Annotated in this window: 219 protein-coding genes and 1 pseudogene (2 of these 220 only partly in view); 114 read left to right on the top strand and 106 right to left on the bottom strand. The window is 61.6% G+C overall.

The window, feature by feature from the left end; all coding sequences use genetic code 11:
* From mutS to EQW76_RS07770, 7 genes are all read right to left on the bottom strand, one after another.
* Positions 1–1,125, bottom strand: the start of a protein-coding gene (gene mutS, locus EQW76_RS07800) for a DNA mismatch repair protein MutS (RefSeq protein WP_142824440.1). The gene continues 1,533 nt to the left of window position 1, outside the view; only the first 1,125 of its 2,658 coding nucleotides appear in the window; it begins with the start codon at positions 1,123–1,125; its stop codon lies beyond the left edge, outside the window.
* 207 nt (positions 1,126–1,332) lie between these two features.
* Positions 1,333–2,214 carry an alpha/beta hydrolase gene (locus tag EQW76_RS07795; protein WP_142823855.1) on the bottom strand — a complete coding sequence of 294 codons (882 nt, stop codon included), beginning with the start codon at positions 2,212–2,214 and terminating at the stop codon, positions 1,333–1,335.
* Positions 2,215–2,337: 123 nt separating this feature from the next.
* Entirely contained in the window at positions 2,338–3,216 is an 879-nt protein-coding gene (locus EQW76_RS07790) for a GNAT family N-acetyltransferase (RefSeq protein WP_142823854.1), read from the bottom strand.
* Positions 3,217–3,337: 121 nt separating this feature from the next.
* Positions 3,338–5,620 (bottom strand): ATP-binding protein, encoded by a 2,283-nt coding sequence (locus EQW76_RS07785; protein ID WP_142823853.1) that lies wholly within the window; start codon positions 5,618–5,620, stop codon positions 3,338–3,340.
* Between the two features lie 55 nt (positions 5,621–5,675).
* Entirely contained in the window at positions 5,676–6,188 is a 513-nt protein-coding gene (gene lspA / locus EQW76_RS07780) for a signal peptidase II (protein WP_142823852.1), read from the bottom strand.
* Positions 6,185–7,045 (bottom strand): RNA methyltransferase, encoded by an 861-nt coding sequence (locus EQW76_RS07775; protein ID WP_142823851.1) that lies wholly within the window; start codon positions 7,043–7,045, stop codon positions 6,185–6,187. The genes lspA and EQW76_RS07775 overlap by 4 nt, the downstream gene beginning before the upstream one ends.
* The gene (locus EQW76_RS07770) at positions 7,042–8,205 is read right to left on the bottom strand and encodes a class I SAM-dependent rRNA methyltransferase (RefSeq protein WP_142823850.1); all 1,164 of its coding nucleotides are present in this window, start codon (positions 8,203–8,205) and stop codon (positions 7,042–7,044) included. Before EQW76_RS07770 ends, EQW76_RS07775 begins: the two co-directional genes overlap by 4 nt.
* Before the next feature lie 111 nt (positions 8,206–8,316).
* Between EQW76_RS07770 and EQW76_RS07765 the strand changes: the two genes are divergently transcribed.
* Together EQW76_RS07765 and EQW76_RS07760 are read left to right on the top strand one after the other, a co-directional pair.
* Complete coding sequence (locus EQW76_RS07765) at positions 8,317–8,769, top strand: carbon monoxide dehydrogenase subunit G (protein WP_142823849.1); 453 nt, start codon at positions 8,317–8,319, stop codon at positions 8,767–8,769.
* A gap of 78 nt (positions 8,770–8,847) precedes the next feature.
* Entirely contained in the window at positions 8,848–9,255 is a 408-nt protein-coding gene (locus EQW76_RS07760) for a GNAT family N-acetyltransferase (RefSeq protein ID WP_142824439.1), read from the top strand.
* A gap of 1 nt (position 9,256) precedes the next feature.
* Here EQW76_RS07760 and EQW76_RS07755 read toward each other — a convergent pair whose 3' ends face one another.
* The 3 genes from EQW76_RS07755 to sppA form a co-directional block, all read right to left on the bottom strand.
* Positions 9,257–9,589: a LapA family protein gene (locus EQW76_RS07755; RefSeq protein ID WP_142823848.1), complete on the bottom strand. Its 333-nt coding sequence runs from the start codon at positions 9,587–9,589 to the stop codon at positions 9,257–9,259.
* Positions 9,590–9,731: 142 nt separating this feature from the next.
* Positions 9,732–10,037, bottom strand: coding sequence for an integration host factor subunit beta (locus tag EQW76_RS07750; protein ID WP_142823847.1), 306 nt, complete (start codon positions 10,035–10,037; stop codon positions 9,732–9,734).
* 25 nt (positions 10,038–10,062) lie between these two features.
* Entirely contained in the window at positions 10,063–11,019 is a 957-nt protein-coding gene (gene sppA / locus EQW76_RS07745) for a signal peptide peptidase SppA (RefSeq protein ID WP_142823846.1), read from the bottom strand.
* Between the two features lie 232 nt (positions 11,020–11,251).
* On the opposite strand from sppA, the gene EQW76_RS07740 reads away from it, so the two are divergent.
* The 6 genes from EQW76_RS07740 (at position 11,252) to ptsN (ending at position 16,475) form a co-directional block, all read left to right on the top strand.
* Positions 11,252–11,914, top strand: coding sequence for an LPS export ABC transporter periplasmic protein LptC (locus tag EQW76_RS07740; protein WP_142823845.1), 663 nt, complete (start codon positions 11,252–11,254; stop codon positions 11,912–11,914).
* Between the two features lie 14 nt (positions 11,915–11,928).
* On the top strand, positions 11,929–12,582 hold the full coding sequence (locus tag EQW76_RS07735; protein WP_142823844.1) for an LptA/OstA family protein: 654 nt from the start codon (positions 11,929–11,931) through the stop codon (positions 12,580–12,582).
* A 28-nt stretch (positions 12,583–12,610) separates the two neighbouring features.
* Entirely contained in the window at positions 12,611–13,405 is a 795-nt protein-coding gene (lptB, locus tag EQW76_RS07730) for an LPS export ABC transporter ATP-binding protein (RefSeq protein ID WP_142823843.1), read from the top strand.
* 156 nt (positions 13,406–13,561) lie between these two features.
* Positions 13,562–15,124 carry an RNA polymerase factor sigma-54 gene (rpoN, locus tag EQW76_RS07725; protein ID WP_142823842.1) on the top strand — a complete coding sequence of 521 codons (1,563 nt, stop codon included), beginning with the start codon at positions 13,562–13,564 and terminating at the stop codon, positions 15,122–15,124.
* A 243-nt stretch (positions 15,125–15,367) separates the two neighbouring features.
* Positions 15,368–15,943, top strand: coding sequence for a ribosome-associated translation inhibitor RaiA (raiA, locus tag EQW76_RS07720; protein WP_142823841.1), 576 nt, complete (start codon positions 15,368–15,370; stop codon positions 15,941–15,943).
* Positions 15,944–16,010: 67 nt separating this feature from the next.
* Entirely contained in the window at positions 16,011–16,475 is a 465-nt protein-coding gene (ptsN, locus tag EQW76_RS07715; protein WP_111216405.1) for a PTS IIA-like nitrogen regulatory protein PtsN, read from the top strand.
* Between the two features lie 267 nt (positions 16,476–16,742).
* On the opposite strand, the gene grpE is transcribed toward ptsN, so the two are convergent.
* Together grpE and hrcA are read right to left on the bottom strand one after the other, a co-directional pair.
* Entirely contained in the window at positions 16,743–17,378 is a 636-nt protein-coding gene (gene grpE / locus EQW76_RS07710; RefSeq protein WP_142823840.1) for a nucleotide exchange factor GrpE, read from the bottom strand.
* Positions 17,379–17,503: 125 nt separating this feature from the next.
* Complete coding sequence (gene hrcA, locus EQW76_RS07705; RefSeq protein WP_142824438.1) at positions 17,504–18,592, bottom strand: heat-inducible transcriptional repressor HrcA; 1,089 nt, start codon at positions 18,590–18,592, stop codon at positions 17,504–17,506.
* 163 nt (positions 18,593–18,755) lie between these two features.
* Between hrcA and rph the strand changes: the two genes are divergently transcribed.
* From rph to EQW76_RS07680, 5 genes are all read left to right on the top strand, one after another.
* Positions 18,756–19,472 carry a ribonuclease PH gene (gene rph / locus EQW76_RS07700; RefSeq protein ID WP_111216399.1) on the top strand — a complete coding sequence of 239 codons (717 nt, stop codon included), beginning with the start codon at positions 18,756–18,758 and terminating at the stop codon, positions 19,470–19,472.
* Positions 19,473–19,488: 16 nt separating this feature from the next.
* Positions 19,489–19,902 carry a VOC family protein gene (locus EQW76_RS07695; protein ID WP_142823839.1) on the top strand — a complete coding sequence of 138 codons (414 nt, stop codon included), beginning with the start codon at positions 19,489–19,491 and terminating at the stop codon, positions 19,900–19,902.
* 12 nt (positions 19,903–19,914) lie between these two features.
* Positions 19,915–20,559, top strand: coding sequence for an RdgB/HAM1 family non-canonical purine NTP pyrophosphatase (gene rdgB / locus EQW76_RS07690; protein WP_142823838.1), 645 nt, complete (start codon positions 19,915–19,917; stop codon positions 20,557–20,559).
* Positions 20,560–20,568: 9 nt separating this feature from the next.
* Positions 20,569–21,774: a radical SAM family heme chaperone HemW gene (hemW, locus tag EQW76_RS07685; protein WP_224128594.1), complete on the top strand. Its 1,206-nt coding sequence runs from the start codon at positions 20,569–20,571 to the stop codon at positions 21,772–21,774.
* 162 nt (positions 21,775–21,936) lie between these two features.
* Positions 21,937–22,440, top strand: a complete 504-nt coding sequence (locus EQW76_RS07680) for an isochorismatase family protein (protein ID WP_142823837.1) — start codon at positions 21,937–21,939, stop codon at positions 22,438–22,440.
* A gap of 118 nt (positions 22,441–22,558) precedes the next feature.
* Here EQW76_RS07680 and dnaA read toward each other — a convergent pair whose 3' ends face one another.
* The 4 genes from dnaA to mutM form a co-directional block, all read right to left on the bottom strand.
* Positions 22,559–24,118, bottom strand: a complete 1,560-nt coding sequence (dnaA, locus tag EQW76_RS07675) for a chromosomal replication initiator protein DnaA (RefSeq protein WP_142824436.1) — start codon at positions 24,116–24,118, stop codon at positions 22,559–22,561.
* Positions 24,119–24,978: 860 nt separating this feature from the next.
* Positions 24,979–25,254 (bottom strand): 30S ribosomal protein S20, encoded by a 276-nt coding sequence (gene rpsT, locus EQW76_RS07670; protein ID WP_142823836.1) that lies wholly within the window; start codon positions 25,252–25,254, stop codon positions 24,979–24,981.
* A gap of 204 nt (positions 25,255–25,458) precedes the next feature.
* Complete coding sequence (locus EQW76_RS07665; protein WP_142823835.1) at positions 25,459–26,232, bottom strand: enoyl-CoA hydratase; 774 nt, start codon at positions 26,230–26,232, stop codon at positions 25,459–25,461.
* A 15-nt stretch (positions 26,233–26,247) separates the two neighbouring features.
* Positions 26,248–27,138: a bifunctional DNA-formamidopyrimidine glycosylase/DNA-(apurinic or apyrimidinic site) lyase gene (gene mutM, locus EQW76_RS07660; RefSeq protein WP_142823834.1), complete on the bottom strand. Its 891-nt coding sequence runs from the start codon at positions 27,136–27,138 to the stop codon at positions 26,248–26,250.
* Positions 27,139–27,313: 175 nt separating this feature from the next.
* Between mutM and ubiE the strand changes: the two genes are divergently transcribed.
* The 3 genes from ubiE to EQW76_RS07645 all read left to right on the top strand — a co-directional run bounded on the left by ubiE (position 27,314) and on the right by EQW76_RS07645 (position 30,500).
* Complete coding sequence (gene ubiE, locus EQW76_RS07655) at positions 27,314–28,090, top strand: bifunctional demethylmenaquinone methyltransferase/2-methoxy-6-polyprenyl-1,4-benzoquinol methylase UbiE (protein WP_142823833.1); 777 nt, start codon at positions 27,314–27,316, stop codon at positions 28,088–28,090.
* A gap of 64 nt (positions 28,091–28,154) precedes the next feature.
* Positions 28,155–29,729: a 2-polyprenylphenol 6-hydroxylase gene (gene ubiB / locus EQW76_RS07650; protein ID WP_142823832.1), complete on the top strand. Its 1,575-nt coding sequence runs from the start codon at positions 28,155–28,157 to the stop codon at positions 29,727–29,729.
* A gap of 93 nt (positions 29,730–29,822) precedes the next feature.
* Positions 29,823–30,500, top strand: a complete 678-nt coding sequence (locus EQW76_RS07645) for a hypothetical protein (RefSeq protein ID WP_142823831.1) — start codon at positions 29,823–29,825, stop codon at positions 30,498–30,500.
* 93 nt (positions 30,501–30,593) lie between these two features.
* Here EQW76_RS07645 and EQW76_RS07640 read toward each other — a convergent pair whose 3' ends face one another.
* Entirely contained in the window at positions 30,594–30,854 is a 261-nt protein-coding gene (locus EQW76_RS07640; RefSeq protein ID WP_142823830.1) for a DUF2934 domain-containing protein, read from the bottom strand.
* Between the two features lie 130 nt (positions 30,855–30,984).
* Positions 30,985–31,422, bottom strand: coding sequence for a hypothetical protein (locus EQW76_RS07635; RefSeq protein WP_142823829.1), 438 nt, complete (start codon positions 31,420–31,422; stop codon positions 30,985–30,987).
* Between the two features lie 203 nt (positions 31,423–31,625).
* Here EQW76_RS07635 and EQW76_RS07630 point away from each other — a divergent pair, with 203 nt between their 5' ends.
* Positions 31,626–32,357: a response regulator transcription factor gene (locus EQW76_RS07630; RefSeq protein ID WP_142823828.1), complete on the top strand. Its 732-nt coding sequence runs from the start codon at positions 31,626–31,628 to the stop codon at positions 32,355–32,357.
* Positions 32,354–33,625 carry an ATP-binding protein gene (locus EQW76_RS07625; RefSeq protein ID WP_142823827.1) on the top strand — a complete coding sequence of 424 codons (1,272 nt, stop codon included), beginning with the start codon at positions 32,354–32,356 and terminating at the stop codon, positions 33,623–33,625. The genes EQW76_RS07630 and EQW76_RS07625 overlap by 4 nt, the downstream gene beginning before the upstream one ends.
* Positions 33,626–33,651: 26 nt before the next feature.
* Here the strand turns inward: EQW76_RS07625 and EQW76_RS07620 are convergent, their stop codons facing one another.
* From EQW76_RS07620 to EQW76_RS07585, 9 genes are all read right to left on the bottom strand, one after another.
* Complete coding sequence (locus tag EQW76_RS07620; protein ID WP_142823826.1) at positions 33,652–34,122, bottom strand: hypothetical protein; 471 nt, start codon at positions 34,120–34,122, stop codon at positions 33,652–33,654.
* Between the two features lie 387 nt (positions 34,123–34,509).
* Positions 34,510–36,471, bottom strand: a complete 1,962-nt coding sequence (locus tag EQW76_RS07615; protein WP_142823825.1) for a MacB family efflux pump subunit — start codon at positions 36,469–36,471, stop codon at positions 34,510–34,512.
* Positions 36,472–36,474: 3 nt separating this feature from the next.
* Positions 36,475–37,686, bottom strand: coding sequence for an efflux RND transporter periplasmic adaptor subunit (locus EQW76_RS07610; RefSeq protein WP_142823824.1), 1,212 nt, complete (start codon positions 37,684–37,686; stop codon positions 36,475–36,477).
* The gene (locus tag EQW76_RS29005; protein WP_153816478.1) at positions 37,686–37,853 is read right to left on the bottom strand and encodes a hypothetical protein; all 168 of its coding nucleotides are present in this window, start codon (positions 37,851–37,853) and stop codon (positions 37,686–37,688) included. The genes EQW76_RS07610 and EQW76_RS29005 overlap by 1 nt, the downstream gene beginning before the upstream one ends.
* A 29-nt stretch (positions 37,854–37,882) precedes the next feature.
* Positions 37,883–38,125 carry a DUF982 domain-containing protein gene (locus EQW76_RS07605; RefSeq protein WP_111216367.1) on the bottom strand — a complete coding sequence of 81 codons (243 nt, stop codon included), beginning with the start codon at positions 38,123–38,125 and terminating at the stop codon, positions 37,883–37,885.
* A gap of 226 nt (positions 38,126–38,351) precedes the next feature.
* On the bottom strand, positions 38,352–38,561 hold the full coding sequence (locus EQW76_RS07600; protein ID WP_111216365.1) for a cold-shock protein: 210 nt from the start codon (positions 38,559–38,561) through the stop codon (positions 38,352–38,354).
* A gap of 235 nt (positions 38,562–38,796) precedes the next feature.
* Positions 38,797–39,276, bottom strand: a complete 480-nt coding sequence (locus EQW76_RS07595) for a chemotaxis protein CheW (protein WP_142823823.1) — start codon at positions 39,274–39,276, stop codon at positions 38,797–38,799.
* Between the two features lie 203 nt (positions 39,277–39,479).
* Positions 39,480–40,814: an O-antigen ligase family protein gene (locus tag EQW76_RS07590; RefSeq protein ID WP_161991063.1), complete on the bottom strand. Its 1,335-nt coding sequence runs from the start codon at positions 40,812–40,814 to the stop codon at positions 39,480–39,482.
* Between the two features lie 189 nt (positions 40,815–41,003).
* Positions 41,004–41,579 (bottom strand): sugar transferase, encoded by a 576-nt coding sequence (locus tag EQW76_RS07585; RefSeq protein WP_142823821.1) that lies wholly within the window; start codon positions 41,577–41,579, stop codon positions 41,004–41,006.
* Positions 41,580–41,771: 192 nt separating this feature from the next.
* Here EQW76_RS07585 and EQW76_RS07580 point away from each other — a divergent pair, with 192 nt between their 5' ends.
* Positions 41,772–42,698, top strand: coding sequence for an SDR family oxidoreductase (locus EQW76_RS07580; protein WP_142823820.1), 927 nt, complete (start codon positions 41,772–41,774; stop codon positions 42,696–42,698).
* On the opposite strand, the gene EQW76_RS07575 is transcribed toward EQW76_RS07580, so the two are convergent.
* A complete protein-coding gene (locus EQW76_RS07575) occupies positions 42,695–43,978 on the bottom strand; it encodes a nucleotide sugar dehydrogenase (protein WP_142823819.1) in 1,284 nt (427 codons plus the stop codon). The two genes, EQW76_RS07580 and EQW76_RS07575, sit on opposite strands and share 4 nt — an antisense overlap.
* A gap of 251 nt (positions 43,979–44,229) precedes the next feature.
* Between EQW76_RS07575 and EQW76_RS07570 the strand changes: the two genes are divergently transcribed.
* From EQW76_RS07570 to EQW76_RS07555, 4 genes are read left to right on the top strand one after another with little or no spacing between them, the layout of a single operon-like run.
* Positions 44,230–45,258: a sulfate ABC transporter substrate-binding protein gene (locus EQW76_RS07570; RefSeq protein ID WP_142823818.1), complete on the top strand. Its 1,029-nt coding sequence runs from the start codon at positions 44,230–44,232 to the stop codon at positions 45,256–45,258.
* 6 nt (positions 45,259–45,264) lie between these two features.
* Positions 45,265–46,122, top strand: coding sequence for a sulfate ABC transporter permease subunit CysT (gene cysT, locus EQW76_RS07565; protein ID WP_111216351.1), 858 nt, complete (start codon positions 45,265–45,267; stop codon positions 46,120–46,122).
* Positions 46,112–46,984 carry a sulfate ABC transporter permease subunit CysW gene (cysW, locus tag EQW76_RS07560; RefSeq protein WP_142823817.1) on the top strand — a complete coding sequence of 291 codons (873 nt, stop codon included), beginning with the start codon at positions 46,112–46,114 and terminating at the stop codon, positions 46,982–46,984. The genes cysT and cysW overlap by 11 nt, the downstream gene beginning before the upstream one ends.
* A 9-nt stretch (positions 46,985–46,993) precedes the next feature.
* Positions 46,994–48,040 carry a sulfate/molybdate ABC transporter ATP-binding protein gene (locus EQW76_RS07555; RefSeq protein WP_142823816.1) on the top strand — a complete coding sequence of 349 codons (1,047 nt, stop codon included), beginning with the start codon at positions 46,994–46,996 and terminating at the stop codon, positions 48,038–48,040.
* 9 nt (positions 48,041–48,049) lie between these two features.
* Here the strand turns inward: EQW76_RS07555 and EQW76_RS07550 are convergent, their stop codons facing one another.
* Positions 48,050–48,877: an endonuclease/exonuclease/phosphatase family protein gene (locus tag EQW76_RS07550; RefSeq protein ID WP_142823815.1), complete on the bottom strand. Its 828-nt coding sequence runs from the start codon at positions 48,875–48,877 to the stop codon at positions 48,050–48,052.
* 93 nt (positions 48,878–48,970) lie between these two features.
* Positions 48,971–50,434 (bottom strand): phosphatidylserine/phosphatidylglycerophosphate/cardiolipin synthase family protein, encoded by a 1,464-nt coding sequence (locus EQW76_RS07545; protein WP_142823814.1) that lies wholly within the window; start codon positions 50,432–50,434, stop codon positions 48,971–48,973.
* Between the two features lie 322 nt (positions 50,435–50,756).
* Between EQW76_RS07545 and EQW76_RS07540 the strand changes: the two genes are divergently transcribed.
* The 3 genes from EQW76_RS07540 (at position 50,757) to EQW76_RS07530 (ending at position 52,694) form a co-directional block, all read left to right on the top strand.
* Positions 50,757–51,023 carry a DUF2934 domain-containing protein gene (locus tag EQW76_RS07540; protein ID WP_142823813.1) on the top strand — a complete coding sequence of 89 codons (267 nt, stop codon included), beginning with the start codon at positions 50,757–50,759 and terminating at the stop codon, positions 51,021–51,023.
* Positions 51,024–51,128: 105 nt separating this feature from the next.
* On the top strand, positions 51,129–51,863 hold the full coding sequence (locus EQW76_RS07535) for a glutathione S-transferase (protein ID WP_142823812.1): 735 nt from the start codon (positions 51,129–51,131) through the stop codon (positions 51,861–51,863).
* 24 nt (positions 51,864–51,887) lie between these two features.
* Entirely contained in the window at positions 51,888–52,694 is an 807-nt protein-coding gene (locus EQW76_RS07530; protein WP_142823811.1) for a Ku protein, read from the top strand.
* A gap of 17 nt (positions 52,695–52,711) precedes the next feature.
* On the opposite strand, the gene EQW76_RS07525 is transcribed toward EQW76_RS07530, so the two are convergent.
* The 4 genes from EQW76_RS07525 to glgX form a co-directional block, all read right to left on the bottom strand.
* Positions 52,712–53,545, bottom strand: a complete 834-nt coding sequence (locus EQW76_RS07525) for a Ku protein (RefSeq protein WP_142823810.1) — start codon at positions 53,543–53,545, stop codon at positions 52,712–52,714.
* Between the two features lie 2 nt (positions 53,546–53,547).
* Positions 53,548–53,799, bottom strand: a complete 252-nt coding sequence (locus tag EQW76_RS07520) for a hypothetical protein (protein WP_142823809.1) — start codon at positions 53,797–53,799, stop codon at positions 53,548–53,550.
* Between the two features lie 71 nt (positions 53,800–53,870).
* Entirely contained in the window at positions 53,871–54,905 is a 1,035-nt protein-coding gene (locus tag EQW76_RS07515) for a DNA topoisomerase IB (protein WP_142823808.1), read from the bottom strand.
* 12 nt (positions 54,906–54,917) lie between these two features.
* Positions 54,918–57,083 (bottom strand): glycogen debranching protein GlgX, encoded by a 2,166-nt coding sequence (gene glgX / locus EQW76_RS07510; protein WP_142823807.1) that lies wholly within the window; start codon positions 57,081–57,083, stop codon positions 54,918–54,920.
* Positions 57,084–57,438: 355 nt separating this feature from the next.
* On the opposite strand from glgX, the gene EQW76_RS07505 reads away from it, so the two are divergent.
* Positions 57,439–58,269 (top strand): MBL fold metallo-hydrolase, encoded by an 831-nt coding sequence (locus EQW76_RS07505; protein WP_142823806.1) that lies wholly within the window; start codon positions 57,439–57,441, stop codon positions 58,267–58,269.
* Here EQW76_RS07505 and EQW76_RS07500 read toward each other — a convergent pair.
* Complete coding sequence (locus EQW76_RS07500; protein WP_142823805.1) at positions 58,266–59,012, bottom strand: polysaccharide deacetylase family protein; 747 nt, start codon at positions 59,010–59,012, stop codon at positions 58,266–58,268. The two genes, EQW76_RS07505 and EQW76_RS07500, sit on opposite strands and share 4 nt — an antisense overlap.
* Entirely contained in the window at positions 59,002–60,096 is a 1,095-nt protein-coding gene (locus EQW76_RS07495) for a glycosyltransferase family 4 protein (protein WP_142823804.1), read from the bottom strand. Before EQW76_RS07495 ends, EQW76_RS07500 begins: the two co-directional genes overlap by 11 nt.
* Positions 60,097–60,327: 231 nt before the next feature.
* Between EQW76_RS07495 and EQW76_RS07490 the strand changes: the two genes are divergently transcribed.
* Positions 60,328–62,052 carry an adenylate/guanylate cyclase domain-containing protein gene (locus EQW76_RS07490; protein ID WP_142823803.1) on the top strand — a complete coding sequence of 575 codons (1,725 nt, stop codon included), beginning with the start codon at positions 60,328–60,330 and terminating at the stop codon, positions 62,050–62,052.
* Between the two features lie 28 nt (positions 62,053–62,080).
* Positions 62,081–62,956 carry an FkbM family methyltransferase gene (locus EQW76_RS07485; protein ID WP_142823802.1) on the top strand — a complete coding sequence of 292 codons (876 nt, stop codon included), beginning with the start codon at positions 62,081–62,083 and terminating at the stop codon, positions 62,954–62,956.
* 3 nt (positions 62,957–62,959) lie between these two features.
* On the opposite strand, the gene EQW76_RS07480 is transcribed toward EQW76_RS07485, so the two are convergent.
* On the bottom strand, positions 62,960–63,439 hold the full coding sequence (locus tag EQW76_RS07480) for a class I SAM-dependent methyltransferase (RefSeq protein ID WP_142823801.1): 480 nt from the start codon (positions 63,437–63,439) through the stop codon (positions 62,960–62,962).
* Between the two features lie 156 nt (positions 63,440–63,595).
* Here EQW76_RS07480 and EQW76_RS07475 point away from each other — a divergent pair, with 156 nt between their 5' ends.
* The 12 genes from EQW76_RS07475 (at position 63,596) to treY (ending at position 82,367) form a co-directional block, all read left to right on the top strand.
* Positions 63,596–64,825 (top strand): DUF3095 domain-containing protein, encoded by a 1,230-nt coding sequence (locus EQW76_RS07475; RefSeq protein ID WP_142823800.1) that lies wholly within the window; start codon positions 63,596–63,598, stop codon positions 64,823–64,825.
* A 117-nt stretch (positions 64,826–64,942) separates the two neighbouring features.
* Complete coding sequence (locus tag EQW76_RS07470; RefSeq protein ID WP_142823799.1) at positions 64,943–66,283, top strand: adenylate/guanylate cyclase domain-containing protein; 1,341 nt, start codon at positions 64,943–64,945, stop codon at positions 66,281–66,283.
* 153 nt (positions 66,284–66,436) lie between these two features.
* Complete coding sequence (locus EQW76_RS07465) at positions 66,437–68,323, top strand: ABC transporter ATP-binding protein (RefSeq protein WP_142823798.1); 1,887 nt, start codon at positions 66,437–66,439, stop codon at positions 68,321–68,323.
* Positions 68,317–70,236 carry an ABC transporter substrate-binding protein gene (locus tag EQW76_RS07460; RefSeq protein ID WP_142823797.1) on the top strand — a complete coding sequence of 640 codons (1,920 nt, stop codon included), beginning with the start codon at positions 68,317–68,319 and terminating at the stop codon, positions 70,234–70,236. Before EQW76_RS07465 ends, EQW76_RS07460 begins: the two co-directional genes overlap by 7 nt.
* Entirely contained in the window at positions 70,229–71,227 is a 999-nt protein-coding gene (locus EQW76_RS07455) for an ABC transporter permease (RefSeq protein ID WP_142823796.1), read from the top strand. Before EQW76_RS07460 ends, EQW76_RS07455 begins: the two co-directional genes overlap by 8 nt.
* A 29-nt stretch (positions 71,228–71,256) precedes the next feature.
* Positions 71,257–72,399, top strand: a complete 1,143-nt coding sequence (locus EQW76_RS07450; protein ID WP_161990930.1) for an ABC transporter permease — start codon at positions 71,257–71,259, stop codon at positions 72,397–72,399.
* A gap of 99 nt (positions 72,400–72,498) precedes the next feature.
* Entirely contained in the window at positions 72,499–73,713 is a 1,215-nt protein-coding gene (locus tag EQW76_RS07445) for a glycosyltransferase family protein (RefSeq protein ID WP_142823794.1), read from the top strand.
* Between the two features lie 10 nt (positions 73,714–73,723).
* On the top strand, positions 73,724–74,989 hold the full coding sequence (locus EQW76_RS07440; RefSeq protein WP_142823793.1) for a glycosyltransferase family 4 protein: 1,266 nt from the start codon (positions 73,724–73,726) through the stop codon (positions 74,987–74,989).
* Entirely contained in the window at positions 74,986–76,116 is a 1,131-nt protein-coding gene (locus EQW76_RS07435; protein WP_142823792.1) for a glycosyltransferase, read from the top strand. The genes EQW76_RS07440 and EQW76_RS07435 overlap by 4 nt, the downstream gene beginning before the upstream one ends.
* Positions 76,117–76,287: 171 nt before the next feature.
* On the top strand, positions 76,288–79,005 hold the full coding sequence (locus EQW76_RS07430; protein ID WP_142823791.1) for an ABC transporter ATP-binding protein: 2,718 nt from the start codon (positions 76,288–76,290) through the stop codon (positions 79,003–79,005).
* Positions 79,006–79,041: 36 nt separating this feature from the next.
* The gene (locus EQW76_RS07425; protein WP_111216298.1) at positions 79,042–79,515 is read left to right on the top strand and encodes a Crp/Fnr family transcriptional regulator; all 474 of its coding nucleotides are present in this window, start codon (positions 79,042–79,044) and stop codon (positions 79,513–79,515) included.
* Positions 79,516–79,718: 203 nt separating this feature from the next.
* Positions 79,719–82,367 carry a malto-oligosyltrehalose synthase gene (gene treY, locus EQW76_RS07420; protein ID WP_142823790.1) on the top strand — a complete coding sequence of 883 codons (2,649 nt, stop codon included), beginning with the start codon at positions 79,719–79,721 and terminating at the stop codon, positions 82,365–82,367.
* Positions 82,368–82,388: 21 nt separating this feature from the next.
* Here the strand turns inward: treY and EQW76_RS07415 are convergent, their stop codons facing one another.
* Complete coding sequence (locus EQW76_RS07415; protein WP_162854760.1) at positions 82,389–83,531, bottom strand: fumarylacetoacetate hydrolase family protein; 1,143 nt, start codon at positions 83,529–83,531, stop codon at positions 82,389–82,391.
* A 264-nt stretch (positions 83,532–83,795) separates the two neighbouring features.
* On the opposite strand from EQW76_RS07415, the gene bcsN reads away from it, so the two are divergent.
* From bcsN to EQW76_RS07390, 5 genes are all read left to right on the top strand, one after another.
* Entirely contained in the window at positions 83,796–84,716 is a 921-nt protein-coding gene (gene bcsN / locus EQW76_RS07410; protein ID WP_161991062.1) for a cellulose biosynthesis protein BcsN, read from the top strand.
* A gap of 130 nt (positions 84,717–84,846) precedes the next feature.
* Entirely contained in the window at positions 84,847–87,039 is a 2,193-nt protein-coding gene (gene bcsA, locus EQW76_RS07405; protein ID WP_142823788.1) for a UDP-forming cellulose synthase catalytic subunit, read from the top strand.
* A complete protein-coding gene (locus EQW76_RS07400) occupies positions 87,036–89,462 on the top strand; it encodes a cellulose biosynthesis cyclic di-GMP-binding regulatory protein BcsB (RefSeq protein WP_142823787.1) in 2,427 nt (808 codons plus the stop codon). Before bcsA ends, EQW76_RS07400 begins: the two co-directional genes overlap by 4 nt.
* Positions 89,459–90,511 carry a glycosyl hydrolase family 8 gene (locus EQW76_RS07395; RefSeq protein WP_142823786.1) on the top strand — a complete coding sequence of 351 codons (1,053 nt, stop codon included), beginning with the start codon at positions 89,459–89,461 and terminating at the stop codon, positions 90,509–90,511. Before EQW76_RS07400 ends, EQW76_RS07395 begins: the two co-directional genes overlap by 4 nt.
* Positions 90,508–92,793 carry a tetratricopeptide repeat protein gene (locus EQW76_RS07390; protein WP_142823785.1) on the top strand — a complete coding sequence of 762 codons (2,286 nt, stop codon included), beginning with the start codon at positions 90,508–90,510 and terminating at the stop codon, positions 92,791–92,793. Before EQW76_RS07395 ends, EQW76_RS07390 begins: the two co-directional genes overlap by 4 nt.
* 27 nt (positions 92,794–92,820) lie before the next feature.
* Here the strand turns inward: EQW76_RS07390 and EQW76_RS07385 are convergent, their stop codons facing one another.
* The 3 genes from EQW76_RS07385 to EQW76_RS07375 form a co-directional block, all read right to left on the bottom strand.
* Positions 92,821–93,630 (bottom strand): PhnD/SsuA/transferrin family substrate-binding protein, encoded by an 810-nt coding sequence (locus EQW76_RS07385; protein ID WP_142823784.1) that lies wholly within the window; start codon positions 93,628–93,630, stop codon positions 92,821–92,823.
* A gap of 104 nt (positions 93,631–93,734) precedes the next feature.
* Positions 93,735–94,838, bottom strand: a complete 1,104-nt coding sequence (locus EQW76_RS07380; protein WP_142823783.1) for a mannitol dehydrogenase family protein — start codon at positions 94,836–94,838, stop codon at positions 93,735–93,737.
* On the bottom strand, positions 94,835–95,743 hold the full coding sequence (locus EQW76_RS07375) for a GntR family transcriptional regulator (protein WP_142823782.1): 909 nt from the start codon (positions 95,741–95,743) through the stop codon (positions 94,835–94,837). The genes EQW76_RS07380 and EQW76_RS07375 overlap by 4 nt, the downstream gene beginning before the upstream one ends.
* Positions 95,744–95,967: 224 nt before the next feature.
* Between EQW76_RS07375 and EQW76_RS07370 the strand changes: the two genes are divergently transcribed.
* The 5 genes from EQW76_RS07370 (at position 95,968) to EQW76_RS07350 (ending at position 102,487) form a co-directional block, all read left to right on the top strand.
* A complete protein-coding gene (locus tag EQW76_RS07370; protein ID WP_161990927.1) occupies positions 95,968–97,473 on the top strand; it encodes an altronate dehydratase family protein in 1,506 nt (501 codons plus the stop codon).
* A gap of 33 nt (positions 97,474–97,506) precedes the next feature.
* Complete coding sequence (locus tag EQW76_RS07365; protein ID WP_142823780.1) at positions 97,507–98,526, top strand: aldo/keto reductase; 1,020 nt, start codon at positions 97,507–97,509, stop codon at positions 98,524–98,526.
* A gap of 307 nt (positions 98,527–98,833) precedes the next feature.
* The gene (locus EQW76_RS07360) at positions 98,834–99,814 is read left to right on the top strand and encodes an ABC transporter substrate-binding protein (RefSeq protein WP_142823779.1); all 981 of its coding nucleotides are present in this window, start codon (positions 98,834–98,836) and stop codon (positions 99,812–99,814) included.
* A 121-nt stretch (positions 99,815–99,935) separates the two neighbouring features.
* Entirely contained in the window at positions 99,936–101,489 is a 1,554-nt protein-coding gene (locus EQW76_RS07355) for a sugar ABC transporter ATP-binding protein (protein WP_142823778.1), read from the top strand.
* 26 nt (positions 101,490–101,515) lie between these two features.
* Positions 101,516–102,487 (top strand): ABC transporter permease, encoded by a 972-nt coding sequence (locus EQW76_RS07350; protein ID WP_142823777.1) that lies wholly within the window; start codon positions 101,516–101,518, stop codon positions 102,485–102,487.
* A 20-nt stretch (positions 102,488–102,507) separates the two neighbouring features.
* Here EQW76_RS07350 and EQW76_RS07345 read toward each other — a convergent pair whose 3' ends face one another.
* From EQW76_RS07345 to EQW76_RS07310, 8 genes are read right to left on the bottom strand one after another with little or no spacing between them, the layout of a single operon-like run.
* Positions 102,508–103,839 (bottom strand): O-antigen ligase family protein, encoded by a 1,332-nt coding sequence (locus EQW76_RS07345; RefSeq protein ID WP_142823776.1) that lies wholly within the window; start codon positions 103,837–103,839, stop codon positions 102,508–102,510.
* Positions 103,836–104,783, bottom strand: coding sequence for a glycoside hydrolase family 16 protein (locus tag EQW76_RS07340; RefSeq protein WP_161990926.1), 948 nt, complete (start codon positions 104,781–104,783; stop codon positions 103,836–103,838). The genes EQW76_RS07345 and EQW76_RS07340 overlap by 4 nt, the downstream gene beginning before the upstream one ends.
* 26 nt (positions 104,784–104,809) lie before the next feature.
* Entirely contained in the window at positions 104,810–106,684 is a 1,875-nt protein-coding gene (locus EQW76_RS07335) for an acyltransferase family protein (RefSeq protein WP_142823774.1), read from the bottom strand.
* Positions 106,685–106,741: 57 nt separating this feature from the next.
* Positions 106,742–107,395, bottom strand: coding sequence for a hypothetical protein (locus EQW76_RS07330; RefSeq protein WP_142823773.1), 654 nt, complete (start codon positions 107,393–107,395; stop codon positions 106,742–106,744).
* A 15-nt stretch (positions 107,396–107,410) separates the two neighbouring features.
* Positions 107,411–108,334: a DUF6492 family protein gene (locus EQW76_RS07325; protein WP_142823772.1), complete on the bottom strand. Its 924-nt coding sequence runs from the start codon at positions 108,332–108,334 to the stop codon at positions 107,411–107,413.
* 54 nt (positions 108,335–108,388) lie between these two features.
* Positions 108,389–109,504 carry an acyltransferase gene (locus EQW76_RS07320; RefSeq protein WP_203452797.1) on the bottom strand — a complete coding sequence of 372 codons (1,116 nt, stop codon included), beginning with the start codon at positions 109,502–109,504 and terminating at the stop codon, positions 108,389–108,391.
* Between the two features lie 21 nt (positions 109,505–109,525).
* A complete protein-coding gene (locus EQW76_RS07315; RefSeq protein ID WP_224129199.1) occupies positions 109,526–110,713 on the bottom strand; it encodes a glycosyltransferase in 1,188 nt (395 codons plus the stop codon).
* Between the two features lie 5 nt (positions 110,714–110,718).
* On the bottom strand, positions 110,719–111,735 hold the full coding sequence (locus EQW76_RS07310) for a glycosyltransferase family 2 protein (protein WP_142823769.1): 1,017 nt from the start codon (positions 111,733–111,735) through the stop codon (positions 110,719–110,721).
* 250 nt (positions 111,736–111,985) lie between these two features.
* On the opposite strand from EQW76_RS07310, the gene EQW76_RS07305 reads away from it, so the two are divergent.
* The 6 genes from EQW76_RS07305 to EQW76_RS07280 all read left to right on the top strand — a co-directional run bounded on the left by EQW76_RS07305 (position 111,986) and on the right by EQW76_RS07280 (position 120,446).
* A complete protein-coding gene (locus EQW76_RS07305) occupies positions 111,986–112,885 on the top strand; it encodes a glycosyltransferase family 2 protein (RefSeq protein ID WP_142823768.1) in 900 nt (299 codons plus the stop codon).
* Positions 112,886–112,900: 15 nt separating this feature from the next.
* On the top strand, positions 112,901–113,911 hold the full coding sequence (locus EQW76_RS07300) for a glycosyltransferase (RefSeq protein WP_142823767.1): 1,011 nt from the start codon (positions 112,901–112,903) through the stop codon (positions 113,909–113,911).
* A 61-nt stretch (positions 113,912–113,972) separates the two neighbouring features.
* A complete protein-coding gene (locus EQW76_RS07295; RefSeq protein WP_142823766.1) occupies positions 113,973–115,271 on the top strand; it encodes a lipopolysaccharide biosynthesis protein in 1,299 nt (432 codons plus the stop codon).
* A gap of 73 nt (positions 115,272–115,344) precedes the next feature.
* Complete coding sequence (locus EQW76_RS07290) at positions 115,345–116,514, top strand: acyltransferase (protein ID WP_142823765.1); 1,170 nt, start codon at positions 115,345–115,347, stop codon at positions 116,512–116,514.
* A gap of 316 nt (positions 116,515–116,830) precedes the next feature.
* Positions 116,831–118,033, top strand: coding sequence for a polysaccharide biosynthesis/export family protein (locus tag EQW76_RS07285; RefSeq protein WP_142823764.1), 1,203 nt, complete (start codon positions 116,831–116,833; stop codon positions 118,031–118,033).
* 136 nt (positions 118,034–118,169) lie between these two features.
* Positions 118,170–120,446: a polysaccharide biosynthesis tyrosine autokinase gene (locus tag EQW76_RS07280; protein ID WP_142823763.1), complete on the top strand. Its 2,277-nt coding sequence runs from the start codon at positions 118,170–118,172 to the stop codon at positions 120,444–120,446.
* A gap of 18 nt (positions 120,447–120,464) precedes the next feature.
* Here EQW76_RS07280 and EQW76_RS07275 read toward each other — a convergent pair whose 3' ends face one another.
* The 3 genes from EQW76_RS07275 to cbiE all read right to left on the bottom strand — a co-directional run bounded on the left by EQW76_RS07275 (position 120,465) and on the right by cbiE (position 123,487).
* Positions 120,465–121,343, bottom strand: coding sequence for a DMT family transporter (locus EQW76_RS07275; RefSeq protein ID WP_142823762.1), 879 nt, complete (start codon positions 121,341–121,343; stop codon positions 120,465–120,467).
* Between the two features lie 135 nt (positions 121,344–121,478).
* Complete coding sequence (cobM, locus tag EQW76_RS07270) at positions 121,479–122,237, bottom strand: precorrin-4 C(11)-methyltransferase (RefSeq protein WP_142823761.1); 759 nt, start codon at positions 122,235–122,237, stop codon at positions 121,479–121,481.
* Positions 122,234–123,487, bottom strand: a complete 1,254-nt coding sequence (cbiE, locus tag EQW76_RS07265; protein ID WP_161990924.1) for a precorrin-6y C5,15-methyltransferase (decarboxylating) subunit CbiE — start codon at positions 123,485–123,487, stop codon at positions 122,234–122,236. The genes cobM and cbiE overlap by 4 nt, the downstream gene beginning before the upstream one ends.
* On the opposite strand from cbiE, the gene EQW76_RS07260 reads away from it, so the two are divergent.
* Entirely contained in the window at positions 123,486–124,256 is a 771-nt protein-coding gene (locus EQW76_RS07260; protein ID WP_142823759.1) for a cobalt-precorrin-6A reductase, read from the top strand. The genes cbiE and EQW76_RS07260 overlap by 2 nt on opposite strands.
* On the opposite strand, the gene EQW76_RS07255 is transcribed toward EQW76_RS07260, so the two are convergent.
* From EQW76_RS07255 to cobF, 5 genes are all read right to left on the bottom strand, one after another.
* Positions 124,220–124,984 (bottom strand): precorrin-3B C(17)-methyltransferase, encoded by a 765-nt coding sequence (locus tag EQW76_RS07255; RefSeq protein WP_142823758.1) that lies wholly within the window; start codon positions 124,982–124,984, stop codon positions 124,220–124,222. The genes EQW76_RS07260 and EQW76_RS07255 overlap by 37 nt on opposite strands.
* Positions 124,981–125,718 carry a precorrin-2 C(20)-methyltransferase gene (locus EQW76_RS07250; protein WP_142823757.1) on the bottom strand — a complete coding sequence of 246 codons (738 nt, stop codon included), beginning with the start codon at positions 125,716–125,718 and terminating at the stop codon, positions 124,981–124,983. Before EQW76_RS07250 ends, EQW76_RS07255 begins: the two co-directional genes overlap by 4 nt.
* Complete coding sequence (locus EQW76_RS07245; protein WP_142823756.1) at positions 125,715–126,347, bottom strand: precorrin-8X methylmutase; 633 nt, start codon at positions 126,345–126,347, stop codon at positions 125,715–125,717. Before EQW76_RS07245 ends, EQW76_RS07250 begins: the two co-directional genes overlap by 4 nt.
* A gap of 2 nt (positions 126,348–126,349) precedes the next feature.
* A complete protein-coding gene (cobG, locus tag EQW76_RS07240; RefSeq protein ID WP_224129201.1) occupies positions 126,350–127,750 on the bottom strand; it encodes a precorrin-3B synthase in 1,401 nt (466 codons plus the stop codon).
* A 78-nt stretch (positions 127,751–127,828) separates the two neighbouring features.
* A complete protein-coding gene (cobF, locus tag EQW76_RS07235; protein WP_142823755.1) occupies positions 127,829–128,599 on the bottom strand; it encodes a precorrin-6A synthase (deacetylating) in 771 nt (256 codons plus the stop codon).
* A gap of 237 nt (positions 128,600–128,836) precedes the next feature.
* On the opposite strand from cobF, the gene EQW76_RS07230 reads away from it, so the two are divergent.
* Positions 128,837–129,727 (top strand): DMT family transporter, encoded by an 891-nt coding sequence (locus EQW76_RS07230; protein WP_142823754.1) that lies wholly within the window; start codon positions 128,837–128,839, stop codon positions 129,725–129,727.
* A gap of 25 nt (positions 129,728–129,752) precedes the next feature.
* Here EQW76_RS07230 and EQW76_RS07225 read toward each other — a convergent pair whose 3' ends face one another.
* Complete coding sequence (locus tag EQW76_RS07225) at positions 129,753–131,015, bottom strand: MFS transporter (protein WP_142823753.1); 1,263 nt, start codon at positions 131,013–131,015, stop codon at positions 129,753–129,755.
* Between the two features lie 94 nt (positions 131,016–131,109).
* Here EQW76_RS07225 and EQW76_RS07220 point away from each other — a divergent pair, with 94 nt between their 5' ends.
* The 3 genes from EQW76_RS07220 to coaBC all read left to right on the top strand — a co-directional run bounded on the left by EQW76_RS07220 (position 131,110) and on the right by coaBC (position 134,104).
* Positions 131,110–131,991 (top strand): LysR family transcriptional regulator, encoded by an 882-nt coding sequence (locus EQW76_RS07220; protein ID WP_142823752.1) that lies wholly within the window; start codon positions 131,110–131,112, stop codon positions 131,989–131,991.
* Positions 131,992–132,158: 167 nt separating this feature from the next.
* Positions 132,159–132,779, top strand: coding sequence for a J domain-containing protein (locus EQW76_RS07215; protein WP_142823751.1), 621 nt, complete (start codon positions 132,159–132,161; stop codon positions 132,777–132,779).
* A 113-nt stretch (positions 132,780–132,892) separates the two neighbouring features.
* Positions 132,893–134,104 carry a bifunctional phosphopantothenoylcysteine decarboxylase/phosphopantothenate--cysteine ligase CoaBC gene (coaBC, locus tag EQW76_RS07210; RefSeq protein ID WP_142823750.1) on the top strand — a complete coding sequence of 404 codons (1,212 nt, stop codon included), beginning with the start codon at positions 132,893–132,895 and terminating at the stop codon, positions 134,102–134,104.
* Here the strand turns inward: coaBC and EQW76_RS07205 are convergent.
* Complete coding sequence (locus tag EQW76_RS07205; protein ID WP_142823749.1) at positions 134,091–134,909, bottom strand: class II glutamine amidotransferase; 819 nt, start codon at positions 134,907–134,909, stop codon at positions 134,091–134,093. The genes coaBC and EQW76_RS07205 overlap by 14 nt on opposite strands.
* Before the next feature lie 258 nt (positions 134,910–135,167).
* Here EQW76_RS07205 and EQW76_RS07200 point away from each other — a divergent pair, with 258 nt between their 5' ends.
* The 5 genes from EQW76_RS07200 to otsA all read left to right on the top strand — a co-directional run bounded on the left by EQW76_RS07200 (position 135,168) and on the right by otsA (position 140,505).
* Entirely contained in the window at positions 135,168–136,079 is a 912-nt protein-coding gene (locus tag EQW76_RS07200) for a pirin family protein (RefSeq protein WP_142823748.1), read from the top strand.
* A 79-nt stretch (positions 136,080–136,158) separates the two neighbouring features.
* A complete protein-coding gene (locus EQW76_RS07195) occupies positions 136,159–136,836 on the top strand; it encodes a FadR/GntR family transcriptional regulator (protein WP_142823747.1) in 678 nt (225 codons plus the stop codon).
* Between the two features lie 41 nt (positions 136,837–136,877).
* Positions 136,878–138,110, top strand: a complete 1,233-nt coding sequence (locus tag EQW76_RS07190) for an MFS transporter (protein WP_142824433.1) — start codon at positions 136,878–136,880, stop codon at positions 138,108–138,110.
* Between the two features lie 220 nt (positions 138,111–138,330).
* Complete coding sequence (gene otsB / locus EQW76_RS07185; protein WP_224129203.1) at positions 138,331–139,077, top strand: trehalose-phosphatase; 747 nt, start codon at positions 138,331–138,333, stop codon at positions 139,075–139,077.
* A gap of 39 nt (positions 139,078–139,116) precedes the next feature.
* A complete protein-coding gene (otsA, locus tag EQW76_RS07180; protein ID WP_142823745.1) occupies positions 139,117–140,505 on the top strand; it encodes an alpha,alpha-trehalose-phosphate synthase (UDP-forming) in 1,389 nt (462 codons plus the stop codon).
* Between the two features lie 44 nt (positions 140,506–140,549).
* On the opposite strand, the gene EQW76_RS07175 is transcribed toward otsA, so the two are convergent.
* Entirely contained in the window at positions 140,550–141,257 is a 708-nt protein-coding gene (locus EQW76_RS07175; protein WP_142823744.1) for a hypothetical protein, read from the bottom strand.
* 149 nt (positions 141,258–141,406) lie between these two features.
* Here EQW76_RS07175 and EQW76_RS07170 point away from each other — a divergent pair, with 149 nt between their 5' ends.
* Positions 141,407–142,447: an AraC family transcriptional regulator gene (locus tag EQW76_RS07170; protein WP_142823743.1), complete on the top strand. Its 1,041-nt coding sequence runs from the start codon at positions 141,407–141,409 to the stop codon at positions 142,445–142,447.
* Here the strand turns inward: EQW76_RS07170 and EQW76_RS07165 are convergent.
* Entirely contained in the window at positions 142,426–144,009 is a 1,584-nt protein-coding gene (locus tag EQW76_RS07165) for a peptide chain release factor 3 (RefSeq protein ID WP_142823742.1), read from the bottom strand. The two genes, EQW76_RS07170 and EQW76_RS07165, sit on opposite strands and share 22 nt — an antisense overlap.
* A 96-nt stretch (positions 144,010–144,105) precedes the next feature.
* Here EQW76_RS07165 and dut point away from each other — a divergent pair, with 96 nt between their 5' ends.
* A complete protein-coding gene (gene dut / locus EQW76_RS07160; RefSeq protein ID WP_142823741.1) occupies positions 144,106–144,576 on the top strand; it encodes a dUTP diphosphatase in 471 nt (156 codons plus the stop codon).
* Between the two features lie 25 nt (positions 144,577–144,601).
* On the opposite strand, the gene EQW76_RS07155 is transcribed toward dut, so the two are convergent.
* Positions 144,602–145,183: a hypothetical protein gene (locus EQW76_RS07155; RefSeq protein ID WP_224129189.1), complete on the bottom strand. Its 582-nt coding sequence runs from the start codon at positions 145,181–145,183 to the stop codon at positions 144,602–144,604.
* Positions 145,184–145,442: 259 nt separating this feature from the next.
* Between EQW76_RS07155 and cysK the strand changes: the two genes are divergently transcribed.
* Positions 145,443–146,411: a cysteine synthase A gene (cysK, locus tag EQW76_RS07150; protein WP_142823740.1), complete on the top strand. Its 969-nt coding sequence runs from the start codon at positions 145,443–145,445 to the stop codon at positions 146,409–146,411.
* 57 nt (positions 146,412–146,468) lie between these two features.
* Here the strand turns inward: cysK and EQW76_RS07145 are convergent, their stop codons facing one another.
* The 5 genes from EQW76_RS07145 to rsmI all read right to left on the bottom strand — a co-directional run bounded on the left by EQW76_RS07145 (position 146,469) and on the right by rsmI (position 151,604).
* A complete protein-coding gene (locus EQW76_RS07145) occupies positions 146,469–148,001 on the bottom strand; it encodes a YifB family Mg chelatase-like AAA ATPase (RefSeq protein WP_142823739.1) in 1,533 nt (510 codons plus the stop codon).
* 193 nt (positions 148,002–148,194) lie between these two features.
* Positions 148,195–149,142, bottom strand: a complete 948-nt coding sequence (gene gshB / locus EQW76_RS07140) for a glutathione synthase (RefSeq protein ID WP_142823738.1) — start codon at positions 149,140–149,142, stop codon at positions 148,195–148,197.
* Positions 149,143–149,257: 115 nt separating this feature from the next.
* Positions 149,258–150,247, bottom strand: coding sequence for an endonuclease/exonuclease/phosphatase family protein (locus tag EQW76_RS07135; protein ID WP_142823737.1), 990 nt, complete (start codon positions 150,245–150,247; stop codon positions 149,258–149,260).
* A 78-nt stretch (positions 150,248–150,325) separates the two neighbouring features.
* On the bottom strand, positions 150,326–150,694 hold the full coding sequence (locus tag EQW76_RS07130) for a YraN family protein (protein WP_142823736.1): 369 nt from the start codon (positions 150,692–150,694) through the stop codon (positions 150,326–150,328).
* The gene (gene rsmI / locus EQW76_RS07125) at positions 150,684–151,604 is read right to left on the bottom strand and encodes a 16S rRNA (cytidine(1402)-2'-O)-methyltransferase (RefSeq protein ID WP_142823735.1); all 921 of its coding nucleotides are present in this window, start codon (positions 151,602–151,604) and stop codon (positions 150,684–150,686) included. Before rsmI ends, EQW76_RS07130 begins: the two co-directional genes overlap by 11 nt.
* Before the next feature lie 250 nt (positions 151,605–151,854).
* Here rsmI and dnaN point away from each other — a divergent pair, with 250 nt between their 5' ends.
* From dnaN to EQW76_RS07100, 5 genes are all read left to right on the top strand, one after another.
* Positions 151,855–152,973, top strand: coding sequence for a DNA polymerase III subunit beta (gene dnaN / locus EQW76_RS07120; RefSeq protein WP_111216196.1), 1,119 nt, complete (start codon positions 151,855–151,857; stop codon positions 152,971–152,973).
* Between the two features lie 124 nt (positions 152,974–153,097).
* Complete coding sequence (gene pmtA / locus EQW76_RS07115) at positions 153,098–153,691, top strand: phospholipid N-methyltransferase PmtA (RefSeq protein ID WP_111216194.1); 594 nt, start codon at positions 153,098–153,100, stop codon at positions 153,689–153,691.
* A 15-nt stretch (positions 153,692–153,706) separates the two neighbouring features.
* Complete coding sequence (locus EQW76_RS07110; RefSeq protein ID WP_142823734.1) at positions 153,707–154,300, top strand: histidine phosphatase family protein; 594 nt, start codon at positions 153,707–153,709, stop codon at positions 154,298–154,300.
* Entirely contained in the window at positions 154,297–155,013 is a 717-nt protein-coding gene (gene pyrF / locus EQW76_RS07105) for an orotidine-5'-phosphate decarboxylase (protein WP_142823733.1), read from the top strand. The genes EQW76_RS07110 and pyrF overlap by 4 nt, the downstream gene beginning before the upstream one ends.
* Positions 155,014–155,035: 22 nt before the next feature.
* Positions 155,036–155,323: a DUF1330 domain-containing protein gene (locus EQW76_RS07100; RefSeq protein WP_142823732.1), complete on the top strand. Its 288-nt coding sequence runs from the start codon at positions 155,036–155,038 to the stop codon at positions 155,321–155,323.
* A gap of 81 nt (positions 155,324–155,404) precedes the next feature.
* Here EQW76_RS07100 and EQW76_RS07095 read toward each other — a convergent pair whose 3' ends face one another.
* Positions 155,405–156,139 (bottom strand): transcriptional regulator NanR, encoded by a 735-nt coding sequence (locus EQW76_RS07095; RefSeq protein WP_142824431.1) that lies wholly within the window; start codon positions 156,137–156,139, stop codon positions 155,405–155,407.
* A gap of 197 nt (positions 156,140–156,336) precedes the next feature.
* Between EQW76_RS07095 and oiaX the strand changes: the two genes are divergently transcribed.
* The 9 genes from oiaX to EQW76_RS07050 all read left to right on the top strand — a co-directional run bounded on the left by oiaX (position 156,337) and on the right by EQW76_RS07050 (position 167,123).
* Positions 156,337–157,593, top strand: coding sequence for a 3-oxo-isoapionate-4-phosphate decarboxylase OiaX (gene oiaX, locus EQW76_RS07090; RefSeq protein ID WP_142823731.1), 1,257 nt, complete (start codon positions 156,337–156,339; stop codon positions 157,591–157,593).
* Between the two features lie 2 nt (positions 157,594–157,595).
* The gene (locus EQW76_RS07085) at positions 157,596–158,939 is read left to right on the top strand and encodes a four-carbon acid sugar kinase family protein (protein WP_224129195.1); all 1,344 of its coding nucleotides are present in this window, start codon (positions 157,596–157,598) and stop codon (positions 158,937–158,939) included.
* A 91-nt stretch (positions 158,940–159,030) separates the two neighbouring features.
* Positions 159,031–159,858, top strand: coding sequence for a phosphogluconate dehydrogenase C-terminal domain-containing protein (locus EQW76_RS07080; RefSeq protein WP_142823729.1), 828 nt, complete (start codon positions 159,031–159,033; stop codon positions 159,856–159,858).
* An 82-nt stretch (positions 159,859–159,940) separates the two neighbouring features.
* Positions 159,941–160,882, top strand: coding sequence for a D-ribose ABC transporter substrate-binding protein (locus EQW76_RS07075; RefSeq protein WP_142823728.1), 942 nt, complete (start codon positions 159,941–159,943; stop codon positions 160,880–160,882).
* 89 nt (positions 160,883–160,971) lie between these two features.
* On the top strand, positions 160,972–161,619 hold the full coding sequence (locus EQW76_RS07070; protein WP_142823727.1) for a DUF2291 domain-containing protein: 648 nt from the start codon (positions 160,972–160,974) through the stop codon (positions 161,617–161,619).
* A gap of 1 nt (position 161,620) precedes the next feature.
* A complete protein-coding gene (locus EQW76_RS07065) occupies positions 161,621–163,165 on the top strand; it encodes a sugar ABC transporter ATP-binding protein (protein WP_142823726.1) in 1,545 nt (514 codons plus the stop codon).
* Positions 163,162–164,229 carry an ABC transporter permease gene (locus EQW76_RS07060; protein WP_142823725.1) on the top strand — a complete coding sequence of 356 codons (1,068 nt, stop codon included), beginning with the start codon at positions 163,162–163,164 and terminating at the stop codon, positions 164,227–164,229. Before EQW76_RS07065 ends, EQW76_RS07060 begins: the two co-directional genes overlap by 4 nt.
* 3 nt (positions 164,230–164,232) lie before the next feature.
* Positions 164,233–165,267, top strand: a complete 1,035-nt coding sequence (locus EQW76_RS07055) for a Gfo/Idh/MocA family oxidoreductase (protein ID WP_142823724.1) — start codon at positions 164,233–164,235, stop codon at positions 165,265–165,267.
* A complete protein-coding gene (locus EQW76_RS07050; RefSeq protein ID WP_142823723.1) occupies positions 165,264–167,123 on the top strand; it encodes a hypothetical protein in 1,860 nt (619 codons plus the stop codon). Before EQW76_RS07055 ends, EQW76_RS07050 begins: the two co-directional genes overlap by 4 nt.
* Here EQW76_RS07050 and EQW76_RS07045 read toward each other — a convergent pair.
* On the bottom strand, positions 167,120–167,332 hold the full coding sequence (locus EQW76_RS07045; RefSeq protein ID WP_142823722.1) for a hypothetical protein: 213 nt from the start codon (positions 167,330–167,332) through the stop codon (positions 167,120–167,122). The genes EQW76_RS07050 and EQW76_RS07045 overlap by 4 nt on opposite strands.
* 20 nt (positions 167,333–167,352) lie before the next feature.
* Here EQW76_RS07045 and EQW76_RS07040 point away from each other — a divergent pair, with 20 nt between their 5' ends.
* Complete coding sequence (locus EQW76_RS07040; protein ID WP_142823721.1) at positions 167,353–168,333, top strand: complex I NDUFA9 subunit family protein; 981 nt, start codon at positions 167,353–167,355, stop codon at positions 168,331–168,333.
* A gap of 280 nt (positions 168,334–168,613) precedes the next feature.
* The gene (locus tag EQW76_RS29325; RefSeq protein ID WP_162854759.1) at positions 168,614–168,781 is read left to right on the top strand and encodes a hypothetical protein; all 168 of its coding nucleotides are present in this window, start codon (positions 168,614–168,616) and stop codon (positions 168,779–168,781) included.
* 122 nt (positions 168,782–168,903) lie between these two features.
* Here EQW76_RS29325 and EQW76_RS07035 read toward each other — a convergent pair whose 3' ends face one another.
* The gene (locus EQW76_RS07035; RefSeq protein WP_111216172.1) at positions 168,904–169,701 is read right to left on the bottom strand and encodes an undecaprenyl-diphosphate phosphatase; all 798 of its coding nucleotides are present in this window, start codon (positions 169,699–169,701) and stop codon (positions 168,904–168,906) included.
* 276 nt (positions 169,702–169,977) lie between these two features.
* Between EQW76_RS07035 and EQW76_RS07030 the strand changes: the two genes are divergently transcribed.
* From EQW76_RS07030 to EQW76_RS07010, 5 genes are all read left to right on the top strand, one after another.
* Positions 169,978–170,670: a glutathione S-transferase family protein gene (locus EQW76_RS07030; protein WP_111216170.1), complete on the top strand. Its 693-nt coding sequence runs from the start codon at positions 169,978–169,980 to the stop codon at positions 170,668–170,670.
* 11 nt (positions 170,671–170,681) lie between these two features.
* On the top strand, positions 170,682–171,866 hold the full coding sequence (gene queG, locus EQW76_RS07025; protein WP_142823720.1) for a tRNA epoxyqueuosine(34) reductase QueG: 1,185 nt from the start codon (positions 170,682–170,684) through the stop codon (positions 171,864–171,866).
* Positions 171,854–172,726, top strand: coding sequence for an SDR family oxidoreductase (locus EQW76_RS07020; RefSeq protein WP_142823719.1), 873 nt, complete (start codon positions 171,854–171,856; stop codon positions 172,724–172,726). Before queG ends, EQW76_RS07020 begins: the two co-directional genes overlap by 13 nt.
* A gap of 491 nt (positions 172,727–173,217) precedes the next feature.
* Entirely contained in the window at positions 173,218–173,580 is a 363-nt protein-coding gene (locus EQW76_RS07015) for a septal ring lytic transglycosylase RlpA family protein (RefSeq protein WP_142823718.1), read from the top strand.
* Between the two features lie 133 nt (positions 173,581–173,713).
* Positions 173,714–175,003 (top strand): RsmB/NOP family class I SAM-dependent RNA methyltransferase, encoded by a 1,290-nt coding sequence (locus EQW76_RS07010; protein ID WP_142823717.1) that lies wholly within the window; start codon positions 173,714–173,716, stop codon positions 175,001–175,003.
* Between the two features lies 1 nt (position 175,004).
* On the opposite strand, the gene EQW76_RS07005 is transcribed toward EQW76_RS07010, so the two are convergent.
* A complete protein-coding gene (locus EQW76_RS07005) occupies positions 175,005–175,508 on the bottom strand; it encodes an HPP family protein (RefSeq protein WP_202617141.1) in 504 nt (167 codons plus the stop codon).
* A 259-nt stretch (positions 175,509–175,767) separates the two neighbouring features.
* On the opposite strand from EQW76_RS07005, the gene EQW76_RS07000 reads away from it, so the two are divergent.
* Genes EQW76_RS07000 through EQW76_RS06985 form a run of 4 tightly spaced genes read left to right on the top strand, consistent with a single transcriptional unit; the run spans position 175,768 to position 180,778 of the window.
* Positions 175,768–176,997, top strand: coding sequence for an imelysin family protein (locus tag EQW76_RS07000; RefSeq protein ID WP_142824430.1), 1,230 nt, complete (start codon positions 175,768–175,770; stop codon positions 176,995–176,997).
* Positions 176,998–177,040: 43 nt separating this feature from the next.
* Entirely contained in the window at positions 177,041–178,582 is a 1,542-nt protein-coding gene (locus tag EQW76_RS06995; RefSeq protein WP_142823715.1) for a di-heme oxidoredictase family protein, read from the top strand.
* 35 nt (positions 178,583–178,617) lie between these two features.
* Positions 178,618–179,685, top strand: coding sequence for an imelysin family protein (locus EQW76_RS06990; protein ID WP_224129479.1), 1,068 nt, complete (start codon positions 178,618–178,620; stop codon positions 179,683–179,685).
* Complete coding sequence (locus tag EQW76_RS06985; protein WP_202617123.1) at positions 179,633–180,778, top strand: DUF1513 domain-containing protein; 1,146 nt, start codon at positions 179,633–179,635, stop codon at positions 180,776–180,778. The genes EQW76_RS06990 and EQW76_RS06985 overlap by 53 nt, the downstream gene beginning before the upstream one ends.
* A gap of 33 nt (positions 180,779–180,811) precedes the next feature.
* On the opposite strand, the gene EQW76_RS06980 is transcribed toward EQW76_RS06985, so the two are convergent.
* Positions 180,812–181,891: a DUF2252 family protein gene (locus tag EQW76_RS06980; protein WP_142823712.1), complete on the bottom strand. Its 1,080-nt coding sequence runs from the start codon at positions 181,889–181,891 to the stop codon at positions 180,812–180,814.
* 120 nt (positions 181,892–182,011) lie between these two features.
* On the opposite strand from EQW76_RS06980, the gene EQW76_RS06975 reads away from it, so the two are divergent.
* From EQW76_RS06975 to EQW76_RS06955, 5 genes are all read left to right on the top strand, one after another.
* Positions 182,012–182,464: a TspO/MBR family protein gene (locus tag EQW76_RS06975; protein WP_142823711.1), complete on the top strand. Its 453-nt coding sequence runs from the start codon at positions 182,012–182,014 to the stop codon at positions 182,462–182,464.
* Positions 182,465–182,533: 69 nt separating this feature from the next.
* Entirely contained in the window at positions 182,534–182,983 is a 450-nt protein-coding gene (locus EQW76_RS06970; RefSeq protein WP_111216155.1) for a PaaI family thioesterase, read from the top strand.
* Positions 182,980–183,621: a 5'-methylthioadenosine/S-adenosylhomocysteine nucleosidase gene (locus EQW76_RS06965; protein ID WP_142823710.1), complete on the top strand. Its 642-nt coding sequence runs from the start codon at positions 182,980–182,982 to the stop codon at positions 183,619–183,621. Before EQW76_RS06970 ends, EQW76_RS06965 begins: the two co-directional genes overlap by 4 nt.
* A 94-nt stretch (positions 183,622–183,715) precedes the next feature.
* Complete coding sequence (guaA, locus tag EQW76_RS06960) at positions 183,716–185,278, top strand: glutamine-hydrolyzing GMP synthase (protein WP_142823709.1); 1,563 nt, start codon at positions 183,716–183,718, stop codon at positions 185,276–185,278.
* Positions 185,279–185,571: 293 nt separating this feature from the next.
* On the top strand, positions 185,572–186,852 hold the full coding sequence (locus EQW76_RS06955) for a tyrosine-type recombinase/integrase (protein ID WP_142823708.1): 1,281 nt from the start codon (positions 185,572–185,574) through the stop codon (positions 186,850–186,852).
* On the opposite strand, the gene EQW76_RS06950 is transcribed toward EQW76_RS06955, so the two are convergent.
* The 4 genes from EQW76_RS06950 to EQW76_RS06935 form a co-directional block, all read right to left on the bottom strand.
* Positions 186,782–187,078 carry an AlpA family phage regulatory protein gene (locus EQW76_RS06950; protein ID WP_142823707.1) on the bottom strand — a complete coding sequence of 99 codons (297 nt, stop codon included), beginning with the start codon at positions 187,076–187,078 and terminating at the stop codon, positions 186,782–186,784. The two genes, EQW76_RS06955 and EQW76_RS06950, sit on opposite strands and share 71 nt — an antisense overlap.
* A gap of 459 nt (positions 187,079–187,537) precedes the next feature.
* On the bottom strand, positions 187,538–188,026 hold the full coding sequence (locus EQW76_RS06945) for a PaaI family thioesterase (RefSeq protein WP_161991115.1): 489 nt from the start codon (positions 188,024–188,026) through the stop codon (positions 187,538–187,540).
* Between the two features lie 188 nt (positions 188,027–188,214).
* Complete coding sequence (locus tag EQW76_RS06940) at positions 188,215–188,520, bottom strand: nickel-binding protein (RefSeq protein WP_142823706.1); 306 nt, start codon at positions 188,518–188,520, stop codon at positions 188,215–188,217.
* 155 nt (positions 188,521–188,675) lie between these two features.
* Positions 188,676–189,104, bottom strand: coding sequence for a MarR family winged helix-turn-helix transcriptional regulator (locus EQW76_RS06935; protein ID WP_142823705.1), 429 nt, complete (start codon positions 189,102–189,104; stop codon positions 188,676–188,678).
* A 181-nt stretch (positions 189,105–189,285) separates the two neighbouring features.
* Between EQW76_RS06935 and EQW76_RS06930 the strand changes: the two genes are divergently transcribed.
* From EQW76_RS06930 to EQW76_RS06900, 7 genes are all read left to right on the top strand, one after another.
* Positions 189,286–189,687 (top strand): MAPEG family protein, encoded by a 402-nt coding sequence (locus EQW76_RS06930; protein ID WP_142823704.1) that lies wholly within the window; start codon positions 189,286–189,288, stop codon positions 189,685–189,687.
* Between the two features lie 5 nt (positions 189,688–189,692).
* Entirely contained in the window at positions 189,693–190,394 is a 702-nt protein-coding gene (locus tag EQW76_RS06925) for an SDR family NAD(P)-dependent oxidoreductase (protein WP_203452796.1), read from the top strand.
* Positions 190,395–190,644: 250 nt separating this feature from the next.
* Positions 190,645–191,247: a TetR/AcrR family transcriptional regulator gene (locus EQW76_RS06920; protein ID WP_161991114.1), complete on the top strand. Its 603-nt coding sequence runs from the start codon at positions 190,645–190,647 to the stop codon at positions 191,245–191,247.
* 128 nt (positions 191,248–191,375) lie between these two features.
* Complete coding sequence (locus EQW76_RS06915) at positions 191,376–191,840, top strand: DUF1348 family protein (RefSeq protein ID WP_142823702.1); 465 nt, start codon at positions 191,376–191,378, stop codon at positions 191,838–191,840.
* A gap of 255 nt (positions 191,841–192,095) precedes the next feature.
* On the top strand, positions 192,096–192,722 hold the full coding sequence (locus EQW76_RS06910; protein ID WP_142824427.1) for a glutathione S-transferase: 627 nt from the start codon (positions 192,096–192,098) through the stop codon (positions 192,720–192,722).
* 10 nt (positions 192,723–192,732) lie between these two features.
* Entirely contained in the window at positions 192,733–193,419 is a 687-nt protein-coding gene (locus tag EQW76_RS06905) for a cupin domain-containing protein (protein WP_142823701.1), read from the top strand.
* Between the two features lie 236 nt (positions 193,420–193,655).
* A complete protein-coding gene (locus tag EQW76_RS06900; RefSeq protein ID WP_142823700.1) occupies positions 193,656–194,609 on the top strand; it encodes a LysR family transcriptional regulator in 954 nt (317 codons plus the stop codon).
* Here the strand turns inward: EQW76_RS06900 and EQW76_RS06895 are convergent.
* The 24 genes and pseudogenes from EQW76_RS06895 to EQW76_RS06785 all read right to left on the bottom strand — a co-directional run bounded on the left by EQW76_RS06895 (position 194,518) and on the right by EQW76_RS06785 (position 213,450).
* Positions 194,518–194,778, bottom strand: a complete 261-nt coding sequence (locus tag EQW76_RS06895) for a DUF2274 domain-containing protein (protein ID WP_142823699.1) — start codon at positions 194,776–194,778, stop codon at positions 194,518–194,520. The two genes, EQW76_RS06900 and EQW76_RS06895, sit on opposite strands and share 92 nt — an antisense overlap.
* Before the next feature lie 3 nt (positions 194,779–194,781).
* Complete coding sequence (locus EQW76_RS06890) at positions 194,782–195,987, bottom strand: TrbI/VirB10 family protein (RefSeq protein WP_142823698.1); 1,206 nt, start codon at positions 195,985–195,987, stop codon at positions 194,782–194,784.
* Positions 195,984–197,009 carry a P-type conjugative transfer protein TrbG gene (gene trbG / locus EQW76_RS06885; RefSeq protein WP_142823697.1) on the bottom strand — a complete coding sequence of 342 codons (1,026 nt, stop codon included), beginning with the start codon at positions 197,007–197,009 and terminating at the stop codon, positions 195,984–195,986. Before trbG ends, EQW76_RS06890 begins: the two co-directional genes overlap by 4 nt.
* On the bottom strand, positions 197,006–197,689 hold the full coding sequence (gene trbF / locus EQW76_RS06880) for a conjugal transfer protein TrbF (RefSeq protein WP_142823696.1): 684 nt from the start codon (positions 197,687–197,689) through the stop codon (positions 197,006–197,008). Before trbF ends, trbG begins: the two co-directional genes overlap by 4 nt.
* Entirely contained in the window at positions 197,689–199,041 is a 1,353-nt protein-coding gene (gene trbL / locus EQW76_RS06875; protein WP_142823695.1) for a P-type conjugative transfer protein TrbL, read from the bottom strand. Before trbL ends, trbF begins: the two co-directional genes overlap by 1 nt.
* Positions 199,042–199,044: 3 nt before the next feature.
* Entirely contained in the window at positions 199,045–199,329 is a 285-nt protein-coding gene (trbK-alt, locus tag EQW76_RS06870) for a putative entry exclusion protein TrbK-alt (protein ID WP_142823694.1), read from the bottom strand.
* 22 nt (positions 199,330–199,351) lie between these two features.
* Positions 199,352–200,113: a P-type conjugative transfer protein TrbJ gene (gene trbJ / locus EQW76_RS06865; RefSeq protein ID WP_142823693.1), complete on the bottom strand. Its 762-nt coding sequence runs from the start codon at positions 200,111–200,113 to the stop codon at positions 199,352–199,354.
* The gene (gene trbE, locus EQW76_RS06860; RefSeq protein WP_142823692.1) at positions 200,110–202,548 is read right to left on the bottom strand and encodes a conjugal transfer protein TrbE; all 2,439 of its coding nucleotides are present in this window, start codon (positions 202,546–202,548) and stop codon (positions 200,110–200,112) included. The genes trbJ and trbE overlap by 4 nt, the downstream gene beginning before the upstream one ends.
* Positions 202,549–202,555: 7 nt before the next feature.
* Positions 202,556–202,837, bottom strand: coding sequence for a VirB3 family type IV secretion system protein (locus EQW76_RS06855; protein ID WP_142823691.1), 282 nt, complete (start codon positions 202,835–202,837; stop codon positions 202,556–202,558).
* On the bottom strand, positions 202,837–203,169 hold the full coding sequence (locus tag EQW76_RS06850; RefSeq protein WP_142823690.1) for a TrbC/VirB2 family protein: 333 nt from the start codon (positions 203,167–203,169) through the stop codon (positions 202,837–202,839). The genes EQW76_RS06855 and EQW76_RS06850 overlap by 1 nt, the downstream gene beginning before the upstream one ends.
* A complete protein-coding gene (gene trbB, locus EQW76_RS06845; protein ID WP_142823689.1) occupies positions 203,166–204,149 on the bottom strand; it encodes a P-type conjugative transfer ATPase TrbB in 984 nt (327 codons plus the stop codon). Before trbB ends, EQW76_RS06850 begins: the two co-directional genes overlap by 4 nt.
* A gap of 168 nt (positions 204,150–204,317) precedes the next feature.
* On the bottom strand, positions 204,318–204,752 hold the full coding sequence (locus tag EQW76_RS06840) for a ribbon-helix-helix domain-containing protein (RefSeq protein ID WP_142824426.1): 435 nt from the start codon (positions 204,750–204,752) through the stop codon (positions 204,318–204,320).
* Positions 204,753–204,760: 8 nt separating this feature from the next.
* Positions 204,761–206,746: a conjugal transfer protein TraG gene (locus EQW76_RS06835; RefSeq protein WP_142823688.1), complete on the bottom strand. Its 1,986-nt coding sequence runs from the start codon at positions 206,744–206,746 to the stop codon at positions 204,761–204,763.
* Positions 206,747–206,777: 31 nt separating this feature from the next.
* Positions 206,778–208,514 carry a VirD2 family relaxase/mobilization nuclease gene (locus EQW76_RS06830; protein WP_142823687.1) on the bottom strand — a complete coding sequence of 579 codons (1,737 nt, stop codon included), beginning with the start codon at positions 208,512–208,514 and terminating at the stop codon, positions 206,778–206,780.
* Between the two features lie 244 nt (positions 208,515–208,758).
* Positions 208,759–209,520, bottom strand: a complete 762-nt coding sequence (locus EQW76_RS06825; protein ID WP_142823686.1) for a lytic transglycosylase domain-containing protein — start codon at positions 209,518–209,520, stop codon at positions 208,759–208,761.
* A gap of 3 nt (positions 209,521–209,523) precedes the next feature.
* The gene (locus EQW76_RS06820; RefSeq protein WP_142823685.1) at positions 209,524–209,859 is read right to left on the bottom strand and encodes a DUF736 domain-containing protein; all 336 of its coding nucleotides are present in this window, start codon (positions 209,857–209,859) and stop codon (positions 209,524–209,526) included.
* A gap of 45 nt (positions 209,860–209,904) precedes the next feature.
* Positions 209,905–210,450 carry a S26 family signal peptidase gene (locus EQW76_RS06815; protein WP_142823684.1) on the bottom strand — a complete coding sequence of 182 codons (546 nt, stop codon included), beginning with the start codon at positions 210,448–210,450 and terminating at the stop codon, positions 209,905–209,907.
* Positions 210,447–210,953, bottom strand: a complete 507-nt coding sequence (locus EQW76_RS06810) for a DUF2840 domain-containing protein (RefSeq protein WP_142823683.1) — start codon at positions 210,951–210,953, stop codon at positions 210,447–210,449. The genes EQW76_RS06815 and EQW76_RS06810 overlap by 4 nt, the downstream gene beginning before the upstream one ends.
* Positions 210,950–211,204: a hypothetical protein gene (locus tag EQW76_RS06805; RefSeq protein ID WP_142823682.1), complete on the bottom strand. Its 255-nt coding sequence runs from the start codon at positions 211,202–211,204 to the stop codon at positions 210,950–210,952. The genes EQW76_RS06810 and EQW76_RS06805 overlap by 4 nt, the downstream gene beginning before the upstream one ends.
* Positions 211,201–211,839, bottom strand: coding sequence for a ParA family partition ATPase (gene parA / locus EQW76_RS06800; RefSeq protein ID WP_142823681.1), 639 nt, complete (start codon positions 211,837–211,839; stop codon positions 211,201–211,203). The genes EQW76_RS06805 and parA overlap by 4 nt, the downstream gene beginning before the upstream one ends.
* The gene (locus EQW76_RS06795; protein WP_109922165.1) at positions 211,836–212,126 is read right to left on the bottom strand and encodes a helix-turn-helix domain-containing protein; all 291 of its coding nucleotides are present in this window, start codon (positions 212,124–212,126) and stop codon (positions 211,836–211,838) included. The genes parA and EQW76_RS06795 overlap by 4 nt, the downstream gene beginning before the upstream one ends.
* A gap of 151 nt (positions 212,127–212,277) precedes the next feature.
* On the bottom strand, positions 212,278–212,943 hold the full coding sequence (locus EQW76_RS06790) for a DUF2285 domain-containing protein (protein WP_142823680.1): 666 nt from the start codon (positions 212,941–212,943) through the stop codon (positions 212,278–212,280).
* Positions 212,909–213,058 (bottom strand): annotated as a pseudogene (locus EQW76_RS29640) (DUF6499 domain-containing protein); the annotation flags it as partial. The gene EQW76_RS06790 and the pseudogene EQW76_RS29640, both read right to left, overlap by 35 nt.
* Before the next feature lie 128 nt (positions 213,059–213,186).
* Positions 213,187–213,450 carry a DUF2285 domain-containing protein gene (locus tag EQW76_RS06785; protein ID WP_142823679.1) on the bottom strand — a complete coding sequence of 88 codons (264 nt, stop codon included), beginning with the start codon at positions 213,448–213,450 and terminating at the stop codon, positions 213,187–213,189.
* A gap of 168 nt (positions 213,451–213,618) precedes the next feature.
* Here EQW76_RS06785 and EQW76_RS06780 point away from each other — a divergent pair, with 168 nt between their 5' ends.
* Positions 213,619–213,864 (top strand): helix-turn-helix transcriptional regulator, encoded by a 246-nt coding sequence (locus EQW76_RS06780; RefSeq protein ID WP_244616938.1) that lies wholly within the window; start codon positions 213,619–213,621, stop codon positions 213,862–213,864.
* 144 nt (positions 213,865–214,008) lie between these two features.
* Here EQW76_RS06780 and EQW76_RS06775 read toward each other — a convergent pair whose 3' ends face one another.
* On the bottom strand, positions 214,009–214,335 hold the full coding sequence (locus tag EQW76_RS06775) for a DUF736 domain-containing protein (RefSeq protein ID WP_142823678.1): 327 nt from the start codon (positions 214,333–214,335) through the stop codon (positions 214,009–214,011).
* A gap of 11 nt (positions 214,336–214,346) precedes the next feature.
* Between EQW76_RS06775 and EQW76_RS29130 the strand changes: the two genes are divergently transcribed.
* Together EQW76_RS29130 and EQW76_RS29000 are read left to right on the top strand one after the other, a co-directional pair.
* Positions 214,347–214,484, top strand: a complete 138-nt coding sequence (locus EQW76_RS29130; RefSeq protein WP_161991113.1) for a hypothetical protein — start codon at positions 214,347–214,349, stop codon at positions 214,482–214,484.
* 212 nt (positions 214,485–214,696) lie between these two features.
* Positions 214,697–214,858: a hypothetical protein gene (locus tag EQW76_RS29000; protein WP_203452794.1), complete on the top strand. Its 162-nt coding sequence runs from the start codon at positions 214,697–214,699 to the stop codon at positions 214,856–214,858.
* Between the two features lie 64 nt (positions 214,859–214,922).
* Here EQW76_RS29000 and EQW76_RS06765 read toward each other — a convergent pair whose 3' ends face one another.
* The gene (locus EQW76_RS06765; protein ID WP_142823677.1) at positions 214,923–215,363 is read right to left on the bottom strand and encodes a DUF4175 domain-containing protein; all 441 of its coding nucleotides are present in this window, start codon (positions 215,361–215,363) and stop codon (positions 214,923–214,925) included.
* Between the two features lie 225 nt (positions 215,364–215,588).
* On the opposite strand from EQW76_RS06765, the gene EQW76_RS06760 reads away from it, so the two are divergent.
* Positions 215,589–216,341 carry a hypothetical protein gene (locus EQW76_RS06760; protein ID WP_142823676.1) on the top strand — a complete coding sequence of 251 codons (753 nt, stop codon included), beginning with the start codon at positions 215,589–215,591 and terminating at the stop codon, positions 216,339–216,341.
* A gap of 7 nt (positions 216,342–216,348) precedes the next feature.
* Here the strand turns inward: EQW76_RS06760 and EQW76_RS06755 are convergent, their stop codons facing one another.
* From EQW76_RS06755 to EQW76_RS06740, 4 genes are all read right to left on the bottom strand, one after another.
* Complete coding sequence (locus EQW76_RS06755; protein WP_142823675.1) at positions 216,349–217,281, bottom strand: DUF2493 domain-containing protein; 933 nt, start codon at positions 217,279–217,281, stop codon at positions 216,349–216,351.
* A gap of 318 nt (positions 217,282–217,599) precedes the next feature.
* Complete coding sequence (locus EQW76_RS06750) at positions 217,600–218,643, bottom strand: toprim domain-containing protein (protein ID WP_142823674.1); 1,044 nt, start codon at positions 218,641–218,643, stop codon at positions 217,600–217,602.
* Between the two features lie 69 nt (positions 218,644–218,712).
* Complete coding sequence (locus EQW76_RS06745) at positions 218,713–220,842, bottom strand: ParB/RepB/Spo0J family partition protein (protein WP_142823673.1); 2,130 nt, start codon at positions 220,840–220,842, stop codon at positions 218,713–218,715.
* A gap of 147 nt (positions 220,843–220,989) precedes the next feature.
* Positions 220,990–222,201: a DUF932 domain-containing protein gene (locus tag EQW76_RS06740; protein WP_142823672.1), complete on the bottom strand. Its 1,212-nt coding sequence runs from the start codon at positions 222,199–222,201 to the stop codon at positions 220,990–220,992.
* A gap of 337 nt (positions 222,202–222,538) precedes the next feature.
* Here EQW76_RS06740 and EQW76_RS06735 point away from each other — a divergent pair, with 337 nt between their 5' ends.
* The 3 genes from EQW76_RS06735 to EQW76_RS06725 form a co-directional block, all read left to right on the top strand.
* Complete coding sequence (locus EQW76_RS06735) at positions 222,539–223,351, top strand: type IV toxin-antitoxin system AbiEi family antitoxin (RefSeq protein WP_137931625.1); 813 nt, start codon at positions 222,539–222,541, stop codon at positions 223,349–223,351.
* Complete coding sequence (locus EQW76_RS06730; RefSeq protein ID WP_142823671.1) at positions 223,351–224,379, top strand: nucleotidyl transferase AbiEii/AbiGii toxin family protein; 1,029 nt, start codon at positions 223,351–223,353, stop codon at positions 224,377–224,379. Before EQW76_RS06735 ends, EQW76_RS06730 begins: the two co-directional genes overlap by 1 nt.
* 110 nt (positions 224,380–224,489) lie before the next feature.
* Positions 224,490–226,724 carry the 5' portion of a DEAD/DEAH box helicase family protein gene (locus EQW76_RS06725; RefSeq protein WP_244616936.1) on the top strand. It continues 27 nt past the right edge of the window, so the window shows 2,235 of its 2,262 coding nt (coding positions 1–2,235); the start codon lies at positions 224,490–224,492; its stop codon lies off the right edge, out of view.

The raw sequence follows: 226,724 nt of genomic DNA, 5'->3' as shown, positions 1-226,724 counted from the left end.
CAGCCCCTTGGCAATCGCAAACAGGTCGCGTGGTCCGCCCCGGTCGAGCGCCAGTCGCGAGAGGGCGCGGGGCATATCCGGCACGTGCTTCAAGGCTGACCGCAGATCGCTGCAGAGGGAGGGCTCCTCGAGCAGGAAGCCTATCGAATCAAGCCGGGCATTGATACGCGCGGGATCCGTCAGCGGTGACATCAGCCGTTCGGCCAGCAACCGAGCACCGCCGCCTGTCACGGTGCGATCGACGGCTTTCAGCAGCGTGCCGTTGCGGTCTCCAGACTGGGTCCGTACCAGTTCCAGATTGGCGCGGGTGGCGGGATCGATGAACAGCGTCGAGGCGCCGCTTTCGCGCTCCGGCCGGCCGAGTGGCGGGCGCTCGGCGATCTGGGTCTTTTCGACATAGGCAACGGCTGCAGCAGCGGCGGCAAGCTCGGCGCGGGTAAAGCTGCCAAATCCGTCGAGCGTCGCGACGCCAAAATAGCGGGTGATACGTCCTTCGGCACTGGCGCTATCGAACAGCACCGATGGCTGCGGCACCGCCACGCGCCCCAGCACATCGAACACGGGCTTGAGCTCCGGATCGTGAAACATCGTGTCGGGCAGGATCAACTCGCGCGGATCGATGCGGATGATGTCGGAGAGCAGACGCGACTGATCGGTCTCGGCCAGCCGGAAAATGCCGGTCGAGATGTCGATCCAGGCGAGCGCCAGCTGCGGCTCGCTGCCGCCACGGATGCGGGTGAGTGCCATCAGATAATTGGATTCGGACGGCGAAAGCAGTTTTTCCTCGGTGATCGTGCCTGGCGTCACCAGCCGCACGACATCCCGCCTGACGACGGATTTGCCACCGCGCTTCTTTGCCTCGGCCGGGTCTTCGATCTGCTCGCAGACGGCGACACGGAAGCCCAACGAGATCAGCTTCTGCAGGTAATCGTCGGAGGCGTGAACCGGCACGCCGCACATCGGGATATCCTGCCCCATGTGCTGGCCGCGTTTCGTCAGCGTGATGCCCAGAGCGCGCGACGCCTCGACGGCATCCTCGAAGAACAACTCGTAGAAATCGCCCATGCGATAGAACAGCAGCGAACCGGGATTGTTCGCCTTGATCTCTATGTACTGCTCCATCATCGGCGTTGCCGACGCGCGGCTTGCGTCAGTGGCAAGCTCGCTTGCCGAGTAAGGCTCGATCCTGGGTGCGATGCGTTCGTTCACTGTGATTTTTCTGTCCCAAAACAAGCCGGCACCCTATCTGCGCGGAGGCGGGCAAGACAACAGCAATCGGGACGACACCACGTATCGCCCACAGGACGTTTTGCGGTTTGCAGCCCCGATGCCCTAGCCGACCGCCAGCACTGCGTCCGCAAAAGCCTCAGGCGCCTCCTGCGGCAGGTTGTGGCCGGCGCCGGGCAAGACCAATCGCTCGTACGGCCCGGTGAAATGAAGATGGACCGCGTCTGCCGGGCTCGGCGGGTCTACTCCATCGTCGCCGCCTTGCAGGACGATGGTCGGCGTCGCGATGGCCGGTTGGGCCGCGAGATGCCGCTCGATCTCCGCGTAGGCGGGGTCACCCGCAACGAGACCGAACCGGTGGCGATAGGAATGGATCACGGTAGCGACAAAATCGGGATTGTCGAAGGCGGAAGCGCTGCGGGCGAACGTCTCCTCGTCGAAGGACCAAGTCGGCGACCACAGACGCCAAAGCAGCCGGCAGAGACCTCGACGGTCGGCGGCCAGCCCAATCCTGCCGCGTTCGCTGTGAAAGTAATACTGGTACCAGAACCGGTATTCCGCCTCCGGCGTGTCCGGTTCCACAGATCTGGCGATGTTCTGGATGTTGTATCCGGTCCCGCCGCTGACCAGTCCCCGCACCCGGTCAGGCCAAAGTGCTGCGACGATGCAGGCTGCGCGACCGCCCCAATCATAGCCCGCAAGAACTGCCGACGGGATCGACAGCGCATCCATCAGGGCCAGCAGATCGGCACCGAGCGCTGCCTGTTCGCCTGAGCGCGGCGTGTCCGGATCGAGAAAGCGGGTTGCGCCATAGCCGCGCAAAAAGGGTACGATACAGCGCTTTCCGGCTGCCGCCAGCCGCTCGGCTACAGCCTCATAGGCATGGGGGTCGTAGGGAAATCCGTGGAGGAGTATGACGGGCGCTCCGTCGACGCGGCCCGTTTCGTAGTAGGCGATGTCCAGAACGCCGGCGACTACAGTTCTCATGACGCTTGCGACCCTCCACTTCACCGCGACAATTCACGCGTGCATTGAAGTTTAGGATGCGTGGCCACCAAGGCAAGGCATTGCATCGATCAAGGTGATGATTTCGTCAAGACCGGCGGGCGTCTAGCTCAGGAAGCGATCCGCCTGCGCGCCGTAGTGGTTGACATAGCGATCGGAAATGCTGGCGATCGGCAGCACGATCAGCACATCGGTGGTATTGAAGGCATGATCGACAACGGCCTGCGTGCCCACCATCGCACCGAGGCGAAGATATCCCTTGATCAGCGGCGGCATCGCCATCAGCGCTTTGCGTGCATTGATCGCCTCGGCCGGCATCAGGTCCATTGTGCGGGCGAGCGAGGGAAGCGCGTCTGCCGCCCATTCACCTTGGGCACGCACGTTGTGGTAGAGGAAAGACAAAGCCAGCGCATGCTCTTCAGGCCGTATGCCTGGGAAGGAAGCGCAGCCGAACATGGCGCCCATGCCGTGTTTCAGCGCGTAGGCCCAATTGCCCTGCCACAAGAGCTCGACGATCCGTTTTGTGCGATAGGCCGGCAGCACGCAGGAGCGGCCGAGTTCCATGAACTGCTTGTCCGCATGACGGGCGATCAGGGCATCGGTGGCAAATTCCGAAGCGGAGTAGAAACCACCGTGGGCCATGGCGACTTCCTGCCGCAGTAGCCGGTACGTGCCGACAATCTGGTCCTCGGTATCGCCTTCGATGGAATGATCGAGCACCAGCAGATGATCGCAGATAGCATCCCAGCTATCGACGTCGCGCTTCAGGCGCATCGCCTCGGCTGGCAACTGGGCGTGCATCTCCTCGACGAATACGCGATAGCGCACCGCCTGGGCAGCGTCGATTTCGCGCTCGTTACGGGCAAGGCGCGTTTCCAGATTACCGATTCGGCCGAACACGTCCCCAGTCACTGGGGCGCTCGTTTTTTTGATATTTTGAACAGTGTCGCCCTGAACTTCGCGATTTAACATTTCGATGGACATGGCGTTTCCCGACTTTGGGTTGTTTGATCGCCATAAAGCAAATTCTTGCGACAAGAAAGTGACATGCTGCGTCGCCAAATGCAAGGCGACGCAGCACCATCGGAAGCGCTAATTGGCAGCTTTACGACAGTCGTGCGAAGTCGACCGTCATTGCAGCTAGCGTCTCGACCTCCTGGATCAGCCGCTGCGGATCGGCGGGCTTTGCAAGCACGATGCTGGCACCGTTCAAAAGCGCGGCGCGGCGGGTTTCATCGCGGCTATCAGCTGTCAGGACGATGACGGGCACCGGCGACAATCCCTGCCGGCGCTCGTGGGCGCGCAGCCGTCCCAGCATTTCGACCCCGTCGCCACCAGGCATCGACAGATCGGTGACGATAATGTCGGGGCGACTGTGGCCGGCATGCCAGGCTCGGTCGAGCAGGCTCTCGACATCCTGCACGACATCGACGGCATGCCCCGCCTTGGTGAGTACAGCGCGCACCAGCATGGCATTGACCGGATCGTCCTCGGCCAACACGATGGAAATTCCGGTACCCTCCGGCAGCTCGGGCAAGGTCATGAAACCGGGCTGGTTGTCATTGATGGCATCCCGTCGCTCCATACCGCGCATCCGGCCGCGCAAGACGTCGATCAGCGATTGCTCGCGCAACGGCCTGATCAGCCAGGCGTCGAACATGTCGAATTCCTCTGCGTTGCGCTGCTCCGGCGTCACCAAGAAAATGCGGCGCAGGCCGGGCGCAATGACACCGAGACGATCGGCGAACTGGGAAAGAAATTGCGGCGCCATGCGATTGTCGACGATGACGTCCGTCGGAGGCCCCTCGGCCTCCATCAGCGTATCCAGCGTGAAATTCCCGGCATCGCCGGCCTCGATCAGCCGGCAGGTGCCGCCAAGCATGCGGATGGTCTCTGCTGTGGCCGTGGCGGCGGGACCGTCCGGGGCAATCAGCAGCACGCGGGAGGATTTCAGCATCGTGGCACGATGGTTCCGACTGAGCTGGTTGGCGGGCAGCTCGACCGGGAACCGCACGATGAACTGGCTACCGACGCCTCTTTCGCTGACGACCGACATCCTGCCGCCAAATTCTTCGACTATGCGGGCGGAAATAGTCAAGCCGAGGCCCGTGCCGCCGCTCTTTTCCGAAGCGTCGCCGGCCTGCTCGAATGCGCCGAAAACGCGGGCTTGTTCTTCGGGCGTCATGCCCGGGCCGCTGTCCTGAACTGTAATGACCAAGTCTCCGTCGTCGTAGGCCGCGCGCACCAATACGCCGCCTCTCTGGGTAAATTTGACCGCATTGCCGATCACGTTGAACAAAACCTGGCGCAATCGTGCGGGGTCGAAGCTCATCAGCTCGGGAATGTCAGAATGAACGGTCGCGCCGATCTCGATGCCCTTCTCATGGGCACGGTGGGCAAGCATCTCGACGACACTCTCGATCAGCCGGCGCAGTGATTCGGCGCGCGGATGGATCTGGAAACGGCCGCTCTCGAGCGTGGAAAAATCCAGCAGGTCCTCGACCAGCTGGACCAGCGCCTGGCCCGATTGGCGTATTCCATCCAGGTAGCTTTCCTGCGCGGGGGTCAATCCCGTCTGGCCGATCAAGTGGCTCATGCCCATGATTCCCGACAGTGGCGTGCGGATTTCATGGCTGACGGTAGCGAGGAGCTGGGATTTTGCCGCGCTCTCATGCTCCGCCTTCAGGCGGGCCTGTTCGCGTTCGCGCGTGGCAAGGCGTTGGTCGGTGATGTCGCGAGCAATGCTCTCGATGCGCAACTGGCCGGAGGCGGGATCGCGCATCATCACATCGCGCCAGGCATAGATGCGCTGCCCCTGCGGCGTGGCGATCTCCACATCGTAATGATCGGGCCGGTCGTCCGGTCGGAAGGCAATACCGATCTCGTCGCAGGTCATGCCTTCGGGTCGCGCCTTGCCCGTCACCAGCCGGAACGTCGCATTGGCGTGGAGAATGCGGCGGTTCAGACCGCGCGTGACGGCGATATCACCGAGGGCGTCGTGGATATCCGACAAGAAATTTAGCGGCTGTGCAGGCTGGTCATTGATCGCAGTTGCGCTTGCGTGCGGTTCAGCTGACGCCAGCGGTGCTGATCTGGTGACCGACCGGCCGATGACGGCCGCAAACAGGACCGCGAGACCAAAGATACCGACAACACCCGCTAGGGCTGCCGCGCCTGCCACGTAGCCTGCGGCAAGCAACAGGCCACCGGCGACAACACCGGCGCCGCCGAGCCATAAGCGGCCTAAACGGCTTGAGGAGAGCCATGCGTCGGGGGCAGTGGATCCGGAATTCTCCACCGGCGTCACGGCAGGGTTACCCGGCGGCTCGCTCAGGCCCTGCCCGAAGGCCGAAGACAGACGTTTCTGGAGATCTGCCGGTGTGTTCATGGTCTCGAATTACCACGACCACCCTTCTCAACGCCTTCCGGAAACCTTTCAAATTTTAGGTTTTGGGCTTTTTCGGAAGCAGCAGTTCATCGAGAATCACGGCGCCTGCGCCGACCGTAATAAAACTGTCGGCCAGGTTGAAGACGGCAAAGGACCACGTTTCGGTGTGGAACAGGATGTAGTCGATGACGTGGCCGTAGAGAAAACGGTCGACCAGATTACCAAGCGCCCCCGATATGATCAGCGCGAAACCGAGATGGGCAAGCCAGCGATCCTTGGCGGCATGGCGCCAGAGATAGAGCACGAAGACCACGATGATCAACCGCATGCCGACGATCAGCCAGCCGTCCAGGCCCGAAAGCATGGAGAAGGCGACGCCGAGATTGTAGGTGCGATAGAGATCCAGCATCGGAATGACGGGGACGGCCTGCTGCAGCGGCAGGTAATGGTCTACGGCGATCTTGATCGCCTGATCGAGTATGACGGCGATGACGACGAAGATCAGGATCGGCAGCGGCCTGGAGAACAGTGCTTGCCGCTGCGGTGCGGTGGAGCTGACTTCGGTCATCTTGCCTCGCTGAGCGTCAGGACATGTCGGCGGGCCTCAAACAGCATCACGGCTGTCGCCACCGCAAGGTTGAGAGAATCGGCACGTCCCTGTTGAGGAATCCGCGCCAAGGCATCCGCCTGGGTCGCGAGAGCTTCCGGCAGGCCGGATTGCTCGTTGCCCATCAGCAACACGATTGGCCTCTTCTTGTAATCGATGGTGCGGTAGTCGACGGCGCCGGCCAGATGGGTGGCGACGACGGAAACGCCGGCGTTCTTCTTCCAGACGAGAAATTCGTCGACCGTCGCATGGGTGACGGGCACGGCGAACACCGAGCCCATGGTGGCGCGCACGGTTTCCAGCGAGAACGGGTCGGTCGTCTCGCCGACAAGGATGACACCGGCGGCGCCTGCAGCATCGGCTGTCCTGATGATCGTGCCGAGGTTGCCGGGATCGCGGACGCGGTCGAGCGCCACATAGGTCTCGCCCGCCTTAGGCCGGATGTCCTTCAGGGCCCGCCAGCGCTGATCGAAGATACCAACGACCATTTGCGGATTGTCGCGTCGGGTGATGCTAGACAGCACCTTTTCGTTGACCTCCAGCACGAGCCCGCCGGAGGCCACCGTGCGGGCTGCCATCTTGTCGACAAGCGGCTTGCCCTTGGCGGCCTTGGCATAAACCAGCGTGCGGATGGTCCAGCCGAGCTCGATGGCGTCGATCACCAGCTTCAGGCCTTCGGCCATGAAGGTACCGGTTTCCTGACGCGCCTTCTTGTCGGTCAGCGCCTTGATGTCCTTGATGATGGGATTGGCAAGCGAGGTCACTTCCTTGACCTGGCCGACCCGGCGCGCGCCCGTGTCGCGAAAATCGTCGTTCATTGCGGCACCCAGCGGCTGAAAAGAGAAGTGGAGAGTGCCCTGCCCGGCTGCTTGCCGTCGAGGCCGGTCTCGCGAATGACCAGTTCGCCGGATTCGACGACGCCAGCGGCACCGCGCATGGTTTCGCGCATCAGTTCATGGATCGAGTAGAAGCTGGCGCGGATCGAATAGGCGGTCAGCACGAGGCCGAGGGCGTCGGGCGACAGGATTTGCCGGCAGATATCCAGCATCATCGGCAGATGCTCGAAAAGGTGCCAGACTTCGCCGTTCGGGCCGCGGCCAAATTTCGGCGGATCGGTCAGAATGATATCGTAAGTATTGCCGCGCCGTTCCTCACGCAGGATGAACTTCATTGCATCCTCGCAGATCCAGCGGATCGGCAGCTTCTCCATATGACCGAGAGCCTGGTTCTCGCGACCCCAGCCGATTGCCTTCTTGGAGGCATCGACATGGGTGACCTCTGCACCGGCCCGGGCTGCCACCAGCGAGGCAACGCCGGTGTAGCCGAACAGGTTCAGCACCTTTAGCGGCCGTTTCGAGGCCTCGATCTGCTGTTTCATCCATTCCCAGTGAACGATCTGCTCGGGGAAGACGCCGACATGGCGGAACGACGTGAAGCGGCCATGAAAATCGACGTCGAGCAGTTGCAGCGGCCATGTTTCGCCGAGCGCTGCGCGGGGAAAGCGCCAGCGTCCCATGCCGTCCTCTTCCGTATCACCGGTAAAGATGGCATCGGCATTCTCCCAGACCGAAGCAGGCAAAGTCGGCGGCCAAAGCGCCTGGGCCTCGGGGCGAACGATCCGGTAGGGGCCGTATTGCTCGAGCTTCAGCCCGTTGCCCATGTCGATGAGGTGGAAATCGCCAGCGCCAGAGGATTCCAGGATGATCGGCACGCGCTCTGGCGGTCGCTCGCCGCTGCGCACCAACAAAGGACGCTCAGCAGCGGCGGGTCCACCTTGGGTTTCGGCGATGCGCTCACTGCGCGCGGCTTCCGCACGGGGTGTCGCCTCGCGGGGACGCTCTTCGCGCACCGGCCTCGTGTCGCGCGCAGGTTGGGCATAGGGCTTGGCGCGGCCGCTCGGGGCATCCGCGCGCGGGGCTTTGCCACCTGGGCCAGCGCTCGACCGTTGTCCAGGCCGGCGTTCCTTTTGTTTCACCATTGTTGTCTCGATATTGACGTCGGCGTGCAAATAGCATCTGGGCGGCTCTTGGCAAAGCGCTTTCCGATCTGCAATTGTCGGCCGAAGTGCAGGCATGAAGGGAGATGGACGATGGACATGACCGGCGAAGTGCGGATTTCCGCAACCAGAGATGCCGTGTGGGCCGCGCTCAACGACCCCCAGATCATCAAGCAGTGCATTCCACGCTGTGAAAGCTTCGAGCGGGTGTCGCCAACGGAGTTTGTCGCCCTGATCAAATTCCGCATCGGCCCGCTGTCTGCCTCGTTTCATGGGGATGTTAAGCTCTCCAACATCAATGCACCCGACAGCTACACCATCGAGGGCGAAGGCAGGGGCGGCATCGCCGGCTTTGCCAAGGGCGGCGCCGACGTGGTGCTCGAGGCAGACGGCGCGGAGACGATCCTGCACTATACAGCGCGCGGCGAGATCGGCGGCCGGATTGCCCATATGGGCTCGCGACTGATCGATTCCAGCGCCAAGAAGCTGGCCCAGCAATTCTTCGATGACTTCAACGCTGCAATCAATGGCAAGATCGAAGCTTAAAGACAGGCTCTATCCCAAGGCATCCGCTTGACGACACGACAATGGAATATCCGACCGGCGGTCGATGGCGATCAGCCGATGCTTTCAGATATCTATCTGAAGGCTCGGCGCGCGACATTTACCTGGGTCGATCCCGCCCGCTTCCTCCTCGAAGACTTCGCCACTCACTCGAAGGGCGAAAGCATTTTCGTCTGTGAGGATGCTGATGGGACGATTGCAGGGTTTATCGCTATTCTCGATGCGGACGCGTTCATCCACATGCTCTACATCCGCGCGGAATGGCAGGGCGCCGGAGCGGGAACGGCCTTGCTGCAGGCATTGCCCGGATGGCCGCGGCGACGTTACCGCCTGAAATGCCTGGTGAAGAACAAGGCTGCCCGGAGCTTTTACGAGCAAAGAGGGTTTGTCGTGACCGGCCTCGGTACATCCGCCGAGGGCGACTACAACGACATGGTGTTCAGGCCGGTTACAGACTGGAATTTGTAATTCACTTTGCCGGCAGATGGCCGGCGATCTGTTCAGCGCGATTGCGATGGCGGTCAGCCTCGGCCTGCCAACGGACGGCCTCGCGGGCTTCCGTGCGGGCACGTTTACGATAACGCCCCTGCGTGAACCACGTCGCAGCCGAGCCGATCACCATACCGAGAATCAGTGTCACGAAAAGGAACACGAATAACGGTGCGCTGAGAGACAGGACCTGATCTTCGGGGCGAAACGGATTGAATGCCATCGTCACAAGCTGCCGGTTGGCGACGCAGAAGATGATGAGGATGATGCCGATCGGCAGCAGCACCAACATGTTGACGATCTTCTTTGCCATTCACAGTCTCCTTGTCGACGACAGGCAATCTGGCGCTACCGTTATTAGGCACCATACCGGCTTTCTGACGTTCCTCTTCATCCCGGCGACAGGATAAGAACGATTGGGGCAACTTCAAGAGGCAACGGCTTGGATAGCGGTCTCAGCTGTCGTCGTCTTCGTCATGGCTGCCAGGATTGAGGCGCTCGCGGAGCTCCTTTCCAGTCTTGAAGAACGGTACCCATTTTTCCTCAACGAAGACCGTATCGCCGGTGCGCGGGTTGCGACCGGAGCGCGACGGGCGGTTTTTAACCGAAAAAGCACCGAAACCACGCAGCTCGACCCGGTTACCGCCAGCCAGGGCATCCGTGATCTCGTCGAGGACCGCATTGACGATATTCTCGACGTCACGGTGATAAAGATGCGGATTTCGCGCCGCAACGATCTGCACCAATTCCGATTTGATCACGGTGGCCCCCTAAATCATTGATTTATCAATGCGCATCACCCTGCCAAACAGAAAGCAGGCCGTCAAGAAACAACTTCTCAGACAACAGCTTCTGCGCGCCATCACCCTTAACAAAATCGCCATAACCGAGCAATGTGATGAGATCGGCCGCAGCGCCGGGCAGGAAGAATGGTGATGTGCGGCGTGGCGCATCCCAATCGACGACAGGCAAGTCCTTGGCGACCTTTCGCGTTTCGAGATAGGCGCGGATGTCATCGTCGCCGCCGAGACTGTCGACCAGCTTGTTTGCCAGCGCCTGACGACCGGTGAAGATGCTGCCATCGGCCAGCTTCAGGACCTGATCGCGCGGCAATTTACGGCGATCCGCAACGAGATCGACGAACCAGCCATAGCTGTCCATCACCATATTGTTGATCATCGCCTTGGCCTCGTCGCTCGGCGGATGAAACGGCGAAGGCTCGGCCTTCATCGGCGACGACTTGATCGCCTCCATGGAGACACCGAGTTTGTCGAGCAGATCCTTGACCTGAGGATATTGGAGGAGCACACCGATCGAGCCGGTGATCGACGTATCGCCGGCAACGATCGTGTCTCCGGCAGCGGCGACGAGGTAGCCAGCCGATGCGGCCATCGTCCGGATATCGGACACGACCGGCTTCTTGGTAGCCACCGCGCGGATAGCCTTGAATATGCGCTCACCGCCATAAGTGGTACCACCCGGCGATGAAATCGACACGATCAGTGCCTTGACTTGGTTGTCGTCCTCGATCGTCTTCAGGCGCTCCAGAAGTTCCTTATCATCCTGGATGACGCCGGTGATTGCGACGCGAGCGATCTGCGGCTTGCGGCCGGCACCGAGTTCGCCACCGGCAAAACGATATAGCGCAAAGCCGAGACCGACCAGCAGGAGGACTGCAACGATGCGCCAGAAGCTTAACTTGCGGCGTAATTGTCGACGGTCCGCAATTGCAGAACTCTCCATGAGGTCCTATTTCCTTTTATGACAATAACCAGATAATCGCCGAGAGCGCGGCGTTGTTAACTTAAAGCAGCATATGGTCGACGGACAGATGACGTCGTCGTTTGCATCCGATGCCTTTTGTTGCCGAAAAAAATGCGTATTGGCAAGCTAATGCAAGCGTGCGAAATGTGATTGCAAGCCTATAAGTGCGCTGCACAAACTGCGCTGCCGGAACCAGAGAGACGGACCGCCGATGTCAAACACTGCCGAATCAACCGGCCCGGGCCGCCAATTGACGCCCGAACTGCGCGCCTACGACGCCGCGGTCGCCAACTCGGGACGTGTCCGCCGACTGAAAATCCTGCTGCCGATCGCAGCCGTCATCATCTCGCTGATTTTCATTACCATCTCGGTGGTGCGCGCCTACATGCCGGAAAACATCTCGATCCAGGGCGCATCCATCGAGGACGGCAAGATCGTCATGCAGAGACCGGCGATTGCCGGGCGCAACTCCGACGGCATCAACTACTCCATGCTTGCGGAAAAAGCGCTGCAGGACATCAAGAACCCGAACTTGATAACGCTGAAAAACATCAAGGCAGCCATGCCCGTCAGCGACGGTGTCGCGCATGTCACCGCCCTTAGCGGCGACTTCGACCGTGCTGCCGATACCATGAAGCTGACGGAGCCCTTTACCGTCACGCTCGACAACGGCCTGCGTGCGGAATTCAAGGGCGCCTTCCTCGATATCAAGGGCGGATCGCTCGTTACGCAACAGCCCGTCGCAATCTTCAAAGGCCTCGCGTCAATTGTTGCACAGTCGCTCAAGATGACGGATAAGGGAAATGTAATCGAATTCGACGGACAGGTGAAAATGCACATCGATGCTTCCACCATCCACAATACGGGCAGCTAACCGCCGGGCGGACCATGACAAACGATTGTCGCATGCACTTTTCCAACACTGGTCTCCGTCAAGCCGCTCTGGCCGGCGCGATTGGCATTTTCGCGTTGATGACAGCGGTAGGCGCCAGCGCCCAGCAGTCGACCACCACCAAGATGACTGGCCTGAATCTCAACAAGGACCAACCGATCCAGATCGAAAGCGACAAGCTGGAAATCCATGATTCGGAAAGCAACGCCGTGTTCACCGGCAAGGTCAACGTCGTCCAGGGCACGACGACGATGAAGGCCGGGAAAATGATCGTCTTCTACAAGAAGAAGCCGCAGCCGGATGCCAACGGCAAGCCGGCACCCGTGGCCGAAACGAAGAAGCCAGCTGCGGGTAACTCGGTCGTTTCCGGAGATACCGATATCGACCACATCCTGGTGTCCGAGAAGGTCTACCTGACCTCCGGCACCCAGACCGCGACGGCTGATAATGGATCCTTCGACATGGCAGCCCAGCTCGCCATCCTCAAGGGCGACAAGGTCATCCTGACGGACGGTCCCAATGTGTTCACCGGCTGCATGCTGACAGTTCACATGGACACCGGTGAAGCTCAGCTCGACAGCTGCGGCGGCCGCGTACAGATCCAGCTCGATCCGAAGTCAAAGCAGCCTGCCGCTGCCAAGACGAACTGATCGCGACCTTTGAGTGACAGCGCCAGACATGACCACTAACTTCGGCACCTCCGAGCCGTCAGCCTCGACGCAAGCCCCTTCCGGCGACAAGGCCCGCTATCAGGGCACGCTGATTGCCCGCGGACTGACCAAGACCTATCGGACGCGGCGTGTCGTCAACGGCGTTTCGCTCGTCGTCCGGCGCGGCGAGGCCGTTGGCCTGCTCGGCCCTAACGGGGCCGGCAAGACGACCTGTTTCTATATGATCACCGGACTGGTTCCGGTCGATGAAGGCACCATCGAAATCGATGGCAACGATGTGACGACGATGCCGATGTACCGCCGCTCGCGGCTGGGCGTCGGCTACCTGCCGCAGGAAGCCTCGATTTTTCGCGGGCTGAGCGTCGAGGAAAACATCCGCGCCGTTCTGGAAGTCCATATCAAGAGCAAGGACGAGCGCGAAAGCAAGCTCGATGACCTGCTCGAGGAATTCCACATCCGCAACCTACGCACCATGCCGGCCATAGCCCTTTCCGGGGGTGAGCGCAGGCGCCTGGAAATTGCCCGCGCTGTCGCCACCGACCCGACGTTCATGCTGCTCGACGAGCCTTTCGCAGGCGTCGATCCGATCTCGGTTTCGGACATTCAGAACCTGGTGCACCATCTGACAGCGCGTGGCATTGGCGTGCTGATCACCGACCATAATGTCCGCGAGACACTGGGACTTATCGACCGCGCCTACATCATTCATGCGGGAGAAGTGCTGACGCATGGGCGAGCCCACGACATCGTTAATAATCCTGAGGTTCGCCGGCTCTACCTTGGCGACAATTTCAGCCTCTGATAGATTATTCTGGCACAGAAATTAGCCTCTGCCCCCGACATGCCCTTGACCAAACCCAATAAAAAAGCAATTTTTGGGCCAGTTGGAAAAGGCTGACCGTTTTTAAGCGGTATCAGCGTTTTCCAGGAGGGATTGAAGGGGAGTTCTGCGTCCGTCATGGCCTTGTCCGCCAATCTTTTCCTGCGCCAGAGCCAAAGTCTGGTCATGACGCCGCAGCTGATGCAATCCATTCAGCTGCTCCAGATGACACATCTGGAGCTCAACCAGTTCATCGCACTGGAAGTCGAAAAGAATCCGCTGCTCGAATTTTCATCGAATGACGGCGAATTGGGCAGCGGCAACAGCCGCGAGCCTGAAGAAGAGGCACGCGGCGTTTCCGAGGATGGCCGAAGTGAAGAAGGTCCCGAGCGAAACTCAGGCGAGCTTGCAAGCGACTGGTACGAGAGCAGCAACACCGGCCATGCCGAGCGGCTGAACGACGAGCTCGACAGCAATTTCAGCAATGTCTTTCCAGACGACGGACAGCCGCAGCGCCTGGACGCGCCCGAGCTCGTCAGCCAGTGGAAGTCGATGCCCGGCAACACCGAGGCAGCCGAACGCTACGATCTCGACGACTTCGTCGCCGGCCAGATTTCGCTCCGCGACCATCTCAACCAGCAGATACCCTTCGCTTTGCCAGCCAGCGCCGACCGAATGCTGGCCGAACACCTGGTCGATCAACTGGACGATGCCGGTTATTTCCGCGGCGAAGTTGCCGAGACGGCTGCGCGCGTCGGAACTGCATGCGCGGAGGTCGAGCGCGTGCTTGCCTGCCTGCAGACTCTCGATCCGCCCGGCGTCTTTGCGCGGTCGCTCTCGGAATGCCTGGCGATACAGCTTCGCCAGAAGGACCGGCTGGATCCGGCCATGGATCAGCTCCTGCAGCATCTTGAGCTGCTCGGCCGACGAGACTTTGCGACGCTGAAACGGCTCTGCGGCGTGGACGAGGAAGATCTTCTCGACATGATGGGCGAGATCCGCCAGCTTAACCCGAAGCCCGGCAGCAGCTTCGAGACCGGCATGTCCGAAGCCATTACGCCCGACATCGTCGTTCGTGCAGCCCAAGACGGAAGCTGGCAGGTCGAGCTCAATCCGGACACCCTGCCACGGGTACTGGTCAACCAGTCCTACTTCGCCAAGATATCGAAGACCGGTGACGATTACTCCTTCCTGTCCGAGTGCCTGCAGACCGCCAACTGGCTGACGCGCAGCCTCGACCAGCGCGCCAAGACGATCATGAAGGTGGCGACGGAAATCGTCCGGCAGCAGGACGCATTTCTGGTGAACGGTGTCAGCCAGCTGCGGCCGCTGAACCTCAAGACCGTTGCGGATGCCATCAAGATGCACGAATCGACGGTGAGCCGCGTCACCTCCAACAAATACATGCTGACGCCGCGCGGACTGTTCGAGCTGAAATATTTCTTCACCGTCTCGATCAGCGCAGTCGAGGGCGGCGACAGCCATTCTGCGGAGGCCGTGCGCCATCGCATCCGGCAGTTGATTGTCCAGGAGGCTCCCGACAGCGTACTGTCGGACGACGACATTGTCGACAACCTCAAGAAGAATGGTGTCGAGCTTGCGCGGCGTACGGTGGCAAAATACCGGGAGGCCATGAACATCCCCTCCTCCGTTCAGCGTCGCCGCGAAAAGCGTGCACTGGCCAGGGTTGCAGGCTTCTAGAGCCTGGAATTTCAACCTTTAGGTGTTCATCTGCCTAGGTTCGCGGCGGGCCTGTTGACTCTTTCATGCGGCAGCGCTAGAAGCCCGCCGCAATCGGTGCAAGGCATCACCACACACAGGAATCTCGCTTTTCAGCGCATGTCGGCGATCCAGGCTTTTTGTCAAAGATCGTGCGAAGTGCTTGGATGAGAAGGACGCTTGGCGTAAGCTGACAGGCGCAACCACTACAAAAAGGGAAACTCCATGAGTGTGCGTGTATCCGGTAAACATATGGAAATCGGCGAATCCTTCCGTCAGCGGATCGAAGAGCAGATCGATATGGCAGTCACCAAATACTTTGACGGAGGGTATTCGGGGCAGGTCACGGTGCAAAAGTCCAGCTCGCGCTTCGCGGCGGATTGCAAGCTTCATCTCGACAGCGGCGTCATCCTGCACGCGGCCGGCGAAGCGATGGATCCGCAACTGGCCTTCGATGCCGCACAGCAGCGGATCGAGAAGCGCCTGCGCCGCTACAAGCGCCGCCTGAAGGATCACCACGCTACCAATCCGGCAGACGATGCTTTTGGTGAAGTCGCTTACACCGTGATGGACGGCATGCCGGATGAAGACCATGAGGTCGCCGAGGATTTCGCGCCCGCAATCATCGCCGAGAGCTCGAAGCAATTGAAGACGATGTCGGTTGCGTCGGCCGTTATGGCGCTCGATATGACCGACGAACCGGTGCTGATGTTTCGGAGCACCGGCAAGGAACTGAACATCGTCTATCGTCGTCATGACGGCAACATCGGCTGGATAGACGCAGCCAGCATCAAGGGCTGAGACAGCACGGAGAGCGGCGGTTCCGCCGCCGCTCTTCGGGAGCATCCCGGCACACGAGGAAAAAAGAATGGCTTTGGCAGATTTGCTGCAGCAAGATGCGATCATCCCTGCCTTGAAGGCAAATTCCAAGAAACAGTTGCTTCAGGAAATGGCGGCCAAGGCCGCCAAGCTGACGGGACTGTCGGAACGGGATATCTTCGAAGTAATCTTGCAGCGTGAACGTCTCGGTTCAACGGGCGTGGGCAATGGCATTGCCATCCCGCACGGCAAGCTGCCAAGCGTCAAGACCATCACCGGCGTCTTCGCGCGGCTGGATTCAGCCGTCGACTTCGAAGCGCTGGACGACCAGCCGGTCGATCTCGTCTTCCTGCTGCTTGCACCCGAGGGCGCCGGCGCCGACCATTTGAAGGCGCTTTCGCGCATCGCCCGCGTGCTGCGAGACCAGGATCTCGTCGCCAAGCTCAGGGCCACCGAATCAGCCTCGGCGATCTACGCGTTCCTCAACGAGGAACAGGCCTCTAACGCGGCGTGACGTTTCGGTTACCGCGCAAAACTGCGCGGGCCTGAACCAAAGGCTCGCGCCAATCCCTGCTACTTAGATTCATCTCGTTAGACATCCCGAGCTCACTCCTCCGCTTGCCGCAGGGCATCGGCAACCGCCACCTGCGCGGTTATAGAGCGCTGCGGTGAGCAAGAGATCCCGCGCCGTCTAAGCGGCGTTGTGGATCCCCGCCACGAGGGCGGGGATTAGAAGGAACGGGCAGCAGCCAATTGTCATTGAAATCTGGCTGCTGAAAAATCAGGCGTCTTTTTCGTCGAACGGGCTGTTGGCGCCGACTTCCACATCTACGGCCTTCGGACCGCCCTTGGCGACGCCTACCATTGCCGGGCGCAGGATGCGTTCGCCGATGCTGTAACCGTCCTGTACGACCTGCACGACAGTGTTGTTCGGCACTTCCGTGTTGGGGATCTCAAACATTGCCTGGTGGAAATTCGGATCGAACTTCTGGCCGACCGGCTCAAGCTTGCGGACGCCATGGCGCTCCAGGGTGGACAGCATCGAGCGTTCCGTCATCTCGACGCCTTCCATCAGCGTCGACAGACCTGCATCGGCATTTTCGCGGACGTCTGCCGGGATGGCATCGATAGCGCGGCGCAAGTTGTCCGAGACGGCCAGCATATCGCGCGCAAAGCCTGCGACGGAATAGGACTTGGCATCCTTGACTTCCCGCTCGGTGCGACGACGCAGGTTGTCCATTTCTGCAGCAAGCCGCAGGTAACGGTCACGAAGCTCGGCATTTTCGCCCTTCAGGACCTCGACGGGATCCGGCTCCGACGGCGCTGTCTCGGCAGCATCGTCCACATCAGGCGCGAACTCTTCGAGGTTCTCGTTGGGCGTTGCGTCGTGTGTATCATTGGTCGTGTCGACGATCATGACGGTCTCCGAATTGCGTGGTCTCTAGGATGTGCCCGATATCGAGGTTTGACTTCGAAAAATCAAGGCTTGCCGATGAAGAAGCGGCGATTTGCCGGCAATCGCCGCGATTGAATGGGGAGGCGCTACAATCCGTTGCGCGACAGGCGTGAAATCAGCTGGGCGGTATAATCGACCATCGGCACGATCTTGGCGTAGTTCAGTCGCGTCGGGCCGATAACGCCGACGGCACCAACGATCTTATCGTCGCCGTCGCGATATGGCGCAACGATCAGCGACGAGCCTGACAGCGAAAACAGCTTGTTTTCAGAACCGATGAAAATGCGCACGCCCGGGCCGGTTTCGGCGAGATCGAGCAGTTCGATCAGGCTGTCCTTCTTTTCGAGATCGTCGAAGAGCATGCGCAGCCGGTCGAGATCTGCGGCATCGGCAAGGCCATCCAGCAGATTGGCGCGGCCGCGGACGATCAGTTGTCCCGGCTTGCTGGCGTCGTCGTCGCCGGACCAGACAGCAATGCCACGCTCGACCAGATCCTGCGACAGCACGTCGAGTTCGTGGCGCACGTCGTTCTTCAGGGTCTGGAGCTGCTTGCGCAACGTCGGCAGCGTCTGGCCGGTCATGTGGGCGTTCAGAAAATTAGCCGCCTCCGTCAACTGCGACGACGTGATGCCGGCGGGTAGCTCGATGATCCGGTTTTCCACCTGATCGTGGTCTCCGACGAGCACGGCCAGCGCCTTGGTCGGCTCCAGGCGGATGAATTCGACATGCTTCAGGACCGGATCGCTCTTGTTGGTGATGACGATACCGGCACCGCGCGAAATGCCCGAGAGCATCTGGCTGGCTCCCGACATTACCGACTGCATCGGCTGGTCGCGGTTGCTGCCGCGGATCTGCCGGTCGATCGTGGCGCGGTCTTCGGCCGAGAGATCGCCGACCTGCATGAAACCGTCCACGAAGAACCGTAGGCCGATCTGGGTCGGCAGCCGGCCGGCGCTGATATGCGGCGAATAGATAAGGCCTAGCTCTTCGAGATCGCCCATCACGTTGCGGATGGAGGCTGGCGAGAGCGAAATCGGGAGCAGTTTCGACAGGCTGCGCGAACCGAGCGGCTCGCCATGTTCGAGGTAGCTTTCGACGATGCGACGAAAAACTTCCTTCGATCTTTCGTCGAGTGCCGAAACGGCGTCCGAAATCGACGATGTCAAAAATCCCATTTCGCCGTGGTGCCCCTGCATTGATCCTTTCCAAGTATAGCTGCTCATCCCGCAATGACAAAGGAAAATGCCATCATCGGCGGCCGGCCGGCGCAGGCCGCTTTTTCTTTGCAAAAGCGGGCCGTCAATCGTAGAAGCGGTGCAACACCATCAGGAGTATAACATGCGGCCTTCAGGCAGAAAAACCGACCAGATGCGCAAGGTCTCGTTCGAGCGCAACTTCTCCAAGCACGCCGAAGGCTCGTGCCTGGTCAAGTTCGGCGATACCCATGTTCTGGTGACGGCAAGTCTTGAAGAAAAGACACCGCCATGGCTGCGCAACAGTGGCAAGGGCTGGGTGACCGCCGAATACGGCATGCTGCCCCGCGCTACCGGCGAACGTATGAAGCGCGAGGCCGCCAGCGGCAAGCAGAGCGGTCGCACTCAGGAAATCCAGCGCCTCATCGGCCGCTCGCTGCGTGCCGTTGTCGATTTGCAGGCCCTCGGCGAACGCCAGATCAGCCTCGACTGCGATGTCATCCAGGCGGATGGCGGGACCCGTACCGCGTCGATCACCGGCGCCTGGATCGCGCTGCACGACTGTCTCAAGTGGATGGAAGGCCGCAGCATGATCAAGCTCGACCGGGTCCTCAAGGATCATGTCGCCGCCATTTCCTGCGGCATCTTTGCCAGCCAGCCGGTAATCGACCTCGACTATCTCGAGGATTCCTCGGCTGAGACGGACGCCAACTTCGTAATGACCGGCTCCGGCGGTATCGTCGAGATCCAGGGCACGGCCGAAGGCAAGCCGTTCTCGGAAGAAGAATTCCTGACGCTGCTCGGCCTCGCCAAGAATGGCTGCACCGAGCTCGTCGCGATGCAAAAGCAGGCGATCGGCTGATCGACGGAGATACCAGATGCCCGTTGCCATTGACGGCATTCTCGAAACGGCGCTCTACGTCGACGAGCTCGACGAGGCGGATAGCTTTTACGGGACGATCCTGGGATTGCCCAGGATTACCCGTCAGGGTGATCGGCATGTCTTCTTTCGCTGCGGACCCGGCGTGCTTTTGATCTTCAATCGCGCGGAAACGGTAAAGCCTGCGCCGGCGGGGGCCTTGCCGGTGCCATCCCACGGGACAGCGGGGAGCGGACATGCCTGTTTTCGCGTCGCTGCCGACCAGCTTGACGGGATGGTGCAAAGCCTGACAGCCGCTGGCGTCGCCATCGAAGCCGATTTTCTCTGGCCGAACGGAGCGCGGTCGATTTACTTCCGCGACCCCGCGGGCAACAGTCTGGAATGCGCCGAACCCGGCCTCTGGGCGATCTGACAGGAATAGTGCATGCGCAAGCTCGAAACAAAGACCATCGTCGTTGCCAGCCATAATGCCGGCAAGATCCGCGAAATCGCCGACCTGATCGGCCCGATGGGGTTTGTTGCCAAATCCGCTGCCGAACTGGGCTTCATCGAACCGGACGAAACCGGCACGACATTTGAGGAAAATGCCCGCATCAAGGCTCTGGCATCGGCTAAGACCTCTGGCCTTCCGGCGCTCTCCGACGACAGCGGGCTGGTGATCGATGCGCTCGGCGGCGATCCTGGTGTCTACACCGCCAACTGGGCGGAAACGGCCGACGGCAGCCGCGATTTTGCGATGGCAATGCAGAAGGTCGAGACGGCCCTGCAGAAGGCTGGCGCAACGACGACGGACAAGCGCAGCGCCCATTTCGTCAGCGTGCTCTGCCTCGCCTGGCCCGACGGGCATACCGAGCTTTTTCGCGGCGAAGTCGAGGGCACCATCGTCTGGCCGCCACGTGGCGAGGCCGGTTTCGGCTACGATCCGATCTTCCAGCCATCAGGCTATGAAGCGACTTTCGGCGAAATGACGGCACAGGAAAAGCACGGCTGGAAGCCCGGCGACCCGGAAGCACTGTCGCACCGGGCACGAGCCTTCAAGCGCTTTGTCGAAACCGGGCTGGAAGCGTAGGATCGTCCGGTGAACATTGTCGATTCGCATAGCGCGCTTTTGCGTGGCGCCCCTCTCCTGCCCGATACCGGCGAGCCCGGTTTTGGCGTCTACGTGCATTGGCCGTTCTGTGCTGCCAAATGCCCCTATTGCGATTTCAACAGCCATGTCCGTCATCAGGCGGTCGACCAGCCGCGCTTTACAGCCGCCTTTCTCAAAGAAATGGCATCGATGCGCCAGCTCAGCGGCGCGAAGACGGTCACCAGCATCTTTCTCGGCGGCGGCACGCCATCGCTGATGACGCCGGAAACGGTCGGCGCCATTCTCGACGGCATCGCCACGCATTGGCACGTGCCGGATGGGATCGAAATAACGCTTGAGGCCAATCCGTCCAGCGTCGAGGCAGACCGGTTTCGCGGCTATCGAGCGGCCGGTGTCAACCGTGTCTCGCTCGGTGTACAGGCGCTGAACGACCGTGACCTCAAATTTCTTGGCCGGCTGCACAACACCGAGAATGCGCTGAAGGCCATAGGCCTTGCCCGTGACATCTTTCCACGCATGTCGTTCGACCTCATCTACGCCCGTCCAGACCAGACGGTTGAGGAATGGGAGCGGGAACTCAAACAGGCGATGTCCTACGCGGTCGATCACCTGTCGCTCTACCAGCTGACGATAGAGGAAGGCACGCCGTTTTTTGGCCTGCACAAGGCCGGCAAACTGGTAGTGCCGGATGGCGACCAGTCAGCGCTGCTCTACGAGGCGACGCAGGAGATCACCGAGCGCGAGGGGATGCCGGCCTACGAGGTATCCAACCATGCCCGCCCCGGCGCCGAAAGCCGCCACAACCTGACCTACTGGCGCTATGGCGACTATGCGGGCATAGGCCCCGGCGCCCATGGTCGCCTGACGCAAGGACGCGACAAGCTGGCAACGGCTACTGAGCGCAAGCCCGAGAGCTGGCTCGACATGGTCGAGCGCGACGGCCACGGCATCCTCGAGCAGGAAATGCTTGGCTACGACGAGCAGGCCGATGAACTGCTGCTGATGGGGCTCAGGCTGAAGGAAGGCATCGACCTCGTTCGATGGCGGCATTTTTCGGGCCGCGATCCCGATCCCAAGCGCGAAGAGTTCCTGCTCGAGCACGGCTTTATTGAGCGCATCGGCAATTCGCGCCTGCGCTGCACGCCGGCGGGCATGCTGATCCTTGATTCCGTGGTGGCCGATTTGGCGTGCTGAGGGGTAACCACGACCAGTCGGGAGAAGGAAACCCTTCGCCCCGATGGGTCGATACGCATCTCTCCACTCCTTGACATGAACGCTACGCGCCCGCGCTACCAAAGCTGCTGAAACGTCTGGTATCCCCGAGGGATGTCTCCAGACCTGCAAAGGAATTCCAGGATGAACCGCACCCTTCTCGTCATCGACATTCAAAATGATTATTTTTCGGGAGGTGCCCTGCCCCTGTGGCAAGCGGACGAAACCGAAAGCCACATTCTCTCGGCGATAGCGAAAGCCAGAGCGGCCGGCGACAAGGTGGTGCTGGTCCAGCACATTTCGGCAGCGAGCACCGGTCTCTTTGCGAAGGACGGGGCGGGAACAGCCATTCGCGACAATGTCCTGAAGGCTGCAGACAATGCGCCCGTCGTCATCAAAAGCAGTGCAGACGCCTTTCAGGATACCGACCTCGCCGAACATCTAAACGGGACTGAAGAGCTACTGATCTGCGGAATGATGACGCAGAACTGTGTCGTCTTCACCGCGATGTCGAGGGCTGCAGACGGAATGGTGGTGAAGGTGATCGGCGATCTCTGCACCGCGCCCACCGAAACCGTTCACCGTATCGCGCTCAATGCGCTCGGTTCAAAACTTCCGGTGCTGATCGCCGCGGACGTTTGGAAATGATCAATGGCGAACGCCTGCCAACGTCCAGGATGCCCACTTCCTGAGATGCAGCAACAGCGTATCTGACAACAGAACGGCCGGCTTTCGCCGGCCGTTTCGATTCATACCGCGTAGATGACTATTCGTTGATAAGACGTTTCAGCAGCTCGATTTCGTGCGACAGCTTGGTGTCGCCGGAGATCAGTTCCTCGATCTTGCGCACGGCGTGCAGCACGGTCGTGTGATCGCGTCCGCCGAAGCGACGGCCGATTTCCGGGAACGAGCGCGGTGTCAGGGTTTTTGCCAGATACATGGCGATCTGGCGCGGCTTGACGATGACGCGGGTGCGGCGGTTCGAAACCAGCTCCTGGCGCGACACATTGTAATGGCGGGCGACAACGCGCTGGATGTCTTCGATACGCACGCGACGCGGCTCGCCTGAGCCCACCAGGTGGGCAAGAAGCTCATCGACGCGCTCGACAGTCAGGTTCGGCTCGAAGGAGCGGCGGAAAACCAGCTGGTTGAAGGCGCCTTCCAGTTCGCGGCCGCTGGCGGTGACGCTGCGGGCAACGTGCGACAAAAGCTCGGCTGGGATTTCAAGTGACGGATCCTCGACCTGGGCTGCGGCCAGCCGGCGATTGAGGATCTCGAGGCGCATCTCGTAATCCGGCGCTTCCAGTTCGATGGCAACGCCACCCTGCAGGCGCGAGCGGACGCGGGGATCGAGCGATTCCAGTTCCCAAGGGGCGCGGTCGGCTGCGACGACAACCTGCTTGGCGCTGTCGAGAAGCATATTCAGCAGATGGCAAAATTCGTGCTGGATCATCTTGCCCTGCAGGAACTGCATGTCGTCGATGATCAGAAGGTCGATATTGCGCAGCGACTCCTTAAGGGTCAGCGCATCATTGTCGCGGATCGCGGTCGCAAAGCGCCACATGAAGTATTCGGCCGTCAGGTAAACGACCCGGAGGGCGCGCGGATTGCGCACGGCAGCGTTGGCGATCGCCTGCAGCATGTGGGTCTTGCCGAGACCGACGCTCGAATGCAGGAACAGCGGGTTGAAGCGCACGGCACCGGCACCGGCTTCCGCGATGGTTTCGGCTGCGGCCAGCGCGATCCGGTTGGAACCGCCTTCGACGAAGGTGTCAAACGTGTAGCGAGGATCGAGCGGCGAACCGAAGAGCGGTGTGCCGAAGCTCGGCGTGCGGGCAGCGCCAGCGGCATTGACAGCCTGGGCGACGGCCTGGCCTGCCGCCTGGGCGGTCTGGCGGCGCATCGGGGCCACGGCGCCCGTATCTGGCACGACGACCTGCTCGTCAGCCGCAGGGGCCTTTGTGCCATGCCGCTGGGCGGTACGGACAAGAATTTCGACCTTGAGGATTTCGGCATCTTCAGCCTGGAACAGGCTTGTGATCATATCCAGGTAGCGGTTGTTGATCCATGACTTCAGAAACGTGGTCGGTACCGTCAGGCGGACGACACTCTTCGACACCGAATGCAGCTTGAGACGGGCAAACCAGCTGGCATAAACGTCGGCACCGACCTGCGCCTTCAAACGTGCGCTCACACGCTCGAACAGTACACTATGCTTCATGTCTGCTTTGTCTCCCGCCACTTCAAGGCAAACCGAGCTCAACGCCTGCTGCGCACCGTCGCCGCTTTTCGCCAGTGCACCGGTCGTCATCGTATTCATCTGCATTTCGCCGCCTTCCAGAATCTCGTCATGTCGGGCGAAGGAACGCCGCCCGATATTATCTCGTCTGATGGCGGGGTCCGGCTCGCACTGAGTCATCGCATCGCGCATCGTTTATTCTCCACAGCTCCTCATAGAGCCAGCGCAAGACCTGTGACGAACACCGCACTCAAGCGGCCCCCGTCTTCGATCGTCTCGCCCAAGCGCAGTCTCTCGGTCCTCGCTTACCGACCGACCCGCCAGAGTGGCTGTTCAATCTTGTCACAGCTCCTGACAATCCGGCATATGGACCGTGCCATCAGGACACACGTCGGCCGTCAGGAGACATTGCTGTCATCTTGTCCGAACGCGTCAACTTTATGAAAAAACGGAAACTAACGCTCCGCCACAAGAAACAAAACTATCCACCCTGCCTGAACTGGCAGCGTTCGCCAAAGCCGTTTCGGATTAAGCCGTGCCCCTTGTTGGAAATCATTTAGGCAGGATCGGCTGCCAAGATCAACGGGCATTTTTGCGCTTGTCGGAGGGTTTGCCATTGACTCCGGGAGCCAATTTTGGCTGTCACGCCCCTGTCAAAAAAGAATCGCTTTTGAATCAAGGGGATTCACCTCTGATGCAAATTCGACACGTCTGGAATCAAAAAAAATAATAAAGTTCTTGACTCAGTGAGCGGCGGAATTTGTCAGAAAAAGCCGCAATTCACCTTATGCAATTGAGCCAAGCCTCTGATTTACAACTTCTTTTCGTGTCACAGGAAAGACATTAATCAGACATGCTGCCGTCATCAGGCGGTGGAAAAAATCCGAATCCAAAAAGCCCGGCTAAGGACCGGGCTTGGAGCTAAACGCTGCAATCGTTACTGTAATTTAAGCGGCAGGAGCCGACAGAGCCTTAACACGCTTGGCAAGACGCGAGACTTTGCGCGATGCCGTGTTGGCCGGTACCACGCCCTTGCTGGCAGCGCGTGCCAGTTCTGGTTCGACAGCCTTGAAGGCTGCAGTTGCCAGAGCCACGTCGCCGGAAGCGATTGCTTCTTCGATCTGGCGAACGAAAGTACGAACGCGCGAACGGCGCGCCTTGTTGACGTCTGTGCGGCGAGCGATCTTGCGGGTCGCCTTTTTTGCCGAGCTTGTATTGGCCATGTATGCCTCTCTAGAATTCGAACAAAGTCCCGTCACCGTCGTGCCGGACCGTGTGGTCCTGTCATCCAGCAATGCGGGAGCAATCGCGGAAAACCAGATAGGCTTTCCAAACTGTGGCGGGCATATAGCCTTAAAGCGGAGGTCCGTCAACGCGGTTTCGCCAAAAACCAATCAGCAGCGCGTTTTCCACCGGCGCTTTTAGCATCAGCGGTTTTTGAACATTGGCTTACGCTTGGCAACGAAAGCCGCCATGCCTTCCTTCTGGTCTTCGGTGGCAAAGAGGCTCTGGAACAGGCGACGCTCGAAGCGAAGTCCTTCCTCCAGTGTCGTTTCCAAGGCGCGGCCGACAGCCTCCTTGGCCATCAGCACGGAAGGACGCGAATGCGAGGCAATCTTCGCAGCGGCTTTGAGCGCTTCTTCCACGAGCGCCTCGGCCGGTACAACGCGCGCCACCAGCCCCGACCTTTCGGCCTCAGCCGCATCCATCATCCGGCCGGTCAACACCATGTCCATGGCCTTGGCCTTGCCGACAGCCCGCGTCAGGCGCTGGGAGCCGCCCATGCCGGGGATGATGCCGAGCGTGATCTCGGGCTGCCCGAATTTTGCAGTCTCGGCGGCGATGATGAAATCGCACATCATTGCGAGCTCGCAGCCTCCGCCCAGCGCAAAGCCGCCAACGGCCGCGATCACCGGCTTGCGTGCCTTGGCGATATCGTCCCAGCCGCCCAGGAAGTCGCTCTTGTAGACATCGACGAAGTCCAGCGACTGCATCTCCTTGATATCGGCGCCGGCGGCGAAGGCCTTGTCCGAGCCTGTCAGGACGATGGCACCGATGGCGTCGTCCGCGTGGAAAGCCGCATAGGCTGTCTTCAACTCCGAGAGCATGGTCAAATTCAGCGCGTTCAGCGCCTGCGGGCGATTGAGCCTGATCAGGCCGACGGCGTCGTGGGTTTCGACGATCAGGGTTTCATAGGCCATCGACATCTCCTCGCATCATTTCTGGCAGGTGGCACAATAGAAGGTAGAGCGGCCGGCCTGGACTATTCGGCCGACCTTACCGCCGCAGCCCTCTGTCCGGCAAGCCTCGCCTTCCCGGTCGTAGACAGAAAAGGAATGCTGGAAATAGCCGAGCGAACCGTCCGTTTGGATATGATCGCGCAGCGACGACCCTCCGGCAGCGATCGCATCGGCGATGACGTCACGTATGCAGGCCACCAGCCGCACCAGCGTCTCGCGCGGCTTGCCGGTCTTTGTCGACAATGTTCCGCTGGCACGCAAAGGCGACAGGTGAGCCCGCCAGAGAGCTTCGCAGACATAGATATTGCCGAGGCCGGCAATCGTTTTCTGGTCGAGCAGCGCGCCTTTCAGCGGCTGGGCCTTGCCGGAAAAACGCTTTGCCAGCCCTTCCGGGCTCAGCGCATTGCCGGTGGGCTCGGGACCGAGATCGCGGAAAAAAGGGTGTGCAGCCATCTCCGCCCGGGCAACGATATCCATGAAACCGAAACGCCGTGGATCGTTGTAGACGACACGCATGGCCTCGCCGTTGCGCGCCAAGTGGAAGATGACGTGATCGTGAACCTCGTTCTTGGAGCGCGGGTGGTGAAAGTCGCCGGGCGTAACGGCCGCCTCCCCAGCCTCGATGCGGAACGAGCCGGACATGCCGAGATGGGCGACGACGGTCATGCCGTTGTCAAGATCGATCAACAGATACTTGGCGCGGCGCGAAAGGGATGCGATCCGCTGGCCCGCTATGGATGCTGCAAATTCTAGCGGAAACGGAAAGCGCAGGTCCCCCCGGCGCAGCTCCAGCCGCTCTATCACTGCCCCTTCCATCGCCGGGGCAAGGCCACGCCGCACGGTTTCGACCTCTGGTAATTCGGGCATGACAATCCATCTTCAGGTGTGACCGGCAGCAGCAGGGACCGCGACCAAATGCGCTTTGCTTTCCAGCGGCCATGTTCTAAACCAACGACAACGTGCCGTGGCATCGGCCAGTCAGATAGCGTGGCACCAGCATTTTCGCCACAGCCGGCGGCGATTTAGACAAGGGAGTTGAGTGATGGCAAAGAGCCGCACCGCCGCCGATGGCGGCATGGAGACATCCTACGGATTTCGCGACGTGGCTGAAGGCGAGAAGCAGGCCCTCGTCAACGACGTGTTCCACAAGGTGGCTAAGCGCTACGACGTCATGAACGATGTGATGTCTATGGGCCTGCACCGCGCCTGGAAAGACGCGATGATCTCAGCCCTTCATCCGCGCAAGGACCCGTCCTACAAGGTGCTCGATGTTGCCGGCGGCACGGGCGATATCGCCTTCCGCATCGTTGAGGCATCCGGCAAGCTGGCCCACGCAACCGTGCTCGACATCAATGGCTCGATGCTGGCGGTCGGGGCCGACCGGGCAGAAAAGAAGAAGATTTCTGAAAACCTGACTTTCGTCGAAGCCAACGCCGAGGACCTGCCGTTCGAGGGCAACAGCTTTGACGCCTACACGATCGCCTTCGGCATCCGCAACGTGCCCCGCATCGACGTGGCGTTGAAGGAAGCCCATCGGGTGTTGAAGCGCGGTGGCCGGCTGCTGGTGCTGGAATTTTCCGAGGTCGACCTGCCCTTGCTCGACAAAGTCTACGACGCATGGTCGTTCAACGCCATTCCGCGCTTTGGAAAGGCCATTACCGGCGAGGCCGAGCCCTATCAGTATCTGGTGGAATCGATCCGCAAGTTTCCCAACCAGCAGGACTTTGCAACGATGATCCGCCAGGCCGGCTTCAGTCGCGTCACCTTCACCAACTACACCGGCGGCATTGCGGCACTGCATTCCGGCTGGAAGCTCTAGGCATGGGGCGGACAGAGGTCCAGAAGCTTGCGCTGCCCGGCGCAGCAGACAGAGAAACAACAGCATGAGCTCTTTCGGCGGATATTTTGGCCTGATCCGGGTTGGCTGGGTCCTGGTGCGGGAAGGCGTTGTCGAGGCCTTACCCTCCGAAGGCTTGCCGCCATCGGTCAGCCTTGCCAAGTCCTTCGTGGCGCTGTTTGCCCGCCGCCGCTCGAAAACCAAGGCGCGCAGCGACAGGCTGTCGAAGGCAGTCGAGCGGCTCGGACCTTCCTATGCGAAAATCGGCCAGTTCCTGGCAACGCGGCCGGATGTCGTCGGTATCGAATTTGCCAATGACCTTTCGCAGCTTCAGGACAGCATGGCGTTCTTTCCGATGGCCGCCGCCAAGGCCAATATCGAAGGCTCGCTTGGCCGGTCGCTCGACGATCTCTATGCCAGCGTCGGCGAACCGATTGCCGCAGCCTCGATCGCACAGGTGCACCCGGCCGAGGTGAGGACGGCCGATGGCCTGCGCAAGGTAGCGATCAAGGTCATACGGCCGGGCGTGCGCCAGCGCTTCGCCAACGACATCGCCGTCATGTATCTGGTGGCAGGCTTACAGGAGCGGTTCGTGCCCTCGAGCCGGCGGCTGCGGCCTGTCGAGGTGACGAAGGCGCTGGAGCAGACGACCAGGGTCGAGATGGACCTGCGGCTGGAGGCCTCGGCACTGTCGGAAATTGCAGAGAACACCGCAGGCGACGAAGGCTTCCGCGTCCCGAAGGTCGATTGGGAGCGCACCGGTCGCGACGTCATCACCATGGAGTGGATCGACGGCATCAAGATGTCCGATGTCGATGCGCTCCGCGCTTCCGGACATGATCTCAACCGCCTCGCGGATACGCTTATCCAGTCGTTCCTGCGGCACACGCTGCGCGACGGCTTTTTCCATGCCGACATGCATCCGGGCAATCTCTTCGTCGATCCGCAGGGCATCATCGTCGCCGTCGACATGGGAATCGTCGGTCGTCTGGGCAAGAAGGAGCGGCGGTTCCTCGCGGAAATCCTCTACGGGTTCATCACCCGCGATTACCTGCGCGTCGCCGAAGTGCATTTCGAGGCGGGTTATGTACCGGCCCACCACAACACGGAGAGCTTCGCCCAGGCGATCCGAGCCATCGGCGAGCCTATCCATGGCCAGCCGGCAGAAACGATCTCGATGGGCAAGCTGCTGACCCTGCTGTTCGAGGTGACCGAGCTGTTCGACATGGAAACGCGACCCGAACTGGTGATGCTGCAGAAGACCATGGTCGTGGTCGAGGGCGTCTCCCGCATGCTCAATCCGCGCTTCAATATGTGGAAGGCGTCGGAGCCCGTCGTCGGCGAATGGATCCGCAACAATCTCGGTCCGAAGCGTATTATCGGCGATCTGCAGGATGCCTTGAAGGCCGGCGTCAAACTGGCCGAGGCCGTGCCCGAAATTGCCGCCAAGACCGAACTGTTCCACCGCCAGCTGCTGGCCATGAGCCAGAACGGGCTGCGCTTCGACAACGAGACCGCCGAGGCGATCGGCAAGGCCGAGGCCCGCCACACGCGGTCTGGTCGCCTGGCGCTCTGGCTGATCGCGCTGACGCTGATCTACATCGCCTGGAAACTGAGCTAGAAGCGTGGCTGAACAACTTTATCGCCAGTGCCCGGCAGTGCCTCCAGCCACCGGAGATGACCACCACCGTAACCAACATCGAAGAGCCGCCCCGTGATACCATGGACCCTGCTTGATACCGCATCCATCCCCAACGGTGGCGGCGAACTGCGGCTGAAGCAACGAGGCCGCGAGTTCTCTATCATGCTCGGCAGCAACGAGTTGATGAACAGCAGGCTCAGCGGCTCCGAAGAAGCCTTGGCAACGCTTGCCTGCGAGAGGATTGCCGGTCGGCCGTCGCCGCACCTGTTGATCGGCGGGCTCGGCATGGGGTTCACATTGCGGGCGGCACTGGGTGCGATCGGCAGCGATGCCCGGGTGACCGTGGCGGAGCTTGTGCCGGCCGTGGTCGCCTGGGCACGCGGCCCGATGGCAGAGATTTTCTCCGGAAGCCTCGACGATCCACGCGTTGCGATCCACGAGGGAGACGTGGCCGCCGCCATTCAGAACGGTCGCGACAGCTACGATGCCATCCTGCTCGACGTAGACAATGGCCCGGACGGACTGACGCACGCGGCCAATGACGGGTTATACGATCGGAAGGGCTTGCTCGCCGCCCGTGACGCCCTGCGCCCCGGCGGTGTTCTGGCAGTGTGGTCCTCTGGTCCCGACACGCGTTTTACCAAACGGCTGCGGGACGCCCGGTTTTCGGCGGAAGAGGTAGCCACGCGCGCTAACGGCAAACGTGGCGGCGCCCGCCATATGATCTGGATAGCCGTCAAATCGCAATAGGAGCAGGTTCGACGGGAGAGGAGCAATAGTAGATCATTAGCCGGCATTCAATCGCATGGCGCGACGGCGCCGGAGCCCCTCATCGCCGCCTGTTCAGGACTTCTTTTTGCGGCTGGCTTTGGGTTGTGTAGCGCCATTGCCGTGGCGGGCGTTAGCGACCGCTGGCTTTTTGACGGTAGCTTCGGCGCTATCGGGAAGCGTCATTGCATTGGCATCTTCCGCCGGGATATCTGCGTTCGAGATTTCCTGCCAGGCCTGCAGCCAGTGGCGCATGTCTTCACCCTGGGGGCGTCCCTGCTCTTCCCAGATGCTGTACGCGCGGTCCCTGATCTGCTGTTCGCGGTCGTCTTGCATAGTCATCCTCCTCTTGGCAAAAACTGCCTCTCGGCAGCGATAAACCAAAAGGAGGGGAAGAAGTTCCCGGATCAACGGTTTTAGGACCGGATACGCAGATCACTGACCGGCAACGAGCGATACAAAAAACCTACCTTGCCGAGGCCAGAGACCCGTCTGCCAGGTCCTGCTGGCCAATCGGCCGCCGCTCGATGTGCGCAAAAGGTGCCGTGCGGATCTTGCAAAGCCTGATCTCGTCGGCCAGCGTCTCGAGGGCCTCTATCAGCCGCATACGGCTCTGCTCCACAAGGCTGTCATCGGCTTTGCGCGGGCTGAACGTACCCATGGCGCGAACGAAGGCATGGGATGCGTCGCAAACCATCGGCAGGCACTCCTCGACATAAATGTCGATTTCGATCCGATGCAGGCTGCTTGCCAGATAACGCAGCACCAACGCCGGTAACTCCCTGGCAGAGGAGCCGCTTGCCGTCCGGATCCGGGAGCAGAGTTCAACGAGATCGGCGTCGCCATTGGAAACATGGCTGACATGGCCAAGTGACGTGTCTGAAAGATCGTGGGAATGGCGCATTTCCGCTCCTTGATTCGCTTCTATGGTGCAGACGCTAACCATGGCGTGTGAACGGCACCTTTCCCTAGATGTCTGAACTTTTCTCGCAAAAGGATTTTTTGTGAACCTGGCCGTCCGGGCTATTTTCTGGCTGGCCGCAGTTGTCGATGCCCTTCTCATACCGCCCGGTTTGTATAAAGCTTTGCTGAACTGGATTTTTGATCATGAACAACAATGCTTCCCCCGACATCCTCATCGTCGACGACGACCATGAAATCCGGACGCTGCTCAGCCGTTATCTCGAAGAGCAGGGGTTCAGGGTATCGACGGCTGGCGATCTGCGCGGCTGTAACGAGGCGATGAGCCGCCGCACCCCCGATCTGCTGGTTCTCGACGTCATGCTTCCGGATGGCTCCGGGCTCGACCTTTGCCGCGATCTCTGGGGCCGACGGCCGCGGGTGCCGGTAATCCTGCTGACGGCGCTGAAGGAAGACATCGACCGGATTCTCGGCCTGGAGATTGGTGCCGACGACTATCTCGGCAAGCCTTTCAATCCACGCGAGCTGGCCGCCCGCATCCGCGCCGTGTTGCGCCGTTCCAACGACGAAGCAGAAACCGAGCCCCAGCGCCAGAGTTACGAGTTCGCAGGCATGAAGCTCGATCCGCAGTTGCGGCGTGTGACCCGGGACACCGGCGAGATCATCGGCCTGACCGGCGCCGAGTTCGACCTGCTGAAGGCATTCCTAGAGCGTTCCGGGCGCCTCTTGTCACGTGACCAACTACTCGATGTCACCCAGGGCCGTGACCGCGATCCGGCTGACCGGTCGATCGACGTTCTGATGAGCCGCCTCAGGCGAAAACTCGGCGAGACGCCGGAGATGCCGATTTTCCGAACGATCCGCAACGGCGGCTACCAGCTCGTCGTTCCGGTGACAGCCGTAAAGGGCGAGGCATGAAATCGCTCGGTACGCGCCTTGCACTACTGCTGGTGACCGCAATCGTGCTGGTCGTCATCACCTCGTCGCTGGCCGCAGCACTTGTCATGCGTGGGCCCAGGCCTGAGGAGACCATGGACCCCGTGGCGCGGCAGATGCACTGGCTTGCCAATGTCGCCGAGCACAACGCTGAAGAAGCGGCATCCCGCGGCATGGTGATCTCTGATGAACCTGCCGCAGGTGAGCGCGATGAGCGCTTTTCCAATTTCCTGACGGAAGGACTGAGCCGTACCGGCGAGCCGCTGGAAGCCTTCGTCACCAGACAGGATGAGACAGCCGGCACAACGGCATCGATCAAGCTTGCCAGCGGAAAATGGCTACTGGTGCCGATGCCGAATTTCGGCCCGCCGCCCGGCGGCTGGAAAATTCTCATCGGCTGGCTCAGCCTCATAGTCGCCGGTAGCGTCGTGATCTCCATCGTCGCTGCCTCGAAAATCATCAAGCCGCTGCGCCTGCTGGAGAAAGTGCTGGGCGAGATCGGCCCCGATGGAACGCTGCCGCATGTACCGGAAACAGGTCCTGGCGAAATCCGCGTGACGGCGCAGGTGCTGAACCGGTTGTCGGCCAAGGTCAAGAGCGCCACGGAAAGCCGCATGCGGCTGGTCGCTGCAGCCGGACATGACCTTAGAACGCCGATGACCCGGATGCGCTTGCGTGCCGAGTTCATCGCCGACGATATCGAGCGCCGGAAATGGCTTGCCGACCTGGAGGAACTCGACCAGATCGCCGACAGCGCGATCGGCCTGGTGCGGGAAGAAGTCAATCACGACAGCCTTCAGGACATCAGGCTGGATCTTGTCGTCACGGATATCGTCGACGAACTCGCGGCAATCGGCATGGATGTCTCGGTAGCAACGACAGAGCAGACGATTGTGCGTGTCGGGCCGCTGGCCCTGACGCGTGCGCTAAGAAACCTGCTGATCAATGCTGCTACCCACGGTGAATCCGCCACCGTTTCGGTGACCGAGACCAATGGCATTGCCAAGGTCGAGATCAACGACACGGGCTCGGGCATCCCCGAGGAGCGACTGAGCCAGGTGTTCGAGCCGTTCTTCCGGATCGACATCGCCCGGCAGAAATCCTTCCCTGGCGCAGGGCTTGGGATGGCAATCGCCAAGGAAATCATTTCCCGCTTCGATGGCGAGATTGCGGTTCGCAACAGAACCACAGGCGGCCTTGCTCAGGTGATCACATTCAAGGCGACCGCCTTACAGGAGGCGCAGTCCTAGGGCCCACTGCCCCACACACTGCCATTTCAGAGGTAGGCCGTGCGCTGGCCGAAGCTTGTATCGGCGGTGAAGTTGGTGGTGCCGATGCGGTCGCTTTCGCCGGACATCGGCGATGATGCCTCGTCGTCCGCGCTGGTGCTGTTTGCCGTTGCACTATCGGACGGTGTTGCCTTGGCGGACGCACCAGATTGAGCCGGACCCGCAGTGGCGGATGGCTGTGTGCCGCCAGATTTGCCGCCAGCAGCCGTGCCGGACTGGGCGCTTGCGGTGGCTGCGGCTTCGATCTTATCGAGCTTTGCCTGCAATGTCGCGATATCCGCTTTCAACGTCTTGGCATCGTCGGCATCCTTTGTATCGGCTAGCTCCGCTTTCTTGGCCGCGATCTGGGCCTTGATGGTCGTCTCGTCGCTCGCGCCGGTAGACGAGGAGGAAGACGAAGAAGACGTCGTTGATGCCGTAAAGAGCGAGATTGTGGAACTCGAAACCGCGCTGACCATGATGCTATCCCCCGTGATGAATTGAGACATCACGTTCGCGCGCGTTCAATTAAGCGGTGGTAAACGGCCCGTTTTGGCTCCTTTGCAACCGCACTTTCGACGCGCCTCCGGATATTGATTATTAGTCATTTAAATCAATTACTTAACCAGCAGCGACACCTGTCATGAACGCATGTCGGGTCAACAGAGAAAGAGGCGGGCATATTGAGACACCAATTTCCGCAGAATGACCTTCTTTCAGCAATGCTTGGAAATGTTTCTGCCGCGCAGTGCTGTAAATTTTGGTGGTTCGCTGCTTCCTGATTAGCATCGATCGGCCAGCTTCGTCACCATGCCCCACATCTTGGCGAAGCTGGCTTTTTCCTGGAAAGCCGCAGACACCTCGCGTCAATCGCGCGCCAGCGCCGCGACAGGATCCAGCAGCGAGGCGTTGCGCGCCGGCATGAAGCCGAACACCACGCCGATCAGGCATGAAAAGCCGAGCGCCAGCACGATCGAGCCATCGGAATAGATCAGCGAGAAATTGGTACTGATCGCATTGAAGACCGCGCCGAAGGTCATCGCGGTGGCAATGCCTAATGCGCCGCCGAGCGCACAGACAATCACGGCTTCGATCAGGAATTGCTGGAGAATATCCTTGCGCCGGGCGCCGACGGCCATCCGCACGCCGATTTCACCCACCCGCTCGGACACCGACACCAGCATGATATTCATCACCCCGATACCGCCGACGAGCAGGGAAATGACGGCGATGGCCGCCACCAGCAGCGTCAGGGTCTCGGCCGTGGCGGTGATCGTCTTGCGGATGTCGTCCGTGTTCAGAATGGAGAAGTCCTGCGCCGCGTGGCGACGTTTCAGAAATTGCGTGATGGCATCTTCTGCAACCGAGCTCGATGCATCGTCGGACACCCGCACGGTGATGCTGCGCAACGACATATCGCCGAGAAAGCGTGCCTGGACGCTGGTATAGGGCAGATAGACCGACAGGTTGTCGCTGGAGCCGAACCCGCCCTGCTGCATGGCAATGACGCCGATGACGCGGATCGGCGTCTTGCCGACCAGGATGATCTGGCCTACCGGATCAAGCCCCGTATGGTCGAACAGCGACGATGCGGTGTTCTGGTCGATGACGGCGTTCTGGGTGATGTCCCGGACATCCCTGTCATCGAAGAACCGGCCTTTCGTCAGCTTCGAGCCCTTGGCTACAAAATACTGGTCGCCGACGCCGTTCACCAGGGCATTGGCCTCCTTGGCGCCGAACCGCACGGTGGTGCTGGTCGAAACCGTGGGCGTCACCGCCGCGACATAGCTCAGCTGCCTCAACGCGTTGGCATCCGAGACCACCAGGGTCTTGATGCGACCGGCGCGGGGATCGCCAAAACCCTTGCCCGGAAATATCTCCAGCGTGTTGGTGCCGAGGCCACTAATATTGGAAAGCACCTTCTGCTGCGTTCCCTGCCCCAGGGCGACGACGCAGACGACCGCGGCAATGCCGATGATGATCCCGAGCATCGTCAGGAAAGTGCGCAGCCGGTGCGCCTTGAGCGCCAGAACAGCCATGATGAAGGCTTCGCGCAGACTGGCGAGGCCAGCCCGCCAGCCGGGGCCGGATTGCGGTGCCGGTCTCGCCATCGCGGATACCGGGCCTGTTGGCAACGCAGCCTTTTCCGAAGGACGATCGGCGACGATGCAGCCGTCGGAAATTTCGATGATGCGATTGGCGTGGGCCGCGACCGACATGTCGTGGGTGACGATGATGACCGTATGGCCTTCGGCATTCAACTCGTTGAGAATGCGCAGGACATCTCCACCGCTCTGCCTGTCGAGCGCGCCAGTGGGCTCGTCGGCGAGGATGACGTTGCCGTTGTTCATCAACGCCCGGGCTATAGAGACACGCTGCTGCTGGCCGCCGGAAAGCTGGCCGGGCCTGTGACCGAGACGATCTCCAAGACCAAGCCGCACAAGCAGTTCCCGCGCGCGGATGCTGCGCGCAGATGACTGGCCGGCGTAGATGGCCGGGACTTCGACATTGCCGAGAGCGGTCAGTTCGGACAGCAGGTGATAGCGCTGGAAGATAAACCCGAAATGCTCGCGGCGCAGCTTCGAAAGGGCATCGCTGTCGAGCGTTTGCGTCGATTGGCCGGCGACGGCATATGTCCCCGACGTCGGCCTGTCGAGCAGCCCCAGAATATTCATCAGCGTCGACTTGCCGGACCCCGAGGGACCGACGATGGCGATCATCTCGCCCTCCTCGATCGACAGGTTGATCTCCTTGAGGACGCTGATCGTGCTGTCGCCCGAAAGGTAGTCACGCCTGAGATCGGTTAGCCGGATGATTGGCTCGGCCATGGCCTAAAGTCCCATCGGTGGCGGCCCGCCCATTTTCGTTGTCGCCTGGGTGGCACTTCTCTCGCCGACGACGACCCGCTCGCCCTCCGACAGCCCGGACTGGACCTCGGCGCTGACATTGTTGTTGAGACCGATCTTCACCTTGCGCATCGACGTCGAATTGTCGGTTGCGGCGACCTGCACATCGTACTGGCCATCCGCGCCCATGGCGCCCAAGGCTGCCGAAGGTATGGTGAGGACGCCGCGCGCCGAGCCCAGCACGATGTGAACCTCGGCGGACATATAGGTCCGGAAGCGGCCGTCGGGATTGGGAACATCGAAGATGCCGTTGTAGTAGATCGCAGAGGTCGATGTCGACGAAGTGGTGGACGAACTCGATGTCGTGCTCGACGAACTGATGCTGCTGTCGCTGGTGATCGATTCGGGCGCCGGCTCGATAGACTGCAACACCGTACGGTGGATCGTTCCGGGATCGCCGAGGATGGTGAAGTCGATCGCCTGGCCGACCTTGACCTTGACGACATCGGCTTCCGAAATTTCGGCCCGCACCGTCATCGTCTGCAATTGGCCGAGAATGACAATGGTCGGAGCCGACTGTGCAGCGTTGACGGTCTGGCCCTGCTGATTGACGATCGCCAGAACGGTGCCATCCATCGGCGCGGTGATATGGGTATAGGCAAGGTTCGCCTCTGCTGTCTCGACGGCGACCTGGGCAGAGGTGATCTGGGCATCGAGAGCTGCGATCTCGGCGGTCGTTTTCTTGACGGTTGCGACGGCACTGTCGAGGTCGGACTTCGGGCCGGCCTGCTTGGCAAACATCGCCCGCTGGCGGGCTAGCGTTATCTCGGCGTTTTCAAGATCCGCCTCGCTCTCGTCGCGCTGCGCCTTGACGTTGGCAAGGGAAGCCTGCGCCGTGCGAAGTTCGTTTCTCTGGGTGACCGAATCGATCTCGGCAACCAGCGCACCTTTCTGCACCGTATCGCCAAGCTTGACATTGAGGGCGGTGATACGGCCGGAAACCTGCGCACCAACGGCCACCATCTGCGCTGGCTTGAAGGTGCCAGAGGCAAGAACTGTCTCCTCGACATCGCCGCGCGTCACCGCGGCCACGATGAAAGACGGTCCGTCGGCCGCAAACAGCCGGCCGCGAAAGACGAAGGCTGCCGAAGCGACGATCAACAGCGGCAGGAGCACGAATAAAAGTGCACGGCGCATCAGGAATTCTCCCCGTCGACGTCAAAGGCGGGACAGGCAGGCTGCAGCAATCGGATCATCAAACTCTCCATTGCGCCGGGCATAACATCCATCGGCGAACGGCGTTTTTCCGAATATTTCCAAAAGTGTCCGGACTGGTATTTTTTAGGGATTGCCGCATGGTTCATGCGACGATCCGCTGGATATGGCTTCGAAATCAGCGAGGCTTGAGGTTGGCCTCCTGGGCTGCCTCGACAAAGACCTTGCGGGCGTCTTCCGAATCCTTGTTGCCAGCAAGAGCAGCGCGGCAAAAGCGGCGCGCAGCGGCATGGCGTGGACCGGGACTGCCCGGCCATGGGCCGTCCAGAAACTCGAGCGCTTCAGCAGGGTTCTTGAGGGTTATGAGTTCGCCTGGCTTGACCGTCAGCGTGACGATTTCGCTCCATCGTGTAGGGCGCATGATATCTCCAATGCCGCAATCGTCACCCGTTTCGGATGAAGTTGCCGGTACAGATTGTTTGGTTAGATCGGGAGGCTGGCGCGTGTCGGCTCGAGATGCCTGGACACGAAGGGGTTTGCCTGCAGCGAGAAGACCGACTGCAACCAAAAAAGGCCAGGCATATTGCCTGACCTTCCGATGGTGTTCATGCCCCGGCTACGTTGTCGCCGCCGGGACAGAAAGACCTTTAAGCAGCCTGAAGCTGAGCGGCGGACATCTTGCCCGACTTGTTGTCGCGCTCAAGCTCGTAGGAGAGCTTCTGGCCTTCGACGATTTCGCGCATGCCAGCGCGTTCGACGGCCGAGATGTGAACGAAAACATCGGCATCGCCGTTGTCAGGCTGAATGAAGCCGAAGCCCTTTGTGGAATTAAACCATTTAACTGTGCCAGTGGCCATGACGAAACCCTTTCATGTAATTTGAAGGATCGCCGCGCAAAAAGCGCCGCGAGGTGAAGTCCCGATTTTGAAAGGAAGTTCGTCCAGGGCACGCAAGATGCGCGCAATAACAAAAGTCAGACAAGCAATATCGACAACCTTTAGATAGGGTTCGGTGGCCCTGATGTCAACCTGTCGACCATCAGCCGGGGCAACCAGGGCAAGTCACCGAACACAAATGTCGTCAGCCGCCGGCTCAGGCGGCGAGGTTTTCCAGTCCGGATGCTTCGAACATGCGCTCAAGATTGAGAAAGCAGATCATGCCGCTATCCTGAGCGATGATGCCATCGGAATAGCTCGTGCCGCCGGGGACGTTCATGTCGGGAACCGGTTGCAGCAGGGCGGCATCGATGGTGAGGATATCGGATACGCTGTCGACGATCAGGCCCATCGATGTTTCGTTGATTTCGGCGACCACGATGGCACTGCGCTCGGTTGGCACGGTGCTTTTCATGCCGAGCTTGAGCGAAAGGTCGATGATCGGGATCACCGTGCCGCGCAAGTTCATCACGCCCATGACCTCCGCCGGCGAATGGGGGATCGGCGTTGCGGCATCCCAGCCGCGGATCTCGCGAATGGCCGTCGTGCGTACGCAAAATTCCTGGCCATTGAGGTGGAAGGAGAGGATTTCGAGGGTATCGCCGCTCGAATGCGATTGCTTGTGGACGATGTTCATCAAAACTCCTGCCGGCCGAGGCGGCTGCGTTGCCAGCGAATGACCCGAACGTTGACAGGCGGATGGCGGCGCCTGGACGCTCTTACCATGACGGGTAACAATTGCGTTTTGATTAAACGGGCGGTTGCCCTTTTAAGCAAACGGCAGAGTTTTCGAATATTCGCATGCCGACAGCGACAATCCTTCGCTCGCGCGTTGCACTTTCAGCCTCTCGCGCCGGGCTCCTCCCGCAATGCATCGTAGTCGTGTGCGGTTCGCATGTTGCACCAGCAGGCAAAGGCCGAACTGAGGAGGGCCAGGCTTTCGCCGATCGCCAGTCTGTTGTTCGAGTTGCTGAGTAGCGTCAGAGCGAAGAAGAACAGGCCGACCGTGTAGACGTGGAAGGCGGCGCGCGGGATGACGCCTGCGCGAAAGGCGCGAAACACCGAAACGAACAGCGCGCCGAGGATGACAGACATGATAACCGCGCCGAAGATACCGAAGCGCACCAGGATTTCGAGATAGCCGTTGTGGAACAGCGTGTACCTGACATTCGGATAGCGCGCGGCATTCAACTGGTCGACCCACTTGCTTCCCCAGCCGAACACCGGCGCCGAGGAAATGAGTTCTCCGGCGTCGTACCAGAGCTGCAAACGCTCATCCATCGAGACGGGTGTCGTCGGGGAATCGATGGTGCCGAGCACGACCCCGTTGAAGTCGCGACGCGCGTGAAAACCTTCAAGCATGGAAATCGCCGCATCGACAGTCGGCCCGGCCGTCTTGTTGAGATTGTGGCGTACGGCATAGGCGCCACAACCGAGCAGGATGGATGCAGCGACGATGGTGATCAGCCCGGTACGCAGGCGCAGATAGGTCAGGGACAACAATCCAGCAATCGGCAACGTCAGGGTCAGCGCCAGCCAGACGCCCTTGGACTTTGCGCCATAGATTGCGATGAGACAGAGGATCATCACTACAGGTGCGACGACAAGGCCAAATCGGCGCAGGAGCGGCTTCGCATCGCTGTTGGAAAGGTAGTGAAGCCACCAGAAATAGGCCGACAAGAGGATAAGGCCGCAGGCGACCGCCCCGTGGATCTGGTTGTTCATGATCAGGGGCTTGACCGTTTCGCCGGCAAATATCCGCACGTATCCGGTGGTGGCCGCGAGCATCACCAGGGCGACCGCGAAAAACGCTGCGACGATGCGCTCGATCCGCCCTTCCGTCATCGAAAAGGCAACACCCAGGATCGGGAAGAAAAACGGGAAAGCGTAGAGCCACTCGGATGCGCCGCTCTCGTGCGGATGCGTCATGATGTAGAAGCGAAGGAAGCGGACCGCGACATAGATGCCCCACGCCATGCACAGCCAGCCAAGCCAGTTTGTAGCGGGCCGGTTCGGCATCTTCAGGAAATGGACCAGGGCAATGATGGCGAGAACTGCCGATGCATAGCGATAGGCATCCGTTTCGACGAACACCGCGGAGGCGGCGAAAAGCCAGGCGATACTGATGATAATCGTCAGAAGGGCATTCGGCTTCGCTGCAGTCGACGTAGTCATCATATCCCTTGACCGCTCCGATAGGTAGGTGGGCATTGACCCCGGCCTCGTCGAGGTCTTCGGGTGTCCGACCGGACAATCTCCTGACGCTTATCCCGAGGTGCCGGCTGGCTGTAAAGAGGGGATAGGGGTTTCAGCTGCAGCAGGGCTCGAAATTCACGCCGTCATGGCAAGAAGATCGCACTCGGCTCAATGCGTTACGCCATCCCGCCCCAGCACCTTCATGGCGGTCAGGAGAATGATCCATAGATCGAACGCGAAGGATCGACGCTTCAGATACTCGGCGTCGAGCCGTACTTTGTCGGGAATGGGCAGCTCGTCGCGGCCGTTGATCTGGGCCCAGCCGGTCAGGCCCGGCACCAGAGTGTGGACGCCACTGGCGGTACGAAGCTCGATCAGGTCCTGCTGGTTGAAGAGGGCTGGACGCGGACCGACAAGGCTCATCTCACCCTTGAGGATGCACCAGAGCTGCGGCAACTCGTCGAGGCTGGAGCGGCGCAGGAAGGAGCCGATCGGCGTCAGGTAACGTTTCGGGTCGGAAAGCAGATGGGTCGCAACGGCTGGCGTATCGACGCGCATGCTGCGAAATTTCGGCATCCGGAAAATGCGATTGTCCCGGCCTACCCGATCGGACCAGTACAGCACCGGCCCCTTCGAGGTTGCGCGCACACAGATTGCCACGACCAGGATCGGAATCGAAAACAGGATCGCTGCCGCAAGGGCTGCGAACAGGTCGAAACTGCGTTTGGAGACGGTGTACAACATCTGGAACTGCCGGAGAGAAATTTCGGCGTGAATCTCATATCCGGGGCGATTTCACAATCAGATTGTCGTTTGCACCCTGTTTTCCCGGTTTTGGATCGCATCCCGACGTCTATCGCCTGAGTGCTGATAGCGCTAATAGCAGACAGAAACGCGGGATGATCGAATGCTTGAAACTACCACAGGGGCCGGCGCATGATATTGGTGACCGGGGCAACCGGGTTCGTTGGCACAGCGCTCTGTGCGGACCTTACGGCGCGCGGGATTGCCTTTCGTCCGGCCAGTCGTCTGCCTACGTCAGGATTTCATCCGGTGGGCACGATCGACGCCCGCACGGACTGGACCGAAGCGCTGGCCGGCATCGATTGCGTGGTTCATCTAGCCGCTCGCGTGCATGTCATGGATGATACGGCGGCAGATCCGCTGGCTGCGTTTCGTGCCGCGAATGTCGACGCCACGCTCAATCTGGCACGCCAGGCCGCAGCAGCCGGCGCTCGACGCTTCATTTTCGTGAGTTCGATCAAGGTCAACGGCGAGGAGACGGCCCCAGGCCGGCCTTTCACCGCCGCAGACGTGCCGGAGCCCAGGGATCCCTACGGGCTTTCGAAATGGGAAGCAGAACAGGCGCTGTTTCACCTCGGCAGGCAGACGGGCATGGACATCGTCGTGATCCGTCCGCCACTCATCTACGGTCCGGGTGTCAAAGCCAATTTCGCGAGCCTGATGCGCCTTGCGCGGCGCGGGCTGCCCCTCCCCTTCGGTCTCATCTCCAACAAAAGGTCGCTGCTGTTCGTCGGCAACCTGACGGATTTCATCATCCTCTGCGTCGCTCACCCGAACGCTGCCAACCGCACATTTCTCGTCAGCGACGGCGAGGACCTTTCCATCGGGCAGTTGATCGCCGGCATTTCTGGCGCAATGGGTCGCAAGACCTGGCTTCTGCCCGTGCCAGCCCGTCTCATCGAAGCGGCTGCGGCAATGCTGGGCAAGGGTTCGGCGGCGAGACGGCTGCTGGGTTCGCTGCAAGTCGATATCGGCGAGACCCGCCGCATTACCGGCTGGACGCCACCGTTTTCAAGCGAACAGGGTGTGGCGCTGACGGTGCAGGCTTTCCCAGGCTAGAGGCTCCAGACGGCATGGCCCACAAGGCCTGGATTATCGAGTTGGAGCGCCGATTTCACATCGACCACGACGCCGCCAGGTTTCAGCAGGCCGAGCAGGGCTCCGGCATCGTCGGCGAGATACTGGCGGTGCGGAACGGCAAGCACGACGGCATCGAGCGGCGGGAATGCTTCAAGGGCGGTGAACCGAACGTCATACTCATGTTCCGCCTCGTCGGCATCGGCCATCGGGTCGTGGATCAGCGGCTTGAGGCCGAACTGGTGCAATTCGCGGATGATGTCTGGCACGCGGCTGTTGCGCAGATCGGGGACATTCTCCTTGAATGTCAGGCCGAAGATGCCGATCCGCGCACCGTTGATGGGCTTTTCCGCCGACACCAGCATCTTGATCAGCTTCTGGGCGATGAAGGCTCCCATTCCATCGTTGATCCGCCTGCCGGACAGGATGACTTCCGGATGGTAGCCAAGTTCCTCGGCCTTGGCCGTCAGATAATAGGGATCGACGCCGATGCAGTGGCCGCCGACCAGCCCTGGCGTGAAGGGCAGGAAATTCCACTTGGTCCGCGCGGCCTCGAGAACGTCGGCGGTTCGGATGTCCATCTTTTCGAATATGATAGACAGCTCGTTCATCAGCGCGATGTTCAGGTCGCGCTGGGTGTTCTCGATGACCTTGGCAGCCTCGGCAACACGGATGCTGGTCGCGCGGTGGATGCCGGCATCGACGACGCTGCTGTAGATCGCCGCGACCCGTTCGAGCGTTTCGGCCGTATCGCCTGACACCACTTTGACGATTCGCTCGAACGTGTGCTCGCGATCGCCGGGATTGATGCGCTCAGGCGAATAGCCGAGATGAAAGCCTTCGCCCTGTTTCAGGCCGGAGACTTCGGCCAGCACCGGGCCGCATATTTCTTCCGTGACACCAGGAAATACGGTCGATTCGTAGACGACGATTGCGCCCGGCTTCAGCACTTGGCCGACGGTGCGCGAGGCGGCGATAAGCGGTCGCAAGTCCGGCTGGCGGTTCTTGTCGATCGGCGTCGGCACCGCCACGATGAATACGGTGCGGTCGCCAAGGTCTTCCAGGCTGCTCGACAGGCGCAGCGACGTCTCGCGAAGGCGGTCGGGCGATACTTCTCGGGTGGAGTCCCGGCCATTTTTCAGGTCTTCGATCCGCGCGTGGTTGACATCGAAACCGATCACGTCGGCGTATTTGTCGGCCAGGGCCATGGCGACCGGCAGGCCAACATAGCCGAGCCCTATCACTGCAATTTTTTCGCTCACGAACTTATTCCTCAGGCATTTCGAGCAATTAACGCAAAGGGACCGGCAATGTCAGCTTAAATCATGATTGCCGATCAATGAGATCCGGTCTCTGCGGGATTTGCAGGGCCAAGCTGCTTCGCTCAGCAATGTGATTTCATTTTTCGCGAGTCTATGGGATGAAATTCCACGTTGGCGCGCGTCGCGGGAACAATCGCCGTTACATTATACGACCAGATTGGTAGAGTTGAGGCACAATCAGGGAGGTGTTCATGCAGACGCTACGGCTATCCAGACTTCTTGCCACCGCAGTGCTAATCGGCAGCTTTTCGCTCTCGGGACTAGCATCCGTGTTTGCAGCCGAACAGACGCTGCTCAACGTGTCTTACGACCCGACACGCGAACTCTACAAGGATTTCAACGCCGCCTTCGCTGCCAAGTGGAAGAAGGACACCGGCGAAACGGTCGAGCTGAAGGCCTCTCACGGCGGTTCGGGCGCCCAGGCTCGCTCCGTTATCGACGGGCTGAACGCCGATGTGGTGACGCTGGCGCTCGAAGGCGATATCGATGCGATCGCCAAGGCGACCAACAAGATACCGGCAGACTGGAACACCAAGTTTCCCAACAAGAGCGTGCCTTACACATCGACGATCGTCTTCCTCGTGCGCAAGGGCAACCCCAAGGCTATCAAGGACTGGCCCGATCTCATCAAGGACGGCGTCCAGGTCATCACTCCGAACCCCAAAACCTCAGGTGGCGCGCGCTGGAACATTCTTGCGGCGTATGCCTGGGCAAAAGAGGCCAATGGCGGCGATGATGCCAAGGCGGAGGAATACCTCTCTAAACTTCTGAAGCATGTGCCGGTTCTCGACAGCGGCGCCCGTGGCGCGACGACGACATTCGTGCAACGCGGCCTCGGCGACGTTTTGCTTGCCTGGGAGAACGAAGCCTACCTGTCGCTCGAGGAACTCGGGCCGGACAAGTTCGAGATCGTCACCCCTTCGGTATCGATCCGGGCCGATCCGCCGGTTGCCGTTGTCGACGGCAATGTCGACAAGAAGGGCACGCGGAAGCTTGCCGAGGCTTATCTGAACTATCTCTATTCAGACGATGGACAAAAGATTGCGGCTGCGCATTATTACCGTCCGATCAAGCCTGCAGCCGCCGACCCGAAAGACATTGCCCGCTTCCCCAACCTCAAGCTCGCCTCGATCGACGATTTTGGCGGATGGAAGGTGGCGCAACCTAAATTCTTCGCGGATGGTGGCATCTTCGACAAGATCTACAAGCCGGGACAGTAAGACTAGATGCAGGCACCAACCCGTAGGCGGTGGCAATTCAGGCAACCGAGCGTCATTCCAGGATTTGGAATGGCGCTCGGTTTTACCTTGATATGGCTTATCCTCATAGTTCTCATTCCGATTTCAGGCCTGCTGCTGAAGACGAGTTCGCTCGGCTGGGGAGCCTTCTGGTCGATCGCGTCAGACCCTCGGGTTCTCGCGGCGTTGCGAATGAGCTTTGGCGGCGCCCTGGTCGCTGCCGTCGTCAATGCAATTTTCGGCGTCATTCTGGCCTGGGTGCTGGTCCGCTACAATTTCCCCGGAAAGCGGATCATCGATGCCGTCGTTGACCTGCCCTTCGCGCTGCCGACGGCCGTCGCCGGTATCGCGCTGACCACACTCTATTCGCCGAATGGCTGGATCGGCCAGTTTCTTTCGCCGCTCGGCATCAAGGTCGCTTTTACGCCTGTGGGCGTTGTGATTGCACTGATTTTCGTCGGCTTGCCCTTCGTGGTGCGCACGGTACAGCCGATCATGGAAGAAATCGACCGCGAGGTCGAAGAGGCTGCAGCAACGCTCGGCGCTAACCGCTTCCAAACCATCACCCGGGTGCTATTGCCGGGGCTGGCTCCTGCCGTGCTCACCGGCTTCGCGCTTTCCTTTGCGCGTGCGGTCGGGGAGTATGGATCTGTGATCTTCATTGCCGGCAACCTGCCCTACGTGTCGGAAATTGCACCGTTGCTGATCGTCATCCGGCTCGAGGAATATAATTATGCCGCAGCGACCGGCATCGCCGCGATCATGCTGATCATCTCCTTCGTGATGCTGCTGGTGATCAACCTCATCCAGACCTGGAGCAGGCGGAGGTACGGCTATGGCGCATGATCCAACAGCGCCGCCTCATGAGGTGACGTCTGCCGTCACCGAGGGCCGGTTTGCCCGCCGGACGCTGATCGCAATCTCGCTCGTTTTCCTGGCGCTGATCCTGCTGCTACCGATGGCGGCCGTTTTCGTCGAAGCGTTTCGCAAGGGCGCTGGCGCATTTTTCGAGGCGCTGCAGGACGAAGAGACGTTTTCTGCCATCAAGCTGACGCTGATTGTCGCTGCCATCAGCGTGCCTCTCAATCTGGTGTTTGGCGTGGGTGCGGCCTGGGCGATTGCCAAGTTCGAATTCAAGGGCAAGGCGTTCCTGACGACGCTGATCGACCTGCCGTTCTCGGTATCCCCGGTCATCGCCGGATTGGTCTTCGTATTGCTGTTCGGCTCCAACAGCCTGCTCGGCCCATGGCTTGAGGCAAACAATATCAAGATCCTTTTCGCGGTGCCCGGCCTCGTGCTGGCGACGATGTTCGTTACCTTTCCGTTCGTTGCCCGCGAACTGATCCCGCTGATGCAGGAACAGGGCACGGCCGATGAAGAGGCCGCCCTTTCGCTCGGCGCCAGCGGTTTCCAGACCTTCTGGTACGTGACGCTGCCGAATATCAAATGGGGACTGCTCTACGGCGTGCTGCTCTGCAACGCCCGCGCCATGGGCGAATTCGGCGCAGTCTCGGTAGTGTCAGGTCATATCCGCGGCGAGACCAACACCATGCCGCTGCAGATCGAAATTCTCTACAACGACTACAATTTCTCCGGCGCTTTCGCCGTGGCAACGCTGCTTGCGCTGCTCGCCTTGGTGACGCTTATTCTCAAGACGTTGCTGGAAATGCGCTTCAGCGAGGAAATCGCTGCGAGCCGGCGTCACTAAGGAAGACTGATGGAAGTTCGCGTTCAAAACATCCGCAAGGATTTCGGCCGCTTTCCGGCCCTGCACGACGTCACGCTGGACATCCGCTCCGGCGAGCTGATTGCGCTGCTGGGGCCCTCCGGCTCCGGCAAGACGACCTTGTTGCGGCTGATCGCCGGGCTGGAGACGCCGACGGAAGGCGAGATCTATTTCGGCAATGAAGACGCCTCGATGAAGACCGTGCAGCAGCGCAATATCGGCTTCGTCTTCCAGCACTATGCGCTATTCCGCCACATGACGGTGCTCGACAATATCTCCTTCGGCCTCAAGGTGCGCCCCTCGGCGCGCCGCCCGGCGCGATCGGAGATCCGTCGGCGGGCGCTCGAACTGCTCGATCTGGTTCAGCTTTCCGGCCTCGAAAAACGCTATCCAGCACAGCTGTCCGGCGGCCAGCGGCAGCGCGTGGCGCTCGCCCGCGCCATGGCCGTCGAGCCCAACGTGCTTTTGCTCGACGAGCCTTTCGGGGCGCTCGATGCGCAGGTGCGCAAGGATCTGCGCAAATGGCTGCGGGAAATTCACGACCGGACGGGCCATACGACTGTCTTCGTGACCCATGATCAGGACGAGGCACTCGAGCTTGCGGACCGGGTCGTCGTCATGAGCCAGGGTGCCATCGAGCAGATCGGCACGCCCGACGATATCTACGACACTCCGAATTCGCCCTTCGTCTTCGGCTTCATCGGCCAGTCGAACTGCTTGAAGGTGCAGTTGACCGATGGCGAGATCTGGTTCGAGGATCGCCCGCTCGGACTGACGGCCGCAGGCGAGCCCGACGGTACGGCCAATCTCTACTTTCGGCCTCACGACGTCGAACTGCGCGATGGATGCGGCGGCTGCATAGCGGGGCTGCTTACCGCCAGCCGTCGCGTTGCAGGCACACGTCATATCGAAATCGATATCGGCGCCGGTCATCCCCGGGTCGAGATCGAATTACCACCCGAAAAAGTTGGCGAGCTCGACCGTAGCCGCATCGCCTTCAGGCCGACACGCTGGAAACTGTTTCGCGATAAGGTTTGACGCCGGCGATCAGACGCTTGCTGCGGCTATTGGCTCTGCCACCAACGTCGTCTTGATGGGCAGATGGTCGGAAGCCATGCGCGCCAGAGGGGTGTTATGGACCTCTATTGCCGAGATCAGGCCGCTCTTGTTGGCGATCATGCGATCGAGCGCAAGGATCGGCATATTGGCGGGGAAGCTTGGTACCGCAGCCGGCTGAGGACCGAACGCCGCGTGAAACGTGTGTAGCGATGAGCGGTTGCCCAGACGCCATTCGTTGAGATCGCCGAGCAGGATGGTCGGCGTTTCATCGTCCCTGGTCATGATATCGACGAGGACACGCGCCTGCTGCGCGCGTGAGCGACGCAAGAGGCCGAAATGGGCGGCTATGATGCGCAGGGCACTGCCGTTCGACAGCTCGATCTCCGCCACCAGCGCGCCACGTGGCTCGAGACCTGGCAGCTTGATCTGATGGACATCTCGGACCTTTCCCTGCTTGAACAGCACGACATTGCCATGCCAACCATGGGCCTTCGCGACCCCTTCGACCGGCACGGCGACCAACCCTGTCTCACGCTCGAGCCTGGACAGATCGAGCAGGCCGGTGCGTTCGCCAAACCGGCTGTCGGCCTCCTGCAAGGCCATGATGTCCGCATCGATTTCCTGGATGACCCGCAGAATGCGATCGGGATCGAAGCGTCGATCCGAGCCGACGCATTTATGAACATTGTAGGAGGCGATTACGGTGCCCGGCATACGTTCATGGTCGGTCGCATGGGCGTGCGTGCGATGGATCTTCCGGTTCCGGATGGAATGCAAAATGCTTCTGCGCAGGCTTTGGTGGTTTTTCGTATGCATTTCACTCGACCAGCTTGCAGGCGACCGCGATGTCGCTTCTCCCGACTATAGGGCCGGCCGACGCGACCGCCAGTCCCCAATGCCCGTTTGGCGCTAAAGAAAAGGTGATCCGAGCCAGAGGACCTTTTCCAGCAACCGCACCAGGAACGGTCTCTTGCGCAGCGCATGCTGCTCGACCTGCTCCGAAGTCGACAGGACTTCGCGGATATGGTCGCCGATCTTCTTTGCGAAACTCCGGTCGATGACCTCCATATCGACCTCGAAGTTCAGCCGCATCGAACGAGGATCCAGATTGGACGAGCCGACATAGGCCCAGACATCGTCGATCGACAGCAGCTTTGAATGATTGAAAGCGCCTTTCGCGCGCCAGATACGGCAGTAGTTCTTCAGCATCTGATCGAACTGCGCTGTCATGGCGCGGTCGACGAGCACCAGATTATTGGCCGCAGGCACGACGATATCGACCGTTACGCCGCGTCGCGCTGCCGTGATCAGGGCGCTGATCAATTCGCGATCCGGCAGAAAATAGGGGGACATGATCAGGATCGAGCTGCGGGCGACTGAAAACGCGCCAATCAGCATCTTGTGGTTAGTCTCGAGGCTCCGGTCTGGACCGGATGAGACGATGCGCATCAGGATCGGTGCATCCGGATCCCTCTGCTGCTCTGCCATTCGCCATTCATCGCCCTGGAGGATTTCCCCGGTGGCAAAACGCCAGTCTTCGGACGCGGTGTGGAACAGGTCTGCGACGGCCGGACCGGTGACGCGGAAATGCGCATCGTGGGCAGCCTGTTCGCCGGCAAACTCTGTCGTGAAGCCCTTCCGGATGTTCATGCCGCCGGTTAACGCTACGCGCCCGTCGACGATCAGGATCTTGCGGTGGGTTCTGAGGTTGGCATAGGGCAGCCGGAGGCCAATGATGACATTGCCGTTGAAGACGTCGACCGTAACCCCACCCTCCTTCAGGTGGCCCATGATGCTTGGCACCGAATAGCGGGCGCCGACGGCATCGATCAGCACGCGAACAGTGATTCCGCGCCGGACGGCAGCAATCAGCGCATCGGCGATCCTCAGCCCGATGGGATCGCGATCGAAGATGTAGGTTTCGAGGATGATGCTGCGCTCCGCGGCATTGATTTCCTCCAGCATCGCCGGGTAGGCGACATCGCCGCCCTCCAGCATCTTGATGGAATTGCCACTGGTCATGGGATGGCGGGTGACGCGATCTCCCAGCACCTTCATCGCGCCAAAACGCTGCCCATAGGCAATCCGCAGCGCCTCGCTGTCAGCTTCGAAGATCGCCAGTTCACTGCGCGTTTCCTGCCTGAAAAGCATGTCTCGCTGGGATGTCAGCGCCGCCCGCCGGATGCGGTTGATACCCGCGACCGCGTATAGAAGCGCACCGACGATGGGAGACAAGACGATGAGAGCGACCCATCCGATGGCGGCACGCACGTCTTCCTTCGTCATGGCGGCATGAATAGCCGCAGTTGCACCCATGGCAACCGACAGAAAGAGAAGGATATGGGGCCAGTAGGCAATGATAATGCTGAACATCGGGCGACTATAACGGTGCCGGAATTGTGCGCAATCGAAGGGTTGAGGGGAGCGGGGTGTAGAGGGGCGGTTTTGCACTGCAAAAAACGAGGGATTACGTTTTTGAATTGAACAAGCGCCATTGCCGGCTCATATTGATTTTGCGGCAATGTTGATGCGACCTGATGTTCGCGACGAGCGGGTTTCCCTGGTCCCAATATCGCCCCAGTTCTGGCAGCGCCATCGCGACGCTGCGACCCGATATCCAACAGACGTGTCAGCGGAGCTGGAACTTTGCATTTCCCAAGAAGTTAAACTTTCCAAGCTGCCAAGGAGAAAAGCGATGACGGAATCCCGAGACGAATGGATTATGAAACGCGCTTACGCACTCTGGGAAGAGGAAGGCTATCCAACAGGGAGAGACTCAATCCACTGGGAACAGGCGACCAAGGAAAGGGCCGTCATGGAAACGACGGCGCCACACGGCCTTGCCGTGAAGCCGAAAGCAAAGACCACCTCTTCCAAGGCGGCAAAAGCCAATGGGTCAACACCAGCGCCAGCCCTTTCGCCGAAGCGGTCGACCAAGAAGGATGTGACTGCGAAAGCGTAGCCCCACCTCCGTAAACTGCACGGTCATCCGTTAAGCACCAGTTTTTCAGCGGGTCCGAAGGTCTGCAGCGGCGACCCAAACGACCCAATGACATGGCGAGATTCGATGACTTATGAGTTATATTACTGGGACGGACTACAAGGCCGCGGTGAGTTTGTCCGCCTCGCCTTGGAAGAAGCTGGCGCTGACTACGTCGATGTGACCCGCGCCGACGGTCCCGGCCGGGGAACGGGTGCCATGCTGGAGATTATGAAGCGTGAAAAGCGCCCCCAGATTCCATTCTCACCGCCGTTCCTGAAGGATGGCGAGCTCTTCGTGTCGCATGTTGCCAATATCCTTCTTTATCTGGGGCCGAAGCTCGGCCTGGCGCCGGCGGGAGACGAGCAACGGTTTGTTGCCAACGGCTTGCAGCTGACGATCACGGACCTCGTGTCCGAGGTTCACGACACGCACCACCCAATCTCCACATCGCAATATTACGAAGACCAGAAAGACGCGGCAAAGCTGCGGGCGGAAGCTTTCATCCAGGAACGCATTCCGAAGTACCTCGGCTATTTCGAGCGTATCCTGAAGGCGAATACTTCCGGCCCCACATACAGCGTGGGGCCATCGCTGAGTTATGTGGACCTGTCTCTGTTCCAGGTCGTCGAAGGCCTGACTTATGCGTTTCCGCGCGCCATGAAAGGCTACGCCCCTCGATATCCTTTGCTGATCGCGCTTCGCGATGCTGTCGCCCAGAGACCCAACATCGCACGTTACCTGCAATCCGAGAGGCGCCTCCCGTTCAACGAGGACGGCATATTCCGACACTACCCCGAGCTGGATCAGGACATCGCGTAGTCGCGAAAGGGATGGAGACAGATTTTGGCAAAACAGCCCCGATACTGGAAAGGCTATTTGAAACTCTCCCTGGTGACCTGCCAGGTATCGCTGACGCCGGCGACGACGGACAATGCCAAGATCAGGTTCAATGTGATCAATCGGAAGAGTGGAAACCGGCTGGAAAGCCACTACATCGATTCCGGCACCGGCAAGCCTGTGCCAGACGATCAGCAGGTGAAGGGTTACGAGCGCGGCGACGACGATTACATCTTCCTCGAGGACGAGGAGATCGAGGCTGTCGCCCTCGAAAGCAATCGCGCCATCAGTATCGACACCTTCGTGCCAAAAAACTCGATCGACTGGATCTACTACGACGCTCCGCATTTTCTGGCGCCTGAGGACAAGGTGGGTCTGGAAGCCTTCTGCGTCATTCGGGAGGCCATGAAGGCCAGCGGGGTGGTCGGGATCGCGCGCCTTGTGCTGAACCGGCGCGAGCGTGCTGTGTTGCTGGAGCCGAGCGGCAACGGCATTGTCCTCTGGACGCTGCGTTATGGCGACGAGGTGCGTGAGCCGGACAAATCCTTTGCAGTGGCAGAAAAGCCGGAAGCAGAGGCACTTGTCCTGATGAAGACGCTGATCGAAAAGCGCAAGGTGGACTGGTCTCCCGAGTTGACGCTCGACCCTATCCAAGACAAACTCGCAGCATTGATCAAGGCGAAGAAAAAGGGACGCGGCAAGAAGCCGGCACCTGCTTGCAAAGAAGCTCCCGCGACATCTGGCAACGTCATCAACATCATGGATGCGCTGAAGAAGAGCATCGAAGCAAACCAGACACCCAAGGGGCGATAACTCGGCCAAAGAACTGATTAGCCGGCTTTCTTTGTCTGCGCTGGCGCTTTCTTTGTCTTTGCCCCGGGCTTGGGCTTCGCCATGCCCGCGCTCTCGCGCAAGGCCTGCATGAGATCGACGACCTTCTCTTCTTTTACTGGCGGCTTCTTCGGCAGAGGCTTGCCCTCCACCTTCGCCTTGACCAGTTCCACCAATGCCTCTTCGTATCGGTCGTCAAAGGCGGAGGCGTCGAAGGTGCCCTTCTTGGTATCGATGATGTGGCTTGCCAGCTCCAGCATTTCCCCTGTCACCTCGAGCTCGGGTATATCCTCGAAGGCATCGGCCTCGGAACGGACCTCGTAGTCGAAATTGAGCATCGTGGCGACGAGACCTTTTTCATAGGGACGAACCAGCAGCGTCCGGTACCGGCGGAATAGGACAGCGTGGGCGAGAGCGGCAACCTTTTCCCGATTCATCGCTTCGATCACCAGCGCCAGGACCTCGCGATCATCGTCACTGACCGGGATCAGGAAATAGGGTCTGTCGAAATACAGCCGGTCGATATCGTCCCAGCCGATAAAGCTTTCGATCGACAGGACCTTATCACTTTCGGGCACTATCGAGGCGAGCTCGTCGCCTTCCATGACGAGGTACTCACCATCGTCCAGCAGGTAGCCTTTGATCTGATCGTCCCGCTCCACGGGCTTGCCTGTCTCGCTGTCGACGAACTGGCGCTCGACGCGATTGCCGGTCTTGCGATTGATGATGTGGAATGAAAGACGTTCGGAGGACGATACCGCAGTGTAGAGCCCTACCGAGCAGCTTAGTGCGCCGATGGTCAACTGCCCCTTCCAGCTTGCTCGTGCTGTCATGATCAGTGTCCGCGACGACGGTTGTCTAAGGCGACGATCTTTTCGACAGCAGCCAGCTCGTCACTGCTGGCAGCGGGCACGGCATCGCCAGCGACCGCCTCCAGAACCGCGCTCGACAAGGTGCCGTTATGGATGAGCCATTCCAGCGCCTCGCGGGTTTCACGTTCCGCCTTTAGCTGCGCGTAAAGCGCGACTATCAAACGATCGCGGGGATCCGGCTGCCTGGAGGCCTTGCTGTCTTGGACGTCTTTCATCACTACCTCCACAACGCATTGTTCAGGTTGCAACTGCTGCAGGGGCAAATGGTTCCTGGAGCCAAGACCTACTATGCCGATGGACTGCTCTCTTCACTGCGCCTGATCAGAAAATCGAGCAATCGGTTTTCGTCAGCCCGAAGACCACGCAGGGGTTCGACGAGGGGCGCGAAGACCTCTTCGTCGAGAGAATGCTGCTTGTCTGCAAGAGCAATTATCGACGGATGTATGTAGCTCGAACGTGAAATTGCCGGCGTGTTGTGGAGCACCTCGGCAGACGCCTCGGACATTTCCTTGACCGTCGGCCGCATGCCTTTTTCCAGCGCATTGCGGGCGGAGGTGAAGGCGGCGAGCGAGCCACCCCAGGTTCGAAATGTCTTTGCCGAGACGGAAAGGCCGGAGATTTCTCCGAGGTAAAGATTGAGGCGGCCCGAATCGATTGGTCTCAGCAACCCGTGTTCGTCTTTCCAAGCAAACAACTGGCGACCGGGCAGATCGGCGATCTCTTCCAGCATCCTTTGCAGACGCGGATGTTTCAGGCTCCGCTGCACCCTCTTGCCACCCTTGGCGATGAACCGAAGCTCGATACGCCCGCCGTTGAGTTTAAGGTGGCGTTTCAGAAGAGTGGTCGCGCCATAGGTGCCGTTTTCGCGCGCATAGCTCTGATTGCCCACGCGCAGATGGGCCTCGTCGAGCAACGTGGCCAACGCAGCAAGGACACCGTGGATGTCATCCATGCCACCATCGAGGTGACGCAGGACGGCGCGGCGCATTTTCGGTAATGCCTGACCGAATTCGATGAGCTGGTGGAATTTCTCCACGCTCCGGTGCGACTGCCACTCCTTGTGGTAGCGGTACTGCTTGCGTCCGCGCGCATCCATGCCGGTTGCCTGCAGGTGGCCGTTTTCCTGCAGGCAGATCCAGACATTGTCATAGGCGGGCGGAAGACCGAGCGACGCGATCCGCTTGCGATGGACCGCGTCGTTGAGCACGCTGCCGTCCGGCAGCCTGTAGGAAAAGCCTGTGCCTCTTCGATGGCGGCGTATACCAGGTTCGCTGTCGTTCACATACACAAGACCAAGATCTGTGATCGATATTTCGCTCATCGAAGCTGCCTGCTATTTCCTGTCGGGTTGAGCCTGACGACCAAAGTGGAACCAACGCTTGCGCTCGGCAGTCTTCGGCTGATCCGGCTCATCGGCTTTCGGTGCGAATACCGCGACACTCGCGGCGTAGACGACAACCGTGTTTTCAACCTCATGGGTTTTGAAGGTTTCTTCCGTGCCAGTATCCACGACGCGGCACCATTTTTCACCCTCCCCCAATTCAGGAAGATGGAATTCACAGTCGCCGCCCGCATTGAACACCATGAACAGGTCGTCGAGGACTTCGCTATCGGTAGCATGGACACTCTTACCGATGTAGACACCCAGGACGCGCAATTCGCCATCATCCCAGGCGCCGTCGTCCATCTGGTTGCCGTCGGGCTTGAACCAGGCGATCTCAGCGCGACCGTCTTCCGAGGTGTCACCGGTCAGAAAGCGCTCCTGGCGAAGGACGGGATGAGCCTTCCTGAAGGCGACGGCCTTTTGGCAGAATTCGAGGAAGGGATCTTTCAGACCGTTCCAGTCCGTCCAGCCGATCTCGTTGTCCTGGCAATAGGCGTTGTTGTTGCCACCCTGGCTGTTGCCGACTTCATCGCCACCGACAATCATCGGCACGCCCTGGCTCAGCATCAGCGTCATGATCATGTTGCGACGGCGACGGGCGCGGGCAGCGTTGATCTCGGGATCGTCTGTCGCGCCCTCAACGCCCATGTTGTCCGAGTGATTGTCGGAATGGCCGTCATTGTTGTTTTCGCCGTTGGCCTCATTGTGCTTCTCGTTGAACGACACGGTGTCCATCAATGTGAAGCCGTCATGGGCGCTAAGCAGGTTGATAGACGTGGTAGCGCCACGGTCGGAGTGGTTGAACTGCCTTGCCGAGCCGGCGAGACGCGTCGCAAGCTTTGAAATCTGACCGCCCTCGCCTGTCCAGTAGGTCCGGACGGTGTCGCGGAACTTGTCGTTCCATTCGCGGAAGGGATAGGGGAAGCCGCCAACCTGATAACCGCCCTCGCCGATGTCCCACGGCTCGGCAATCAGCTTGACGCCGGCGAGGACCGGATCCTGGCGAATTGCGTCGAAGAAGCCGCCCTGGCGGTCGAACTCCATTTCCTCGCGGCCGAGCGTGCTCGCCAGATCGAAGCGGAAACCGTCAATGTGCATGACGCCGACCCAGTAGCGAAGGCTGTCGAGCACCATGCGCAGCACCATCGGATGCGACACGTTCAGGGTGTTGCCGGTGCCCGTGGTATCAAAGGTGTGGCGCTGATCGTCCGGCGACAGGCGATAATAGCTCTGGTTGTCCAGCCCCCTGAAGCTCATCGTAGGTCCGCGTTCGGAACCCTCTGCAGTGTGATTGTAGACGACGTCCATGATCACTTCGATGCCGGCGGCGTGGAACTTGCGCACCATCGTCTTGATTTCGGTGATCTTGTTGCTCGACATGAAGCGGTTCATCGGCGCGAAGAAGCCAAGGGTCTGGTAGCCCCAGTAGTTGCGGAGGTTCTTTTCCTCGAGGTAGCGGTCATCGACGAAGGACTGGATCGGCAAGAGCTCGATGGCAGAAATGCCGAGCTTTGTCAGGTGCTCGATAATCGGATCGCTGCACATGCCGAGAAAGGTGCCGCGCAAGGCGTCAGGAACATCCGGGTGGGTCATCGTCATGCCGCGGACATGGGCTTCGTAGATAACGGTTTCCGTCCAGGGGCGCCGGATTGCCTTGTCTCCATCCCAGTCGAAATCAGAATCCTGAACAACGCCCTTTACCATGAACGGACCGCTGTCACGCTCGTCGAACGAGAGATCGCCATCCTCGGCGCCAATCGTATATCCGTAGAGCGCGTCATCCCACTTTATGTCACCAATGATCTGCTTGGCGTATGGGTCGAGAAGCAGCTTGTTGGGGTTGAAGCGGTGGCCATTGGCTGGATCGTAGGGGCCGTGAGCGCGGTAGCCGTAGACCGTGCCTGGGCCGAGGCCGGCGATATAACCCGACCAGATATCGCCTTCCCGCTTTGGCAGCGCCATGCGGGCTGTTTCCGTCTTGCCGTCATCCGTGTAGAGGCAAAGTTCAATCTTCTCGGCATTGGCCGAAAACACCGCAAAATGCGTTCCGGCGCCGGTGTATTCGGCGCCGAGTTCCGGCTTCATGAAGTCTAGTTCCGAGAATGAAAAACTCATAAGGATAGGTCCGTTCTTGGGTTGGTTGTCAGATCAGGCAAACGCGCCCATCGCTTTGTCGAGCACAGGCGCTGCGGCATTATGCGATGAAATATCGACAAGGAGATGATGCACCGTTTGCAAAATTTCTGGATCGGCAGGCATTACGATGCCGACAATTTAAACGTTAAGAAGATGCTTAGGTTCCCGCGAAAACGCACAAAGCCGACCTTACGCGCGCGCGCCGAAGGTCGGGGCCGGGTTTTCGGTGATTTGGTTTTCGCCTGATGGAAACTTTTATGGAAATTGCTGGCTTCGCACGGAGGAAAAAGTGTGGTTACGTTGTCGGCAATGGGGAATTGGTATAAAAACGAGCATGAAAAGCGATCTGCTTGAACTCAAATTCTGGGGCGTCCGGGGAAGTATCCCGGTTTCCGGCCCGGAATTCGAGCGTTACGGCGGCAACACGTCCTGCATCGAAATCAAATTTGGCGACAGGCACCTGCTGTTCGACGCTGGCACAGGCGTGCGCGAAGCGTCGGCTGCGCTGCGACAGGGCGGAGTCACGGACATCGACCTGTTTTTCACCCATTCCCACTACGACCACATCATAGGCCTGCCCTTCTTCGAGCCCATCTACAATCCAAACGTCACCGTCAACCTGTGGTCGGGACATCTCGCCGGCAAGACGACCACGAGAGGCATGATCGACCAGTTCATGCGGCCGCCATGGTTTCCAGTCGAGCCTGATATCTGCCGGGCGACACTCGGCTTTCGCGATTTCAAACCCGGCGACGTGATCGAGCCCCATGCGGGGATCGTCATCCACACCGCGCTGCTCAATCATCCAGGCGGGGCCGTCGGCTACCGCATCGAATGGGCCGGCCGGATCATCGCCCTTGTCTATGACACCGAGCACCGCGACGACCAGATCAACGAAGCGGCTCTGGCCCTGATGCAGGGGGCCGATCTGGTGGTCTACGACACGACCTATACAGAACCGGAAATGACGAAATATCGCGGGTTCGGCCATTCGACCTGGGAAGAAGGCGTCAAGCTCGCGAAGATGGCCGGTGTCGAGCGCATGGCCCTCTTTCACCATGCTCCATCGCGCACGGACGACGAACTGGACGCCATGCAGGCAAAGGCTCGCGAACGTCTTCCTGGCGCATTCGCCGCGTTCGATGGCCAGACGGTGACTGTTTAATCCAATAGCTCGCCCAGCGGATGCCAGCGCGCGGCGTCGCTGGTAGCCGTCACTTCGAACAGCTTTTCCATGAAATCCCAACAGGCTTCGTCGTGCACGAGATGATGGGTCAGAATTCCGATCGGCTCATCGCTGCCGTCCATGCGACGTGCGAGTTCGGCGACCAGCAGATCCACGAGGTCCGCGTGAGGGCGGCAACGGCCTGCTGACCAATCCATGATGTCGACATGGGTATTGATCAATTCGATAGGGCTGGCGATGTCTGCCTTGCCATAGACGGATGCGGCGCGAAAGCCGAGAGGCTTCAGTTCGGGCAGCAGTGTCTTGTCGATGCGGTTCCATGGCGGGACGAGCACTGGATCGAGCCGGGCGGCATAGAGCGCTCGGAGTTTGGCCAGACCGTCACCGAGTTCTCCAAGCACGACGTCGGCCGGGCGATCCAAACCGAGTTCGCACTTCTTGCCACCGCTGCCGGCATGGTTTTCGTGGCTCCAGCCGTGAACGGTCACGGCGGCGTGGGTCTCGCCCTCCAACCTGTCTGCCAGCGGCTGGCCGGTGAAGGCGGGAATGACGGCAAGGCTTAGCGGCACCGAGGCATGCCTTGTCATGTCCAGCAGCCTCTCGAGCGCCGGCGTCGGTTGGATAGCATCGTCATCGCGCAGCCATAGCCGAGCGCTGCGGTTTGCATCGGACATCCTCTCGAGTACGTTGCCCAATTTTTCCCAGTGCGGCTCATCGCGCATATCGTTCTCCCAGATGCTGGTGCAAGAGCGCGTCCAGCCGGCTCGATGCGGCCTCCAGCGACCGTTCGGCAAAAATGAACTGACGCGCGGCGGCCCCCATCTCCCGGCTGCGCTGGGGATCGTCGAGAAGCTCGGCAATCGCTGCCGCAAATGCCTGCACATCCCCATCCGGCGTCAGAATGCCAGTTTTGCCGTTCACGACGACTTCCGGAACACCGGCCGTTGCCTGGGCAACGACGGGAAGACCTGCTGCCTGGGCCTCGAGATAGGCGAGACCATAGGCCTCGCCGCAGCCCGGCCAGACATAGATACCGCCGCGTGAAAGCTCGACGGCGAGTTCGTCAACATTTTTCTGGCCGAGCCAATCGATGCGCTGGTCACCGAACGTTGCGAACATTGCCTGGACGTCCGGACGTTTGGGGCCATCGCCAATGATCGTCAGCGTCCAGTCCTTCTCGCGGATCAAATCGAGCGCGCGCGCCAGCATCGCGTAGCTGTCGAGCTTGTCGCCATCGCGCATCATCGCGACAGTTATCAGCCGGTGGGGCGCCTCTGTCGCGGGCGACGCAAACTGCGCCGGGTCGATGAACGGGGGAAGGTGAGCATACACACCCTCGGGAATGGCTTTCATCAGGCCGCACCGATCGCGCTCGGTGAAGCAAAAATTGACGGCAGCCTGGCGCACGGCATCAGCAACAAGACGCTGGTTTTCGCGCCAGCCCTGCTCATCCCGGCGCCCGGAATAGGAGGCTTCGGCGGTGACATAGGGGATACCGAACACACGTGCCACAGCCGGACCGATCTGGTCCGGCGTCTTGTAATAAGGATGGTAGGTGAACCAGAGCTGTGGCCTGGTTGATGTCGGCATTGCCACAAGGCGCGCGATCTCCTCGCCGGCCTTTGTCGTCATTTGCGCGCGCAAATCCGGATCCGGCGTTGCCGTGAAACTGCGTAGTTCGGACACAACCTCGACGCTGTGGCCTGCCATTTCGAGCGCTGCGATCAGCTGCCTCGCCATCAGGCGGTCGCCAGAGGGGACGGCATGGTGGGGCGATTTTAGCGGCGCATAGAAGGCAATTTTCATGGCATCGCCAGTTTGTTGACGTTTCCCCTGTCGCGTTGCCGTCGAACGGCGTGGAAAACCCATAAAGCCTTCGTGAACGACAGGATGATGCGACCTTGTATTGCGGGGTGATCCTCGACAGCTTCCCGGTTATTCGCTAGATAAACCATAGACAAATGTGGCATGTCGATATTCATGGCCGGTTTTGGTTAGCCTATCAGAGCGCATTTGTGAACAGCCATCCAGAGGCGGATTGAAACCATAGCGGCGCGACATACCCTGCTTTCCGACCGATCCATCCGGAGAGCCAGACTGGGCTCGGGTCTGGTCGTGTTCCTGTTCGTGCTGATGCATATCAGCAATCACGCGCTCGGGCTGATCTCCGTTCATGTAGCGGAAAAAGGTCGCCTTATCTTCCTGCTGATATGGCGCAATCCCATCGGCACCGGCCTTTTCTACGGTGCGGTCGTCATCCATGTCCTTCTGGTGTTCCGGGCGCTGTATCTTCGCAGGACGCTCCGGATGCCGGTCGGCGAGGCCTTCCAGATTATCACCGGGTTGCTGGTGCCGCTGCTGCTGATCGACCACGTCGTCGCCACGCGGGTCGTCTACAGCCTCTACGGCTTTGCCGACACCTACCATTCCACCGTCCGGTCCCTATGGGTCAACTCGCCCTACGTTGGCATGCGACAGGCGATCGCACTGGTCGTGGTCTGGGTGCATGGATGCATCGGGCTGCATTTCTGGCTGCGATATCGCCCATGGTACAGCCGCCTCGCACCTGCCCTGCTGGCGTTCGCAATCCTCCTGCCGGTGCTGGGTTTGCTCGGTTTTGCGGCGATGGGCCGCAATATCGCCTACCAGATCGCCCATGAAGTCCCCAACGGCTATCCCGGCGGCTATTACGGGGCCCGGGAGGCTGCAAGCGTCGCAGGCTCCGCACCCCGCGGCGTGTCGGAGGCGCTTGCCCCGTACCGGTTGGCGCTCTACGGAATCCTCGCTGTCTCGATCATTGGACTGTTCCTGCTGCGGGCCAGACGTCGATGGAGCGAGCGGGCGCACCAGATTACCATTCGCTATCCCGGCGGCGAGACCATCGAGGTGCCGCGTGGCTTTACAGTGCTCGAAGCCAGCCGCCTCGGGGGCATTCCGCATTATTCGATCTGTGGTGGCAAGGGGCAATGTTCGACCTGCCGCGTCCAGGTGCTCGAGGGTGGCAAGAACCTGCCGCCGCCTGATTCCCTCGAGCAGAAAACCCTGACCAGGATTGGTGCGGCACCTGAAGTCAGGCTCGCCTGCCAGCTGCGCCCGCCCCATAACGTCACCGTCGTGCCGATGCTCGTGCCTCTCGCCGAGACGGCCATTCCCACCTTCAGCCAGGCGGCAAGCCCGGGTCGGGAGCGCGAGATCGTCGTTTTGTTCTGCGACATCCGCCATTTCACAACGCTTACCGAATCGCGTCTGCCGTTCGATATCGTGTTTCTGCTCAACCGCTATTTTTCCATCGTCGGGCGCGTCATCGAGGAGCAAGGCGGCCGTATCGACAAATTCATCGGTGATGGCGTGATGGCGCTGTTCGGCCTTGGCACTACGCCGGAGATTGCCTGCCGGCAGGCGCTGAAGGCTGCAGCTGCGATTGTCGTCGAGCTCGACAAGCTGGCGGCGGAACTGGCGGATGAACTCTCAGCGCCCCTTCAGATCGCCATCGGCATCCACACCGGGCGGGCCGTTGTCGGATCGATGGGCTATGGCAACGTGAAATCTCTGACGGCAATCGGCGATACGGTCAACGTCGCGAGCAGGCTCGAGAGCGCTGCCAAGGAGTTCGAGACCGCGCTTGTATTCTCGGAGCCGGTCGCGCTGCTCTCCGGTGTCGACACTGCAGGCATCGAGAGCCGTGAGATCGCCGTGCGCGGTCGTGCGCAGCCGCTGCAGGTCTATATCGTGCCGAAGAGCGAGTGCCGCCGCTTTGCATGAGCGGGCGGCCGGTGTAGGGAAGGCGATGATGAGCCCTCTCCTTTGGATACGCAAAAACTACAAGCGACGCCTGCGCAAGCTGCGCGACCGTCTGGCGACGCGCCTGTTCGACATGCCGTTCGGCCGCAAACTGCTGATCGGCGGGATAGGGTCGCGGGTTTTGACGCTGACGGTCGACTGCGGCGATCACATCATGAGCGTTTCGCCATCGGACTATATCGGCCGCAAGGTGTTCCGGAAGGGGCATTTCGAGCGCGACCATGTAGACCGCCTGCTGGCTGTATTGCGTGAGCGCGGATTGCAGCGCCGCGGTGACGTGTTGCTCGAACTCGGCGGAAATATCGGCACGCAGACCATCTACTTTGCCCTGAGCCAGGCCTATCGCCGGATCGTCACGGTCGAGCCGGATCCGCGCAATGTCAGGTTGCTCAGCTGCAATATCCAGCAGAACCAGCTCGAAGACCGCGTCACGCTGGTCAATTGCGCTGCAGGCGACCGCACTGGCAACCTCGAATTCTTCCAGCATCACAGCAACCATGGCAAAAGCAGCGCCATCAGCAAGGCCGGCGGATCCTTGAAGATCTCCGTTCCGGTCAGGCCGGTGGCGCAGATCCTCGAAGAGGCCGGCGTGGCGGTCAGTCAGATCGGGCTGATCTGGATGGACATCGAAGGCTACGAGCCGGTGGCCTGTCGCTCGATGCACGCCCTGATGGCTCGGCGCGTGCCGCTTTACATGGAGTTCACGCCGGCATTCTACGGGCCGGAGCAGGCTGCCGACTTCAAGCGGCAGCTGGCAGGCTTCTACCAGACCTGCATCATGTTCAGCGAAGATCGTCAGATCGACATGCAGGTCGACGAGTTGCCGGTTACCGGCGAACAGTTCGATGTGCTCTTTTACGGCTGAGTCTTATCTGCGGCGATAGATAAAATAGCGATCCTCGTGGATGCCATCCGGCAGCGGAAGCGGCTGCAGGTCGGCGTGGACAAGCGGCAGGCCGCTGACTGCCACGCCACCCGATCTCAGCACACCGGCCATCAACTGGGGCAGCCAGCGCAGCGTGATCTCGTCCTTGTCAGGGTAGCCGGTGCCGATATCGGCGTGGGCGAGTGCCGCATCCACACCGAGAAATGCCTGGGCCGTCTGCTGGATTTCGCCAAGCACCAGATCTTCCGGCGCCGGCATCGAATGGGCGGAGGCATTGGCGGCGCGGTCGAAGGCAATGATCCGACGCCCGGGAAAACGCTCCCTCAGATGATCGAAGGTGCGACCGTTGCCCAGCCCCAACTCGAGGATCGGGCCTTCGAGAGCGGCGACATCTCTGGTCAGATGATCGAGTATGTCGCGCTGGGCGCTCAGGCGTCGAATGAAACTGTCGAGGCGGCTCATGGTCGGGAATTTCCAGGGTTGGCAATTGAGTGTGTCCGCCTAGCAGGTCAGGACGGCCCCGTCGACAGGACAACGACGTTTTCGGTCTGTCGCGTCGCGTGCAACTCATCCGTCACTGCACTCGTTCAACATAAAGGGATATGATAGGGATGGATTATGGACGATTTGACACATGATGCGTTCTTCAGTGCCCTGCCGGTCTTCACCCGCTTCGAAGGGGTGACGGACGACGGCAACTATCGTCCCCTGCCCGACGACTGGTATCTGGCTCTTGCCGATATTGTCTCCTCGACGGAAGCGATTGCAGCCGGTCGCTACAAGGCCGTCAACATGGCCGGAGCCAGCGTCATCTCCGCCGTTCTCAACGCACTCGGACGCGCCGACTATCCTTTCGTATTCGGCGGAGATGGGGCGTGCATCGCCATTCCGTCGAGCGGCCTGGACCGCACACGCCAGGCGCTGGCCTCCGTGCAATCCTTCGTGGCCGCCGACCTGCACCTGAGCCTGCGATGCGCGCTCGTGCCGATGGCCGACATCCGGGCACAGGGAATGGACGTTCGGGTGGCGCGTTTCAGCCCGACGGATTTCGTCTCCTACGCCATGTTCGCTGGCGGCGGCACGACCTGGGCCGAGGCGCAGATGAAGGCCGGTAACTACGGTGTCGAAGCCGACCAGACGCAGATGCGTCCGGACCTGACCGGTCTTTCCTGTCGCTGGAACCCGATCGAGGCGCGCAACGGCGAAATCGTCTCTGTCATCGCGGTACCGGATGTGCGCGGCCATGGTTTGGAGTTCCAGAGCCTCGTCGCCGGCATCATTGCAATCGCCGCCGAGCAGGGTCGCGATGGCCATCCGGTGCCGGTCGACGGCCCCGAACTGGGTCTGGCGCTTGGCGGGGTGGCGGACGAAGCGCGCGCGACGGCCTCGGACAGACGGATCCTGCGCCGCAAGCTCGCCATCGCCGCACAGATCGGCCTGACCATCGCCCTGCACAAGCTTAGGCTCACGCTGGGGTCCTTCGATGCACGCCGCTACAAGCGGGACGTCGCGGCCAATTCCGATTTCCGGAAATTCGACGACGGCCTGAAAATGACGATCGACCTCGATGCCGACCGCCTCGCGCGACTGGAGAAAATCCTGAAGGAAGCGGAAGCAAAGGGTATATGCCGCTACGGATTGCACCGGCAGGCCTCGGCACTGATGACCTGCTTCGTGCCGACGCCCCTGTCGCGCGACCACATGCATTTCATCGATGGCGCCAATGGCGGCTACGCCATGGCTGCCGCGGATCTTCGTGCCAGCCGCAGTCTGGCGCCGAGATGCCCGCCGGAAGCTGGTCGACTATTGCATCGGGCCCGGTCTGACACTGTTCGTCAGGAGGAATAGTGTTTTACGCGACAGGCTTTACCGTGCCCATTGCCTCAACCTGAAATGTTCTTATCTGCCTCCGTAACAGTTGCCCCTTGCACCCGGCAACCGACGCCACTCCAGAGAACCGCTTGCATGACGAACTCCTTTCCCAGCGTCTCCGACATTTTTCTCGACAAGGTGGCGGAGTGGTTGACGCAGGCGGCGCTGACGGGCGAAAACCTCGAGAACGTCGTGCGCGGCTTCTGTGACCGTATTTCCGCATCCGGCCTGCCGATTGCCCGTGTGCATCTGACATTTTCGATGCTGCATCCACTCTATGATGCGCTGGGATTCACCTGGCGTCGCGCCAGCGGGCTGACGATCGAAGGTTATCGCCACTCCGGCGAAAAGCCGGAGCGGTTCCTGCAAAGCCCCTATTACCATCTGCTGACCAGCAATCTCGACTATATGCGCCGCCGCATCGACGGCGACGGGCCGCTTGACTTCCCGATCTTCGAGGAACTGCGCAAGGAGAAAGTCACCGACTACATAGCCTTCGTGCAGACCTTCGGTGACGGCTCGGCGCAAGGCATGATGGGTTCGTGGGCAACGGATGGCGCGAGCGGCTTCAGTGAAGAGATGATCGGTGCCCTGTTGCGGATGCAAAACCATCTGGCGCTGGCAGCCAAGATGGCGGTGCTCGGCAAGCTCGCCAACAACATGCTGACCACCTATCTCGGAGGCGATGCGGGCAGACGCGTGCTGAACGGCCAGATCCGGCGCGGCGACGGCGAGACTATCCGCGCCGCTTTGGTGATGGGAGACATGCGTCAATCGACGGTATTTGCCGAGAAAGAGGGGCGCCAGGCGTATATCGACACGCTGAACGCGTTCTTCGACGCGATAGCCGCGCCGTTCAACCGGAACGGCGGCGAAATCATGAGTTTTCTCGGGGACGGATTTCTGGCGGTGTATCCCTGCGACAGGCACAGGGACCCGTCGAAGGTTGCCTGCCGGGCAGCGCTTGCTGCCGTCGCGCAGGCGCAGATGCGTGTCGCGCAACTGAACGAGGATCGCCTGTCCAGAAAGCTAAACCCGATCCGCTATGGCATCGGCTTGCATGTCGGCAATGTTATGTTCGGCAACGTCGGCCTCAGGGACCGGCTGACATTCTCCGCGTTCGGCTCCGCCGTCAACGAAGTGCAAAGACTGCAATCGCTGACCAAGAAGTATTCCCGCGAAGTGGTCGCCAGCAAGGCATTCGTTGGCTATAGCGGCGGCGATTGGGTAACGCTCGGCGAAGAAAAGCTTCGCGGCGTACGGCAGAAACTGACTGTACTTCACCCGAAGCCTGTTGTTACATCGCAGGGTGATCAGGATGTTTTCTACGATGCCGCGACGGACGGGTTATCCGAGGCAGAGCAAGTTATTCTTCTGCATCGCGACGCCAAGAAACAGGATATCCGGCGGCAACCCGGAAAAATCGTCCAGTAGAGCCAAGCATAAGCTCCTTCGCGCCATTCTGATAGGTATCTGAAGACGAAGCAGATTTCTGTCGGGAGACTGGAACCGGCGAACTGGACACCCGTTATAGCCTACGTTAGTGTGCCGGCGCGGGTCACAGGTGATACGGGGAAATTCTTTTGCATGGCGCCTGAGACGGACTTGCTGCGTATCGAAAATCTCGACGTATCGTTTTCGCTTTACGGCGACAAGCTCTCCGTCGTCAAAGGTGCCAGCCTTCGGATCCTACCGGGCAAGGTGACCGCACTGGTCGGCGAATCCGGGTCCGGAAAGTCGATCATAAGCCAGGCAATCATGGGCATTTTGCCCACTCCGGCTGTTGCATCCGGCAGGATTTTGTTCACCGACCCAAAAAACGGCGTCACCACCGACATCTTGAGCCTGTCGCGCGACAGCGCCCCCATGCGGGCTCTTCGCGGCGGGAGGATGGCGACTATTTTCCAGGAGCCGATGACGTCGCTGTCCCCGCTTCACACGGTTGGAAACCAGATCAGCGAAGCGCTTCGGATACACAGCACCGCGACCAAGGAAGAACAGCGCCTCAAGACCGAGGAAATGCTGGAGCTCGTGGGCTTTCAGGACCCCAAGCGTACCTTCAACATGTATCCGTTCGAGCTTTCCGGCGGGATGCGCCAGCGAGCGATGATCGCCATGGCGCTGATCTGCAGCCCGGCGCTGCTGATCGCCGACGAGCCGACGACGGCGCTAGACGTGACCATCCAGGCACAAATCCTCACGCTGCTCCGCGATCTGCAGAGCAAGATGCAAATGGCGATGCTGCTGATCACCCACGATCTCGGCGTGGTCGCGAATATGGCCGACGAAGTGGTTGTCATCTACCACGGCGAGGTGATGGAGGCCGGTCCCGTCGAGACTATCTTCAGGAACCCGCAACATCCCTATCTGAAGGGACTGATGTCCGCCGTACCGCATTTCGACATGAAGCCCGGTGAGCGGCTGAAATCGCTGCGCGACGTGCCTGTCAACATCGATACATTCTCCGCAAAGCGCAAGAGCGAGCCGGCAGGACCGGAAGTGCTGCTGACGGTCCGCAATCTTGCCAAGACTTACAAAACAAAAAAGCGCGGTCTGTTCGACAGGGGAGCCGGCTCCGAGATGCGTGCTGTCGACAATGTTAGCTTCGATATTCGTCGGGGCGAATGCCTGGGACTGGTTGGCGAAAGCGGCTGCGGCAAGACGACGGTCAGCAAGATATTGATGCGCGCCGTCCAGCCGGACAGCGGTACCGTCGTTTTCAACGACGGCCACGGCGATGTCGATGTGCTGGCTGTGAGCGGCGACGAACTGATGGAATTGCGCACCAACATACAGATGGTGTTCCAGGACCCGGTTTCGTCGCTTTCGCCGCGCATGACGGTGCGCAATATCCTCAGCGAGCCTCTGGAAATACACGGGCGCGGCGATAGCGCCGGCCGCAAGCAGAAAGTCTCGGCGCTGATGCGCGCGATCGGCCTCGACGAACGCTACCTCAGCCGCTATCCACACAGCTTTTCCGGCGGGCAGCGCCAGCGTATCGGCATCGCCCGGGCACTGGCTCTCGGTCCGAAGCTGCTGATCCTGGACGAACCGGTGTCGGCGCTCGATGTCTCCGTGCAGGCGCAGATTCTCAACCTGCTGAAGGACCTGCAGAAGGAACTCGGGCTCACCTACCTGTTCATCTCGCACAATCTGGCGGTCGTCGATTACATGGCCGACCGCATTGCCGTGATGTATCGCGGACGCATCGTCGAGATCGCCCCCAGGGGCATCATATTGCGCGACCCCGTGCATCCCTACACCCGGTCGCTGCTGTCAGCCGTCCCCTTCCCCGACCTCGATCGTCCCCTCGACTTTGCAGGGCTGCAAGCGGTCGGCCCGAGCTCGAAGCGGGATTGGGGTCCGAACTTCGCCGAGGCCGAAGGCGAAGAACTTGCCTACGCAGATCTCGGCGATGGCCATTTCGTTCGCGCCCATCGCGACGCCAACATCCAGGAATTGCGCACGTGGTAACCCGTCGGACGTTCCTTGGTGCAATTGCCTCGACCATGCTGCCGACGTTTTCGGCGCGCGCTGCAGATCGCGATATTGAGCCGGAATATCTTCGGCCATGGCTGGATGCAGCCCAGATGCCAGCTATGGCCGACCGCCTGCCGGACCGCCCTCGGGTTGTCCAACTGAAGGCGATGGGGCGCCAGCCCGGCCAATATGGCGGCTCGGTGCGGACCATCATCGGTGGGCAGAGCGATCTCCGGTTCATGACGATCTACGGCTACGCGCGACTGATCGGCTATGACGAGAAGTTGCAGATGCAACCGGACATTCTCGAATCCTATGACATCGAAGACGACCGGGTCTTTACCTTCCACCTCAGGCCCGGCCATAAATGGTCGGACGGCGCGCCGTTCACCGTCGACGATTTTCGCTACTGGTGGGAAGACGTCATCCTCAACAAGCAGCTCACTCCGGGCGGCGGCGCCCTGGAACTGAGGCCGCATGGCAGCCTGCCGAAGTTCGAGGTGATCGATTCCCTGACGGTGCGCTACTCCTGGGACAAGCCGAACCCCAATTTCCTGCCGATCATCGCTGCCCCGCAGCCGTTGGTGCTTGCCGGCCCCGCTCATTACCTCAAGCAGTTTCACAAGAAATATCAGGACGAGATCAGGCTGTCTTCGCTCATGAAGGAAAATCATGCGCGCAAGTGGCAGGAGATGCACATCAAGATGGGTCGCGCCTACCGTCCGGAAAATCCGGCCCTGCCGGTGCTGGATCCCTGGCACAACACCACCGCGCCACCGGCCGAGCAGTTCGTTTTCGAGCGCAACCCGTATTTTCACCGGGTCGACGAGAACGGGCGGCAGCTTCCCTATATCGACCGCTTCGTTCTGAATGTCAGTTCGTCGTCGATAATTGCTGCCAAGACCGGTGCCGGCGAAAGCGACCTGCAGGCGACCGGCATTGATTTCGACGATTATGCGTTCCTGAAAGACGCCGAAAAGCGCTACCCGGTGAAGGTCAACCTCTGGAAAATGGCGCGCGGATCGCGCGTGGCGCTGCTGCCGAACCTCAATTGTGCCGACAAGGTCTGGCGCGAAGTGTTCCGCGACGTCAGGGTACGCCGGGCGCTGTCCATGGCGATCGACCGTCACGAGATCAACATGGCGGCTTTCTATGGCCTAGGTGCTGAAAGTGCCGACACCGTGCTGCCCGAAAGCCCGCTTTTCAAGCCGGAATACGCCAAGGCCTGGGTGAACCATGACCCGGCCCAGGCCAATGCCCTGCTCGATGCTGCTGGCCTCGACAAGCGCAACGCAGACGGCCTGCGCCTGCTGCCCGACGGGCGGCCGATGGAAATCACCGTTGAGACAGCGGGCGAAAGCACGCTCGACACCGATGTGATGGAGCTGGTCACCGACCACTGGCGGAAGATCGGCATTGCGGCCTTCACGCGCTCCTCGCAGCGCGACATCTTCCGCAGCCGGGCGATGGGCGGGCGCATCATGATGTCCATCTGGTACGGGCTCGACAATGGCGTACCGACGGCAGACATGAACCCCGGCGAACTGGCACCGACGATGGACGACCAGCTTCAATGGCCGCTCTGGGGCATGTACTACCTGTCCGGCGGAAGCCAGGGGGTTGCCCCCGATGTTCCCGAGGCTGCGCAGCTGAACGAACTCCTGGCACAATGGGGTATCGCGGCCTCATTCGAGGAACGGACGGAAATCTGGCAAAAGATGCTGGCCATCTATACCGAGCAGGTATTTTCGATCGGATTGATCAATGGCACCCTGCAGCCAATCCTGCACTCCAGGCGGCTGCAGAACGTGCCCGAAAAGGCGCTCTACGGTTTCGATCCGACATGCTTCCTCGGCATCTACATGCCCGATACCTTCTGGCTGACGGAGGACCATCCCCGTGCTTAGATATATCGTCTGGCGCATCGCCGTCATGGTCCCGACACTGCTGGTCATCTCGATGCTGGTATTCACCATCATCCAGCTGCCCCCGGGCGACTTCTTCGAAAGCCAGATTGCCGAACTTCAAGCACAGGGCGAGACCGCCAACCTTCAGGAAATACAGGAGCTTCGCAAGGAATACGGCCTGGATAAGCCGGTGGCGGTCCAGTACGTCTACTGGGTGGCCGGCATGCTGCATGGCAATTTTGGCTATTCCTTCGAGTATCAGCTACCCGTCTCCCAGGTGGTCGGCGACCGACTGTGGCTGACTATCCTCGTGTCGTTCACCACTATCCTGCTGACATGGCTGATCGCGTTTCCCATCGGCATCTATTCGGCGACGCATCAGTACAGCTGGAGCGACTACAGCCTGACGTTTCTCGGGCTGCTCGGGATCGCCATTCCGAACTTCATGCTGGCGCTCATCCTGATGTATTTCGCCAATGTCTGGTTCGGCGTCTCCATCGGCCACCTTATGGATCAGAAATATCTGTCCCAGCCGATGAGCTGGGAGAAGGCGAGTTCCATCCTCTCGCATCTGTGGATCCCCGTCGTCATCGTCGGCACGGCCGGTACCGCAGGCATGATCCGGAGGCTGCGCGCCAACCTGCTTGACGAGATGCAGAAGCAATACGTCATCACCGCGCGGGCCAAGGGTCTTCACCCGCTGCGTGCGCTGATCAAATACCCGCTACGAATGGCCCTCAACTTTTTCGTCGCCGATATCGGTTCGATCCTGCCATCGATCATCTCGGGCGCTGAAATAACAGCGATCGTCCTGTCGCTGGAGACCACCGGGCCTATGCTGATCAAGGCGTTGCAGAGCCAGGACATGTATCTTGCCGGATCGTTCCTGATGTTCCTTGCCGTCCTCAATGTCATCGGCGTGCTGATTTCCGACATAGCCCTTGGCTTTCTCGACCCCCGTATCCGCTTGCAGGGCAGGAGCATCCGTTGACCTCATCCTTGCCAGAACCCGGGGCGCCGATGCAGCATTACGTCTCGACAGCGCCATTCGACCCGATGCAGTTCGAGGCGATGTCGGCGGGCCAGACGCGCTATCACATGGCGTCGCAAAAGCAGCTTATGTGGTGGAAATTCAAGCGCCACCGGGTGGCGGTCGCCTCCGGCATATTCCTGCTTTTCCTCTACGGCGTCGTTATAATCGCCGAGTTCATTGCTCCCTATGGCCTGCACACCCGCAATGTCGACTTCATCCATGCGCCGCCCCAGGCGGTCCACATCTTCCATGACGGAAAGCTCGTGGCGCCTTTTGTCTACGGTCGCACCATGTCGCTCGATATCGAGACGCTGCGCAGGTCCTATACGGATAAGCCTGACGACGTGCAGCCGATCCGCTTCCTCTGCCGTGGGGATGCCTATAATTTCTGGGGCGCCATTCCCTCCAACATCCATCTGGTCTGCCCGGCTGTGGGCGGGCAGATGTATCTGCTGGGAACGGACCGGCTCGGGCGGGACGTATTCTCGCGGATCATCTACGGTGCACGTATCTCGCTGACCATCGGCCTGATCGGCATATCGATCAGCTTCATCCTCGGTATCGTGCTCGGTGGACTTGCCGGTTATCACGGTGGCTGGTTCGATCTTCTCGTGCAGCGGGTTATCGAAGTGCTGCAATCGCTACCGAGCCTGCCGCTGTGGATGGCGCTGGCGGCGATCATGCCGGTGACGTGGAGCCCGATCCTGGTCTACTTCGGGATCACCATCATTCTCGGCATTCTCGACTGGACCGGGCTTGCGCGCGCCGTCCGCTCAAAACTCCTGTCCTTGCGCGAAGAGGATTATGTGCTGGCGGCACAGTTGATGGGCGCCAAATCGCGACGCATCATCGGCCGCCATCTCGTACCGGGCTTCATGTCGCATCTGATCGCCACCGCGACGATTTCGATCCCGAGCATGATCCTCGGCGAAACAGCCCTGAGCTTTCTCGGCCTTGGCCTGCGCCCACCCATCACCAGCTGGGGTATCCTGCTGACAGAGGCCCGAAGCGTCAGCGTTATCGCTTTTTATCCTTGGCTTCTGTTCCCGATGATTCCGGTAATTCTTGTGATACTTGCCTTCAATTTTCTGGGAGATGGCTTGCGCGATGCTGCCGATCCCTACAAATAGCGTGTGGTGCGGACGCAAAACAGCGCGCACGGCGCATGACGGCATTGGCTCCCTCTTGCAAACTAACTGCGAAAGACGTTTGGACTTGAGGTTTTGCCCATGAAACGGCGCGTTGAAGATGCACGCATACTCATGTACAGCCATGACACGTTCGGGCTCGGACACCTGCGCCGCTGCCGGACGATCGCGCATTCGCTGGTTGGCGACTATCGCGGGCTGAATGTCCTCATTATTTCGGGCGCAACCATCGCCGGGGCATTCGACTACCGTGCCCGTGTCGACTTCGTCCAGGTGCCGAGCGTCATCAAGCTCAAGGACGGCGAATACACCTCGATGTCCGGCGACGTCGACCTGAAAGACACGCTGAAGATGCGCCAGGCGATCATCCGCCAGACGGCCGAAAACTTCCAGCCGGACATCTTCATCGTCGACAAGGAACCGCTCGGTCTCAAGGGCGAAGTCGAGGAAACGCTGCAATATCTGAAGGCGCGCGGCACGACGCTGGTGCTCGGCATGCGCGATGTGATGGATGCGCCGCATCTGCTCGATGCCGAGTGGAAGAAGAGCAACATGCTGGAGAAGATCGACCAGTACTACGACCGGGTGTGGGTCTATGGGCCGCCCGATTTCTACGATCCGCTTCTCGGCCTCGACGTTCCCGCCGGTGTACGACGGAAAATGGACTTTGTCGGCTTCCTGCAGCGCAGCGTGCCGCAGGGCAAGAAATCCGAGCATGTGCCAGATGAGGACTACATTCTGGTGACAACAGGCGGCGGCGGCGATGGCGCGGATCTCGTGCGAGATATCGTCAACGCCTATGAGAAGGATCGCTCGCTGCAGTACAAGACGCTGATCGTGCTCGGACCCTATATGCCGGCCCGTGAGCGGACCGAACTTGTCGAGCGTGCCAACAAGATCAGCTGTCTCGAGGTGATCGAGTTCGACAAGCGCATGGAAGAACTGATCGATGGTGCGACGGCCGTGGTCGCCATGGGTGGCTACAACACCTATTGCGAAATCCTGTCTTTCGACAAGCCGGCGCTTATCATCCCGCGGACGCGGCCGCGCGAGGAACAACTGATCCGCGCCCAGCGGGCGAGTGCACTGGGACTTGTCGACATGCTGCTGCCCGAGGAGTCCGAGGACGCATTGCAGTTGTCGGCAGCCTTGAAGAAGCTGGTCAATCGTGCACCTCCATCGAAGAGCGGTGAGAAGAACATGCGGCTCGAGGGTCTCGTCAACATCTCGCAGATCGTCGGCGAGTGGCTCGACGGGCGGGAGAGCTATCCCTCGCTTTCCGTCGTCGGTGAGTAGAGCGCAGCCATTGCCTATCCGAAAAAAAATACTGGTCGTCCTCAAGGGCTATCCCCGGCTGTCTGAAACGTTTATTGCCCAGGAGCTGCTTGGGCTGGAGCAGGCGGGCTTCGACCTGACGCTGATCTCGATGCGCCGTCCCACCGACAAGAAGCGGCACCCGGTCCACGACGAGATCAAGGCGCGTGTCGTCTACCTGCCGGAATATCTGCACGAGGAGCCGTTGCGCGTCGTCAAGGCGCTACTATCGGTCAGGCACCGACCCGGCTTTCGGCCGCTGCTGCGCCAATTCTGGGCCGACCTGAAACGTGACCCGACGCGCAACCGATTTCGCCGCCTCGGCCAGGCCATGGTGCTTGCGCATGAGTGGCCTGACGGAGCCGAGTGGCTGCATGCCCACTTCATTCACACCCCCGCCTCCGTCACCGCCTATGCAAGCATTCTCACCGGCACCCCTTGGACCTGTTCGGCGCATGCCAAGGATATCTGGACGTCACCCGACTGGGAACTGACCGAAAAGCTCGGACAGGCCCGTTGGGCCGTGACCTGCACTCATAGTGGTTTTGACCACATGCGAACTTTAACGCCATTCAAGGAGCGTGTGCACCTAAGCTACCACGGTCTCGACCTCGCCCGTTTCAGCCCTTCCCAAAGTCAACATTCCAACCGCAACGGCAGCGATCCCGCTGCACCGGTGTTGCTGCTCAGCGTCGGCCGCGCCGTCGAGAAAAAGGGCTACGACGTGCTGCTGCGGGCGCTGGCGCTGTTGCCTGAGACGCTCCACTGGCGCTTCGAGCATATCGGCGGCGGTGACCGGTTGCCCGAGCTCAAAGCACTGGCGGACAGTCTCGGCATTGCCGACCGCATCATCTGGAAGGGTGCGATGGCGCAGGATGAGGTGCTGGCACACTATCGACGTGCCGATGTGTTTGCGCTTGCTTGCCGCGTTGCTGCCGACGGAGACCGCGATGGGCTGCCGAACGTGCTGGTCGAGGCCTCCAGCCAGCGTCTCGCCTGCATCTCGACGCGGGTTTCCGGCGTTCCGGAACTTTTGATCGACGGCGAGAATGGGCTGCTGGTCTCTTCCGAAGACCCAACCGGCCTGGCCCGGGCTCTGGAAACCGCAATCCGCGACCCCGCCCTTCGCCACCGTCTGGGTTTGGCTGCCGAGCGGCGGGTGCGCGAGAACTTCGACTATCATTCCAGCATCCGACACCTCAGCCGGCTGTTCGAGGAGGAATGGCAAAAAGACGACAACCGGAAGCAATCGGCGTGAGCGGACCAAAGGTATTCTTCTACGTTCAGCATCTGCTCGGCATTGGCCATATCGCCCGTGCAAGCCGCATCGCGAGTGCGCTCGCGCGTCGCGGCTGCAGCGTTACGCTGGTGACCGGCGGTTTGCCCGTCGCTGGATTTCCGGGTGACGACGTAACCTCCATCGCCCTGCCTCCGGTAGTGGCTGCGACGTCGGGGTTTTCAGGACTTGCCCACAAGGATGGCACGCCGGTCGACCAGGCGTTCCTGGACGACCGGCGCGACCGGCTGCTTGCGACCTTTCATGCGACGCGACCGGACGTCGTCATCATCGAGGCCTTTCCCTTCGGCCGTCGGCAAATGCGGTTCGAATTGCTGCCGCTGCTCGACGCCATCGAGACGGCAAAGCCGCGGCCAAAGCTTTTCTCCTCGGTGCGCGACATCCTGCAGCAGCAGAAGAAGGCGGGGCGCGACGCTGAAACCGTTGCCACGCTCGACGCCCATTTCGACGGCGTGCTTGTGCATGGCGACCCCCGTTTCGTACGTCTTGAGGAAACGTTTCCATTGGCCGCCGATATCGCCGGCAAGATACGCTACACCGGACTTGTGGCACCGGCGATACCACCGGAGCCGGTCGAGGTCTTCGATATCGTCGTGTCTGCTGGCGGCGGCGCGGTTGGGCGCGATCTCGTCCGCGCCTCTCTCGACGCGGCGAGACGCGTGGCGACCGACCGGCGCTGGTGCCTGATCGCGGGTCCGAACATGCCCGAGGCGGACTTCATGGCCCTTCAGAACGAAGCTCCGGCCAATACGCAACTGGTTCGTTTTCGCAGCGATTTCCCGTCGCTGCTGCGGGGGGCCGAGCTTTCGATCTCGCAGGCGGGGTACAATACGGTCTGCGACCTGCTGGTGACCGGCTGCCGATCCATCCTCGTGCCGTTCACCGCCGGTGGTGAAACGGAGCAATCTGTCCGCGCCGAACGGCTGGAGGCGCTCGGGCTGGCAACAGCCTTGCCGGAGGCAGGGCTGACGGCGGAGATGCTGGAACAGTCCGTTGCAACAGCACTGCAGAAACCAAAGCCGGCTTCGCATTCCATCGACCTGGATGGCGCCGAAAAGACGGCTGTTATCGTTCAAGATGCCGCCTGACCGTTGCAGCTTTGACCTCGTTTTGCAGACTGTTGTGATATAAGCTCGAAGGCGGGGAATCGGAACGGATCGCCGCCATGGCATTTCGCATTTCGAGCGACAGGGAAAAGCGGCATGCGAGAGAGCAAGACGAGCGTGGCGACCCCCGAATTTAGAAGCATGCGGTAAGCAATGGAAAAAAGCCTCGCCAAATATATCTGGTCGAACACGCGCCTCGAGCAGATATGGATCCTGCTCGTCGTTGCCGCGTCCATGGTGCCTTACTTCCTGTCCTTCGACCTGCCAAAGCAGATCGTCAACGGCCCGATCCAGGGTAAGGGCTTCGAGGGCGAAGGCGCCACGCAGTCCTTCATGCATATCGCCTACGACATCCCCTTTGTCGGCCATATCGAGGTATTCAAAGGCCTGAAGCTCGACCGTTTCGAGATGCTGATCGCCCTCAGCCTGGTGTTTCTGGCCCTGGTGGTGCTGAACGGCCTCTTCAAACTCTACATCAATACCTACAAGGGCAGGCTTGGCGAGCGCATGCTGCGTCGCATCCGCTTTGAGCTTGTCGATCGGGTGCTGCGTTTTCCGCCTTCGCATTTCAAGCGCGTCAAGGCGGCTGAAATCGCGACGATGATCAAGGACGAGGTGGAGCCTCTCGGCGGGTTCACCGGCGACGCTTTCGTGCAGCCCGCGCTGCTCGGCGGTCAGGCGGTCACCGCTCTGATCTTCATCATCATGCAGAATTTCTGGCTCGGTATGATCGCCGCCAGCATCGTCGCGGTGCAGGCGGTCGTTATTCCCCGCATGCGCAAGCGACTGCTTGAGCTTGGCCGCCAGCGCCAGCTGACGGCGCGCGAACTTTCTGGCCGAGTTGGCGAGATCGTCGATGGCATCGGCACCATCCATGGCAACGACACGTCCAACTTCGAGCGGGCCGATATTGCTGCCCGGCTGGGGCTGATCTTCTCGATCCGCTACGACCTCTATCAGTGGAAATTCCTGGTCAAGTTCATCAACAATTTCCTGGCCCAGGTCACGCCGTTCCTGTTCTATTCGATCGGCGGGTTTCTCGCCTTGCAGGGGCGCCTGGACATCGGCCAGCTGGTCGCGGTCATCAACGCCTACAAGGATCTGCCGGGACCGCTCAAGGAACTGATCGACTGGGACCAGTCGCGTCAGGATGTCCAGGTAAAGTACAATCAGGTGGTCGAGCAATTCAGCGTCGACCGACTGATCGACCCTCGCATCCAGGTCATGGACCCCAAATCTCCGGCACGGCTGGAGCATGCGCTTGTCGCCACCAACCTGACAATCAGCGACGACAGCGGCGCCCGTGTTCTCGACCATGTTTCGCTCGAGATCCAGCCCGGCGAAACCGTGGCGATCGTTGGTGAGAGCGGCAGTGGGGGTGAGTATCTGGCCGAGGCCTTCGGACGGCTGGTCTGGCCGGACAGCGGCAAGGTGACCGTCGATGGGCACGACATCCTGGAATTACCGGAATCGGTGACCGGCCGACGGATCGCCTATGCCGGCTCGGACACCTACTTCTTCCACGGAACGTTGCGCGACAACATTCTATATGGCTTGAAGCATGCCCCGCTGACGACCGTCACCTATGAGGGCGAGGCCGCGGTGCGCAACAAGTGGGCGATTTCGGAGGCCAAACGCGCCGGCAACCCGTCTCTCAGCCTCGACAGCGACTGGGTCGACTACACATCTGCCGGGGCGACCGGGCCGGACGACCTTTACAGCGTCATCCGACCAGTGCTCGATTCGGTGCTGATGTCGCAGGATATTCTCGACATGGCGCTTCGCTCCACGGTCGATACTGAGACGCACAAGGACCTGACCGAACGGATCGTCGAACTGCGCCATGCGCTGATCGAGCGGCTGAAGGAGCAGGATCTCGACGGGCTGGTCGTGCCGTTCGAATTCACCGCCTACAATACGCAGGCGACGGTGGGTGAAAACCTGCTGTTCGGCACACTGAAGCGTCCGCTGATGACCAACAGGAAGCTCGCTGCACATCCCTATTTCATCAAGCTCTTCCAGGACAGCGGCCTGAACAGCGAACTCTACGACATGGGCATCGAGATCGCCGAAAACACAGTCGAGTTGTTCAACGACCTGCCGCCGGACCATCCTTTCTTCCAGCAGCTCACTTTCATGACGGCGGACGACATTCCCGACTATCAGGCGTTGCTGCAGAAGCGGGGCGGCCGCAACTTCGAGACGGCGACGCCCGAAGAGCGGGCATCGATCATTCGTCTCAGTTTCTCCTACATCGAGCCACGCCACCGCTTCGGTCTGCTCACCAAGCAGTTGATGAACAAGATCGTCGAGGCACGTACGGAGTTTCACAAGCATATCCCGGCCGATCTGAACGCTGTCATCGAACGCTACGATCCCGAGCGCTTTACGGCTTCGGCCACATTGATGGACAACGTGCTGTTTGGGCGTATCGCCCACCAGCAGGCCGATGCGCCTGAGCAGATCCATGTGATCATGCGCGATCTTTTCGACAGGCTCGGCCTGCAGGACAGCGTATTGGCAATCGGCCTCGATTTCGACGTCGGCTCCGGCGGCAAGCGCCTGACCAACGTCCAGCGCCAGAAGCTGAACCTTGCCCGCGCGCTGCTGAAGCGCGCCGACTACCTGATCTTCAACAGGCCGCTGGTTGCGCTCGACCATCGCATCCAGGACCAGATCGTCCGCACCGTTCTACGCGACATCGAAAACAGCGACCACAACCCGGCTATCATCTGGGTTCTGTCGAATGTCGCGCTAGCGGAGCAGTTCCACCGCGTCCTGGTATTTCAGGGCGGCACGCTGGCTGAAAGCGGCACAACCGAAGATCTTTTGCAGCACGACGGGATGTTCAAAGAACTTTTATCGTTATAGGCTATCTGGCGGCTGTGATCCCGGGGTTGAACGCGCATGCTGTTAAGAGATGAAGTCGAAATGTTGCGGCGAGTGCCGATTTTCGCACGCATTGCGCCGGCGAAGCTGAAACTGCTCGCCTTCACCTCCGATCGCGTCAGCTACCGTGCTGGCCAGATACTTTTCCACCAGGGCGATCTCGGCGACGCTGCCTATGTCGTGCTGGCAGGAACCGCCGATATCCTAGTCGATACGCCGACCGGTGAGATCAAGGTCGCCGATGTCGATGTCAATTCGATTGTCGGAGAAATCGCCATCCTCTGCGACGTCTCCCGTACTGCGACCGTAAAGGCCACCTCGAATGTCGAGGCACTGCGGATCAGCAAAGAGCACTTCCTCAAGCTGCTCTCCGACTTCCCCGAAATGGCCGTGGATATCATGAGGGTGCTGGCCGACCGCCTCAACCACACTACCGCAGAGCTGACGGCCGCACGCAGCCAGCCGGCATTGCAACCGGCACCGACCCACTAGACGGAGGCGCCCTGCGGCCACCCCACATCGCCAGTGGACGGAACTTATTTTGCTTCCGCAAGTTTGCAGGTCGAGGCTTCACCGAGAGGCTAACGGCGTTGTGTGGCCGGTTAATTCGTTTCCTTGCGGCCTTAAATCGGCTCCCGGGAAGCCAATTTGCTGACTGCGCCGCCCGACGGCCTTCCCACTCTGCCAGGTATCCAATGACTTTGCCCAATTCTACCTATCGCATCCAGTTTCGCGACGGCATGACTTTCGACCATGCCCGGAAAATGGTTCCTTACCTCCGCCAATTGGGCATCAGCCATCTCTACGCGTCACCGATCTTCACCGCCACCAAGGGTTCAACCCATGGCTACGACGTCACCGACACCAACGAGATCGATCCCGCGATTGGCGGCCGCGAGGGGTTCGACAAGTTGTCCGAGGCGCTGCGGGAGGCCGAAATAGGCCTGCTGGTCGACATCGTTCCAAACCATATGGCCGCCTCGCTGGAAAATTCGTGGTGGCGCAGCGTCGTCGAGTGGGGTGAGGAAAGCCCTTTCAGCCAGCATTTCGACATCGACTGGAGCCGAAAGCTGACGTTGCCTATCCTCGGAAAGCCGCTGCAGGATGCGTTGGAGGCAGGCGAACTGACGCTGACTGTGGACGCGGATGCGGGCACGCTCACTGTTGCCTACTACGAGCAGCGGCTGCCGCTGGCGCCGAGTACCTATGCCGCCGTGCTGTCGCGACTTGATCTCCCGGTCGTCGCTGCAATGTGCACTCTGGCGTCTGATGCAGATCCACGGCGGGAGACGGAATTTCACCAGAGCATGCGCGACATGCTCTCTGGCGAGGCGGCAGAGATAAACAAGGCGCTAGCGCAGAAGTTCAGTGACCCCGCTTCGCTCCAGACCGTGGTGGATGAACAGCCCTGGCGGCTGATCTATTGGAAGGACGCGCCGCGCGAGCTCAGCTATCGTCGCTTTTTCGAGGTGACCGGTCTTGTAGGCTTGCGCGTCGAAGACCCGGCTGTTTTCGACGATGCACATCGGCTGACACTCGAACTGGTGCGCAATGGTGCCGTTGATGGATTGCGGCTCGATCATATCGACGGGCTGGCAGATCCCGCCGCCTATCTCGAGCGTCTGCGCAGTGCCGTGGGTGAGGATACCTATATCGTCGTCGAGAAAATCCTCGCCGAAGGAGAGACGCTGCCAGAGGCGTGGCCGATCTCCGGAACCACCGGCTATGAATTTATCACTACCCTGCCCGACGTTCTGGTGAACACGTCCGGAATGAACGCAATCACCGATACCTATCGGGAAATTGCCGATGGTGAGCCGGAATTTGCCGAGGGCGCGCTGGCGGTCAAGGCGATGCTTGCCCGGAAAAACTTCGCTGTTGAAACCAACAATTTGCTGCAGCTGCTTCTGAGTGTCGGAGCGATCAATGGCGACGTGTCCGAGCAAGCGGCACTGGAACAGGCGCTGGTGTCTCTGCTTGTCGCCTGCCCGGTGTATCGGACCTACGGGACGGATGGCGCCCTCGACGCGGCCGATGGCGCGATGTGGAGCACTATCGTGGAAACTGCGGGTGGCTCGTCCGAAAAGGCGGACCACGCCGCGTTGTCCTTTGTCGACAAGGTATTTCAAGGCAATGTGGCACCGGAGGCCAAGGCGGATGCGCTCGAATTCCGACGCCGCTTCCAGCAATTGACGGGGCCTTTGACGGCGAAGTCTATCGAAGACACGATGTTCTATCGATATAACCGCCTGATCGGCCTGAACGAGGTCGGCGGCGAACCTGCTGCCACTGAATTCGGCCTCGAACGCTTCCACCACGAGATGGCTAAGCGGATGGAGACACAGCCCGCCGGCCTGTCCGCAACCTCGACACATGACACGAAACGCGGCGAGGACGGGCGGGCGAGGCTTTATGCGCTTACCGAAGCTCCGGAGGCATGGCTGGATGGCGTGGAGCGCTGGCGCAAGCTCAATGCCGCCACCGTCGCTTCCCTGCCGGGTGGCGCCGCGCCGGAACCACGGCTCGAATGGATGCTGTATCAGGCACTCGCCGGTGCCTGGCCAGCAGACCTCGCGCTCGACGCGCCTGCTCCGGCCGACTTGCTCGACCGTTTCCTTGCCTATGTCGAGAAAGCGCTGCGCGAGGCCAAGCAGCGCACCAACTGGGGCGAGGAGGATGGTGCGTACGAGGACGCCGTAAAGGCTTTCGCGGCCAACCTGCTTGCGAGCGACAATGCGGCTTTTCTGCAGGACTTCCGCAAGACGCTGCAGCCGTTCGTGCGGGCGGGCCTGTTTAACGGCCTGACACAGACGCTCATCAAGCTGGCAGCTCCAGGGATACCCGACATTTACCAGGGCGCCGAGCAACTGGATCTCAGCCTCGTCGATCCCGACAATCGCCGCCTGCCAGACTTTGCACGCCTGGGTGAGGACCTGGCCGTGCCCCTCCAGACACGCGATGAGGGCGCGCTTGCCCGGGGACTCTTCAAGCAGCGCCTCGTCCAAAAGGGCCTTGCGCTGCGCAAGGCTGAGCCAACGCTGTTTGCTAAAGGCGATTATCAGCCATTGGCCGTCACCGGTGAACGCGCCGACAACGCCATTGCATTCCTGCGCAGCCACGAGAACAAAATGGTCGTCGCCATTGCTCCTCGGCTGGTTTACGGACTCGGCGAAGGCGAATGGCCGTGCGGCGATTACTGGGGAGACAGTGCGATCGCCTTGCCCGAGCGCGCTGCCGGCAGAGTGCGAAATGTCATCGACGGTACGGTCCACGAGACAAGCCAGCCCCTGAAACTGGCAGCCCTGCTGGCCACTTCACCAGTGGCGCTGCTCGTCTCCGAGTAGCCGCAGCGAGCGAGGGGCTTCCTAGAGCAGGCCCCTCGACGCCAGATTGCGCATGAGCTTTGCAATGCCTGAAGTCCAGGGCGGGCAATCTGTCGACAGCATGACGCGGTTGCGCAGTGCGCCCAGCTTGTCGTTCGAAATCGTCACGACATCGCCGATCTTGTGGGTAAAGCCCTGCCCCGGCACGTCGCGGTCCTCGACCGGCGCGAAAAGCGTCCCCATGAACAGCACCATTCCGTCGGGATACTGGTGATGCCGCCCCATTGTTTGGGAGACAAGATCGAGCGGATCACGGCTGATCTCCTTCATCGAACTCTTGCCGTGCAGCACGTAGCCGTCCTCTCCCTCTATTGTGAGATCGAGGTCGGCATTGCGGACGTCGTCGATGGAATAAGTATCGTCGAACAGCCGGATGAACGGCCCGATCGAGCAGGAAGCATTGTTGTCCTTGGCCTTGCCGAGCAACAGGGCAGAGCGGCCCTCGACGTCACGCAGGTTGACGTCGTTGCCGAGCGTTGCGCCCTTGACGCGCCCCCGGCTATCGACGACCAGCACGATTTCCGGCTCTGGGTTGTTCCATTTGGAAATGGGGTGCAAGCCGACATCGGCACCGTGACCCACGGAGGAGAGTACCTGCGCCTTGGAGAAGACCTCGGCATCCGGGCCGATGCCGACTTCCAGATATTGCGACCAGACACCGTCCTCGATCAGAGCCGCCTTGACCTTGGCGGCCTCCGGCGATCCCGCCTTCAGATTGCGAAGGCTGTCGCCGATGATGGATGTGATGCGGCCGCGAATGCTGTTCGCCAGATCCGGATTACCGGCAGCGCGCTCCTCGATCACCCTCTCCAGCATCGAGCGCGCGAACGTGACGCCGCAAGCTTTGACAGCCTGCAGGTCGATCGGCGCCAGCAAGGTGTGGGGCGAATTGGCGTCCGCCGAAAACAGCGCCTCGAGGCTGCCGACAGCTTCGCCCGCCTGCGTGCTTAGAAAAGCGACGGGATCGTCCATCTCAAGAAGGGCGGAGACGGTCGGAATATCTCGTGACGTGACGTCATAGACAGTGCCGTCGCGGATAACGACAACGGATGGACCATCCTTGGCCGCATCCCAGGTGCGCCCGATGAAGCTTCCCGCTTCGAACATGCCGATATCGCCTGCCATTTTGCCGTCTCCTGCCCTGATTTTTCTGAATGGCGCGCTGCACTCCCGGGCATCACGCAATCTCGAGGGCATGTTCTTCATCCACGCTGGCTTGTCAATTGTCGCCGGAAAGGCACGCGTGGCAGAAGATTTCATTCGCGACCGGGGCCCTCAGCGCACCCACCAATACCCGCAAAACGATGTTCATGTTGCTTATGTAGCGCATTTGGCTATTTCATGCGCATGGTCCCTCGTTCTCTGATTCGGCATGTCGCGCCGTCACGCATGACAAAAGGTGTCTATGGCGCGCTGTGGCTCACGGCGGCGCTGGCGATATCCGGCTGCGCGTCGAAGGATGGGATCCGGATTCCCGGTCCCGCGGAGACGGTGACGAGCGACAAGGCTTTCGCGCTGCCACCTCCGGGCGGTCCGTCGATCGTCAATGTCGTGCAGCACTCCTACAACAACGCCGTCCAGCAGGACATCTACCTCTTTACCTCAGCCGCAACCTCGGGGCAGAACGATCTGCAGGTGACGTTCTTCGGGCCGGTCGGTCTCGACTACGACAACCGCAAGGGCCTCGGCTATGCCTCGATCCGCGACAGCACGGTCGACAGGGATATGCGTCGTGCGTTGCCTGGCGTGGCGATGGTTCGGTCCGGCATCTACGTCCAGAACAACTACGGACCGTTCGGCTATGCCACGGGCAAAAGTGCACAGGGCGACACCTGCCTCTATGCGTGGCAGCAGGTGCGCTCCAGCGACAATGCTCGTGGTGCTTTTCAGAATCGCGGTACCGTGCAGGTCCGGCTGCGACTTTGCGACACACATGCAACCGCCGAGCAATTGCTTCGTGTCATGTATGGCTACACCATCACAGGCACTTTCCCGGCTCCCGGCTGGAACCCGTATGACAGCGCTCCACCGGTCGATCCGACGCTTGGCCGCACCGGTAATCCGATCTACCCGGTGGTATCGCCTACGAGCGCCGGCCAGTTGCCAGCCGCTTTCCAATTGCCGGCGACGTCACCTGGCATCGCACCGCAAAGCCCGCGCAGCGTAGAACCGCGCGCAGCACCGCGTCCGGTCGCGCAACAGCAGCCACCCGCGCCGGCGCCCAGAGGGCCGGTCGTTCCGTCGCCGATCGGCGACGACAAAAGCAGCACGACAGCAGCTCCGGCGGTCATTGTGCCTGCTCCTAACTAAGGTCTTGCGATTATATCGATCAAGAGACGAGTAGCATGAACGGTTTGTCAACCATCCGGTGTCACGGTGCTTGGTGTCGTCGCCATGATCGCGTCGTGCTTGAGTGTTGACTTGAGGTAAAGGAATAACCATGCGCAAAGCCGCCAGTATCCTGATCTGGATGATCGTCGCGGTATGCGTAATTACCCTCATCACCCTGCCGATCAGCCTCCAGACGCAATTGATCGTCAGTGTCACGGTGGTCATCATCATGGCGCTGATCAAGCTGTTCCAGGGCGAGGGAAAATGGCGCCTCGTAGCGCTCGCCTTCGGAAGCTCGATCATTCTGCGCTACGTGTTCTGGCGGACGACCAGCACCTTGCCGCCAATCAATCAGCCTGAAAACTTTATTCCGGGCTTCCTCGTCTATCTCGCCGAAATGTACAGCGTGATGATGGGCGCGCTCAGCCTGTTTGTCGTTGCCATGCCGCTGCCGCCACGACCCTCTCGTGCCGCCACCGAGGGCAAGTTTCCGCATGTCGATGTGTTCGTGCCGACCTACAACGAAGATGCGGCGCTTCTCGGCAATACGCTGGCGGCGGCCAAGGCCATGGACTATCCACCCGAGAAGGTCACCGTCTGGCTGCTCGACGACGGCAGTACACTGCAAAAGCGCAATGCCAACAACATCCTCGATGCGCAAGCCGCTTCCCTCCGCCACATCCAGTTGCAGGAACTGTGCGAGCAACTCAGCGTTCGCTACATGACCCGCGATCGCAACGAGCATGCCAAGGCCGGCAATCTCAACAACGGCATGCAGCACTCGACGGGCGAGCTCATCGCCGTCTTCGATGCCGACCACGCGCCGGCACGTGATTTCCTGCTCGAAACCGTTGGCTACTTCGACGACGATCCGAAGCTCTTCCTGTGCCAGACACCGCATTTCTTTCTCAATCCAGACCCGATCGAGCGCAATCTGCAGACGTTCGACCACATGCCGAGCGAGAACGAGATGTTCTACGGCATTATCCAGCGCGGTCTCGACAAGTGGAACGCCTCGTTTTTCTGCGGCTCTGCTGCCGTCCTCAGGCGCAAGGCGCTGGCTGAAACCAACGGATTCAGTGGCGTCAGCATCACCGAGGACTGCGAAACGGCGATCGAGCTGCACTCGCGAGGCTGGAACAGCATCTATGTCGACAAGCCGCTGATCGCGGGCCTCCAGCCGGCGACCTTTGCCAGCTTCATCGGCCAGCGCAGCCGCTGGGCGCAGGGCATGATGCAGATCCTGCGTTTCCGCTTCCCGCTCTTCAAGCGCGGGCTCTCCCTGCCGCAGCGGCTTTGCTACATGTCGTCGACGCTGTTCTGGCTCTTCCCGTTCCCACGGACGATGTTCCTGTTCGCGCCGCTGTTCTATCTTTTCTTCAATCTCGAGATCTTCACCTCGTCGGGCGGCGAGTTCCTGGCCTATTCGCTCGCCTACATGGTCGTGAACATGATGATGCAGAACTATCTCTACGGCTCGTTCCGCTGGCCTTGGATCTCAGAGCTTTATGAATATGTGCAGACGGTGCACCTGCTGCCGGCGGTGATCTCGGTCATCCTCAATCCGCGCAAGCCGACATTCAAGGTGACGGCCAAGGACGAATCCATTGCCGTCGCGCGCCTTTCCGAAATCAGCCGACCGTTCTTCGTCATCTTTGGGGTTCTGCTGGTAGCTTTCGGAATGGCGATCTACCGCCTTTACGCCGAGCCCTACAAGGCAGACGTGACGCTGGTCGTTGCCGGCTGGACCTTGCTCAACCTAATCATGGCCGGCTGCGCTCTCGGCGTTGTCTCCGAGCGCGGCGAGCGGTCTTCGTCGCGGCGGGTGCGTGTTAACCGACGGTGCGAATTCGGCGTCGACGGACGCTGGTATCCGGCTTCTATCGAGGACGTATCCGTTCATGGTGCGAGGCTGCACGTCTTCAGCAAGACCTTCGATCCGCTGGGAGTGGACACTCGCGCGACGATCAAGTTCAGGCCCTACAGCGGCGCCCAGGAAGAGACATTGATCGTCACCGTGCGCAACACCCAGCCTAGCGGCGAAATCACGGCGATCGGCTGCCTCTACAATCCACAAAGCGCGCTGGATCACCGCCTGATCGCGGATCTGATCTTTGCAAACTCAGACCAGTGGACGCAATTCCAGCTCTCCCGTCGCCGCAATCCCGGGCTGATCAGGGGAACGATCTGGTTTCTCGGTGTATCGGCCTACCAGACGAGCCGCGGGCTTGTGTATTTCTTCCGCAGTTTCAAAGGCAAGCCCGAGGAGCAGATCCAGCCAGTGAAGGCGGGCGCACAATGAGGCCGGGTCGTATCGCGGTCGTAGCCGCGCTCGCTACAACATGGCTCGCGCCATTTGCCCTCGCGCAGACGACGCCCTTCGACATGACGCCTGAGCGGCCGAAGGGTGCAGCACCCGCGAGCCCATCGGTTCAGCCGGCACCCGCCGCGCCTGCCGCGCAGCCGGCCATACCGCCCTTTACACCCGTGCCGACCACCGCAAAGCCACCACCCGTGCCGACCGCCGCGGCCCCGCCAAAAAGCGCAGGTACTCCGGTTGGCAAGCCTGTCACGACCGAGCGCTTCAGGCGCTTCCTCGTCCCGGCTTCGGATCTTGGCCTGAACGGCGAAATCGACAAGAAGACATGGTCGATCTATCTGACACCGGCGCAAGCGGCCGCTCCGGTCAAGCTCAACCTCGCCTATCAGAACGCTATCGTCGTCGCGCCCGAAGCGTCTCAACTGACTGTTCTCATCAACAGCCGTTCGGTCGGATCGACGCCCATACGTTCTTCCGAAAAGCCGGAAGAGCTCAGCTTCGACGTGCCGCCCGGGCTGTTGCAGGCAGGCTCCAACCTGGTGAGCTTCGAGATGCAACAGCGCCACCGGACGGACTGCAGCATCTCCTCGACCTACGAACTCTGGACGGATATCGACCCGAGCCGCACTTATCTGAGTTTTGGCGGTACGGAAGCCGCGCGGCTGGTGAGCACCGATGGTGTCCGCGCGGTGGGCGTCGACGAAAAGGGCGCGACTGAATTCGACTTCGTCGTGCCTGGGCTTGCCCAGCCTGGCACCACGAAACCGCTCATGCGACTGGCGCAGGGCCTTTCGGTACTGAGCGGCATGCCCAACCAGTCCTTCAACTTCCAGACCGCCGGCCTGCCAGCCTTGGCACCGGGCAAGCTCACTGTTCTTGTCGGGACGGCAAGCGAACTGCAGCCACTCTTTCCGTCACTGCCACCGGCGGCACAAGTGGCCCCTGTGGCAACGTTCGTCAACGATCCCCGTAGCGGCGGACCGGTTCTGCTGGTCACGGGTCCTTCGTGGCAATCGATAGACACCGCCATCGACAGCCTGGTCACATCGACTGACCGGGCAGTGGACAACCGCCGCGACGTACTGGCGACGCAGCGATGGCAGGCACCCGATGTGCCACTGATTTTCAGCAATACTATCCTGCCGTTTTCGCAGCTTGGCGTCTCCACGACACAATTTACCGGACGCCGATTCCGCACAGATTTCGGGATCGGCGTACCGGCCGATTTCTATGCCAACGCCTACGGCGAGGCGACCATACTGCTTGACGCTGCCTATTCCCCCGACGTCCTGCCCGGCAGCCATATCGACGTATTCGTCAACGGAAGCGTTGCCTCGACCGTGCCAATCACCAACAAGGGCGGTGGCATTTTCCGGCACCTGCCGATCCGTGTTACGCTCCGACACTTCAAGCCCGGGCTAAACCACGTTGCGGTGGAGGCCGCCCTTCTGACGAGCGCCGACGCCGCCTGCGCTCCGGGCTCGAACGCATCGGCAACGCCACATTTCGCGCTGTTCGATACATCGGAATTCCGCATGCCTGACTTCGCCCGCGTCGGCCAGCGTCCCAATCTCGCGGCAACCGGCGGCACCGGCTATCCCTACGGCCTGATCGAGAATGTTCTCCCGGTCTATCTCGACCGGGTGGACGCCGATACGCTGTCCGCATCGGCGACCTTCCTCGCGAGGCTGGCCCTGATGGCTGGCCGACCCATTCCCATCGAGGTCGCAACCTCGCCCGCCGGGATCGGCGATCGCAACGCGCTGTTCATCGGCCCCATTTCGCAGATCCCGCCGACAGCACTCACGCAATTGAATATCGCGCCGGCAAGCCAGGTCAGTTGGAGACCGAATACGGCTGGAAAGCCGGCAGATGTGGATACCGGCGCAACGTTCGAGCAGTGGCGGTCCATGGTCAGTGGCGGAAGTTGGACCGGGCAGATCTCCGCGTTCGAGGAATGGATGCGGCGGAATTTCGATATTTCCTTCAGCTCCCTGCGGTTCGCACCGAGTGCCGAGGCAACGTTCATGCCGAGCAACGCTGCGACAATCATGGTCGCGCAGGGCGCCAGTCCGGATGGCAACGGAACCTGGACCATCGTCACCTCGCCAACGGCTGGCGACTTGCGATCCGGCCTGACTGCTCTGTCCGCAGAGGACACGTGGCCGGAGCTTTCCGGTCGCATCACGACTTATGCGGCAGCAACCAAGAAGATCGAGACGGTGCCGGTGGCGCGGTTTGCCTTCGTGCCGACGCAAGATTTCTCCTTCTCCAACTACCGGCTGGTTGCCGCCAACTGGCTGTCGACCAACATCCTTTCCTACGCCTTGCTCTTTGCAGCCCTGACGATGCTGATGGGGCTTGCGACTGCCGCGCTTCTATCCAATCTCGGACGGCGCCGATGACTTTGAGGCAGGTCGCCGCCTGCGTCATCGGAGTGCTGTTCTTCTTTATCTGCGACAACCCGGCCGGAGCACAGGAGCCGATGATACAGACGCAGTCCTGGCAGGCGTACAAGGCGAAGTTTCTCGATCCCTCCGGTCGCATCGTGGACGACGGAAACGGCGGGATCAGCCACAGCGAGGGACAGGGCTACGGACTGCTGCTCGCCTACCTCTCCGAAAGCCCCGCAGATTTCGAGCAGATCTGGTATTTCACGCGAACCGAGTTACTGATCCGCGATGACGGGCTTGCCGCCTGGAGCTGGAGCCCCGATAAGACCCCGCATGTCGACGACATCAACGATGCGACCGATGGCGACCTGCTGATTGCCTACGCGCTGGCGCGCGCTGGCGCGGCCTGGGGCCGGGCAGACTATACGCAGGCGGCAACGAAGATTGCGGCGACGCTGCTCGACAAGGCGGTCGTCGAAAGCGGCGGCCGGACATTGCTGCTGCCGGGCGTCTCAGGCTTTGCGGCGGCCGACCGTGCAGATGGACCGGTGATCAATCCGTCCTACTGGATCTTCGAGGCCTTTCCTGTGATGAATGGCCTGGTGCCATCGCCGAAGTGGCAACAGCTTTCGGATGACGGCCACGTCCTGATTTCGCAGATGCAATTCGGAAAAGAAAAGCTGCCGGCAGATTGGGTGAGCCTGAAGAGGCAGGCTAAGCCCGCTGAAGGCTTCGTGCCGGAGTTCGGCTATAACGCAATCCGGATTCCGCTCTACCTAATGCGCGGCGGCATCGACGACAAGGATCTGCTGGGTCGGCTGCAGTCTGGAATGAGCGCTGCCGACGGCTCTATCCGGCTTATCGACCTCAACAACGACAGCGTCAAAGCTACGCTGGACGACCCCGGTTATCAGATTATTAACCATACTATGGCCTGTATGCTTGCGGGGACGAAACTCCCAGCGTCGGCCAAATCATTTGTTCCGACTTTGTATTTCCCGTCCACGCTCCACTTGCTGGGGCTTGCCTTTGTTGCGGAAAAGCATCCGGAGTGCCTATGAGACCGTCACTAGTCCTGTTGTCGGCGACGCTCATCATGACGGTGGGCATAGTCGGACTCAAGGACCGCTCGCAGATCGCCGACAGGGTGTCAGACCTGTTGGGCACGAACACGCCTGGTGAGATACCCCAGCTGATGCGCATGGGGCGTATCACCGGCCCTGACTTTCATCCCTTCGACAGGCCGACGACAGAGCCGGAACTGGGGCGCGATGTGGATACTGCACAGGCCGTGGAACTCGCCCAGAATACCGCAGCTTCCGATGCGCCGGCAACTGCCGCCGACCAGCCTTCCGCGGTCTCGCAGGCCGCATCTCCGCCACCGAACCCGCCTGCCGCTGCCCAACCGGCGATCGACGAGAGCGCCCTGCGGTATTTTGCCAGCCGCGGCGACAAGGCGCGGCTGCAGGCCGAAATCTCCAGGCTGCAGGCCCTCTATCCGACATGGACCCCACCGGCCGATCCGCTGGCCGTGCCACAGAACCAGGACAAGCAGCTGGAATCGATGTGGCAGCTCTATTCGGAGGCACGCTATGCGGAGGTGCGCAAGGCAATCTCCGACCGTCAGGCCGCCGAGCCGGGCTGGCAGCCACCTACGGACCTGACCGAGCGCCTGAATGTCGCGGAGGCTCGCACCCGCCTGATCAACGCTTCAGATCTGAAGCAGTACGAGACCGTCGTCAGCGTGGCCTCCGAAACCCCGAGCTTGCTGACCTGCAGCGAAGTCGATGTGCTGTGGCGGGTGGCGGATGCCTTCGGTCACATCGACCGCCTGACCCGTGCGCGCGACGCTTACATGTACGTCATGAAAAACTGCACCAATGCTGCCGAGCGGCTGGCGACGATCCAGAAGGCCTCGGCGCTGCTGCCTTACGGCACCATGCAGGACCTGATGGCGCAGGAAAAACCAATGGCCGATGGGACGCGGGAATTCGAGAGTATCCGCGACGACCTCGCCCGCCGTTTCGTGGCCGAGGCCAATGCCGACCCCAAACTCGTGATTGCCCCCGAATATCTGAGCCGCCTCGAGCGCCTGAGCGAGACGCAAGGACTGGCGTCCGATGCGCTGCTGCTCGGCTGGTACAACTATCCCCGGGGCGACCTCACGAATGCGGAAAAGTGGTTTCGTCTTGCGCGCACCAAGGAGGACACCGCGTCGGCATCGCAGGGGCTTGCCCTGACCCTGATTGCCCGCAAGTCTCCGGAGGAGGCCGAGGAGGTCATGTTCAAGTGGCGTGACGACTCCAAGGATGCGAATGCCACCTACCTCGCGGCGGCAGCAAACCTCTTGGCAATCGACCCACCGGTTATCCTCAAGGTCGACGTCCTGCAGCGGATCGCTGGCGCGGTCCTCAAGGCCCGCGATGTGCCCAGCGCACAGCAGTTCGGCTGGTATGCGCGCGGCCTCAACCAGCCACAGACGGCGGCACAGTGGTTCCGGACGGCGCTCGGGTGGAAGGCAGACGATGAGCCTTCCGCCTACGGCCTGACCATCACCCTTGCCCAATTGAACGACAAGGCTGGCGTCATGGATGTCCAGCGTCAGTGGGCCGGGCGATCCGAGCGGATCGCCATGCTCCGCGACATCGGTGCAGCCCCAAGGCAGGCCCGTGTCGATGGTGGCGAGACGCAGGCGATCGAAGCTGCGCCCCAGGGCACCAGACGGCAGCCACCGGCACCGGTTCGCGAGACAAGCTATCTCTCGTCTGCCCCGCGACAGGAGGCTCAGGTCGTAAGGGTAAGGGAAGCCCGCAGGCCTGCTGGCACCGGCTGCACGACGACCGTCGATCCCGCCATGCTATCGCCAGAGGCGGCACTCCCCCGCGCCTGGTGCCTGATGAGCAAGAAGCGGCCGGCCGAAGCAGCGGCAACCTTTGAAATTGCGCTTCGCAGCCCGCTGCCGAAGGATCGCCAGGACGCCGCGTACGGGCAGAGCCTCGCCTACCTGCAGCTCAATCTCGCCAGCAATGCCGCCGTCTCCGCAATCAAGGCGCCGCAGAGCCGCGAGCGGGCGCTGAGCCTGCAAGTGGCAATCCTCACCAAGCGCGCCTCGTCCGCCTATGACGAAAAGCGGTATCGGGAGGCCATTCTTTATCTCGACCAGCTCAACCAGATCCAGCCCGAGCAGATCGGCCTGATGGTGCTGCGCGGCTACGCCTACCTGAACCTCAAGCGCTATTCCGATGCCATCCGCATCTTCGAGGCTGCAGCCGCCACCGGCGACCATGATGCCATCACCGGCCTGACCAATGCCCGAAACGAACAGGCGCATCCCTCGAACTGATCGTCGTCGGGTGAGACCTACTCGAGATCAGGCGATGACGGGATAGCCTAGCGACGCGGCATCGCGTGCCAGTTCGGCGAGACGCTGGTAGGCGCTTTCGGGCAGGACCTCGAAACGTCGAAGCGACAGGACTTCCCTGACTTCAACGAGTTCCGTTGCCAAAGCAACCTCATCCAGAACGAGCCTAATTGCCGCTATCTCGTCGTCCGTCGTCCTGATCGACGTGATGAAAGGCAGGCCCGGGCCCTCCGGGGTCTCGGCAAGGATGCGTACATTGGCAAGCCGATCCGGATCGAAGCGGAGCGTGTTGCCGAAGGTGACGCAGTCGATAGCGGCCACGTCGGCCTTGCCGGAGGCGACGGCTTCGATGCTGGCGAGGTGGCCACCGGTCTCGATTACGGAGCCGAAAAATCTGCCGTCTCGCGCAAGCGGTGCGATAGCTGCGCGAAAAAGGTTGCTGCCGGAGTTCGAGCCGGGTTCGTTGATGGCCGCAGTCAATCCGCGCAGATCTTCCAGGCCCGTGGCAGGACTGGTTCCGGCGACGATGATCTTGCTGCGGTTGAGAGGTCCGTTGCAGCCCGGCAGATCATAAACGGGGGTTGCGAGCAGGCGGACACGACCAAGCAGCTTGGTTACGAACGGGAAGCCGCAGGTCTGCGCCACCAGCAGGTCTGGACGCAGCCAGGCCTGATCGTAGACCACAAGCCTGTCCAGATCGTCCGGGACACCATCGAGCCCTAGCTGGCGCAACCGATTTCGGAGATAGACCCATAGTGCGTCGTTGGCAGCAGCAACCGGGGCTGGCGTGGTGTACATGGCTAGGCTTGCAAGGCGCATGGTGCATCTGTCCGACGGCTTCAGGAGCAGATGTGATACACGCCGTTCGAAGCCCTTGACCAGAGGAAACCGTTGCCGGCTACCCTGGACACTCCGGGAAGCAGCTACGCTTCGGCGTTAGAGCGGATAATGGCTTGCAATGTCGGCGCGGGGATGCCCGACCATTCCACGAAACCCTCGAAACGTCTGCGAATTTTTTCGACATGGTTCTGGGCGATGTCGGAAAGCTTGTGGTCGAGAAACGGATTGTCGAAGCGTTGCAATGTCGCGACCACATAGGCCTCCGCCTCGACCTCCATTTCCTTTCGCGCAAAACCCGGAACGACTTCGGTCTCGTAGAGCGACAGGAGGGCGCCTCGGGTTTCCGGATCGCCAAGCATTTCGCGCACGGTCATCGCTTCCGTGCGGCCCTGCTCGATCCAGCGACTGGCGAGATAGGTATGGCCGAGGTTGAGGATGAAGAGTTTGAGTTTCTCGTAAGGCTCGATGTCATCAGCCACGACGATATCCGGATGGACGCAGGGCAAGGCCTGCCCCGGCATCCTTTGTATCGCCCAGAGAGCGTAGGGCTCGGCAACTGCGCCTGCCGGTGACAGCGACTCGGAGACGATGCGGTCAACCAGGGTGTTGCAGAAGATTACTTCCGTAGCGAGCCACGCATTGAAGGTGTCGTCCGCGTACCAGCGGGAGGCAAGTCCGGTCACGATAGCTCGCAACGCCTCGCCATTCCTGCTGATCAGCTCGCAAGGCAGGATTGTCAGACCTGCCCGCCCTGACCCGAACCGACGATGCAGCAAAACCGTCAGTTTTCCGGGGAAGGACACCGGCATATCCGCCGGGAGCGTCGCGGGCTCGAGGGAAATATCGTATCCCCGGTCTGCGGTGTTGCAGATAACCAGTTGGACTTCCTCGACAAACACGCGCTCGACCTCTGCCCAGTCTGCAGATGCGGAGAGTGCCCGCCTGACGCTAGTCACCTGCTGTAAGCGGTCCACCGGGCGGCCCTCTTCAATGCCACGGATATGGACAGGAAAGCCGCTTTCGACGGCGAGCCCCTTGAGGCGCTCGGCGCGCTCGCTTGCACCTGTCGTCTGCACGACGGTAATGGGCCCGAGGGCTTCGCCTTTCTCCATCGCCTCGCTGACGAAGAGATCGGCATGGGCCTGGAGAAAGCGGCTGGTGCCGAACTGCATTATGGGGGTCTTCACTTTGGGTTTCCTTCCTCGCTCGGGGCCTGCGGTATCGATTGCAGCAATGTCTGCCGGGCAGACCTCAGGTGATGACGGCAAGCCTCATCGATACGACCGATGTCGCGCGATTGCAGGGCGTCGATATAGGCCAGATGCTCGGCGATCGCCCTGGCATTCCGTTCCCGGGCCTGTGCCTTGTTCCACTGGTAGTGGTAGTGAAAGACGATGGCGATGACGTCGTAGAAATCGGCGATGAAACGGTTGTTCGAGGCGCGCTGGATCAGCAGGTGAAATTTCTCGTCGAGTTGTGAAAAGTCACGATATCGTTCGTCAAAGTCGGCAAGCAACTCGTCGTGCTCCTTGCGGATGGCGGCAAGGCTTGCCCAGGCCGGATGATCGGCCGGCAGCCGCCCGAATTCCGCTGCCGAGTGCAGCTCGAACATTTCGCGGACGTCAGCCAGTTCCAGCGCGAACTCGCGCGTAAAACCCTTCAGCGTCCAATGGCTGTTGGGGCGTTTCTCTATCAAGCCGAATCGCGAGAAGCGAATGAGGAACTCGCGCACGCTGGTCGTGCCTGTGCCGATTTCGCGGGCGAGTTCCAGCTCGTTGATCTGCATGCCCGGCTGGGCTTCGTCCGATAATATGCGCAGCATGAAGCTGCGCTCGATGATGTCGTGCAGCGAGTTTGTTTCCTGCTCGGGAAACAGATCGGCTGCCACAGGCGGCCGGAGAACCGTCTTCTCGCGTTTGTTCCACTGGATGATACCGACCTCGCTCAGCCGCAGGAGAATTGCGCGCGCAGTGCTGCGACTGATGCCGAGCTGGGCCGCGATATCAGGCTCGGACGGCAACGCGGCATGCGGGACAAGCGTCGCCGCATAGCGATTGAACGCTTCCTTGAACACCGTATTTTGTCTGGCCATGCCGACCCCCTGCTGCCTGCACGACCCCGCGCAGCTCGGCCACCTCTTAGGGCGGCAAAGCTTGCTTGGCCAGTGTAGCGCGCCTTTTCACAAGCGCTTGTTGTTGGCGCATTCTCCCTCGTCAGCGGCATATTCCCCGTTGACTTCAAAATGTTTATTGTAGATAAAAAACAAAATCAATGCGCGATTGCCAATGCAGCAAGCGCTTGGACAGGGAGACGAAGTTGAACAACCAGCCTTGGATCATCTTGTCCAACGGGGACAATGTCGCCGTTGCGACTGCACCGATCGCAGCGGGAACTGCGTTTAGCGGACTGCTGACGACGCGCGAAAAGATCGACCCAGGCCACAAATTCGCGCTGAAGGATCTTGGCTTGGGCGAAGCTGTGGTCAAGTACGGACAGGCAATCGGCCGCACGACGGCAGAGATCAAGGCCGGCGATCATGTGCACAGCCATAACCTCCATTTCGAGAACGACCGGCTTTCCGTGACGGCAGCAGCGGCGCCGGAGCCGGCAACCGAGGCTGAAAAGGCCCGGACGTTCCAAGGCTACCGCCGCGCCGACGGACGAGCGGCAACGAGAAACTATATCGGCATCCTTGCCAGCGTGAACTGTTCCACCACGGTTTGCCGAGCCATCGCAGAAGAGGCAAACCGGACGCTGCTGCCGCACTATGATGGTATCGACGGGTTCGTACCGATCGTCCACGATCAGGGCTGCGGAATGAGCTCGACCGGCGATGGCATGCATATCCTGCACCGGACACTGGCCGGCTACGCGCGTCACGTCAATTTCGGTGGCGTGCTGATGATCGGGCTTGGATGCGAGGTCAATCAGCTGACGCTCTACGGTCAGAGCGGTGCCGGTGCCAGCAAGCGTCATTTCAACATTCAGGATGCCGGTGGTTCGCGCCGTGCCGTCAATCTTGCCATGGGCGTGCTCAAGGAAATCTGCGAGGAAGTGGGCACCGCTCGCCGCGAGCCGATCTCCGTCAGCGAGATCATCATCGGCCTGCAGTGCGGCGGCTCGGACGGCTTTTCCGGCATCACCGCCAATCCTGCACTGGGGGCTGCGGCAGATATCCTAGCTGCTGCCGGCGGCACCGCCATTCTGTCGGAAACCTCGGAAATCTACGGCGCAGAACACCTGCTGCGCAGCCGGGCGGTGAGCGAAGAGGTCGCTGCCAAGCTCGATGCCAAGATCACATGGTGGGAAAAGTATGTCGCCTTGCACGGCGCATCGCTCGATAACAATCCGTCGCCCGGCAACAAGCGCGGCGGCCTGACGACTATCCTCGAAAAGTCGCTTGGCGCCGTCGCCAAGGGTGGCCGGTCACCGCTAACAGACGTGTATGGCTATGCCGAACGGGTCACCGGACGCGGCTTGGTGTTCATGGATACGCCCGGTTACGACCCCGTATCGGCAACCGGACAGGTTGCCGGTGGCGCCAACATGATCGCGTTTACCACTGGACGTGGCAGCTGCTTCGGATCGCGACCTGCTCCGTCATTCAAACTGTCCAGCAACTCCGCGCTCTACAAGGCGATGGAAGAGGACATGGATATCGACTGCGGCACGATTGCCACCGGCGAGACGACCATCGAGGCCAAGGGCCGCGAGATCTTCGAGCTGATCATCGAAACGGCATCGGGCAAGAAAACCAAGAGCGAAGCCTTCGGCTATGGCGACAACGAGTTTGTGCCTTGGCATTTGGGTGCGACGCTTTAAGACTGAAGATCTGCAATCGTCTGAGGAGAGATGATGAACAGGAGGAAAATCGGCAGGACGGCGCTCGAAGTCACCGAAATCAGTTTCGGTGCCGCGGCGCTCGGCGGTCTGTACCGCGCCTGCCCACGCGATCAGGCTATGGAGACATTGCAGGCGGCATGGGATAGCGGCATCCGCTACTTCGACGTCGCACCGTGGTATGGCCTCGGCCTTGCCGAGCGCTATGTCGGGGATTTCCTGCGCGACAAGCCGGATGGCAGCTACGTATTGTCGACCAAGGTCGGCCGATTACTCCGGCCGGTGCCGACCGGGACGGTCCCCGACTACAGCTATGTCGACCCGCTCTCCTTCGATGCTGACTACGACTATTCCTACGACGGCATCATGCGTTCGGTCGACTTCAGCTATGCACGCCTCGGCCTCAACCATATGGACATCCTCTACGTCCACGATATCGGTGCCTACACCCACGGGCGGGCCGCAAACGAACATCATCTCGGACAGTTGCTCGGCTCCGGACTGAAGGCGCTGGAGCAGCTGAAATCTTCAGGTGCCATCTCCGCCTACGGTCTCGGCGTCAACGAAGTTCCGGTCTGCCTCGACGTCATGCGCGCCGCCCCGCTCGACTGCATTCTTCTGGCCGGACGCTACACGCTGCTTGATCGCTCGGCAGTAGCGGAACTGATGCCGCTCTGCCGGACAGCGCAGACCTCGCTTGTCATCGGCGGAGTGTTCAACTCCGGCATCCTGGCAACGGGGCCGGTTCCCGGTGCAAATTTCGACTATATGCCGGCGACGGAAGAAGTGATCGAAAAGGTCGCAGCGATGGAAGCCATAGCCTCGAAAAGCGGTGTTCCCCTGGCGGCACCGGCGCTGCAGTTTCCGCTGCAAGATCAGCTCGTTGCGTCGGTGCTGATCGGCACGGGAAAGGCTGCAAGCCTGCATCGCAATATGGAAAACTTCGCGCAGCCGGTTCCGGAGAGCATCTATCCGCAATTCGAGCCCTACGTGCTGGTGGCACCGCCGCTGGGAGAAGATGGTGTGCGGGTGTAGCGCTGCACAGATTACCGGGCCGAAAGCGCCACAACGACTATTTGGAACATATATTCCATCTTGACACCTTCGTGGAATTTATGTTTCGTTGAGACAACTGGCCGTGGGGAGACGGCCTTGGAGAGGGAGGAAAAGGTACGGACGCCGTCCGTTTTTCAAAACAGTTCGAGCCACCATTGGCGGACACGCCGGACGCGGGCTCCCTTTCGCGTCAAACAATCACGAGACTACCGAAAAAGGTCGTCCGCATGCGTTCAGCGGCGCGATTTATCTGGAGGAGAACGCACCTGAGAGGAGAACTCACATCATGAAATCCATTCTTTCCCGCCGTGCATTTGCCGCCCTTGCCGGCGCTGCCGTCCTTGCCACAGCGATACCTGTCACGTCCTTTGCAGCCGAAGTGACGATCCCGATCATCGTCAAGGACACTACGTCCTTCTACTGGCAGATCGTGCTCGCCGGCGCCCGCAAGGCCGGCAAGGATCTCGGCGTCAAGGTGCCGGAACTCGGTGCCCAGGCTGAAACAGACGTCAACGGCCAGATCAGCATCCTGGAAAATGCCGTTGCCGGGAAACCCGCTGCAATCGTGATCTCGCCAACCGAATCCAAGGCGCTCGGCAAGCCTGTCGATGAAGCCGCCAAGGCGGTTCCGATCATCGGTATCGATTCCGGTGCCGACTCCAAGGCGTTCAAGTCGTTCCTGACGACAGACAACACCCAGGGCGGACGCATTGCTGCCGACGGTCTTGCCGCTGCCATCAAAGGCATGACCGGCAAGGAAGAAGGCGATGTCGTCATCATCACCAACACACCTGGTGCCGGCTCCCTCGAGCAGCGCCGCGCCGGCTTCCTGGATGAAATCAAGACCAAGTATCCGGGCCTCAAGGTTGTTGCTGACAAGTATGCCGACGGTCAGGCGACCACTGGTCTCAACATCATGACCGACCTGATCACGTCTAACCCGAAGATCGTTGGCGTCTTCGCCTCCAACCTGATCATGGCGCAGGGCGTCGGCCAGGCAATCGCTGAAAACAAGCTCGGCGAAAAGGTCAAGGTCATCGGCTTCGACAGCGACGACAAGACGATCGGCTTCCTCAAGGACGGCGCCATTGCAGGCCTCGTGGTTCAGGACCCCTACCGGATGGGCTATGACGGCATCAAGACCGCACTCGCCGTCTCCAAGGGTGAAAAGGTCCCCGCTACGGTCGACACAGGTGCCAACCTCGTCACCAAGGCAAACATGAGCGATCCGAAGATCGATGCGCTCCTGAACCCGAAGCTGAAGTAACAGCCATCACCGGAGGCCGCGCGGACACCCGCGCGGCCTTTCCACCCAAAGACAAACCGACTTTGAAGAAATGCGAAAAGCGCCTTTGAAAGGCGTTTGATGCAGTGGAGAGGATAGGACCATGGCCGGATTGGAAGAGGTCAGTCATCGCCACGATGACAACGCCGCCCTCAAGGAAGCAAACCGTGTTCCGCCGGGATCACCCATTCTCGAACTGAAGGCGCTTCAAAAGAATTACGGCTCGGTACAGGCCCTGAAGCCCGCGACACTGACATTCCTCGCCGGCGAAATCCACGCCATCGTCGGGGAAAACGGCGCCGGCAAATCGACCCTCATCAAGCTTCTGACCGGCGTCATCGGCAGGACGTCGGGCGAAATCGTGTGGTGCGGACATCCGGTCGCGCTGGCGACGCCGAACGAGGCGATCGAGCGCGGCATCAATGCCGTGCATCAGGAAGTCGTGCTGTGCCAGCACCTTTCGGTCGCAGCCAACCTGTTTCTGGGCGACGAAGTCAGCCGCTTCGGCGTGATGCGCAAGAAGCAGATGGAGACAATGGCGCAGACGGTGCTGAACGACCTCGGCTTCGGACTGCCCGCCGCAGCGCCGCTGAATTCACTGACGATCGGCCAGCAGCAACTCGTTGCCACGGCGCGTGCGGCGATGCGTGGTACGCAATTCCTGATCTTCGACGAACCTACCGCCTATCTGACGCGGCAGGAATCGGCCCAGCTTTTCAAGCTCATCCGCCGCTTGCAGGCCGAGGGCGTCACCATCGTCTATATCAGCCATCGCATGGAAGAGGTGTTCGAGCTGGCCGACCGCGTATCGGTACTGCGCGACGGGACCCACGTCGGCACGCGCCTTATCGGCGAGACGAACGACGAAGAGCTGATCACCATGATGATCAACCGCTCCATCGAGCAGATCTACCACAAGGAAGAAATCCCGATCGGCGAGACGATCCTCGACGTTCGTGGCCTATCCGGGCCGGGCTTCAAGGATGTTTCGCTGACAGTCAAGGAGGGCCAGATCGTCGGCCTCTACGGGCTGATCGGCGCTGGCCGCAGTGAATTCGTACTCGGCCTCTATGGCCGCGAGAAGACAACTGCCGGTGAAATCCACTGGAAGGGCAGCAAGGTCGACATCAAGAACGAGCGGAGCGCCATGGCGCTCGGCATTGCGCTTGCCCCAGAGAGCCGGCGCGACCAGGGCCTGTGCCTCAATCTGCCGATTGGCCTCAACATCAACCTGCCGGTATTCCAGCGCCTGAGCATGGGGCCTGTCATCAACCGCAGCAAGGAGGCTGCCAATGCCGACAAGCAGATCCGCGACCTCAGCATCAAGACGCCTACCCGGCGCGTGCCCGCCGCCAGCATGTCGGGCGGCAACCAGCAAAAAGTGGTGATCGGCAAATGGCTGAGCCACGGCGCCAAGCTGTTCATCTTCGACGAACCGACCGTCGGCGTCGATGTCGGCACCAAAGCGGAAATCTACCGGCTGTTCGCAACGCTTCTGAAGCAGGGAGCGGGCATCATCCTGATTTCCTCATACCTGCCGGAAGTCTACGAGCTGGCAGACAGGCTGCACGTCTTCCGTAGCGGCCAACTGGTGGCAAGCCATGATTTCCATGCCGCATCGCACGAGGAAGTCCTCGGCGAAGCCATCGGCGCGTGAGACATAAAGATTAAGGGAAGAATTCGATGACAGTTACTCCTACAGAAACCGTAGCGCCCGTCCCCCGCAAGCGGATGAACATGCTCTTCAGCCTGACGCTGATCGGATTGCTGTTTTTCCTCTGGCTGGTGCTGGCCTTTGCGACCGACAGCTTCTGGACGTCGCTGAATATCAGCAACCTGCTGCGTCAGGGCTCGATGACCGCAATCCTGGCACTCGGCCAGACATTCGTGATCATCACCTCCGGCATCGATCTCTCGGTCGGCGCCATCGTCGGCTTCGCCGGGGTCATCATCGCCTGGTTGTTGCAGGCTGGTTTTCCGGTCTGGGTGTCGATCATCATCACGCTGCTGTTCGGCACGGCGATCGGCGCCTTCCACGGCTTCGGGATCGTCCGCATGGGCTTGCCGCCATTCATTATCACGCTGGCGACGCTCACTTCGCTGCGCGGCATAGGCCTGCTCATCACCAACGGCTCTTCGATCAACATCACCAATGAAGCCTTCAGCAACTTTGCCCGCGCGGATTTCCTCGGCGTGCCGAGCCTGTTCTGGATGGTTATCATCATGGCTGTGCCGGCCTTCGTCTTCCTGCACCTCAGCCGCTGGGGCCGCTATCTCTTTGCCGTCGGCTCCAACCCGGAGGCGGCGCGCCTTTCGGGCGTCAATGTCAGGGGCATGATCTACCTTGCCTATATCCTCTCGGGCACTTTTGCAGCCTTCGTGGGCATTCTGCTTGCCTCGCGTATCGCTATCGGCAATGCCACCCAGGCCGACGGTTGGGAGCTGCAGGCCATTGCCTCGAGCGTTATCGGCGGCACAAGCCTGTTTGGAGCCGTGGGCACGGCCTACGGCCCCCTGATCGGCGCCTTCATCCTCGCCACCATCAACAACGGTGCCAACCTGCTCAACCTGAATTCCTTCTGGCAGCGCGTCATCACCGGTTTCCTGATCATCCTGATCGTCTATTTCGACCAGCTGCGCCGGCGTCGGGGTTAATTCCCGGGCCGTCCTGAGACTTACGGCGCCAGCAGGGCATCCTCGTCGGTCGCGACCTGGGATTGCCGCTGGCGCCGCAATACTGCACGCTCTGCCCGGACCCTGGCGGCAAGCAGCAGCGAGAGGAAGAAGCTGTCGAGGCTGGCATTGTATCCGACACGGCCCTCCACCATGCCGCCGACGATGATGAGAAAGGCGCCGATTGCGCAGAGCCGCGCCTCGAAGGTCCTTTTCTGGAACGGCAGGACGAAAGCTACGTAAAAGAGCGCGGACACGAACAGAAACAGCCCGACCACGCCGCCGTCGCCGACTACTGCGATGAAAATGTTATGCGGCTGGCGAATGGAGCCAAGCGCGGCCAGTTGGTAGAACAGGTCTTCCGTCACCGGAGACACGGAGGTAAAGGCCCCGGGACCTTGCCCCAGGAACCAGTGGTCTACCACGCGGGCGAGATAGGCCATCCAGATATCCGTTCGTCCCGTCAGCGTGGCATCGCGACCGAATGCGCCGGTAATCGGGACCCAAAGGAAATAGACGCCCACCGCCAGCAGCAGGACCGTGCCGATCAGCGCCGCCGATCCGATAAAGGGCGACAGCCGCGACCTCGACATGGACATCAGCAGCACATAGTAACCGATGGCGGCAAAGGCGACGGCAAGCGACCCCTTCGAGTCCGAGCCGACTAGGCAGATGGCGGCAACCAGAAACAACAGCAGGCTTTTCCAGCGGCCGACGGCCTTCGAGAAGAAAAAGGCGAAGACGGCGGCCCACATGGCAAGGGCGCCGAGATAGTTCTTCTGCTGGAACGCTCCCTTCCAGACGCTGGCGCCGCCGTAGACCTCCGTGCCGGCTTTCGGGACAGCGATGACCAGCACGATCGACAGGATGAGGATTACGGTCAGATAGAGTGACATCACCCGGGCCATGAGGTTGGCAGGCAAGAGCAGGCCGATAATGGTGCCGCTGAGCGCCATCAACAGCCAGAAGATCTCGATGCGAAACGAGTTGATGAACGAGTAGCCCTGGATGCCGGAGATCATCCCCATACCGACAAAAGGCAGGAACGGCATCAGTGCCGTGCCGACAGCTTTGTAGGAATGGGAGGTGAAATAATAGAAGATGGCGATGCTGATCGACAACCAGACACCATAGCGGAAGGGCACGCCGAAGGGCTGGACGCCCTCCAGGTCTTCCTGCGTCAGATCCACCCCGCCCCAGTACCAGGCACCGGAGAACTGGATCAGGCAGAGAACGAGCAGCACGACCAGCCCGAGCCTTACCAGCACGGGCAAGTCGCGCTCTTTCATCGAGACCGGTGTGTAGACGTCTTCAGCCATGTAGGCCTGCGTCATTTACTTGCTCCCGGGTGTGGCAACCCGTCGATCTGGTAGGCAGCAATCTTGTCGATCTGGAAGGCGGCAGGCAGCGGCGTTTCCGCATCCGCCACACCGACCATCTTGCCGCCGATTGCCAGGTTGACGATCATGTACATCGGTATGTCATAGCCGGGTGGTGTTGTCAGGACCTGTACGGGCTTGCGATCGATATACCAGGTCAGGCGATCCGGCTGCCAGAGCACACCGAAGGTATGGAAACCCGTGGTCGCCTGCGCAAAAGGCACACGGCAGCCGGAATGCTGATAGGCGCCGGTACCGCCGGCCTTCCAGTGGGCGGTCATCACCATCTTGTCGGACTGCTGGCCGACAACCTCGAGAATATCCAGCTCAGGCGGCCATTTGTTCTTGTCGGTCGGCAGCAGCCAGAAGGCCGGCCAGAGCCCCTTGCCAGCCGGGATCTTGGCGCGCATTTCGAAATAGCCGTAGGTCTGGGAGAACGACTGGCGGGTCGTCAGCACACCCGAAGTGAACTGGTAATTGTAGAGCGCCTGCTTGAACTGATCGGGGGTACGGTCGCCTATGATCGAGAGCACGCCGTCCTTGATCTTGAAGGGATTGATACCGACCGGCTTCTGTCCCTGCCCCTTGTAGCCCGGATCGACGTAGATTTCCTGCTCCTTGTTGCCCTGCAACGTGCGCTTTGTCATCCAGCTGTAGTCGCCATCGTAGTGCGGCGTCCATTTCTTGTCGGAAAGGTCCAGCTTGTCGAAATTGTCGAAGAAGGTGCGGGTGAGGTGCACGTCCGGCACGTCGCCGGTGGCGGTCGCCGGCTGGCATGTCGCGGTCGCCGGCTTTGAGGAAACGGGCAAAGTTATCGTCTCCTCCGCGGCCCAGGCCTGGGCGCCAAAAGAGACGAAGAGCAGACCGGTGGCGAAAGCTTTCAGAGGGCTGTGGCTCATGGGGTAATCCTCGATGATTTTCGACTTCAGTGAGGCATCAATTCCGGTGCAACACGGCGGGCAAGGACAACGGATCCCGACGCAGTCAGATGGCCATAGTCCCACTGCATCGGCACGCCGGAGTCGGTGGTCGTCTGACATGTGGCTGTGCCGGGCGGGCAGAGCAGGTCATAAATCGAAACGTAGGTCGCACCTGTTGTCTTCAGAGCAGTGGCGAACTGTTCGTCGATAGTCTTCATGGCGGGCACCCGCCTCTCCTGGGCAAGGTCTGCCGATCCCCAGAGCGCCTGCGTGGTCAGAAGGCGCGCCAGTCCGATCTTGTATTCCGGGATCGGCCCGAGAACGTAGACCCGGCTGCCGAAAGACTTGAGCCGATCTATGGTCGCAAGCAGGTCCGGCAGGTCGGTTGCCACCCAGCGTGCCGAGATGATCACGGCCTGAGGATGCTGTTTGCCGAGCGTGTCATAGATACCTTCCATAAAGGCGCGACAATTTTTAAGCCCGTTGCCCGAGATCAGCGGCTTGCAGCCCGACGACGTCGCTTGCATCAGATTGACGTCGGTCATCGTCTTGCTGAGACCGCTCCACCAGTGGGCACCGTGGCTGTCACCGATCAGAACGTAATTCGGCTTTGTGTCCGAAAAGCGAAGGCAGGACTGCGTGTCGTAATCGGCCGGCGTCTGCAATTCGCCATCGAGGAAACAGGTACCACGGCGGTAGGCAGCACGGTCATCATATTGCAGGTAGGTCGCCAGCCGGTCGACCTCGGGCGAAAAGCGCAGCGGCAGGCCGGACGCCACGATGCACCAGAGGCCGAAGACGATACCGAGCGCCGAAATCGCGAAATTCGCGATCCACAGCCGCCTTGGCGGCACGGCAACACGATCACGGGCAGGCTGCTCGACGAAACGCCAGGACACATAGGAAAGAACCGCCGTAATTGGCGCGACGATGACAATGTCCTTAGGCTCGAGCGGCCTCTCGACAAACAGATGATAGAAGACGGCAACCGGCCAGTGCCAGAGATAGAGCGAATAGGAGAGCAGGCCGATGAAGACGATCGGCCTGAGCGACAGGAGCCGGCTGACAAGGGTTGCCGGACCGGAGCCGGAATAGATGACCAGCGTCGCCCCGAGCACCGGAGCAAGGGCTGTCATGCCCGGAAAGGCCGTCGTCGGCTTGTAGAGGAGACCGGCGGCAAGGATCAGAAACAGACCCGCCGCGCCGGCACCCTCGCGCAGGATGCGCTGCGGAAAGACGGGGATCTTTGCCAGCGCCAGCAGCGAACCGGCCAGCATCTCCCAAAATCGCGGCGGAGAGAAATAGAAGGCCGCTGGCTGCTGCGTGTGCATCAGCCAGAGCGCGAGGCCGAAGGAAAGGACAGCCATGACGGCGATAGCTGCAGTGACGAAACGCGGCAGGAAGCGATAGAGGCCGAGCAGGAGCAGCGGAAAGAAAATGTAATATTGCTCTTCGACAGCCAGCGACCAGGTGTGCAGCAGCGGCTTGGTCTCGACATCGCTGAGGAAATAGCCGCGAAAACCGTAGAAGTAGAAGTTGGAAGTGAAGGTCAGCGTCGAAATGATGCTTTTCGAGTAGTCGATCAGTTCCGACGGGTAAAGCAGCACGAAGGCGGCGACGGCCGACGCCACCAGCATGAAGGCAAGCGCAGGAAAGATGCGCCGTACGCGCCGCTCATAGAATTTGATGAAGGAGAACTGGCCGGCCAGCATCTCGCGGCTGATGATGCTGGTGATCAGATAGCCGGAGATGACGAAGAATACATCGACCCCGACAAAACCGCCGCGAAAAATACCTGACTGAAAATGGTAGAGGATCACCGACAAGACAGCGACGGCACGCAGGCCATCGATATCGCCGCGATATTTCACATTGCTCATTCCGCACTCGTTCCTTGACGTTGCCCAGGGCCCGATCTCACGATCGAGCGCTTACCCTCACCACGTCCGCTCGAATGAATAGACATCGGCATCGCTGCGCACGCGCAGCACCTTGGCCGGCAAGCCGCCGACAATGACGTCGCTCTCCGGAAGTCTTTTCGTGACCACCGCACCCATGCCGACGATCACCCGGTCGGCCACACCGCTGCCTGGGGCGAAGCGTACGGCGGTGCCGAGGAAACTCTTTTCGCCGATGACGATGTCACGGTTCATCGTGCCCGCGCCGTGCGTCAGGAATTGCGAGGCAAAGCCTGCGACCCAGGTGCCGTCGCCGATGGAGATGCTGCCAAGAATATCGAACAGGTGGCTTTCGTTGATCAGGCAATCGCGCCCGGTCTCGAAGCTGCGGGCATAGCCCATATGCGCCTGGCGCGGATCGGCAGCGGCGTCACCGCATTCGAAGCGGTTCCACCGGCCGATAAACGTGCCTTCGCCAAGCGTCACCGAAATGGGGCCCACGAAGCTTGTGCCGCGGCGAATGATGACATCGGGTCCGCAAGAAAAGCGGTCGACAGCGATGATCACGCCGAAGCCGATGCTTGCCCCCCGGCCCAGGCTGTAACCCATCAGCATACGGTATGCTCCCGCGCGCAAAGCCTTGTGAGGCAAGCGCGAGATGAGCATGGCGAGAATCTTGCGGGATCGGTTCATGCTGTTTCCTTGAAACTAGGCAACTTGCGGATCCAGGACCCGGCCGCTGATTGTCGCGATGGCTGCACGTCTTTCCGCGATGGGCAGCGGGTTCGTCGATTGGATGTGGACGGCAATATTTTCCGGCTCCATGGCCGCAATGATCGCCTCGACGTCGATCACGGCATCCGGCGACCAGACGGAGTTTGCGAGCTTCATGTCCTTGATCGGGCGCGGTTCGGCGACGGCGGCGATCTCGACGACGTATTCGCCGTAGAGAATGTATTCCGAGACGGTCTTGGCCTTGGCGATGGCGCGCTGCCAGTCCGGGCCCTTTGCCGACTGGATGCGTCTAATGAGCCCATCGAGGGTAGCGCGATCCCAGGGGATCAGCTGGCCGATATAGTTGAAATGCTCGGTCTCCCGGGGCTTGCCGACGCCGAGAAGCTCGTGCGCCGTCTTTCTCCAGAGCCGGTGCGTATCGAGATCGCGACCCCTCACATGCTGCTGCAGGATGAGCTGGCCACCGCTTTGCAGCGCTTCGAGCGAGAACGGGCGTACCAGGAAGACATCGCTGTCGGCAAAGATGAAGACGTCGGCCTTGGTAAGATCGCCCGCGCAGAGCTTGACGATCTGCTGCACCAGCCAACCGCTTATCCGTCCGACGCCGGGCAGATAATACTGCTCGCGGAGGCGCAGCGTCTTGCCGAATGGCAGCTTGATGATAGTCGGCACGGGAAGCCTGATGAACCCGTGTGGCCGCAGGATGCTTTCGCGCGCCATGACCCGGCGACGCGGCCCTTGCAGCGAGGCGAACAGCTTCATGTCGCTTTGGGGCACGATGACCAGGTGCTCGAAGTCGAACTGGCAGAAAGTATCGATGCTCCGGCAGAGGTCGACGGCGTTCTCGAAATCGTTGCGATAGGACGGCGTGATGATGGCGACCTTGGCGTTAGTCATGGATGGCTCCCGATAGCGTGTGGGTCGTGGCCGTATGAAGATAGCGAGCGCACGTCATCTTGGACCCACCGCCGGAACGTCGAAACTCTTGAGCGCCTTCGGCCCCCAGAAGCGCCGGTGCAGCCAGCCGGTCATTGGCCGTTCGAGCAACAGGTAGACGAAGGCCGCCACGAACATAGCAAAGCCACCGGCGACGAAGATGTAAAGCCAGGGGCTGTGGATGCCGATGCGCGGTGCAACAAGCGCCACCAGGTTGATCGAGAATGGATGCGACAGGTAAAGCGCGAAGGATGCATTGCCGCCAAACACCAGAACGCGCATCAGCGGCTTCAGGGCGTTGTCGAGCTTTTCATCGAGCAAGGCAGGTCCGGCGCAGGCGACGAAGGCGGGAAGCCCCATCCAGAGCGGCCGCCAGAGACCGCCGAGTTCGGTCAGGCCTGTCGACTTGAAGACCACCATCAGCAGCATGCCGGCGACGAACAGCGACCAGCCGGCCAACGCGCCGAGGCGGACGCCGCGGTCGCGCAGATGCGCCAGCGCGATGCCGAACAAGAACTCGAAGACGATAGGATTGGCCCAGAAAGCAAACGGTGGCGTTTGGACAACGTGAAAATACGGCAAGCCGCCGAGTACCAGGAGCGCCGCGATGACCCAGGTCATGCCCCAGCCCTTGCTGAAGAAAAGGCCTATCGCGAAGACGACATAGAACAGCATCTCGAAATTCAGCGTCCAGCCGAGGATCAGGACCGGATAGAAGTGGCCGTAAGGATCAGGCAACGGAATGAAGAGGAACGAGCCGACGATCTGTTCGAGAGACGGGCTGCCGTAGCGGATCGAGCTTGCAAACACCACCATGGCGCAGAGCATGGCGATGGTGAAGAACCAATAGGGCGGCGCGACACGGACGATGCGGCGCAGGATGAACTGAAGCGGCGCGCCCGGCTTTCCGAAGCTGTTGCGCGACAGGTGGTACATAATGAAGCCGCTGATGATGAAGAACAGGTCGACACCGCCGGCCCAGAAGACCGGATCGAATGGCTTGAAGTTTGCCGTATCGACAAATGACTGATCCATCACTTCGTGCTGGAGATGGCTGATCAGCACCATCATCGACGCCACGAGGCGAAGCACCTGAATTTCCTGGATTTGCTTCTTCTGGGGCTGCTGCAAGTGGGAAGAACCCTTCTGGGACTAGAGGGAGGAACGGGCTGGCGAAGGCAGGCCAGCCACGACGGCGCCGCGCTGGCGCATCGCCTCGTGATAAATTTCCAAGGTGCGCTCGCCGATGCTGGTCCAATCGCCGCCGGCGGTAATCCTGATCTCGGGACGGCGTTCGATGGCATCGGCAAGGGCTGCCGCAAGCGCATTGGCATCCGCCGGTGGCACCAGCGCGCCGTTGGCCTCCTGCATGTCTTCGGCAAAGATACCGACGTCGGATGCGATCATCCATTTGCCGGTCGGCTTTAGCAGAAAGTAGACACCGCTGGCATCGATCTGTCGGTAGGGAAAGAGGAAGCTGTCGGCCTCCTCGAAAAGCGACGCCATCTGGGTTTCGTCCAGCCGGCCAAGGCGCAATTCGACGACATCCTCCAGACCGAGGGCCGCAATACGCTGGCTGATCGGCGCCATGTCCATATGAGCGGCGCCGGCAATGACCACGCGGGCACGCTGACGGAGGGTCGGCGGCAATTGACCGAGCGCCTCGACCAACACATCCAGGCCCTTGTAGGGCTTGATCTGCCCGAACATAACGAACGTCCAGCGCGGATCGCGGATTGCACCCGGCGCAAGAGGAGCAGGTTCGACATTGAGCGTCAGCGGGCCATGCGGGACGATAGAGACCTTACCTTCGGCAATGCCGCGCGCAATCAGGTTCTGGCGAGCGCCGCGAGTGTGGACGATGACGTGGTCCGCAGCAGCAATCGGCATATCGAAGCCAGAGTTCTGCAGAAAGGAGATTTTCTCGCCATTGAATGGTACCGTGTCGTGGACGGTCATGATGACCGGGCAAACACGGCGCACAAGGCGCATCGCCAAGGCATCGAACAAAGGCAGGACGGCCCATTGCACGTGCATGACCGCCGGGCGGCGACGGTGGACATGGGTTACCAAGCGAACCAGATCGACGATGTGCGACAGGCCTTTGGCCAGACCGCGCAGCTTGTTCCATTTCGCGGGGATAGCTTCGACGCCGCGATAGAATGTAATGCCGATATCGGCGACGGTGATCTCGGATTGCTCCCCCTTGCGCAACGGCCGCGCTGCCCAATAGGGCGCGACACCGACAGCGCGCAGACCCCGCGTCAATCCGGCGTCGTAGGCCGGCGTGAACAGCGAGGGGTCGATCAGCAAGGCCCGCACGGGCGTTTTTTCCGTCACGGAATTCAAACAGCTTCTCCCAGCCCACGATAGGCCTTGTCCGGCTGCCACTGGGTTTCCCGCAGCGTCAGGATCCCGGTGATGAAGCCAAGTGCCCATGAGGCATGCATTGTAAAAGCGGCGGGCCCGGCCAGCAGGCCGCAGGCAGATCGCTTGTTGAAGGCGATGGCAACCGAGGTCACCGCCAGTACGAAGACATAGAAGGCCGGCACCATCAGCAGCAGTGGAAACAGCGGGCTCAGAACGATTGCCGCAGCGCAGGCACTCATGAAAGCCGGAACGGCGAACTGGCGGATCTTGAACGATGTCGGGTGACGGCGAACAGTGCGGGAGCGACCCTTGCCGTAATTGAAATACTGCCTGGCAAGTTTGGCGAATGTTGCTCGCGGCTGGTACTCGATGCGGATATCGGTATCGAGATAGATCTTGCCGCCGAGCGCGCGCAGCCTGCAATCGAATTCCGCGTCCTCGTTGTGGGTGAACGTCTCTTCATATCCGCCTGCGCGGCGAAAACTTTCCATCAGCATAGCGGCATGATGGCCGTGATCGACGAAACGGCTCTGGCGACCGCCCCGGTGCGCAGATCCACCTGAGCCTATCGGCGAGTCCGAAACCCAGGCAACGGCGCGCTGCAGGCAGCCGTTTCCGACTGAATCCATCGGCACGACGACGGAGTCTGCTTCGACCCCTTGCAGGCTATTGACCAGTGAGCGGAGAAAGCCCCTCGGGTAAGACGCATGTGCATCGCAACGAACCAACACGTCCTTATCCTGTCCAAACTGGCGCACGACGAGGTTCACGCCGGCGCTCTGGAGACGCTGCGGATTGTGAACGAGCGAAAGATGATCACGCTGCTTTTCGAGGCGTCGAACGACCTCCACCGTGCCATCCGTGCTTCCGCCATCTGCAATTACAAATTGTATATTGCAGTCGGGAAGATCGACGTAAAGCTGATCCAGGACAGCCTCTATATGAGCAGCTTCGTTCAGCGTCGGAATAGCAACCAAAACACTTCGAACCATCTAAATTCCCATCCCGCTTGGTTTCTCAGGTGGTGTTCCGAGGGCTTACGCATCGACATCTTCGACAGGCCTGCACCGAGAGATATGCTATTGATAATAATAGCATATTCATTGAATAACCGGCCAAAGACCCGCACTTAGAAGCGGACTGTAGAGGAAAATTTACCGATTTGCCATAGCCTAATGCTGCATTGCACTATAGACTGGACCCAGGCTAGGACGACAACCTTGACAAACGAGATTGCACTAGATGGCTGATATTGTGATCGGCATTCCCACTTTTAAGCGGCCGGAACTGCTGCAAAAACTTCTGTCGAGTTTGGTTAACGAAATTAACCAGAGCGTATGGCTGGTTGTAGCGGACAACGGATGTTCCGACGATACGAAGGCAGTTGTCACTGCCTTTGCGGCGGATTTTCCGCGTTGTTTTTATGTCCCAATTCCGGAGCGTGGGCTGGCTCCGGTGCGCAACGGGCTGGTGAGCGCGGTGACCGATCTTGTGCCGGATTGGCGCTGGCTGGCGATGCTCGACGATGACGGCTACGTGTCCGAAGGCTGGCTGGCTCGTATCGTCGCGTGCGGCGAAACCTTTGATGCCCATCTCACCGGCGGGCCGGTCGAGGGAGTGCTGCCCGAGGGCGCAAACATTCTCGCCCGCAACAGCATTTTTGCCCGGCGTCGGCGCTGGAAGACCGGCCTGGTGGATTCACTGAACACAACACAAAACCTGCTGATCTCGCGAAAATTACTGACGCTTGCACCGGCACCTCTGTTTCGCAACGAATACAGTGCGTCCGGGGGCGAGGACTACGATTTGTTCCGCAGGGTAAGGCAGAGCGGCGGCCGGATCGCCTGGTGCGACGAGGCGGTCGTCTTCGAGCCGACACCTGAAAACAGGCTGTCGCATGGCAGCGTGCTCTCGCGATATTATACGACCGGGATCTACATGTCGCAGATCGATCGGTTCTACGACGGGCCGCGCAAGACATACACCACAGCGTTCAAGGGCTTTGCTTCTTCGTTGCTGCGAACGATCGGCGCCGGATTTCGCCGTGACCGGAACGCGGTCGCACAGGGAATGCTTTCAACGGCGCATTATGCGGGACGGGCCGTCGGCCTGCTCGGCGGAAGCACCGCGCGATACACTTAACGTCAAGGAGAGACCGTGACGACACCTGACACACATGTGAGTACGAAGGGGCCCCGCGAGGGTCTGGCGGTTGGCCTGTGCACCTATAAGCGCCTGCCATCGCTGATGAGGCTTCTCGATCACATTGCCATCAGCGCCAAGGCACTGTCGTCGCCGCCGCAGATCATCATCGCCGACAATGACGGGCAGGATCCCGCTGTTGCTGCGAGCGTTGCCGCATTTTCCGCGCAATCGGGACTGAAGGTCCACTACAGGATCGAGACACATCCAGGCATTTCGGCAGCTCGCAATGCCGTTTTCGACGAAGCCGAAAAGCTGAACCTGCGGTTCGTCGCGATGATCGACGACGACGAATGGCCGTCGCCGGAGTGGCTCAGCGAAATGCTGAAGGCACAAGCGTCCGAGGGCGCTGCCGTGGTCGGCGGTCCGGTGCGCCCGGTATTCCCGGACAACGCAGCCCATCTGCGCAAATATTCCCGCTACTGGTCAGTGGATAAGCAGTTCCTGAACGGCAAGCCGTTCGTGTTCTGCACCTGCAACTTCCTGATCGACCTGCAAGCTGTAGCGGCCATCCCGAGGCCGCTTTTCGATGAGGAATTCGGACTTTCGGGCGGCGGCGACACGGTGTTCTTCCGTGGCCTGTTCTTTGCCGGCATGAAGATGGCATGGTCGGAAGAAGCCTTCGTCTATGAGGAAGTGCCGCAATCTCGCGCTTCCATCGCCTGGATGCGGCAGCGACGTTTTCGCGTCGGCAACCATGCCGTCCGCTGGGAGAGCCTCGGTGGCGGCGGGCGCAAAAGCCTGGCGAAGACACTCGGGCTGACAGCGCGGCTGGTTCTCTATCCTCTCCTGCAGCGCGAGCCTGAATCTCGAATGCTGGGCTGGATGCTGGAATACGACAAGGTTCGCGGTCGCTACAATGCACATTTCGGTGATGTCTTTGTAGAATATGCTAGGCCGAAGCCCGACGAAGCCAAGTCGTCTGACACCCAGAAACCGGAAGACAGCGGCAGGGTTTGCCGCTGATGCAGCGAGGACGGGCTGACACGCCCGCCTGTTTTAGGACCAAGCAAGGAGCCGGGAAGGCATGCTGAAACGACTGATGACGTTTGTCCGTCATCTCGAGAGCCGCTTCAAACTGATGACCTTCGTTGGCGCCCTGATGCCGACGGTGTCGGCACTTGCCGTGCAGCTAGTGGCCTTTGCGGTGACGGCACGCGGTCTGGGCGTCGAGGCTTTCGGCTCCTACACGGCGATCCTTGCCGTCACGGTCGTCAGCGTCGAACTCGTCGGCTTCGGCGGCGCCGACCTGCTGGTTCGGGCGGTGTCGCGCGAACCTCAGAAATTCTCGTCCTATTTCGGCAACCTCCTGCTTCTTGCTGCAGCCACGTTCCCAGTCGTCGTTGCCGCCGGTGTGGTCGTTGCTGTCAGCTTCATGCAGACGCAGATCGAGATTTGGCATGTGCTGGCAATCATTGTCGGCGAAGTGGCGCTCAACAGAATTGCCGCGTCCGTCGAGCTGATCATGGTTGCGCATCGCCATACCGTAAGGGCGGGCTGGATACGGCTGACCACAGCCTCCGTGCGGATGCTGCTTGCACTCGTTTATTTCGGCCTTCTGGGGCTGACCGATCTAGGCGGCTGGATAGAAGTCGCGTTTGCACAATGCGCAGTGACTTCGCTTGTCTACATCGCGCTCGTGGTGAAGCTCTACGGGCGCCCGGATTTCATGCTGAAGCGACAGGAGTGGAAGGCCGGCGGCGCATTCTGCGTCAACCAGGCGGCCCGTGCATCGCAGGGAAACTTCGACCGCATCATTCTCGGCCGTTTCGCCGATGCGGCCAGCGTCGGGATCTACGGCGCCGCCTCGCGCGTGCTGGCGCTCGGGCTGTTCCCCCTCCAGGTGGTCACCCGCATCACCTATCCCAATTTCTTCGTTCACGGCAAAAGCGGACTTGCTGCGAGCCGCAGCTATGCGCTGAAGATTACGCCCATGCTCTTCGGAGTGGGCATTGCCTCCAGCATCGCAGTCGCTGCCGCCGGCTACCTTGCGCCCTTTGCGCTCGGCAAGGACTTTGCCAGCATGGCGAATATCTCTGCGATGCTCGGGCTGGCCCTGCCGCTGATCGCCTTGCAATATCCGCCGGCCGACGCGCTCACCGGTGCGGGAAAGCAGGGCATTCGCGCCTTCATCTCGCTCTGCGCCACTTTCGGTTTCGGACTGTTAATGGCACTCGGGGTGAACATTGCCGGCGTTCCCGGCCTGGTGATGGCGTTCCTTGCAAGTCACGCCTGCCTTGCGGGAGCGATGTGGCTGGCAGCCTTCCTGGTCGAGGACAAGGCGACGCCCGAGTTCGCCGCGACAGCCGAGGAGAACGCCGCTTGAGCGATAAAGTCTCCCGTATCCGCACACGGCACGCCGCTTGCTTTACTAATCCTCTGACAGGAGGATTTTCTGCATGACCTCGCAAGCAGCAGCGATAGCCGTAGCCAATGCAGACGCGGCGCCAGCGACCGACGTTCGCGGTGGAAACGCGCCGAAGCAGCGCCGTGCACGACTGGAGCAACTGGATGGCCTTCGCGGCATCCTCGCACTTTTCGTCGTGGTGTATCACCTGCAGGATCCGTTCGCGCAGGTCGCGAGCACCCTGACGGCTTATCTGCCGATCCTGTCGCAGGCCTGGTTTTCGGTAGACGTGTTCTTCATCATGAGCGGCTTTGTGATGATGTACGTCTATGGAACGGCATTCTCAGATAAAGTGCGCTGGGCGGACTTTCGCGACTTCTTTGCGGCCCGCATCGCGCGCCTCTATCCCGTGCACCTGTTTGCCATGGGCATCCTGGTACTGGCGCTGCTGCCGTTCATTCACGCCAAACCGGATTTCACCTCGATCGATGGGCGCTACTCATGGAATTCCGCGCTCGCGGCATTTTTCATGCTGCATGGTCCCTGGATCGATCATCGGACATGGAATTTTCCGTCCTGGTCGATCAGTGCCGAATGGCATGCCTATGTGATCTTTCCGTTCGTGGCGGTTCTTGCCAGCCGGTGGAGCGCGCGTTTTTCCGTGGTGATCTTGACGCTCTGCTGCCTCGGCGCGTTCGCGCTCTACAACATCGACATGCACACCGATCAGTATCCGACCAACTCGCCCGTGGTCCTGCTGCGCGTGCTGCCGCTATTTGTTGCCGGGATGGCGCTGTTTCGCCTCAATCTCTCCTATAGTCACTTTTTGTCCGCCCGATGGACCGTCTGGGCAGTCATCGCCGCGCTTCTCGTTATCTTGAGCGTTCCGTCCATCGCCTCGTTTTCAGTGCTGCTGGCGCCGGTTCTCGTCCTCGCCGTCCTGCAATCTCCGGGGTCCGCGCTTGTGTTCACAAACCGACCTGCCCTGTTTCTGGGCAAGATTTCCTACAGCTTGTATATGACGCACGCCCTGGTCAGCATCGTGGGGATCAGCTTGTGGATGAAACTGGCACCGCTAGTCCTGGGCATCGATCCGACAATGCCCGTTGCAAGCTGGCTATGCTTCCTGGCGGCGATCGTCGCTGCCGTGATCCTGGGCTGGCTCACCTGCCGATTTATCGAGATCCCGTTCCGCAAGACTATCCTGAGGAGGTTCGTCTGATGCCAACTGACATCGAGCTGCCATGTGTTTTCGTTATCCCGAGCCTGATGCAGGCGAATAAAGAGTACCGCGATCTATGAATGCTTTGTTTGTAACCGACAGCGTACCTGCGATGAAGGACTGGACGTCTTCCACGATCCAGTCGCAAGCAGGATTGTCATTCTCCACGCCAAATCCCACTCCGCCGATCGTCTTCCATGGTGCCACTGGCAAAAAGCTGAAGTGGCGCGGCCGGTTGCTCATCGAATTTATAAATAAAGCCTGCTATCGATCTGCCCAGGGGGCTGCTTACGGGGGGATGAAGATGGGATTGGGCATGAAGACCACTATCCGTATACGTCGAGGCTCCGTTGTTGCGCTGATGGTCATGCTATCCAGCTGCACGTCGCTCCCTCGCTCAGGACCAGATGCCGGCCTGATCGACACCCAGGCACTCGTCAAGGTTTCGTCGAAAGACCGCAAGGTCGGCATCGACTACGCACTGGTCGACCTCAACCAGAACACATTGAAATACTTCGACGGGAAAGCAAGTTCATCGCTGAAGGCAACCTTCGGCACTTCGCGTTCCTCTGCTCCTGACATCCCGCTTGGCTATGGCGACGTGGTGCAGGTGACGATCTTTGAATCCCAGGCAGGGGGCCTGTTCATTCCCGCAGATGCCGGCAGCCGCGCCGGCAATTTCGTGACCATTCCAAGTCAGACGATCGACCGTGGCGGAACGATCAGCGTTCCCTATGCCGGACGCATCGTCGCTGCCGGCAAGCGCAAGGAGCAGGTCGAGGCGGATATCGTCAAGAAGCTCTCCAGCCGGGCAATCGAGCCTCAGGTGGTGATCACGACGGTTACCAGCAACTCAAGCCAGGTCTCCGTTCTCGGCGACGTAAACGCACCGGCAAAGGTAGAACTCAGCCCGGCCGGTGAACGCGTGCTTGATGCCATTTCTCAGGCCGGTGGCCTGTCGACTGCGGCGATGGAAACAAACATCACCCTGCAGCGCCGGGGCAAGACCGTCACCGTTCCTTACGAGACACTGCTGAAGAACCCGTCCGAAAACATCTTCGTGTCGCCAATGGACACCGTCATTGCCGATCACCATCCGCGTAGCTACGTCGCCTTCGGTGCGACCGGCGCCAACGGACGCTACACCTTCGACGATGAAAACCTGACCCTGGCGGATGGTCTGGGCAAGGCCGGAGGCGCGCTCGATACGCAGGCAAATCCGGCGCAGGTGCTGCTGTACCGCCTGGTCGACAAGACGTTGCTGCGTCAAATGGGAGTCGACACCACGCACTTCCGCGACGAACTGGTGCCTGTCGTTTTCCGTGCCAACTTGCGTGATCCAGCCGGCTTCTTTGCTGCTCAGAAGTTCGCGATGGAGGACAAGGATGTCATCTACATCTCCAACTCCGACTCCGTCGAACTGTTGAAGTTCCTCGACATCGCCAACTCCGTCACATCGACGGCGGCGGGGACGACGAGCGATGCCGTTACGACGCGCAAATCGATACGCGAACTATAGACCGACAAATTTGCCGGGCCGCCTGAAACGCGGCTCGGCAAGACCGGCCAGACCCAGGGCTTTTGCCTCTTTTATGTGCTCCTCCGGCGTGGCCGGAGGATGAAACGCTCAGCCACCGAGAGTAGGAGATCGCTCTTTGCTATCACCCAAAAAGTCCAACACCGACAGCTGGGCCGGCTTCGACCACGACGAGATTTCCGAGATCATCGATCTCGACCGCATCCTTGCTGCCGCCCGGCGGCAATGGAAGGTCGTTGCCGCTGCCATCGGCGCCTTTATCGTGCTGGGTATCGTCTACCTGCTGCTGGCCACGCCGCAGTATACGGCAAACACCAGCGTACTGATCGACCATGGCACGTCCACCATCGTCAACCAGATGACGGACACGACCGTGCCACCGGGGTCCGTGGACGAAGAAGGCAACATCCTCACCCAGGTCGAAGTGCTTCGATCGGACACGATTGCGGTTGCCGTTATCCAGAAGCTCGACCTCTTGAACAATCCCGATTTCGTCGGCAAGGGCCCCTCCTGGATCAGCAAGCTCATCGGGTCGATCAAGATCAAATCCTGGCTTGGGCTTGGAACACCCCCAGTTCCTGTCGATGAAGCCGAAGTCAAACTGGAGAATGCTGCAGCCCAGATCGAGCGGAACATGCTTGTCGAGCGCGTCAACCGCTCCTTCGTGCTCTCGATCAGCTACACATCGCCCTCGCCCAAGCTCGCCCAGCAGATCGCGGACGGCATCGCCGACGCCTACCTCGTCGACAAGCTGAATTCGAAATACGACGCGACCCGGCGTGCCAGCGACTGGCTTCAGGACCGCATCGAGGAACTGCGCAAGAAGTCGCTCGCATCCGACCTGGCCGTCCAGAAATTCCGGGCCGACAACGGACTGGTGGAGACCAGTGGCCAGCTTGTCAGCGACCAGCAGCTGTCACAGCTGAATACTGCGCTGACGACTGCGCAAGGCGACACGGCAGCCGCGCAGGCAAAATATGACCGCGTCGAATCCATCATCCAGTCCAAGAACATGGATGCTGTCGTCTCCGATGTGCTGGGAAGCACGACGATCAACGACTTGCGCAAGAAGTACCTCGACGCCTCGAAGATGCAGGCGGACATTGCCCGCCGGCTTGGGCCTGATCACGAGCAGGCGGTGCGTCTGCGTGGTGAAATGCAGGAATACCAGCGCCTGATGTTCGAGGAGCTCGGTCGTATTGCCCAGAGCTATCGCAACGACCTCGATGTCGCCAAGGCGCGCGAGAAGTCGTTGGCCGACAGCGTTGCCTCGGCGACGACGGTTTCGGCGACGGCCAGCGATGCGCAGGTGCAATTGCGCGAACTGGAGCGGACGCGCGATACCTACCGCGATCTCTACCAGAGCTTCCTCACCCGCTACCAGCAGGCTTCGCAGCAGGAGTCGTTTCCGATCACCGAAGCCCGCGTGATCACCAAGGCGACTTTCCCTATCGGCGCGAGCAAGCCTAAGAAGATCATCGTGCTTGCACTGTCGATCATCCTTGGCGGCATCGTCGGTGGCGGCATCGGGGTGTTCAGGGAATTCCGTGACCGCTTCTTCCGCACCGGCGACCAGGTGCGCGACAGCCTGCATCAGGAGTATCTCGGCATCGCGCCGATCGTCAAACCGGTGACTGCCGCCGAGATCGTGCAGGATCATCCGCGCAGTATCAGGCAGGTGAACGGCGTTTCGAACTATGTTGCCGAGCATCCGCTTTCAGCCTTCGCGGAGACGATGCGCAGCGCCAAGATCGCAATCGATGTCGAAAGCGGCGAGCGAATGGCCAAAGTCGTCGGCATCGTGTCCAGCCTTCCGGGCGAAGGGAAATCGACGATCTCGATGAACTTTGCGCAGTTGCTTGCGATGCAAGGTGCGCGAACACTGCTGATCGACGCCGACTTGCGCAATCCTGGTGCCACCCGGAGCATCGGCCGGCATGCCGAGGCCGGCCTGCTGGAAGCACTTTTGGAACGCAGACCCATCCAGGATCTGCTGCTTATCGACCAGAAGACCAAGCTCGCCTTCCTGCCCGCCATCGTCAAGCGGCGCGTGCCACACTCGTCCGAACTGCTGTCGTCACCGGCGATGAATGCGCTGCTCGACATGGCGAGGGCGAACTTCGACTATATCGTTATCGACCTTCCACCGCTCGGACCCGTCGTCGATGCGCGGGCAATCAGCCCCAACATCGACGCCTTCCTGTTCGTCGTCGAGTGGGGCAAGACATCGCGCAAGGTTGTCCGCAGCATGTTTACCTCGGAACCGGCAATCGCCAGCAAGTGCGCAGGCGTCATCCTCAACAAGGTCGATACGGAGAAGATGAAGCTGTATCGTGCCCACGGCTCGAGTGAATATTACTACTCGCGCTACACGTCATACTACCACGACAATTGATCCTTGCGCGGCCGGGCCTCAGTGCCCGGCCCTTCGTTTGGCGAGGACATTTTCCCGCCACACGGTAAACATCCCGGCTGCGACCACGATTGCTGCGCCAACCACCATGTTTGCCGTCAAGACCTCCCCGAACACGACGACCCCGATGATGGCGGCGTAGACCAGCTGCAGATAGGTCAGCGGTTGGATGACGACGGCATCCAGCAGGTCATATGCGCGGATCAGGCAGTAATGGCTCGACATGCCCGTCAGGCAGAGCAGCCCCATCCAGATCCAGTCATGGGGCGTCAGCGGCATCCAGAAGAACGGCCCGATACAACTCATGGCGATGGCGCCAACCACGCCGGTGTAGAAGAAACTGGTCATCGACGCGTCCTGCCGGCTGACCAGGCGGGTGACGATGACGTAGAACGAGAACAGCAGGGCGGAGGACAACGGAACCAGAAACCGGACGTCGAAAAATCCGCTTTCCGGCTTGAGGATCAGCAACACACCGAGAAAACCGACGAAAATCGCCGTCCAGCGCCTCCAGCCGACTTTTTCTCCGAGGATCGGCACCGATAGCAGCGCAACGATCAACGGGCCGGAAGAGAAAATCGCCTGGGAACGGGCGAGCCCCACCATCGCAAAGGACTGTATGACGATGACGATCTGCGCCGCAAGAAGCAGGCCGCGGAGGATCTGCAGCCACGGGCGCCTGGTGCGCACCGTCACCGCGAGACCGCCGCGTGAACGGGCGGCAAGGGCGATGGCAAACAGGGCGAATGTCCAGTAGCGGATCATTGCCACCAGAAAAGGAGGATAGGCGCCGGCCAGATGCTTCGATATGCCGTCCTGGATGGAAAAAAGCGTGATAGCGACGATCGTGAAGATATAGCCGCTCTTGGTGACGTTCATGATTACTCGCGGCAAACATTGGAAATAGCAGTGGCGGGAAATCGGCCGCTACAGAACCGATTTCAAGGCTGGAGTTTAAGCGAGATCCGTTCTGGATCATAGTTATTTGCGCCAGTCGAGACACAGGGGACTGCGCTATTCCCGGTCGCGAAACCGTCTCTGGTAGGCAGGGTCGTAGAGCGCGCTTTCGCGAAAGTCGTCGGATGCAAGCGACCGCCCGACAAAAATCAGCGCGGTGCGCTCTATTGGCTCGGCCGCAACTTTTGCTTCGATATTATCCAGCCGGCCGCGCAGGATGCGCTCGTCGGGCCAGGACGCCTTGACGACGATCGCGACGGGGCAATCGGCGCCGTAGTGCTGCATCAGTTCCTCGACCACCTGAGGCAAGGCATGGATGGCCAGATGAATGGCAAGCGTCGACCCCGTCACGGCAAAAGCCTGCAATGTCTCGCCCGATGGCATCGGCGAGGCACGGCCGGAGACGCGGGTCAGCACGAGGCTCTGCGCCACGGCCGGTATGGTAAGCTCGCGACCGAGCGCCGAGGCAGCCGCAGCAAATGCCGGAACGCCGGGGGTCATCGTGTAGCCGATACCGCATGCGTTCAGCCGGCGGATCTGCTCGGCGACCGCGCTCCAGACCGACAGATCGCCGGAATGCAGGCGCGCAACATCCTCGCCTGCCTCATTGGCGCGCCGGAATTCCGTCTCGATTTCATCGAGCGATAGCGGCGCCGTATCGATAATGCGCGCGTCCGGCGGGCAGTATGCAAGCAGGTCCTTCGACACCAGCGAGCCGGCATAGAGGCAGACCGGGCACTTTGCGATGAGGTCGCGGCCGCGCACGGTGATGAGGTCGGCGGCGCCAGGTCCGGCGCCGATAAAATGGACTGTCATTGGGCGATCTCTGTGGTTTCAGGCTTGGTCCAGCACCATTGCATCACCGGCATCGCCGTGCGCCATCCGTGCATCGTGCCGATGGGTGTGACACGGGCGATGTCGATCCTTGTCAGCGATCCGCCGTGGCGGGCATATTCGGCAAGCAGCACGGCTTCCATCTCGGTGGTTACGCCATTGGCAACGAGCCGGCCTCCCGGTTTCAAGGCTGCCTTTGCAGCCTCCATCACCCCGGGCTCACTGCCGCCGCCGCCGATGAAGATCGCATCTGGCTGGGCCAACCCGGTCAATGCTTCAGGCGCCGTGCCTTCGACCAGCTGCAGCATAGGCACGCCGAAATCGTCGGCATTCCGGCGGATGCGCGCGGCACGGTCCCGCACCGCCTCGATGGCGATTGCCCGCAGGCTCGGATCGGCCAGCAACCATTCGATGGAGACCGAGCCAGAGCCGGCGCCTATATCCCAGAGCAGATCGCCGTGACGGGGGGCCAGCGCCGACAACGTCATCGCCCGGATCTCCCGCTTGGTGATCTGGCCATCATGGCTGAACAGGGCGTCGTCCAGGCCTTGCGCCAGCGGCAATAGCCGTGCATCCCGGTCGGCGACGACCTCGACTGCCATCACATTCAAGGCGTCGATATCCTCGAGTGAAAAGCTTGCTGCCTTGTGCAGGGTTACCCGCTCGCGTGCTCCGCCCATCGCCTCCATCAGCGTCAGCGTCGAACGACCGAAGCCGAGCCTTGTCAGAAGTGCGGCTATCGCTTCCGGACTGGTGGCATCAGAGGTCAGCGCGATGATCTTTCGGCCGGGATGGAGATGGGGCCGGAGAAGATCGATGGGACGGCCATGCAGCGACAGGAGCGTCGCCGATTGCATCGGCCAGCCCAGCCTTGCTGCTGCCAGGCTGAAAGCCGACGGCGCCGGGATGACGTACATTTCTTCGGGCGGAATGAAGCGCGAGAGGGTGGCGCCGATCCCGAACCAGAAGGGGTCGCCCGATGCTAGGACGACGGTAGGCATTCCACGCCGGGCAAGCAGGTGATCTATCGAGCGCTCGAACGGGCTGAGCCAGCTGTGGGTTTCGCCGCCGATCAGTGGCGCCACCAGTTCCAGGTGGCGGGCCCCACCGTAGACGATCGGTGCAGAGGCGATCCGTTGCCTTGTTTCCTCGGTCAAGCCGGCTGGACCGTCCTCGCCGAGGCCGATAAGGGTGAGCCATTGCGTTGGCAACGAAGAAAGCGTCTCAGACATGGGCAGGACTCGCATCCTTATTCTGGGTGGCACGACGGAGGCGCGGCTGCTGGCGGAGACGCTGGCGAAACGCGATGGCATCGACGTGCTGCTGTCGCTGGCCGGACGGACGAAGGATCCCCTCCCCCAGAATGCTCCGGTTCGCACCGGCGGGTTTGGCGGCAGCGAAGGTCTGTGTGCGTTTCTGAAGGCTGAGGCCATCGATCTCGTGGTCGATGCTACCCACCCCTTTGCCACGCAGATATCCGCAAACGCCGCTACCGCCGCGACGATAACGGGCACTCCGATCTTTGCCCTCAGCCGCGAGGCCTGGCAGCGGGTTGCCGGCGACCATTGGCACGAGGTAGCGGATGTGACGGCCGCCCTTTCCGCGCTCGGACCCATACCACGCCGCGTATTTCTGGCCGTCGGCCGGCAGGAGGCGCATAGGGCTGATCTCTTCCCGCAGCACTTCTATCTTGTGCGCAGCGTCGATCCCGTCGATCCGCCTCTGCTCGCACCGGATGTCGTCAGCATCCTGGAACGCGGGCCGTTTGACCTTCACGCCGAACTGCGCCTCATGAAGCTGCACCTGATCGATTGCGTCATTGCCAAGAACAGCGGTGGAAGCGCCACCTATGCCAAGATCGAGGCGGCAAGGCTGCTCGGCATTCCCGTGCTGATGATTGCCCGCAGCGCGGCCACCAACGTGGCATCGGTCTTTTCGCTCGAGGCTGCGCTCGCCCGGATCGATCATTTTGTCTCCGTGGAAGCAAAACGCGGCGTGTAAACCAGGTCAGGCAGGACCGGCCGCCTAACGATCTTCGTTTCCGGCGATCCGATGATGACGCAAGTCGCCATGTCTGCGACCGACGCATCGGCATCCGACAGCGGGACAACGGACAGCCTTTCGTCAGGGCGTCCAGCCGCACGGCCGAAAATCACGGGTATCGTCAGCGGCAGGGCCAGGCGCAAAATCTCGAAAGCGCGACCCAGCTGCCAGGGACGTGCCTTGCTGATCGGATTGTAGAGCGCGATGACGAAACCGGCCTGCGCTGCAAGCGTAAGCCGCCGCTCGATCAGATCCCATGGCTTGAGGTTGTCGGACAGCGACATAGCACAGAAATCATGCCCGAGGGGCGCTCCAAGACGCGCCGCCACCGCCAGCATCGCAGTGATGCCTGGAACGATCACAAGGTCGATATTGCGCCAGTGTTCCGGCCCATTGTCGATCGCCTCGCAGACGGCGGCGGCCATGGCGAATACGCCGGGATCGCCGCCGGAGACGACACAGACTGTCGAACCTGCCGCAGCCCGCTCCAGCGATACCCTGGCGCGATCGATTTCCTCGCGGTTGTCGGAGGCGATCCGCAACTGGTCCGGCCGCAGCGAGAGCCGGTCAAGATAAGGGCCGTAGCCGAAGAACTCGGTCGAGGCCTCGACGGCTGCCATGGCCTCCGGCGTCATCTGCCCCGGGTTGCCCGGCCCCGTGCCGATTACATAGAGGCGGCCGGTCATGAACCGCGTTCCCAGCCGGGCACCAGGATCAGCGAAAAATACGGCGCCTCGCTGTCGTCGCGCTCGATCATCTGCGTCACCGACTGATTTCTCATCGTACCGCGCTCGACATAGACGGCATGGTGAAGCCGACCGGAGGCGGCAAGCGCACGGCGGATCTTGGGCAGGTTGCGGCCGACCTTCATGATAACCGCGGCCTCGGTATCCACCAGACGGCGAGCCAGCTCTGCCTCCTCCATGGTGCCAGGCAGCACCGACATCACATCGTCGCCTTGGACGATGGGCATGCCGGCCAGCGACCAGCAGCCGGACATCGCCGTGATGCCGGGGATGACTTCGGTCGGGTAAAGGTGCGCGAGCCTGACATGCAGGTGCATGTAGGAGCCGTAGAACATCGGATCGCCTTCGCTGAGGACGGCAACGGTGCGTCCGGCGTCGAGATGTGCGGCGACCGCCTCGGCCGACAGATCGTAGAATGCGGTAATCTGCCGCTTGTAATCCTCGTGATGTCGGTCGATCTCGGTGGTGACGGGATAGTAAAGCGGCAGCATCGTGACGTCCGCCCGCAGCAGGTTATCGACAACCGTGCGTCCATTGCCATGGCGACCGGCCTTGGCAAAATAGGCGACGACATCTGCCCGCTCAAGAGCCTTTACGGCCTTGACGGTCAGAAGGTCGGGATCGCCGGGACCGGTGCCGACGCCGATCAGGCGACCGGTCGAAACAAGGGTCATAGGCCGCCTCGCGCCAGGGCGTTGACGGCTGCCGCAGTCATGGCGCTGCCGCCAAGCCGACCACGGACGATGCCATAGGGAACGCCATAGGAATATTCCGCCAAAGCATCCTTCGATTCCGCAGCGCCGACAAAGCCGACCGGCATGCCGATAATCGCCGCCGGTCTCGGGGCGCCGTCGCGCAGCATTTCGAGCAAATGGAAAAGAGCCGTCGGCGCGTTGCCAATGGCCACAACGGAGCCGCCCAGGCGTTCACCCCAGAGATGCATGGCAGCAGCCGAACGGGTGTTGCCGCTATCCTTCGCGAGGCCAGGCGTGCGCGGATCGCGAAGCGTGCAGATGACATCGTTCTTGGCGGGCAGCCGGGCGCGGGTGACGCCCTGCGCCACCATCTCGGCGTCGCAGAAGATCGGCGCGCCGGCAGCAAGCGCCGCACGGGCCGAGGTGACGAAATCGGGAGAAAACTGGAAATGAGCGGCCGCTTCGACGAGGCCACAGGCATGGATCATCCGAACGGCGACATCGGCTTCGTCATCCGAAAAGCGCGACAGGTCTGCCTCGCTGCGGATAATCGCGAAGGACTTTTCGTAGATCGCGTCGCCCTGATGGATATAATCGTAGTCAACCATGCCTATTCCTGTCTCAACGCGGCGACGGTCGCGTCGCTGCCAAGCCGTGTAAGGCAGTCCCCGACCGATTCGCCAGCCGCTTTCGTAGCTGCGACCATTCGTGCCAGACTCTCCAGGGCGGTTTGCAGTCCGTATTCGTCAACGGAAACGGCTGGGGGGCCCGAGGCTTTCTCATTGACGCCGATGCCAAAACCGGAAGGCATGCCGACGACCGCAAGGGCACTCGCGGCGGGGTGGGCGCAGCCTTTTGGACAGCCTGAAAGGTGAAGCACGACAGAGCCATCCAGCAATTCGGGGACCCAGCCGACCACCTTGGCCGCCAGATGTTTGGTACGGTATGTGCCTGAAGCACACCCGCCGGCGCCGGCGCAGGTGGCAACGGCGCTGGCCGGAGTACTGGCGTCGGTCCAGAAACCGAAGTCCGCAGCCTGTGCTTGTATCTCGGCCATGATATCGGCCGACGCGCCCAAGAGCAGAAGCGCGTGGTCGGGTGCCGTCCGGATTTCGGCAATGCCCTTCGCCTCGGCGATATCAAGAAAAGCAGTCAACTCGACGGCGTGAATCTGACCGAAAGCCAGCTGCAGGCCAAGTGCGACCGACGTCGGACCCAGCGGATGGATGCCGACACAGGACTTTGAAGATTGGATATCCAAAGGGGCATTGGCGAGCGTCTCGTTTTCGCCACGATAGCTCTCGGCCAAGTCACGGCCGCGCGCGCGGGGGCCACGTGCATCCAGGCTCTTCAGCAGATCGAGGACCGCCGACAGGGCCTGCTCGTCGGGACCGAGCAACGCGGGGAGAGCCTCGGTACGCGTGCCCCCCACGGCCACCTGCCATAGCGGCCTTGCATCGGCGCTCGGTATTGCCGAGAGGCGGATATCGGCGGTGACATGATCGAGAACCAATTGGCCGCCGCCATCGACGATGATCGACAATTTTGGGGCGAGCACCAGTTGCGCAGGAAGACTCGCGAGGGCCTCGCCGAGGCGTGCGGCCATGCTGCGCGCATCGGCGATTTCATCGGGATCGAGGCCGGACAGCGGTGGCGTTTCGATCGTCAGGCCGGTAACGGGCACGATGCCGGCACCGGCTATGTCGGCTTCGAGGCGCGGCACCGTCTCCCAGGCGAGGCCACGCAATTGCAGGTTTCCACGGGCGGTCACCTCGATCAGGCCGTTTCCATGTCTTGCGGCGGCGCTGGCGACAAGGCGAAACTGGGAGACAGTCAGGCCCGCAGTCGACGGCCGGAGCCGGACGAGCAGGCCGTCGCCGGTCTGCATGGGGGTGGCCAGCGAGGGGCAGGCACCGCGGACGAGGCGGGACGGCAACGACACGTCATGGCCAAGACCGACGCGCGGCACAGCGAGACCCGGTTCGGCCATCGTTTGCCCATCTATCGCCATATCCACACCCTTTCCTGTTGTCTCCTTACATCATCCCGTCCTTGAGGCAAACAATTTGGCAGGCACGGCCGGGCCTGCTCAGTCGTCGAAATCCTGCCCCTTGCGGAGCAGGTAGATATCCATGATCCAGCCGTGCCGGGCACGGGCGGCAGCGCGGGTCTCGACAATCGTCTGCGCCACTTCGTGAAGACGACCGGAAAGGACGATCTCGTCCTTGCTCCCGAGATAGGCACCCCAATAGATATAGGCATCGGGGTCGTCGAGCCTGGCAAAGGCCTGCTCGCCGTCAAGCATGACGACCGCTGTGCCTTCCAGTTCAGGAAAGCGCGCTGCCAGTCGTCGCCCGGTGGTGATCTCGACCGGCTTGCCGACCAGATTGAGGGGGATACGGTGGCTGGCCGTCAAGGCCTGAATGCTCGTAATGCCGGGAACGACGCTGTAGTCGAGGGCGACATTGCCCCGGGCCATCACGCGCTGCAGGATGCGGATGGTACTGTCATAAAGGCCCGGGTCTCCCCAGACGAGAAGCGCGGCACGGCCATCCTCTGCCGTCGCCTCCGACAGCATTTTCTCATAGACCAGGGCGATGTCGGCATGCCACGCATCGACGCCCTCGCCGTAGGATCGGTCTTTCGTCTGGCGCACGGGCACATCGTAGGCAATCACGGGAGTTTCCGGACGTGTCAGGTAGCGGGCACAGATTTCACGGCGAGCATCGGCGAGCCCGCTCTTGGCGTCTCCTTTTTCGGCTATGAACACGACGTCTGCGGCGTTCAGGGCGTTGATGCCCTGAACGGTCATATGCTCCGGATTACCGGTGCCGATCCCGATCAGATACAGATGTCTCAAGACATGCTCCTGCCGCCGACCTGCCTGGTGCGTCGGCTCCCGCCCTGTTTATGAGCGACGCCATCATGTCGCAACGGTCCCAATTGCGAAATCGATTGTCGCCAGCAATATCCTGCGTTCGGGCCGACATCTGCTAGGCTATCTGCAAGGTGGTTGACCCATGCGCGCGGCCGGTACAGACACGATATATTTCTACATATTTTTCAGATCATTAAGCTCCAAACATGCGGAGAATCAATGAAACCCCGTACCTATGGACTCGTGCTCGTCACCGTCGCGACGGTGATGTGGAGCAGCGCCGGGCTATTTGTCCGCATGCTCGATCTGGATGTCTGGACAACGCTGGGCTGGCGTTCGGTCTTTGGCGGGCTGACGCTGCTCATCATTTCCTTGTTCGGACGGCGCGCCGCGCCACCGACCGCAACCACGCCTTATGGAATGTACGCGCTGCTCGGGCTATTTTCGGCGCTGTCGATGTTCGGTTACATGGCATCGCTGAAATTGACGACCGTTGCCAATGTCCTGTCGATCTACGCCACGGTGCCATTCATCGCAGCAGGGCTTGCCTATCTGCTGATCGGCGAAAGGGTGGAGAGGCGCGTTCTGAGTGCCAGTTGCGTCGCTTTTCTCGGCGTCCTCGTGGTCGCGGGCTTTGCGGCGCGACTGACAGATCTCGCAGGCAACGCACTCGCCCTGCTGATGACGGTCACCTTCAGCATCCTCCTGGTCATGGCGCGCAAGCACCCCTCGTTGCGGATGGCACCGGTCAACGCCCTAGGCTCCGGCCTCTGCGTGCTGCTCTGCCTGCCGCTGATGTCGCATGCATTACCGAGCCCGTCGGATCTGGCGATCCTCGCCCTGTTTGGATCGACGACCTCAGGGATCGCCTACCTGCTTTACATGACCGGCGGCCGTTATATTCCGTCGGGCGAAGCCGGTTTGATCGGATTGATGGACGTCGTTCTCGGCCCGCTCTGGGTATGGCTTGCCTTTTCGGAATGGCCAGGCAATTCGACGATTGCGGGCGCCAGCCTGATACTGGTGGCAGTGGCCTGGTATCTGTGGAGCGGCCTTCGCAACTCCACAGCGCGCAAGGCCGCCATTGCCCGGGCCAGCCGGCCGTTTTGATGTTCTATCTGCAATATGTATCGGACTAGCGGCGGGCAACTCTCGCCGCCGCTAGCGCCGCCGTCATGCAGGCGACAAGCAGCAGCAGATTGAAACTGATGACGCCCGACCAGCCGTCTGCAAGCCAGAAATAACCGCCAAGCGAACCGGCAATGCTCGAGCCGAGGTAGTAGGATAGCAAGTAGAGCGACGAGGCGTGGCCCTTGGTGTCGCGTGCCAGCCGTCCGACCAGGGCACTTGCCACCGAATGGGCTCCGAAGAAGCCGATGGTGACCAGTACGATGCCGACGATGATCAACGGTAGCGATGACGACAACGTCACGAGGCCACCGATTGCGGCAATCAGGATGCCGACCGGCATGACGCGGAAGTGCCCGAAGCGGTCGCCCAGCAATCCAGCTGCCCAGGAGGCGGCTATCCCGAACAAGTAGGCCGTGAAGATCAGGCCAAGCTCCGTCTGGTTGAGATTGAATGGAGCGGCGACGAGGCGGAAGCCGGCGTAGTTGTAGACCGTGACGAAGGATCCCATGATTAGGAAGCCGATGGCAAACAGGCAGGGAAGCGCCGGGTTGCGGAGATGGCCGAGCCAGGCGCTCACATGGAATGCCGCATTGAAGCCCTTACGGGGCGTAAAATTACGCGAGGCCGGTAACAGCAGGAGAAATCCGACCGCAGCAGCAAGGCCCAGCATGCCGACCGTTGCCAGTGCCGGGCGCCAGGAGAAATTTTCGGCAATCATGCCCGTCATCACGCGGCCTGCCATGCCGCCAAACGCATTGCCGGCAATGTAGAGGCCCATGGAAGCGCCAAGACCGCGCGGATCGATCTCTTCCGCCAGGTATGCCATGGCGACGGCCGGAACACCGCCCAACAAAAAACCTTCCAGGGCACGGATGACCAGCAGGGTCTGCCAATTGGGCGCGATCGCACAGCCGAGTGTGCAGAGCGCTGCACCGAGCAGCGAGGCAAACATCAGGCTGCGGCGGCCGACACCTTCGGAGACCGCTGCGGCGATGAAGATGGCGAAGGCGAGAAAGCCTGTCGACAGCGACAGCGACAGAGAGCTTGCAGCAGGAGTGACTCCGAAGTCGTTGGCGAAAACCGGCATCAGCGGCTGCACGCAATAGAGCAGCGAGAAGGTCGAGAACCCCGACAGGAAAAGCGCAAGGCTGGCGCGCTTGTATTCGGGCGTACCGCGAACGAGAAACTGCGGCGCCTCTGAAGTTGCAACGATCTTCAGTGCGGGGCGTGTGGCAGCGAGAGGTTTTAGGGGAGTGACAAGGGACATGAGCACCAACCTTTTCTTGTCCCTGATCTAGTCAAACCGCCTTCATGTGTCCAATATATGAAAGAGACGTTTTCAATCTGTTTTGGAGATAGCGATGGAGTTGCGTCACCTGCGCTATTTTCTGGCATTGGCGGATGAAGGCAACTTCACACGTGCAGCTGGGAAACTCGGCATCGGCCAGCCACCGCTCAGCCAGCAGATCCGCGATCTGGAAACCGAAATCGGCGTGCAGTTGTTTCACCGTGTGCCGCACGGTGCAGAATTGACCGCTGCCGGAGAGGCCTTCCTGCCGGAGGCGCAGGCGGCGATCGATGCGGCTGAGAGGGCAAAGCTCTCGGCTCAGCGCGCAAACCGAGGGGAAACCGGGCGCCTGTCGCTGGGCTTCACCGCGTCCTCCGCCTTCAATACCCATGTCAGTGGCGCAATACGCCAGTTTCGCAAACGCTGGCCAGAGGTGCGCCTGTCGCTGACAGAGATGAACAGCAAGGGGTTGATGGAGCGGCTGATGCGCGGCGAGATCGATGCCGCGTTCATCCGGCCCGGCCTCGAAAATCCGCGCGAAGTGCGTCTCCGGATGCTTGCCGTCGAGAGCATGGTCATCGCACTGCCGACTGGGCATCGACTGGCCGCCGCCCCGCGCCTGCCGCTCTCGGCGCTTGCCGAGGAACAGTTCATTCTCTTTCCGCGCGTCGCGGGCCTCAGCCTTTACGACGACATCGCCGCCGCCTGCCGCGAAGCGGGGTTCGAACTCGTGGTAAGCCAGGAGGCACCGCAAATCCCGTCGGTGGTCAACCTGGTGGCGGCCGATCTCGGCGTCTCGATCGTTCCAGCCTCTATCGCCCAGATCAAGCTCGACGGCGTCGTCTACCGCGAAATCGACGGCCCGCCTCTCGTGGCACGACTGGGCCTGGCGATGCTGAAGAGCCAGCGATCGCCCGTGACCGACAATCTGATGAGCCTGCTGCCGGCTCTGTAGACGAGCCGTATTCTGCCAGCCCTTGGCCTGAGCGAACCCTCGACGTCATCTGGCAGCCACGCCGATCGGAGGCGGCAACGTCTGACCGATAAGAATTGATCTCCGGATTTCAGACGATTTTTTTCTGCGGTTCTTGCCGGAAACGGCTCTTGCCTGCATAAGGAGGCATGGGACTTGATTCAAAAATATTCGACAGCATCCGGACAAAACGCAAGCGGCCTGCCTCGCAACCGGACGATTCCGGGCCGAAATGCCATTGGGACGGTTGCGACAAAAAGGGCACGCATCGCGCACCGGTCGGCCGCGAGGCAGAAGGAGAATTCTTTCTGTTCTGTCTCGAGCACGTCAAGGAATACAACAAGGGCTACAACTTCATGTCCGGCCTCTCCGACGCGGAGATAGCCCGGTATCAGCGGGAAGCCGCGACCGGCGGGCGGCCGACATGGAGCATGGGCGTCAACAAGGGTGCGCAGGACGCGCCGGCGCAGTCCGAGGTGAAATCGGGCGCGGCACAGGCCTATAAGTTCAAACGCCCCGCAGCCAAGCGCAACAGTGCCGACCGATACGAGCCGCAGGTGCGCGGTCGCAAGCTGAAGACGCTCGAGGCCAAGGCATTCGAGACGCTCGGCCTGCCGCAGACGGCAACGGCTGCAGAGATCAAGGCGAAGTACAAGGAACAACTGAAGCTTCACCACCCGGACGCCAACGAAGGCGACCGCGGCTCCGAGACATACCTTCAGGCCGCGATCGAGGCCCACAAGATCCTGAAGCTGAACGGTTTCTGCTGATACGACCCCGGGGGCTTTGACGCTACCAGTCTCTTCCCCGTCCGTGGCGGAGATTGCATGTTGCCTGTCGAAGCCCTAGGTGTTCTGAACAACCCAGGCGACAGGTTCAGGCGATGGTTCTTTCGGGCAAACGCATCCTTCTCATCATTTCCGGTGGTATCGCGGCCTATAAAAGCCTCGACCTTATCCGTCGCTTGCGTGAACGCGGCGCGTCCGTGCGCCCGGTGATGACGGCGGGAGCGCAGCAGTTCATCACGCCGCTTGCTGTCGGAGCGCTCGCCGCAGACCACGTCTACACCGACCTGTTTTCCCGTGAGGACGAACAGGATGTCGGCCACATACGCCTGGCGCGCGAATGCGACCTAGTGCTCGTGGCGCCGGCCACCGCCGACCTTATGGCCAAGATGGCGAACGGCCTTGCCGACGACCTTGCCTCCACCATCCTGCTGGCAACAGACAAGCCTGTGCTCGTGGCGCCGGCCATGAACCCGAAGATGTGGTCGCACGCAGCAACGACGCGCAATGTGGCCACCCTCCAGGGCGACGGAATCCGCTTTATCGGACCGATGGAGGGAGAAATGGCCGAAAGCCGCGAGGCCGGCACCGGACGCATGGCGGAACCGCTGCAGATCGTCGCCGCCCTCGAAGCATTGCTCCAAGACCGACCATTGCCGCTTGCAGGCCGCACCGCAATCGTCACATCAGGCCCGACACACGAGCCCATCGATCCGGTCCGCTATATTGCCAACCGCTCGTCAGGCCGCCAAGGCCATGCCATCGCCGCAGCTCTGGCTGATCTCGGCGCCCACGTGACTCTGGTATCCGGCCCGGTGTCGATCCCCGATCCATTGGGCGTGCAGACGATCCATGTCGAGCGCGCAGAGGACATGCTTGCGGCTGTGGTAAAGACATTGCCGGCCGATATCGCCGTCATGGTCGCCGCGGTAGCAGACTGGCGCGTTGAAACTGCCTCTGGCCAGAAACTCAAGAAGGTCGCAGGCCAGCCGCTGCCGAGCCTGTCGCTGGTCGAAAATCCCGACATCCTGAAGACGATCGGCCATCATCCTATGCGCCCGACTTTCGTCATAGGTTTTGCGGCAGAGACGCAAGATATACAGGCCAATGGCAAGGCCAAGCTTGCCCGCAAAGGTGCCGACCTGATCGTGGCGAACGATGTTTCGCCGGGTACCGGCATCATGGGCGGCGATCGCAACAGCGTGACGCTGATCAGCGCTGAGGGCACGGAAGCGTGGCCGGAGATGAGCAAGGACGAAGTGGCCGCAGAGCTGGCGGCACTGATCGCCGAGCGGTTCAGGCCGGAATAGCCAACGCGACCGATTTTGCGACTTCACGCCTTTCGGGGTGGAACACGGCAACATCGACACCGGCAGGCGTGATCGTCACGGCGCTGCCGTTCGGGATCTCGGCCCAGCTGTCGATGTCGTCGTTCAGCGGTTCAGACACAAGGCAGTAGCCCTTGCCGGCGCCGAGCGGAGCGGCATAGAGCGTCGGCGCCTTGCGATCCGTGGCATAGCGGATGGCATAGAGCGACTTGCCATCGGAAAAGGCGGCGGTGAAACGCACCAGAGCCGTACCGGTGATGTGCTCGGCGAGGCCTTCGACGAAGCTGATCGTATCGGCCATAGCCGATATCGGTGTCTGGCAAAGGCCGAACTGCAACGCCAGCAGAAACATCAGCTCGGAATCCGTCGTACCGGAGCGGGCATTGAAAAGCTCGTCGTCGAGCATGGCTTCCATCGGACGGCGCAAACGCTCGAAGTCGTTAATCTGGCCGTTGTGCATGAAGGACCAGTTATCCCACACGAACGGATGACAGTTGTCGCGCCGCGTGCCGCCGCCGGTGGAGGCGCGAACATGGGCCAGAAACAATGGAGAGCGGATCTGCCGCGCCATGCTCTTCAGATTGCAGTCGGACCAGGCTGGAAGAATGTCGCGATATCGGCCGGGTTCAGGCCTGTCGCCATACCAGGCTATGCCAAAACCATCGCCATTTGTCGCTGTCTTGGCGCGGGTGGCGCAGTGCGATTGCTCGATCAGAGAGTGGGCCGGTGACGAGACGAGCTCCTCCAGATAGAGGGGGTCTCCACAGTAGGCTGCCCAGCGACACATGCTTTTGCTCCGATTCTCGCCTGTATTTACTCCGGCGGAAGAATGTCGAAATCAAGGACGATTGTTAAGCGGAATGGATAACAAAACCTTAATGATTCCGCAGCTTGCCGTTGAGCATGACATATTTTTGACGCAAGTCAGATCACGATTTTGCAACGCAGCAATTTCTTTTTGTGAACGGTGCGTTCTTGAACCCAAGCTCGCTGCATTGGCGGGTTGGTTGTATGACAGCATGGTCAACCAAATGAGGAGCCTGCGATGTCCATCCGTCCCGTCAAATATGAAAGCGTGGCCACGCCGACCATGGAGGGCGCGGGCGTCAAGCTGCATCGCGTCTTCGGCTTCGGAGATCCTTCGCTCACCGACCCCTTCCTGATGATGGACGACTTCCGCAACGATGTGCCGAGCGATTACATCAGGGGCTTTCCCTGGCATCCGCATCGCGGCATCGAGACGATCACCTACGTGCTGGCGGGCACGGTGGAGCACGGTGACAGCCTCGGAAATCGCGGCGACCTCAATGCCGGCGACATCCAGTGGATGACGGCTGGCAGCGGCATCATGCATCAGGAAATGCCGAAGGGCGACTTTGCCGGGCGCATGCACGGTTTCCAGCTCTGGGCGAACCTGCCGTCGGCGTTGAAAATGACCGCGCCGCGTTATCAGGACGTCAAATCGACGGACATTCCCCTCGTGATCGACAATGACGGCACGGCTGTCCGGATCATCTGCGGAAACTTCTGGGGCAAGGCCGGACCGGTCGATGGCGTTGCAGCCGAGCCGATCTATCTTGATGTCTCGGTCCCACCCGGCGTCAGGAAACGGCTGCCGGTGGACACCTATCGCAACGCATTTGCCTATATTTTTGCCGGTTCCGGCACCTTCAGGGATGCCTCCAGGCCGTTTGGCATCCGCATTGAAAAGGAAGTCGACGGCGAAGAACTGAACATTCGCGACATGTCCGGCAATAGAACGCTGGTGGTGTTCGACAGCGGCGATGAAGTTACCGTGCAGGCAGGTGACGAGGGCATCCGCTTCCTTCTGGTTTCCGGCAAACCGATACAGGAACCCGTCGCCTGGCATGGGCCGATCGTCATGAATAGCCGTGAGGAAATCATGCAGGCGATGAAGGAACTGCAAAACGGCACGTTTATCAAGGCCGCTCACTGAAACGACATACATGGCTTGACGGCCGGCCGTACGCATATTAGTCATAAAGTCATCCGATGACTTTATGACTGGTGCGATCATGCAACCTCTCCCCCGAAGCAACCTCGCCGAGACCGCGGCCAACATCATACGCGGTGAAATCCGCGCCAATCGTTGGTCTGTGGGCGAAAAGCTGCCAAACGAGACCGCGCTTTCGGCGATGCTGTCGGTCAGCCGGGGCACGATCCGCGAGGCGGTGCGCGTTCTCGTCTCGCAGGGATACCTCGAAACGCGGCAGGGATCCGGCACTTACCTGCGCTCGGCCATCGACAGGACCGATATTCTCGACATGGCGCGGCGCGCGAGCCTGCGCGACCGGTTCGAGGCGCGATGCGCGCTGGATGTCGAAGGTGCGCGGCTGGCAGCACTCCGGCATACGCCGGCAGTCATTGCCAACCTGCGCGAGTTGCTGGCTTTGCGCGGCACCCATCAGGGAAGGGGCGATACCGGATTTATCGCCCGTGACCTCGCCTTTCACCAGGCTGTCATCGCCGCCTCCGGCAATGATGCGATGATCGACATCTATGCCTTCTTCTCGGCCTCGATCCAGCAGACCATCGAGGCCAGCATAGGCGACGACGTGCCGGAACCCGATCATCTGGCCCATGCAGCGATTGTCGACGCCATCGAGACCGGCGACCCCGACAAGGCCGATGCATCGGTGCGGAGTTTCATGGCACCCGTGATTGCCGCTCTCGATCGGAGCCTGTTCTCGTGACCGTGTCCCTCTCGCGTGACACGCTGGCCGCCGAAACTGCAATGCTGGTTGACGCCGAAATCGACGATGCTCCGCAGCCGATCGCAAGCGCCAAGGGCTCGCGTCTGCTGCTTGGCATCAGCCTGGTACTGATCGCCTTCAATCTGCGCGGACTGTTTTCGAGCGCATCGGCGCTGCTGCCGGAGATCCGCAGTACATTCGACCTGTCGGCAACAGGCGCCAGCCTGCTGACCACCGTGCCGGTCCTCTGCCTCGGCCTGTTTTCGCCGCTGGCGCCGAGACTGGCGCAACGCATGGGCGCCGAACGGGCGCTGCTCGCTATCCTTTTCCTGCTGACGCTCGGCATTGCCCTGCGCGGACTGGGCTCGATCCCGCTCATGTTTATCGGCACGGGGCTGGCTGGTGCCTGCATCGCCGTTGGCAACGTTCTCCTGCCGGGCCTTGTCAAGCGCGACTTCGCGGACAAGGCGGCGCTGATGACGGGCCTCTATACCATGGCGCTCTGCGCCAGTGCAGCCTGTGGCGCAGGCCTCAGCCTACCGGCCGAACGCCTTTTCGGCGGATCCACAGGCGCTGCTCTTGCCGTCTGGGCCGTGCCCGCACTGGCGACCGCTTTGCTGTGGTTGCCGCAGGCGATGTCGACGAAGAGCCGAGCGCGCAAGACGGCGTTTCGCGTCGAGGGGCTCTGGCGCGATCCGCTGGCGTGGCAGGTGACGTTGTTCATGGGTCTGCAGTCGGCGCTGGCCTACAGCGTATTCGGCTGGCTGGCCCCCATCCTGCGGGAACGGGGCCTGGACGGCATCACTGCCGGGGGTATCGTTTCGGCATCGGTCATGGTGCAGGCTGCCTCATGCCTTTTCATGCCGCATCTGGCTGTACGCGGCAAAGACCAGCGGATCATCAACGTTGCACTTTGCCTTTTTGCGGTCGGCGGATTGCTCGGGCTCTTGTTCGCGCCGCTGTCGACCGTCTGGCTCTGGGCTGTGCTGCAGGGTATCGGTCAGGGCGGATTGATTGCGGTTGCCATGACGGTTATCGTTCTTCGATCGCCGGATGCCCACATCGCCGCCCATCTCTCCGGCATGGCGCAATGCGTCGGCTATCTGCTCGCCGCTATCGGGCCTCTGATCGTCGGCCTGATCCGGAGCTGGACCGGAAGTTTCGGCCCCTGCGCTATCCTGTTCGTGGCTATCGGGCTCATCGCGGCCGTCAACGGCTGGGGTGCCGGCAGGTCGAAATATGTGCGATCGAAGAGCGTGCCGCTGGCTACGTGATAGTCACCTTTCAGATCCCGGAGCGCGCGCTCATCGATGGACACTGTGGCGCTCCGGCGGTTAAGTGCTATGCTGTACGAGCCATCAACACGATGCTGCAGCGCAACAAAAGAATGGTCGTTCACCACAATTCGGCCTTGCCTTGAGGCGAACGCGCCATAAATAGGTAGCCATGTCTGAGCAAATACAACCCGCAACCGAAGCGACCGTTGCGGCGGTGATGGAAAGCACAGCCCTTTCGGCTTTGGCAGCCCATCCCTCCGAATGGGCGCTTTTTCTCGATATCGACGGCACGCTTGTCGATCTGGCGGAAACGCCGAGTTCGATCACCGTCCCCTCCTCCCTTCCCTACGATCTCGATGCGCTGTCGAAAAAACTTGGCGGCGCGCTGGCACTGGTAACCGGCAGATCGCTATCGTTCGTCGATCCGCTATTCTATCCATTCCAGTTCCCCGTTGCCGGCCTCCACGGAGCGGAGCGGCGCGACGCTGCCGGCAATGTCCAGCGGGTCACCGTCACCCCGGCCTTTACCGAAATGAAGCGCTGCATGACCGAAGAGGCAAGCCAGTGGCCCGGCGTCCTCGTCGAGGACAAGGGTGCTGCAGTGGCTGCACACTACCGGCTTGCCCCGGAATGCCAGCATCTGGTTGAAGCCATGATGGAGCGCTACTTCCGGGAAGCCGGGCCTGAGTGGTCGCTGCAGCGCGGCAAGATGGTCGTTGAAATCCGCCCGGCGCGCGCCGGCAAGGGCGATGCAGTCACCGCGTTCCTGAGCGAGGCGCCTTTCAAGGGAAGGCGCGCCTTTGCGGCCGGCGACGATTTTACCGACGAGGCAATGTTTCGCACCGTCAATCGCATCGGCGGGCAATCGCTGTTCATCGGCCTCGACAGCGTCGAGACCCAGGCACGCAACCGCGTCGCCTCTCCGGCCATTCTTCGCCAGATTCTGGCACAGCTTGCGTCCTGACCACATAATACCCGACCGAACTTCTGAAGGGATTTTCCCATGGGCCGTCTTATCATTGTCTCCAACCGTGTTCCCGTGCCCGAAAAGGGCGGCGCCGCACCGGCAGGCGGCCTCGCGGTTGCCCTGAAGATTGCGCTCGAAGCACAGGGTGGCGTCTGGATGGGCTGGTCCGGCAATTCCAGCGGCGATGCCGAGCCAGGCCCTCTGACCATGAACGAGCAGGGCAAAATCACCTACGCGCTCACAGATCTGACTGATACCGACGTCGAGGAATATTATCACGGCTTTGCCAATCGTGTTCTTTGGCCGATCTGCCATTATCGGCTCGATCTGGCCGAATACGGACGCAAGGAGATGGCCGGGTATTTCCGCGTCAACCGCTTCTTTGCGCATCGGCTGGCGCCGCTGATCCAGCCGGACGACATCATCTGGGTCCACGATTACCATCTCATCCCGCTGGCTGCAGAGCTGCGCCAGATGGGGTTCAAGAACAAGATCGGCTTCTTCCTGCACATCCCATGGCCGCCGGCCGATGTGATTTTCACCATGCCGGTGCATGAGGAAATCATGCGCGGGCTCTCTCACTACGATCTTGTCGGCTTCCAGACCGACCATGACCTCGAGAACTTCGCCGGCTGCCTGCGTCGGGAAGGCATTGGCGACGAACTCGGCAAAGGCCTGTTCAGCGCGCACGGACGGACATTCAAGGGCGGGTATTACTCGATTGGCATTGAGACTGCAGCCTTTGCCGAATTCGCGACCAAGGCGGCCACCAACGTCATGGTCCGCAAGGCGCGACAAAGCGTCGAAGGCCGCGATCTGATCATCGGCGTTGACCGGCTGGATTACTCGAAGGGCATTACCCAGCGTATCGACGCATTCGAACGTTTCATCACCGCCGACGCCGCTCATCAGGGCAAGGTCACCTATCTGCAGATCACCCCGAAATCGCGCTCGGAAGTGCCTGAATACGAGCAGATGCAGCGCATGGTCGCCGAGCAGGCCGGCCGCGTAAACGGTGCCATCAGCACGGTGGACTGGGTGCCGATCCGCTACATCAACCGTTCGATCCCGCGCACAGTGCTAGCCGGCCTCTATCGGCTTGCAAAGATCGGCCTCGTCACGCCGCTGCGCGACGGGATGAACCTCGTTGCGAAGGAATATGTTGCCGCGCAGGATCCTGAAAATCCCGGCGTGCTGGTGTTGTCCCGCTTCGCCGGCGCCGCGCGGGAACTCTATGGTGCAATCATCGTCAACCCCTACGACGTCGAGGCGACAGCCAATGCCATAGCGAGGGCCCTGGAGATGCCGCTCGAGGAGCGTCGCCAGCGCTGGCAAGGCATGATGACGCATCTGCTCGAGCACGACGTCGTGCGCTGGTGCGACGATTTCCTGAAGGATCTTACCGAGCAAGACGAAGCCGCCTGAGCTCGGCAGCGCGAGTGGGCCGGCCGCCGGGCAGAGGCTTGCATTCATCGGATCGTCGCGTGCACCAACTCGCCGGCAATCGTCAGCGAGACCGGCGCTCCCGGCGTGGATAGTCTTGACGTGTCGACGAAGGATGCCTTTGCCGTTACGGCGTAGGCAAGCTGCTGTGCCGCTGAGAAGTCGAGATCGGCCTCTAGCATGCGGGCATTGACGGTAACAGCTTCCGCCCTGCCGGGCGAATGAAGGACGATCCCTAGACGTAAAGCATCGCTGTTGACGGAAATCGTTTCCGCATGGCCGGAGAGGGCGACGTCTGCGGCCTTCGATTCTATCATCACGGCCGAGAACTGCCCGGCAAGTCGGGCGCTCAAAGCCTGCTGATGGATCGCGACCGCCGTATCCTTTTTGACATTCAGATTGATGTCGTAGCTGCAATCGGAAACGCCGAACCAGGTAGATACGCCGACATCGATGTGCAGCAGCGTGCCCTCGATCCACATTCGGCTGGAAGAACTGCAGTCATCGTAGGACCAGATCGAATTCCATCGCGCAAACCAGCCCGAGCGATGGCGCATGAGAGTTGCCTGATAGGGTCGATCCGGCGCGGTGGTGATGTCGATGGAACTGGCCTCGCCGCCAATGGCCACGGCCGTGATACCGGAAATATCCAGCGGCAAGCCCCGCGGCTGTGTCGCATTGCAGCCGGTCGCTGCTGCGAAAAGGACAATGACTGTCAAAAGAAGTCGCTTCATGATGTGCTCCCGGTCCCATCAGCGGGCCGAGCGCAAATTCGCGAAAATCACTGTCCGTCGCGACCTCGAACGCGATGCGGGTCGACCTCGATCGCCATCCGGGGCATTCTGACGTTTTGATCCAGTTTCAGCAGCCAGAACAACGCACCATGATTTTTATCCCGTTGCCCTTTGTCGAGACGCTCTTTCTCCTCACACTGCTGCTGCAGATGCATAGGCGGAGCGACGACGGCCTGCGCGACCAGCCCCTGTTTGCATTGCTGATCGGAGCCTACGCAATGCAATCGGTGCTGATCGGCCTGCGCTGGGGATACGGGATTTCCGCGGTGCTGCCGTTCCAGGCCGTGCTGGCCACCGTGATCGCGACCCTGGCTTTCTTGAGTTTCTACGATCTGGCGAGCGAAGGATCGATCTTTCGAACATGGACGACGTGGCGACATTGCCTGCCGACAGCCACAGTTGTCCTGCTGCGGATCGTATGGCCGGAGCCGGTGGGCCTCGTCATTATCCTCGTTTTTCTCGGCTATGGCGCTGCGCTGACATGGCTGTGCCTGACGGGGCCGGACGGTCTCGTCTCCTCCCGCCTAGACGGCGCGCTCAGGTCCTATCGCTCCCTGCAGCTCACCGCAGCAGCCGTGCTCATGTCCGCGGTTGCCGACATCGCCATCAGCCTTGATTTCTCCTGGAGCGATGGCAGCCATGCCGGCGAAGTGGTGGCGGTGGGAAATGTGCTTGCATTGCTGGCGCTCGGCGCCGCAGCATCGGTTGCAAGCTCCGGCGCCACAGTGCACGACCGCGGCGAAACCGAACCGACGGCCGCCATAGCCGGGTCAGCGCCGGAAGACGTTGCGGCAACCGCTGCCGCTGTCGACGCCCTGATGCGGACGAAGGCGCTCTACAGGGATACGGAACTCAATCTCGGGCGGCTGGCGCGGAAGCTGAATTGCCCTGCCCGCAGCGTCTCGATAGCGATCAACCGGGTGCACGGCGTCAGCGTGTCGCAATATGTCAACAACTTCCGCATTGCCGAGGCGTGCCGGTTGCTGTCAGAAACCGACGCGCCGGTGACATCCATCATGTTCGATGCCGGATTTCTCAGCAAATCGAACTTCAACCGCGAATTCCTGCGCATCACAGGAACCAGCCCGACGCTCTGGCGATCGAAAAATCACGCCGCCTTGATGGCGTGATATTCCTTGATGGCGACCATCTTGATGGCCGGATAGCGTTCGGATTCGTATCGCAGCGAGAAACCGTCCTGCGCGAGGAAGACAGGGTCGCCGTCGAGATCGCGGGCAATGTCGCCACGCTTGGCAGTGACGAACTTGTCCATGTCGGCGGGTGCATCGGCAGACACCCAGCGGCATACGGAAAAGCGCGACATTTCGAAGGAGACCGGCAGGCCATATTCCCCCTGCAGGCGCTCCTTCAGGACGTCGAGCTGCAGCGCGCCGACGACGCCGACGATAGCCGGCGAACCATCTTCCGGGGAAAACAGCTGCACAACGCCTTCTTCGGCCATCTGCTGCAGCGCTTCCTTCAGCTTCTTGGCCTTCATCGCATCCTCAAGACGGACGCGTCGCAGGATTTCCGGGGCGAAATTCGGCACACCCTGGAACACCAGATCCTCGCCTTCTGTCAGCGTATCGCCAATGCGCAGGGTGCCGTGGTTCGGAATGCCGACGACATCGCCGGCAAAGGCGGTGTCGGCGATGTGGCGCTGCGAGGCGAAGAAGAACTGCGGCGCGGACAGGCTCATCTGCTTTCCGGTGCGCGACAGGCGCGCCTTCATGCCACGCGCAAGCGTACCCGAGCAGACGCGCACGAAGGCAATACGGTCGCGATGGTTCGGGTCCATGTTCGCCTGGATCTTGAAGACGAAGGCGGTCATCTTCGGATCGGTGGCATGCACCGTCTTGATATCGGCAACCTGGTCGCGCGGCGGCGGCGCCATCTCGGCCAAGGCATTGATCAGGTCTCGCACACCGTAATTGCGCAGCGCCGAGCCGAAGAATACCGGTGTCAGATGACCTTCGAGAAAGGCCTCGCGCTCGAACGGCCGACAGGCATCACGCGCGAGATCCAGTTCGTCGATCAATGCCTGACGCTCGTTTTCCGGCAGCCGCTCGGCCACTGCCTGCGGGCCGTTTACGGGCGTGGTGTCGGCCTCTTTGTCGTTGCCGCGAACCTCGTTCTTGGCAAGGTGATAGGAACCGCAAAAGCTCTTGGCGCGGCCGATGGGCCAGGTGATCGGGGCGGTATCGAGCGCCAGCTTGACCTCGATCTCGTCGAGAATTTCGAAGATATCGCGGCTTTCGCGGTCCATCTTGTTGACGAACGTTATGATCGGGATGTCGCGAAGACGGCAGACCTCGAACAGCTTCAGGGTTCTGGGCTCGATACCCTTGGCAGCATCGATGACCATGACGGCGGCATCGACGGCGGTCAGCGTGCGATAGGTGTCGTCGGCGAAGTCTTCGTGGCCCGGCGTGTCCAGCAGGTTGAAGACGACATCGTCATATTCGAAGGTCATCACCGAGGTGACGACCGAGATCCCGCGTTCGCGCTCGATCTTCATCCAGTCGGAGCGCGTCTGGATGCGATCCTTCTTCGCCTTGACCTCGCCGGCCAGCTGGATGGCGCCGCCGAACAGCAGCAGCTTTTCGGTCAGCGTCGTCTTGCCGGCGTCCGGGTGGGAGATAATAGCAAATGTGCGGCGGCGGGAGACCGCCTCGGCGAGACTTTCGGCCATGATGTCGGATCCTGTGAATTGCCGCGTATCTAGCGACTCCGTGGATAACTTGCAAATCGGATTGACCCGAACCATCGCCAAATTGCTAATGAGGGCATGAATATTCGCACAGACAACCGCCCGAGCTTATCCCTCGTTCGCCTTGCCAACGGCCTCGGCCTCGATCTGCCGTCCTACGAAACATCCGGTGCCGCCGGCATGGACCTGAGGGCTGCGATCGACGACGGCGAGCCGCTGGTGCTGTCGCCGGGCATGCGCGCGCTGGTGCCGACGGGCTTCGTATTTGCGGTGCCTGATGGCTACGAGGCGCAGATCCGGCCGCGCTCCGGCCTGGCGTTCAAGAACGGCGTCACCTGCCTGAATACGCCGGGAACCATCGACAGCGACTACCGCGGCGAAGTGAAGGTTCTGCTGATCAACCACGGCAACGAGGATTTCGTCGTGACGCGCGGCATGCGCATCGCGCAAATGGTGATCGCGCCGGTCACGCAGGTTCTAATCGTCGAAACGACGGATGTCAGCGAAACCACGCGGGGCGCCGGCGGCTTCGGCTCCACCGGCGTCTGATACCACGATGCCCGTCTGTTGATCGCTAATTGACCGGGCAACCGTCGGCGACATCATCGAGGCCTTCAGCCTTTGCCTCGAATGTCGCAGATGGCCCGGCTCCGCTGGTTTTGATCCGGACGACGTAGAGGCTGTCGAAATCCTTGCCCTTCCACTTCTTCGGCATAGCCGCCGGATCGCCGCCATTGTCTTTCAGCAACGCGGCGACGAGATCCTGGATCTCGTTGTGCTCCCAGGCCACAAAGACCAGTGCCGAGCGATATTTCGGCGCAGTCAGTGCTGCCTGCAGCTTGGCAATCTCGTCGTAGCCGAACGTGGTATCGACTGGCAGTCCAGCGGCGATCGCCGTTGGCTCGATCGTCGCCAGCGGCCTGACATAATCATAGAGAATGCCGTCATCGACTTTCTGCTTCGAAGGATCGGGCGCAAAGACGGCATCCGGCCCGCCGAATTGACGGGAAAGCACGGCGGGTAACGCCAGCGACCTGTTGAGGCCCTTGCAGCTCAATTGGCCGAGCCCTGCTTCAGGTTTTTCACCGTGGCGCAGGAAGACGATCGTCTCCTCTCCCGGCGGAGAGGCAGCGCGGACGGGACCGGCTGGGGTCATAGTTATCATCATAAGGAGCAACGGAACGAGTGCCCGCAGTTGCGGCACTGGTCGACAGAACGATAGCATTTTAGCATCCATGAGTGTTTTTCGTGCTGCAGCGACAGGCATCCTGCCGATGGTACTGTGCTGCGTTTTACCAAAAGCCTTTGGCGGAGATTTTTATGCCAACTTCGTGGCCTTGGTTGGACAAACGCACTCTGGCCTAGTGCCATGTTTGATCCTATTCTCCCGCCAATAAATACCAAGGGAGAGTTCCATGTCCGACACCCGTAAGCCAGGCCGCGGTCGCATCTATGCGTCGATCACCGACACCATTGGCGACACGCCCATCGTTCGCCTCGACAAGCTGGCCAGGGAGAACGGCGTCAAGGCCCACCTGCTCGCCAAGCTGGAGTTCTTCAACCCGATTGCCTCGGTCAAGGACCGTATCGGCGTGGCGATGATCGAGAGCCTGGAAGCCCAGGGGAAGATAACGCCGGGCAAGACAACGCTGATCGAGCCGACCTCCGGCAACACCGGCATCGCGCTGGCCTTTGCCGCCGCCGCCAAGGGCTACAAGCTCATCCTCACCATGCCGGAGACGATGTCGGTGGAACGCCGCAAGATGCTGGCGCTGCTGGGCGCCGAACTGGTACTGACCGAAGGCGCCAAAGGCATGAAGGGCGCCATCGCCAAGGCGACGGAACTGGCAGAAAGCATCGAGAACGCGGTCATTCCGCAGCAGTTCGAAAACCCGGCAAACCCCGAGATCCATCGCAAGACGACCGCCGAGGAGATCTGGAACGACACCGAGGGCGGCGTCGATATCCTGGTCGCGGGCATCGGCACCGGCGGTACGATCACCGGCGTCGGCCAGGTGCTGAAGTCCAAGAAATCGAGCCTCAAGGTTATCGCCGTCGAGCCGGCCGAATCGCCGGTGCTGTCCGGCGGCGCTCCCGGCCCGCACAAGATCCAAGGGATCGGCGCCGGCTTCGCGCCAGCCATTCTCGACACCGAAATCTATGACGAGATCATCACCGTCGCCAGCGCCGAAGCCCTCGAAACCGCCCGCCACGTCGCCCGGCTCGAAGGCGTGCCGGTCGGCATCTCCTCCGGCGCGGCGCTGTTTGCAGCCATCGAGATCGGTAAACGCGAAGAGAATGCCGGCAAGACGATCGTCGTGATCATCCCGTCCTTTGCCGAGCGCTACCTGTCGACAGCGCTGTTCGAAGGCCTCGGCGGCTAACTTTCTTCACTTTTCAAAGAACAGAAGGGCGGAGGCGCCCTTCTCAGTATCTGCGGCTCAGGCGACGGCTGGCAGGCGCGTGCCGGCTATGCGGTAGGAAATCGCTTCGGCCAGATGGATCCGGCCGACAGTCTGCTTGCCGTCGAGATCGGCGAGCGTGCGCGCCACTTTCAGGACGCGATGGTAGCCTCGGGCGGAGAACTTCAGCTTCTCGGCGGCATCGCGCAGCAATTGAAGGCCACCGGCATCGGGTTCGGCCAGAACCTCGATCATCGATGTCGAGCAGCGCGCATTGGTCGACACGCCGCGCATGCCGGCTTGCGAGAACCGCTCCTGCTGCCATTCCCGCGCCCTTGCGACACGTCTGGCGATATCGGCGCTCTTCTCGGCCGGCATCGGCCGGATAAGGTCGGCGGCGGAGACGGCCGGCACATCGATGCGGATGTCGATGCGATCCATCAGCGGTCCGGAAATTCGGTTCTGATAGTCCGTCATGCAGCGCGGCCCTCGGGCGCAGCTGTGGCCGGGTTCGCCAGCCATGCCGCAGCGGCAAGGGTTCATCGCGGCAATCAGCTGGATCACAGCCGGATAGCAGACGCGGTGATTGGCGCGGGCTATGATGCATTCCCCGGTTTCCAGCGGCTGACGCAGCGCATCGAGTGCCTGCGGCGAAAACTCCGGAAACTCGTCAAGGAAGAGGATGCCATGGTGGGCGAGCGAGGCCTCCCCGGGCCGGGCACGTATCCCGCCACCGACCATCGCCGCCATGGTGGCCGAATGATGCGGGGTCCGGAATGGCCGGCGGTCGGAGAGCTTGCCACCCGACAGTTGCCCGGCAATGGAATGGATCATCGAGACTTCCAGCAATTCGGCAGCCGACAGCGGCGGCAGGATCGATGGCAAACGGGCAGCCAGCATCGATTTTCCCGACCCTGGAGGGCCGACCATCAACAAGTTATGGCCGCCGGCAGCCACCACCTCGAGAGCACGCTTGGCGCTCTCCTGACCCTTGATCTCGGCAAGGTCGCCGAGATTGGCCGGGGCGGCGCGGATGGCAGGTTCGGGGCGCGACAGGATCTGCGTACCGCGAAAATGATTGGCGAGGGCAATGAGACTGCGGGGCGCCAGCAGTTCGATGTCGGCACCCGCCCAAGCCGCCTCCGGGCCGCTGTCGGCAGGGCAGATCAGCCCCTTGCCCATGGCATTGGCGCTGATAGCCGCCGGCAATGCCCCGGACACCGCCGCAATCGTGCCGTCGAGATTGAGCTCGCCGATCACCATGAAGTCCGCCAGCGCATCGCCGGGAATGGCTCCCAGTGCCGCCATCAGGCCAAGCGCGATGGCCAGATCGAAATGCGATCCCTCTTTTGGCAAATCCGCCGGAGCAAGGTTGACCGTCACCTTTTTCGGCGGCAGCGCCAAGCCCGAGGCATGCAAGGCCGCCTGAACGCGCTCGCGGCTCTCTGCAACCGCCTTGTCCGGCAGCCCGACAATGTTGATGCCGATCTTGCCCGGCGCGATCATCACCTGGACCTCGACCGGAACCCCTTCTATGCCCTGAAATGCAACCGTGCTGACCCGCGCTATCATGCGCAATCCCCTATGCCGCAGTCTTTTCGTAAAGACCCGCAGCGATTGCAGCAGGCTAAATGCAATCTGGCATAGAAGATGGAATGAAACAAGAACAATTAATGAACAAGCACAGCCTCCCGCTGCAGCCAGGTTGCAGCGGGTTGCGGGGGCGGAACATATTACCGCTGGCGATTGAAAGTCGGGGTCTGTGTTAAGCGCGCTTGCGCTCGATGGCGTCCCAAAGCAGGCTGGCGATATCGGCACCGCCGAAACGCTTGACCTCACGAATGCCGGTCGGCGAGGTGACGTTGATCTCCGTCATGTAGTCGCCGATGACGTCGATGCCGACGAGCAGGAAGCCCCGCGCCTTGAGGGCCGGACCGATGCGGGCGCAAATCTCTTCTTCGCGCTTCGTCAGATCGGTCGCCTCGGCGCGGCCGCCGGCATGCATGTTGGAGCGGCTGTCGTGCTCGGCCGGCACACGGTTGATGGCGCCCACCGGCTCACCGTCGACGAGGATGATGCGCTTGTCGCCCTTGCGGACATCAGGCAGATATTGCTGGGCGATGAAGGGCTCGCGGAACAGCTGGCCGAACATCTCCAGCAGCGAAGACAGGTTGCGGTCATCGCGCGTCGAGTGGAAGACGCCGGCGCCGCCCTTTCCGTAGAGCGGCTTCAAGATAATGTCGCCCATTTCTTCGCGGAAGCGCCGGATTTCATCGGCATCGCGGGTGATCAGCGTCTTCGGCATCAGATCTTCGAATTCGGTGACGAAGATCTTTTCCGGCGAATTGCGGACCCATGCGGGATCGTTGACCACCAAGGTCTTCGGATGGATGCGCTCCAGCATGTGGGTGGAGGTGATATAACCCATGTCGAAGGGTGGATCCTGGCGCAGCAACACCACGTCCATCGTCGAGAGATCGATGCGCTCGGGCGCGCCGAGGTCGAAATGGTCCCCCTTGATGTCGCGCAGCACCATCGGTTCGGCTGTGGCATAGACCTTGCCGTCGCGCATGCTCATGCGCTCCGGCGTGTAGTGGAACAGCTTGTAGCCGCGCGCCTGCGCCTCGAGGCTCATGGCGAAGGTGCTGTCGCCTGCAATATTGATGCCCGACACATGGTCCATCTGGACCGCCACATTCCTGATCGTCACTATCGCTATTCCTTGCTCGATTTCTCGACAGATGTAGGTCGGCGGGCTTTCGAAGGCAACGGCTAATCAGGCAGCCGTCGGACTACGCATCAGTCTCAGCGTCCGCCTCATCGGCAGCTCAGAGAAAACCTGATATGTCACAGGCGATGATGTCGTGGTCGGAAAGCGGCTTGCCGTCAGCATCGAGCGACGTCACCAGCCGGCTGCCGGATATCGCAAGACCGCGGCTGAGGAACCAGTCGAGTTTCATGGCCCGGTCGGGAAAACGGGTGATCAGGCTTGGCCGGGTGCTGGCCTGGTCGAGCGGGCCGCCATGGCGCTCGAAGCCCCGGGCCGCCGCCATGGCAAACAGCGTGTCGGTCTCGAAGTTGCCGCCAGTGTGGTTGCCGGTGTTCAGGTCGCCGCCGATGAGGATCGGCAGGCCAGGCGCATAGGCCTCGACGGCATCGATCAGCGCCGCCACCTGGCGTTCGCGGTAGGGACCATCTCCGACGCTCTCGAGGTGAACCGAAACGGCGACGAAGGCCCCGGCCTCCGTATCGATCGTCGCACCGACTGCGCAGCGCTCGCCGATACGCGGCTGCTCCCTGGCATTGGAAAACCAGAGCGATTCCCCGGGCAGCCGAAAGACGAAAACATCCCGAAGCGGCGTGGCACCCAGGATTGCGTTGCCGTGAAAGCCTCTCGCGTTGGTGCTGTCGGTGCAATAGGAGCGCTCGATCTCGGAACCGAGACTGAGTTCCAGAAATTCGAGACCGTAGGCATAGGCCATGCCGAGTTCGGTCGCAATCAGCGCAGTCGGATCGGCCTGCGCGGTGCGAGCCATGCCATCGTCCATCTCCGATAACAGGACCAGCGGTGCCCCCAGCGCCTTCAGTTTCTCGGCGGAGGCCTGCGGGAAGAGGCAGCGCTCCATGTTCCATGCCGCGACCGTAAACGGAAAAGCCAATGGCGCAGCCGGGCTCTTTCCGCCGGTGCGCGCAGCGTTCATGCAGGGCAGCGATGCGATCGTCGCCTCGCAAACTGCCGGCGTCTTCTGCAGTGTCAGAAAGTGCTGACGCTGCTCTTCGGACGGTACCTCGAAGGCGGAAACGGTAGTGCGGATCATGATCGGGCTGTCCTCGGCGCATGGTGGGGGTCGCCGCGCCTTAGAGGCAATATATGACAGTTGCATGATGGGCCGGGTTCAGAAAGCGTCGCGGAAATGCCTCGGCCAGCGGCCGGGCAGGATCGCAACAATATCGTAGCGCTGCGACAGGCGCCCGAAATCCGGCTGCTGGGCAAGCCACAGGTCGCTGGCGGCACGGATGCGGCGCTGAGAGGAAAATGAGACGGCGTCGATCGCCGCCTGTTCGCCGTGCCTTGCCTTGACCTCCACGAACACAGCAAGATCGCCCTTACGGGCAACGATATCGATTTCGCCAAGGACTGTCTTGTGGCGGATGGCGACGATGCTGTAGCCTTTGCAGGCGAGATAGAGCGCGGCGAGGTATTCCGAGAGATGCCCCCGGCGCCAGGCCTTGCGCCGTTTCCGGCGCTCGCCGCTATCGTCCATCGACCCTCGCCTTCATGGCGAGCAGCCTCTGGTAGAGATCCCGGCGCGGAAGGCCGGTGATCCGGGCCGCTTCGGCGGCCGCCTTGGCGGTCGGCATCTCACGGGAGAGATCGAGAAGGATTGCCTCGACATCGGCCTCCGGCGTGGCGATCTCCGGCGGCGGCCCGATCACCAGGACGATCTCGCCCTTGACGTTATCAACGGAATGATAATGCGCTGCCAGTTCGGAGAGCGTGCCGCGACGAAATTCCTCGAAGGTCTTTGTCAGTTCGCGGCAGACAGAGGCTTTGCGGTCGACACCTAGCACATCGGCGGCAGCAGTCAGGGTTGCGGCGATGCGATGGGGAGATTCGAAGAACAGCAGAGTAGCCGGAACCGAGGAGAGTGCTGCCAACCGGTCACGGCGGGCCTTGTCCTTGACCGGCAGGAAGCCCGCAAAGAAGAAGGCGTCGTTCGGAAGACCGGAGCCAACCAGGGCCGCGAGGGGGGCCGAGGCGCCCGGAATAGGCACGACGCGGTAGCCGGCATCGATCGCCTGCAGCGCCAGCCGGTAGCCGGGATCGGAGACCAGCGGCGTACCGGCATCCGACACCAGCGCCACGGACCGACCGCCGGCCAGTGCTGCCAGCAATTTCGGACCCGCCTCATCGGCATTGTATTCATGGTACGCGTAGGGGCGATTGTGGATACCGTAGCGATCGAGCAGCACCCGGGTGACGCGGGTATCCTCGCAGGCGAGCACGTCGGCTCCGGCCAGCGTTTCCAGCGCCCGCAGCGTGATATCGCCGAGATTGCCGATCGGCGTGGCGACGAGATAAAGCATTGGCTCGAGCGGGCGGGCCGGCACGGTCACGTTGTGCAACCTGAAACTACGCCCCTTGGCGACTTCGCTCGAAATCTCGTCGTCCATGCCCTGATATGCCCTTCCTGAAGTTGGGTCTTTATGGGCGAGGCGCACGGCTTCGGCAAGGGAGCGTGGAATCCTGTGTGCTTTGAAGACGAAATGGGGGAAATGAACCCGGCGTCGGCGCTATACCTCTTGCTTTCACATGCGGATTTCTGCCACTTTGCCGGTCCACTCCTCCGGGCCGGACCCGGGCGAGAATTTTTTGGGCATCGTCTCGACGCCCGGACAGTCACGGTCGAAAGCGGTAGCATCCATGCGTATTACTATTGAGCGGTCCCACCTTTTGAAATCGCTGAACCACGTCCATCGCGTGGTGGAGCGCCGCAACACTATTCCGATCCTGTCGAACGTGCTTTTGAAGGCAGAAGGCTCGACGCTGGACATGAAGGCGACCGACCTCGATCTCGAAATCACCGAGGCGACGCCAGCCAATGTCGAGCAGCCCGGCGCGACGACCGTTCCGGCGCACCTTCTCTACGACATCGTCCGCAAGCTTTCCGACGGCTCCGAAGTTTCGTTGTCGACCAATGCCGATGGCGGGTCCATGACGGTCGCTTCCGGCCGCTCGAAGTTCACCCTGCAATGCCTGCCGCAATCGGACTTTCCGGACCTGACCGCCGGCACGTTCAGCCACAAGTTTCCGCTGAAGGCGGCAGAACTCAAGATGCTGATCGACCGGACGCAATTTGCCATCTCCACCGAAGAAACCCGCTATTACCTCAACGGCATCTTCTTCCACACCATCGAAAGCGGCGGTGGGCTGAAGCTGCGCGCCGTTGCGACCGACGGTCACCGCCTGGCGAGGGCCGATGTCGATGCGCCTTCCGGCTCCGAGGGTATGCCCGGCATCATCATTCCCCGAAAGACGGTGGGCGAACTCCAGAAGTTGATGGACAATCCCGACGTGATCGTCACGCTGGAAGTGTCCGATGCCAAGATCCGCCTGTCGGTCGGCAACATCGTGATGACGTCGAAGCTGATCGACGGCACCTTTCCCGATTACCAGCGCGTTATTCCGGCCAACAACGACAAGGAAATGCGCGTCGATTGCCAGACCTTCGCACAGGCTGTAGACCGCGTCTCGACGATCTCTTCCGAACGCGGCCGCGCCGTGAAGCTGGCGCTGACGGAGGGGCAGCTGCTGCTCACCGTCAACAACCCGGATTCCGGCAGCGCCACCGAAGAAGTTGCCGTCGGCTATGAAACCGAACCGATGGAAATCGGCTTCAATGCCAAATACCTGCTCGACATCACCGCGCAGCTCTCCGGCGACGAAGCCATCTTCCTGCTGGCGGATGCAGGCTCGCCTACCCTTATTCGCGATACGGCCGGTGACGATGCGATCTATGTCCTGATGCCGATGCGGGTCTAGGCAAGACAGGCACCGGCGCGAGGATGGGCCGAGCGATGCTTCGCCCCCCTTTTCGTGACGGGTCTACGAGATCGAGGCGGGCAGAGTGCCCCTCTCCGCTTTTAAATGCTCGTGGAGAATACCTATGGCGCTACGCCTGAAGGAACGTCTGGGAAAGAAATTCGACGAGGAAATCCGTTTCTTCAAGGGAATGATGCAGGGGCCGCGAACCGTCGGCTCGATCGCCCCGACCTCGACGATCACCGCCCGCAAGATGGCAAGCGTCATCAATCCGCACTCCGGTCTGCCCGTTCTAGAACTAGGACCTGGAACCGGTGCCATCACCAAGGCAATTCTCGCGCGCGGCATTGAACCCGAGAAGCTGATCGCGATCGAGTACTCGACCGACTTCTTCAACCATCTGGTCAAGCGCTACGCCGGCGTGCATTTCATCAACGGCGACGCTTTCGATCTCGACAAGACGCTCGGAGTGCTCAACGGACAGACGTTCGATTGCGTCGTTTCCGGTATCCCGTTGCTGAATTTCCCGATGCAGGCGCGCGTTGCGCTACTGGAGAGCCTGCTCGACCGAATGCCGCCGGGCCGACCGGTGGTACAAATCTCCTATGGTGCCGTCTCGCCGATCATAGCCCGGCCCGACCGCTACCACATCAAGCATTTCGATTTCATCGTCCGAAATATTCCGCCGGCGCAGCTCTGGATCTACAGCCGCGGCTGATCCCGGGAGCGTCAGATGTTTGGTCTCTACATTACGCATCCGCAGGTGCAGATCGACCCCGATGTTCCGGTGCCGCAATGGGGACTTTCGGATCTCGGTCGTGCGCGCACCGGGCAAGCGGCCGCCCAACCGTGGGCAGCAACGCTCGGGCGCATTGTGTCCAGCGATGAAACCAAGGCCATCGAAACCGCAAACCTGCTGGCAACCGCGGCCGGTCTTACGGTCGAGATCGTTGGCGGCATGCACGAAAACGACCGGTCTGCCACCGGGTTCCTGCCACCAATGGCTTTCGAGGAAGCGGCCGACTGGTTCTTCGCCCATCCGGATGAGAGTTTTCGCGGCTGGGAACGGGCTACCGATGCGCAGGCAAGGATTGTCGGGGCAGTTGATGCGGTGCTTGACGCTCACGATCCCAGCACGCCGATTGCGTTCGTCGGCCATGGCGGGGTGGGAACCCTGCTGAAGTGCCATCTGATGGGCCGGGCAATCGGCCGTGACGGCGACCAGCCGGCAGGTGGAGGTAATCTTTTCGCCTTCGATCTTGCGAACGGGTCTGTCGCATGCGACTGGACGCCAATGGAAGACTGGCAGGGATGGGTTGGACGATGACGACAGAAACAGCACGCGACCGGCTGATCGTCGGCCTGGATGTACCGAACCTGAAAGAGGCCGAGGCGCTGGTCTCGACGCTCGGCGACGACATCCTGTTCTACAAGATCGGCTACCAGCTGGTGTTTGCCGGCGGCCTTGAGTTTGCGCGCGAGCTCGCACAGAGCGGCAAGAAGATCTTTCTCGACATGAAGCTGCTCGACATCGACAACACCGTTGCATCCGGCGTCGAGAACATCGCCAAAATGGGCATGTCGATGTTGACGCTGCACGCCTACCCGAAGGCAATGCGGGCTGCTGTCAAGGCTGCGGAAGGCTCGGGCCTCTGCCTGCTCGGCGTCACCGTCCTGACCTCGATGGATGGCGACGACATGCTGGAGGCCGGCTATTCGTCCAATCCGCATGCGCTGGTGATGCGGCGCGCCGAACAGGCCCGTGATGCCGGCATGGGCGGTATTGTCTGCTCGGCCGAGGAATCCACTGCAGTTCGCGCCATCATCGGACCGGACATGGCGCTGGTAACCCCTGGCATTCGCCCCATAGGCAGCGACGCCGGCGACCAGAAGCGGGTGATGACGCCCGCCGATGCGATACGCGCCGGCTCCAGCCATCTCGTCGTCGGCCGGCCAATCGTCAAGGCGCCCGATCCGAAGGCTGCGGCCCGCGCCATTCTCGACGAGATGCTGACGGCGCTCTGGCCCGCCAACCACTGAGATTTCAACGAGGAGGAAAACCATGGCCAAGGGATACTGGATCGCACGCGTCGACGTCCACACACCGGAGCGCTACGGCGAATACATTGCGGCCGCAAAGCCGGCGTTTGAGCGCTACGAGGCGAATTTCATAGCGCGCGGCGGAAAATTCGTCGAACTGGAGGGGACGGCACGCGGTCGCAACGTGGTCATCGAATTTCCATCACTGCAGCACGCGGTCGATTGCTACAACTCACCGGAGTATCAGGTCGCAGCCAAGATCCGCCAGGAAATTGCCACCGCAGAGATGGTCGTGGTCGAAGGCGTTTAGCCAGCCAAGGTTTGGGCGAAAAGGCGTAGCCTCGGAATCTGACGAATTGATTGCGCGGCAAAGAACATCGAGACTTTGCGGTTACCGATGGTCCGGCGCATCGCGCTGGCCGTTGTTCAGATAGAGGCCACGCGACCGCTCCAGATGCTTCAGCACCGAGGTTTCGGCCGCGTCGGCATCGTTGGCGGCAAGACATTGGAGGATTTCCTCGTGCTCGACGAGGGTGAATTTCTCCTTGCCGGTCCAGATCAGCATGTCGGTGTGATATTCCTTCAGCCAGGCGAGCATGGCCTCGCTCACAGCCACGAAGATCGGATTGGCCGAGATGCGGGCGATCCGCGTATGAAACTCCATATCGGCCGCGATGAAGGCATCGGCATTGCCGAGGCTGGCGCGCTGGCGATCGATAATGGCCTGAAGATCGGCAATATCCTCCGGCGTCGCCTCGGTCGCGGCCTGGCGAGCCATTCCGCGCTCGAAGAAGATGCGGGCGCTTTTCAGATATTCGAGCGTCGCGGATGATTGCGACAGCATGATCTTGGCGGTCAGGTCCACCTGCTTGAAGATCGTCTTTGCCGTCAATTGCAGCACGCGGGCCCGTTCGCCGTGCGAGATCACCACAAGTCCCATGCTCGCCAGCGACTGCATGGCCTCGCGGATAGCCGGCCGGCCGACGCCAAAGCGCTCCATTAGATCGCGCTCCGACGGCATTTCGTCGCCGGGTGCCAGTTCACCACTGGTGATCATCCTTTCCAGACGGGCAAAGACCTCGTCGGACAGCTTGCGGCGGACGATGGGTTCGTTCGGTTGGTCCATGGATTCTTTCCGGCTCATCAAGACCCTCCCTTATGCACATTTCCCATCGTTTGGGAAAACGTCAATCGCGGAATGCATAGCCGTTCATCCCGACCGCTCACAAAAGTTTCTATTGCCTCAATGGAATACTCATTATACCAGTTGAGTAGTTGACGTCAGTCTTTTCCGGGATTGGCGAGAGGAGCAACCGAGATTTCATGCAGATAAAAGTCACCTACCGCATCGAAACGCCGGGCAGCATCGAAGCCATGGCGGAAAAAATCGCCAGCGACCAATCGACAGGCACGTTTGTTGCTGTTCCCGGCGAAACCGACGAGCTGAAGGCGCGCGTTGCCGCCAGGGTGCTGGCCATCCGGCCGCTCGAGGATGCCGCGTTTCCTAGCTGGCCGGAAGCGGCTGCCGGACATGGCCCGATCCGCCGCGCCGATGTCGACATCGCATTTCCGCTGGACGCTGTTGGCACCGACCTCTCGGCGCTGATGACCATTGCCATCGGCGGCATCTTTTCGATACGCGGGATGACCGGCCTGCGGGTCGTCGATGTCGATCTGCCGGAGCCCTATCGGGATGCCTATCCCGGCCCGCAGTTCGGCGTGGCCGGCAGCCGCCGGCTCACCGGCGTTTACGACAGGCCGATCATCGGCACCATCGTCAAGCCGGCGCTGGGCCTTCGTCCGATGGAGACCGCAGCCCTGGTCGGCGAGCTGATCGAATCCGGCGTCGACTTCATCAAGGACGACGAGAAGCTGATGAGCCCGGCCTACTCGCCGCTGAAGGAGCGGGTCGCGGCCATCATGCCGCTAATCCTCGATCACGAGCAGAAGACCGGCAAGAAAGTGATGTACGCCTTTGGCATCTCGCACACCGACCCTGACGAGATGATGCGCAATCACGACATGGTTCTTGAAGCCGGGGGCAATTGCGCCGTCATCAACATCAATTCGATCGGCATGGGCGGCATGCTGTTCCTGCGCAAGCGCTCCGGCCTCGTGCTACACGCCCATCGCAACGGCTGGGACGTGCTGACCCGCCACCCGGGCATCGGCCTGGATTTCAAGGTGTGGCAGAAATTCTGGCGGCTGCTCGGCGTCGACCAGTTCCAGATCAACGGCATCAAGGTCAAATACTGGGAGCCGGACGAGAGCTTCGTCGAATCCTTTGCGGCCGTGACCACGCCGATGTTTTCAGAGGTCGATTGCGCGCTTCCCGTCGCCGGCTCCGGCCAGTGGGGTGGCCAGGCGCCTGAAACCTATCAGCGCACTGGGCGCACCACTGACCTCATGTATCTTTGCGGCGGCGGAATCGTCAGCCACCCCGGCGGCCCGGCGGCCGGCGTGCGGGCCGTTCAGCAGGCATGGCAGGCAGCAGTCCGCGATATCCCGCTTGCGACCTATGCCACGGGCCATCCGGAACTTGCCGCCTCGCTGAAGAAATTCGGGGGCGAAGGGGAATGACCGTGCCTGCTCGAAGCGATCTGCTGCTCTCCTACTATGGCGACGACCTGACAGGTTCGACCGACGTCATGGAAGCGCTGGCTTCCAACGGCGTCGATACGGTGCTGTTCATGGACCAGCCCGATGAGGCGCTGCTTTCCCGATTCAGTTATTGCCGTGCCATCGGCCTAGCCGGCACCAGCCGCAGCGAGACGCCGGATTGGATGGAGGCTCATCTGACGCCTGCATTCAGGTGGCTAAAAAGCCTCGATGCCGCCATCTGCCATTACAAGGTCTGCTCGACCTTCGATTCCAGCCCCGAAGTCGGCAACATTGGCAGGGCGGTCGAAATCGGCAAATCAGTCTTCGATCAGCCCTTCGTTCCCCTTGTCGTCGGCGCACCGCAGTTGAAGCGGTTTACCGCGTTCGGCAACCTGTTTGCCGCCTACCAAGGCGAGGTGTTCCGCATAGACCGCCATCCTGTCATGAGCCGGCATCCGGTGACGCCGATGCGGGAGGCTGATCTCCGGATTCATCTCAAGGCTCAAACGAAGCTTTCAACAGCGCTAGCCGATCTTGCAGTGCTATCGTCGGTCGATGCCGACCGCCGGATCGATACGCTCGCCAGCGATTGCAGCGGCATGCTGCTGTTCGACGTCGACAGCGCCGAGAGCCAGGCGCAGGCCGGGAACCAGCTTTGGCGGATCAAAAGGGACGGAGGCTGGTTCGTCGCCGGTTCCTCGGGCATCGAATACGCGTTGCTCGCCGCCTGGAAAAAGACGGGTCTGACGACAGGGACGAGCGTCTTTCCGCTTCCCGGCAAAGCTGACCGGCTCGCAGTCGTCTCCGGTAGCGTTTCTCCGACGACGGAGCGGCAAATCCGCCATGCAACGGCCAACGGCTTTGATGGGATCGACCTGGACCCACTGGAATTGCTCGGCGAAGGTGGCAGTTCTGCCATCGAGCGCGCGGTACAGAGCGGTCTCGCCAGCCTGAAGAGCGGCCACAGTGTCATTCTCAACACCGCCCTCGGACCATCGGCCGATCGTGGCGGCGATATCGACCGGATTGCCGGAAGCCGCCATCGGCTCGGACGCATCCTGGGCGGCATCCTGCATCAGCTGGTCGCCGAGGAAAAACTCGGTCGGGCCGTGATCGCCGGAGGCGACACGTCGAGCCACGCGCTGAAGGAGCTACATGTGGACGCGCTGACGACGCTGCTTCCTCTGCCGCAGACCCCGGGGTCTCCGCTATGTGTGGCGCATGGAAACGACACCGCGACAAACGGCCTGCAGATCGCGCTCAAGGGCGGCCAGGTTGGTTCTGACGGTTACTTCGCCCAAATCCGCGATGGGCTCGCGGCCTGATTGCCGCCAGATCACCCACTTACTGATATACTCATTGACTCATTATACCAGTTAGATATAGTCGCCTCACCAAACAGATTGGGTGAAAAACATGACTTCGATTGCACTCTTCGGCGCCGGCGGCAAAATGGGTTATCGGCTGGCCAAAAATCTCAAAGGTTCGCGGTTCGACGTGCGTCATGTCGAGATCAGCGACGCCGGCAAGGCGCGGCTGAAGGATGATCTCGGCCTCACCTGCCTTGATGTCGACGCGGCCCTCGATGGCGCCGATGTTGTCATCCTGGCGGTTCCGGACACGCATATTGGCAAGGTTGCCGCCGGCATCGCAGACAAGCTGAAGCCTGGTACGATGGTGGTTGCGCTCGACGCTGCAGCGCCTTTCGCCGGTCACTTCCCCGAGCGGCCGGATCTCACCTATTTCGTCACCCACCCCTGCCATCCGCCGATCTTCAACGACGAGACGGAGATGCAGGCGAAGAAGGATCACTTCGGCGGCCTGTTCGCCAAGCAGCACATCGTGTCGGCGCTGATGCAGGGCCCGGACGAAGCCTATGGCCTCGGCGAGGAAATCGCCAAGACGATCTGGGCGCCCGTCATGCGCTCGCACCGCGTCACCGTCGACCAGATGGCAATGCTGGAGCCGGGCCTGTCGGAAACGGTGGCAGCTTCGCTGCTCGTCGTCATGAAGCAGGCGATGGACGAGTGCGTCAAACGCGGCGTTCCGGAAGAAGCGGCCCGCGACTTCCTGCTCGGCCACCTCAACGTGCTCGGCGCCGTGATCTTCGGCGAAGTGCATGGCGTGTTCTCCGATGCCTGCAACAAGGCCATCGAGTTCGGCATTCCGGCGCTGATGCGCGACGACTGGAAGAAGGTTTTCGAACCCAAGGAGATCGCTGACAGCATTCAGCGCATCACCTGATACCAGGGAGAGCACCCGCTCTCCCTTCTTCGACAGCCCTGTCCGGGAAACGGGGCTGATTTTCACATCTGGGAGGATAATCATGAAACTGACACGCAAGCTCACCATCGCGGCCTTTGCCGGCGCTCTGGCACTCGGCACAGCCTTACCCGCGTTTTCGGCAGACCTCATCGCCATCATCACGCCGGCCTTCGACAATCCGTTCTTCAAGGCAGAGTCGGTCGGCGCCGAAGCCCGCGCCAAGGAGCTCGGCTTCGACACACTGGTGCTCAGCCACGACGACGACGCCAACAAGCAGTCGCAGCTGATCGATACAGCCATCGGCCGCGGCGCCAAGGCGATCATCCTCGACAATGCCGGCTCCGAAGCCTCGATCGCTGCCGTCAAGAAGGCCAAGGACGCCGGTATCCCCTCCTTTCTCATCGACCGCGAGATCAATGCCACCGGCATCGCCGTCTCGCAGATTGTCTCGAACAACTACCAGGGCGCACAACTCGGCGCTGAGGAGTTCGTCAAGCTGATGGGCGAAAAGGGCAGCTATGTCGAATTGCTCGGACGGGAAGCCGATCTCAACGCCGGCATCCGCTCCAAGGGCTATCACGACGTCATCGATGACTATCCTGACATGAAGATGGTCGCCCAGCAGTCGGCCAACTGGAGCCAGACGGAAGGTTATTCCAAGATGGAAACCATCCTGCAGGCCAATCCGAAGATCCAGGGCGTCATCGCCGGCAACGACACCATGGCCATGGGCGCGATTGCAGCGCTGCAGGCTGCCGGCCGCAAGGATGTCATCGTCGTCGGCTTCGACGGCTCCAATGACGTCCGCGATTCGATCAAGGCGGGCGGCATCAAGGCTACGGTCATGCAGCCAGCCTATGCGCAGGCTCAGATGGCGGTCGACCAGGCAGCGGCCTACATCAAGGACAAGACCGCGCCGAAGGAAGAAAAGCAGCTGATGGATTGCGTGCTGATCAACGCCGCGAACGCCGACAAGCTCGAAACCTTCGCCCTGAAAAACTGATCTCACAGGACTGACATCGACGGAGAGCGACAAGATCCGCTCTCCGTCACCTCGATAGACGGTATTTGATACGGGCGGAGTGCATGCCAATGGTGAGGATCAAGGGCGCGTTGCTGATGGCGATGCTGGCTGCGGCAGCCTTGCCGGGCTGCAAGATCGTCAAGACGCAGACAGCCGCTGAAAAAGCTGCCGAAGCTGCGAAGACCGACTTCAATCCTGGCGACAGGGTCGAGGCGATCTGGCAGAGCAAGGCCCTGCCCTCCATCGAAAAGCGAGCCGGCGACTTCAGGCAGGTGATGACACTTATTGCCGCCAACCCGGACGACGCCGGTGCCAAGTTCGGTCACCGCGAGAAGGAAGGCAATGCGCCCTGGACCTACGTGGTCAAGTTCGAAGGCAAGATCAGCGCGGCCGAAACCACATCTCGGGCAGCCACGATCGATGTCGACATCGATGGCGACGGCAAGGCGGATATCAAGGTGCAGATCGGCCCGGCCATCCGCGGCACCGCGCTGCGCGACAGTCTCGACATCGTTAATTTCAACGAGTTCAAGAACCAGATCGAATGGGCGCAGTTCGGCAAGTCGTTCAATGAAAAGGTCAATGCTACCGTTCTCTCGGCGCTGCCGCGCGATGCTCTACCCGGCAAGACCGTGAAGGTCACCGGCGCCTTCCCGCTGCCGACATCTGGCCAGCTACCGCTGGTGACACCCGCAACACTTGCTATCGGCCAATAGCATGGAAGCGCTCACCCCGGACGATATCATCCTGCGGCTTGACGATGTGACGAAGGTCTATTCCGGCATCGTTGCCGTCAAGCGCGCCAATCTGGAACTCAGGCGCGGCGCGGTTAATGTGCTGGTTGGAGAGAACGGCGCCGGCAAATCGACGCTGATGAAGATCATCGCCGGCGTCGAGAAGCCGACCATCGGCCGCATCATCCTGGACGGCAAGGCGATCCATTTCGACAGTCCGGCCGATGCCCAGGCGAACGGCATCGGGATGATCTTCCAGGAACTCAATCTTTTTGCCAACCTCACGGTCGCCGAGAACATCTTTGCCACGCGCGAGATCACCCGCGGCATCTTCGGCATCGACCACAAGGCGCAGGTCGCCAAGGCCAACCAGTACCTCAAGAAGCTGGATGCCGGGATCGATGCGGAAACGATGGTCGAGGACCTGCCGATCGGCCAGCAGCAACTGGTGGAAATCGCCAAGGCGATCTCGCTCAATGCCCGCATCCTGATCATGGATGAGCCAACCTCGGCGCTGTCTGCGGCTGAAGTCGATATCCTGTTCAAGGTCATCGCCGAACTGAAGGCAGAGGGCGTGGCCATCGTCTATATCTCTCATCGGCTGGAAGAACTGATGCGCATCGGCGATTACATCACCGTGCTGCGCGACGGCCAGATTACCGGCCAGGCGATGGTGAAGGACATCGACACCAAATGGATCGTCCGGTCGATGATCGGTTCGGACGCAAAGGACTTTGCCAAAGCCGATGGCCACGCGATGGGCAAGGAGATGTTTCGCGCCGATGGCATCACCATGCCACGCGCCACCGGCGGACTTGCCGTCGACAATGTTTCGCTCAGCGTCCAGGCCGGCGAAATTCTTGGCATCTACGGGCTGATGGGGGCCGGCCGCAGCGAGTTCTTCGAATGCATCATGGGGCGCCACCCGCAATCGACCGGCAGGATCCATATTGATGGCAACGAAGTGCGCGAGCGCGACACCACGCGACGTATCCGGCGCGGACTGGCGCTGATCCCGGAGGACCGGCAGCGCGAGGGCCTGGTCCAGATACTGTCGATAGCCAGCAACCTGACACTGGCAAGCCTCGGGCGTTTCTCAAAATTCTTCCATATCAATGCCAGTGCAGAGAAGCAGGCGATCCGCGAAAGCATCCGGGAGCTTTCGATAAAGGCACCCAATCCGGATTTCGAGGTGACCTCGATGTCAGGCGGGAACCAGCAGAAGGTGGTGATCGGCAAGGCGCTGATGACGAACCCGAAAGTGCTGCTGATGGACGAGCCCAGCCGCGGCATCGATGTCGGCGCCAAGGCGGACGTCTTCCGCACCATGCGGCGGCTGGCTGGCGAAGGGCTGGCCATCCTGTTTTCGACCTCCGACCTCGAAGAGGTCATGGCGCTTTCCGACCGCATCGCAGTGCTCAGCAACGGCAAGCTGGTGGCAATCTTCAATCGTAACGACGCAACGGAAGAGGCCATCATCGCCGCTTCGGCCAAGGGACACGGACATACAAGGGAACTCGCATCATGACAGCGGACACCTCCTCTTCTACACCGGCTGTCAAGCGCTCGAGCGGCTCGGCTCTGCTGACAATCATGAAACTGCGCACCTTCATCGCGCTGTTTGCCGTGTTGATCTTCTTTGCCTTCGCGGCCCCGAATTTCACCTCCACCGCCAACATGATCCTGATGTCGAAGCATGTGGCCCTCAACGCCTTCCTGGCGATGGGGATGACGTTCGTCATCATCACCGGTGGCATCGACCTGTCGGTCGGCTCGATCGTCGGGCTCTGCGGGATGGTAGCGGGCGCGCTGATCCTCAACGGCGTCGACCTGCCGATGGGCTACACCGTCTATTTCAACCTGTTCGAGATCGTGCTGATCACGCTTGCCGTCGGCATTGCAATCGGCCTGATCAACGGATTGCTGATCACCAAGCTGAACGTCGCGCCATTCATCGCCACGCTCGGCACTCTCTATGTCGCCCGCGGCCTGGCGCTGCTGTCGTCGGATGGACAGACGTTTCCAAACCTCTCGGGCCGGCCTGAATACGCGACAACCGGCTTCGACTTTTTCGGTGCCGGCCGCATTCTCGACTTGCCCGTCTCCATCTGGATCCTGATCTTTCTGGCACTGGCTGCCGCCTACGTCGCCCGCTCGACACCCATCGGCCGCCACATCTTTGCAGTCGGCGGCAACGAGCGCGCCGCCCGGATGTCCGGTGTGCGGGTCGATCTCGTCAAGATCTTCGTTTACATGTTTTCCGGCCTCTGCGCCGCTATCGTCGGCATCGTCATATCGTCAGAGCTAATGGCGGCGCATCCGGCGACCGGCGAGAGCTTCGAGTTGAATGCGATTGCGGCGGCGGTTCTGGGCGGGACGTCGATGTCGGGCGGACGGGGCACGATTGGCGGCACCATTGTCGGTGCCTTTGTCATCGGTATCCTTTCAGACGGCCTGGTGATGATGGGCGTTTCGTCCTTCTGGCAGATGGTCATCAAGGGCCTGGTGATTATCATCGCCGTGGTCGTCGACCAGGCACAGCGGAAATTGCAGCAGCGGGTGACCCTGATGCAGATGGCAAAGGCGGGCTGAGAGATGACGGAATTGCGCGGTGCCCTGATCGGTTGCGGCTTCTTTGCGGTGAACCAGATGCATGCCTGGGGTGATGTGGCGGGGGCTAGGATCGTAGCCATCTGCGACCGGGATCCGGAGCGGCTCCGAGTTGTCGGTGACCAGTTTGGCATTTCGCGGCGCTATAGTGATGCGGCGGCACTGTTTGCCGATGGTGGTTTCGATTTCGTCGATATCGCCACTACCGTGTCCAGCCACCGGGCGCTGGTGGAGATGGCGGCAAGCCATAAGGTGCCGGCGATCTGCCAGAAGCCGTTTTCTAAAACACTCGACGATGCCAAGGCTATGGTCGCAGCCTGCGGACGGGCCGGCGTCCCGCTAATGGTGCACGAGAACTTTCGCTGGCAGACACCTATCCAAGCGGTGCGCAAGGTGCTCGATTCGGGCGTGATCGGCATGCCGTTCTGGGGACGACTTTCGTTTCGATCCGGCTATGACGTCTTTTCCGGGCAGCCCTACCTGGCAGAAGGCGAGCGTTTCATTATCGAGGATCTCGGCATCCACACGCTCGATATTGCCCGCTTCCTGCTGGGAGACGTCAAGGCGATGACGGCGCGCACGCAGCGCGTCAATCCCGCGATCAGGGGGGAGGATGTCGCCACTATGCTGCTCGACCACGAAAGCGGCGTTACCTCGATCGTCGACGTCAGCTATGCGACGAAGCAGTCAGTCGAGCCGTTCCCGGAAACGCTGGTCGAGATAGACGGCAGCGCGGGTTCTCTCAGGCTTTTGCAGGGCTACCGGCTCGAAGTCACCGGCGCCGATGGCACAGAGGTCAGCGATGTCTCGCCGAACCTGCTCTCCTGGGCATCGCGGCCCTGGCACAATATCCAGGAAAGCGTGCTGGCCATCCAACAGCACTGGGTCGAGCAACTGGCGACAGGCGGCGAGACCTCGACCTCGGGAGCCGACAATCTGAAGACTTTCGCGCTCGTCGAAGCTGCCTATGAGAGCGCCGCCACCGGCAGGACCGTCGATGTCGGAGCGATGCTGAAATGACCGGCGACAGGAGGCAGGATGATGCCTTTGCCCTCTACGGCACTGACCGGAGTGATGCCCCGCCCGTTCGCCTATTGGCCGGGCGTCTGACGGTGGATCTGGCCGGCGGCAATCTTCGCACAGTCCGCTACGACGGCGTAGAAGTGCTCAGGGGCGTCGCCTTCCTGGTGCGCGACCGCGACTGGGGGACCTACGGTCCCCGTATCGAGAACCTCGTCATCGATCAGCAAACGGACGGTTTTGCGGTCAGCTACTTAGCCACATGCGATGGTCCTGATGATGCCGACCTCCGCATTCTCGTGACCATCTCAGCCGATGCCGGCGGACAGCTACGATTTGATGCCGAGGCTGTCTCGAAGAGCGGCTTCGAGACCTGCCGCTGCGGCTTCTGCATTCTCCATCCCATTGTCGGCCTTGCCGGTCGACCGGTGACTGTCACCCATGTCGACGGCAGCATGGAGACGTCGACCTTTCCCGACCTCATCGAGCCCTGGCAACCCTTCCTGGAAATGCGCGCCATCAGCCATGAGGTGATGCCAGATGTGACCGCCGAATGCCGGATGGAAGGCGACACATTCGAGATGGAAGACCAGCGCAACTGGTCGGACGCCTCGTACAAGACCTATGTGCGGCCGCTTGCGCTGCCATGGCCCTACCGGATCGCAGCCGGCGAGACGGTGCATCAGCGCGTCGTGCTGACCATCACGGATCTCAGAAAAACGGCTCCGTTAAAAAGCGTATCACCAGATGCAGTCATCCGGCTGATTTCCGGCCCTGCGTCCGGGAAAATGCCTGCCGTCGGACTGGTCGTGACGCCCGAGGAAGCGGCTGCGACGCTCGGGGCGGGCATGCAACTCAATGCTGTCGGCGCGCAGGAGTTGCTGTTCCACTTCGATCCGCTGGCAGGTCACGGCAGAAGCGCGTTTGCAGACTTTGCCGACATTATCAACCTGCACCACGGCCGGACTACGCTGGAGATCGCGGTTCCTTGCCGTGCGGCCGTGTCAGACGAGCTGTCAGAGATTGCGGGATGGATGCGCGATGCCGGCTTTTCGCCAGACGCCGTCGTCGTCTCGCCCTCCATCGACCGGCAGTCGACGCCTCCGGGAAGCCCGTGGCCGGATTGCCCGCCGCTGGAGACGGTTTACAGCGCTGCCCGCGCCGCGTTTCCCGGAGTCCGTCTTGGCGGAGGCATGCTCAGCTATTTCACAGAGCTCAACCGCAAGCGGGTACCGGCCGAACAACTCGACTTTATCACGCATTGCACCAATCCAATCGTTCATGCCGCAGACGATCTCAGCGTCATGCAGACGCTCGAAGCGCTGCCCTTCATCACCCGGTCGGTCCGGGCGATCTATGGGAATAAACCATACCGTATCGGCCCTTCTACGATTCCCATGCGCCAGAACCCCTATGGGAGCCGGACGATGGATAATCCATCTGGCGCGCGGATGGCGATGGCCAACAGCGACCCGCGCCACAATGCCGATTTTGCTGCGGCTTTCGCGCTTGGCTATGCGGCGCGTGTGGTGGAAGCCGGGCTCGAGTGCCTGACCCTTTCGGCGCTGACAGGTCCATTCGGGCTGATCGCCGGCCGGGGCGAACCTGTTGCCGAAGGCGGCATGCGACCGCTGCACAGGGTCGTCCATGGCCTGGCGGCGCTCTTCGGCGGTCGCTGGATCCAATGCATTTCAAGCGCACCGGACAAGCTCATGGGGCTTGAAGTCAGTGCTCCAGATGGCAAAAGGCTGTTGTGGATCGCAAATCTCACGCCCTATGTCCAGACGGTCGAAACGGGTACCGGAAACGTAGAGTTGCCGCCTTTTGGAATAAGCACGGTCGGATCGCCGGGTTAGGCAAAGATCGGTGTCGGTGGCGGCCGCATACGGGCGCTGAATGGCTGGCGCTCACGGCGACCTGAAGCCTCTCGCGCCTCACCCGTGCGTGACCAAGCCTTGTCGAGTGCCTTGCCGTCGACATCGGGTAGAAAACAGCAGCGCTGATGGCACGGCAGGCCCTTCACCTCGCGTGGCGATTCGGCTAAGACCTTTGCGATCAGCACCATAGCCTTTCGAGGAATTTGCCATGACACTGTCCAACCTGCCGCCGCTTGTCACCGTGTTCGGAGGGTCCGGTTTCGTCGGGCGGCATGTCGTGCGGGTGTTGGCGAAACGCGGTTATCGCATCCGTGTCGCCGTCAGGCGTCCAGATCTTGCAGGCTTCCTGCTGACTGCCGGCAATGTCGGACAAATTTCTGCCGTACAGGCCAACCTGCGCTATCGCGACTCTGTCGACCGCGCCGTCGAAGGCGCGCAGTTCGTCGTCAACTGCGTAGGCATCCTGTCGGAGAGCGGTCGGAATACGTTCGACGCCGTGCAGGAATTCGGCGGCCGGGCGATTGCCGAGGCCACCCGCGCAGTCGGTGCCAAGCTTACCCATATCTCGGCGATCGGAGCCAACGGCGGTTCAGCCTCTTCTTATGGCCGTACCAAGGGCAAGGCGGATGCCGCAGTGCTGTCGATCGTGCCGGATTCAATCATTCTTCGGCCGTCTATCGTCTTCGGACCGGAGGACGGCTTCTTCAACAAGTTTGCCGATATGTCGCGCCTGGCGCCTGCCCTGCCCCTTATCGGCGGCGGTAAGACGAAGTTTCAGCCGGTCTATGTCGAGGATGTTGCCGAGGCCGTAGGCCGCGCGGTCGATGGCAAGCTGACACCGGGTACGATCTACGAGCTGGGCGGCCCCGAAGTGCTGAGCTTCCGCGAATGTCTCGAGACTATCCTCAAGGTCGTCAACCGCAAGCGGCCGCTGGTGTCGATCCCGTTCGGCGTCGCCTCGATGATCGGCAGCGTCGCCTCGATGATACCGTTGATCACGCCACCGATTACACCAGACCAGGTGACGCTGCTGAAGGTCGACAATATCGTGTCGCCGGAGGCAGAGGCTGAAGGCCGGACATTGGCTGCAATGGGCATCCGCCCGACCATGCTGACCTCGGTGCTCCCCTCCTATCTGGTGCGCTTTCGCCCTCACGGGCAATTCTCCGGAACCGGCAAAGCGGCCTGAGGTTCATAAAATAAATTTTAAATGCCCTCGACGCCGTTTGCGATTTCGCAGACGGCGTCTTTAGTTTGTGGCCGGAAAACGGCCTCTTTCGGGCTTTTCGAGCGGTTGTCCACCGCGCAGCGTTGCCCAAAAGACGCAGCGCCGGAATACTCGAATTAACGGGAAATTCAGCAGGAACCTTTATTGCTAATTTCCATTCCACTGATTAACAAAACCGCGCGACGGACGACGTCCCCAAGGGTCTCAACGCGCACTATTCATTGCGGAAAGGTATTTTTAGATGGGCAAGTCAATCGCACTTCTCTTCGTCTGTGCGGCTCTGGTTATCGTTGCCGGTTCATTCATGGCACCAAACAGTGTTGCCGCACTCAAGGGCGAGTGCTCGCCTGCTTATGGCGTCGATCCATGCAGCACCGGCTCCATCGATTCCGCATCGATCGCCCACTGACAACGAAAAGAAGCCGGCGCATGACCACCGGCTTCCTGACTTCTACCCCCCGGAAATAGCTAAATCAAAGCAATCGCCCTATCGCATCCGCGCCATCAGGCGCGAATGCTGGAAGTCTTTGATCAGCGAACGATGCCACCTGCCACCAGACCGAGCAGGATCGCGCCGAGAATGATGCGATACACGGCAAACACCGTGAACCGGTTGCTCTGGATATAGGAGAGCAACCACTTGACGGCGACGAAGGCAACGACCGTCGAGACGATGAAGGCAATCGCCAGAGCGCCCCAGTCCTCGCCTGCCGCTCCGCCGTCCTTGAATGTCTTCAGCAACTCATAGCCACTGGCCGCATACATCGTCGGAATACCGACCAGGAAGGCGAATTCGGTCGCGGCGGCACGATTGCCGGTACCGGCGAGCATGGCAACGAAGATCGTTGCACCCGAGCGCGACGTGCCGGGAAAGATGCCAGCGACGATCTGGGCGATGCCGACGAGGATCGCCACATACCAGGTGATGCTCTTGTATTGTGGCCGACGGGCTGCAGCCCACTCGGCAAAGATCATCCAGATGCCGCCGACGATCAGCGCCCAGGCGATTGGCGTAACTGTTTCAGGCAATTCGAAGCCTAACTTCTTGACGATCAGCCCGAGCACCGCAGTGATCAGGAACGCGACGATCAGCTTGGCGGCATAGGATCGGTTGCGTGGATCCCGCCAGCCGAGCACCAGATCCATCAACCGGCGCCAGTAGATGAAGGTCACGGCGAGAATGGCGCCAGCCTGGATGACGATATTGAAAAGTTCCGACCGGGCGCCGAGCCATTGCTCGGCGATGATCAGGTGGCCGGTGCTCGAGATCGGCAGAAACTCGGTGATACCCTCTATAATGCCAAGAAGCGCAGCATTGATGTAGTCCATGAATAGTCTCCAGTTGGGATTCGCTCGATTGGAGGGGTGGGCGGGGGCAAAAACGGGGTCCGTTTTTATCGATATGATGCGCTGTCGATAGGGCCGCCTATCGGCCCTTGATAGTTTCTTCAGCCATCTTGTGTCCTATGTCAAAGGGCGGGTGGTCCGATTGGCTTGTGTTGCCGGGACCAAACTTCTATAGCTGCAACAAACAAGTCATGACTAGGGCAGCCACACGACAAGCCACGCCCAAGCCCTTCATCAATCCCATAGTTCAGAGTTTACATGCCGACTCTCTATCATCATTCCATGTCATCCGCGTCTCGCTTCGTACGACTGATCCTGTCGGAATACGGGTTCCACGCCGATCTGATCGAAGAACAGACCTGGGAAAAGCGTCATGATTTCCTGGCGCTCAACCCGGCCGGGACACTGCCTGTCTATGTCGACGACAGCATGCGGGCATTGTGCGGCGCTACCGTCATTTCGGAATATCTCGACGAGACGCATGGTGTGCTGAAACGCGATCGGCGCCTGCTTGCCGAAGATCCTTTCCAGCGCGCCGAGATCCGCCGGCTGACGGAATGGTTCCTCCTGAAGATGGAGCAGGACGTCACACGGCCTCTCGCGCGCGAACGGGTCTACAAACTGCAGATGACGGCTGCCCAGGGCGGCGGCGCTCCCGATTCGAAGATGATGCGCACCGCCCGCGCCAATATTCGCCAGCATCTGAAATACGTGACCTGGCTTGCCGGTTCGCGCCAATGGCTGGCCGGCGAGCGGATGAGCTACGCCGACCTGGCGGCCGCGTCTTCGATCTCCGTGCTCGATTACATGGGCGAGATCGCCTGGGCCGAGGTGCCGATCGTCAAGGACTGGTACCAGCGCCTGAAATCGCGGCCTTCCTTCAGGCCCCTGCTCACCGAGCGCGTCCGCGGCCTTTCACCGGTCTCCCATTATACCGACCTGGACTTCTAACGGGGCGCGCCATGCCTGAGGCGACCGAAAATCCGCCGACAAGGCCCGACAAGGCGGCGGCCCGAAGCCGGAGCCTGAAGACATTCCTCCAGGAGGAAGCCCTGCGACTGGGCTTCGATCTCTGTCGGATTACCGGTCCGCACTCCATTCAGGAGGCCGGCCCGCGGCTCGGCATCTACCTCGACGAGGGTTTTCACGGAACGATGGACTGGATGGCGGAGACACGGGAGCGTCGGGCAAGTCCGGCTGCCCTCTGGTCAGACGTACGCTCGGTAGTCGTATTCGGGCTGAACTACGGGCCGGACGAAGATCCACGCGGCATCCTTGGCAAGCCGGACAAGGCTGCGATTTCGGTCTATGCCCGCAACCGCGATTATCACGATGTCATCAAGGGGCGGCTGAAGGAGATTGCCACCCGTTTCGCGGCGCGCTCGAAGGAAGACGTCAAGGTCTTCGTCGACACCGCACCGGTCATGGAAAAGCCGCTGGCGGCAGCAGCCGGGCTGGGCTGGCAGGGAAAACACACCAACCTTGTCAGTCGTACGCATGGCTCCTGGCTGTTTCTAGGGTCGATGTTCACCACGGCAGACCTTGGCAGCGACGAGCCGGAGAGCGATCATTGCGGTTCCTGCACCGCCTGTCTTACGGCTTGCCCCACCGATGCCTTTCCAGCTCCCTACCAACTCGATGCGCGCCGCTGCATTTCCTACCTAACGATCGAGCACAAGGGGCTGATCGACAGACAACTGCGGCCGCTCATCGGCAACCGCATCTACGGCTGCGACGATTGCCTTGCCGCCTGCCCCTGGAACAAGTTTGCAGCAAGTGCCTCCGAGATGAAGCTGGTGGCACGGGAGGATCTGCGGGAGCCGTCGATCGCCTTCCTGCTCGGCCTTGACGACGCAAGCTTCCGCAGCTTTTTCAGCGGCTCGCCCATCAAGCGCATCGGCCGCGACAGGTTTACGCGTAACGTTCTGATCGCTGCCGGCAATTCGCGCGACGGGACATTGATCGAGCCATGCCGGCGGCTTGCCGACGACAGCGCGCCCATCGTGCGCGGCATGGCGGCCTGGGCCCTGGGTCGACTGATGACGGCTGGCGAGTTTGCGCTATTTGCGGCAGAAAGGCCGGACGATCTCGACGAAGAGGTGCGCGAGGAGTGGCGCGCTGCAAGGATGATGTCATGCACACAATGATTTTCGGCTGCGGCTATTCCGGCACAGCCATCGCCAAAAGCTTTTCGGGCCCGCAAAACACCGTCGTCGGTACGACGCGCGCCGAGGAAAAGCGCTTGGTCCTTGAACGGCAAGGCATTTCGGGCCTGGTGTTCGACGGCGAAAAGCTGGAACCGCGCCTTCTCGACGAAATGAGGAAGACGACCCACCTCGTGCAGTCGATTGCGCCCGGGCAGGCGGGGGATCCACTGATCCGGCTGGCGGGCGAGCGCATCGCGACGCTGATGCCCGAGCTGCAATGGATCGGCTACCTTTCGACCGTCGGCGTCTATGGTGACCACAAGGGTGCATGGATCGACGAGGATACATCGATAAGGCCCGTGTCCGGCCGATCCGTCGAGCGGGTGGCCGCAGAGGACGGATGGATGTCCATCGGCGACAAACTCGGGGTGCCGACAGCCGTGCTGCGGCTCTCCGGTATCTATGGTCCGGGCCGCAACGCATTCTGTAATCTCGAAAAGGGTACAGCACGCAGGCTCGTGAAACCGGGCCAGGTATTCAATCGCATTCGCGTTGAAGACATCGGCGCCGCCAGCCGTTTCCTCGCAGATCGCGGCATTGGCGGCATCTTCAATGTCACCGACGACGAACCCGCCCCACCGCAGGACATCGTGGCGGAAGCGGCAAAGCTCATGGGCATTGCCCCGCCGCCGGAAACACCGTTCGAGACGGCCGAACTATCCCCCATGGCGAGATCCTTCTATGGGGAGAACAAGCGTGTATCGAATAGCCGGCTGAAGGCGCTGGGCTTCCACTTCAGCCATCCCGAGTACCGCGCATCGCTTGCCGAACTCTGGTCATCCGGTCGCTGGCGCGGCTGAAATCGCGTTCGCCCATGGGCGAGCGAATGAATTCTTTCGCGTCATGATTGAAGAGACCCGCATTTTCTCTCAAGCGCAACGCACGCGACATCGCTGGAAAATTCATGGATCGCATGCGATCAAAGGGTTGAATTTTCCTACTTAGAAGCTTTTCTGGATGAAAAGTGCTGACAGCAAAGGTTAACGGCCTCTAAATTTGCGCAACTAAGGCAACGAATATGACGCTCGCGCAAAAGAAATTTCAGAAATATCGTGATCTCCCCGCCCGCGCCTGAGCCGGCAGAATAATCATCTGATTTCTCGCTGATTCCATTCATTTTTTTCCAAAAAACAGACAATTTGATTTACATCTTCTTTTATCGGCTTCACAACGAATATTACAGACTGTAATACTCCGTGATCGATTGCAGCACTTTTTCGCCATTTTTCGCCGGATTTAAGCCCCTCGTCGTTCAAGCACGGCGCTCAACAACGTCGAGGGTAAATCTGTTTTGAATATTATCTCCCGCATTCTAGCGATCACCGCAACTATATCAGCTTGCGTTGTTATCAATCCTATTACAGCATCGGCAGCAACGGGCTGTGGAGGCGCATCCTGGTATGCAGCACATTCCAAGACCGCTTCCGGCGAACGCATGAATGCTTCGACGCTGACCGCTGCCCATCGCTCGCTGGCCTTCGGGACCCGTATCCGCGTTACCAACAAGAACAACGGCAAGACGGTTGTCGTCCGCGTCAACGATCGCGGTCCATTCATCCGCGGACGTGTCCTCGACCTCTCCCGCGCTGCCGCACAGGACATCGGCATGGTTGCTTCAGGCACCGCCAGCATCTGCTATTCGGTCGTCACCTGAGCCACGTGTCTGCTCCAAAGCTTGCTCTCCGCGTAAATCGCGGCTACCTAGCCGCTTGAGACAGCCCCTTGCTGGCAAACCGACGTTGGTCGAGTACGTCACGGGGACCTAGAGATATGCGGGAGAAGAGTACATGCGTCTGGGCGGCAGGCTTCAAGGGGCCATTGAGATCCTTGCCGACATCGAGGCCCGCAAGCGACCTGTCGCCGACGCGCTAAAGGACTGGGGATTGGGTCACCGTTTCGCCGGATCGGGCGATCGGGCTGCAATCGGAAATATCGTCTACGACGCACTTCGCATGCGTCTATCCCATGCCTACCTCATGGACGATGACGGCCCTGCCGCTCTTGCCCATGCCGTTTTGTTTCGCCAATGGGGCGTTACGCCCGAAAGCCTGGCGTCAGAGACGGAGGGCGACCGCTTTGCGCCCGAACCGCTGAGCGATGCCTCGGTTGCCGCATTTGCAAGCCGCTCACTCGCCAATGCCGAAGGCTATATCCAGGGCGACATCCCTGAATGGACGCAGGCGTCGTTCGAAACGGCATTTGGTTCCGACTGGCTGGCCGAGGCAAAATCGCTGGCCGAGCGTCCCACGCTCGATCTCCGCGCTAATGCACTCAAGTCTTCCCGGGAAAAGGCTGCCAAGGCGCTGGAACGGGTGGGCGCCCACCCCGCGAAGATCGCCCGATACGGCATCCGAATTGCCGCAGGCGAAGGTGCTTCCCGTCTCCCTAACGTCACGGCTGAGCTTTCGTTCCAAAAAGGTTGGTTCGAAGTCCAGGACGAAGGCTCGCAAATCGTTGCAGATCTGGTCATGCCGGCGGAAGGCGATCAAGTTCTCGACTATTGCGCCGGCGGCGGCGGCAAGACACTCGCAATGGCTGCTGCGATGAACAACAAGGGCCAGGTGCATGCCTACGATTCCGATCGGAAGCGACTAGCGCCCATCATCGAGCGTCTCAAGCGCGCAGGCACCCGCAACGTTCAGGTGCACGACGACAAGACCAGTCTTGCCGCACTCGTCGGTCGCTTCGACAAGGTATTGGTCGACGCTCCCTGCACCGGGACCGGCACTTGGCGGCGTCGGCCGGACACTAAATGGCGATTGACGCAGAAGAACCTCGACGAGCGGATCGGCCAGCAGCACGACGCCCTGTTACAGGCATCTGAATATGTCCGGCCGGGCGGTATTCTTATTTATGTGACCTGCTCGGTACTTCCGGAAGAAAACGAGGCTCAGGTCCAGCGCTTTACCACCGACAATCCACAATTCGAGATCATCGAGTCGCTGAGTTCGTGGACAGCGCTGTTCGGTGCTGACGCACAGCAGCCGCGCTCGTCGGATGGCAAGACGATCACGCTGACGCCGGCCTCCACCGACACAGACGGCTTCTTCTTCTGCCGGATGCGTCGCAATCCGTAATTCAATCCACCCGCAGCGGATATTGATGTCGCGGCGGGATGGCATGATGCAGAACGGCAATGGCGATCAATGCCAGCGCGCCGACCACGACGACGGTGAATAACAGACCCGCCGAAAGGTGGGAGGCGAAGGCCACCAACGGCACCGCGCCGGCCGGCGGATGGGTAACGCGCAGCAATTGCATGGCTCCGATCGCTACGCCCACAGCGATGGCCGCCGTCCACCAGAGGCCGGGCGCAACGGCCATGGCGAGGCTGCCGATGGCGGCGGCAATGAGATAGCCGCCGAACACATTGGCAGGCTGGGCCAGCGGGCTTTTCGGCTGTCCGAATATCAGCACGGCCGTGGCGCCGAACGGTGCGATCAGCAGCGGAATTCCCGTCATGATCGCCAACGCCCCGACGGCAAGCATGCCGACGCAGGCGCCGATACCGGCCTTTAACTGCCCGTGCCAGTGGCCCCTGGGCTCGTGGCGGTGAATGAAGTGTCTTAAATGGCGATGGATCATAGCAGACTTCTAAAGTTTCGGCTTGAATAGCGTTTTGCGCCGCAACGCCCTGCTTTGCAAGCAAAGGCATTTCGCATTTCGGGCATCCTAGGGACAGGCCACGCTTAAATTCATTCCAAACTAGAGTGTTTGACACCACTTTATTTTTCGGCCATGAAGCCATCGCCCCAGTTTCCGATGGCGCAGACAGTCGCTGTAGAGGATTACGATATTGAAAATCAGATTTTACGCCGCCCTGGCGCTCGCCGCTACCTCCATGACCGCCTACGCACTTCCAGCCCGCGCTGCCGTCGATGAGGCTGCCATCGTCAAGCATTATGCAGACGTCGCCCATGCGAAGTACGAGGATTCGCTGACGCTCGCAAAGGCGCTCGACAAGGCCATCGATGCGCTGATCGCGACGCCGAGCAAGAAGACGCTCGACGCTGCCCGCGCTGCCTGGATCAAGGCCCGCGTTCCCTATTCGCAGTCGGAAGTGTACCGCTTCGGCAACAAGATCGTTGACGACTGGGAAGGCGACGTGAACTCCTGGCCGCTGGACGAAGGTCTGATCGACTATGTCGACAAGTCCTACGGCACAGAAAGCGACGAAAATGCCCTTTATGTCGCAAACGTCATCGCCAACAAGACGATCAAGATCGATGGCAAGGACGTCGACGCGTCGCATCTGACGCCTGAGTTCATCACCTCGCTGAACAGCGCAGGCAAGGTCGACGCGAATGTCGGCACCGGCTACCACGCCATCGAATTTCTGCTGTGGGGCCAGGACCTGCACGGCACCGGCCCGGGTGCCGGCGAACGTCCAGCCACGGACTACGACGTGAAGAACTGCACCGGCGGCAATTGCGATCGCCGCGCCGAGTATCTGAAGTCGGCATCGACCAAGCTGGTTGCCGATCTCCAGACCATGACCGACGACTGGGCGCCCGATGGTGCTGCCACCAAGGAAGACGAGAAGGACCCGAAAGCCGGTATCGTTGCCATCCTGACCGGCATGGGCTCGCTCTCCTATGGCGAGCTGGCTGGCGAACGCATGAAGCTCGGCCTGCTGCTACACGATCCGGAGCAGGAGCATGATTGCTTCTCGGACAATACCTACAACACCTATAACAACGACATCGTCGGCATCCAGTCGGCCTACACCGGCAACTACACGCGCATCGACGGCACCAAGATGAAGGGTCCCTCGCTACACGAGCTGGTGGCCGAGAAGGACAAGGCCGTCGATAAGGAAATGATGGCCAAGTTCGCCCTCACCCAGAAGGCGGCCGATGCCATGGTCAAGCGTGGCGAGACCGTCGAGAAGTACGACCAGATGATCGGCGAAGGCAACGCCAAGGGCAACGCCGTTGTCCAGAGCGTCATCGACGGGTTGCTGGATCAGACCAAGAGCATCCAGCGGGTTATCGCTGCGCTCGACGTCGGGACGGTCAAGCTCGAAGGTTCTGACAGCCTCGACAACCCCGGCTCCGTCTTCAAGAAGTGATGAAGGAGGGCGGTGGCGCGATACCGCCGCCCTTTCGTCCGTTATGAAAGACCATTCTGGCCGTCGCATTTTCACCGTCACACTGCTGGCTGCTGCGCTTGGCTGCAGCGGATTGCCGGTGGCTGCCGACGGGATTGACGCTCCTGCGGTCCGCACCGACCTGACGCCGGAGCAATTGAAGCGCGTGCAGGCCGTGACCCGCCCGACGACGGACTTCTCCCGGGCAGAGACCTACGAGACGATGGAAAGCGGCGCCGGGACGTCGACTGCTGCCGTCAACGATCAGGCCTTCTCCCAGCCTCCGACCACTCTCGATCCGGCACGCGGGCTCGATTTTCATCTCGGCAATGCGCTGTTCCGCCAGCTCTGGGTCTCCTCGCCGTCATCGACCCAGGCGGCCGATGGCCTCGGGCCGCTGTTCAATGCCCGCTCCTGCCAAAGCTGTCATATCAACGACGGCCGTGGCCACCCGCCGGAGACTTCGGGCAGAGCTGCCACCATGTTCCTCCGGCTGGCTCGGCCAGCAAGAACGGCCGAGGAGCGCCAGGCCGTGGCGGACTCCCGTGTCGTCAACTTTCCCGACGCGACCTATGGCACCCAGCTTCAGGACACGGCAGTGCCCGGGCTTGCCGGCGAGGGCCAGGTCGCTGTCGCCTACACCGAGCATTCTGTCACCCTGGCAGGTGGCGAGACGGTATCGCTGCGACAGCCGCGCTATTCCGCCACCGATCTGGCCTATGGTCCGCTTGAGCCAGATACAACGCTCTCGGCGCGCGTCGCCCCGGCCATGCTCGGGCTCGGGCTGATCGAGGCCATTCCGGATGCCGATATCCTGGCGCATGCCGACCCAGACGACCGCGACCATGATGGCATTGCTGGCAAGGCGGCGATCGTGCGGGACAACAGGACCGGCAAGCTTGCGCTCGGACGCTTCGGCTGGAAGGCGCAGAATGCCACGGTGCGCGACCAGTCCTCGGCTGCCCTCGAAGGCGATATCGGCATATCCAACCCCGACAGGCCGAACGCCTATGGCGATTGCACCGCCCGGGAGCCGCAATGTCTGGCCATGCCGGATGGCGTGCAGAAGCGCCTCGGCCCGACGGAAGCGCCTGAGGCAGTGCTCGATCTCATGACGTTCTATTCCGAGAACCTCGCCGTGCCGGCCCGCCGCAAGCCCAGCGATCCGACCGTGCTGCACGGCAAGGAGATGTTCTATCAGTCCGGCTGCATTGCCTGCCACACGCCGAAATTCGTCACCCGCAGCGATGCCGGCACCGAGGCGCAGTCCTTCCAGCTGATCTGGCCCTATTCCGATTTCCTCCTCCACGACATGGGCGACGGTCTCGCCGATGGTCAACCTGTCGGCGTGGCGAGCGGCAAGGACTGGCGCACGCCTCCGCTGTGGGGCATCGGCCTGACGAAAACCGTCAGCGGCCATACCTTCTTCCTGCACGACGGCCGGGCGCGCAGCCTGACCGAAGCCATACTCTGGCATGGCGGCGAGGCGACAAAAGCGCGCGACGCATTTGCAACCCTGTCGAAAGACGATAGGCAAGCCCTGATCACCTTTGTGGAGTCCCTGTGATGCGCCCTTGGAAATTTCTCGCTGCTGCCCTGCTGATGACAAGCGCTGCTATGCCGGCCGGTGCAGAGACGCCGGCGCCCGGCCCCATGAACGACGCGGCGGTCCCCGGCGTTATGCAGAAGGCCGTCGATGACGTCATCCGCCCCGGCTACACAAGGATGCACGCGTCCTCAAATGCGCTTTCGACCGCGATAACAGGTCTTTGCAAAAATCCCTCGGTGCAGGCGGAAACGATCGCTAAAGCTGCCTTCACCGACACCATCACGGCGTGGTCCATGATCGAGATCGTCCAGGTTGGACCGGTTCTCGACAAGAACCGCTTCGAGCACATCCTGTTTTACCCCGACCGCAAGGGCATCGGCATGAAGCAGGTGCAGGCGCTCATCGCCAAGGCCGACGAGAAGGACACCACAATTGCCGATGTTGCCGCCAAGAGCGTCGCGCTGCAGAGCCTGACGGCGCTGGAATACGTGTTGTATGGCAATGGCTCCGAGACGCTTGCTACCGATAAAAACGGCTTCCGATGCCGCTACGGTGCGGCCATCGCCGGCAATATCGCGCAGGTCTCCGGCGATATTTCAGCCGAATGGGACGACCCGAAGGGCGTACAGGCCTCCTGGAAGACACCGGGCAAGACCAGCGACGATTTCATGGACAACAAGGAAGCCATCACCGCTCTGCTCGGCATCCTTGTCCACGGGGCTGAGAACGTCCGCGACCAGCGGCTGGAGACCTTCTACAAGGGCGACCCTGCGGCGGCCCGACCGCACATGGCCATCTACTGGCGCTCCCGAAACACCTGGCCCTCGGTGAAGGCCAACCTCGAAGGCTTGCAGGCTCTGTGGCAGAAAGCTGGCATGACCGACCTCCTGCCGCCGGCCAAGCATGACATCGCTGCGAAGATAGACACGAGACTGAGCCAGTTGATCGCCACCGCAGGCTCGATCAATCCCGATATCGAAGCCGCCATCGGCGACCCCACGGAGCGCGGCAAGATCGATACGCTGCTCGCCGAAGCCCGGTTGCTGGCGACCGATCTCTCAGACGGCTATGGCGTGGACATCGGTCTGTCGGCCGGCTTTTCGTTTGCTGACGGAGACTGAGGCCTTGCGCAGCGCGCTCATCGATCGCCGACAATTCGTCAAGGCTGCCGGGATCGGTTTCCTCGCATGCCTCCGGCCAGACGCGCTGATGGCGCTGGAGCGGGCCGATGCGGTCTATGCATCCGGCATCCGCGCAGCCGACGGCTCCTTCGCCGTGGCGACCGTGACCGAGCGCGGCGAGATCGTCGATCGCGTGGCCCTTCCCGCCCGCGCCCACGGCATGGCCTTTTCGAAAGCGACCGGCCATACCGTAGCCTTCGCCCGCCGCCCCGGCACCTACGCGATGATTTTCGATCCTTTAGGCAAGGCCGAGCCTATCGTTATCGCCGCCGCAGAAGGGCGCCATTTCTACGGCCATGGGACATTTTCTCCGGACGGCCGGTTGCTCTATGCCAGCGAGAACGACTTCGACAACAACCGCGGCGTCATCGGCCTCTACGACGCCCGCAATCGGTTCTCACGCATTGGCGAATACCAGACCTTCGGCACCGGGCCGCACGACATGACGGTGTCGGACGACGGCCGTCTCATCGTCGTCGCCAACGGCGGCATCGAGACCCATCCGGAATTCGGCCGCACGAAGCTCAATCTCGACCACATGGAACCGTCGCTGACGCTGATTGACGCGGCCACCGGAGCATTGGTCGAAAAACACGGCCTGCCGGCGGAATATGCCCAGGTGTCGACGCGTCACGTGGACATAGATGCCAGTGGCAGGATTTGGTTTGCCTGCCAGTACGAGGGCCCGCGCAATTCGCTGCCGCCTCTCGTCGGTCACTTCGCAAAGGGCGAGGATCTGACGTTCGTGACGCTGCCCGACGACACGACGCGGGCACTCGGCAACTATGTCGGCGCCATTGCCGTCAACCGGCATGAACATCTGGTCGGCGTTACCTCGCCGGTCAACGGCACAGCCGTGACACTCGACGGCCGCACGGGTGTCGTATTGAAAGTCGAGAGCATCGACAATGCCGCCGGTATTGCGCCCGGGGCGGATGGCTTTGCAGTCTCCTCCTACGACGGCACTTTCGGTGGTGCCCGTAGCGATGTTGCCTGGGACCAGCATATCGTGAGGATCGGCCGGCCGGTGTAGCCGGTTGCCTCGGGCAAACGAGTTGCCCCAAACTCAGCCAGCTGCCGCATACTCGGCCTGCTCTGCAGCAACTGCGGCTGCCGCCGTCTTCGCCGCCGCACGCAGCCACGCATCGCCGCGCGCATCGAGATCGGCGAGGATGGCCGGGATGACGGACGCGTCGTTCGAATGGCAACTGGCGATCTCGAAACCCATGAGGTCGAGCATGTTCGGCATAAGCAGCATGTCGAGATCGCCATCGACCTCGATCTTGCGGCTGTTCGGCGAAAGGCGGCGAACAAGGAGGTCTCCCGTGATCCTGTATTGCGGATCGGGAGAACGGGCCCGGCCGTCAGCGATAATTCCGGCATGAATGGCGGTGTTGGCGGGGTCGTGGCGCAGCGACCAGGCGGACATGGCGAGCGCCTTGACTTCCCTGAGGACCGGGCCACCGCGCCAGTAATCCACCATCGCTACAAAGCGTGGACGACCAAGGCTTCCCGTGCCGGCAGTGCGGGGCTTGATAACAAAGTCACGCGTATGCTCTGGCATCGAACCATGGAGCACTTCCAGGTATTTTTGCCGCGGCGGTGCGGTGCAGGCCGGCAATTCTGTAAATTTCTCCCAGAAATCCTTACGCTCGCCATTGGACAACATGACGGCCTTTCGCAGCCACTTGTAGTCCCGCTCGAGGATAACGGGCATCGACCTACCTAGTCCGCGTCGGTAGCCGGCAAGGATAGCAGCGGCAATGGCAGTGGTAGAGGGCGAGCTTGCCTTGCGGGCAAGAATGGCACTTGTCGTCAAGCGAACGAGATCGAGCACATAAGGCATGGTCGCTGCATCATCGAAATCGTTGGCTCCCCATACCAACCGGCCTTCGCAATCGCGCCACGTTCCGAAGTTTTCAAGATGGGTATCGCCGATCGCCAGCACCTCGGGCGCCGACGCCAGTTCGGGGCAGAGGTCGAGGATGGTTTCAGCCCAGCGCCAGTAGGTGGCGCGAAGGAACGCGAAGCTGCCGCTCTTCATCTTCTGGTGCTTCAGGGCGAGATCGGCCTCTACAATTTCTCCCGGCAGCGCCGTCCGCAGCCACGTCTCGTAGGATTCAGTCGACTGCAAGATGCTAGCCATCACACTTTCCATTCTAACTTCGGTCAATTTTCAGAGCCACACGCAACCGTGCAGCCGGGAATGCATACTGGCAAGGTATGACGCTTGGCGGACAGGCGGCGCTACCTTATGTTGGTCGCCATGAACAAAGCATCGACCTATATCGTCTTCATCGTCGCCGTTCTCGGGATAGGACTTGCGATCGGCTTCTTCAATCTGCCTGGTGCCTGGTACCAGTCGCTGGTCAAGCCGCCGTTCAATCCGCCGAACTGGCTGTTCGGCCCTGCCTGGACCACGCTTTACGTCCTCATCGGCATTGCCGGTGCACGCACATGGCTCATGGGGCCAAAGACGGAAGGCATGAAGCTCTGGTTCGTCCAGATGGCACTCGACTTTCTCTGGTCGCCGTTTTTCTTCGGTCTAGAGAAGCCGGTGATCGCGCTCGTCATCATCCTCGGAATGCTGATCGTCATCCTCGCCTTCATCGCCAACCGCTGGCAGCGCGACAGGATTGCGGCGCTGCTGTTCATCCCCTATGCCGCCTGGGTTGCCTTTGCGATGGTGCTGAACGCTTCCATCGCCTATCTCAACTGAAATTGCCCTGTCGCCGCTTGTCTGACACCGGCAGCCATGCCACTTTCCCGTGACCAACGAGGGCATGGCATGAACGATGGCAGCAGCGGCGATTTCAGGCAGCGGATCCGCGACAGCTTCGAGAAGCAGGCAGCGATGGAAACCATCGGCGCCGAGCTCACGCGTGTCCAGCACGGCATGGTCGAGATCGAACTGCCCTTCGACATCAAGCTGACGCAGCAGCACGGTATCCTGCATGCCGGCATCATTTCTGCAGCCCTGGACTCCGCCTGTGGGTTTGCCGCCTACAGCGTCATCGATCCGGAGGCTTCCATCCTGACCATCGAATTCAAGGTCAACCTGATGTCGCCGGGCCGCGGCGAGCGCTTCCTTTTTCGCGGCGAAGTCACCAAGCCGGGCACGACGATTATCGTCGCCGACGGTCGGGGCTACGCCATCGGCGACGGACCTGCCAAACTGATCGCCTCGATGACCGGCACGATGATGGTGATCCGCGGCAGGGAAGGAATTTCGGGATGAGCTTCGAACTGAAATCCGTTTCCGGCAAGACGATCCTGTTCGTGATGGCGGCAGAGGCGGAATACGGGCCGTTCCTGCGCTCCCGCATCGAGCCGCTGATGACCGGTGTCGGGCCGGTCGAGGCAGCGATTGCGCTCACCCGGACGCTTGAGCAGCTCGACGCCCGCGACGAACTGCCAGATCTCGTCGTTTCGCTCGGTTCGGCCGGCTCTGCAACGCTGGAACAGACCGAGGTCTACCAGGTCAGCTCCGTTTCCTACCGCGACATGGATGCTTCGCCACTGGGGTTTGAGCGCGGACGCACGCCGTTTCTCGATCTTCCTGCCTCAGTCGAACTGCCGCTGCGTATCCCGGCAGTGCCGACGGCCAGCCTGTCGACCGGCGGCAACGTCATCTCGGGAGCGGAAGCCTATGCCGCCATCGGTACTGACATGGTCGACATGGAGACCTTCGCCGTGCTGCGCGCCTGCCAGACCTACAGCCTGCCGCTGATCGGGCTGCGCGGCATATCGGACGGCATCGTCGAGCTGCAGCATATCAGCGGCTGGACAGAATACCTGCACATCGTCGACCGCAAGCTCTCCTATGCCGTCGACAGCCTGTTTGCAGCGCTTGAGGACGGTGTCTTCTGGTTCTGAAAGCCCTGCTGCCAAGGACAATCGGGACAATATTTTTAACGCTTGCCGGCATTGCCCGATTGCATGAAGCAAGGCTTTTCTCTAAAGGCTCGCCATGACCCATACAGTTCATCCAGATACCGTTCTCATCGTCGATTTCGGCAGCCAGGTAACCCAGCTAATCGCTCGGCGCGTCCGCGAAACCGGCGTCTATTGCGAGATCGCCCCTTTCCAGTCCGCCGAAGCAGCCTTTAACCGGCTGAACCCGAAGGCGGTCATCCTGTCCGGCAGCCCGGCATCGACGGTCGACGAAGGCTCGCCTCGGGCACCGCAGATTATTTTCGACAGCGGCCTTCCGGTCTTCGGTATCTGCTACGGCCAGCAGGTGATGTGCATGCAGCTTGGCGGCATGGTAGAGAGCGGCCATCACCGCGAATTCGGCCGCGCCTTCCTTGAGGTAAACCAGGATTGCAAGCTGTTCGAAGGCCTCTGGTCTTCCGGCTCGCGCCACCAGGTCTGGATGAGCCACGGCGACCGCGTAACGGCGCTGCCGGAAGGCTTCGAGGTCATCGCCACATCGTCGAACGCGCCTTATGCTTTCATCGCCGACGAGAAGCGCAAATATTACGGTGTGCAGTTCCATCCGGAAGTGGTCCACACGCCTGATGGCGCCAAGCTTATCGCCAACTTCATCCACAACATTGCCGGCCTCAAGGGCGACTGGACGATGTCGGCCTACCGCGCCAAGGCAGTCGAAGCGATCCGTGCCCAGGTCGGCAGCAGCAAGGTGATCTGCGGCCTATCCGGCGGTGTCGACTCCTCCGTTGCAGCGCTGCTGATCCACGAGGCCGTCGGCGATCAGCTGACCTGCATCCTCGTCGACCACGGCCTGATGCGCAAGAACGAGGCGGCCGATGTCGTCGCCATGTTCAAGGAGCACTATAACCTGCACCTGGTGCATGTGGATGCGTCCGACATGTTTATCGATGCGCTGGAGGGCGAAAGCGACCCGGAGACCAAGCGCAAGACGATTGGCCGGCTGTTCATCGACGTCTTCGAGGCCGAGGCAAAGAAGCTCGGTGGCGCCGATTTCCTCGCCCAAGGCACGCTCTATCCTGATGTCATCGAGAGCGTCTCCTTCTCTGGCGGCCCATCGGTCACCATCAAGTCTCACCACAATGTCGGCGGACTGCCCGCCCGGATGAACATGGCCCTGGTGGAGCCGCTGCGCGAACTGTTCAAGGACGAAGTCCGGGTGCTCGGCAAGGAGCTCGGCCTTCCCGACAGTTTCATTGGTCGTCACCCCTTCCCCGGCCCCGGCCTCGCGATCCGCTGCCCCGGTGGCATCACACGCGAAAAACTCGAAATCCTGCGGGAGGCCGACGCAATCTACCTCGACGAGATCCGCAAGGCCGGCCTCTACGACGCCATCTGGCAGGCCTTTGCCGTGCTGCTGCCGGTACAGACCGTCGGCGTGATGGGCGATGGCCGCACCTACGAATTTGTCTGCGCGCTACGCGCCGTCACCTCTGTCGACGGCATGACTGCCGATTTTTACCACTACGACATGGAATTCCTCGGCCGCGCCGCCACCCGCATCATCAACGAAGTCCGCGGCATCAACCGCGTCGTCTATGACGTCACCAGCAAGCCACCCGGGACCATCGAGTGGGAATGATTTTCGCCCATCCCAGGGTATCCGGCTGTATCCCGAAATACGACATAACACTCTGAAATAAAAAAGAAAATAGTTCAGTACCGTTCGAGGACTATCGGCCGGCAGAGATGGCTTCTGACGTACTCGCTGACGGTATGCTTCCCTCTTGCGAAAGTGGATTTCGTCCGATACCGTCAAGGTCTGAGCGCCTTTGACGGTCTTTTTTTACGCCTAATAGACTGTAAGAAAAAGAGATTTTGCTCAAACGGTGCCCGAAAATGGCCTGACGGTCCTTTTTTCATGGAGGCGCGGAAATGCTTACTGATGCGGCGCTTAAGCATCTGAAGCCAAAAGAGAAAATCTACAAGGTGACGGATCGGGACGGCATGTATGTGCTCGTAAAACCTTCAGGGACCCTCACATTCCGGCTGGATTACCGGTTGAACGGGCGGCGCGAGACCGTCACGTTCGGCAAATACGGTCCGGCCGGCCTGTCGCTTGCTCGGGCTCGAGAGTTGTGCATCGACGCCAAGCGGGCCATCGCCGAGGGGCGGTCGCCGGCGATTGAAAAGCAGCGGGACAAGCGCCGGCTCTTGGAAGCGAAGAGCTTTGGCGAGTTCGGCGAGAAATGGCTGACCACGGCGCCGATGGCGGACAGCACGCGCGCGATGCGCCGATCGATCTTCGAGCGGGAGCTTCTACCCGTATGGCGGAACAGGCTTCTGAAAGAGATCACGCCGGACGACTTGCGTGCCCATTGCGGCGCGATCGTCGATCGCGGTGCGCCGGCGACGGCGATCCACGTCCGGGACATTCTCAAGCAGATCTACAGCTTCGCGATCCTGCACGGCGAGAAGGTCGCCAACCCCGCTGACGATGTCGGACCGGCTTCGATCGCGACCTTCGTACCGAAGGATCGATCGCTCTCGCCGACCGAGATCAGGGTCATGCTCAAGCTGATCGAGAAGGTGGCAACGCTGCCGACCATCAGGCTGGGCATGCGCCTCTACTTGCAGACCATGGTGCGCAAAAGCGAGCTTCAGGACGCCACGTGGGACGAGGTCGATTTTGAGAACGCGGTCTGGACGATTCCTAAGGAGCGGATGAAGCGCTCCAAGGCACACAACGTCTATCTGTCGCGCCAGATTCTGGACATCATGATCGCGCTGAAGACCTGCGCTGGCAATTCGAAGTACCTATTGCCGTCACGCTATGACGCGGATGCGCCCATGTCGCGTGCGACGTTCAATCGCGTCACCTACGCGGTCGTCGAGCAGGCGAAGAAGGAGGGGCTGCCGCTTGAACCTTTCACAGTTCACGACCTGCGAAGGACGGGCTCCACGCTGCTGAACGAGTTGGGCTTCAACAGCGACTGGATCGAGAAGTGCTTGGCGCACGAGGATGGCCGTTCCTCGCGCGGCGTTTACAACAAAGCGGAATACGAGGTGCAACGCCGCCACATGATGCAGGAATGGTCGGACATCATCGACGCCTGGGTCGGAGGCAAGAAGCGCATGCCGGTGCTCATCCCGCCTTCGATGCCGCTGTTTGAGCCAGACCCGGCTCTCGAACAGGGCGCGACCGCCGCTGCCTGACATCAGGAGATTGAGCGCGCCTGATGGGGATCGATCGGCGGGAGGCCAACCAGGCTTCGACCTCCGCCAAATCCCATACGACGCAGCGCGGTGAGAGAGCGAAGCGCTGGGGAAAGTCTCCCCGCAGTTCCATTTCGTAGATGGTGCTGTCGGCAAGGGGCACCATTTCGCGGAGTTGCTGTCGACGGATGGTCCGCTTGATTGGAATGCCATTTCGGTGAGCCATCATCGTCTCCTCAACTCGCCCTCTGGGGGAAATGAGCGCGATAGGCCCCGAAAGGGAAGGGAGGAAATTCAGATGTCGGGTAGCAGGATACTGTGGCGTACAAATAGAAAGCTGTCGGGCCTGGTGATCGATGCACCCATCGCGCTGAAGGCGAGGTCACCAGTTCGAATCCTGTCGGTGCGCCACCTACGCTAGACTGCGACCGCTAACCCGACGATGCGATATCATACGCATGTGCATCCGATCATCCTCCCACGAGGCGCCGCCCCTGCGTAGATGAAACTGATAACTACGTTTCCGCCGGGGCACTATGATGCCCGCCACTCAGGCGCCGTTAGCGGCCAATCCCAACCTAAGGACGCCGATCTTGCTACGCCGATGTTTAGGGTCAGCAGATGGGCCGGACGCGGCTTACGAACTTACAGCCATTTCCGCGGGAGATCTCAGATGAGCGCGAGTCTATTCGATCGGAAATGGCTGTAGCTCTCGCGGCGCCGTGATGCGCTTCATCGTGCCGGAGAAGGTGAGAACCGGCCGGCCAGCGGACGACAGCGTGCCGCGCATGAACACGATCGAGCGGCCCGCGCGCACCACCTCGCCATGGCCCTCGAGCAGCTCGCCCTCATGGGCCGCATCGATGAACTCGGACGAGAAGGAGAGGGTGACGCCGCGCCCGTCCAGCAGGACCTTGTTGCCGAGCGCGAACAGGCAGTAGTCAGCGAACGCCATCAGGCAGCCGCCATGCACCGCACCTGAGCCGTTGATATGCTTCTTCTCCAGGCGAAAGGCGCAGCGGATTTCGCCGTTCTCTTCCTCGCGATGCCAGAACGGGCCGTTGTTGACCTCGAAGTTGTCGCGCGTCCAGGTCCACCAACCGGCGAACTCGCCCGACGTCGCCTGCACGGCGCCATCATGGCGGGGAACGGCATCTTTTGGCACGGCGCTCACAGAATTCTCCCGACGGCAAAATGCGCTTTTGAAACACCCTTACGGGTAACCTGGCCGTCTCTGCTTGACGGGAAAGATGCCGGCGCCTGGAGTTGAAGCCAGCCAGGCGCCGACATTTCGTGGGGGCCGGCGCGAGGGCAGCACTTGGTAGAGCTTGCCTCACGCACCGGACGGCCGCCGTATAGGGCCTATTCTTTCGACTTGTCGGGCGCCTCCCGCAAGTCGACCCCCGTCACGCGCTTCACTTCTGTTATCGAATCATACGGCAAGCCGATGGCTTCATGAGCCTTCCGAATCGCTTCCACGTCCGGTCCAGCTGTAAAGCAATAGGCTTTGCCTTCGTGCAGGTTGACATGCGCGCCAAGGGCCAAGCCGCCTTCCCCTTCGCAAGCCTGCTCAAATCCGCCATAGGTGGCGATAAATTCTGCTTCGCTGAGCTGCTGCTTCGGAAAGCTACCCTTTGCGTGGTCGTGCGTGTCGATGAAGTACTTCATTCTGGGACTCCGTGTTGAGTTTGGCTTGGGCTATCGTGTATATACACGACATTGTGTGAGCGGAAACACTGAGGGAATGGCTCTAGGTCATCGATGATCTCCTTTTGAAGCCCGGCTGTTGTCCCGACGCGTAGTCAGGTCATTCTACGCTTGTGCTACGTGGCGTGAATAACGCGATCGAGAACATCACGGAGAGCGGCCCAATCCGGATCACCCAACTTCTGCCTTAGGCTGCCTTGGGCACGCTTCCAGTGGGGTAGCGCTTCACGCAAGCGCGAACGACCTTTCTTGGTGATCTCGATCGTGCGGCTTCTGCGCCAGCCTTCGAGACCGACTGAGATCAACTCGTCGTCCACTAGCGGACCCAAATTCCTGGTCAGAGTAGACCGATCCATCCCAAGGAAGTTAGCCAGAGAGGTAATCGAGATTGCGCCATCGATTGCAACGGCGACCAAGAGAGAGAACTGGGTCGAACGAAGCCCCACGGGCCGTAGTGCATCATCATAGGCGCGGGTCACGGAGCGCGCCGCCATTCGTACCTTGTGGCAGGCACAGTTCTCCACAATGTCTCGCTCGATCGTCATCCCGGCTCTGCCCGTCGCAATGTGTAGTGCATATACACGATATGAGCATGATCCGATTTGGCGGTCAATCGCTAATGTCGTGACCCCATGCGCTTCTTCGAGGAGGCAATTACAGGGCTTGACTCTCTACCTACTAATATGTAGATGATGCTGCACACACCGTTTGGCGGAGAGGAAATGCATGTCTACTGAACTCTATTGGATGACGCTCACAGTTCTGATGACCGCGCTATTCTGGGTGCCATACGTTCTCGACCGCTTGGTCGTGCGCGGTCTATGGACGGCGCTCATTGACACCAAGCCCGAGGGTAGCGGACCGCATTCGGTGTGGGCGCAGCGCGCAATCAGAGCGCATCTAAATGCGGTGGAAAATCTCGCGATCTTCGTACCGGCAGTGCTGATCGTGGCCATTCTCCACATCTCGACTCCGGTCACGAGAGCGGCAGTAGTACTCTACTTTTTTGCGCGCCTCGCTCACTTCCTCGTTTATACGGCCGGCATGCCCGTATTGCGGACGCCGCTGTTCGCGGCGGGATGGGCTGCACAAATTCTTCTTCTTGTCAGCATTCTGGGGTGGATTTGAATCCCATGAGCAGCCCGCTTCTCCTTATCACAGGCATTGCCGAGGGCCTTGGCACCAGCATCGCAGCGAGCTTTGCAAACGCGGGCTATGATGTTCTCGGGTTGGCTCGAAGCAACAAGGCGGCGGTTTCTATTGGCGGTATTGTTGCGAAGGCGGGACGCGAATACACGCATCTGTGCTGCGATTTGACCAGGCCGGACGGAGTTGCGGAAGCGCTCGGACCACATCTCAACCGGATCAACGTCGTGATCCACAATGCTCACACACTTCTGATCAAGCCGTTCGAACAAACCAACGAGATAGAGTTCGAAGGCGTCTGGCGAGTGACGTGCCTTGGAGCCATGGTCGTCGTGTCGCTTGTGTTGCCAAACATGATCGCTGCGGGGAGCGGTACGATCATTTTGACGGGGGCGACGGCGGGCCTGCGCGGAAACGCCAGGTTTGCGGCGTTTGCCTCCGCGAAGTTCGCGCTGCGGGGATTGGCGCAATCTCTGGCGCGAGAGTACGGGCCTTCAGGCATTCATGTCTCACACGCCGTTCTTGACGGCCTTGTCGACGAACCGCAGACCGAGCAGCGATTTGGGCCGGCCCAATCGAAGAGGATGAACCCCGATGCAGTCGCCAGAATGTATCTGGACCTTGTTGGCCAGGATTCATCGTGCTGGACGCACGAACTAGACCTCCGGCCCTTTGGGGAAAGGTTTTGAAGGAGCGCGACAAACGAGCTGGATCCAATTTCACGGCGGGTTGCTCTGGCCACAAGCCGCATGCGGGAGCCATAGTTGAGATCCACAGAATGCAGAGGCGGTAAACCAAAATTGCTGCTGGCGGGGTACGATGGGCGACCATGCGATAGCGCCCGTAGTTTGCTCGTAAACCCTGCCGACTTCCGCAGCAGTTTAGGCGTACAGAAAGGATTGTGCTTTGGGTAAAGCGCGGACATCTACATGGAGAGGCGTGAAGCGCAACACCAAACCTGCGCCTGTTCCGAGGTCAGATACAGCGGAAAAAATACTCGATGTCGCGGAGGCCCTGATCCAAACGCGTGGCTGTAGTGCATTCAGCTATCAGGATATTGCCGATGCACTCAGCATCAGAAAGGCCAGCATCCACTACCACTTCGAATCGAAGTCCGATCTCGTGATAGCCGTCATTGATCGCTACGCTGACAGATTTGGCCGGACACTCGAAGAGATCGAGCGCGACGAGTCCGCATCGTCAATGTCCATGCTGGACCACTACACCGCGCCTTACGCGGCGTTCGCCGAGACGCCGAACCGGGTGTGCCTGTGTGGAGCATTGTCCGGGGAAATTCTGGCTCTGCCTCCCGAATTAGGCGCGCGGGTCGCTCGCTTCTTCAATTCTCATCAAGCCTGGCTCACGCAAATCCTGAAGCGAGGCACCGCGCGAGGTGAGTTCAAGTTGCCTGGGCCAGCAGCCAAGACTGCCCGCCTGATATTTGCCGCGCTACAGGGCGCCCTTCTAGTCAGGCGGACAATTGGGGATGCTTCGCAAGTGAAAGACGTCATCCAGGTCTTGAAGGCGCAGTTGAAGGCCTGATGGCTTGGATGCCGGACAATTGAAGCAACCTTCGTATCTGATGGGAACGCCCACGCCAGATTCCGCCGGCATCGCAACTCGCTTGGCTGACAGTTGCCACGCTGGAACCACCGATTGGAGAAGTAGCCATGAGCCGCCCGCCGCTTCCGCCCTTCACCGCCGAAACTAGCGCACAGAAGGCGCGCATGGCCGAGGACGCATGGAATACGCGCGACCCGGCTCGGGTTGCACTCGCCTACACAACCGATAGCCGCTGGCGGAATCGCGGGGAGTTCCTGCAAGGTCGCGAGGCCATCGAAGCGTTCCTTGCGCGCAAGTGGACGCGCGAACTTGATTACCGCCTGATCAAGGAAGTCTGGGCCTTCCGCGAAGACCGCATCGCCGTGCGCTTCGCCTATGAGTGGCACGACGACAGCGGTCACTGGCTCCGCAGCTACGGGAACGAGAACTGGGAATTTGACGAGCACGGTCTGATGCGCTTCCGCATCGCCAGCATCAATGACGTTCCAATCGGGGAGAGTGAGCGCAAATACCACTGGCCCCTCGGCCGCCGCCCCGACGATCACCCATCATTAAGCGAACTCGGGCTTTGAACAGAATCGATGGTGCGTTTTCCCTTCACGAGCCGGCCTCTTTCGATCAAGCCGTGGCGGGCATCCTCTAAGGACTCGTCGCTGAGCACACGTAGCGTTTTTTGTTTGCATCAATACCTACCAACTAGTTGACAGTCATCCAGATGTTCGACATATCCCAGCTGAAGCGGACTGCACCCCCCTTGGGCAATTCGCCCCTGAGCCCGCCCTCTCAACACCAGCGAACCACCTCACACAAACGGAGCATCCGCCATGCTGAAGATCCACGACTATAAGGGCTTTCCCAATCCCACCCGAATCCGTATCGCGATAGCCGAAAAAGGCCTGAGCGATGCGGTTGAGTTCGTCACCGTCGACGTGCCCTCGGGCGAGCACAGGCGTCCCGAGTTCCTGGCCCGGAATCCCGCGGGGGCGGTGCCGGTGCTTGAGCTCGAGGATGGCGTTCACATCGCCGAGTGCACAGCGATCACCGAGTACCTCGACCACCTCAACGCCGAGCCGACGTTGACGGGCAAGGGAGCGCGAGAGCGCGCGCTCATCCACATGATGCAGCGCCGCGCCGAAGCAGGCCTGCTCGATGCGGTCGCGGCATACTTCCACAATGCAACACCCGGCCTTGGCGCGCATATCGAGACCTACCAGAACCCGGAATGGGGCCAGAAGAACCGGGAGCGAGCACTCGCTGGTATGCGCTACCTCGATGAGGTCCTAGGCAAGCAGCCGTATCTCGCAGGGGAGCGGTTCACTGTGGCCGATATCACCGCGTTCGCCGGCCTCGCCTTCGCCGACTTCGCGAGGATCGACATACCAGCCGATCTCGCGAATTTGAGGGCGTGGCGCGCCCGCGTCGCGGAGCGTCCCAGCATTGCTCAGGCCCGTTAGGGAGAGGCCCATGGAACTGAACGCAGACTTCTCTAAGCGCGCGGTAGTTCATGCGGCCAGGCTCCCCTGGACGCCATCGCCCATCGTCGGCGTCGAGCGCCGGATGCTCGACCGCATGGGTGAGGAGGTGGCGCGAGCCACCAGCATCGTGCGCTATGCTCCGCAATCCCGCTTCTCTCCTCACACACACGGTGGCGGTGAAGAGTTCCTCGTGCTCGGGGGCGTATTCCAGGACGAACACGGCGACTTTCCGGCCGGCTCCTACATCCGGAACCCTCCGACGTCGTCGCACACACCGGGATCGCTTCCGGGCTGTACGATCTTCGTCAAGCTCTGGCAGTTCGACCTCCACGACCGCACCAGCCTGCGCCTCGACACCACCACGATGTCGTATGCCCCCGACGTCGAGCGTCCCGGGGTGGAGCTGATGCCGCTGTTCCAGGACGGGCGTGAGAGTGTTCGCCTGGAGCGCTGGGCGCCCCATGCCAAGATCGTCCTGCCAATGCCGGGCGGCATCGAGCTTTTGGTCCTGGACGGCGAGTTCAGCGAGGGCGGCGACAGCTTCGCGGCGCAATCGTGGCTCCGGCTTCCGGCCGGCGCGGAGCTGCGTTCCAGGGCAGGCGCGAGCGGCTGCCGGGTGTGGGTTAAGACCGGCCATCTCGCCTATCCGCAATCTGTTCCTGCCGCGGCCGGCTGAACCGACGATGGGGCTCTCATCGCGGTGAGGAATACACCTTCGATGAGGTGGCTTGAAACGTCGGGCGGTCCGGTGACATCGAAGACTCGCCGGGTGCAATTCTGAATTTTTGAAAGGGACCCGCCATGATCAGCATGCACGCCGGGTGTCTGCCAGCACTAGAGGCCGACGGCATCCGCTACCTCAAGATTCCGGTTGATGCACTGTGAAGCCGTTGAATCGGGCTTGGGGCAATGATGACTATTGAGCTCAAGCACCTCCGTTATGCCGAAGCTGCGGAACGGTGCGGCAGCTTTCGCAAAACGGCAGATTTGTTCGCACTGAAGCAGTCAAACTTAAGTCGAAGAATCAGACATCTGGAGGAGGAGCTCGGGATCACGTTGTTCGAGCGAACGAACGGCGGCGTGCGGCCGACCGCGGCCGGAAGGGACTTTGTCGATGGCGTTCGGCGGGTTCTCAATGAGCTGCAGGTCGTCATTGAGGGGGCAAAGGCTGTCGGACGCGGTGAGGCCGGATATCTGAAGATCGGCTTCTACACCTCCCTCTCGGCCGGCAATCTCAGGGCGAGTCTGGTCGAGTATAGCCATCGCTTTCCACTGGTAGAGATTGCCACTGTCGAGGGGTCCCGGACACGACTGTTCGACGGGATTCAGAACGGCACGATCGACATCGCCGTCGTCACGGGCGAGCCGGCTTCAGATTGCAATCGCTCGATGGTCTTGTGGAGCGAGCGCATTCTTGTCGCGTTGCCCGAAGATCATGCGCTTGCCGTGAACGACATTATCTACTGGACCGACTTGAAGCGCGAACGATTCCTGCTGAGCGAGCGCGATCCTGGTCCGGAGATCCAGGATATCCTCGTGGCCAAGCTCAGCTCGCCCGGCGATATGCTTGACGTCGTGCGGCACGATGTCAGCCCGGAGAACATCAAGAGCCTGGTTGGCGCCGGCCGCGGTGTCAGCCTGATGTGCGAGGCGTGCATGGGGGCCAGCTATGCCGGCGTCGTCTATCGCGAAGCCCGCGACGGCAACGGCTCGACCCGGATCGGGTATCAGGCGTATTGGCGGGATGGCAACGACAACCCCGCGCTCTGGAATTTCATTCGTCTTTTGGAGGAGCGCTGCCCGCCAGCTGCGAACGGGAACGGGCCGCGTGGCGGAGCTTCGCGAACCCCCGATCCGTCGCCATGAACCGTTCGACCATCGGCGCGATCAGCTTGGCGGGCTCGACAGCTTGCCGGCTCTCGCGGCCAAGGATCTCCGCATAGGCGATGAGATCGCGGTGAAGGGCAGCGGGCAATTCCACCGAAATCTTCACCGGCTTGTCGTCTTCGAGCGGTCCGAGCTTTAGCTTGCCCATCGGCTAGCCTCCGTAGGGTTCGAGCACCAGGTCCCGCGTGACGATGACGCGAACGGGAAAGCCCGGCCGGATCGTGAGCGTCGGCGCGACGTTGAGCTGACGGCGCACGATCTGCTGGCCGGCATCGTTGATGGTGTCTTGCCCGCCGTTGCGGATCGCCTGGATCAGGCGGTCGTCGTCGTTGGTGGCAAGCTCGGCCCCGATGCTGAGCAACGTGGATAGTCCCGCCGCCTTCGCCAGCTCCCACCAATGATAGTCGACGCCGTCTTGCAGGCCCGCGTAGCCCTCGACGTCTGCGCCCGGCTGCCGCTCGAGCACAATGGAGCGTCCGTTCGGGAAGATCAGCCGGTTCCAGACCAAGAGCACGCGGCTTTGACCGAACTGAACGCTGTTGTTGTATTGACCGATCACGCGCGTGCCCTGGGGCACGAGCAGGATACGGCCTGTCGGGCTGTCGTAGATGTTCTCCGTCACCTGCGCTGTGATCTGGCCCGGGAGATCCGAATGGATGCCGGTGATGAGCGCCGCTGCGATCACGGCGCCTGCCTGAAGGATGTAAGGCGACGCCGGCGCGGCGACGCGGTCCGGTGCGACGGTGCGCCGATCGGTTGCCGCGTTGAGGAATGCGAGTTGCCGATCCTGGGCCGATGGGGTGGCGGGTGGCGGCGCGAGGCCGAGGCCGGCGAGGTCTGGCGCAGGCGGCGGCGCGATCGTCGCGGCGCCGGGGCCTGTTGAGGCCATGGGCCGGTTCTCGGTGCCGCTGAAGAGCCTGCTGACGCGGGCGGTTTCGATCTCCTGCAGCCGGCGTTGTTCCTCCGCGCTGAGGCCGGGATTGGGCTGGTTCGGCAACGGCTGGCCACGATTTTGCGCGCCCAGGATGGGCCGCCCAAGATCGCCCGGGAGCGGCGGACCGAGTTGGGGAACGCCGCTGTAATCGCGTGGCAGTCCGGCCAGGCCGTCGGCGGTCGACCGATTGTCGGTCGAGTAAAGTTCGTCTGCGGGCCGCCCGGCATCGCGGGTTTGGAGCGCATAGATCAAGGCACCGCCGATGCCGAGGCTCGCCACGAGTCCCATGCCGGCAAGCACCTTGCGCGACAGCCGGGTGACGCGCGGCGCCTCGGCGCGCAGCCGCATCGGGGCGGCCGCGTCACCGGCCGAACCGGTCAGCGGCCCGTCGCTTTCCTCTTTCCGGGTTTCAGGGTCGCTCACGACCTCGGCCTCCCATCAGTGCGCACGATCCGGACGCGCTTCTGGCGATCGCCCGCCCCGAAGCGCAGCTCGGCAGCCGCGAACAGCCGGTCGACGATCATGTAGTTGGCGCGAACGCGATAATTCACGAGTTCGGAGGTGTTGCCCTCCGGGCCGACGATGAACAGCGGCGGCATTTCGCCCTGACCTATGCCGCGCGGAAACTCGATGAAGACCTGGCGCCCATCATCGTAGGCGCGCAGCGGTCGCCACGGCGCACGGTCGCCTTCGATGGCATAGCGGAAATTGATGTTGGCGAGGTCGACCCCGGTGGCGACCGGACTGCTGGCCTCGGCTTGTGCGTTCTGGCGGCGCAGCGCAATGAGCTGATCCTGCGGATACTGCCAGGACACCGATGCCATATAGGTGCGCTCGGTCGAGCGTAGCTCCATATGATAGGTGCGCAGATTGGTGTTGATGATCAGATTCGTCATCAGGTCGGCGCGGGTCGGCTTCACCAGGATGTGGACTTGGCTGGTCGCGCCCGCGCCGCTCACCGTGTCGCCGATAATCCAGCGGACGGTGTCGCCGGCGGCAACCGGGCCGGAGCCGACCAGTTGCTCGCCCGGCTGAAGGGCGATGTCGGTGATCTGGCCGACCGCGGTGTAGACTTGATAGAGCGCGCCGCCGGTATAGGGATAGACCTGCATGGCGTTGATGAAGCCGTCGCGGACCGGCTGCACGCGCGCGGCGGCGTTGGCCTGATTGACGCGCGCTGTCGGATCGGTGGGTTCGGGTGTGCCGCGGGATGGCTCGACGGGCTTCATCTGTCCAGGGAGCGGCAGAGGCCGTGGCAGCTCGACCACGCGCACAGGAGCCGGGGGATTGGCGCTCAGCGCCGCCGGCACGGCATCATCATAGGAGATTTCCGGCGGTTTGTTCATCGTGGCGCAGCCGGCTAGCGCCGACGTGCACAGCAGGAGAACCGCAAATGTGGAAGTGCGAAAAGCCGGGTTTCCGGCTTTATGGAAAGACGGCTTCATTGCCCAAGCTCCCGTGACCAGTTAATGGCATTGACGTAGATTCCGAGCGGGTTGGCGCGCAGCCGATCGGCGTTGCGCGGAACCTGCACGGCGATGGTGAGGATGGCGGTCCAGCGGGTCGTCTCGGCGAGCTGGCCGTTCTCGTAGCGGCGTTCGACCCAGGCGACGCGGAAGCTGTCGGGCGACGCCCGGATCACGCTGGAGACATCGACCGCGATTTGTTGTCTGCCGACCTTGGTGAAGGGGTCGTTCGACCGCGCATAGTCGTTGAGCGCCATCGCGCCATGATCGGTCGTGAAATCGTAGGCGCGCAGCCAGTTCTGCCGGACGATGATGGCGTCGGCTGGGATCGAGCGGACCTGCTCGATGAAGCGTGCGAGATGAAAGGCAATCTGCGGATCGGTCGGTCGATAGTCCGCGACCGCGGGTGCGACGGCCTGTGTCTGGCCGAGCCTGTCGACCTGCACGACCCAAGGCACGATCGTCCCGCGCGCCGATTGCCAGACGAGCGCTGCCGCGAAGCCGGCGGACAGGAGCAGCGAACCGAACGCCATGAAGCGCCAATTCTTCGCCTGGACGCGAGCGGCGCCGATGCGCTCATCCCAGACCTGAGCGGCGCGCTGGTATGGCGTCTCGGGTTCGGGAGCTTTGCCGTAGTGGGTCGAGGGTCTTTTGAACATCAGTGATCGCCTTCGGAGAGATTGACGGAAGAGCCGCCGCCGTGGCTGTCGCCGCTGCGCACGGCATGGGCGGCCGCGGTGACACCGTGGCTCAAGGCTTGAGAGCGCTTCATGCGGCGGGCCCAAGCTGGTGGCCCGTCAGCAGCGGAGGACTGCGCAGGTTCAGATGCGCTGCCGCCGATCGAACCCATGGTCGATGTGCCGCCGGTGGCGGCGAACACGGACTTGGCGCCGTCGGAGAAGCTCGACTTCATGCTGTCGGCGCCGCGCGAGGCTGCCCGGCGGAGGGGCGAAGCCGCCGCGCCCCCGGCTGCGCGAGCGACCCCGCCCAACCCTGACGCAACGCCCGCCGCACCTGACTGGCCAGCGGCGCCAAGGCTGTAAGCTGTCGAAGCGCCACCCGCCATCGCAGCCCCACCGCGCGCGGCGGCCGCGGCGCCGCCCGCCAGCATCGCGCCACCAGAGGCGACGGCGCCAACCGTCGCGGCTCCTGCCGCCACTATACCGCCCGCTGCGAGTCCGGTTCCGACGGCCGCGCCAGCGCCGAGCTGAGGTCCGCCAGAGACGAGGCCGTTGGCGATACCGGGACCGAAGATGCCAAGGCCGAGCAGCGACAGCGCCGCGAGCACGATCGCCATCGCCTGGTCGATCGTCGGCGTCTGATTGCCGAAGCCGGCAGTGAACTGAGAGAACAACGTAGAACCGATGCCGATGATGACGGCGAGCACCAGCACCTTGACGCCGGATGAGATGACATTGCCGAGGACGCGTTCGGCCATGAACGCGGATTTGCCGAACAGGCCGAACGGGATCAGCACGAAACCGGCAAGCGTCGTCAGCTTGAACTCGATCAGGGTGACGAAGAGCTGGACGGCGAGAATAAAGAAGGCGAGCAGCACCAGAGCCCAGGCGAACAGCAAGCAGGCGATCTGGATGAAGTTCTCGAAGAAGGCGATCCAGCCCATCAGGTTGGAGATGGAATCGAGCAGCGGGCGGCCGGCGTCGAGGCCGGTCTGCGCAACGCGGCCGGGGCGCATGAGATCGTCGACGGTGAAACCCGTGCCGGACGCCTTCAGGCCGAGTCCCGCGAAGCTCTCGAAGACGATGCGCGCGAGGTTGTTCCAGTTGCCGATGATGTAGGCGAAGACGCCGACGAACAGGGTCTTCTTGACCAGGCGCGCCATGATGTCGTCGTCGGCGCCCCAGCTCCAGAACAGCGCGGCCAATGTCACGTCGATGACGATCAGGGTGGTGGCGATGAACGCCACCTCGCCGCCGAGCAGTCCGAAGCCGCTATCGATGTAGCGGGTGAAGACCTCGAGGAATTGGTCGATGACGCCGGTGCCACCCATGGATCACCGCCCGCCGTTGGGCGGCGCGGGTACAGGCGCAACGCCAAGGAAGCGGTCGCGGGTATCGGCCCAGGTGCGCAGGCATTCGGTATCGCGCGCGGCGGCCTCGCCCAGCAGTTGGCACCGCCGCTGCGCTTCGCGCAGCGGATCGGTCGGCGTGTCTTCGCTTGGCCGTGACGCCTGGACGGGCGGCTCTTCCTCTTTCCGCGTCATCTCGATCGCCGTCGCGGTGATGGCGACAGCGACGAAGACGATTGCGCCCAGGCGCGCCAAAAGCTTGCCGTCCATGACATGATCCTCTTGAGGGGCCTTAGTTGCCATTCGGGAACATGCGGGCGTTGCCGGGCTGGTAGCCGCTGCCGGGGGTTAGGAAGCGGCGGCGCTGCTCGCGACCCTGCTCGGCCGCCGCAGCGCGCTCCGCTTCGGACAGCGCTTGAGCCCGTCCGTTCGCGGCGACGACGGCCGTGAGATCGGCGAGCTGCTGGGCCTGGAGCGCGAGGAGCTGATTGCCGGCCTGCGCCGCCTGCAAGGCGCCGGTCGCGCCCTGGCTTTGGCCGATGAGCGCCGACATCTCGGCGCGGTTGGTGTCGATGTTGCCGACGACGCCGGCCTGCACCCGCATGGCGTCCTGCAGGCCGCCGACGGTGTTCTGCCAGCGCTCGCGTGCCTGCGCCACGAGTTGCTGGTCGGAGGCGGACATCGACGCATTGCCGTAGGTGGATGTGAAGGCCTGGTCGATCTGCTGGACGTCGTAGGCGATGCGCTGCGCCTGGCCGAGGAGCTGCTGCGTCCGCTGTACGGACTGCTGCAACCGTTGGAGCGAGGAGTAAGGCAGGCTAGCGAGATTGCGCGCCTGGTTGATCAGCATCGTCGCTTCGTTCTGAAGCGAGCTGATCTGATTGTTGATCTGCTCCAGCGCGCGAGCGGCGGAGAGAACATTCTGCACGTAGTTCGTCGGGTCGTAGACGATCCATTGCGCGGAAGCCGGCTGGACCATCACGGGCGACAGCGCCACGGGGACGGAAAGGATCGACGCGGCAAGAAGCGCCGCGCGTGAGCGACGGAAGATCATGGCTGGGTCTCCAGGTTGTTGAGGTTGGGGATGAGGTCGGCGGCCCAGGCGACGCCGCGCAGACGCAGCCAGGCCGACAGGAATCCTTCGCGGCCGTGCTCCGCCACGACGCGCTCGATCGCGGCCTGATCGGTCTTCGCGGAAGCGGCGCAGAGCGCCAGCGCCACGTCGGACAGACCGAGTTCGAAGAGCCGATTGCCCCGCCGGGATTGGCAGTAGTAGTCGCGCTTCGGCATCGCGCGGGCGAGGATCTCGATCTGGCGATCGTTGAGTCCGAAGCGGCGGTAGATCGCGGTGATCTGCGGCTCGATCGCGCGCTCGTTTGGCAACAACAGCCGGGTCTGGCAGCTCTCGACGATGGCGGGCGCGATCGCTGAGCTGTCGATGTCGGAAAGCGATTGGGTGGCGAAGACGACGGAGGCGTTCTTTTTGCGCAGCGTCTTCAGCCACTCGCGGAGCTGACCAGCGAAGTCCTCGTCATCAAGCGCCAGCCAGCCTTCGTCGATGATCAGCAGCGTGGGGCTGCCGTCGAGGCGGTCCTCGATGCGGTGGAAGAGATAGGCGAGCACGGCGGGCGCGGCGCCCGTGCCGATCAGGCCTTCGGTCTCGAAGGCCTGCACGAAGGCTTCGCCAAGATGCTCGCTCTCGGCGTCGAGCAGTCGGCCATAGGCGCCGCCGACGCAATAGGGCCGAAGCGCCTGTTTGAGGTCGTTCGATTGAAGGAGGACGGCGAGTCCGGTGAGCGTGCGTTCGCCGACAGGCGCGCTGGCCAGCGAGGTCAGCGCCGTCCAGATGTATTCCTTCACCTCCGGCGCGATCGTCACGCCCTCGCGCTGCAAGATCGCGACGATCCAATCCGCCGCCCATGCGCGTTCCGGCACGTGGTGGATGCCGGCGAGCGGTTGCAGTGAGACGCTGTCGGCGGCGCCTTCTGTCAGGCCGCCGCCGAGATCGTGCCAGTCACCGCCCATGGACAGCGCGGCCGCACGGATTGAGCCGCCGAAGTCGAAGGCGAACACCTGCGACCCGGGATAGCGGCGAAACTGGAACGCCATCAGCGCCAGCAGCACGGACTTCCCCGCGCCGGTCGGCCCGACGACGAGCGTGTGACCGACATCGCCGACATGAAGGGAAAAGCGGAACGGGGTCGAGCCTTCGGTCCTGCCGTAGAGCAAGGGGGGTTGCCCGAAATGCTCGTCCCGTTCCGGCCCCGCCCACACCGCCGACAGCGGAATCATATGGGCGAGATTGAGCGTCGAGATCGGCGGTTGCCGGACGTTGGCGTAGACATGGCCCGGCAGCGAGCCAAGCCAGGCGTCGGCGGCGTTGATGGTCTCGGCCATCGCGGTGAAGTCGCGGCCCTGAACGATCTTCTCCACCAGGCGCAGCTTCTCGGCTGCGATGCGTGGATCGGTGTCCCAGACGGCGACCGTTGCGGTGACATAGGCCTGACCGGCATAGTCGGCGCCGAGTTCCTGCAGCGCGAGGTCGGCATCGGCCGCCTTGTTCGCCGCGTCGGTGTCGACGAGCACCGAAGCCTCGTTGGTCATCACCTCCTTGAGGATCGCCATGATGCTCTTGCGCTTGGCGAACCATTGCCGTCGGATCTTGGTCAGCAGCTTGGTGGCGTCGGTCTTGTCGAGAAGGACGGCGCGCGTCGACCAGCGATACGGAAAGGCGAGCCGATTGAGGTCGTCCAGCAGCCCGGGCGTGGTCGCAGTCGGGAAGCCGACGATTGTCAGGATGCGCAAGTGCGCGTCGCCGAGGCGCGGCTCCAGCCCGCCGGTGAGCGGTTGATCGGCCAGCAACGCATCGAGATACATCGGCGTCTCAGGCACGCGCACGCGGTGGCGCTTGGTCGAGACGGTCGAATGGAGATAGGTCAGCGTCTCGCCGTCATCGAGCCATGCACATTCCGGCATGAAGTTCTCGATGAGCTGAAGCACGCGGTCGGTGCGATCAGCGAAGCCGCGCAACGCCTCATGAGGGTCAAGACCGTTGTCGGCCTTGCCTTCATAGAGCCAGCTCTCCGCGCGGGCGGCATCCTCGGCCGGCGGCAGATAGACGAAGGTCAGGAAGTAGCTGGACTCGAAGTGCGAGGCGTCTTCCTCGAAATCCGCCTTGCGTTCGGCGTCGACCAGAGCTGACGCGGCCTCGGGAAACCGGCTTGCCGGATAGGCGCCGGCGCCATGACGCTGCGCTTCGACGAAAATCGCCCATCCCGAGCCGAGGCGGCGGAAGGCGTTGTTGAGCCGGCCGGCGACGGCGACGAGTTCGGCCGGCACCGCGGAGTCGAGGTCGGGACCGCGAAATCGAGCGGTGCGTTGGAAGCTGCCGTCCTTGTTGAGGACGATGCCATCGCCCACGAGCGCGGCCCAGGGCAGGAAGTCCGCGAGGCGGGTTGAGGTCCGGCGATATTCGGCAAGGTTCATCATTGGGGCCTCACGCGCTCAGATGGCCGGGAATGCGCAGGTGACGGCGCACCACGTCGACGAATTGCGGATCGCGTTTGGCTGCCCACACGGCGGCGAAGTGCCCGATCGCCCAGAGGCCGAGACCGACCAGCCAGAGCCGCAGGCCGAGGCCGAGCGCCGCCGCCAGCGTGCCGTTGAGAATCGCGATCGAACGCGGCGCGCCGCCGAGCAGGATGTGCTCGGTGAGCGCGCGATGGACCGGGACGGCGTAGCCTGGCACTTGGCTGGCGCTGTCGATCAGACTCGCCATCAAACGAGCGCTCCGCCGCCGAAAGAGAAGAACGACAGGAAGAAGCTCGACGCGGCGAAGGCGATCGACAGGCCGAAGACGATCTGGATCAGCTTCCGCGCGCCGCCTGATGTGTCGCCGAAGGCGAGTGTTAGACCTGTGATGATGATGATCATCACAGCGATGATCTTGGCGACCGGCCCCTCGATGGATTGGAGGATCGATTGCAGCGGCGCTTCCCACGGCATGGACGAGCCGGAGGCGTATGCGGAGGGCGCCATCATCATGCTGACGACGGTGACGGACACGGCCGTCGCGATATGACGGCGAGCGCGCAGGGCGTAGTGGATCATGCGGGATCTCCTGAGACGGGTTGGGTTGCGGGGATGACGCGGTAGTCGCCGTCCGACTGGAGGCCATCGACGCGGGCGAGTTCTGCGAGGCGACGGGTCGAGCCGCGGCCGGACAGCACCGCGACGAGATCGATGGTCTCGGCGATCAGCGCGCGCGGGACGGTGACGACGGCTTCCTGGATGAGCTGCTCAAGGCGGCGCAGCGCGCCGAGCGCGGTGCCGGCATGGATGGTGCCGATGCCGCCGGGGTGGCCCGTCCCCCAGGCCTTGAGCAAATCCAGCGCCTCGGCGCCGCGCACCTCCCCGATCGGAATGCGATCAGGGCGCAGGCGAAGCGAGGAGCGGACAAGATCGGACAGCGAGGCGACGCCGTCCTTGGTGCGCATGGCCACGAGGTTGGGCGCGGCGCATTGCAGCTCGCGCGTGTCCTCGATCAGAACGACGCGGTCGGAGGTCTTCGACACCTCGGCGAGCAAGGCGTTGGTGAGCGTGGTCTTGCCGGTCGAGGTGCCGCCGGCGACGAGGATGTTGCGGCGGTCCGCGACGGCTTGGCGGAGCACCTCCGCCTGTTCGGCAGACATGATTTCGGCGGCGACGTAGTCATCGAGCGTGAAAACAGCGACGGCAGGTTTGCGGATCGCGAACGCCGGCGCCACCACGACAGGAGGCAAGAGGCCTTCGAATCGCTCTCCCGTCTCGGGAAGTTCCGCCGAAACGCGCGGTGAACCGGAATGAACCTCTGCGCCGACATGATGCGCGACGAGGCGGACGATGCGCTCGCCGTCCGCGGGCGACAGGCGCGCTCCGGTGTCGGAAAGACCCTCGGACAGCCGGTCGATCCAGAGCCGTCCATCGGGATTGAGCATCACCTCGACGATCGACGGGTCTTCCAGGAATCCGGCGATGGCGGGGCCGAGGGCGGTGCGCAACATGCGCGCGCCTCGAAGGATCGCTTCAGATTGCTGGTGAGAAACCGCCATGTCGTCCCCGTGCTGTACGGGACCGCAGATGTGCGGCCCTGGATCGGGGATCAGTAGAAGAGGCAGAAATCAGGGCATGACAACAACCGGAATGGGGTCGTAGTGCTGTGGCGTATAAAGACAGGCCAGCGGCGGAACTGCCAAACTCTTGCGATGCCCGCGCGATGATTATTCCGCGCCCGGGACGCCTACGACGTCTTCCGAAATCTCCTCGCGCAACTTCGGCCCCTTCGCGAGTCGGCGCCCGAGTGCGGCGACGAAGGCGTCGTATCGCTCGCCCGCCTGCGCGCGAGCGGCCGCCTGCGCCGGCTCCGGCAACGGCGGATTGGTGGTGAGCCAGAAGCGGACGAACACCGCTAGCATTTCCACCGAAATGCCGAGATCGCGTTCCATCCGCGTCATGCGTCGATCGAGCTGATCCAACCGCTTGGTGGTCGCGGCTTCCTGGCGCTCGGCAGCGTCGGGCGAGAGGAAGGATGCGATCGCCGCTTCCGCGACCAGCGACCGCGATTGATCGCGACGCGCGGCATGAGCGGCGAGCGCCTTCATGATGTCCGGATCGAGATAGACCGAGAGGCGCTGTTTCTTCGGGATCTTCATGATTGCCACGCTCAGAGGTCCATCCCATCGTTGGGATCGAGCGAGACCTGCCGCGCGACGCCTTGCATGACCTGATTCAGCCGGCCTGCGCGCGCGGCGTCGTCATCGGCGTCGTCGGGTCCATCGAGGTCGAACTCGTTGTCGATCGGCGCCTTCCTCTCGACAGGCTTAACCGCGGTCAGCTCCGGTTGCTGACGCCGTTCGGAGCCGGTCGAGTCGTCGTCGCCGGTACCGTCCTGCCGCGCGGCAGCGTCGAGTTGCGGCCGCGACGGCAATGGCAGGGCGCTCCAATCGTCCGGCTTTCCCGCGGCTAGCCTCGCAAGCACTGGCGGAGGCAGCACGCGCTCCTGAAAGCGGCGGTCCTCGAAGTAGCGCGCCTTCTTCGCGCGGATCGGTGGCGTGCCGGCGACCATGACGATCTCGTCGGCGGGCGGGAGCTGCATCACCTCGCCCGGCGTCAGCAGCGGGCGCGCCGTCTCCGATCGCGACACCATCAGATGGCCGAGCCAGGGGCTGAGCCGGTGGCCGGCATAGTTGCGCATCGCGCGCATCTCGGTCGCCGTGCCGAGCGCATCGGAAACTCGTTTGGCGGTGCGCTCGTCGTTGGTCGCGAAGCTGATCCTCACATGGCAGTTGTCGAGGATCGAGTTGTTCGGGCCATACGCTTTCTCGATCTGGTTCAACGACTGCGCGATCAGGAAGCTCTTGAGGCCGTAGCCGGCCATGAAGGCCAATGCGGATTCGAAGAAGTCGAGGCGACCGAGCGCTGGAAACTCGTCGAGCATGAGAAGCAGGCGGTGCCGGCTTCCCTTCGCCTGCAGATCCTCGGTCAACCGTCGACCGATCTGGTTGAGGATGAGACGGATCAGCGGCTTGGTCCGCGCGATGTCGGAGGGCGGCACGACGAGATAGAGCGTCGACGGCCGCGCGCCGCCAACAATGTCTGCGATACGCCAGTCGCAACGGCGCGTCACCTCGGCGACAACGGGATCGCGGTAGAGCCCGAGGAACGACATGGCGGTGGACAGCACGCCGGACCGTTCATTATCTGATTTGTTCAGCAGCTCACGCGCGGCCGACGCGATGACCGGGTGCGGCCCGGCTTCGCCGAGATGCGCCGTCTTCATCATCGCGGCCAGCGTCGACTCGATCGGCCGTTTAGGATCGGACAGGAAGGCGGCGACGCCGGCGAGTGTCTTGTCGGTCTCAGCGTATAGAACGTGCAGAATGGCGCCGACGAGGAGCGCGTGGGACGTCTTCTCCCAATGATTGCGGCGCTCTAAACTCCCCTCGGGATCGACCAGGATGTCGGCGATGTTCTGGACATCGCGGACCTCCCACTCGCCGCGGCGGACCTCGAGCAGCGGGTTGTAGGCGGACGACTTCGCATTGGTGGGATCGAACAGCAGCACGCGGCCATGTCGGGCGCGGAAGCCGGCGGTGAGCTGCCAGTTCTCGCCCTTGATATCGTGAACGATTGCGGAGCCCGGCCAGGTCAGCAGCGACGGCACCACGAGACCGACGCCCTTGCCAGAGCGGGTCGGCGCGAAGCAAAGCACATGCTCCGGCCCGTCATGACGGAGATAGGCGTGGTCGAACTTCCCGATCACGACGCCGTCGGGCCCAAGCAAACCGGCGGCCCGCACTTCGTCAGCCCGCGCCCAGCGCGCCGAGCCGTAGGTTTCGACATTCTTAGCCTCGCGCGCTCGCCAGACCGACATGCCGATGGCGACCGCGATGGCAATAAAGCCACCTGATGCTGCGATGTAGGCGCCCTCGACGAAAATCGCCGGCGCATAGGCGTCGTAGAAATACCACCACCAGAAAAAGGCCGGCGGATAATAGATCGGCCAGCCGAAGAGTTCGAACCATGGCCGGCCGAGCTGCGGTTGGAAGCCGAGCTGCCAGGCGGTCCACTGCGTTGCGGCCCAGGTCGTGGCGAGCACAATCAGGGAGACGAGGAGAATTTGGCCCCAGAGGATTTTGGTGGCTGACATGGCTGAGTCCCTTCTTGACGAGGCGTGTTGTTCACAGGCCCAGCCCCCGCTTGCGGCCGAAACTCCAATCGATGCCGCCGTCGCTTCGGGCGAGACCGGAGACATGACGGCCGAGCTGTTTTTCGAGCGAGGGCGACCAGGGCACGAGCTGGAAGCCGAGGCCGTCGTCGATCATCGCGAAGCGGCCGGAGGCGAGAGCGATGCGCCGCTGGTAGGCGCCAGCGACATACTCGCCGGTCCCAGCCTTGTTGAATTGGCGCCCGCTCTCCGCCGCGAGCTTCGCGCCGACGGCATCCAGTTCGCGGCGGCGCAGCGTCTCGATCAGGTTGCGGTTGAAGCTGACGCCGCGGCTCTGACGTTCGGCCAGGCCTTGCCCGATCAGATGCTCGGCGCGACGGTCCAGCGCGTCGCGCACCTCCGTCCCGAAGCCGCCGCCGAGCTCAACTGGCTCACGCGCGATGGCCTGCCGGTCGAGCCAGGTCGCACCCGCCGCCGTAATCTGCTGCTCGATCGTGAGGTCCGACCGGATCGCCAGTGCGACGCGCCGATTTCCGTTCGCGTCGTCGAATTTGCGCAGTTCGACGATCGAGCCAGGCGCGCCGTCGCCGGCGGCGTCAAAGTCGGCCAGCTTGATGTGATGGGTGCGGCCGTCCGTGCCGTCGACCACAGCATAGGCGGTGCCTTTCAATTCGTCGTCGAGGCCGCGGGCGACCAGACGGCCGACAACCGGATCGTTCAGGCCTTCACCGGCGAGCACATAGCTGGCGGCGCCGCGTTCGATCCCGCGTTCTGAGAGGCCGCGATGGATTCGCTTGATGATGTCGCCTCGATCGCCCAGCTCGCGCAACGTCGTCTCGGCATTCTCGGACACCGTCCACTGGCCGGAGCCGATCTGTTCGGCGAGCCCGAGCGATTCCAGTTTGCGGAGGCGTCCGACCTTAAGGGCGTGGAATTCGTCGGGCTGCCGGTTGGAATGCGGCGCGAGGTCGATGACGCCTGTGCGATAGCCGTCGCGCGCGAGTTGCCGATCGAGATTGGTCCAGCGCTCGGCGCCGATCTGACGCTCGAGGGTGCGGCGGATGTCGTGATCCGTGCGCGGCCCCAATTCCTGCGTGATCAGATCCCGTGCCCGATCGCGCATTCCTTCCTTGATATAGTCACGGGAGATGACGAGGTTCTCGCCGTCCTCGCGCACGCCACGCATAATCAGGTGGACGTGCGGATGCTCGGTGTTCCAGTGATCGACGGCGACCCATTCGAGCTTGGTGCCGAGGTCCTTCTCCATCTGGCCGGCCAAATCGCGGGCGAAGGTCTTGAGGTCCGACATCTCCACGGCGTCGTCCGGCGAGATGATGAACCGGAAATGATGCCGGTCATCCTCGCAGCGTTCGGCGAATTCCTTCGGATCGGCATCGTCGCTGCCGGGACCGAAGAGCTTGGCCTTCTCTCCGTCCCGAGTGACGCCCTCGCGGCGCAGATAGTTGAGATGGGTGGCGAGCGGCGCGCCACGTCCGGCGTGACGGACGACGCGCGCCTTGACGACGGCGCCGCGCGAGCGGGCGGTGATGAGCCGGTTGGCCTGCACCGATGCGCGCTGACCCCGGCCGAACCGGGAGCGATGGCCCGGCCCGATCATTCCCTTGCGGGAGACCGATCCGCCGGCCCGTTGGGCGGCAGCGAGCGCCTGGGCGATGAAGGGTCTCGCGCGCTGCACGCGCGTCGAGCGGATGCGGCCAGGCCGGATGCGGAAATCGTTCTCGTCGCTCATGGCGGCAAGACCGCACATCGCGCGATGGCGCTGATTTGCTTATGAAATCGCCGAAGCCGCAGGCTGCGCCGAAGAGGCGCACCTCGCGAATTCGCTACGTAAGCCATTGAAAAAGCACGACCGAACCGAAGCGCACATCGCGCCCCTTTATCCTGCCATCGTGCGGTTGTGTTGCCCTGCTTCCCCCGCCACGCACTCCATGATGCGCTGGAGCCCGCCAGACCGCGATCCGGGAGAAGCGCCGTCATCGCGGGCCTCCACCATCCGAGCGCGCCACGAACAGGCCCGAGGATTGCGGGACGATCGCGGAAGTCTCGCGCGTCGGAGCTGCTGCCGGAGCATCGTCCGGAGGATTTTCCGTCTGCGCTCGATTGACAGCGGTGATGCCGTCAGCGCGCGTGATGAACAACGGCGCGCGAGTCCAGGCGGGAGGATCAGCCGCGGCGACGGTGATTGCACCGGGCAGGTCACCGCCGCCGAAGGAGGGGACCAGCGCGGCCACATATGCGCGGGTCTCGGCCGGCAACGGGCGGCCCGCGAGATACTCTTCGTAGCGCCCTGGTCCCGCGTTATAGGCCGCAAGAAATCCCGGCGAACCGTAGCGATCATACATCTCGCGCAAATACGCCGCGCCGGCCAGGATGTTGTCGCGCGGATCGTAAGGATTGCGCCCGAGCCTATGGCGGACGCGCAGCTCCGCCCACGTATCCGGCATGATCTGCATCAGGCCCATCGCGCCAGCAGGGGAGATCGCATGCACATCGCCAGCGCTTTCCGCGCGCATGACGGCGCGAATCCACGCGGCCGGGATGCGAAAGCGCTGTGCGGCCTCTTCAATGTAGGTGGCAAACGGATGGGCCGGCGCCGTGCGCATGGCCGGTGCATTCTGAGCGTTCGCTGTGGCGTTGAACGGCGCACCGAGGAGCAGGCCGGAAAGAAGAAGGATGGCTGTCAGTCGGACGGCATTTGGCCGCCCGACGACAGTTTGTTGGCGCGGGCCGAACATCGTTCAGTCCCGCTCGCCGCGCTTGGGCGGACGATTCCAGTGCAGGTTCCAGGCCGATTTGTCCTCGGTCGATTGGAAGAGGTTCGCGCGGATCGGCTGGACCAAGGTGGGATCGTCGATCTGCAGGGAGACGTAATCGCCGGCTTTTTCGCCGGTGCGTTTCCATCCGGCGCCGATCTCAGGTCCGTTATCGTCGCCGTGGTGAATACGATAGTCCGGCGCGTTCTCGGCGTCGGTGTGCTCAGCGGGGATGAGCACGATCTCAACGTCCAGCGAGAGCGTGCGGATGTGGCCGGCGTAGCCGTTCTTCGTGCGCGTGAATTCGCCGATCTGCGGCATGGGAAGACTCCTTTGTTGTGCGGTGAGGTCGGATAGGCGCGTCGTTCACCGCGTCGCGGCGCGCCATTCAAAGCGGCCGCTGCCGTCTTCATCGGTCCACACCGGGGTTGCGCGGCCGATGATCGAGCGGGTGGAAATCGGACCGAAGTAGCGACCGTCGAGGCTGTCCTCGACGGACCAGTTCATGAGGAAGATTTCGCCGTCGGCGATGCGCCGGCAGCCCTGCCAGACGGGCAGATCGCGGCCGAGACGGTCGCGCGTCAGCGCTTCGCCCATGGCAATGCCGTCGACGGTGACTTGTGCGCCGGTGCGGCAGACCTGCTGCCCGGGAAGAGCGGCGACACGTTTCATGAGGGGGACGCCGCGCGGGACGTAGCGACGCTCGGCGAGGAACGATGCGAGCGGCTCCGGGGCGTCCACGGCGACGAGGTCCGTCACTTCAAGGCGTGGCGACCGCTCGAGCGAATAGAGTCCGATCGGCGTGCTGGCGGACGCGTTCCAGATCAGCCTGGGCGTGATGTGGATGAAGGACAGGCCACCGATCAGCATCACGGTGAAGTACGTCGTCATGATGTAGCCGAAGCGACTCATGGCTCGACTCTTCGGCGCAGAAGGATGGCGCGATGCTGCTCGGCCGTGTAGCTGCGCGGCTCTTGGCCGGCAGCGAGACGATTGTGAACGTGCCGCCAATGATGCGGCGAGACCTCGGCGGGATTGATGCCGATCGACTCGATGGCGTCGACGATCTGCAGAACGCGCTCGACCTTCGGCCAGCCGTCCATCCTCAGCAGAATGTCGCCGCCGGGGCGCACGAAGGGGAGCGTCTGATAGGGTTCGCCCGGCGAGATCGCGCGCACGATGTCGATGCGTGAGATGATCGTCCCGAAGTCGTTGGCCGCCCAACGGACAAAGGCGAAGACGCTATGGGGCGGGAAGCTGACGACGCGCCGGCGGCGGTCGAGAATCTGTTCGTGGACGTCCTGGCCGAACCTGACCCAGTATTCGATCTTCTTCTCGATCCAGGTCAGCTCGACGTGGGTCAGACCAACTACGGTCGGCGTCGCAACGCGACGTAGGTCAGGAGCGCCATTCATGGCGTGCCTCCTTCAGTTGGGGGAAATTCGCGGGCGAGCAGTTCGCGCAGCAGGTCGGCGACAGTTACACCGCGCTGGAACGCGACGATCTTGATCTGGCCGCGCATGTCGGGCGTGACGTCGATAGTGAGGCGTGCGGTGAAATTGGCGGCGGCGCCGCCGCGCGCGGGGCGCGGATCGGGGGCTTTGACCCAGCTCTCAGGATCGGCCGGGCGTGCAGTGAAGGTACGTTTGTGGGATCGCTCCATCATGACGCGATCCTCCCGAGCTCGGTGCAAAGTGCGGTGATCTCGCGCGCGGCGGGGCTGCGTTCGTTGATCTCCGAGACGAGGCGGCCGGAGCGCGCCGCGTCGGCGAAGGTGACGCGCTGGCCGACGGTGCTGGTGAGTACCGGCGGATCGTGATCGGCGAGCGTCTCGGCCGTCTCGCGGGCAATGACCGTGCGCGCTCCACACCGATTCAGCACGAAGCGGGCGGCGAGCTGGGGGCGGTAGATCCGCGCCTCGCCGAGCAGCGAGAGCATTTCCGCAGAGGCCCAGCCATCGAAAGGCGATGGCTGCACGGGGATCAGCACCAGGTCGGCGGCAAGCAGCGCGGACCGCATCAAGCTGGCGACACGCGGTGGTCCGTCGATCACCACATAGTCGGCGCTTCGCGCCAGTTCCGGCGCTTCGCTATGAAGCGTATCTCGCGCCAGACCGACGACACCAAACAGGCGTCCGAGGCCTTCGCGCGCTCGCTGCTGCGACCAGTCGAGCGCTGAGCCTTGGGGATCGGCGTCGATGAGCACGACACGCTTTCCTCGCCGAGCCCATTCGCCGGCGAGATGCAGCGCGAGCGTCGTCTTGCCGACGCCACCCTTCTGATTGAGGAGCGCGACGATCATGACGCGCCGCCGCGGCGCACGGGCATTCCCCCGGCGGGCGTCGCCTGTCGCTTCGCAGGGTGGACAACACCGTGGCCCGGATCCGATGTCGACTGCCGTGTGCCGCGATCGGCCCAAGCTTGCAGATCGTCGAGCGCATAGACAATGCGGCCACCCAGCTTGCGATAGACCGGTCCCGTGCCGTAGGTGCGGTGCTTCTCCAGCGTGCGACCAGACAGACCGAGGAAGCGCGCCGCCTCAGGTGTGCGGAGATAGCGTGGCGGGGAGTCGAGTCGCGCTGCTGACATTGGGGCCTCCGGGGCATCGGCCGCCCCGCCGGCGTGCAGTGGCGAAGCGGCGACCACGATGGCGAACCACCGGCGTCAGGGTGGATGACGGAGTGAGACCCCTGCGAGCGCGTACCCCGTCGGCGATGGTGGAGAGGAGCTGGCGCATGGGTCAGCGGCCGGCGAGCAAGCGGAGATAGCCGCCGCGCATCATTGTCTGGGCGTCCTTGACCAGGCGGATCGTCTGCGCACGGATGGGCGACGTTTTCCATTCGGTGGCGGACTGGCCCGGCGTATCGAACAGGACGCCGGCGATTTCGCGATAAGTTGCGCCTGATGATCGGCCGTCCAGCGCGCGCACCATGCGCGCCAGCCGCAAGCGGTGACGCGGCGTGAGCGTGAGCGCACGAGGGAGCGGACCGGCGGCACGTCCGAATAGGCGGCGTTGGAATCGCAATGCTGCTTCGGCGCGGATGTGGAAGTTGTCGTCAAGCGGCAGCAGGACGGCGAGCGGTTGAGACGGGTCGATGGCGTCGGCGACCAAATGATGATCACCGTCGGGATCGGCTAATATAATCGCACCTTCACCGCCGGGCTGCGCGTGCAGTGTGGCATGGGTCAGGTCGAGTTGTTCGAGTCGCCGGGCCGTGCGGAAGACCGCCGGCACGGCTTCAAGCATCAGAACGCTGGCGACCAGCTCGGGCCGCCAGAAGATCGCGGCCTCATGAGCGGAGCGATCGGGATCGAGCAGGAAATCGCAACCCCCATTGCGGGGCTGAGCTCCTGCGGGGCAATGAAGCGCCTGGCCGGCTGGCCGGCGTGCTGCGCAGGCGGTCATAGTCGCTGCGATAGTCGGGATTCCGGCGCAGGAATTCCCACGCGAACCCTTGCCGCTCCAGCCGGTTCAGCGCGCGTTCAGTGGTCTGCAATCGCCAATCGGGCGGCTCGGCCATACGCGTCTCCTCATCCGCGTTCTAAGTTGGCCCCCTGCACGCCTAAGCCTTGCCGCCGAAAAGGCGCGACGGAAGTCCCCAAAACGGGGCGGCGCGATGCCCCGTACAACCGGGGGGAGTGTCCTGCTCTAGGACACGCGGGGGCGGAGGAGCTCGCGATAGCCCCTGGTGGTCATCCAGCGGGCGCGGGCGAGATGGCTGTCATGAACCATTCGGGCGCGGTCGGGATCGCCGTCGGGATCGAGCCCGAAAAGAATCTGGACCGCCTCACGCCAATCGGCGCCTTCGGCGGCGGCGTCGAGGAGCCGGATATAGAGCGCAAGATGGCTTTCGTCGTAGCCTGTCAGGCGGTCACCCTCGGGCGGACGATCCTGAAAAGTAATGACGGTCATCGACGCGCTCATCTACTTTGGTTAACCGATCGTATCTGCATCGCCAATGCAAACCAGATCGACAACTGAAATTACCCGATGCTTTTCACGCATCGCGGCAGACCACTGGCGGCATCACGCGCAGGCTTCCTGGCCGTGTATTATAACACGTAGCGCTATAATACACGATTGTCTTCTAACCTGCGGATGGACATTCGCAGGATTTTTGGCGCCAACGTCAGGAGGTATCGAATCGCGGCCGGCCTGAGCCAGGAAGCGGTCGCCGTGAAAATGGGCGTGGACCGCGCCTATGTGAGCGGCATGGAGCGGGGCCAGCAGAATGTGACGCTGTTGACGATGTGGCATTTGGCGGAAGCGTTGGATGTCAGGCCGGTCGATCTGCTCGACGAGACGGTAAAGAAGGGTGAGAAGTGAGTCTCCCCGAGTCGCACTTCTGACCGGCGGAAAGGCGCAAAGCGATAAACCGCCGAGGCGCAAAGCCGACATTGCACGAAGCCGAAACGGCGGATCTTAAACGACTTGCCCCGCCCGAGGATCGGGCGGGGCGTCGCGGGCGGGTTAGTCGGCGCGGCGGCCGTTGGGGCGGGACCAGATGAGGCTGTACCCCTCGCCCTCCTCGTCGTCGAAGAGGTTGGCGTAGATCGGGGCGGTGAAGCTCGGATCGTCGAGCTTGAGGCCCAGATAATCGCGGCCCTCGTTGCTGCGCTTGGACCAGGCGGCGCCGATCTCGACGCGGCCGGCGAAGACGCGGTGGCTGGGGGCGTTCTCGCCAGAGCGGTTGGCTTCGGGGACGATACGGACGTTCTTGGCCTGGACGCTGAGGGTGACGATTTGGCCGGTGAACTCGTTCGTGCCGGACTTCTTGAAGGTGCCGATGGTCGCCATGATAGTTCTCCTTGAACTCTGTTCCGAGCCCGCACCATTGCGGCCTCGATGGCGATCGGCAGGCCGAAGGCGATCGACGCGGCATCGCTTGCGACCGCAGCGCAGCGGAGGATGGCAGCCAGGCGACTTTGTTGTTTCGCGAGGAATGACGGCGCAGCCGGCAGGGGAAGAAAGTCGATCGGCGCCATTGCCGCATAGGCGATTGAGGCATAGCCGGCCTTCGGCCAGATCAGCCCATTGAAGAGGCCGTTTTGGAGCGGTCGGTCAGACAGAGATGGATTGAGGAGAACGTGGCGAGCACTGCGCTGCCGCTAGGATTTCGGCAACAACGGAGTCGGCGATTCCACGGGACAGTCCAGGCTTGACCGCATCTCGATGCCAGATGTCGCTCTGGCAAGAAAGCCAGCGCACCGATGTTGATGGCGCGACCGAATGGCGTCACACGCAGCTCCAGCGCGAGACTGCGATGACGCGACACGGATTGGCTGAGGCCAAGGTCTGGCCGCCGACCGCCATTTCGTGATTTCGATGACGAGGGTGGCGCAGTGAAGATCGGCCGATGGTCCGGCCGTTGCTGCCTGATGGCGTCAGACGCGCGCCAAGCCCTGCCCCGATGGTCCGGGCGCTGCCATAGCCGTCACCCGCATGAACACCGTGACGCCGACGGCAATCGCACCAACGATAGAAAAGATGATCTGCCACGTATCGGAGGGCATGGTGTGCCGCACGATGCCATGGGTGGCGTGATAGCCGGCGAGCGCCGCGGGCGCGACGAAGGCGATCGCGATCGCGAGGCGCAGCCAGAGCGGCCGTACGAAGGCGAGCAGGAACTGGCCGATGCCGAACGTCAGTGCGGCGGCGACCAGGCCGACGACGATGCCGCCAATCCAGCCTGCGCCGGTCTGATAGGCCCAGACTCCAGCGGTGACGCCGACGAAGGCGGGCAGTGCGAATACTGCAAGGTTGAACAAGAGCCAGCAGAGCATGCCAATGGTGGCAATGCTGGCGAGGATGCCAATGAAGATCATGGCGATGGTCTCCCGTAAGAAAGGTCTGACGGTCGCGCCTTCCACCACCACCACGGCGCAAACCAACTATAGTCGAAGTTGTGCGGCGGCGGGAGCGGAAATCGGACATCATTTCCGGTGCGTTGCGTTGCCGGGGTGGTAGGGGGACGACTTTCCAGCTCTCACCGAGCGGGACCTCAATCCGGGGCAGGCGCAGGAGCGACAAGAGGAGAATGGCGGTGGAGCGTGGCTAGCGGATTCGTCATACCTGACGGCAACGAGGCGCTTCGAGACGACATCCCGGCCGTGGTGGAACTCATCGAGCGCACGGCGCGGTGGGTCCATCCGGACACTTTCCGGACCTTGCCGGTCTGGGCTCCGCACACTGCGCGCGGGCGACCGCTCTACGACGCGGGATGGACGCGCCGATACACGAATACGCGCAAGGCGACTGGCGTCACGGCCGAGAAGTTCGAAGGCAACGTCGCCGCGCTTAACGCGTTAGTCGCGGCACTCGACGTCGCGTCGCCCAAGCCGAAGAATTGGACCGTGTGCCACATCTGGGGGTACGACGATCCGTCCTTCGCGCAACGGAGCAACGTCGTCCAGGATCCTCGCTACTTTTCCTGCGTGGCCAACATGGTGTGGCTGCCGACATCGCTGAAGGGCTTCACCGACACACTTCCCGAGATCAAGGCCATGCTACGTGTTTGCGCATTTCATCTCTACGGATGGGCTTGCGAGCATCCTTCGGTCGCCGATCAAGCCGACAAGGTGAGAGCCGGCTGGGTTGAAGAAGGCTATCCGAAGAGCTGGCCAAGCCCCGATCGCCGTGGCGTGCTGCCGCCCGGCACGGCTCCGTTCACCCTGCGGATCGAGCGGGAGATCGCCAAGCGCAAGGAGAAGATCAAGGCCGACATCGCGAATGCCGCCTTCCTTCACTATCCGAAGGATGAGGTGCAGGAAGTGCTGAGATTCTGGAAGATAGAATTGAGCTAGGGGGCGCTCACGCGCCGCCCGATGCGAATTTCCAGACCGGAATGCCGAGCTTGCGAGCCTTGTCGGCGAGGTTGTCCTGAATGCCGGTGCCCGGGAAGTGCATGACGCCGATCGGCAGTATCTGCAGCAATTGATCGTTGCGTTTGAAAGGCGCTGCCTTGGCGTGTTTCGTCCAATCGGGCTTAAAAGCGACCTGTGGCACTTTTCGATGGTCGGCCCAGCGGGCAGCGATGCGCTCGGCGCCCTTCGGCGACCCGCCATGCAGTAGCACCATGTCGGGATGCTTGGCGTGGGCCTGATCGAGCTTGGCCCAGATGAGCCGGTGATCGTTGAAGTCGAGACCGCCAGTGAGGGCGATCTTCGGACCTGCCGGTAGCATCACTTCGGTTTCGGCACGACGCTTGGCGGCGAGAAAATCGCGGCTGTCGATCATGGCCGAGGTCATGGTGCGGTGGTTGACCATCGACCCGCTGCGCGGTCGCCAGGATGAACCGGCATGGCGCTCGAAGTGCTCGGCGGCCTGATCGCGCATCAATTCGAAAGCGTCACGGCGTTCGATCAGCGTCTGGCCCTCAGCGGTAAGCCGCTCCAGCTCGACGGATTTCACCTCGGAGCCGTCCTGTTCCCGTTGGCTCCGCCGCTGAGCCTGTTCGTTGTCGTCGAGTTCGCGTTCGATCCGGTCGGTAGCTCGGTGGAAGAGATTGACGGTCGACCAGAGTAGATCGTCGAGGTCGGGCTCGAGGCGGGTGTCCTGCAAGGTGACAATCAGCGCATCGAAGATGTCGGCGATGGCGCCCGCGACGGCGTTCCCCTCGGGCAGCGGCCTCGGGTCGAGTTCGTCCTGGAAGGGGCGGAAGCCGTAAAGCTGAAGCTCGGTGAGAAGGTGGTCGGTAGGAGATGAAGCGTGATGTGGCTCGAAGTCGTCGCGATCGCTCGTCATGGGATGCTCCTTCGTCGGTCTGACCGCGACCCTCGCGGCCTTCTGGCGACTAAAGCCGTCGGGCGGGCCGGACCTGCACCCGGAGCGAAGCGCAGGGCCGAAGCGTCAGCGGAGGATGGCGAAGCCCGGTTGTTTTGCTTCGCGATGCAAAGGCCCGAAGGGCCGGCGGAAAAGAACCGGGCGCAGCCATTGCCGGGCCGGATCGTTTGACGGCCGATCGCCCTCTCGAAGGCCGGGTCGCGGTCTCTCCGGCGAGATGGGAAGCAGTCAGGGCGATTGCGCTGACAGCGCCGCCGCTCTTGTCGCATCCCTCCGGAACTACATCGCCTCGGCCGCAATGAAGCGCGCGACATCTTCCGGGGCGAGCTGGACGCGGACGTTGGCCCAGAGCGCGACGATGCCGATCAGTCTGAGATCCTCGTTGAAGTCTCCGAGTGTCGGCGACAGAACAATCGCCTCGATCCCGACAGCGTTTGCCCGTTCGATCAGGCTGTCGCGCGCGCCGTCGCCGGCCGGATCGTCGTCACGCACGATGTAGAGTCGGCGTAGAGTTGCCGGGAACAGGATGGCTGCGAGGTGCGCGGCCGATAGAGCGGCGGCCATCGGCATGCGGGGCGCCACCATTCGCAGCGACAGAATGGTTTCGATTCCTTCGCCGGCCGCCATCACGTCACGCGCCACGCCAAAACGGACCGCATGGCCGAGGAGGCCGCCCATCGCTCGCCGCGGCGTGTCAATCGGCGCCTTGCCGCTGCCGTCGGGTGCAAGCCAGGTACGATGCGCGCCGGTGATCCGGCCGCCAAGATCGGTGACGGATGCGATCATCGCCGGCCAGTTCTCGGTCGGACCGTGCTCGTCCGGCCTATAATAGCATCGGGGATGGAAGCGCAGCGATCCGGTTTCGTGCAAAGCCGTGATGCCGCGTTGGCGTAAGTACGTTTCCACGGCCGTGCCTGGTATCGGTTGCGACATGGCGAAGAGCCGGCGTGCCGCCTCCGGCGATCCCGTCGGAGCTGGCGCCTGCCGCGGACTTGATTGCCGCTCAGGCTCGGGATGCGGAAGGCTGAGGAAGGTTCGCGCCTCATCGGCGACGTCCTTGAAGTCGACCAGGCCGCGGCTCTCGCGGATGATGTCGAGTAGATCGCCGTGCTCGCCAGTGGCGGCGTCGGTCCATTTGCCGGCAGCGCCCTTGCCGGATTCGGCGCCCTTCAAGCGGACGAACATGGACCGCCCCGGCGTGTTGCGGGCATCGCCGACCAGCCAATAACGTCCTTCACGGCGGCCGTTGGAAAGATAATGACGGCAGGCCGCCTCAGCCTGCCTGGCCATACGGCGTGCCAGATCGGATGCATCTTCCGACATCGTGTCCTCCGAGACGAAAAAGGGCCCGCCATCGCTGGCGGGCCCCTGGCAGTGCGGTTAGCTCCTTCGTTATTCGGCCGCGGTCGCGTGGGCTTCGAGCGCGACCGAGTCATCCTCGACCACTTCCTCATCTTCCACCACGGCCGTTTCGCCGCCGTCCGCCGCCGTTTCTTCGCCTGCCGCATCGGCGTCTGCTTCCACAGGGTCGATGGCGTCGGACTCAACGGCATTCGGCACATCGCGACCGGGCGTGCGGAGCGGCTCCGGCAGCCATCCGGACCCCTCGAGCAGCGTCTCGGCCTGCTCCGCCATCTCGGCCTTCTTGAGGTGCTCGATGCGGTCGCCCGCCCGCGCGCCTTTCGCCTGCCGCACGGCTGCGAGGATGCGAGCCTTGGTCACCCGGCCGAAATAATTGCCGATCGTCGGCGTCCAGCCAGCTGCGACCATGTCGAGATCGACGGCCTGGGCGATCCGGTCGGCGTGGGCCAGCGCGCGAGGCTTGCGATTGTAGGCCTCATAAATCGCGTTGACCGACAGCGAGACGCAATGAGCGAACAGCGCCTGGCGGCTGTCTGTGTCGAACGAAATGAGCCCGTCCCAAAGGTCGGCCGGTTCCTTCGGCAGCGCGTTGAGCCAAGCCTGATGCCGGGCGTCGAAAGCGACGGCGAGCGCGCTGTCGGCAAGGCTCGGCGACTGAGCGCTGAATCCCGCGCTCTTCAGGTCGAGCTCCAGACAGGTGTCCTGCGAGTAGCGGTAGAACACCTTGAGGCACAGGGCGTGAAGCGCGGCGACGAAGGCGATGTCGGGATTCTCGCCCAGGGCGTGGCGAAGTGCGAGGGTCCGATGGGACGTCAGCTCGGTCATCAGCCGATCGGGGATCGGCTTGATACCATCGTCTTCCTCGGGCTCATCCGCAGGAGGCTCCGTGCCTGCGGCCACGCTCGTACCATCATGCTCGGTTCGCGCCGCGATCGTCGGCTCGTCGGCCGGATCGGTCTCGGCGTCGTTCTCCGGGGCGATCGGAAGTTCGTCCTCGGGGCGGACATAGCCACGCTCGATGCGCAGCGCGCCCGAACCGTCGATGCTGACGAAGGCGCCAGCGCGCGCGACCTCCTCGGGATCGAAGGCCTGGGGGCGATCATCGAAGGCGGCAAGAGCCGTCTCGATTTCGCCGAGCCGCTGATCGGCCTCGTCGGGCAGCTCCTCGGCTTCGGCGTAGGTCCCCTCCAGACCGTCCATCTCGGCTTGTAGCGCGTCACGCGTCGCCTGCTCATCGTCGGTGAGCGGAACCTGCTCGCCGCGCAATTGCCGCAGGCCATAGATGTGGCCGTAGGCAAAGTCGGGCGCGACATCGATCCACTTCCAGCCTTCAGCGCGGATCGCCTCGGACTGTTCGCGCAGTTGTTCGGCCACCAGCATGTCGAGGAGACCGACATCCTGCAGCCACCCGCCATCATCACCTTGGAACAGGTCGCGCAGAATCACGCCGCGCGCCTCGGTGTAGGCGTCGAGGCCGATGAACTGCGCGCGCTTGTCCGATGCCCGCACGGCGCCCTCGGTGAGCATCCGGCGGATGACATGCGGCTCCTTGGAGTAGGACTGGCTCAGGCGCTCGAACACCTGCTCCTGACGCTCGTGGTCGCCGTTGACCGTGAACGCCATGAGCTGGTCCAGCGTCATGCCGTCGTCGGCATAGACGTCGAGCAGCTTGGGCGAGACGGCCGCAAGGCGGAGGCGCTGCTTGACGACGGACACGGCGACGAAGAAGGCCGCGGCGATGTCCTCCTCGGACTGGCCTTTCTCGCGTAGCGCCAGGAAGGCACGGAACTGATCGAGCGGGTGAAGCGGCGCGCGCTGGACGTTCTCGGCGAGGCTGTCTTCCTCGGGAATGCCGTCCTCGCGCACGACGCAGGGCACGGGCGCGGTCTTGGCCAGGCGCTTCTGCTTGACCAGGAGTTCGAGCGCGCGGAAGCGGCGGCCGCCGGCCGGAACCTCGAACATGCCTGTCTCGACGCCTTCAGTGTCGCGAACCGGCCGCACGGTGATGCTCTGCAGGAGTGTGCGCCGGGCGATGTCCTCGGCCAGCTCGTCGATCGAGACGCCGGCCTTGATCCGACGGACATTGGACTGGCTCAGCACCAGCTTGTTGAACGGGATGTCCCGCGATGAGGACAGGACGATTTTCTGAACTCGGGTCATGGTCATTCTCCATGACGGGCGGCCGTGAGACTCTCTCTCGGCCTCAACCCGTCACGAAGTGAGCGCAGCCCTCTTCCTCTAAGAGGCTGGGGCTGCGCGGAATCGTAAAGGCGCGGAGCCGTGGACCCGGCTCCGCGCCTCCCGGTATTACCGGACGCTGGAAAGGAGCTTCGCGGCCTTTCCCTCCAGCTCCAGCCGCGCATCCTGGTGCGGCTTGGCGCGCGCGAGCGCCGTGATCCCCTGGACGAAGTCGAAGATCGACTCCGGCGGCCGCCCTTCCTCCTCGAGCACGGTGGCGATGATCTTCTCGGTCTCGGGACGCGAGAAGCCGCGCCTGCGCAAGAAGCTCTCGCGATCCTCATCCTTGCGGGCGACGATCTGTTCGCGAGCGGCCCTGATCCCCGCCAGAAACGGCGCTGGCGACGATGTGGCGAAGCGTTCCAGCGCCGGCGCCGCCTGATGCGCAAAGCGGTGGCTGGCGAACTTGCTGTGGCGGATCGAGATCTCCTCGAAGCCCTCGGCGCCCCAGATGTTGCGGTTCATGCAGACGGCGCGGAGATAGAAGGACGCCATGCCGAGCGTTTTGGAGCCCACCTCGCTGTTCCAGCAATAGAAGCCCCGGAAGTAGAGATCGGGGTCGCCGTTGGGCAGGCGACCGGCTTCGATCGGATGGGCGTCGTCGACCAGGAAGAGGAAGACGTCGCGATCGGAGGCGTAGAGGGTGGTGGTGTCCTTGGTCACTTCGACGAACGGGTTGTGCGTCATGGTCGACCAGTCGAGCAGGCCCGGCACCTTCCAGCGCGTGTCGCCGGTGCCGTCGCCGGCGATCTTCATGACGGCGGCGACCAGTTCATGGTCCCAGATACGGCCATAGTCCGGGCCGGTGACGGCGCGCAGCTCGATCCTCCCGTCGTCCGCCTCCAGCGTCTTCACCAGCTCGGCCCGGTGCGAGAGCAGCCCGTGCTGCATGTTGATGCCGGCAAGCGGCGCAGGGAGCTGGCGCATATAGCCGGCAGGCGCGCCGACCAGGCTGCACATCTGGCCGAACGACCAGTGCGTGGGAGCGACGGGCTCCTCGCGATCGGGCACGATCAGCGCCAGGCGTTCGGCGTTGTCGCGACTGGCTTCGACACGAAGGGTCCGGGTCTCGACGGTGCGGGCAGTGGCGCGGTCCGCGCGTGCGCGAACGGCGGCGTAGAGCGCGCTGAGCGACAGGTAGCGCTCGTCGTCGGGGCGCGAAAACCATTCGGACGACACGCGCCCGATCCGTTCGCCGCGCGAGATGTCAACTTTGTAGCCGGCTGAAACCGGCGGGGCGCCGAAGGCGTCCCGATCGGCGATGGTGGGTAACTCGGTCATGGCAGAATCTCCATGACGGGCCGGCCGGGAGCCTCTCTCTCGACCCTCAACCCGTCACGGCGACAGCCGCAGCCCTCTCACTCTCGGGGCGTTGCGGGGTGTCCCCGCAGAAGGGGGCGGCAGAGACCAAAGGCTCGACCGTGGGGGAAGGCTTTCCCCGTCAAACGGCGGTTCGGGTGAAGAGTGGTTTCTGAAAGTGCTGTGGATAAGGTAATATATAGCCCATACGGAGCGTTTTTTGCGACTGAGACAGGGGCGGGCGTGTCTTTGGATGTTGACAAATATGCGTCAAAATGGCTATTTCTTGCCCACTTTAACGCAGAATCGTAGACCCGCTATGCAACCTCGCCAGCACAAAACGGCCAGCTTTCTGTCGGCTCATCCGGTGTTCACCCGCGCTGAGTTCGCGGCGGCCTTCGGCCACCCGGCGGGCGGGGCCAATGTTACGAGCCTGCTTCGGCATCACCTGCGGGCCGGTAATATCAAGCGTATCAGTCGTGAGGTGTTTGCCGCGGTGCCGGCCCACTTGGCGGTCGAGCGGATGGTGATCGACCGCTTCGCTGCAGCGAGCAAGCTGCGCCCCGATGGCGTCTTGGGGTTTCACTCAGCCCTTGAGTTGCACGGCATAGCCTATTCCGAGTTCAACGAGGTCCAGCTCATCAGTGCGGGGCGAACCGAACGCGTGGATCTGCCATTTGGCGCTTGCCGTTTCGTCGCGCCGCCGAAGGCATTGGCCGCGGCCGGCAAGGCAGACTACCTGACCACGACCATGGATCGGCAGGGCGTGGCGGTCCGCGTGACGGCGGTTGAACGCACGGTTGTCGATGCCTTGCACCGGCCGGAACTCGCTGGCGGCGTCGAGGAGGTTCTGCAGTCGCTGGATCTGGTGCGCTATCTCGATCCGACGAAAGTCGCCGACTATGTCGAACTGCTGGACAACCGGTCGCTCGCTTCCGTTTCCGGCTGGTGGCTCGAGAGGCGACGTTCGGCGCTCGGCGTCACGGACGACGTCCTGACGCGCCTGCGGCGTCGTCTTCCACGATCGAAGCATTACGCGTTGGGCGCCGAACCTGGTCATGCCGTGCTCGTCGAGGCATGGCGTGTGCTTCTGCCGCGGCAGGCTGTCGATGCTGCTTTTGAGGGCGTGTGATGGTCGCGTCGCGAGAAACGCTTCAGGATCTTGCGGCAGAGCGGCAGCTTCAGCCCGCGACGCTCGAACGGGTGATTCGGCTGATCGATATTCTGGATGCGTTCGGTGCCGATACGCTGATCGGGCCGCGGATCGCCTTGAAGGGCGGCACGGCGCTCAACGTCTTCCACTCCGATCTGGACCGCCTTTCGGTCGATATCGACGTCAACTATGTCGGCGCGCTCGAGAAAGAGCAGATGGACGCCGACCGGCCAGGATTGGAAGACCGGATCGAGCGCTTGATGGAATCGAAAGGCTATGCCGCGCGGCGTGAGCCGTCCGAGCACGCCGGTGGCAAATGGATTTATCGCTATGCCTCCGCGCTGGGCGGCGCGGGGACCATCGAGATCGACATCAACTATCTCTATCGCGGCCCCCTATACGGCGTGGATCGCATGCCGTCGGTGGCAATCGGCTCTTACCAGGCGACGAATGTGCCGGTTCTCGATATCCATGAGATCATCGCCGGCAAGATGGTCGCGCTGGTCACGCGCCGCACCGCGCGCGACTTGTTCGACGCGCATCGGATCATCGCCATGCCCTCGCTCGACTGGTCGAAGATCAAGGCGGCTACCTTGATGATCGGCGCGAGCGCCAAGAGCGTCGATTGGCGTTCAGCCTCACCCGCGGCGATCGGCTGCGAGGTCGGCGATATCACCGGTAAGCTGACCATGTGCCTGCACGATCGGTATTTCGACGCCTTCGGTGGGCCCGCCGCCTGGATCGAGAGCGTCACGGCCGAGTGCCGGGACAAGCTCGCGCTGCTGTTTCAGTTCACGGCGGGGGAGAGGGCATTTCTGGACGCCATACTGGACCGGGGTGAGATCGACGCGTCCGCGCTGGAGGCGCCGGAGCAGGTGCGCGCCGCGATCGAAGCCAGTCCGGCCCTGCGGTGGAAAGCACAGAACGTCAAAGCTTGGAAATCTGGCGACAAATCGCTGGCGCCACGTGCGAGGCGGGCAGGGCGGCCACGCGGAGAGACCCGGTGAATACTGAAGCGGATACTTGCCGAAAATTCGTTGTTCCGCGCCTGCAAACTGCGGGTTGGGAAGGCGCGCCCCACGCTATCAATGAGCAGCGGACATTCACCGATGGTCGAGTGATCTTCGTCGGTGGCAAGGCGAAGCGCGGCCGGCAAAAGCGCGCCGACTACATCCTGCGCTACCGCGCCGATTACCCGATCGCTATCGTCGAGGCGAAGGCCGCGTACAAATCCGCCGCCGACGGCATGCAGCAGGCCAAGGATTACGCTGAAATTCTCGGACTGAAATTCGCCTATGCCACCAATGGCGCGGAGATTCTCGAATTCGACTTCCTCACCGGCTTGGAAACCGAGCGGACCGATTTCCCGACGCCCGCCGAGCTATGGGATCGGCAACGGGCCGGTCTCGGTCTGACCGATGACGCAGCCGCCGAGCGCCTGCTCGCGCCCGGATTTCCCGATCCTGCAAGGCCGCTGCGCTACTACCAAGAGATCGCAGTCAATCGCGCGCTTCAGGTTGTTCTGACGGGCCAGCGGCGGGCGCTCCTCACTCTATGCACGGGAGCGGGAAAGACCGCGGTAGCGTTCCAGATCGCGTGGCGGCTGTGGACGGCCGGGTGGAACAAGCGCGGGAACTTCCGCAAACCCAAAATCCTATTCCTCGCCGATCGCAATATTCTCGTCGACGACCCGATGGCCAAGACCTTTGCGCCCTTCGGCGACGCGCGGTTCAAGATCGAGAATGGCGAGATCAGCCATGGCCGCGACATCTATTTTGCGATTTACCAGGCCATCGCCAGCGACGAACGGCGGCCGGGTCTGTATCGGGAATATGCGCCGGACTTCTTTGACCTGATCATCATCGATGAGTGCCACCGCGGCAGCGCGCGTGACGACAGTAACTGGCGAGACATTCTGAACTATTTCGAGCCGGCCTATCAGCTCGGCATGACGGCGACGCCGCTGAGGGAAGATAACCGGGACACCTACACCTACTTCGGCGCGCCGCTTTACACCTACTCCTTGGCCCAAGGCATCGCAGACGGCTTCCTGGCGCCCTATCGCGTACACCGTGTCGTCACGGACTATGACGCGGCGGGGTGGAGACCAACCAAGGGCGAACTCGACCGCTTCGGACGCGAGATTCCCGACGATGAGTACCACACCAAGGATTTCGAGCGCGTCGTCGCGTTGCGCGCGCGCACTGAGGCGATCGCGCGCCACCTCACGCATTTCCTCGCGCAAACCGATCGCTTCGCAAAGACGATCGTGTTCTGCGTGGACCAGGAGCATGCAAGCGAGATGCGTCGTGCGCTCGCCAATCTCAATGCCGACCTCGTTGCGGATTATCCGGACTATGCCTGCCGTGTGACGGCCGACGAGGGCGATATCGGCAAGGGCAAACTCAGCCGTTTCCAGGATGTCGAGACAAAGGTCCCGGTGATTCTGACCACGTCTCAGCTTCTCACCACGGGTGTCGATGCGCCGACGTGCAAGAACGTCGTGCTGGCGCGCGTGGTAGGCTCGATGACGGAGTTCAAGCAGATCATCGGTCGAGGGACACGGCTGCGCGAAGACTACGGCAAATTGTTCTTCAACATCCTCGACTACACCGGCACCGCGACTGAAAAATTCGCCGATCCGGACTTCGATGGCGAGCCCACAGCGGAGACGATCACAGAGATCGATGCCGACGGTGAGATCATCACCACCCAGGAAGAGGAAAACCCCGCGCCCGAGGCGCCGGACGACGTTGAGACGGGACCCGATGGCGGCGGTCTTCCCCCCGATGAGGAGCCCGGAGAACCGCGGAAACTCTACGTCGATGGCGGTGCGGTCGAAGTGGTGGCGCATCTGGTTTACGAGCTCGACACAGACGGCAAACGGCTGACCTGCAAGAAACTGACGGACTGGACCGGCGAAAAGGTGCGGACGCTTTATCCGACCGCTGCAAGTTTCCGCGCCGACTGGATGCTCGCCGACAAGCGCCACGCGATCGTCGAGGCGCTCGCTGAACGGGGTATCGATCTGGAGACCCTGGCTGAAGAATCCGGCCGGCCTGAAGACGATCCGTTCGATCTGCTTTGCTACCTCGCCTGGAACGCGCCGCTGCGCACGCGACGTGAGCGCGCCGAACGTCTCAAGCGAGATCGCACCGATTTTTTCGAACGGTACGGCGCCGATGCGCGGATCGTATTGGAGGCGCTTCTCGAGAAATACGCCGAGCACGGCGCCGCGCAGTTCGTGCTGCCGGGTATCTTGAAGGTGCCACCGCTGGCTGGGTTCGGCAATCCGAGCGAAATTGCTCGCCGCTTCGGTGGTCCGGACAAGCTCCGCGACGCAGTCAACGAA

This window comes from Rhizobium sp. rho-13.1 (assembly GCF_007000305.1).
GTDB classification, from domain to species: Bacteria; Pseudomonadota; Alphaproteobacteria; order Rhizobiales; family Rhizobiaceae; genus Rhizobium; species Rhizobium rhododendri.
This window is presented reverse-complemented; position numbering and strand designations above follow the sequence as displayed.

Bases quoted from the DNA above. Each gene is read 5' to 3' on its own strand.
- EQW76_RS07795 (WP_142823855.1), bottom strand. From the start codon at position 2,214: ATGAGAACTGTAGTCGCCGGCGTTCTGGACATCGCCTACTACGAAACG.
- EQW76_RS07790 (WP_142823854.1), bottom strand. From the start codon at position 3,216: ATGTCCATCGAAATGTTAAATCGCGAAGTTCAGGGCGACACTGTTCAA.
- EQW76_RS07785 (WP_142823853.1), bottom strand. From the start codon at position 5,620: ATGAACACACCGGCAGATCTCCAGAAACGTCTGTCTTCGGCCTTCGGG.
- lspA (WP_142823852.1), bottom strand. From the start codon at position 6,188: ATGACCGAAGTCAGCTCCACCGCACCGCAGCGGCAAGCACTGTTCTCC.
- EQW76_RS07775 (WP_142823851.1), bottom strand. From the start codon at position 7,045: ATGAACGACGATTTTCGCGACACGGGCGCGCGCCGGGTCGGCCAGGTC.
- EQW76_RS07770 (WP_142823850.1), bottom strand. From the start codon at position 8,205: ATGGTGAAACAAAAGGAACGCCGGCCTGGACAACGGTCGAGCGCTGGC.
- EQW76_RS07765 (WP_142823849.1), top strand. From the start codon at position 8,317: ATGGACATGACCGGCGAAGTGCGGATTTCCGCAACCAGAGATGCCGTG.
- EQW76_RS07760 (WP_142824439.1), top strand. From the start codon at position 8,848: ATGCTTTCAGATATCTATCTGAAGGCTCGGCGCGCGACATTTACCTGG.
- EQW76_RS07755 (WP_142823848.1), bottom strand. From the start codon at position 9,589: ATGGCAAAGAAGATCGTCAACATGTTGGTGCTGCTGCCGATCGGCATC.
- sppA (WP_142823846.1), bottom strand. From the start codon at position 11,019: ATGGAGAGTTCTGCAATTGCGGACCGTCGACAATTACGCCGCAAGTTA.
- EQW76_RS07740 (WP_142823845.1), top strand. From the start codon at position 11,252: ATGTCAAACACTGCCGAATCAACCGGCCCGGGCCGCCAATTGACGCCC.
- EQW76_RS07735 (WP_142823844.1), top strand. From the start codon at position 11,929: ATGACAAACGATTGTCGCATGCACTTTTCCAACACTGGTCTCCGTCAA.
- lptB (WP_142823843.1), top strand. From the start codon at position 12,611: ATGACCACTAACTTCGGCACCTCCGAGCCGTCAGCCTCGACGCAAGCC.
- rpoN (WP_142823842.1), top strand. From the start codon at position 13,562: ATGGCCTTGTCCGCCAATCTTTTCCTGCGCCAGAGCCAAAGTCTGGTC.
- raiA (WP_142823841.1), top strand. From the start codon at position 15,368: ATGAGTGTGCGTGTATCCGGTAAACATATGGAAATCGGCGAATCCTTC.
- ptsN (WP_111216405.1), top strand. From the start codon at position 16,011: ATGGCTTTGGCAGATTTGCTGCAGCAAGATGCGATCATCCCTGCCTTG.
- grpE (WP_142823840.1), bottom strand. From the start codon at position 17,378: ATGATCGTCGACACGACCAATGATACACACGACGCAACGCCCAACGAG.
- hrcA (WP_142824438.1), bottom strand. From the start codon at position 18,592: ATGGGATTTTTGACATCGTCGATTTCGGACGCCGTTTCGGCACTCGAC.
- rph (WP_111216399.1), top strand. From the start codon at position 18,756: ATGCGGCCTTCAGGCAGAAAAACCGACCAGATGCGCAAGGTCTCGTTC.
- EQW76_RS07695 (WP_142823839.1), top strand. From the start codon at position 19,489: ATGCCCGTTGCCATTGACGGCATTCTCGAAACGGCGCTCTACGTCGAC.
- rdgB (WP_142823838.1), top strand. From the start codon at position 19,915: ATGCGCAAGCTCGAAACAAAGACCATCGTCGTTGCCAGCCATAATGCC.
- EQW76_RS07680 (WP_142823837.1), top strand. From the start codon at position 21,937: ATGAACCGCACCCTTCTCGTCATCGACATTCAAAATGATTATTTTTCG.
- dnaA (WP_142824436.1), bottom strand. From the start codon at position 24,118: ATGCAGATGAATACGATGACGACCGGTGCACTGGCGAAAAGCGGCGAC.
- rpsT (WP_142823836.1), bottom strand. From the start codon at position 25,254: ATGGCCAATACAAGCTCGGCAAAAAAGGCGACCCGCAAGATCGCTCGC.
- EQW76_RS07665 (WP_142823835.1), bottom strand. From the start codon at position 26,232: ATGGCCTATGAAACCCTGATCGTCGAAACCCACGACGCCGTCGGCCTG.
- mutM (WP_142823834.1), bottom strand. From the start codon at position 27,138: ATGCCCGAATTACCAGAGGTCGAAACCGTGCGGCGTGGCCTTGCCCCG.
- ubiE (WP_142823833.1), top strand. From the start codon at position 27,314: ATGGCAAAGAGCCGCACCGCCGCCGATGGCGGCATGGAGACATCCTAC.
- ubiB (WP_142823832.1), top strand. From the start codon at position 28,155: ATGAGCTCTTTCGGCGGATATTTTGGCCTGATCCGGGTTGGCTGGGTC.
- EQW76_RS07640 (WP_142823830.1), bottom strand. From the start codon at position 30,854: ATGCAAGACGACCGCGAACAGCAGATCAGGGACCGCGCGTACAGCATC.
- EQW76_RS07635 (WP_142823829.1), bottom strand. From the start codon at position 31,422: ATGCGCCATTCCCACGATCTTTCAGACACGTCACTTGGCCATGTCAGC.
- EQW76_RS07630 (WP_142823828.1), top strand. From the start codon at position 31,626: ATGAACAACAATGCTTCCCCCGACATCCTCATCGTCGACGACGACCAT.
- EQW76_RS07625 (WP_142823827.1), top strand. From the start codon at position 32,354: ATGAAATCGCTCGGTACGCGCCTTGCACTACTGCTGGTGACCGCAATC.
- EQW76_RS07620 (WP_142823826.1), bottom strand. From the start codon at position 34,122: ATGGTCAGCGCGGTTTCGAGTTCCACAATCTCGCTCTTTACGGCATCA.
- EQW76_RS07615 (WP_142823825.1), bottom strand. From the start codon at position 36,471: ATGGCCGAGCCAATCATCCGGCTAACCGATCTCAGGCGTGACTACCTT.
- EQW76_RS07610 (WP_142823824.1), bottom strand. From the start codon at position 37,686: ATGCGCCGTGCACTTTTATTCGTGCTCCTGCCGCTGTTGATCGTCGCT.
- EQW76_RS29005 (WP_153816478.1), bottom strand. From the start codon at position 37,853: ATGAACCATGCGGCAATCCCTAAAAAATACCAGTCCGGACACTTTTGG.
- EQW76_RS07605 (WP_111216367.1), bottom strand. From the start codon at position 38,125: ATGCGCCCTACACGATGGAGCGAAATCGTCACGCTGACGGTCAAGCCA.
- EQW76_RS07600 (WP_111216365.1), bottom strand. From the start codon at position 38,561: ATGGCCACTGGCACAGTTAAATGGTTTAATTCCACAAAGGGCTTCGGC.
- EQW76_RS07595 (WP_142823823.1), bottom strand. From the start codon at position 39,276: ATGAACATCGTCCACAAGCAATCGCATTCGAGCGGCGATACCCTCGAA.
- EQW76_RS07590 (WP_161991063.1), bottom strand. From the start codon at position 40,814: ATGACTACGTCGACTGCAGCGAAGCCGAATGCCCTTCTGACGATTATC.
- EQW76_RS07585 (WP_142823821.1), bottom strand. From the start codon at position 41,579: ATGTTGTACACCGTCTCCAAACGCAGTTTCGACCTGTTCGCAGCCCTT.
- EQW76_RS07580 (WP_142823820.1), top strand. From the start codon at position 41,772: ATGATATTGGTGACCGGGGCAACCGGGTTCGTTGGCACAGCGCTCTGT.
- EQW76_RS07570 (WP_142823818.1), top strand. From the start codon at position 44,230: ATGCAGACGCTACGGCTATCCAGACTTCTTGCCACCGCAGTGCTAATC.
- cysT (WP_111216351.1), top strand. From the start codon at position 45,265: ATGCAGGCACCAACCCGTAGGCGGTGGCAATTCAGGCAACCGAGCGTC.
- cysW (WP_142823817.1), top strand. From the start codon at position 46,112: ATGGCGCATGATCCAACAGCGCCGCCTCATGAGGTGACGTCTGCCGTC.
- EQW76_RS07555 (WP_142823816.1), top strand. From the start codon at position 46,994: ATGGAAGTTCGCGTTCAAAACATCCGCAAGGATTTCGGCCGCTTTCCG.
- EQW76_RS07550 (WP_142823815.1), bottom strand. From the start codon at position 48,877: ATGCATACGAAAAACCACCAAAGCCTGCGCAGAAGCATTTTGCATTCC.
- EQW76_RS07545 (WP_142823814.1), bottom strand. From the start codon at position 50,434: ATGTTCAGCATTATCATTGCCTACTGGCCCCATATCCTTCTCTTTCTG.
- EQW76_RS07540 (WP_142823813.1), top strand. From the start codon at position 50,757: ATGACGGAATCCCGAGACGAATGGATTATGAAACGCGCTTACGCACTC.
- EQW76_RS07535 (WP_142823812.1), top strand. From the start codon at position 51,129: ATGACTTATGAGTTATATTACTGGGACGGACTACAAGGCCGCGGTGAG.
- EQW76_RS07525 (WP_142823810.1), bottom strand. From the start codon at position 53,545: ATGACAGCACGAGCAAGCTGGAAGGGGCAGTTGACCATCGGCGCACTA.
- EQW76_RS07520 (WP_142823809.1), bottom strand. From the start codon at position 53,799: ATGAAAGACGTCCAAGACAGCAAGGCCTCCAGGCAGCCGGATCCCCGC.
- EQW76_RS07515 (WP_142823808.1), bottom strand. From the start codon at position 54,905: ATGAGCGAAATATCGATCACAGATCTTGGTCTTGTGTATGTGAACGAC.
- glgX (WP_142823807.1), bottom strand. From the start codon at position 57,083: ATGAGTTTTTCATTCTCGGAACTAGACTTCATGAAGCCGGAACTCGGC.
- EQW76_RS07505 (WP_142823806.1), top strand. From the start codon at position 57,439: ATGAAAAGCGATCTGCTTGAACTCAAATTCTGGGGCGTCCGGGGAAGT.
- EQW76_RS07500 (WP_142823805.1), bottom strand. From the start codon at position 59,012: ATGCGCGATGAGCCGCACTGGGAAAAATTGGGCAACGTACTCGAGAGG.
- EQW76_RS07495 (WP_142823804.1), bottom strand. From the start codon at position 60,096: ATGAAAATTGCCTTCTATGCGCCGCTAAAATCGCCCCACCATGCCGTC.
- EQW76_RS07485 (WP_142823802.1), top strand. From the start codon at position 62,081: ATGAGCCCTCTCCTTTGGATACGCAAAAACTACAAGCGACGCCTGCGC.
- EQW76_RS07480 (WP_142823801.1), bottom strand. From the start codon at position 63,439: ATGAGCCGCCTCGACAGTTTCATTCGACGCCTGAGCGCCCAGCGCGAC.
- EQW76_RS07475 (WP_142823800.1), top strand. From the start codon at position 63,596: ATGGACGATTTGACACATGATGCGTTCTTCAGTGCCCTGCCGGTCTTC.
- EQW76_RS07470 (WP_142823799.1), top strand. From the start codon at position 64,943: ATGACGAACTCCTTTCCCAGCGTCTCCGACATTTTTCTCGACAAGGTG.
- EQW76_RS07465 (WP_142823798.1), top strand. From the start codon at position 66,437: ATGGCGCCTGAGACGGACTTGCTGCGTATCGAAAATCTCGACGTATCG.
- EQW76_RS07450 (WP_161990930.1), top strand. From the start codon at position 71,257: ATGCAGCATTACGTCTCGACAGCGCCATTCGACCCGATGCAGTTCGAG.
- EQW76_RS07445 (WP_142823794.1), top strand. From the start codon at position 72,499: ATGAAACGGCGCGTTGAAGATGCACGCATACTCATGTACAGCCATGAC.
- EQW76_RS07430 (WP_142823791.1), top strand. From the start codon at position 76,288: ATGGAAAAAAGCCTCGCCAAATATATCTGGTCGAACACGCGCCTCGAG.
- EQW76_RS07425 (WP_111216298.1), top strand. From the start codon at position 79,042: ATGCTGTTAAGAGATGAAGTCGAAATGTTGCGGCGAGTGCCGATTTTC.
- treY (WP_142823790.1), top strand. From the start codon at position 79,719: ATGACTTTGCCCAATTCTACCTATCGCATCCAGTTTCGCGACGGCATG.
- EQW76_RS07415 (WP_162854760.1), bottom strand. From the start codon at position 83,531: ATGGCAGGCGATATCGGCATGTTCGAAGCGGGAAGCTTCATCGGGCGC.
- bcsN (WP_161991062.1), top strand. From the start codon at position 83,796: ATGACAAAAGGTGTCTATGGCGCGCTGTGGCTCACGGCGGCGCTGGCG.
- bcsA (WP_142823788.1), top strand. From the start codon at position 84,847: ATGCGCAAAGCCGCCAGTATCCTGATCTGGATGATCGTCGCGGTATGC.
- EQW76_RS07400 (WP_142823787.1), top strand. From the start codon at position 87,036: ATGAGGCCGGGTCGTATCGCGGTCGTAGCCGCGCTCGCTACAACATGG.
- EQW76_RS07395 (WP_142823786.1), top strand. From the start codon at position 89,459: ATGACTTTGAGGCAGGTCGCCGCCTGCGTCATCGGAGTGCTGTTCTTC.
- EQW76_RS07390 (WP_142823785.1), top strand. From the start codon at position 90,508: ATGAGACCGTCACTAGTCCTGTTGTCGGCGACGCTCATCATGACGGTG.
- EQW76_RS07385 (WP_142823784.1), bottom strand. From the start codon at position 93,630: ATGCGCCTTGCAAGCCTAGCCATGTACACCACGCCAGCCCCGGTTGCT.
- EQW76_RS07375 (WP_142823782.1), bottom strand. From the start codon at position 95,743: ATGGCCAGACAAAATACGGTGTTCAAGGAAGCGTTCAATCGCTATGCG.
- EQW76_RS07365 (WP_142823780.1), top strand. From the start codon at position 97,507: ATGAACAGGAGGAAAATCGGCAGGACGGCGCTCGAAGTCACCGAAATC.
- EQW76_RS07360 (WP_142823779.1), top strand. From the start codon at position 98,834: ATGAAATCCATTCTTTCCCGCCGTGCATTTGCCGCCCTTGCCGGCGCT.
- EQW76_RS07355 (WP_142823778.1), top strand. From the start codon at position 99,936: ATGGCCGGATTGGAAGAGGTCAGTCATCGCCACGATGACAACGCCGCC.
- EQW76_RS07350 (WP_142823777.1), top strand. From the start codon at position 101,516: ATGACAGTTACTCCTACAGAAACCGTAGCGCCCGTCCCCCGCAAGCGG.
- EQW76_RS07345 (WP_142823776.1), bottom strand. From the start codon at position 103,839: ATGACGCAGGCCTACATGGCTGAAGACGTCTACACACCGGTCTCGATG.
- EQW76_RS07340 (WP_161990926.1), bottom strand. From the start codon at position 104,783: ATGAGCCACAGCCCTCTGAAAGCTTTCGCCACCGGTCTGCTCTTCGTC.
- EQW76_RS07335 (WP_142823774.1), bottom strand. From the start codon at position 106,684: ATGAGCAATGTGAAATATCGCGGCGATATCGATGGCCTGCGTGCCGTC.
- EQW76_RS07330 (WP_142823773.1), bottom strand. From the start codon at position 107,395: ATGAACCGATCCCGCAAGATTCTCGCCATGCTCATCTCGCGCTTGCCT.
- EQW76_RS07325 (WP_142823772.1), bottom strand. From the start codon at position 108,334: ATGACTAACGCCAAGGTCGCCATCATCACGCCGTCCTATCGCAACGAT.
- EQW76_RS07310 (WP_142823769.1), bottom strand. From the start codon at position 111,735: ATGGTTCGAAGTGTTTTGGTTGCTATTCCGACGCTGAACGAAGCTGCT.
- EQW76_RS07305 (WP_142823768.1), top strand. From the start codon at position 111,986: ATGGCTGATATTGTGATCGGCATTCCCACTTTTAAGCGGCCGGAACTG.
- EQW76_RS07295 (WP_142823766.1), top strand. From the start codon at position 113,973: ATGCTGAAACGACTGATGACGTTTGTCCGTCATCTCGAGAGCCGCTTC.
- EQW76_RS07290 (WP_142823765.1), top strand. From the start codon at position 115,345: ATGACCTCGCAAGCAGCAGCGATAGCCGTAGCCAATGCAGACGCGGCG.
- EQW76_RS07285 (WP_142823764.1), top strand. From the start codon at position 116,831: ATGAAGACCACTATCCGTATACGTCGAGGCTCCGTTGTTGCGCTGATG.
- EQW76_RS07275 (WP_142823762.1), bottom strand. From the start codon at position 121,343: ATGAACGTCACCAAGAGCGGCTATATCTTCACGATCGTCGCTATCACG.
- cobM (WP_142823761.1), bottom strand. From the start codon at position 122,237: ATGACAGTCCATTTTATCGGCGCCGGACCTGGCGCCGCCGACCTCATC.
- EQW76_RS07260 (WP_142823759.1), top strand. From the start codon at position 123,486: ATGGGCAGGACTCGCATCCTTATTCTGGGTGGCACGACGGAGGCGCGG.
- cbiE (WP_161990924.1), bottom strand. From the start codon at position 123,487: ATGTCTGAGACGCTTTCTTCGTTGCCAACGCAATGGCTCACCCTTATC.
- EQW76_RS07255 (WP_142823758.1), bottom strand. From the start codon at position 124,984: ATGACCGGCCGCCTCTATGTAATCGGCACGGGGCCGGGCAACCCGGGG.
- EQW76_RS07250 (WP_142823757.1), bottom strand. From the start codon at position 125,718: ATGACCCTTGTTTCGACCGGTCGCCTGATCGGCGTCGGCACCGGTCCC.
- EQW76_RS07245 (WP_142823756.1), bottom strand. From the start codon at position 126,347: ATGGTTGACTACGATTATATCCATCAGGGCGACGCGATCTACGAAAAG.
- cobG (WP_224129201.1), bottom strand. From the start codon at position 127,750: ATGGCGATAGATGGGCAAACGATGGCCGAACCGGGTCTCGCTGTGCCG.
- EQW76_RS07230 (WP_142823754.1), top strand. From the start codon at position 128,837: ATGAAACCCCGTACCTATGGACTCGTGCTCGTCACCGTCGCGACGGTG.
- EQW76_RS07225 (WP_142823753.1), bottom strand. From the start codon at position 131,015: ATGTCCCTTGTCACTCCCCTAAAACCTCTCGCTGCCACACGCCCCGCA.
- EQW76_RS07220 (WP_142823752.1), top strand. From the start codon at position 131,110: ATGGAGTTGCGTCACCTGCGCTATTTTCTGGCATTGGCGGATGAAGGC.
- EQW76_RS07215 (WP_142823751.1), top strand. From the start codon at position 132,159: ATGGGACTTGATTCAAAAATATTCGACAGCATCCGGACAAAACGCAAG.
- coaBC (WP_142823750.1), top strand. From the start codon at position 132,893: ATGGTTCTTTCGGGCAAACGCATCCTTCTCATCATTTCCGGTGGTATC.
- EQW76_RS07205 (WP_142823749.1), bottom strand. From the start codon at position 134,909: ATGTGTCGCTGGGCAGCCTACTGTGGAGACCCCCTCTATCTGGAGGAG.
- EQW76_RS07200 (WP_142823748.1), top strand. From the start codon at position 135,168: ATGTCCATCCGTCCCGTCAAATATGAAAGCGTGGCCACGCCGACCATG.
- EQW76_RS07195 (WP_142823747.1), top strand. From the start codon at position 136,159: ATGCAACCTCTCCCCCGAAGCAACCTCGCCGAGACCGCGGCCAACATC.
- EQW76_RS07190 (WP_142824433.1), top strand. From the start codon at position 136,878: ATGCTGGTTGACGCCGAAATCGACGATGCTCCGCAGCCGATCGCAAGC.
- otsB (WP_224129203.1), top strand. From the start codon at position 138,331: ATGGAAAGCACAGCCCTTTCGGCTTTGGCAGCCCATCCCTCCGAATGG.
- otsA (WP_142823745.1), top strand. From the start codon at position 139,117: ATGGGCCGTCTTATCATTGTCTCCAACCGTGTTCCCGTGCCCGAAAAG.
- EQW76_RS07175 (WP_142823744.1), bottom strand. From the start codon at position 141,257: ATGAAGCGACTTCTTTTGACAGTCATTGTCCTTTTCGCAGCAGCGACC.
- EQW76_RS07170 (WP_142823743.1), top strand. From the start codon at position 141,407: ATGATTTTTATCCCGTTGCCCTTTGTCGAGACGCTCTTTCTCCTCACA.
- EQW76_RS07165 (WP_142823742.1), bottom strand. From the start codon at position 144,009: ATGGCCGAAAGTCTCGCCGAGGCGGTCTCCCGCCGCCGCACATTTGCT.
- dut (WP_142823741.1), top strand. From the start codon at position 144,106: ATGAATATTCGCACAGACAACCGCCCGAGCTTATCCCTCGTTCGCCTT.
- EQW76_RS07155 (WP_224129189.1), bottom strand. From the start codon at position 145,183: ATGACCCCAGCCGGTCCCGTCCGCGCTGCCTCTCCGCCGGGAGAGGAG.
- cysK (WP_142823740.1), top strand. From the start codon at position 145,443: ATGTCCGACACCCGTAAGCCAGGCCGCGGTCGCATCTATGCGTCGATC.
- EQW76_RS07145 (WP_142823739.1), bottom strand. From the start codon at position 148,001: ATGATAGCGCGGGTCAGCACGGTTGCATTTCAGGGCATAGAAGGGGTT.
- EQW76_RS07135 (WP_142823737.1), bottom strand. From the start codon at position 150,247: ATGATCCGCACTACCGTTTCCGCCTTCGAGGTACCGTCCGAAGAGCAG.
- EQW76_RS07130 (WP_142823736.1), bottom strand. From the start codon at position 150,694: ATGGACGATAGCGGCGAGCGCCGGAAACGGCGCAAGGCCTGGCGCCGG.
- rsmI (WP_142823735.1), bottom strand. From the start codon at position 151,604: ATGGACGACGAGATTTCGAGCGAAGTCGCCAAGGGGCGTAGTTTCAGG.
- dnaN (WP_111216196.1), top strand. From the start codon at position 151,855: ATGCGTATTACTATTGAGCGGTCCCACCTTTTGAAATCGCTGAACCAC.
- pmtA (WP_111216194.1), top strand. From the start codon at position 153,098: ATGGCGCTACGCCTGAAGGAACGTCTGGGAAAGAAATTCGACGAGGAA.
- EQW76_RS07110 (WP_142823734.1), top strand. From the start codon at position 153,707: ATGTTTGGTCTCTACATTACGCATCCGCAGGTGCAGATCGACCCCGAT.
- pyrF (WP_142823733.1), top strand. From the start codon at position 154,297: ATGACGACAGAAACAGCACGCGACCGGCTGATCGTCGGCCTGGATGTA.
- EQW76_RS07100 (WP_142823732.1), top strand. From the start codon at position 155,036: ATGGCCAAGGGATACTGGATCGCACGCGTCGACGTCCACACACCGGAG.
- EQW76_RS07095 (WP_142824431.1), bottom strand. From the start codon at position 156,139: ATGGACCAACCGAACGAACCCATCGTCCGCCGCAAGCTGTCCGACGAG.
- oiaX (WP_142823731.1), top strand. From the start codon at position 156,337: ATGCAGATAAAAGTCACCTACCGCATCGAAACGCCGGGCAGCATCGAA.
- EQW76_RS07080 (WP_142823729.1), top strand. From the start codon at position 159,031: ATGACTTCGATTGCACTCTTCGGCGCCGGCGGCAAAATGGGTTATCGG.
- EQW76_RS07075 (WP_142823728.1), top strand. From the start codon at position 159,941: ATGAAACTGACACGCAAGCTCACCATCGCGGCCTTTGCCGGCGCTCTG.
- EQW76_RS07070 (WP_142823727.1), top strand. From the start codon at position 160,972: ATGGTGAGGATCAAGGGCGCGTTGCTGATGGCGATGCTGGCTGCGGCA.
- EQW76_RS07065 (WP_142823726.1), top strand. From the start codon at position 161,621: ATGGAAGCGCTCACCCCGGACGATATCATCCTGCGGCTTGACGATGTG.
- EQW76_RS07060 (WP_142823725.1), top strand. From the start codon at position 163,162: ATGACAGCGGACACCTCCTCTTCTACACCGGCTGTCAAGCGCTCGAGC.
- EQW76_RS07055 (WP_142823724.1), top strand. From the start codon at position 164,233: ATGACGGAATTGCGCGGTGCCCTGATCGGTTGCGGCTTCTTTGCGGTG.
- EQW76_RS07050 (WP_142823723.1), top strand. From the start codon at position 165,264: ATGACCGGCGACAGGAGGCAGGATGATGCCTTTGCCCTCTACGGCACT.
- EQW76_RS07045 (WP_142823722.1), bottom strand. From the start codon at position 167,332: ATGGTGCTGATCGCAAAGGTCTTAGCCGAATCGCCACGCGAGGTGAAG.
- EQW76_RS07040 (WP_142823721.1), top strand. From the start codon at position 167,353: ATGACACTGTCCAACCTGCCGCCGCTTGTCACCGTGTTCGGAGGGTCC.
- EQW76_RS29325 (WP_162854759.1), top strand. From the start codon at position 168,614: ATGGGCAAGTCAATCGCACTTCTCTTCGTCTGTGCGGCTCTGGTTATC.
- EQW76_RS07035 (WP_111216172.1), bottom strand. From the start codon at position 169,701: ATGGACTACATCAATGCTGCGCTTCTTGGCATTATAGAGGGTATCACC.
- EQW76_RS07030 (WP_111216170.1), top strand. From the start codon at position 169,978: ATGCCGACTCTCTATCATCATTCCATGTCATCCGCGTCTCGCTTCGTA.
- queG (WP_142823720.1), top strand. From the start codon at position 170,682: ATGCCTGAGGCGACCGAAAATCCGCCGACAAGGCCCGACAAGGCGGCG.
- EQW76_RS07020 (WP_142823719.1), top strand. From the start codon at position 171,854: ATGCACACAATGATTTTCGGCTGCGGCTATTCCGGCACAGCCATCGCC.
- EQW76_RS07010 (WP_142823717.1), top strand. From the start codon at position 173,714: ATGCGTCTGGGCGGCAGGCTTCAAGGGGCCATTGAGATCCTTGCCGAC.
- EQW76_RS07000 (WP_142824430.1), top strand. From the start codon at position 175,768: ATGACCGCCTACGCACTTCCAGCCCGCGCTGCCGTCGATGAGGCTGCC.
- EQW76_RS06995 (WP_142823715.1), top strand. From the start codon at position 177,041: ATGAAAGACCATTCTGGCCGTCGCATTTTCACCGTCACACTGCTGGCT.
- EQW76_RS06990 (WP_224129479.1), top strand. From the start codon at position 178,618: ATGACAAGCGCTGCTATGCCGGCCGGTGCAGAGACGCCGGCGCCCGGC.
- EQW76_RS06985 (WP_202617123.1), top strand. From the start codon at position 179,633: ATGGCGTGGACATCGGTCTGTCGGCCGGCTTTTCGTTTGCTGACGGAG.
- EQW76_RS06980 (WP_142823712.1), bottom strand. From the start codon at position 181,891: ATGGCTAGCATCTTGCAGTCGACTGAATCCTACGAGACGTGGCTGCGG.
- EQW76_RS06975 (WP_142823711.1), top strand. From the start codon at position 182,012: ATGAACAAAGCATCGACCTATATCGTCTTCATCGTCGCCGTTCTCGGG.
- EQW76_RS06970 (WP_111216155.1), top strand. From the start codon at position 182,534: ATGAACGATGGCAGCAGCGGCGATTTCAGGCAGCGGATCCGCGACAGC.
- EQW76_RS06965 (WP_142823710.1), top strand. From the start codon at position 182,980: ATGAGCTTCGAACTGAAATCCGTTTCCGGCAAGACGATCCTGTTCGTG.
- guaA (WP_142823709.1), top strand. From the start codon at position 183,716: ATGACCCATACAGTTCATCCAGATACCGTTCTCATCGTCGATTTCGGC.
- EQW76_RS06955 (WP_142823708.1), top strand. From the start codon at position 185,572: ATGCTTACTGATGCGGCGCTTAAGCATCTGAAGCCAAAAGAGAAAATC.
- EQW76_RS06950 (WP_142823707.1), bottom strand. From the start codon at position 187,078: ATGGCTCACCGAAATGGCATTCCAATCAAGCGGACCATCCGTCGACAG.
- EQW76_RS06940 (WP_142823706.1), bottom strand. From the start codon at position 188,520: ATGAAGTACTTCATCGACACGCACGACCACGCAAAGGGTAGCTTTCCG.
- EQW76_RS06935 (WP_142823705.1), bottom strand. From the start codon at position 189,104: ATGACGATCGAGCGAGACATTGTGGAGAACTGTGCCTGCCACAAGGTA.
- EQW76_RS06930 (WP_142823704.1), top strand. From the start codon at position 189,286: ATGTCTACTGAACTCTATTGGATGACGCTCACAGTTCTGATGACCGCG.
- EQW76_RS06925 (WP_203452796.1), top strand. From the start codon at position 189,693: ATGAGCAGCCCGCTTCTCCTTATCACAGGCATTGCCGAGGGCCTTGGC.
- EQW76_RS06915 (WP_142823702.1), top strand. From the start codon at position 191,376: ATGAGCCGCCCGCCGCTTCCGCCCTTCACCGCCGAAACTAGCGCACAG.
- EQW76_RS06905 (WP_142823701.1), top strand. From the start codon at position 192,733: ATGGAACTGAACGCAGACTTCTCTAAGCGCGCGGTAGTTCATGCGGCC.
- EQW76_RS06900 (WP_142823700.1), top strand. From the start codon at position 193,656: ATGACTATTGAGCTCAAGCACCTCCGTTATGCCGAAGCTGCGGAACGG.
- EQW76_RS06895 (WP_142823699.1), bottom strand. From the start codon at position 194,778: ATGGGCAAGCTAAAGCTCGGACCGCTCGAAGACGACAAGCCGGTGAAG.
- trbG (WP_142823697.1), bottom strand. From the start codon at position 197,009: ATGAAGCCGTCTTTCCATAAAGCCGGAAACCCGGCTTTTCGCACTTCC.
- trbF (WP_142823696.1), bottom strand. From the start codon at position 197,689: ATGTTCAAAAGACCCTCGACCCACTACGGCAAAGCTCCCGAACCCGAG.
- trbL (WP_142823695.1), bottom strand. From the start codon at position 199,041: ATGGGTGGCACCGGCGTCATCGACCAATTCCTCGAGGTCTTCACCCGC.
- trbK-alt (WP_142823694.1), bottom strand. From the start codon at position 199,329: ATGGACGGCAAGCTTTTGGCGCGCCTGGGCGCAATCGTCTTCGTCGCT.
- trbJ (WP_142823693.1), bottom strand. From the start codon at position 200,113: ATGATCTTCCGTCGCTCACGCGCGGCGCTTCTTGCCGCGTCGATCCTT.
- trbE (WP_142823692.1), bottom strand. From the start codon at position 202,548: ATGATGAACCTTGCCGAATATCGCCGGACCTCAACCCGCCTCGCGGAC.
- EQW76_RS06855 (WP_142823691.1), bottom strand. From the start codon at position 202,837: ATGGCGAGTCTGATCGACAGCGCCAGCCAAGTGCCAGGCTACGCCGTC.
- EQW76_RS06850 (WP_142823690.1), bottom strand. From the start codon at position 203,169: ATGATCCACTACGCCCTGCGCGCTCGCCGTCATATCGCGACGGCCGTG.
- trbB (WP_142823689.1), bottom strand. From the start codon at position 204,149: ATGGCGGTTTCTCACCAGCAATCTGAAGCGATCCTTCGAGGCGCGCGC.
- EQW76_RS06835 (WP_142823688.1), bottom strand. From the start codon at position 206,746: ATGTCAGCCACCAAAATCCTCTGGGGCCAAATTCTCCTCGTCTCCCTG.
- EQW76_RS06830 (WP_142823687.1), bottom strand. From the start codon at position 208,514: ATGAGCGACGAGAACGATTTCCGCATCCGGCCTGGCCGCATCCGCTCG.
- EQW76_RS06825 (WP_142823686.1), bottom strand. From the start codon at position 209,520: ATGTTCGGCCCGCGCCAACAAACTGTCGTCGGGCGGCCAAATGCCGTC.
- EQW76_RS06820 (WP_142823685.1), bottom strand. From the start codon at position 209,859: ATGCCGCAGATCGGCGAATTCACGCGCACGAAGAACGGCTACGCCGGC.
- EQW76_RS06815 (WP_142823684.1), bottom strand. From the start codon at position 210,450: ATGAGTCGCTTCGGCTACATCATGACGACGTACTTCACCGTGATGCTG.
- EQW76_RS06810 (WP_142823683.1), bottom strand. From the start codon at position 210,953: ATGAATGGCGCTCCTGACCTACGTCGCGTTGCGACGCCGACCGTAGTT.
- EQW76_RS06805 (WP_142823682.1), bottom strand. From the start codon at position 211,204: ATGATGGAGCGATCCCACAAACGTACCTTCACTGCACGCCCGGCCGAT.
- parA (WP_142823681.1), bottom strand. From the start codon at position 211,839: ATGATCGTCGCGCTCCTCAATCAGAAGGGTGGCGTCGGCAAGACGACG.
- EQW76_RS06795 (WP_109922165.1), bottom strand. From the start codon at position 212,126: ATGTCAGCAGCGCGACTCGACTCCCCGCCACGCTATCTCCGCACACCT.
- EQW76_RS06790 (WP_142823680.1), bottom strand. From the start codon at position 212,943: ATGACCGCCTGCGCAGCACGCCGGCCAGCCGGCCAGGCGCTTCATTGC.
- EQW76_RS06785 (WP_142823679.1), bottom strand. From the start codon at position 213,450: ATGACCGTCATTACTTTTCAGGATCGTCCGCCCGAGGGTGACCGCCTG.
- EQW76_RS06775 (WP_142823678.1), bottom strand. From the start codon at position 214,335: ATGGCGACCATCGGCACCTTCAAGAAGTCCGGCACGAACGAGTTCACC.
- EQW76_RS06765 (WP_142823677.1), bottom strand. From the start codon at position 215,363: ATGATCTTCATTGGCATCCTCGCCAGCATTGCCACCATTGGCATGCTC.
- EQW76_RS06755 (WP_142823675.1), bottom strand. From the start codon at position 217,281: ATGACGAGCGATCGCGACGACTTCGAGCCACATCACGCTTCATCTCCT.
- EQW76_RS06750 (WP_142823674.1), bottom strand. From the start codon at position 218,643: ATGTCGGAAGATGCATCCGATCTGGCACGCCGTATGGCCAGGCAGGCT.
- EQW76_RS06745 (WP_142823673.1), bottom strand. From the start codon at position 220,842: ATGACCCGAGTTCAGAAAATCGTCCTGTCCTCATCGCGGGACATCCCG.
- EQW76_RS06740 (WP_142823672.1), bottom strand. From the start codon at position 222,201: ATGACCGAGTTACCCACCATCGCCGATCGGGACGCCTTCGGCGCCCCG.
- EQW76_RS06735 (WP_137931625.1), top strand. From the start codon at position 222,539: ATGCAACCTCGCCAGCACAAAACGGCCAGCTTTCTGTCGGCTCATCCG.
- EQW76_RS06730 (WP_142823671.1), top strand. From the start codon at position 223,351: ATGGTCGCGTCGCGAGAAACGCTTCAGGATCTTGCGGCAGAGCGGCAG.